This window comes from Bacillus sp. AL-1R, from assembly GCF_052180195.1.
Taxonomy (GTDB): Bacteria; Bacillota; Bacilli; order Bacillales; family Bacillaceae_G; genus Gottfriedia.
The window spans coordinates 1,384,112-1,614,797 of the sequence record NZ_CP197469.1; the positions used below are offsets into that span (position 1 = coordinate 1,384,112).

Here is a 230,686-nt window from a genome sequence, read left to right on the forward strand (position 1 = left end):
CCAGATGACTATTTATTAGAGGTTGACAATCATATATTAATTCAAGCTCTCGATGAAGTTGTACAATCTAAATTTGAGGGTGGCATTTTTATTAATCGTCACCCATCAGCGCTACTTTCAGATGACCCAGAAAATCTATTATCGATTTTACAGTCATATGAAGAAAAGGGCATACAACTAAATAAAACCGTCATTATTCTTCAACATCAACTTTTTTATGGTTTTGAGAAAGAATTAAAAAATTTAATTACATATTATCAAACATATGGAATTAAATTCGCAATTAATAGCGTAAATGAGAAGTTAATTAACTTAGAAAAACTTCGATTTTTGTCCCCTGATATCATTAAAATCGATTTTAAAATGGTTCAACAACTTCATACTTCATCATTTCAAGATTTACTAAATTCGGTCATTTATGTGGCAAGAAAAGTAGGGGCATCGATGTACTATGATGGCATAATTGATTCTATTCAATTAAGAAATGCATGGAAGAATGGTGGAAGATTCTATCAAGGCGCATACTTATTTACACCACAACCATCAATAAGTCAGTTAAATCATGAATGTGAGCCATTAAAGAATGATATTTTAAAATATATTCGAGGCGAAAAGAACAAATTAATTGCGCTAAGAGATATAACTAATTTAATCCAATTAAAAGTCGAAACGGCAATTAATAAATTTAAATTAGAAGAAGATTTAAATTCATTTTTAACTAATCTATCAAGTGAATTAAATTCATTTTGTTTTAGGATGTATATTTGTGATGAAGATGGTTTTCAGCAATCAGCTAACTTGTTTAAAGTTAATGGTGAACAGTGGGAACTTCAAGAAAAGTATAAAAGTAGAAACTGGAGCTGGAGGCCATATTTTTTAGAAACAGTTTTGAAAATGCAATCAAATGATCAAGGACAATTATCAGATATGTACAGAGATATTGAAACCGGTGAAAAGATTCGGACATTTTCTTATCCAATGAATAATGGAAGTTATTTATATATTGACTTAAGCTATGAATTTTTATTTAAGCATAATGAATTACTTTTTTAATGACTCGCTTATAAGATTTAATGAGAAAATGACTGTCTCCTAAAAAATGACAGTCATTTTCTTTTTTTTAAATTGTCAATTAAATAAGTAATTAAGTTACTATAGGATCCGACTTTTCCATAAAGGGAAAAGCCTAAGTCTGCTTGTCACGTTCGTTACATTTGGGTCTTGGTCTTAAGGCATCTTCTATCGTTAATAATGTTATTTAAAACATGAAAAGATAAGTACGATCGGTATTCTTTGTCTTCTTATAAACTCTTCTTCACTTTTAAAATGTAGTTGTTTTGGCGTACCTTCATGTAATTGATCGATACGGAATCCCGTATTCCTTAAAAGATTAAAATATTGTTCAATTGTGCGATGGTATTTGACGACTACTTTATTCATCCATGGTTCTTTTCTTTCGCCTGTTAAAAAGTAATCGTCTACAATCCAACTTTCTCGTCGGTCGCCTGAACGTTTACTTAAAAAGGAAGCTGTAGTTAGAGGATGTTGCACACTAAATAGAAACTGGCCGTTTTCTTTTAAGCTGTTATATATTTTTTGAAACAAAAGCTCAATGTTTGAAATATAGTGCAGTACAAATCTAGAAGTGACAAGTTCAAATGAATTCGTAGGAAAATCATAATCCTCAATAGAAATATGCTCAACAGTACCTACTGTATCCTTTAAATTAGTCAAGGCTGACTTAACCATTTGCTCAGATCCTTCTATCCCTGTATAGGTTTTAGCTCCAAGTAATAGAAGTTCCTTCCCAAATGTTGCGTCTCCACAACCTAAATCTAATATCTTTTTCCGTTTGACATTCCCAATTAATTCATTGATAATTGGTCCTTCGATGGCATTGTTAGGACTATCTTCTCTATTCTTTCGTTGAATAAATTCTGAAAAAAAATCATCTTGATTGTAAACCGTTGAACCGCGATACTCCATACAAACACTCCTTAATCGTTCAAAAGTTTTTTAAAAAAATTGAAAAGCAGGCACAAATTATCTTACTTTAACATTAATTCAGATCTAGATGAAGAGAGAAATTACCCATATAAAAAAATTCGAACATAGCCTTTTCTAAATCAAAAATCGACGAATTCATATATAAAAGCTTATTTTACTTAAAAGTAGTGTTTTACTCTGTCAAGTAATGTAAAAAAGATAAGAACGATTCGTGTAGTATTGTTCAATATAATAATGATACGATTAGAAAAAGTTTTAGCCCAAGGAGGATTAAGATTGAGAGGACTTATTTCGAAAGTTCTTTTTGCATCGTCCGTCATGTTTTTTGTTTTTCATTTTATAGGAGTTGGGTAATTGGGAACTATTTTATGACAAGCCTTTGAAACGATCTTAAAAACATTGCAGTATAGATTGATAAAAACCCCCTAAATGAATGGAAACAGTTCATTTAGGGGGTTTTATTTTAATATGGATAATGGATTAACATTTTTGTAATGCAGCTTGAATTTGCTCCATCTGAACGCCTCTGATGATCTCATCATCAATGATTAAAGTTGGAGTTGAGTATGAATCTAATTCAAACATCATTCTCTTTTTAGCAGTTTCATCTTTTGAAACGTTATATTCAATATAAGAAACATTCATTTCTTTAAGATAATTTTTCAAAAATTCACAAGGAGGGCATCCATTTTGTGTAAATAATTCAATTTTCATAAAACGTCATCCTTTTTCATTTTTTCTTAACGCATTGTATAAAACTATTATGACATAGAAAAATATAGGATATAAAGAAATTTGTTTTTTAGTTGAAACGACTATTTTTCTTGAATTTATATTGAAATACAAGTATTCTTATTAATGGACACTTACATAGCAGAAATCTATCAGAAGTTTTTGGATAGAAATTGTAAGAAAGTAAAACCTATATTTAGGGAATGACACATGGTAGAAAGGAGTTCTAATATGTCTTTATTATTAGGAATTTTAGAACGCTTAGAAAGTTTAAAACAACAAGCTACGAACGGTGAGGTTGCTCAAAGATATTTTGAAGTTAACGGCGAAAGAAAGTGTAGCGTTAAGTATTCTGAGAAAAATGAAACATTTGAATTAGAAGTTTTTCAACAAGGTGAAAAACCACAAACGTTCCCATTCGACAATATCGATATGGTAGCAATTGAAATATACGAAATTATTTCATAAGAAAAGAAAAAACAAGCTTAGCTTGTTTTTTTTTTTAATATTTTATTACAAAATTGTTAGGTCGTGCTAATCCCAAATCATAATGAATACATTATTATGTATTGTTATGAAAAGGGAGGTCATATACGTGAATAAAGATCAGTATCGATTTTACAATGTGAGTGAAAGAAATATGAGTTTTGATCATGTAGTTGATCGGCTTTATCAATTTGTAAAAAGTGATCCTAATAAAAAATATCGACTTTCCATTGGGACAGATTCTCAGGTGCATAGTAATGGAACTAAGTTTATTACAGCACTTCATTTGCATAGGGTAGGTAATGGAGCTTGGGGATGTTTACATACTTGTTGGCATCACAAGAAAATCCGAAATTTAAAAGAGAAAATATTTCTAGAAACTATGTATAGTCAAGAAATAGCTTTTTTATTATCTCCTTTTCATTTAGAGAAAATTTTTAGTCCGCTTCATGAAAATGCTAATTCAAATAATTTTAGTTTTGAAATCCATCTAGATATTGGTACGGTAGGGCTAACGAAAGAGTTTATTCAAGAAATGACATCTAAAGTAAGTGCAATGGGCATTATTCCTAAGATAAAACCTGATTCTTATACAGCATTTAGTTATGCAAATAAATTTACTAAATAAGAAGTTTAAACTAAATAAACATTGATTAAAATGAGAATTAGGAGGGATGATGGATGTTAAGTGAACAAAATTTTACAGAAGATGAATTGACTTTATTGGTCGACACTGTGATGAAACAAAATTATGCAATCGAACTCATTTCATCACAGATAACTGATATCGAAAATGGATTAATGGATGCAGGCGAGGATCAATACGAACGATTAGTACATTTATATCAAAAATTAAGGGATTTAGGGTTATGATGACACATATAGATGAACGTTTAGATAATTAATTAGTTATCTAAACGTTTTTTTGTTTTTATAAATCGTCATCGTTAAAAAATTGTAAATTAAGTTAAATTGGAAAGGGGTTACAAATCTGATAATATAGGAATTAAGGACGTAATCCTTAATCCGAATAAAATAATGTATAGGATTTTTTCTATACAAATGATAAGCAAAGTTGTATGGATATTAATTATTAATGTTTTTTATAAATAGATGATTTCTACCATTTTTAAAACTTTTGCTTTTCTATTGGGGGACGATATTTTTGATTAGTATTGATGGTTCACAATTTTTTGAACATAAAGTAGAAGAAGTTATCATTTCAAGTGAAAAGGTAGCTCATGTACAAATTGGTAATAGTTTAGAGCATGCATTATTAGTGCTTACAAAATCTGGATATTCTTCAATCCCAGTGTTAAATCCTAAGTTTCAGTTACTTGGTTTAATAAGTACATCCATGATTTTAGACGGAATACTTGGATTAGAACGAATCGAATTTGAACGATTAAGTAATATGAAAGTAGAAGAGGTAATGTGTACTGCAATCCCATTATTAAAAACGACTGATACGCTCGCTAAAGGACTTGAATCTGTAGTTGATCATCCATTTGTATGTGTAGTTGATGCGAATAATACGTTTGAAGGTATATTAACCCGTAGATCGATTTTAAAACAATTGAATAAAAACGTAAGAAGATATAATAAGCAATAACGGCTAAGAAAAGTAAGTCACTATTTTATTGACTTACTTTTTTACTAATAGTTAATCCAGTTTATCTGTATGTAGAAAGACGGGGGGATTATGTGCAAATCGATGATATCCGTTTAATCATTACTTTGTCTGAAGAGAGAAATATGAGGAAGGCAGCAGAGCGGTTATTTGTTTCTCAACCAGCTTTAAGTCAAAGGCTACAAAATTTAGAGAAGCAAGTTGATAGTGAATTGTTTATTCGTTCTCAAAAAGGATTGATTATTACTGCTTCAGGGGAAATCATATTAAATTACGCGAGAAAGATGGAAGAAACCTATCAAGCAATGTTAGAGCAGTTACAAATTTTAAAATCTGATATTTCGGGTACTTTAAAGATTGCCGTTTCATCTGTTGTTGCGCAATACTGGTTACCACCGGTTTTAAAGAAATTTGTTTCAAGCTATCCAGAAGTACAAGTTTCACTATTTACCGGTTGGAGTAGTGAAATCACAAATCGCTTATATGAAAATGAAGTTCATCTAGCAATTGTCCGAGGAAACCAAAATTGGTTTGGGGAAAAGGAATTGCTTTTTTCTGATGAATTATTATTAGTTGATACAAAAAAAAATAGTCTTGATGAATATAAAAAGATACAAAGACCATTTATTCAGTTTAAAAGTAATTCAAATTATTATCAGCTGATCCAGTCTTGGTGGTACGAGCATTTTAATTCATTACCAAAACACGAAATTGTAGTCGATCAAATAGAAACATGTAAACAATTTGTATTGAATGGTTTAGGTTTTGCAATCTTACCTTCCTCTGTCTTACATGATGTAAGTGATGAAAATATAATAAAAACACCTTTAATGACAAAAGAACAATCAGGTTTATTTCGCGATACATACTTACTTTATAATCGAGATGCGATGAAATTGAAACAAGTAGAAGGATTCATCGAGTCAATTCGAAAAAAATAATAAGATTAATCGACAAAATGTTGCTAGTTACTTACTAGATTTGATAGAGTATTCTTATTAAGAATAACAAAGGGGGCAATTCATTATGAAATTAATGGACGCAAATGAAATTATTGCATTTATTGCAAATAGCACGAAAAAAACACCTGTAAAGGTTTATGTAAAAGGTCAATTAGACAAGCTTACTATTTCTGAATCAGTACAATCATTTATTTCTCAAAACTCTGGAGTTTTATTTGGTGAATGGGATGATGTTAAAGTAATCCTTGAAGAGCAAAAAGAATACATAGAAGATTATGTAGTAGAATCAGATCGTCGCAATTCTGCAATTCCACTTTTAGATGCTAAAGGTATTAAAGCTCGCATCGAGCCAGGTGCATTTATTCGTGATCAAGTTACAATTGGTGACAATGCTGTAATTATGATGGGTGCGGTTATTAATATCGGTGCCGTAATTGGTGAAGGTACAATGATCGATATGAACGCAGTACTTGGAGGACGTGCTACAACAGGTAAAAACTGTCACGTTGGTGCTGGTGCTGTTTTAGCTGGTGTAATCGAGCCACCATCAGCAAACCCAGTTATTCTTGAAGACAATGTATTAATTGGTGCTAATGCAGTCGTATTAGAAGGTATTAGAGTAGGTGAAGGCGCAGTAGTAGCTGCAGGTGCAATTGTTACTGAAGACGTTGCCCCTTATACTGTCGTTGCAGGAGTTCCTGCAAGAAAAATCAAAGATATCGATGATAAAACAATTTCAAAAACTGAAATCATTCAGGCTTTAAGACAACTAAATCAATAATAATTAGAAGTAAGCGTAGAATTTATTTTTCTACGCTTACTTTATAGACATCATACTAAAATATGAATTCAGACTGATGACAAGAATTTGACTTTCTAAAGGGTAATGTCTGATAAGGAATAGCGTTACCTATAAAGGTAATGAGCACTTCGAAAGACACGAAAAAACGAAGAAGTCGTGCGTATGGTAGGCAGTCTGAAGCGTAGAAATATATCTACGCTTTTTTTGGAGGAGTAAAGATGGATTCATTTATTAAAATAAGAAGGGATTTACATTTAATCCCCGAACTTGGATTTCAAGAATTCAAAACACAAGCATATTTACTTGATTATTTATCAAGTTTAGATCAAGAAAGAATGATCATTGATACATGGAGAACAGGTATTTTCGTTCGAGTAAAAGGGTTAAAATCTACTAGAATGATTGGTTACCGTACAGACATTGATGGATTACCAATGAAAGAAAACACAGGATTAGCATTTTCATCGATTCATGAAGGAAAAATGCATGCCTGTGGTCATGATGTACATATGAGTATTGCTCTTGGTGTTCTTACTAATCTTGTTAATGAGCCAATAAATGACGACGTCGTATTTATTTTTCAACCTGCTGAAGAAGGTCCGGGTGGAGCGGAACCTTTGCTTAAAAGTGAAGAATTTAAATCATTTAAACCAGATGTAATCTATGGTTTACATATAGCGCCCGAGTATCCTGTAGGTACCATTGCAACGAAACCTGGTATGTTATTTGCTCATACATCAGAGCTTTTTATTGATTTTCATGGCTTAAGCGGTCATGCAGCTTTCCCGCATTTAACGAATGATATGATCGTCGCATCAAGTCATTTTATCACTCAAGTTCAATCGATTGTCTCAAGAAACGTAAATCCATTAGACAGTGCTGTCATTACGATTGGTAAAATAACCGGTGGAACAGTTCAAAACGTTATTGCAGACCATGTTCGAATAGAAGGTACGATGCGAGCGTTAAGTGAAGAAGCGATGCTAAAATTAAAAAATAGAATTGAAAGTCTTGTGAATGGATTTCAAGAGAGTTTTCAGTGTAAAATAGAAGTAGATTTTGGAAGTAATTACTATGGAGTAATAAACGATGAATCGTTGACGAATGAATTTTTCAATTTTGCGAAACAATATGACGGTATAAATGCAGTCCGTTGCGATGTTGCCATGACGGGTGAAGATTTTGGTTATATGACAAAAGAAATTCCAGGCCTAATGTTTTGGATTGGCGTAAATTCGGAATTCGGACTCCATAATCAAAAATTAAACCCAGATGAAAATGTGATTCCATTAATGATCCGATTCATATCCGATTTTCTAAAAGGAAATTGATGAAAATGATTTTCAGTTAATAATAATTATAAATTAATATTGACTTTAAATAAGTAGTTTACTATAATATCACTTGTATGATAAATAGTTACATAAATATTGGAGGTAAAAACTTATGGCAGAACGTTTAGTAGGTAAACAAGCACCACGCTTTGAAATGGAAGCAGTTTTAGCAAATAAAGAATTTGGTAAAGTAAGCTTAGAAGAAAACATGAAAAACGATAAATGGACAGTATTATACTTCTATCCAATGGACTTCACTTTTGTATGTCCAACTGAAATCGTAGCAATCTCTGATCGTTACGACGAGTTTGAAGATCTTGATGCAGAAGTTATTGGTGTTTCAACTGATACAATTCACACTCACTTAGCATGGATCAACACTGATCGTAAAGATAATGGCTTAGGTCAATTAAAATATGCATTAGCTGCAGATACTAACCATGCTATTTCTCGTGACTATGGCGTATTAATTGAAGAAGAAGGTATTGCATTACGTGGATTATTCATCATCAGCCCAGAAGGTGAATTAATGTACCAAGTAGTACACCACAACAACATCGGTCGTGAAGTTGATGAAGTTTTACGTGTACTTCAAGCTTTACAAACTGGTGGACTTTGCCCAGCTAACTGGAAACCAGGTCAAGCAACTCTATAATTACTAGTCAATTAAGAATGAATGTCAAAGGTCTAACTTATGTTAGGCCTTTTTAAACACAATAACGAAAAGTGGAAGGCGTTTGTTCAGACCAGACAAGCATAAGGCAAGGACCGAGAAAAGTGGGTTTTTACTTTTATCGGTCATTGACTTATGACCTCGAGGGTCTAACGCCTGGAACTAGACAAAACGAAAAGTAAAACAAGCTCACCTTAGAGCTAATGAAACAAGTAGGAGGACTATAAAATGAGACTTCGCTCACCAATGCCTGAATTAGATGGTGCAACAACAGTATTAAATGGAGAAATTCAAAAAGAAAACCTAATCGGTGACAAACCAACATTAATTCATTTTTGGTCTATTAGTTGCCATTTATGTAAAGTAGCAATGCCAAACATAAATGCTTTTAGAGATGAATATAAAGATCGATTAAATGTAGTAAGTGTTCATATGCCAAGATCTGAAGATGATTTAGATATTGATAAAATTAAAGAAGTTGCAAAAGAACACGGAATTACACAAACAATATTAGTTGATAACCAACATAAAATTACAGATGCTTTTGAAAATAAATATGTACCGTCATATTACGTGTTTGATAAAACAGGTGTGTTACGCCACTTCCAAGCTGGAGAAGGCGGAATGCCAATGTTAGAAAAGCGTGTTAATCGAGTACTAGACGAAGCGGCGAAAGTAGAATAATTTTTAGTATTCATACAACACTTAAGAGACTTTTTTTAAAGTCTCTTTTTGTATTACTGTCATTTTATCCTGTAACTAGTAGAAAATGTATTTTATAGGTATAATTAAAGAAAACTAATCTTTAGTTTAAGGGATTATTCTGTAGGAGGAAAAAAGTTTGGAGATTCAAACAATCGCAATCTTTATATTATGGTTGTTTTTATATGCCTACATGATTATTGCTTCAATTGATTTTGGTGCAGGTTTTTATGCGTTCTATGCGATTACAACGAAAGAAGAACCGAAATTAATTGGTTTAATAAATCGACATCTTTCATCTATTTGGGAGTTGGCTACATTATTTTTCATTTTTTTCTTTGTAGGTGTAGTTGGTATATTCCCAAGGGTAGCTTATTATTATGGTGTTCCACTATTAGTTCCAGGTAGTGTAGCAATGATTTTTTTAGCAATTAGAGGATCGTTTTATACTTTTCAGCAATACGGAGGAAATAAGAGAAAGTTCTTTTTAATTTTGTATGGTGCAACTAGTTTATTAATACCGGTTACATTATCTACTGTTTTAACAATTTCAGAAGGTGGATTTATTATCGAGAATGGAACAGATATACGATTTTATCCTTTTAAATTAATTACGAATACTTATTCTTTATCCGTTATGTTATTAGCTGTCTGTTCAGTCCTATTTATAAGTGCAATGTTTTTAATCTATTCTGCAAAACTAATTAATGATTCAGAGTCGGAAATTAAATTAAGAAAGTATGTACTTGTATGGTCATTGCCAACTATTATTTCGAGTATCATCGTATTTTTATCAATGAAATTACATAATAATGTTCATTTTAATCGAATGCATAATGTATGGGTATTTTTTCTTATATCTTTGATTTGTTTTTGTGTAGCAATTTATTTTGTGATGAAAAGAAAAAGATATGGATTAGCATTTATATTAGTCTTATTGCAATATTTCTTTGCATTTTTTGGATATGGAATTAGTCATCTTCCATTTATCTTATATCCTTATCTAAGAATTGAAACAAGTTTTGCTAAGAGTAGTTTAGCGACCATACTAATTATTCTATTTGTTGTATTTTTTATCTTATTTACTGTATATTTTATATTTTTAGTTCTTAATAAACCTTTTTTTATGAAAGTGTTTTTAAAAAGTAGCGAAAAGAACGACTTTCAAGATTAATAAAAAGATAAGAACGTATAAAAAGGGCGATTTCAAAAGTATTTTGACTTTTGAAATCGCCCTTTAACTTGTGCTTATGATTAAACTTCCATAATAATAGGGAGAATCATTGGCTTACGTTTTGTTTTTTCGTATAAGAAAGGTGATAAAGTATCAGTAATTTCATTTTTAATCTCTGACCATTGAGAAGTTTTACGTTCCATGATCTTATTTAAATGAGTAGAAATCATTGCTTGTGCTTCATTTATTAAATCGCCACTTTCTCTCATATAAACGAATCCACGTGAAATGATATCTGGTCCTGCTGAAATTTTGAATTCCTTCATATCGATACTTACGACTACGATTACAAGACCTTCCTCAGATAAAATTCTACGGTCTCTTAATACGATATTACCAATATCACCGATACCGCTTCCATCAATATAAACATTACCAGAAGGTACTTTTCCTGCAACCATAGCCTCATCTGCACGAAGAGCTAGAACCTCACCATTATCCATGATAAAGCAGTTTTCCTCAGGAACTCCACAATCCATAGCTAGCTTTGCATGCATGCGCTGCATTCTATATTCACCGTGAATCGGCATGAAATATTTAGGTTTCATCAGTCTAAGCATTAATTTTTGCTCTTCTTGACCACCATGACCACTAGTATGAATGTCATTTAATGAGCCGTGAATTACTTCAGCACCAGCACGGTATAGTAAGTTGATTGTGCGATTTACACTCATTGTATTACCTGGAATTGGTGAAGAAGAAAATACGACAGTATCTCCAGGAATAATTTGAATTTGACGATGTGTACCATTTGCTATACGTGATAAAGCAGCCATTGGCTCACCTTGACTACCTGTACATAAAATGACTAATTGATTAGCCGGAATTCGATTAATTTGAGATGCATCAATAAATGTATCTTTAGGACATTTAATATAACCTAGGTCATGTCCAATCTCAATATTTGCTTCCATACTTCTACCAAAAACAGCAATTTTACGCCCAGTTGCAATAGCAGATTCAACTACTTGCTGAAGGCGATGGATGTTTGAAGCGAATGTTGCAAAGATGATTCGACCGTCTACTTTACGGAAGATTTCATTAATTGTGTCTCCAACTTTTCTTTCAGACATAGTAAAATGTGATACTTCACTATTTGTACTGTCAGAAAGTAAACATAAAACCCCTTCTTTACCAATCTCAGCCATTTTTGTTAAATTAGCTGTTTCTCCAACTGGTGTAAAGTCGAATTTAAAGTCTCCTGTATGAACGACTTGTCCTTGTGGAGTTTTTACAACAATTCCGTAACAATCTGGAATACTGTGAGTAGTGCGGTAAAAAGTAACGCTAGTTTTTCTAAATTTAATGATGTCGTCTTCTTTAATTTCAATTAATTTAGCTTTTCTTAAAAGACCGTGCTCTTCTAATTTATTTTTAATTAGGCCAAGAGCAAGTTTACCACCATAAATTGGAATATTTAATTCTCTTAATAAGTATGGAATACCACCAATGTGGTCTTCATGTCCGTGAGTGATAAATAAACCTTTAATTTTTTCCTCATTTCGAACTAAGTAGGAATAATCAGGTATAACATAGTCTATCCCTAGTAGCTCATCTTCAGGGAACTTGATTCCGGCATCTATTAATATAATTTCATCTTGATATTGTACTGCGTATGTATTTTTACCAATTTCCCCTAAGCCACCTAGTGCGAATACGGCAGCTTGATCATTTTTAAGAAATTTCATAAATTTACGCTAGCTCCAAAATTTTAAAGCTTTCACTTTGTTTTTCAAATTCAAGATGAGCACCGGTTAAAGCTTGAACAAGCTCAATATTATAATTGAAAGGTAATAATTTCGCACGAACTTCTCTTTCACTATCTGCTTCTACATAAACTGTTTTAGTTTTTTCTCTTACAGGTACCTCTAATGGTAATTCCTGATAGTATACTTTAAAAATCATTTAAATCTCTCCTTGTCAAATCACTATCTTCTCAATATTATAAGTGATTTTCTATATATTTTCATTCTTTTTATTGAAGATTACCTAAAATACGGTCATTTTAAAAAAAATATTGAAATTATCGAGATATATTTCTTCTTTTTCAAAAATTGTTTTAGCCGTTTTTTTAATTTTTTTCGAAGTTTACGTAACATTAGTTTTACCTCCTAGACATGAAATTAAACTTATCTGTAAAGAACACGGACTTAGTATATTTATGTTTAGTATTGATCGAAAAAACATTTTCATTCAATATAATCCAAAAAGCAGTTAAAATAGAGGGTATCTTAAAATTAAGGGGAGAAGAATGTGAAGAAGTTATATGCAGCTTTGTTTTTATTAAGTATTATTTGGAGTACATCTTTTTTATTCATTAAACTCCTTTTAAACGATATAACCCCAGAAGCAATTGTATTTTATCGTTGTTTCTTTGGTGCGATCACTTTATTAATTATTATGTTAATAAAAAGGGTAAAGATCGATTATAAAAATTTACCGAAAATGAGTTTGATTATTGTCATCTCATTATTTAATCATGCAATACCGTGGCTTTTCCTGTCTTTAAGTGAGACTCATTTGCAAAGTAATGAAGCGGCAGTATTAAATGCATTTACACCTATTGCAACACTAATTATTGGATATTTTTTCTTTTCTCAAAAAATTTATAAGAAACAATGGATCGGACTCATGCTAGGAATCATTGGCCTGATGATTATGATGAATCTTAATCCATCAACAATTTTCTCCAATAATATAATTTATTCAATGTTAATGTTAGTTGTTACTTTTTGTTATGGGCTTGGTTCACATTTAACTAAGAAGTATTTACAAAATATTGATGTAATGATTATTTCCTTTTTAACCTTAGGTATTTCTGGTGTTTTCGGTTTTTTTTACATGGTCGCTTCAGGAAATGGCACGTTAAAACCATTTGTTAATTTTGAAGTTTTTAGTGGTGTTTTTGGACTAGGTGTAATATGTTCGGGGTTGGCATATTTATTATTTTATTATATGGTTAAAGAGGGAAGTGCAGAATTTGCAACAATGGTTACTTATATAGTACCTGTATTTGCATCTATTTGGGGATTTTTCTTTTTAAACGAACCATTAACGTTCAAATTGATTTCAGGACTGTTAATTGTACTTCTTGGCGTATTTATTACAAATAGTAAACAGAAGTCAAAATTGAATAACTCAAAAGCAAATGCAGCATCTTAGCGAGGAGAGAATAATATGACTAAACCAATCGTTTTTTTTGATATAGATGGAACGATTTTAAATCATGATAAAGTAATTCCGGAAAGTACAAAGAATGCAATTTCGGAACTTCAAAATAAAGATATACATGTTGCGATTGCAACTGGTCGTGCCCCGTTCATGTTTAAAGACATTCGCGAAGAGTTAAATATAAATAGTTTTATAAGTTTAAATGGACAATATGCTGAATTTGAAGGTGAGGCTATTCACAAACATGCCCTACATCCAGAACAACTTCACCAATTCACTCAAAAAGCTAAGGAACTAGATATTCCGCTTATTTATTTAAATAACGAGACAATGAAAGCGTCAATTGATTCACATCCTCACATAAAAGAAGCGATGTCATCGATTAAAATGCAGCACCCTGAGGTTCAACATGATTTTTATCAAAACCGTGAAATTTACCAAGTATTACTGTTTTGTGAAGAGCATTTAGAGCCGAATTTAACAGAAGGATTTAATGATTTTAATTTTATTCGCTGGCATGAGTATTCGTCAGATGTCTTACCAGTTGGTGGTTCTAAAGCGAATGGAATACTTCAAATGGTAAATCATCTTGGATTTGATATGCAAAATGTAATCGCATTTGGTGATGGATTAAATGATTTAGAAATGATCGAAAAAGTTGGAACGGGTATCGCCATGGGTAATGCTGTTGATCCACTTAAAAAAATAGCTAATCATATTACAACAAATGTTGATGAAGATGGCATTTTAAACGGTTTAAAATGGGCCGGACTTCTTTAAGTCTTTAGAAAAAGTCTTTAGAAAAAAATTAAAATCAGACACGGATATGCAAGCTTTTGTTAGCAGTCTAAAAAGAGCGATTGGTTTTCCAATCGCTCTTTTTTTAATTCCTCTCTAAAGGTGAAGCTCCTTCTGGAGGAGAAAAAGGATTTGTTTTATTAATACGATCATAAAACATTACGCCATTTAGATGGTCAATTTCATGCTGGAAGCAAATTGCTGGTAAACCTTTCAGACGGAGCTTTACTTCTCCTAATTTTGTGTCAAAGCCAGTGACTGTTATTCGTGCATAACGTGGAACGTATCCAGGAACATCACGATCAACAGATAAGCAACCTTCACCACCTGATAAATAAATTTGCTCAACAGAATGACTGACAATTTTAGGGTTTAACAAAGCATAACTAAATAAATTACCCTGTAAGTCAGTAACATGAACACCAATGGCTCTTTTTAGAATTCCAATTTGAGGTGCAGCTAATCCGATACCTGATCGAAGACCGTATTCAGCAGATATTTCTGGATCTTGACTATTTATTACATACTCTAATAATGAATTAGCTAAATTAATATCCTCAGCTGAAGGGGGTAAGCTTACTTCATTCGAGATTTGTCTTAATCTAGGATCACCTTCTCGAATTATATCTTTCATTGTAATCAAATGATTTTCACTCCTGACTAATTATTTTATAAATATAAGTATGTACTATTCACTAGTATTATTAATTTAGTCTAACAAATCTTTATAAAATTGTCAGTCTAAAGTAATAGTTGAAAAAGGAGCGATAAATTATCGCTCCTTAAAGTTTGTGGTTATACATTAATAATAGAGGTTTACTTGTGTGAATTATAAAACGAAAGCTGCACCAACGATAATTAATAAAATGAATAGAACAACGATTAATGCGAAACCGCCATAACCGCATCCGCATCCATAACCAGGGTATCCACCTTTTCCGTATCCGTAACCGTACATATAATAACCTCCCTTTAAACTGTTTCCGCATATAGCGGATACTACAAATTATGAAAAACTACATAAAGTGTGTGGGTATGTGACCAGTTTATTTTTTAGGACGTATAAAAAGTGTGAAAAGATGCAACATGGAAATAATAATGAAAAAAATTGGGTGAAATTATGTATAAAAAATTCTATTCTTTATTTCTTATAATAAGCATTCTTTTAATCTTTTGTACGGGATGTACTTCTCAAGCAAAACAAAAGAATTTAGTAATAAATCAACTAGGTGAAATTGCAAAAATGGAACAGAAATTTCAAAAAGCTGGAGAACGTATTCAAAAACTGGAAGTAAAGGAATTGGAGTATTATGAAAAAATTTATTTATATAAAATCAGTGAAGTAAATAAAAGACAAGAATCGGCCAAACAAGCAATCAATTTATTAAACGAACGAAAAGAGCGAGTTAAAGAAGAATCAAAATTAATTCACGATATAGACATAAAAATTAAAGAACTTCAAACAATAAATATTGAAACGAAGGATGAACAGTTTCGAAATGAAGTTAATAACTTTATAAAAACATGGAGAGAAAGAACAGAGTTATACGATAAATTGAATATAAAATATAAAGATGCAATGGAAACGGATCTTTCAATTTATAACTTATTATCGCAGAAAAAAGTTGATTTAAAAGATGTAAAGAGTGAGACAAAGGATACAAATCACATTTATAAAGATGTCATTAAATACAATGATCAATTAAATCTTTATACTCAAAAATTAAATATTTTACAAAAAGATATATATGAAAAATATGGTAAATAACAAATTGGAACTAGAATTAGTAAATAAAAATCGTTGTAGTACAGTTTGAAATTTATCATAAAAAAAATCCATTATTAGCTATTTAGGTATAATTTAAAAGAGTTTCTGTTATTGTATAACAGATTGCTGTTTCAAAGGTAGTACAGGGTGAAAAAATTGTGACAATTTTTTTGAAAAATCATGAATAAAATAATACAACAAAATATTTGACGAGTTTATGAACGTGTTATAAACTGTACTAGTGTTCAATGTTGTACTAGTGTAATACACGAATAGTATAAGTACAGATTTTAATTATAAGTTCGTGTTACTTGTAATTACTCTTAAGAAAATACACATGATGGATAAAAAAATAAATCCTCCATAATTAAAGAAGGGTGTGGGTTTTAGTGGCAACTACTACGAAGAAAGTAGCTGGAAAGGAAACAACAGAAATGAAGAATACACAAACTGTTTCTGAATTAATGGATCAAATGCTTCAATTTGGTGATTCAGTTGGAACTCTTCAAATTTTAAATGAAGAGGGCGAAATCGTTAATGAAGCAGCGATGCCTGATTTATCAGATGAGCAATTAAAAGAATTAATGAAACGTATGGTATGGACTCGAGTACTTGATCAACGTTCAATTTCATTAAACAGACAAGGTCGTTTAGGTTTCTATGCTCCTACAGCAGGACAAGAAGCTTCTCAATTAGCAAGTCAATTTGCTCTTGAAAAAGAAGACTTTATCTTACCTGGTTACCGTGATGTACCTCAAATGATCTGGCACGGTTTACCATTATATAAAGCATTTTTATGGTCACGTGGACATTTAGTAGGAAGCCAAATTCCTGAAGATGTAAATGCAATCTTCCCACAAATTATTATTGGTGCTCAAATTGTTCAAGCTGCAGGTGTTGCACTTGGTATGAAGTTGAAAGGCCAAAAATCTGTTGCCATTACATATACAGGTGACGGTGGATCTTCTCAAGGTGATTTCTATGAAGGTATGAACTTTGCTGGTGCTTATAATGCTCCTGCGATTTTCGTTGTTCAAAATAACAGATACGCAATCTCAACTCCAGTTTCTAAGCAATCAAAAGCTAGAACAATTGCTCAAAAAGCAATTGCTGTAGGTATTGCTGGTATTCAAGTTGATGGAATGGATCCATTAGCAGTTTATGCAGCTACATCAGAAGCTCGTAAACGTGCAGTTAACGGCGAAGGTCCAACATTAATTGAAACATTAACATTCCGTTATGGACCACATACAATGGCTGGTGATGACCCAACTCGTTACCGTACAAAAGATACAGAAAATGAGTGGGAAGCAAAAGATCCAATCGTTCGTTTCCGCAAGTTCTTAGAGAAAAAAGGTCTTTGGACTGAAGAAGAAGAAAATGCAATTATCGAAGAAGCAAAAGAAGCAATTAAAGATGCGATCAAACTTGCTGACCAAGAGCCAAAACAAAAAGTTACTGATTTAATGGCTAATATGTTCGAAACAATGACAAGTAATATAGAAGAGCAATATGCAATTTACAAAGAGAAGGAGTCGAAGTAAGTCATGGCGCAAATGACAATGATTCAAGCTATCACAGATGCATTACGCGTTGAAATGAAAAACGATCCAACTGTAGTAGTATTCGGGGAAGACGTTGGAGTAAACGGTGGTGTATTCCGTGCAACTGAAGGTTTACAAGCAGAATTCGGTGAAGCGCGTGTATTCGATACACCACTTGCTGAATCAGGTATCGGTGGATTAGCAATCGGTCTTGGAATTCAAGGCTTCCGTCCAGTACCAGAAATCCAATTCTTCGGATTCTTATTCGAAATTATGGACTCAATCGCTGGTCAAGCGGCTCGTATGCGTTACCGTACAAGTGGTCGTTTTACTTCTCCAATTACTTTCCGTTCACCTTTTGGTGGTGGTGTTCATACACCAGAAATGCACGCGGATAGTTTAGAAGGATTAATGGCTCAAACTCCTGGTTTAAAAGTAGTTATTCCATCAACTCCTAAAGATGCTAAAGGTCTTTTAATTTCATCTATTCGTGATAATGATCCTGTTATCTATTTAGAGCACATGAAATTATACCGTTCATTCCGTGAAGATGTACCTGAAGGTGAGTACACAATCGAATTAGGAAAAGCAGACGTTAAACGTGAAGGTAAAGATGTATCTGTATTTGCATACGGTGCAATGGTTCACGCTGCATTAAAAGCTGCTGAAGAGTTAGAAAAAGAAGGCGTATCAGTAGAAGTTGTTGACTTACGTACTGTTCACCCATTAGATATCGAAGCAATCGTTGCGTCTGTTGAAAAAACTGGACGTGCAGTAGTTGTACAAGAAGCACAAAAACAAGCTGGTATTGCTGCAAATGTAGTTGCTGAAATCAATGATCGTTGTATCCTTTCATTAGAAGCACCAGTTGTTCGTATTACTGCAGCTGATACTGTTTACCCATTCTCAGAAGCGGAAACAGTTTGGTTACCTAACCATAAAGATGTAGTAGAAGGTATTCAAAAAGTTTTAAACTTCTAATTTAGTTTATAACAAAAAATAGTGAAAGGTATTTGATGAATTCATCAATACCTTTCTTACATTATAGATAAAATATTATAAAAAATTAACTTAACTTTGTTCGGAGGTAGAAATCTGTGTCAAACTCAGTGGCAAGTCTATTTGAATTTAGATTACCAGATATCGGTGAAGGAATTCACGAAGGTGAAATTGTAAAATGGTTTATTAAAGCAGGCGACGAAGTAAATGAAGATGATATCATTTGTGAAGTTCAAAACGATAAATCAGTAGTAGAAATTCCATCACCTGTAAAAGGGAAAGTATTAGAAGTATTAGTTGCAGAAGGTACAGTTGCAGTTGTTGGTGACGTATTAGTACGTTTAGATGCACCTGGTTATGAAAACATTAGCTTCAAAGGACAACATGCTGAAGAAGCTCCAACTACTACTCCAGTTCCAGAAGCTGCTGAAGCAGTTCAAGCAAAAGTACAAGAATCTTATGAGCAAAGTGAACCAAAAACAGATGCTGCACCATTATCACCTGTTGCTGCAATTGAACCAAAAGCTCATGTAATTGCAATGCCATCTGTACGTAAATACGCTCGTGAGAAAAACGTGGATTTACGTATTGTACCAGGTTCAGGTAAAAATGGCCGTGTAACAAAACAAGACGTAGATGCATTCTTATTAGGTGGAGGAGTGGCACCAGCTGCTGCATCACAAACAGAAGTGGCTGTAGAAGTTGTTACAGAAGCGAAAAACGAAGCGCAAGAAGCTCCAAAAGCAACGCCAATTCCAGAAGGTGCATATCCTGAAACTCGTGAAAAAATGAGTGGAATTCGTAAAGCAATCGCTAAAGCGATGGTTAACTCTAAACATACTGCTCCTCACGTAACATTAATGGATGAAGTAGATGTAACAAAACTAGTTGCTAGCCGTAAAAAATATAAAGAAGTTGCAGCTGCACAAGGTATTAAATTAACGTTCTTACCTTATGTTGTTAAAGCATTAACTTCTGCATTACGTAAATTCCCAGCTTTAAATACATCAATCGATGATGCTACAAGCGAGATCATTCATAAACATTACTATAACATTGGTATCGCTGCAGATACTGATAAAGGTTTATTAGTACCAGTTGTTAAAGATGCAGATCGTAAAGCTATTTTCTCAATTTCTGCTGAAATTAATGAATTAGCTACTAAAGCTCGTGATGGTAAATTAGCTCCTGCAGAAATGAAAGGTGCTACATGCACAATCACAAATATCGGTTCAGCTGGTGGACAATGGTTTACTCCAGTAATTAACCACCCTGAAGTTGCTATTTTAGGTATTGGTCGTATTGCTGAAAAACCAGTAGTATTAAACGGAGAAATCGTTGTTGCTCCAGTATTAGCGTTATCATTAAGCTTTGACCACCGTATTATCGATGGTGCAACTGCTCAAAACGCATTAAACCATATTAAACGATTATTAAATGATCCAGAATTATTATTAATGGAGGCGTAAGATAAATGGTAGTAGGAGATTTCGCAATTGAACTAGATACGGTCGTTATCGGTGCCGGTCCTGGTGGTTATGTTGCTGCAATTCGTGCAGCACAACTTGGACAAAAAGTTGCTGTTATTGAAAAAGGTAATCTTGGTGGGGTATGTTTAAACGTAGGTTGTATTCCTTCAAAGGCGTTAATTACAGCTGGTCACCGTTATGAAACAGCTAAGCATTCTGAAGACATCGGGATTACAGCAGAAAATGTAAAAGTTGATTTTACAAAAGTTCAAGCTTGGAAAAGCAGTGTAGTTAACAAATTAACTGGCGGTGTAGCTGGTTTATTAAAAGGAAACAAAGTTGAAGTTATTAAAGGTGAAGCTTACTTTAATGATGCTAACACTCTTCGTGTTATTACTGAAGAATCAGCTCAAACTTATACTTTTAATAATGCAATTATCGCAACAGGTTCAACTCCAATCGAAATCCCTGGTTTCAAATGGAGCAACCGTGTAATTGATTCAACTGGTGCATTAAACTTACCAGAAATTCCAAAAAAATTAGTTGTTATTGGTGGCGGCTATATTGGTATGGAATTAGGTACAGCTTATGCTAACTTTGGTACACACGTAACAATTCTTGAAGCTGGTGACGAAATCTTAAATGGTTTTGAAAAATCAATGAGTTCAATTGTTAAACGTGGATTAAAGAAAAAAGGTAATGTAGATATCGTAACAAAAGCGTTCGGTAAAGGCGTTGAAGAAACTGCAGATGGTGTGACAGTTAAATTCGAAGCTAATGGCGAAATGAAAGAAATCGAAGCTGATTACGTACTAGTAACAGTTGGACGTTTCCCGAACTCTCGTGATATGGGCTTAGAAAATGTCGGCGTTGAAATTAACGAACGTGGTGTTATTACTACTGATAAACAAGCTCGTACAACAATTAAAAATATTTACGCAATTGGTGATGTAATTGCTGGACCTCCATTAGCTCACAAAGCTTCTTATGAAGGTAAAGTAGCTGCTGAGGCAATCAGTGGTATGTCAAGCCAAATCGAATACTTAGCAATTCCTGCTGTAGTATTTACTGATCCAGAATTAGCAACTGTTGGTTATACTAAAAAACAAGCAGATGAAGAAGGATTAGCTGTTAATGTAGCAAAATTCCCATTCGGTGGAAATGGTCGCGCATTATCTCTAAATTCAACTGATGGATTTGTTCAATTAGTTTCACGTAAAGAAGATGGAGTACTAGTTGGTGCTCAAGTTGCAGGTGTAAATGCATCAGATATTATTTCTGAGCTTGGTCTTGCAATTGAAGCTTGCATGAGCGTTGAGGATATTGCTCAAACAATTCATGCTCACCCAACATTAGGTGAAATCTCAATGGAAGCTGCTGAATTAGCGATGGGTCATCCAATCCACGTTTTAAAATAATTTCTTAAAAACCTCCTATTTAATAGGAGGTTTTTTACTGTTCATATTCATTTGAAACACTACATTCAATGCTTAAAGTAGTTTAATTAAACTAGAATCATAAAACCCTTTTCGTAGGGTATTTCACGAAGAATACGACTGCTGTGCAACCTCCTAACAAATAGGAGGTTTTTTGCATGATTAAGGCATGTCTCGCATAACGTTTAAAAAACAAGCTTTCTAGTATTATTTGATGATTGAATGGTGGGAGTCTTTATGCGAAAACAATTAGTTGTATTAGCAATACATCAACTATTTTGGCTAGGTTTTTCATTTGTTTTATACTTGTCGAAAAGGGATCAAATATATTCTAAAGTCATCTTGTTTCTAGTATTCTTTTACCAGCTTTATTTAATTGCCAAATATGTTGGAAACACAAGAAAAGCAAGTATTATGATTACTTGCTTTTATGCTTCGATATTTTTCTTTTGTCAAGCGATCGTAAATTTATTTTAACTTAGCGCTTGTAAAAATACATGATTCGCTTGTTAAATAATTCAAGCTTTGCTTCAATTTTTTGAGCTAAATATCTACAGAGCTCATTTGCTTTTCCTTTATCACCATAAGTTGAGTTTGGTAATAGTGTTATCACGATCTGTTTATCATCTTTAATTGAAATAACAAAATGTTTATAACGAGAATCATTGCTCTGTAAATAAAGTGCATCTTGGTCATCTAATTTTTTATTTGAAATAGTGTAAGGAAAGGAAACCCTTTCATAATTCCAGTCAACTTGTTGACCGATCTTAGTTGAAGATTGGATGTAATCATTTATTAAATTATTTATTAAATCTAAATTTGCTTCTTGGTATTTTGATTTATCCACTAATTGAATGGTAGCTTGTTGAACCATTTTTAAATTTTCCCCCTAAGATGTTTTAATGATAAACATCACTTTTAATCTTTTTTTATCATAACATTATTTCAAATTTTTAGACAAGTATTCGGTATGAATTTAATAGTTTCTTCATATGTATTAACTTACAATACTAAACTGGAGGAGTGGGTGAAATAATGTTTGAGAAATTATATGATGATCATGAAAATGTAAGAGTCCGATTTGTTGGCTTCGTTACGAACGATACAAGATACGATATTGGTATTGTATATACGAACATGTTCTTTGGAAAGCCACTCGTCATCTGTATGCAATCTAGACAATGCATTGTATTAGATCGACAAGATGTATCGTTTCCAAATCAGTTGAAATTTTTATGTAAACTAAAAACAGAGGAAGAGGCAATGGAGCTCGCAGAATATTTAATCGACTGGTTACCATCACCAAGTATAGAAGAGAGCTATGAATAAAAAATAAATGTGTTATACTAATTGAAATGCGTTCACCGAATAAAACCCCTTGAATAATCTAGTATAAGAATATTTAAGTTATACTTATTTACCACTTGCGTAAATAAGTATAACACATTATAATGAAGTTAGTTAATTGATACAACATTATGAAAGGGGTTACAAAGATGGGAACATTCGTATGTAAATGTTGTGAAAAAACAGTAGGTCATTTCGAGGATGAGAAAGTAACAACTCTTTACGTTAAAAACTGTGAAGATTGTGAAGAACCGGCTGATAAAGAAGCTTGCTAATTATAAAAATTAATTTTACAGTCTAAAAGAATTTATAGACATTTATAAATGCCACAAGGGAGCTTTTTCCCTTGTGGTTTTTTATGTATTTCTCCTGAGAACAAGAACGTTTAAAAAAACACATAAAAAAGGGAGACTCAAATTTCGAATCACCCATTTTTCACTTTATGCAATTTGAGTTTGATCTCCAATTCTTGCAGTTATAACTTCGGATGAAGCTTCTCTTGTTGTAACTGGAATTAACTTTGAAGTATCCTTTAAATATTGAGCCATTTCGTTCGGGTCAATTCTCGTATTTAAATTTGTTAAAAAGGCAGAAACCATCGCAAAAGGAAATCTATGCATATTTAAATGGAAAATAATCTCTTGTAATGTACGTATTCCGATACCGTGACCATAATAATAATTACTTCCCATCGATACAGTATTTTCTCCTTGCCATTCTGGCGTCATTGGATTAACTTCAGGATTTTTAATATAAACAACATCACCAGGAGCTGGACGATCTACTTCGGCCGTTAAAATGGCTAATTTTGGATTGTAATTCCAAGCATATAAGTATATTTCATTATCAAATAGTTGATCAAAAATTTCATAGCCGTAAAGATCTAGCAGGGCTTTATAAAAAATCATTATGATTGCAGTTGCACATTCTGTTGCGTAAAATTGACCGTTGCGAAAAATATCATAAATTCCCATAGAAGCTCTTATGCCTGGCCTAAGTCTGAACCCTCCCATTGGTGTGCGAATCCAGAACATAGGATTACAATATGCCTTTCTAAAGACCCTAAATTGCATGCCACTTGTTAATAAATCTTTGGAAGCTTGAAGTACATAAGTTCTAAGTGTCAAATCAAAAGATAATTCACGATCCGATTTATAAATATGAGATTTTTTACTGTTTGTTAAACTAGACAATATTTCTTGATAAAGTTTATTTTTTGAATCTCCGCTATTTTTTAATGAAGCATGAACAATTTTATTATTCACGACTATCAATTAGTCCACATCCTTACATAAAAAACAATTTTTTCGTGCGAAATCAATTTAATTACTTTACCTATCATATGCCTATCTAATTTAGATGTGATTTTGAATACAAAAAAACTAGGATTCATTTCCTAGTTTTTTCGTGAAAAATTTTGTTATTTTAATACTTTTAACGTTAATAATTCTTCGTCTTCTGGACCTTGTACAGGTAATCCTGCTTCAATATTCTTTTTAATATAAACTAGATTTTCAAGTGTAATTTCTTCACCAGGTAAGAAGATTGGAATTCCAGGTGGATAAACCATTACAAATTCAGCAATAATTCTACCGACAGAATCCTCAAGTGGAACAGATTCTGTTTCTGAGTAAAATGCATCTCTAGGAGAAACTGCTAAATTTGGAATCGTTGGAATCTCGACGTTTAAATTTGTATTACGCTCTTGAATGTCAAATTCAGTTACTAATACTTCAAGTGCATGAATTAACTGCTGAATGTCTTCTTCGCTATCACCTGGTGTTAAAATGCAAAGCACATTATATAAATCAGACATTTCAACTTCAATATTAAATCGTTCCCTTAACCAAACTTCAACATCATGGCCAGTAATACCCAGTTTTTTTACGCTGATTAATAGTTTAGTAGGATCAAAGTTGAAAGTAGCCTCGTTACCAACTAAATCATAACCAGGACAATATAAGCCATTGATTGAATTAATTTTATTTCGTGCATTATTTGCTAGTCTAATCGTATTCGTTAATAATTCTTCACCAACAGTTGCTAATCTCTTTCTTGCAACATCTAGTGAAGCGAGCAATAAATAGGATGTAGAGGTAGTTGTTAGCATACTAAGTACAGATTGTACTCTGTGGACATTCACAATGCCTTCTCTTACATTTAAAATGGAACTTTGAGTCATAGAGCCACCAAGCTTATGAACGCTCGTAGCAGCCATGTCAGCCCCTGCTTGCATCGCAGAGATCGGTAATTCGTCATGGAAATGAATATGTACTCCGTGTGCTTCGTCAACTAATACGGCTAAACCATGTGAATGTGCCAAGTCAACAATGCTTTTTAAATCTGCTACAAAGCCAAAGTATGTAGGATTAATGACTAATACTGCTTTTGCATCAGGATTAGTTAAAATGGCCTCTTTCACTGCATTTGTCGTAATACCGTGTGAAATACCTAATTCACTATCAATTTCAGGATGAACAAAAATCGGTGTAGCACCTGAGAAGATGATTGCAGATAAAACAGATTTGTGGACATTTCTTGGAACGATAATTTTATCGCCAGGTCCACAAACACTCATTACCATAGTCATGATTGCACCACTAGTGCCTTGAACTGAAAAGAATGTGTGGTCAGCGCCAAAAGCTTTCGCTGCAAGATCTTGTGCTTGTTTTATTTTACCTTTTGGATGATGTAGATCATCTAAAGGAGCAATGTTGATTAAATCGATCGATAATGCATTATCACCAATAAACTCTCTAAATGTTGGATCCATTCCATTTCCTTTTTTATGTCCTGGAATATGGAATTGAATAGGGTTCTTCTTAGCATGTTCTAATAAAGAAGAAAATAACGGCGTTTCAATTTGTTTCATTTAACATACACCCCATTTAATGAATAATAGTGTTTTTCGGAAGTGGTATGTTTGTAAACAATTCAACTGTTTACTCTCATTAAGTTATAAACTGTCTTACCTTCATTTGAAAAACAAAAAGATTATATCATTCTATGAATTTTCTGTATAGAAAAATATTATAAAGGTATGAAATTTTATTCATCCGAATGAAATTATATCAATTTTGAAAATAAGAATGGAATTTAAAAAATGTGTTAAAATGGAATTAATTAGAAAATTGTAGGAGTGAAGTAAATGGATTACCAATACCCAATTTCATACGATTGGACAACAGATGAGACAATTGAGGTAATAAAGTTCTACACAGCAGTAGAAAAAGCGTATGAAAAGGGAATCGATCGTGAAGTGTTAATGGCTGCTTATAAACAGTTTAAGACAATCGTACCTAGTATTGCAGAAGAAAAAAAATTATGTAATGAGTTAGAGGAGATATCAGGCTATTCTGCGTACAGAGTTATGCAAAAAGCTAAAAAGAGTGCTCCTGGTGAAAAAATAAAAATGTAGTTTAAAATAAGTTAAGCGTTTTAGGCAAAATAGAGTAAGAAAAATTCTTAAGTTTAAAATAGAAGCCCATTAAAGGTTTTTTAGCTACCTTCAATGGGCTTTTTTTCTGTATGTATTGTTTAAAAAAATCAATTTCATATTCGTCCTGTCGAAAAATGTGTAAAGAATGGGCATAGACTTTTGTTTTTGACATATGTATAATTAAACAACACTTATATTAATTCAGTTTATACTAATTTTGTATAAAGGAATTAAAGTATTATAAGTTTCTATAATACGTTGGATTAGTTCTTCCTTTGTAAGTGTAATCGCTTCATCTTTTGCAATCGTAATACCACATAGGTATTCTGCTTTTTTTACATCATGAAATCTTTGGATACCTTTATTGAATTCATCTTTAGTCATTTTACCTTTTTGTATCACATCAGGCTTCATATGATCGTATGATACAACGAAATCTTTCGGAATCATTTTGTAAAGTTTATTTTTATTCTTTTCAAAATTAATGGCAATTGATTGTTTATTTGGACTTTCATAAATAATGCCAAAGAAAACAAACAGGTGAGTACCCCAAAGTCCAAATTGAAAATGAGGAAGCATCTTGTATCCACGATTATTTGTAGCAAAAGCAATCCAAGTATCTTTTGGAGGATTTACTGTACGACGAGCATGCTTAGCAATATGGCCAAAAAAGTTTTGATCAGTTTGTACATTTAAAAATGGTAATATTTCTTCTTCAATTTCTTTAAATTTTGGTTGAATTTCATTTTGTATAGCACTCATTCTAGTTTCTAATGTTGAGTCAGTTGTAAATATTTCAAAATCACTTTCTTGAAAAAAACTTTGAATCAATTTCTAAACCCCCTAGTTACATTATCTAATTAGTATACCATGTTTGTCCAAAACAAATGGGTAATATGTTTCTTCATAAAATAGTTACATTATAAGCTTAAATAACATATATTAGTAGCAAGATAAAAATCAGAAAATTTTGTTAATTAACTTTTACAATTTGTTTTGCCAACTTATATTCTATGGAGGGATAATGATGAGACAAGTGATTAATGCGTTAAAAAGAACTGATGCAGAAAAGAGAATTCCTGTACTTAGATTAGAATTAGATTACGAACTAGCTACACTATTCGATGCTATGACGGTCAATGATAATGAAGCAATGATTGAATCTAAGAAGAAATTAGAATTATTAAGATTAGAATTAATTCGTTTAGAAGCTTAGCGAATTTATTTACCGAACCTTTAAATAGGTTCGTTTTTCTGTGTGCTCTTCTTCGCCTTTAGCCCAATGGTCTATCGTATGCCCACCCTCCAAAAAAGTTCCTCATCATAAATAAAAATCATTTCATTAGGTTTTTTTAGGTTAAAATTGGTAAACTGAAAACAGGACCAAAATAATATAGATTTTTAGCACGTAGAGTTTGGAGTGTTTAATTATGAATGTAGACTGGAAAGAAATTGAACAATTCGCGAGGGATTTGCTCCAAGAGGCAGCAAAAAATATTAAAAGCTCTTTATACGACTCCATAACAATCAATACTAAATCAAACGAAAATGATTTAGTAACAAATAAAGACGAAGAAATTGAAAAATTTTTTTATGAAAAAATAAAAAAGAAATTTCCAAATCATTACTTATTAGGTGAAGAGGGTAAAGGTGATGAATTAGATCAAGTAACTGGAGTTGTATGGATTCTTGATCCAATCGATGGAACGATGAATTTTGTTCACCAAAAACGTAATTTTATGATTTCTTTAGGTATTTATGAAAATGGAATCGGTAAAATGGGGTTTATCTTGGATGTTATACATAATGAACTATATTTTGCAAAAAAGGGTGAAGGAGCTTATTTAAATGATCTTGAATTAACACCTTTGAAAAATGTAGTACTAGAAGAGTCTATTGTAGCTGTAAATGCTATTTGGTTAACTAAAAATCGTTATTTAAACCATGAAAAATTAAGTAAACTTGTTAGAAAAGTTAGAGGAAGTAGGTCATATGGTTCTGCCGCGATGGAAATGGTCTATGTGGCAATGGGAAGAGTAGATGCATACATCACCCCAAGATTATCTCCTTGGGATTTTGCTGCGGGTAAAATCATTGTTGAAGAACTAGGTGGAATATGTACTACCCTCAAAAATGAAAGCCTTTCAATTCTTAAAAAAAGCTCAGTGCTAGTAAGTAACGCTTCAATTCATAACGAATTACTAACTGATTATATCGAATTTCTACAAAAATAAAAAAAGAAGGTAAGTTTTGGTAACAACTTACCTTCTTTTTTTATGTGTAGACAGTGTTCAAAAAAAGAAGATTGGTTTATAATTTGCCTTCTCTTTTCATTTTAGCACGTAAAGAAAAACCATAACCAACTAATAATATTGAAATAATTAGTGAAATAACAGCTCCGATACTACTTTGTTCTGCTAGCATTATACCAACTAGAATTAAGAAAATTACAGATAAAGTAGCTACACAGAAAAGTCTAAATTTTATGCTAGACATGGTGAATCCTCCTGTTCATAATTCTTATTTTACTCTTTGTCGAATCAGATGTAAATTTGAAAAAATTAAATATTTACTAAATAATTATTAATAATTTATATTTTTGATTAAACATTTTCTTGATATATTTCCATGTGCATGTGCTATAATGTTTTAGTTAATAATGAAAACAGATGTGTAGACATTTTAGGAGTGAATATATTTTGAAAAAAAGAGAAGATTTACGCAATATAGCAATTATTGCGCACGTTGACCATGGGAAAACAACTTTAGTTGATGAGTTATTAAAACAATCAGGTACATTCCGTTCAAACGAAAACGTTAATGAACGTGCAATGGACTCTAATGATATAGAACGTGAACGTGGAATTACAATTTTAGCTAAAAACACTGCAATCCAATATGAAGGTAAACGTATTAACATCATGGATACTCCAGGGCACGCAGACTTTGGTGGAGAAGTAGAACGTATCATGAAAATGGTAGATGGTGTTCTTTTAGTTGTAGATGCATATGAAGGATGTATGCCACAAACTCGCTTTGTATTGAAAAAAGCTTTAGAACAACATTTAACACCAATCGTAGTAGTAAATAAAATCGACCGTGACTTCGCTCGTCCTGATGAAGTAGTTGACGAAGTAATCGATTTATTTATCGAATTAGGTGCAGATGAAGATCAATTAGAATTCCCAGTAGTATTCGCTTCAGCGATTAACGGAACTTCTAGCTTAGAATCTGATCCATCTAAACAAGAACCTAATATGAATGCTTTATTCGATACAATTATTGAGCATATTCCAGCTCCAATTGATAATAGTGAAGAGCCTTTACAATTCCAAGTAACATTATTAGACTACAATGACTATGTTGGACGTATCGGTATCGGACGTATTTTCCGTGGAACAATGCAAGTTGGTCAATCAGTTGCATTAATGAAACTTGATGGATCGGTTAAACAATTCCGTATTACAAAAATGTTTGGATTCATTGGATTAAAACGTATTGAAATCCAAGAAGCAAAAGCTGGTGACTTAGTAGCAGTATCTGGTATGGAAGATATTAACGTTGGTGAAACAGTATGTCCTGCTGAATACCAAGAAGCACTTCCAATCTTACGTATTGATGAGCCAACTCTTCAAATGACATTCTTAGTTAATAATTCACCTTTTGCAGGTCGTGAAGGTAAATTTGTAACTTCTCGTAAAATTGAGGAGAGATTATTACAAGAACTTCAAACAGACGTAAGTTTACGTGTAGAAAATACAGATTCTCCTGATGTATGGATCGTAAGTGGACGTGGGGAGCTTCACTTATCAATCCTAATTGAAAACATGCGTCGTGAAGGATATGAGCTTCAAGTTTCAAAACCAGAAGTTATCATTCGTGAGATTGACGGTGTAAGATGTGAGCCTGTTGAGCACGTTCAAATTGACATTCCAGAAGAATACACTGGTTCAATTATGGAATCAATGGGTGCACGTAAAGGTGAAATGAAAGATATGGTAAATAATGGTAACGGTCAAGTTCGTTTAACATTTATGGTGCCAGCTCGTGGATTAATTGGTTATACTACTGAGTTCTTAACATTAACTCGTGGTTATGGAATCATTAACCATTCATTCGATAGCTACCAACCAGCAATTCAAGGTCAAGTTGGTGGACGTCGTCAAGGTGTATTAGTATCAATGGAAACTGGTAAAGCTTCAACATATGGAATTATGGGTCTAGAAGACCGTGGTGTAATTTTCGTTGAGCCAGGAACAGATGTATATGATGGTATGATTGTTGGTGAACATAATCGTGATAATGATTTATCAGTAAACGTTGTTAAAGTTAAACACGCTACTAACATCCGATCAGCAAACAAAGACCAAACAACAACAATGAAAAAACCACGTATTATGACGCTTGAAGAATCATTAGAATACTTGAACGATGATGAGTACTGTGAAGTTACGCCAACATCAATTCGTTTACGTAAAAAACTTCTTGATAAAAATGAGCGTGAGCGTGCAGCGAAAAGAAAAAAATTCGCTGAACAAGACTAATTAAATTTTAAAATAATTATGATATAATAAAACCGACTAGAAAATAGTCGGTTTCATTTTTGTAGAAAAAGTAGCAAAAAATAATATTTAAGTGGATTTAAAAACTTATAGAAGTATTTAGTTTTATTATTTTATAGGGGGAAATGGATTTGGAAAAAGCTCCAAAGGGTTTTGAGTTTGTCATAACACAGTTAATAAATATAACTCATGATGTTCATCTTTCAATGTGGATCTTATATGGTCTAATTGTTGTATTAAGTATTGTGGTATACCATTTAGGTTTTGCAAAAAAATTGAGCATCCTTAAAAATTTGATCATTTATGTTTTACTTATGATCGGTTGTAGTTTCCTTACTTTCTTAGCTTTAAGGATCCCAATCGTGGAAGCATTACTAGCAAGTGTTTTCGTATTAGGTGTATATAAGATTCGTTTACATCAATCAAAAAAAAATAATGCTACTACATAATAGAGAGTTGGTATTAAGATGAAATCTGTTCAGGACGCTTTATATAATTGGCTAACAATAAAAGTAATATATGAAGGTAGACCTTCAGATGAAGCTGCTAAAGAGACTTATGAGATGTTTGATTCGATATTAAAAGACGATCATCAAGTATCGAATGTAAAAATAGAAAAAATGGAAGATTTTTATTTAATTACATTTACACAAGCAGAAAAAGAGCGTACTACGCGCTTTCCGATTGAAATGATTGATTGCTTTTTAGATCAAGTTAAAGTTAATCCAGAGAAATATTAAAAACCTAGAAATTAATCTAGGTTTTTTTGTTTAGTATTTTAGTTGATCAAATAAAGACCAATTCGCTTTTTTTTCAATATTACCACTCGTCATCGTCCTTTACAGGTTTTAAGAAACGGAAATTTCCAGTGGCAATTCTTTGTTCTGTTTTTATTTTAATTCGATCGTAACATTCAGAGCATGTATATGTATGGATAGGACGATTTCTTAATTTTTTTGCAATAGGTGATTCATCGCTAATCGATTCGCTTTTATCACAAATCATGCATTTAACTCTCATGTGAAATTTCTCTCCTTATATATGGAACTTAAGTTAACATAATTATAACAGGTTTTAGAATATATTTTTAGAAAACAATAGTTTTAGCAGGAAGTTTTCAAGTAAACTTTGAATTATATTAGTATACTCTTTATTTGAAGGAGATGAAATAGTGATGGCAAACAGTATTGAGAAAACATTATCACCAAGCTTATTTGAAGATTGTAATAAGGAAAAGATTGTTTTTTTAAGTACTTTTAACTCCGAAAAGAATTCACCTGTTACAAATGCAATATCTTGGATTGCTGCTTTAGACGAAAAGACGATTCGTTTTGCGGTAGATCAAAGATCAGCAATTATTTCTAATATCGAAGAAGTTGAAGGGGTATCATTAAGCTTATTCTCAAATGAAACAGTCTATAGTATTTCAGGGAATGCGAAAATTTTAACGAAGCAAATGCCTGGGATTCCATTAAAATTAGCGTGTATCGAAGTAGAAGTTAATGAAGTGAAAAATATATTGTTCTACGGGTCTAAAATAACAGTTGAGCCAGAATATGCAAAAACATATGATGAGAGAGCTGCAAAAAAATTAGATGTAGCAGTATTAAGTGGTCTTAGATCACTTGAGCTATAAACAGAAAAAATATTCTAAAGTAGAGAGAATTTCATATAATATATTAACGGTTCGTCCATTCTTCGACTAGTAACCATTTGTAAGACCATTCAATTTAGAATTAAAACTAATTATTCTAATCTGAGTTATTTTTAGTCAGGAGGTTAAGGATTGAGTAAAATATATGTTCTCGACACCAATGTACTACTGCAAGACCCACTAGCAATCTTTTCATTTGAAGATAATGAAGTAGTTGTACCAGCTGTTGTCTTAGAGGAAGTAGATTCAAAGAAGAGATATATGGATGAAGTTGGTCGTAATGCTAGGTATGTATCCAAACTAATTGATAGCTTTCGAGAACTAGGGAAATTACATGAAAGTATTCCTCTTGAAAATGGTGGTTCGTTTAGAATTGAATTAAATCATCGCTCATTTCAACAATTGCAAGAAATCTTTGTTGAAAAAACGAACGATAATCGCATTTTAGCTGTTGCAAAAAACTTATCACTTGAAGAAGAAGCAAAAGAAAGCGGAAAAACAGTCATTTTAGTTAGTAAAGATACACTAGTTCGTGTAAAAGCGGATGCATTGAATTTATTAGCTGAAGATTATTTAAGTGATCGAGTAGTGGAAGTTGATCATATTTATACCGGCTATTTAGAGTATTACATAAATACTGATTTATTAAACAAGTTTTACGAAAAAACCGAACTTCCTGTTTCAGATATAGCAAACCATCCATTTTATCCTAATCAATTTATCGTATTAAAGGATGCTCTTGGTGGTAAAAGCTCAGCTCTTGGAGTTGTTGATAAAACGGGTACAAAAATTAAGAAATTTGTTTTCTCAAATGAACATATTTGGGGCATAAGGCCAAGAAATGCACAACAGTCCATGGCTTTAGAATTACTACTTCGAGACGATATACCATTAGTCACATTAATTGGTAAAGCAGGTACCGGAAAAACTTTATTAGCTTTAGCAGCAGGTTTAATGCAAAGTGAGGACCTTCAAAGCTATAAAAAGTTATTAGTTGCTAGACCGATTGTTCCAGTTGGCAAAGATCTTGGCTACTTACCAGGTGAAAAAGATGAAAAACTCCGTCCTTGGATGCAACCGATTTATGATAATTTAGAATATCTATTTAATACGAAAAAACCTGGAGAACTAGATGCTATATTAGCTGGAATGGGCTCAATTGAAGTAGAAGCTTTGACTTATATAAGAGGTAGAAGTATTCCAGAGCAATTTATTATAATAGATGAAGCACAAAACCTAACTAGACATGAGGTAAAAACAATTTTAACTCGTGTTGGTGATAAGAGTAAAATTGTATTAATGGGAGATCCAGAACAAATTGATCATCCATATTTAGATGAATACAACAATGGATTAACTTATGTAGTTGAAAAATTTAAAGATCAAAAAATAAGTGGGCATGTAAAATTAATAAAAGGTGAACGATCATCAATAGCCCAACTTGCAGCGGATATATTGTAATAATTAAAGTTTATAAAAAGGAACATCTTACAAAAAATCAATCAGTAAGATGTTCCTTAGCATTTAACTAGAAAATAATTTTTTTTATTGATGTAATTGGTGTTTCTTTATTTGTTCCATCAACAAAATATAAGTGTACTGGCCCATCTTCAAGGATTCTCTTACCATTGTATGAAAAGGCTAAATAGCTTTCATATACAGTTTCAAAAGGTAAATTTATAATTTCACCTTCTGTTTCGATTGTAACTTTTGAATCACGATTTTTCGGTTTACTATTGTCTATAAAATAAGAAAATGGCATTGCATAAGATTCCTTAAGCCATTCTTTTTTTTGAGTAGCGAATAAAGGACTATTATCTACCTTTGCACCTTCAACAATTTCACGATCCCAATGCTTTGAAACGCTTTTAGTGTATTGCTCAAGTTCATCAACTTTTTTCAAATCTCCAGCTAATAAACTCTCTAACTTAACCTTTCTCTCATCAAAAATCCAAACACTTGGATCAATCGTTAAAGGAAACTCCACGTTACCAGTTAATTGAAAAACATCGCTCATCCTAAAACAAACTCCTTCTATGTACAAATTCTACCTATAGTGTACGACTATTTTAACTAAAAAGACAAACAATTGAACAAAATTAACACTATTTTTTATGCATTCACATTAAAGCGTTCTTTAATTTATTTGTAATTAGATTTTTAATTAAATCAACTGGCAAACATGAGAAAAGTATAGTTGTAAAAAATTGCTTTTCTAAACTACATATTTGCAAAACTTTTGATTTAAGTTGATTTTTCCTTAAAAGAACTATAATATTAAATAGATAGCTTGTACGGAAGCGGAGGGAGAAAATTGAGGTCTGATGCTGTAACAGATTACAAAGATAAAGCATTTGAATTATTAAAAAAAGATGCTGAAAAAATATTAAAATTAATTAATGTGCAACTTGATCATTTAACGATGCCACAATGCCCTCTATATGAAGAGGTTTTAGATACTCAAATGTTTGGATTATCAAGGGAGATTGATTTTGCTTCTCGTTTAGGATTAATTGAAGCAGAACAAGGTAAAGACCTTCTTTCTGAACTTGAGCGTCAATTATCTGCTTTACATGAAGCGTTTACAGATCAAAAGAATAAATAATGATTAAAAACAAAAGTTCAAACAAAAATGTTTGAGCTTTTTTTTGTGAATTTTTTTATTGTTATCAGTAATAAATCTATTAATCTATGTTACAATATTTTTATTTAAAAAGGGAATTTAGTAAAAATAGTTGAATACATAAAGTATAATTAATCAAAGCAGGGATGATTAAATAATGTTAAAAAAATATTTGAAAAATATTGATTATATGATATTAGTTCCATTATTAGTGTTATGTTTATTTGGATTAATTATGGTATACAGCGCAAGCTCACCATTACCATCTATTCGTTATCAAAGTGAGCATTGGCCAAGTGACTACTTCTTTCATAAGCAATTAATCGCCTTTGAAGTAGGGATGTTTGCATTTGTTTTTTTAATGTTTTTACCTGCTACTTTCTTTAGAAAAAGAATTGCCTTGATATTAAATATAACAGTAAGTTTAGGATTACTTGTTGCAGTTCTACTTTTTGGTGAAGTTCGTAATAATGCAAAAAGCTGGGTATTTGGAATTCAACCAGCCGAGTTAATTAAATTAGGATCAATCATTCTTTTAGCAGGATGGTATTCGAAAAGACAAAAACGAATTACAAAAAACTGGAAAATGCTATTTGCTCCATGGAGTATAGTAGCTATTTATATCATCTTATTGAGACTACAACCTGATACAGGTACGGCTATTTTAATAATAGGTGCTTGTGCTGTCGTTTCATTTTGTAGTGGTTTTATTGTTAAGCGATTAATTCTACTATTTCTTTGTGGGATCGTCTTACTATATCCATTAGTTAGTATTTGTATCAGTTTAGGAATCGGGTTAACCGATGTACAAGTTAATCGATTCTTAGCATTCCGAAATCCTTTTGACTATGCTCAAGGAATTGGATTTCAAATTGTAAATTCACTAATCGCATTTGCTAATGGTGGCTTTACAGGAGTTGGATTAGGAAAAAGTATTCAAAAACTAGGTTACTTACCTGAGCCTCATACTGACTTTATTCTAGCAATAATCGGTGAAGAGACAGGTTTAATAGGCGTAATTGTAGTTATTTTATGTATATTTATTATTGTTTGGCGAGGATTGTTAATAGCTCATCGATCAAATGATTCGTTTGATTCATTATTAGCTACAGGTATTAGTGCAATCATCGTCATTCAATCATTTGTAAATATTGGAGGGGTTACTTCGTTAATTCCACTTACGGGTGTTCCGTTGCCTTTTGTTAGTTATGGGGGAACTTCATTAATCGTTATGCTTTCCATGATTGGTATTTTAATGAATATTTCAATACGAAATAAGATTCATAAAGAAACTTTATAAAATCTTCAAAAACGCATTTTGAAAAAAGTTTATTCTTAATTTATTGATAATTATCTTTCATACATACAGGAGGCTTACTAATGACTTACACGAAACAGATTAAAAAAGTTCTTGTTGCTAACCGAGGCGAAATTGCCATTCGAGTATTTCGAGCTTGTACAGAGTTAGGAATTAGAACAGTTGGTATTTATTCTAAAGAAGATGAAGGGTCATATCACCGTTATAAAGCTGACGAAGCATACATAGTTGGTAAAGGTAAAAAGCCAATTGATGCTTATCTAGATATTGAAGGTATTATTGAAATTGCAAAGAAAAACAATGTAGATGCTATACATCCAGGATATGGATTCTTATCAGAAAATATTAAATTTGCCGAGAGATGTGAAGAAGAGGGCATTATTTTTATTGGGCCACATTCAAGGCACTTAGATATGTTTGGAGATAAGATTAAAGCAAAGCAGCAAGCTCTTCAAGCTAATTTGCCAATCATTCCAGGGAGCGATGGTCCAGTAAATTCACTGGATGATGTAAAGGAATTTGGTGAAACTTATGGATTCCCGATTATTATTAAAGCTGCTCTAGGTGGTGGCGGTCGTGGGATGAGGATTGTCCGTACGAATGCAGGCTTAAAAGACGCATTCGAGCGAGCTAAGTCCGAAGCAAAAGCTGCTTTTGGGAATGATGAAGTTTATGTTGAGAAATATATTGAAAATCCAAAGCATATTGAAGTTCAAATATTAGGGGATCACCAAGGGAATATCATTCATTTGTTTGAACGCGATTGTTCAATTCAACGAAGACATCAAAAATTAGTTGAAGTCGCACCATGTACTTCGATTAGTGAAGATTTAAGAAATAGAATTTGTGATGCAGCTGTTCAATTGATGAAAGAAATAGAATATGTAAATGCTGGTACAGTCGAATTTTTAGTTTCCGGTAATGATTTTTATTTTATTGAGGTAAACCCTCGTGTACAAGTTGAACATACGATTACTGAAATGATTACAGGCATTGATATTGTTCAAACACAAATCTTAATTGCTCAAGGTAATAGTTTACATAGTGATAAAGTAGGTATTCCATTACAAGATGAGATTCCAAGAATTGGTTTTGCGATTCAAGCACGTGTAACAACTGAGGATCCGTTAAATAATTTTATGCCTGATACAGGAAAAATTATGGCATATCGTTCAGGTGGAGGCTTTGGTGTAAGGTTAGACACAGGTAACAGCTTCCAAGGTGCGGTCATTACACCTTACTATGATTCATTATTAGTTAAAGTAACGACTCATGCATTAACATTCGAAGGTGCAATTGCGAAGTTAAATCGAAATTTAAAAGAATTCCGTATTCGTGGTATTAAAACAAATATTCCATTTTTAGAAAATGTTACAACACATCCAGATTTCTTGTCTGGTGAGTATAATACTTCATTTGTAGATTCATCTCCGGAATTATTTGTTTTTGCCAAAAGAAGAGACCGTGGAACAAAATTATTGAACTATATTGGAAATGTAACAGTGAATGGATTTCCAGGTATATCGGTGAAAGAAAAACCAGCTTTTGATGAAATAATTATTCCAAATGTAAAGCATATTAGCAGTGCAGAAAGTGGAACTAAACAATTACTAGATAAATTGGGCGCAGATGAATTTTCGAAGTGGTTAAAAAATCAACCTAATGTTTTATTTACAGACACTACGTTTAGGGATGCACACCAGTCTCTTTTAGCAACGAGAATTCGTTCTAAAGATCTAACTACAGTGGCAGAACAGACGTCAAAATTATTACCTAACTTATTCTCTATGGAAATGTGGGGCGGAGCGACTTTTGATGTAGCGTATCGTTTCTTAAATGAAGATCCATGGGAAAGATTATTAAATTTAAGAGAACTAGTTCCTAATGTATTATTCCAAATGCTTTTACGTGGATCAAATGCAGTTGGATATAAAAATTACCCTGATAATCTTGTTAAAAAGTTTATTGAAGCATCGGCTCAGGCTGGAATCGATGTATTTAGAATATTTGATAGTCTAAATTGGATTAAAGGAATGGAAGTTGCAATTGATGCTGTAAGAGACAGCGGAAAGCTTGCTGAGGCATCGATTTGTTACACTGGAGATATATTAGACCCAACTAGAACAAAATATAATTTGGCGTATTATAAAGAGCTTGCAAAGGATTTAGAATCAGCTGGTGCACATATTTTAGCTATTAAAGATATGGCTGGCTTATTAAAACCTCAAGCTGCCTATACGTTAATTAGTGAATTGAAAGATACTGTAGATTTACCAATCCACTTACATACTCATGATACAAGTGGAAATGGATTATACACATATGTAAAAGCAATAGAAGCGGGTGTAGATGTTGTAGACATCGCAATTGGTAGTATGTCTGGATTAACGTCTCAACCAAGTGCAAACAGTTTATATTATGCGCTAAAAGATTCAAACAACGAGACGAACTTAAATATAAACGGCCTAGAGCAGTTATCAACCTACTGGGAAGGCGTTCGTAAGTATTATAGTAGTTTTGAAAGTGGTATGGTTTCACCACATACAGAAGTTTATCAACATGAAATGCCAGGTGGTCAGTATTCTAACTTAAAACAACAAGCTAAAGGTGTTGGTTTAGGTGACCGATTTGAAGAAGTTAAAGATATGTATGGTAGAGTAAATCAACTATTTGGAGATGTCGTTAAAGTAACACCATCTTCTAAAGTAGTTGGAGATATGGCACTGTTTATGGTTCAAAATAATTTAGATGAAGATTCTGTATATGAAAAAGGAGAAAATATCGATTTTCCTGATTCAGTAATAGAGTTTTTTGAAGGAAAATTAGGACAACCTCATGGTGGATTTCCAAAGAGTTTACAAAGGATCATTTTAAAAGGTAGAAAGCCATTAACAGAAAGAGCTGGAGAGACATTAAAGCCGATCGATTTTAAAGATGTTGAGGAGTATTTGTTCAAGACATTAAATCGTCAGGTTACTAATTTTGATATTTTAGCTTATTGCCTATATCCTAAAGTATATATGGATTATCAAAAAAATGTAGACAGCTATGGTGATTTATCTGTCCTTGATACACCTACTTTCTTCCATGGAATGAAATTAGATGAAGAGATTAAAGTAGATATTGAACGTGGTAAAACACTGATTGTAAAACTTGTCTCGATTGGTCAAGCTCAACCAGATGGAACAAGAGTTATATACTTTGAATTAAATGGTCAACCGCGAGAAATAGTCGTTAAAGATTACTCTGTTAAATCTACTGTCGTTCAAAAAAGAAAAGGGGACACTAGTAACCCAAACCATATTAACGCAACAATGCCAGGTACTGTCTTAAATGTACTTGTTAAAAAGGGAGAAGTAGTTGAAAAAGGTCAAACTTTAGCTATTACTGAAGCGATGAAAATGGAAACTACAGTCCAATCTCCGTTTACTGGTGTTATTAGAGACATTCTAATTACGTCAGGAGAAAGTATTTCTACAGGCGATTTACTAATAGAACTAGAGCAAAGATAAAAAGTAAAGGATGATCGCGTAGTTAGAGTAGTATAAAAACGCAAATGCAACTCAACTACGCGAGCATTTTAAACGCTAAAAAAAGGTATTTCTTCTACAATTAAGTGGAAGAAATACCTTTTTTTAGGAGATATTTTTATTTTGAAGTAACTCGGAATTTGAGCTTTTACTTCTTGTGCAAACTAAACATTGGAAACTAAAAATCGCAAACAAGCACGAAATTAAACTAGCATGTGTTAAAGCAACATAAATGTTTAAGTTTGTAAAAATGATAAACGCTCCACAAATTACTTGAAGTGTAACAAGAATTACAGATACAAACCAACCAAAATAAATGCCACGTTCATTACGATAGTATTTATAAGCATGTACAAATGCAATAATTATCCAAACGAATAATAGAAAAGCCGCAAACCGATGTCCCATCTGAACCCATTCATGAACTTGTGTTGGAATACCATTGTTTGCTTTGCTACATAATGGCCAGCTAGGGCAAGCTAAGCTTGCATTTTCGTGACGAACAAGAGCACCTGTGTAAACTACTAAGTATGAATAAATCCATAAACCGTAAGTATGAAATTTCATTGTTTTTCCGACATAAAAAGAATTTTTTTGGTAATTACGGTCGCGTTCAAAAATTAATAATGTTAACATGACTACAGCAGCAAAACAAATTAAAGAAATACCAAAATGGATTGCTTTTACAGCTGGGACTTGACCCCATACAACTGCAGCAGCACCGATTAATGCTTGAGCAATTAGAAAAATACAAGAAATGATTGCTAAAAACTTTGTTTCTCTTTTATGAGGAATGACAATCCAAGCAAGCACTGCTAGTAATAAAACAAATATCCCGGCAAGGCCTGACGCTGCACGATGAGATAATTCAATGACAGTTTGAATAGTTAAATGATCAGGAATGATTTGACCTTTACACAGAGGCCAGGATTTTCCACATCCGAGTCCAGAATTAGTCTTTGTTACGAGTGCACCACCTAATAAAACAATTAAAAGAATAAATGAGGTTATTAACGATACCCCTTTTAAAACACGTAGCAAGTACATCCACCTACTTTTATAAAATAATAATAATTTTAAAGATTAATTATTAAAAAAATTATTCTGCAAATAATACTTCTATATCATATAAGATTACGACATAAAATTCAAAGGGAACCTTCATATTTAGACATAATATTTGTTTTTTCTTAACTTTGGATGTATTCATTTTAAAAATATAGAAATAATTAATTTTATAATTAAATAGTATTTAGTATTGAAAAGCTAGACTGTTTACGATAAAATTTTTTTGAAACGTACACAATTTGTTCATATATTAATCACAAAAATTTCATTATATTTAGTTTAATAGAAGTATGTCTAAATTAAAAACTCATTATGAACCATTAAAAAATGGGTATGAATAAATGAAGTTTTGTAAAAAAAGAGGAGGATTGACTTGGAACAATTAGCTAATAATGTTTCTAATAACGAAGAAACTAATAATCCTTCTAGTTCACTAAAGAAAGATTTACTTTCTTTAATGAAAATAGGGATCGTAAACTCTAATATACTGACAACTTTTACAGGTATCTGGTTAGCTATCCAAATAAATGGATTAGATATATTAGATTCTTTACCAAAAGCAATTATTACTGTAATTGGTTCATCACTTATTATTGCAGGATCATGTGTAATCAATAACTATATTGATCGTGATATTGATCCATACATGGAGAGAACTAAAAACAGACCAACTGTAACTGGTAATATTAAACCAAGCGTTACAATTTCGATTGGTATTCTTTTATTAATTGTGGGCTTTACATTTATGGCTTTCACAACCTTAATGGCTGTTGTATATGCATTTATTGGTGCATTTACATATATCGTACTATACACTCTTTGGACGAAACGTAATTACACGTTAAACACAGTAGTAGGCAGTATATCTGGTGCAGCACCCCCATTAATTGGATGGGCAGCAATCGATGCGAATTTGCATCCTATTGCTTGGATGCTGTTTTTAATCATGTTTATATGGCAACCACCGCATTTTTTAGCACTTGCGATGAGACGTTCTGAAGAATATAAAAGAGCGGGAATTCCAATGCTACCAGTGGTTTACGGATTTGAAATGACGAAACGTCAAGTGATGATTTGGGTATTATGTTTATTACCATTGCCATTTTACATGCAAGCTCTAGGTTTACCATTTATTATTTTTGCAACAATATTGAATATTGGATGGGTTATTTTAGGATTATATTGTTATAAACAAAAGGATGATAAAAAGTTCTCTAAACTGATGTTTATATACTCCATTAACTATTTAACTCTTCTATATATGTCAATGATTGTGTTTACAATTTCGTTTTAATTAGGGGTATTACGGGGGATTTTTTTATTGTTTGTTTAATCTTATTTTAAATAAGAATGAAACACTTTAAATTGAAAGAGGGGGAAGTATACTTATGAAACATTGGCGATTAGTCTCGCTAATTTCCTTGATAACAGTTATTTTGAGTGCATGTGGAAATGCAAATCAATCTACACTGAATCCTCAAGGTGAAGTAGCAAAAATGCAATACGATCTTATGAAGCTAAGTACGTTGATCATGGTATTCGTTGTTGCTGTTGTAACAGTTCTTTTCCTTTACGTAATCGTGAAATATCGTTACCGTAAAGATCAAGAGAATATTATTCCAAAGCAAGTAGAAGGTAGCCATACTTTAGAGCTTCTTTGGACGATTATTCCTGTTATTTTACTTATCGTATTAGCAGTACCAACAGTGTCACAAACGTTTAAGCTTTCGGATGAGAAGCAAATAGCAAAAGATGAGAAGAAAAAGGATGCAATTGTAATTAATGTAAATGCTCATCTTTTCTGGTGGGAATTCGAGTATCCGAATCAAAAAATTGTGACTTCACAAGACATGATTATCCCAGTTGGTAAAAAAGTTATCTTAAACCTTAAAGGTCAAGATATCAAACACTCATTCTGGGTTCCAGCATTAGCAGGTAAAATTGATACAAACGTTGAAGGTGAAAACAAAATGTGGCTTTCAGCGGATAAAGAAGGTACATATAATGGATTCTGTGCAGAGTTTTGTGGTCCTTCACATTCATTAATGCAATTTAAAGTAAAAGCAGTAAGTGAAGCTGACTATGATACGTGGTTAGCAGATATGAAAAATCAAAAAGGTCAAGCTGTAACAGCTGAAGCTCAAGAAGGTGAAAAAATCTTCAAACAAAGCTGTATTGGTTGTCATGCTGCAGATGCAAATGATACAAGACCACCTGCTGCAAGACTTGCTCCAAACTTAGCTAACTTCGGTGATCGTGATATGGTTGCTGGTATTGCTAAAAATAATGAAGCTAACTTAAAAAAATGGTTAACTAATCCAGAAGCTATGAAGCCAGGTAACCTAATGACAGGTAAATATGGTGATTTATCATCTGATGAGATTGATGCATTAACTGCATACTTAACTAGCTTAAAAATTGCAAAATAATTTAATGGATATGAAGTAAAGGGGGTAATACTGTGAGTTCTGTAGCGAAAAAGAAACCACTATTGTGGGACTACTTAACGACAGTCGACCATAAGAAAATTGCCATCCTGTATTTAATTGCAGGCGGATTCTTTTTCTTAGTTGGTGGAATGGAAGCGTTATTTATTCGTATACAATTAATAAAGCCAGACAACACCTTTTTAGTTGGTGACGCTTACAACCAAGTATTAACAATGCATGGTACAACAATGATTTTCTTAGCGGCGATGCCGTTGATCTTTGCATTCTTTAACGCGGTAGTACCTTTACAAATTGGTGCCCGTGACGTAGCATTCCCGTTTTTAAATTCCTTAGGTTTTTGGTTATTTTTCTTCGGAGGAGTTTTCTTAAACTTAAGTTGGTTCTTAGGTGGTGCACCTGATGCAGGTTGGACATCATATGCAACATTAGCTCTACAAAGTAAATCACATGGTGTAGACTTCTACTTATTAGGTCTACAGGTTTCAGGTATTGGTACATTAGCCGGTGGTATTAACTTCTTAGCAACGATTATTAACATGCGTGCTCCAGGGTTAACTTACATGCGTATGCCACTATTTACATGGACAGTATTTGTAACATCAGCACTTATTTTATTTGCGTTCCCGGCATTAACAATCGGGTTAGCGTTATTAATGTTTGACCGCCTATTTGGAACAGCATTCTTTGATGCATCTTTAGGTGGAAACTCAATGATCTTTGAACATTTATTCTGGATTTTCGGACATCCAGAGGTATACATTCTTGTATTACCAGCTTTTGGTATCTTCTCAGATATCATCCCGGCATTTTCTAAGAAAAGATTATTCGGATATTCTTCAATGGTATTCGCTACAGTATTAATTGGTTTCTTAGGATTCATGGTTTGGGCTCACCACATGTTTACTGATGGTCTTGGTGCAGTAGCAAACGCAATCTTCGCAGTTGCAACAATGGCAATTGCAGTACCTACAGGGGTTAAAATCTTTAACTGGTTATTAACGATGTGGGGCGGACAAATTCGTTTTACAACGCCAATGCTTTGGTCTGTAGCATTTATCCCATCGTTCGTACTTGGTGGGGTAACAGGTATCATGAACGCAGCAGCTCCTGCTGACTATCAATTCCATGATAGTTATTTCGTAGTAGCTCACTTCCACTACGTTATCGTAGGTGGTGTAGTATTTGGTATCTTTGCTGGTGCACATTATTGGTGGCCAAAAATGTTTGGTAAAATGCTAAATGAAAAATTAGGTAAACTTACGTTCTTCTTATTCTTTATCGGTTTCCATTTAACATTCTTTATCCAACATTTCTTAGGATTAATGGGTATGCCTCGTCGTTACTTTACATATTTACCAGGACAAGGCTTAGATACAGGTAACTTAATTAGTACTTGTGGAGCAATGTTCATGGCAGTTGCGACAATCGTTTTATTAATCAATGTTATTTATACAGCATTTAAAGGTGAAAAAGCAGAAGCAGATGCATGGGGTGTAGGTCGTACACTTGAATGGTCAATCTCTTCTCCAGCACCAGAATATAACTTTGCACAAATTCCATATGTACGTGGATTAGATGCTTTATGGGTAGAAAAAATGGAAGGAGACGGCAAAATGACACCTGCTGAACCATTAGGTGATATTCATATGCCAAACTCATCTATTTTACCGTTTATCATGTCAATGGGCTTATTCATTGCTTCATTTGGTGCGATGTATAATGACCAACTTAAAAACCATACAGCAGTTGGTGTACTAATTCTTGGATTAGTAATCACATTCGGATCTATGTTCTTACGTTCATGGATTGATGATCATGGATATCATATCCATAAAGAAGACTTAGCTGATGAGGGGGTTAAGGCATAATGGAAATGAATCAAAAATTTACAGCTGAAACGTTTCCTCATAACCCTGAAAAAGCTACAGAAGAAGGTAAAAATAAGTTCTTAGCATTCTGGCTATTTCTTGGTGGAGAAACTGTATTATTCGCATCATTATTTGGTACTTTCTTAGCATTAAGAAACTCTACTGCTGGTGGAGCAAGTGCTGCAGAAATGTTCGAACCAAAATTAGTATTCATTGCTACAATGTTACTTTTAACATCTTCTCTTACAAGTGTTTATGCTATGTATCACATGAAAAATTTTGAACACAAAAAGATGATGTTATGGTTAGGAATTACAGTTTTATTAGGTCTAGGATTTTTATTATTAGAAATTTACGAATTTAAACACTATATGCACGAATATCATTTTACAATTAAGAGTAGTGCATTTGGTTCTTCATTCTATACATTAGTAGGTACTCATGGTGCTCACGTATTTGTTGGTTTACTATGGATCACTACTTTAATGCTTCGAAACGCTGGAAGAGGTTTAAATTTATTCAACGCTCCTAAGTTTTATGTTGCTAGTTTATACTGGCACTTCATCGACGTTGTATGGATTTTCATCTTTACAGTAGTATACTTAATGGGAATGGTGGGATAAGGAAATGGGTGCAAATACAAACTCTCATCAAAGAAATCAAGTTGAACTGAAGTATCACCGTCGTAAACATGCTGAAGAAATGAAACATCAATTAATTTCTTTCGCATTAATGATTATATTAACGCTTGCATCATTTGCAGCAGTAATTTACCGTGAACATATGGATCCATATTTCACAGTTCCATTTATTTTAGTTTTAGCTGTAGTACAATTAGTGTTCCAACTTTATTATTTCATGCATATGAAAAATAAAGGACATAGCGTACCTGCATTCTTCTTATATTCAGGAGTTACAGTTGCTGCAATTACACTATTAACATTCTTAACATTAATCTGGTTATGATGTGAAAAGGGAAGTGAATTTTATTCACTTCCTTTTTTTTATAGTGTATCTTGCATATGAAAAATCTGTAAGCTGCTAATCCCATATGTTCATTCTTATCTGTTACGTTGTTACATAACAACTTACAGTCAGCCAAATGTCCATTTCAACTACATTTTTATTCGTATAAGAATGATTTGTGGAAGAAAACTATAAAGAAGACATAAATTTAATCCGTTTTGGTTGAACAGTAAAATGGAAAGGATGATTCAATGATGGATATGGATATTCCTAAAGATGATGATATTGAAATGGAAGAAAAAGTGGATTTAAGTGGGAGTATTGATAAATTAACAGAGCATATCGTTTGGGGCACACAAGGTTTCTTAGATATACCAGATCAAGGCAAGATGTATAAGAAAAGATATTTAGGAAATCGATTTAAATCGTGAAAATGATGATTGAGAAGATCTGTAAGGTATAAAAGTAGGAAAAGGAAATAGTACCTTTGTAACTTAGGGGATATTTTCAAAGTGTTAAAAAATGAGCTTGTCAACTACGCCAAATTTTGGTCGATTTCCACTAAAACCTGTTATGAGGAAGTACCTTTCTATTTTTCACTGGTTAACTTCCTCGTGAACCTGTTAAGAGGAAGAACCTTTCAATTTTTCACTGGTATACTTCCTCATGAACCAGTTAAGAGGAAGAACCATTCAAAATTTCGCTGGTATATTTCCTCATGAACCTGTAAAGAGAAGAACCATTCAAAATTTCGCTGGTATACTTCCTCATGAATCTGTTAAGAGGAAGAACCATTCAAATTTTGGCTAGTTTACTCCATTATGTACCGATCAAAAGTTGCGTAACTGCAGCTTTTTTTCATTTCAAAATGATATTAACTATGACACAAACTCGTTAAAGTGATAGAGTAAAATGAAAAAAGGATATTTAGGCGGTGATATATTCATGAAACATCTGCTTCCTAGTATAGAAGATTTGATGAAAACAAATTTTACTTTGCACTCTAATATGGAAAATAATAATGAAGCAGCATATATATTTAATCAGCATCATAGTGATGTCTGGATGTTAACGAAAAATGAGTATCTTTATTTTAAAGATAAAAACATTGAATTTTATTGGAAAAAAGCAGGTATTATCAATGAAAAAGCAGCTATTCAAGACGTGATTCAAGAAATACAAACATCAGAAGTTGTCGTTTTAACAGATGAAGAAGGTGAAATTAAAGGCTATATTACTTCTTGTGATTTAGTTTCTAAAGTGTTTGAATCTTATCAATATATAGAGGCCTATTTTAAATCGATGATTGATACAATGGATGCTTCAGTCTCGATTGTAGATGAAGCTGGAAAAACTGTAGTTTGGACTCAAGGTGCTGAAAAAATCTTTTCAATTCCTAAAGAAGAAATTATTGGGAATAACATGGAGGATTTTTTTCCAAAAGATATGTTATTAAATAAAGTTACAATGGCGACAGGTCAATCTTTTCGCCATAAACAACATAAACCGCGTGAAGATCTATTTGTTATGATTAATAGCAGTCCAATCTTTATCAACAATCGAATTGTTGGTGCAGTTGCTGCTGAAACTGACATTACGAGTCAAGTGATGATGAATCAAGAACTTTTGAATGCTTCCTCCAAAATTTTTCATTTGCAGAAGGAAGTTTCAAGACTGCAATTATCTCCCGATTCTTTTCAACAAATTAAAGGCTCAAGCCAATTGATGAAAGAAACAGTTTCATTATCTAGGAAAATGTCTGAAACGAATGCGAATATTTTATTACTTGGTGAAACTGGTGTCGGGAAAGAAGTCTTTGCAAAAGCGATTCATTTTTATCGTGGGTCATCTTCTCCATTCATTGCTGTAAATTGTGGCGCGATAACACCATCATTGTTTGAGAGTGAATTTTTTGGCTATGAAAAAGGAGCATTCTCTGGTGCGGATGTAAAAGGTAAAAAAGGAAAACTAGAGCTGGCGTATGGAGGAACACTTTTTCTAGACGAAATAGGTGACTTACCGTTGGATATGCAAGTAAAGTTACTTAGAGTATTGCAAGATAAAACGTTTTATCGTGTTGGAGGTACAAAGCAGCTAACAGCTCAATGCCGAATCATTGCAGCTACAAATAAGGATTTAGAGGCAATGGTTGAAGCGAATACTTTTCGAGAAGACTTATACTACCGTCTTAACATTTTATCGATTACGATTCCACCATTAAGAGAACGAAAAGAAGACATAATGGGACTCCTTCATCAATTTATCTATGAGTTTTCAATATTATACAATCGAACGATTAAAATCGTTGATCCAGAGGTAACTTCTACCTTATTACAATACAATTGGCCAGGAAATGTTCGAGAGATGAGGAATGTTATTGAACGATTAGTATTACTTTCGAAACAAGGAACCATCTCTAGTGAAGCCTTACCGCCAAAGCTATTAAAATCTACAGTGTTATCGCCTGGTTACGATGACTCCTTGCAAGATGATCTAAAGGATTTTGAAAGAAATAAAATCATTGAAGTCATTCAAACAGTGAAAGGGAACAAACAAGCGGCAGCAAAGAAACTAGGAATATCTCGAGCTACTTTATACAATAAAATGAAAAAATTAAACATAGAGCTATAAAAACTAAAAGCCTAACGACTAAATTAGTCCAGAAGAGTTTAAAACTCCTGGGCTGATTTAGAATCTTCCTAAAATCCGTATATAGGGATCATTAATAAATGCTATTTTTTTTCATACCCCTCGGCCTCAAATCACAACTGTCTAAATATATAGACACTTTATACTGAACAGTGTCTAAAAAATTCTACATTATTTTCCAATCAATTCTCTAAATAATATATATTAATATTGGCACAAAACTTGCTTCTATACTTCATGTCTAATTAACCATCTATTAAAGGGGAAATGAACATGAACGATCGATTGCAAGAAGTACAAACATTTATACAAAAACAAGGTATTCCAGGTGGCTTGGTTACATCACGCCATAATATTTTTTATTTGTCTAATTTTGATTACAATCCACACGAACGATTGATAGGTATTTTTGTCTTCCCAAATGATGAACCCATTATTATTACACCAGCAATGGAAGTTCCAATGATAAAGGAAGCAGGCTGGAAACACTCAATCTTAAGTTACACAGATTCCGATCACCCGTGGGAACTTGTTGGTCACTTGATTGAAAATAGAAACAAAATGAAAAAATTTGCAGTTGAGAAACATGATATCTCTTATTTTTACATTGAAAAACTGCAACAGATTTTTGGTGAAGTAGAGTTTGCATCACTAGATTCTATCCTTACTGAAATGCGTCTAGTAAAAGATGCTAATGAAATTGAAATATTACGGGAAGCCGCTGCGTTTGCTGATTATGGGGTAAAAGTTGGTATAAAAGCATTAAAAGATGGTATTACAGAACTTGAAGTTGTAGGAAAAATTGAATTTGAATTAAAGAAAAAAGGGATTAAAGAAATGTCATTCTCTCCCATTGTTTTGTTTGGCCAAAATTCAAGTAACCCTCATGGAGCTTCAGGGGGCAATAAGTTAAAAAAAGGAGATACAGCCTTATTTGATTTAGGAGTGAAATATAAGGGGTATTGCTCTGATATCACAAGAACAGTCATGTATGGTCATCCTAATAACGAACTAGTTAGAATCTATCAGACAGTTTTACAGGCTAATCTTGAGGGGCTGGAAGCTTCTCAACCTGGAACAAGGATTGGTGATGTAGATCTCTTTGGAAGACGTGTTATTCAGGCAGCTGGCTACGGTGATTTTTTTCCTCATCGAATCGGACATGGTCTAGGAATTGACATTCATGAGGCACCTTCTATAAATGATGTTAATGATGGGTTACTGAAATCAGGCATGGTCATTACAATTGAACCTGGGATTTATCATCCTAACCTCGGTGGTATTCGAATCGAAGACGATGTAGTCATAACGGATAGTGGGTATGAAGTATTAACGAAGTTTCCAAAAGAATTAATGATTGTAGAAGATTAATCGAAGTTGTTAAGGCATGTGAGAATGGAGATGAACATTTTCCATTCTTATAAGCTATTCATTATTATATAAATACTATTGAATAGGTCATCATGTTTTATACAAGACGATCTTTATTTGATTGGGGGCTTTTTGATATGAATGAAATGATCTTATATATTATGACTGGATTCATGGTTCTAGGGGCAATCGATTATTTGATGGGTAATCGGTATGGAGTCGGACAAAAGTTTAAGGAAGCCTTCCAATCCATGGGACCACTTGCTCTTTCAATGTTAGGAATGATTTCTTTATCTCCTGTATTAGCAAAGTGGTTAACACCGGTTGTATCACCTGTATACCAATTTCTTGGAGCAGATCCATCGATGTTCTCATCCACGTTTTTAGCTCTTGACATGGGTGGATACTCATTAGCAATTGAAATGGCTCAATCGAGTGATGCTGCTAATTTTTCTTGGGTCTTTTTAGGAACAATGATGGGGCCAACTATTGTATTTACCATTCCGGTTGCTTTAGGTATCGTTCAAAAAAAAGATCATCCTTTTTTTGCTAAAGGAATATTAATTGGGCTAATGACTATTCCAATTGGATGTTTAGCGGGAGGATTTGTTGCAGGTTTTGGCTTTATATGGATGCTGAAAAATTTATTTCCATCCATTTTAATTTCAATATTAATTGGCTTTGGCATGCTAACGGCTCAATCGGTGATGATTCGTTGTTTTAAATGGTTTGGTAAAGGAATTGAAATTATTATTATCCTCGGTCTTATAGCGATCATCATTAAAACTTTAACGGGTTTCGTTATTATTCCAGGTATGATGCCTCTTTCGGAAGGCTTTGTAACAGTTGGAAAAATAACCATCATACTTTCTGGTGCGTTTCCGTTTGTTTTTGTATTAGTAAAAGTATTAAAGAAGCCTTTTGTATTCCTCGGACATAAGTTGGGAATGAATCAGCAAGCATTAGGTGGATTCATCGCTTCCTTCGCCCATCACATACCTATGTTTGCAACAATGCATGAGATGGATGACCGTGGGAAGGTCATAAATACTGCTTTTGCCGTGAGCGGCGCATTTGTTTTTGGCAGTCACTTAGGGTTTGTCGCAGGTGTTGAGAAGGATTTTGTTCTTCCACTGATTGTCGGCAAACTGACCGCTGGGTTTTTGGCTGCTGCATTGGCTTTACTAGTATCAAAACCTAGTGAAAATGAATCAATAGAAGGAAAGTGATTGGAGTTTTTAGGACTCGCCTTTTAGGATGGAAAAAAGAGATAGCTATACAGCTTTGTAACGATGAACAAGAAAAAGAGCATTGATGTCAATTCGATGCTCTTTTTACTGTGATTTAATGTGTTAATTTTGCTTATTGAACCATTAAAGAGCAGCTTTTTTTCATTCACATCATTTAAAATTGATAAAGGCTTTCAAATCGTATTTTAATTTGAATAAACTGTTATTACTGTTATATAATTTAGTAGTATAATAGTTTGGATAATTTCTTTAAATATTATATGATAGAAGTAATGTTTAAATTTTTTTGTCTTTGTAAAATTTTGATTATAGTTTTTAAATCTACAATTGATTTACATCGTCCAATATTAATTTAAACATTAGGTAAAAATAAGAAGTGTGAATAGAATAATTAAAGGGTGTGCATTCATGATTAGCTTAGGGATGTTCGGGTTTAAAGCACTTTGGAGTCCATATTTATTTGTGTTTTTAGTTTTAGTCGTTTTTGGTTATTTTTACATAATTAATAAATATAAAGATAAAAACCATGATACAAAGACTAAACAAATGGTTTATTTCGTTATTGGAATTTTATTAGTTTATACAGCACAAGGCAGTCCAATCGATTTAATTGGACATATAATTTTTAGTGCCCATATGATTGAAATGGCACTATTATACTTAGTTGCACCAATCTTTCTTATTAATGGAATTCCAAATTGGTTATGGAGTATCATACTTAAACCCAAATTCGTTAATTCGTTTTTTAGTCTTGCTACAAAACCATTAATTGCTTTATTAATATTTAATGTAGTATTTTCGATTTATCATTATCCATTAGTACTTGATACTGTAAAAACGAATAATGTCTATCATTTCTTATTTACAAATGTATTATTTTTCATGGCAGTATTTATGTGGTTTCCTGTAATTAATAGCATACCTGAGAGACAAACACTTTCTGATATCCAAAAGATCGGTTATATGTTTGGAAATGGTATTTTATTAACACCAGCATGTGCTCTTATTATTTTTGCGGGACATCCATTTTACGCGACTTACAATGATCCAGTTTTATGGAGTAAAGCAATGGAACTTTGCGTATCACCGGATTTACTAAAATCATTAAATATTTCAGGTCCGGAAGTATTTAACTTTATGTCAGCAAGGGAAGATCAGCAGGTTGGCGGAGTGATCATGAAAATTATCCAGGAAATAGTTTATGGATCTGTTATTGGTTATAATTTTTTCAAATGGGCTAAAAGAGAACAAAATGGAAATAAAATTGATCCAATTAGTAGTAATCCATTATTACTTAAAAAATCGTAGGGGTGGAAATTTTGAATTTACCGATTTTACCAACAATAAGTACAAGCTTTATTGTAATTAGTGCCATATTAGTTGCAATCGGCTGGTATCTTATTGCAAAAAGAAATATAGAGGGACATAAGAAGGTTATGTTCTTTGCTGGAGTCTTTGCACTCTCATTTTTCATTGTATATGCATCTAGAACAATCTTTATCGGAAATACTTCTTTTGGGGGACCAAAAAGTTTAAAGTTGTATTATCATATATTTTTATTTTTCCACATATTCTTAGCTACAACCGGCGGAGTATTTGGTCTAGTATCAATTATTTCAGGATTTAAAAACAAATTAAAACTACACAAAAAAATTGGACCTATTACTAGTGTTATTTGGTTTTTTACTGCAATTACAGGTGTAGTCGTTTATTGTTTACTATATGTTTTCTACGAAGGTGGAGAAACTACTTCAGTTATTAAAGCTGTTTTAGGATTTTAAGGAATAAATAAAGAGTGAGTAAAAGAAGTTGTACTTCTTTTTACTCACTCTTTTTAATAATTATAGAATAATGAACTTGCTAACTAGAGAAATTTGCTCTTCAGCTTTTTTAAGTAAGTCTTTACTTTTTTCAACGATACTTTCAGGGAAGCTTTCGCCTTCTCCATACTCTACACCGTGAGGATAATAGTATTTACCTAAAAGTGGAGTAAGTAATTGGATTTTACCTTTACTTGACTCTACATGTCCTTCTACTGCGTAACCTTGAACTCGTAAGTAGTAGATTTCATTACGTTGTTCAAATTTATAATCGTAAGTTACTCTTTCGTAATCCCATTGGCCGGCAAGGACAAAGCCTAATTCTTCCATGATTTCTGTTAATAAATTTACATTTAATACATGATTTTCTAAATTTGTATTTTCAAACTTCATGTTATTACCCCCTATATTACTTTGAAAAAATCCCTATTAATATAATATTATCTATGACAATAATTAGCAATGAAAAGCTGATAAATGTATTTTAACTAATTTATATATTTTTTTGAATAATTTGGCTACAATGGATATATAAACATAGAGTTAACAATTGGGAAGGGAAGATCTAAATGGTAAAGCTTATAAAGCTTTTCTTTTTTACAATAAGTTTTATAACAGTTTTTATGTTCAGTCCACTTATTCAAGATTGGATCACCAATTTTTCATCATTTAAACAATTTAAAAAGGTAGAAGAAGTGAATATGCCAATGATCGAAAATGCAAGTACTCAAAATGTTACATTCGCGGTTTCTCAATATATTGGTAAAAGTGAACAAGAAATTTTAAACACTTTTGGTAAACCATCAAGAAAGGTTCCTTCTCAATATGACTACAATTGGCTTGTCTATGATAAGTATACGACAAAGTATACTCAATTTGGTGTACTTAATGGCAAAGTTGTAACCATTTTTGTTGCAGGTAATAAAGTTGATATAGCCCCATTTGTGATGGGGAGTCATTATGAAGAAACAATGGATAATGTAGCATTACATGATAAAGTCTCTTTTTCGATATTAAGTAATCAATACACATTTAAATTATCGACAACCGATTTACATGAACGTCCACTTGTTTCATTAAATAATTGTTTTGCTCAACTTTATTTTGACCGTTTTACCGGAAGTTTATTAGGCGTTCGATATTTATCACCAGAAACTTTAGTTAAGCAAAAACCGTACGAGTTAATTTATAGTGGTAATTTAATAAATGCAAAAAAATTAAATACATTGCAAGAAGCAATTGTTGATCGCGAAGAAGAAAGACAGATATTTAATTTAACCAATGTTTATCGTAATAGAATGAAATTAAGTACGTTAAGTTGGAATGCTGCTGCTGCTAAAGTAGCTTTAGGACATAGTAAAGATATGGTTCAAAATAAATATTTTGATCACTATTCTAATTTATATGGTAGTTTAGCTGATCGTCTAAATGATGCAAATGTTCCATATAGAATTGCAGGCGAAAATATATCCGCAAATTATGTAGATGGTATAGCATCTGTATTTGGCTGGATTAATAGTAAAGGTCATCGAGTAAATATGTATAAAAAAGAATATACGACACTTGGAGTTGGAGCTTTTAATAAATATTACACCCAAAATTTTATAAAATAATGACGAAATCAAGCAAAAGCGAAAGTTTGTGCTTGATTTTTTTATTTCCATACAAGCACAAAATTATACGAAAGACATACTTTTGTAGTAAATGCTTTTAATTGGAGTGATATGAATGGGAAATGAAAAAAATCGTCCATCTATCGAACAATTTAGGCAATTCGTTATGGAACACCCAAAACTTCGTGAGGAAGTAAAAACTGGTAAAAAAACATGGCAACAATTTTTTGAAGATTGGTATTTCAAAGGTGAAGAACATGAAATGTTTGATGAATATAGAAGTGACAATAAGACAAAATCAAAAAAGAAAACTGCCAAAACAGAACAGACGGAAGAAGGATATGTTGGAAAAGTAATTTCTTTTGTAAAAAATCTAGACCCTGATCAAATTCAAGGTCATTTAACAAATGTAAACTCTACTTTAACAAATATCCAACAGCTTATATCACAATTTAAGTCTCCTGTTACTTCAACCAATCAAAGAGAAGAAAAGCCAGCTTCACAGCAATTTAATTTTAGACAGGATTGAGGAGATCTCAAGTGAGAAAAGATGTTTTGGAATTTCTTCAGAGTGAAGAAGATTATTTGAAATTTATAAGACAACAACCAAAATGGTATCGAAAACTTGCTAGAAATCCTGAGCTTACTGATGAGTTTAGACTGGCTTCCCTTGAGTTTTTTGGTAAAACTATTCCACAACGAGTTGATAAATTGTCAAATCAAGTACAGATGGCATCGTTTATGATTGACATGTTCCATGTATTAAAGGATCAACAAAGTACTAGTAGTGATTCCTCTGATTCTGAATCAAAGGAAGATTAGATAAGTATAATAGTTCAATCTGTCATAGCTTTTTGCTACAATTAAGAAAGCAAGTTTTAAAAAGGAGTAGTAGTTATGACAGAAATTTGTTTAGTAAGACATGGACAAACTGATTGGAATTTAAATAATATAATTCAAGGTAGAGAAGATATTCCTTTAAATACAATAGGTAAACAACAGGCGAATGATAGTGCATTGTTTTTAAGTGATCAAAAGTGGGATTCCATTATTACAAGTCCATTAATTAGAGCGAAACAAACGGCACAGGCAATAGCAGAGTTCTCTAAAATTGATGAAATAATAGAGGATGAACGATTTCTAGAAAGAGAATTTGGTGAGGCTAGCGGAAAACCTATTTCCGATGTTCATGAAAACATTTATAATAATAATGTAGAAGGAATGGAAACAAATGAAGAGTTAATGGATCGAGCTTTTAGTGCATTAAAAGACATTGCTCAAAATTATGAAGGTAAACGAATTGTAATTGTTGCACATTCTCATACAATTAAGGCAATTCTACACGCGATTGATCCAGAGAAAGTTAATTTTAGGACAACCTTAAAAAATGCTTGTGCAAATTTTATTGAATTTAAAGATGGTAAATGGAAGATAAAAGAATTTAATATTTCCGAACATATAAAAGCTTAGGCAGGTTCTTTTATTTAAGCAATTAAATGTGATATAGTTTATTCTTGGAGGTGTGAGGAAATGTATGCAACAATGGAAACCTTGCAACTTATAACAGTCTCAGAAGAAATTGCTTCAATGATCGTGCAATCGGATGTTGCAGATCAGTATCGAAATTCATATATTGCACTAAATAATGATAAAACAGCCCAAGAAATTATTAGCCGTTTTATGAAGACGAAGGATTTATATGAGGATGTTTTGCGATTTGGAAAATATCATCCGGATTATAAAGAAATTCGAAAACAAATGAGTGAAGTTAAAAGAGAACTGCAATTAAACGATACAATTGCTGCCTTTAAGCAAGCGGAAGATCAAATTCAATTACTTTTAGATGAGACTAGCTATTTAATTGCTCAAGCTGTTTCGCCTTCTGTAAAGGTTCCTGCGGGTAATCCATTCTTCGTAAATACAGGTGGAGGATGTAGTACTGGCGGATGTGGAACAGGTGGAAAGTGTGGATGTAAAACGAGGTAAAAGATCATATAGAAAGGCTCATTATTTAAAAATGAGTCTTTTTTTTATAAAATTCATTTTCTGAACCTAGTACAATTAGCGCAATTATTTCCGCAACAAAACATTTTTTTATTCGGAACGTAAAATCGATGTTTAAATACGAAATGATTATTTTCATTACGAATAAATTCAATTCGGTAAATTAGTTTAAACTGTTCTGTAATCGTTTTAGAACATTCAATCAGTAACTTTTTGATCGACTCTTCTGTTTGTTGACACTCTGATTGAATATATAGGAAATAAACGCCACAAACTTGTTTGGTTGAAAAATGATTAATTTGTTTATCCTTTATAATACATTTAAAAAATTGCTCCCAAACATCTTCTAACATAATTTTCAATCCTTTCTAAAAACTATTTATGAAAGTTTCGTTGCAAAAGAATTTTGGGATATGATATTCTATTTCTAACGGATTTTTAAAGGAGAAAGCTATGTTCGTGCAAAGACAAGGTATTATTATTTATTTACAATCATTAAAACAAGCAAAAATGTTACGTAAATTTGGAAATATTCACTTTGTCTCTAAACGTTTGAAATACGTAGTCCTATATTGCAATATGGATGATATAGATCGAACAATAGAGAGATTGAAAAAATTTCATTTTGTAAAACGAATTGAATTGTCATATAAACCTTTTATTAAGACTGAGTATGAAAATGCGAAACCAGACGAAGCAAAGGAATATGACTATCAAGTAGATTAAAAACGATTGAATGGATAGTTAATTTAGAAGGGATAACCGATCTGAATTAAAAGCCGTTCAATCGTTTTTATTGTGGTAGAAGATTGAATAGGAAAAACGATCCCTATTATTCGTTATTTATTGGAATATTAGGGATTAGTCAATCTAGTTCTAGTTATTTCATTGGTGGAATTAAATGATTTAAGCGTAAAATTCCGATAATATATTGGTGGAATAAATCATTTTCATGAAATGAGCTTGAGTGTCTAATTTGTAATGTGATGATTTCTTTGTTTAAAGTTGTAGCTAATTCTTCAAACAACAATTCACGTTTTGTAATTGAATCTTCCTTTAATGTAATTCCTTCTCTACAATAATATATTGGCTGGAATTCGCCAATAGAAGTAGGGTTTAAGATAACAGCAAAGGAACAACAGTTTGATCCTTTGTTTTCTGATGTTAATTTAAGTAAAAATTTAACTCTATCTTTTTGCGATTTAGCAATTTCAAAAAGTTCATATAAATCTGAGTATCCTTCTCCAATTTCAATCATACGTTGGATCATGTTTTGTTCCCCCTAAAAAACGTAAATAGTTTACGAGTATTTCAAACAAAGTTGGTAATAAATGCAACATTTATTCTACAGGATAAGAGCATAAAAAAAAACCCCGCAATTGCAGGGCCCCTCTTATTAAAGTGTAATCACTTAAAAGAAGGCAAAGGGAGAGGAGAAACCGGAGGAAGAACTTATGGGGAAACGTAAGTCTTCTCCGCGGTTGGCAACAACATCAACTGAGATGTTGTTAAAATTAATTATTTCCAAAGTGGATGATTTTATACATTAGTAGGAGAATATGGAAAGAAATGTTTTTTGTTTTAATGAAATTATGATAGGATATTTTCGTAAATCGAAATATATAGTAGGTGTAAATTAATGAGAGTAGTATCAGGGAAAAATAAAGGATTAAGTTTAAAGGCAGTACCTGGAATGAGTACTAGACCGACAACCGATAAAGTAAAAGAAGCAATGTTTAATATAATTGGCCCTTACTTTGAAGGTGGTATTGTATTGGATTTGTTCGGTGGAAGTGGCGGACTTTCAATTGAGGCATTAAGTAGAGGGATTGAAAAAGCGATTATCGTAGATCGTGAAATGAAGGCGATTAAGACGATTAAAGAAAACTTGGCTACTTGTAATCTAACTGATCGTGCTGAGGTTTATCGAAATGACGCCGAGAGAGCTGTTAAAGCGATTATTAAAAGAGAGATCCAATTTGATTTAATTATTTTAGATCCCCCTTATAAAAAGCAACAAATCGTATCATTAATCGAAACATTTGATGAAAAAAATCTACTTGCATCAGATGGAACAATTTTAGTAGAACATGCTACTGATGTTGAATTACCTGAAAAAATAGGGAAATTTGTACGAACAAAATCAGAAAAATATGGAATTTGTGGCGTATCAGTGTATCATATTTGTATGGAGTAATTATTAGGGGGTAAAAAATGAAACGTATTGCTGTTTGTCCTGGAAGTTTTGATCCAATTACTTTAGGACATTTAGATATTATTAAACGTGGAGCAAGAGTGTTTGATGAGGTAATTGTTGTCGTATTAAATAACTCAGCTAAAAATTCTTTATTTACATTAGATGAAAGAACAGCATTAATTACAGAAGCTACTAGTGCGATTCCAAATGTACGCGTTGATTCATTTAGTGGTCTATTGATGGATTATGCAAAAAAAATAAACGCTTCTGCAATATTAAGGGGCTTAAGAGCAGTATCAGACTTTGAATACGAAATGCAAATTACAGCAATGAACAAAAAATTAGTAGATGAAATTGACACGTTTTTTGTCATGACAAATAATCAATATTCATTCCTAAGCTCTTCAATCGTGAAAGAAGTCGCAAAATATGGTGGGAATGTAAAAGATTTAGTACCAGATTGTGTAAATAGCGCATTAACTGAAAAATTTTTGAAACCTCAAGTTTAATTTAAACTAGAGGTTTCTTTTTTATCAAAAAGTTCAAGAAGATAACTTTTTTATATACAGTTTATAAATTAAGATGATGACATAAATGTAAAGAGAAATTAAAGTTACGAATGATCCTGTTGAAATGAATGATTCGAAATTTAACTGTTTCTCTGTAAAAATCTTTATGACAGGTAAAGTAGTATTAGAAGCATTTGAAGTTAATTGGTTAAGATAAAGTGGCTTCCACAAGATAATTGCTAATAAGGGTGCGATTCCAGATTGTAAAATTCGACCGATTAAATATGGTTTAATACTTAATTTCACTTCAGAAATAATACTTGCTACTTGTGCTTGTATTGAAAAACCACCAAATCCTAAAATAAAACTAGTTAAAGCCACTTGCTGCAATAATGTACTATTGCCTAATTCACTGACTAATTTAGATCCTAAAGTAATTTCAAATAATCCTGATAAAAACGGTGTTGATAAATTGTGATTAAGATTTAAATGTGAAAAGCAATATGCAATGATTTTTCCGACATTCGATATAAATCCAATTTCAATTAAAAGCATATTAAGAACAGAGAAAACGATAATAAATCCACCAATCATTAATAATGTTTGCACAGAAGAAGCAATTGCGTCCCCTAATAATTTTCCAATCGGTCTTTTTTCACTTAACCGTTTTTCATGCATAACTTTAAAAGCGTATTTAAAGCGGTTATAATGGATTCTTTCTTTACGAGAATAGTTAGGTTGGTTTCTTCCATAAAACCTCATAATGAGGCCTACAATAGCGTTTGATAAATAATGACTGATGGCAAGAACAAGTCCGACTTTTGCATTATGAAAAAAACCAACAGATATAGCAACAAAAATAAATAATGGATTTGACGAATTTGTAAAGGAATTAAGTCGTTCTGCTTCTAATTTTGTTAATTCTCCATCTTTATACAGTTTAGCCGATAGTTTTGCACCTGAAGGAAAACCTGATGCCATCCCCATAGCCCAAACAAAAGCCCCGACTCCTGGAACTCTAAATAAAGGTCTCATTACTGGCTCTAGAAAAACACCGATAAATTGAACAATTCCAAAACAAATTAGAAGCTCACTTAAAATGAAAAATGGAAGAAGGGAAGGAAAAACGATTCCCCACCACATATTTAATCCTCTTATTGAGCCTTTAAATGCTACTTCTGGATGTAAAATAATGGTTGATGTCAGAAATATGAGTATTAAAAAAATTAGTAAGGTAATGAAGTAACTTTTTTTCACATATAAACCTCCAAAGAATAACTTATAAACATAGATTTTTGTCTAATTGTAGTAAGACTACCGAGTAGGAAATAAGATAGTAATATATGTATTAAAAACTTGTACATTTAAATATACGTTGTTGGAATTCAATTTTAGACCAAAGAGTTTAATTGGAGGGGAAACAACTTGGAACCGAAGATTGGTTTAGCATTAGGTTCAGGAGGTGCAAGAGGATTTGCACATGTTGGTGTAATTTCCGTTTTAAAAAAGCATAATATTCCTATAGATTTAATAGCAGGAAGTAGTATAGGTGCGCTAGTTGCTGTTTTATACGGAGCAGGTGCAGATGTAGATCGTCTATATAAAATTGCAAAAGTATTTCAATCCAAATACTATATTGACTATGTTGTTCCAAAAATGGGTTTGATTTCTGGGAACAGGGTTAAAGAGTTGATAAAAGTATTATCATTTGGTAGAAAGCTTGAAGAGCTAGATTTGCCGGTGTCAGTTATTGCCACTGATTTATTAACTGGAGAAAAAGTTGTATTTCAAAAAGGTGATATTGCTACTGCAGTCCGAGGAAGTATTTCGATACCAGGAATTTTTGTACCAGAAACATGGAATGGGAGACTTTTAGTTGACGGTGGAGTCATCGATCGTATCCCAGTTTCAGTTGTAAAAGAGATGGGAGCGGATTTTATTATTGGAGTAGATGCTTCACCGATTCAAGTTAGTGGTGAAGTTTCGACGATTTATGACGTGATTATGCAGAGTATTGAAATCATGCAGCACGAGCTTGTTCGAAATAGAGAAATTGCTTCTAATGTTATGATCAGACCAAAATTGGACCATGTTAATTCTAGAAACTTTACTGACCTTGAAAATGTTATCAAAATAGGCGAAGAAGCAACAGAAAAATTAATACCAGAGATTCTTGAAAAGATTGAGCAGTGGAAGGAGAAAAATAGTGATAAAAAGGATTAGAATTCTTAATGTACTATTGATACTTGGTATTACGCTAATTCTTGTATATTTTATTCCATTACCATACTATATTACAAAACCAGGTTTAGCGGAGCCCCTAAGGCCATATGTAAAAGTTGAAGGTGCAAAAAAAGATAAAGGTGAATTCATGCTAACAACCGTAGCTATGGGGAAGGCAAATATCTACTCATATATTAAAACGAAAATGAATGATAATTACCATCTATACAAAATAAATGAAATAAAAGTAAAAGGCGAAAGTGATGAAGATTATCAGTTCCGCCAACTAAGATATATGGAAGAGTCAAAGCAAGCTGCGATTTTAAACGCATATAAGCAAGCTAAAAAACCTTATAAAGTGACTGAAAATGGAATAGTAGTTGTATCTGTTTTAAAGGATATGCCAGCCTATAACGTATTAATGCTAGGGGACATTATCACTAAAATCGATGGAAGAGAAATTCGTACATTAAATAATTTTACCAACACTGTAAAAAGTAAAAAACCTGGTACAAATTTTAATTTAGAAGTAAATAGAAAAGGAAAAATTAAATATTTTAATATTAAAACAAAAACTTTTAAAGACGAACCTAGTCGTGCTGGAATTGGTGTTTCAATTGCAGAAAATTTACAATTAACTACAAATCCAAAAGTTAAGATAAATACAGAAGAGATTGGAGGACCTTCAGCGGGACTTATGTTTGCACTAGAAATTTATGATCAATTGAAAGATGAAAATTTAGCTAAAGGTCATGAAATCGCTGGAACTGGTACAATAGATAAAAATGGAATAGTTGGTCCAATTGGTGGGATATCTCAAAAAATAATTGCAGCATCTGATTCTGGGGCAGAGATTTTCTTGGCACCAAATGAGAACGGTAAAAAGAATTCAAATTATAATGAAGCTGTAAAAAGTGCAAAAAAACATGCCTTGAAAATGAAAATAATACCAATTGATACATATGAACAAGCAATCAATTATCTGGAATCGTTAAAGACTAAGAAATAATTTGATTTGAATAGGTATATTAAAAAAGGCAGATAGAGGGGGAGAATCCCTATACCTGCCTTTTTTGTTTCTAATATGGCTTTAAGATCGACTAAATTGATTATTCACTTCATCATATATGATTGGATATAGTGAATATTCGGTTTTTATTAATTTTTGTTGATTTCCTAATGTAAGGATGGAAGCATAAGCATGAGTTGCTTTTAAATCAGTACTTAGTTCTTTATGATTTTGCTGATTAATCGTCGTGTAAATTGGTAATTCAATTAACTTTTTTTTGCTATTTAAATAAGTTTTTCCCATTGAACTCATACCGAGTAAACGGATATATGGAACGCGATCTTTCTCTAATATTGTTGCCATTTCCCTTTTTGATGTATTTGTTAAGATATGTGTTAACAATCGTTGAATCCGAGTCCAAGTATATCGTTTTGTTTTTATTGATGTCATTAACTCTTCAAAATTAAGACAGTTTAATACCGAATGTAATACTCTTCGTTCTAAACCTTCGACAGCTTCATATATTTCTTCAAGTTCTTCTTTCGTTGAAGTCATTAATTTATATTTCAAAAATGGTAAATATTCATTCCATGAATGCAGAGTGCCATACTCGTCTATGTATTCCTCTATTGAATCTTTCGTAAAACTTGGAACAAATTCAGAAATCGATTGATTGTCACCTTTTAGAATTTTTCTAATTGCTGTAGCGCTAGCGATACTATGATGATTGGTTTCTTCATCATGATAATTTGCAGCTATTCGCTGAATCGTACGACCTTTCATTTGACTCCCAAAGTGTTCAATAGCTTCTAAATAATGTATACCTAAAATATTATTTGGAAGTGAAACATCTAGCTGAGATGAATCAAGATTTTTTTGTAAAGCAGTGCTATATGCAGCAGGATAACTTAGTCCTTTATCAAGAAAAGTACGTATACTCTTATTGATTGAAGAAGTAAGCTGCTTCTTTTGATTCATTAACTCATAAAATGGCTCAATTTTCCCTTCTTCACTTCCAAAACAAACATAATCACATTTTAAAGAATCAAGAATTGAAATAGCTCCTTTGGCAAAGATGCTAGCGTGTTGAGTTGAATAGCTATAAGGTAATTCAATAACAAGATCTGCACCTGCTTGCAGTGCCAACTTTGTTCGTACGTGTTTTGGAACGACTGCAGGCTCACCTCTTTGTAAAAATTGACCACTCATAACCGCAATAACAACATCAGCATTTGTACTTTTTTTTGAACTAGTTAAGTGAAAAACATGTCCATTATGTAATGGATTATACTCTACTACTACACCAACCGAACGCAGACAAACGCACCTCCAATATTTACTAATTTCACGAATTTATACGTTAAGAATACCAGTTTTGAGAAATAATTCGCAACCTAGTGTGAATTGTATTGAATTTTATTGTCGAAAATAATATATTAAATAGGTTACATATAAGAAGCAAGGTGAAGGATTTAAGGGAAAAGCAAGTAACCAAGTCTAAAACATTTAATGAATTTAGATCTACGTAATATTCCATTAATCTTCGAAGTGGAAATATCGCCACTTCTTTAGCTGAATGGCGATATTCTTGGGAAAAGCAGAGGGAAAGATGTCTAGCTCCGGCTCCTAGCTCCTCGAGGTCATAAGCCAATTTTCGTCTAAGATTAAAGTTAAAATCTTAGTCGAAAATCGTCTTATGCTTGTCGGAGCTAACCAGTCGCCTCCGCTTTTCGTATTGTCCAGCTCCAGGCGTTTGCCCCTCGAGGTCATAAGCCAATTTTCGGTTAAGATTAAAGTTCAAATCTTAACCGAAAATCGTCTTATGCTTGTCGGGGCAGAGCGAACGCCTTCCGCTTTTCTAACTGTAAAGAAAAAATATTGACAAGTGATTATAAAGAATATATAATTTTCATTGTTGCCTTGAGGTGGTTTATTTATGAAATGGTCAGTGCACCAGTTGCAGAAATTAAGACATAAAGGTTTAAATTTAGATGAGACAATTGATGTAAGTCAAATAAAGGAACGTAATTCTGATATTCGAGAGGTTTCTCCTATTCGGGTTGCTGGACGAGTTGATTTTGGAACGAACCGATATACGTTTCATTTAACAATAACTGGATATTTAATTTTACCTTGTGTAAGAACATTAGTTGATGTAAAATATCCTTTGTCGATTACCACAACAGAAACATTTTTTACAACATCTGAATGGAAAAGTGAAGATGAGAATTTTCACATCCTAGAGGGTGACGTGTTAGACTTAACCCCAGTGATTGAGGAATGTATTTTAGCCGAGATTCCAATGCAGGTTTATGCAGAGGATGTTGAGGGGAAAGAAACAGCTCCAACGTCAGGAACAGATTGGGAAGTTAGGGAACATGTCGAAGTAGAGCAAAAAATTGACCCTCGACTTGCTGGTTTAGCAAAATTTTTTGACAAACAAGATAATTGAGAAGTACCGGATAACCGGCTTCATAACAAACACTCACTTTAAGGAGGTGGGATCAATGGCAGTACCTGCAAGAAGAACGTCCAAAACTGTAAAAAGAAAGCGTCGTACGCATTTTAAATTAGCGGTACCTGGAATGGTTGAATGCCCAAACTGTAGTGAATTAACATTAGCACACCGCGTATGTAAATCATGCGGACACTACAAAGGAAAACAAGTACTTAGCAAATAAGCTAGTCTTTGAATGAGCACATAGGAAACTATGTGCTTTTCCTTTTGCCTAAAACGAACGAATCCACTAAAACCATACTTCCTCTTACCTCTGCCCAATTTAAATCCTGTATAGTATAATAAAAATTAATAGGAAACTAGGTAAAGGGAGAGGGATTCCAATGTCTGAAGTAATTTCTTATCAAAGAGATGAAGTCGATTATATATTTTTAAATAGGCCAAAATACGGGAATTGCATTGATGAAAATACTGTAGAAAAACTTTCAGAAATTATCCGAGAAATCCGAATGAAATCCCAAAGTAAACTAGTTGTTTTAACTGGGGAAGGTATGAAATATTTTTGTACTGGTGGAGATTTAAACACAATCATAAAGTTTAAAAACAACTTAAATGGATTGGAATCTTTTAATCTAAAAATGTGTGATGTGATCTATCAAATAGCGATGTTACCACAAATTACAATCTGTTTTATTAATGGTTATGCTTTGGGTGGTGGCTGCGAACTAGCAAGTGCATTTGATTTTAGATATGCCAGTCACAATGCAAAAATAGGATTTATTCAAGGAAGAATGGGAATTCCAACCTCATGGGGTGGAGGTACATTACTTCAAGAAAAAATGAGTCATCAAGATTGGATTACATTACTATCATCCTCAAATATTTACACCGCATTTCAAGCTAAGAAGATTGGTTTTATACATGAACTATCAAAAGATTTAACAAGTTTACATAATGAAAGCTTTATCAGTTTAGCTAGAAGTATTCCAGCGCAAATACATCATCAAAATAAAAAAATACTGATCCGAAAATGGACCGAGCAAAATCTTAAGAGAAGAATGGAAGAAGAAGTTATTTCTGCTGTGCCACTTTGGTTTTCAGATGAACATATAAAAAATATCGAACAATTTACAAAAAAATTGGAAAAGTAATCTTCTACCTTCATTTTTTTGTGCATATGAATTAGTAAAATCTGCTTATTGCATAAGAAATTGGAGGGGATTGCAAATGGTTGCAAATCGCCAGGATGCATGGACAAAAGAGGAGGATAACTACTTAGCTGAAGTAGTTTTAAAAACCATAAATGAAGGGTCAACTCAATTAATGGCATTTAAAATTGTAGCAAAGGAATTATCAAGGACAGCTGCTGCATGTGGTTACCGGTGGAATTCATATGTTAGAAAATTCTATAAAGAAGAGATTGAAAAAGCAAAAAATAGTAGTAAAAAACAAGCGGTTTCTTCAAATAAAGTAGAACCAACACATGATTTAGTATCGGTTACGAATCAGACTATTGAAGAATCTACAACAGATAAAGGCCATTCTGAAATAACGTTTGAATCAGTATATAAATTCTTAGAGTATTTGAGATTAAAAGTTGATGCCAGTGGAAGAATTAAAGATATACAATCTTTAGAAAAAAAGCTTTTAAAATATAAACAAGAAAACGAACAATTGAAAATTGAAAAGCAACAGTTAGTTGAAAAACTAAATGAGCTTCAAACTGAATATGAAAATTTATTTGATTTTCTAGATCAAAAACGAAAAATAGTAAATATTAGTTCTAAAAACGATACGAAGGTAAAATAAAATGAAAAAACTCAACATCTCCAAAAAAGGTGTTGAGTTTTTTCATTTTATTTATTTTCAGGTTTCCAAATGACAAATTCAGAATCTCCCTCAATGAAACCTTGTTTTTTCCAAAATTCATTTGAATTTGCTCTTGGTATTGTTTTAATCGTTTTCTTAAAGGATTTAGCGAAGTTTACTAATTCTTTTCCGTATCCATTCTTTTGATAATAAGGTAGGACTTCCATTTTATTAATTTCAATTATTTCTTCATTATTTTCGCTATGGGTATATAAACTCATTCGGGCAATTAGTGCCTTGCCTAAATATATACCATAGAAAGGAGATTGGAACTCGTTATCAATTAAATTTGATTCAAGATCTTCAAGCATTGATAGCTCTTGTAGACCATAACCGGAAAATTGCTGAAATTGTTCAAGTGTTTTAAAATTTATTTGTAAACGTTCTATCTTGATGTTCAAAAAAAGCTCCCCCTTAAAAAAGAATGTAAATTTTAAATATTTTAAATATAATTATATCGTACAATTAAATTTAAAAAAAGATAGATTCGGTGTAAATTTATTATCAATAAGATAATAGTGGAAAAATAATTTTTCGATTGGAGAAATCAATGAAAATAGGAATAATTGGTGGTGGTGCCGTAGGTCTTCTTACAGCTTCGTATTTGTATCAAAATAAACATAGTGTTACATTGTTTACAAGAACAGAAGAACAGGCAAATCTAATAAATAACTTAGGTGTTATGCTATCAGTAAATGAAAAAAAGAACCAAATGTGTATTACAGCAAATAAAATTTTACCTAAAATAAACATGTTTGATTTATTAATTGTTTGTGTTAAACAATATCACTTAGATCAAATCGTAAACACGATCAATCAATATGAAGGTAAAAACATATTATTTCTTCAAAATGGTATGTCTCATATTGAAATCGTTAAAAATTTACCCATTCCAAATTGCTTTATAGGGATTGTTGAACACGGTGCATTAAAAACTTCTCCAAATGAAGTCACACATACTGGTAAAGGTATAATCCGAATTGGACAAATAAAAGGGAATAGTGATTCGCTAAATCTGCTATCAAGTTTACATACAGCTGGGTTTCCAATTAAAAGTGAAGATGGTTGGGAGTATATACTTAAACAAAAGTGTTTAATAAATTGTGTTATTAACCCTTTAACGTCTATTTTGAATGTTAGAAATGGTGAATTAATCACTAATGAGTATTTTAAACCAATTTGTAAATTATTATTTAATGAGGTTGCAACAATCCTAGATTTAAATAACCAAAAAGAGTGGGATAAATTAGTAGAAATATGTGAAAAAACGAAAGAGAACTACTCGTCGATGAATCGAGATTTATTTCACGGTAGACAAACAGAAATTGAAAGTATGTTAGGATTTGTTAAAAAATTGGCAATTAATAAAAAAATAAATGTACCGACAATTGAACTTATGTACAATTGTATAAAAGGACTTGAGAAGAAAAAGGGGTAATTCTTTTTGGAAAAATTTTTCATTTTCTTTATTTCACTATTAATTGAATTTCCGATTTTTTCAACAATATTTATTTATATGTTTTTAAAATTATTTTTTAAACATAACAAGCGTAAACTTTTGCTTTTTACGCTAGATTTATCTACAATTCTATATATTAGTTCATTTTACTTTGTATTAAATATGATTTTTCCGACTGCAACAGGTTGGATATTAATTAATTTATTATTGGTTATCTTATTTATTAGTATTATTCTTCAATGGAAAGCAAAAAGAGATATTCGGTTTACTAAGCTACTAAAAGGTTTTTGGAGAATGTCGTGTATTCTGTTTATTATTCTTCATTTTATTACTGTGTTGGCTGGTTTAGCTTTAAAAATAACTGAGTATAATGCTTAACCTGAAGAGCGAGAGAGGAAGTTCGTAATGCAAATTAGTAAAGTCCATTTAGACGGGCAAAATAAATTGCTGAATGATTTTGTAAATGGAAATGAAGTAATTTCTTCTTTCTTTGGTGAAAATCCATTAGTAAAAGAAGAAATGGAATATAGAATAAAAAATGTAATGGAGCGTTCTTATAATCGTACAGGATTAGTTGATGCACTTGAGAAGTTTCACATTAAGCATCATGCAAGTAATGAATCATTAACAAATGTGAAAAAATTACTTAATAAAGATTCATTTGTTGTAATTGGTGGACAACAAGCTGGCTTATTAACTGGCCCATTGTATTCAATACATAAAATTATTTCAATTATTCAATTGGCCAAGAAATATGAAAAAGACTATGGTCTAACAGTTGTCCCTGTATTTTGGATTGCGGGTGAAGACCACGATATTGATGAAATAAACCATATTCATACAATTGAGAACAATAAAGTAAAAAAACAAACATTTTATCAAAAAACGACTTTTTCACATGCTGCTTCTAGAACTGAATTAGATCAGCAAGATATGAAAAAGTGGATTGATAAAATCGTTAAAACTTTTGATGAAACGAATTATACAAAGGAATTACTTGAAGAACTATATGCGATGATTGAGCAATCTACTACTTACGTAGATTTTTTTGCGAAAATTATTTTTAAATTGTTCCAAAAAGAGGGGCTTGTCCTAATTGATGCAGATGATCCCAATGTTCGTAAGTTGGAATCATCTTTATTTAATGAAATGATTCAAAAGCAAGATATCGTAAGAGGGGTTTTAAAGGATACGAAAAGTAGACTGATAAAATCTGGGTACCACGAAAGTCTTCATATTTCTGAACAGAGTATTCATCTTTTTTACCATAGTAATGAAGGTAGACAGTTATTAGAAGTATCTGAAAATGAAGAGGTTTTTCAAACGAAAAATAGGAATTATCAGTTTTCCAAGCATGAGTTGATTAAAATTGCGAATGAACAGCCTGCGTTATTAAGTAATAATGTGGTTACTAGACCGGTCATGCAAGAGTACTTATTTCCTACATTAGCATTTGTTGGTGGTCCAGGTGAGATTGCTTATTGGGCTGAGTTAAAGGATATTTTTAATCTATTTAACCTTGAAATGCCACCTGTGTTTTTAAGACATATGTTTACTATTTTTGAACGAAATATTGTATCAGCATTAGACGATTTTTCATTAAATATTCATGATGTACTAAAATACTCATTAGAAGAAAAGAAAGACGAATGGATTAAAAATCAAGTAAAACTAGACTATAAAGCTGTGTTTAGTGAAGCTAAACAATCTTTAGAAGAATTGCATAAACCTCTTCAAGATGTAACGAACAAAGTAACACCAAACTTAAAGGATTTTTCGATAAAGAATTATTTAAAGATAGAAGAACAAATTCTACTTTTGGAACGAAAAATAGAAGAAACCATTTTAAAGCAAAATGAAGAGCAAATTGAAAAATGGGATCGAATCATCTGTTCAATTTCTCCTAATGGAAAACCACAGGAGAGAACGTTAAATATTCTTTATTATATTAATAAATACGGTTTTGATTTTGTTCATGAGCTTTGTGATTTAGAACTATCATGGGATTACGCTCATCAAGTCGTAACAATTTAAAAAGATTGCTTTTATTCATATGATTAAGGTGTTTTTTAAAGCAATAATTCTTTGAAATAGGCTGAATTTTATAATAAAAATGAAATCCTGCTGCACTGTTAGCAGGATTTTTTGTTTTTTTAAAGAATTTTTTAGAAAAGGTGGTAAGAAGTGGGGGAATGTGGTAAGTTTGTGTTAGAAAGTGGGGGAATAGGATGTTTATCGGTGAATATCAACATAATATCGATGTAAAAGGACGTCTTATTATACCTTCAAAATTTCGAGACAAGCTTGGTGAAAACTTCATTGTTACAAGAGGTTTGGATCAATGCTTATTTGGCTATTCAATGGCCGAATGGAGTGTAATTGAAGATAAACTGCGCACACTACCACTAACAAAAAAAGATGCAAGAGCATTTACTCGTTTTTTCTTCTCGGGGGCAATGGAATGTGAGATGGATAAGATGGGGAGAATTAATATAACACCTAATTTACGCAGTTATGCAAAATTAGAAAAAGAATGTGTAGTAGTTGGTGTTACAAATCGTATTGAGATTTGGGATTTATCAACTTGGAATACATATATGAACGAATCAGAAGAGTCATTTGGTGAGTTAGCAGAAAACTTAATCGGATTTGACTTGTAAAATTAACAAATTGAAAGTAGTGAAAGCATCATGTTTGAACATATTACGGTTTTATTAAAGGAAACTGTTGATTCTTTAGAAATCAAAGAAGATGGCATTTATGTAGATTGTACACTTGGTGGTGGAGGTCATAGTGAATACTTACTATCTCAACTTTCATCAAAGGGTAGATTAATCGCTTTTGACCAAGATGAAACAGCCATTAAACATGCAAAAGAGCGATTAAAAAAATATGAAAATCAATTAACTATTGTAAAAAGTAATTTTAAACATATAAAAGAAGAACTCCATCATTTAGGTATTTATGAAGTAGATGGAATTTTATTTGATTTAGGTGTTTCTTCGCCACAATTAGACGTTGCTGAACGTGGTTTTAGTTTTCATCAAGACGCACCTCTTGACATGCGTATGAATCAAGAACAAACATTATCAGCATATGAAGTTGTAAATGACTGGCCTTATGAGCAACTTGTGAAAATCTTTTTCCGATATGGAGAAGAGAAATTCTCTAAACAAGTTGCGAGAAGGATTGAGGAATTAAGAGCTAAGAAACCGATTGAAACAACTTTTGAGTTAGTCGAAATTATTAAAGATGCAATACCTGCACCTGCAAGAAGAACAGGTGGACATCCAGCTAAAAGAATTTTTCAAGCAATTCGTATTGCTGTAAATGATGAACTAGGTGTATTTGAAGAAGCTCTAAAGGATGCAATTACTCTTATAAAACCAAAAGGAAGAATTAGTGTAATAACATTCCATTCATTAGAGGATCGCATTTGTAAAACGATTTTTAAAGAAGCTAGTTCACTTCCGCCATTACCACCAGGTTTACCAATTATTCCCGATGAGTTTAAGCCGAAGTTAAAACTAGTAACAAGAAAACCACTTTTACCAACAGATGAAGAAATCGAATTTAATAAACGAGCAAGGTCTGCAAAGTTAAGAGTTGCAGAAAAATTATAAGGAGGGAAAATAATGAGTAATTTGGCTAGAAAGCTACAACAAAAACAAGTTACTGATTTACAACAAAGACCTTCTAACAAGAAAAAACAAAAGAAAGTATCAAAAATTACACCTTTTGAGAAAATACTTTACTTAGCATTTATTTTTGCATGCTTCTTTATGGGGACTAAAATCATTAAAACCCAAGCAGAAATATATGATACTAACTTGAAAATACAAAATGTGAAAAATGAAATAGCGACTGGAAAACAGCATAACTCTGAGCTGAAAATGAAGATCGATGAATTAAGCACATATGAGCGCATATGGCAAAAAGCAAAAGAGTTAGGCTTAAATATTGATAGCAATAACGTAAAGTTTACCGACACTAGTAAGTAGGAGATTTTAGATGAGTAAGAAAAAAAATAAATACACAAATTTTGGTATTCGTTGGTTTTTTTTAGCTACTTTAGTCGCTTTTATCTCCCTTATAGCGAGACTTTCTTATATTCAATTATCAAACACAGTAGAAGGCAAAAATTTAAAAGTTTATGCGGATGAGAATTACAATACATCTCAAAAAATACCTGCTAAAAGAGGGACGATCTATGATTCAAAGGGAGTTCCACTGGCAGAAGAGGTGACAGCTTACACTGTATCTGCGGTTCTAGATCCAAGTGCATCTAAAAACTCTAGAGTGAAAAGACATGTCATCGATAAAGAAAAAACTGCAAGAGAATTAGCACCAATTTTATCAATTGATGAATCAGATCTTTTAGCGAAATTAGGTAAACCAAAATATCAAGTTGAATTAGGGCCAGGTGGAAGAAATATTTCTCAAAGCAAAAAAGAGCAAATTGAGAAATTAAAGCTACCTGGTATTGTTTTTACTCCTTCACAACAACGCTATTATCCAAATGGTGTTTTTGCATCTCATTCGTTAGGTTACACGAATATAAATGATAATGGTGAACTATTTGGTGAAATGGGATTAGAAAAAGCACTGAATAAAGAGTTAACTGAAAAGGATGGAAACAGAAGCTTTTTACGTGATCGAAAAGGAAATATTCTACCATATGAAAATGAGAAGGTTACACCGCCGCATAATGGTGATGATGTTTATTTAACAATAGATACAAAGATTCAAAGTTTACTAGAAGATGCAATGACGAATGTTGAAAAAAAATATGAGCCAGAAAAGATAATGGCAATCGTTTCTGATCCAAAAACAGGTAAAATTATAGCGATGAGCAATCGTCCTAGTTTCAATCCGAATCTTCATGACATTACAAACTATACAAATGACCCAATTTCATATGCAATTGAAGCCGGTTCTACAATGAAAATCTTCACATTAGGTGCTGCTATGAATGAAGGAGTTTATAATGGAAATGAATATTTCCAATCGGGTCGATATAAAGTACCAGGTGGAGGAACTGTCCATGACGTAAATCGTAACGGATGGGGTTCAATTACTTTTGACGAAGGGATTCAAAGGTCTTCAAACGTAGGAATTTCGATTCTTCTTAATGAAAAATTAGGTCCAGATCGTTTTTTACAATACTATAAAAACTTTGGATTTACACAAAAAACGAATATTAATCTTCCAGGTGAATCAAGTGGTAAATTAGTATATAATTATCCACTTGAAAAAACGACAACTGCTTTTGGACAAGGATCTACAGTAACAGGAATTCAAATTATCCAAGCTGCAAGTGCAATTGCGAACGATGGGAAAATGATGAAGCCATATATTGTTGATAAAATTGTCGATCATGATACGAATAAAGTTATTAAAAACTATAAATCTCAAGTTGTTGGAAACCCTATTTCAGAAGAAACAGCAAAAAGAGAGAGAGCGTTATTAGAAACGGTAATTACTGCGCCGCATGGTACTGGGCATAATTATGCGATTGAAGGCTATACTGTCGCTGGTAAAACTGGAACTGCCCAAGTTGTTGACGAACATGGAAAATATCTTAAAGGACATGGTCAAAACCTTTTTTCATTTATCGGTATGGCACCAGCAGATGATCCGAAATTAGTCGTTTATGTAGCAATGCTTCGTCCAAAGCTTGAAGCGACTGAAATCGGCTCAGATGGCGTTTCTGAAATTTTTAGAACAGTAACTAAGGGCGCATTAGAGTATATGAAGGTTGAGCCTATTGAAAATGCCAAAGTAGATAAATTGATCGATAAAGAGAGCATAGAAATTCCTAATTTGAAAGGTCTTACTTTAGATGAAGCAAAATCTTTAGCTAAATCAGAAGGATTGAAGCCTGTATTATTAGGGAATGGAATAGAAGTTACTGGACAATCAATTAAGTCAAAAACTCAAGTGGTCAGAGGTACTAAAATTTTTCTTAAGACAAATGGAACAAATAAAATGCCATCGATTATTGGCTGGTCAAAATCGGATGTTAACCGCTTAGGTAAATTATTTAAGCTAAATATCTCAACAAAAGGATCTGGATTTGTTACAAGCCAGAGTATTAAAGAAGACTCAGAACTACGGGATCATGACTATTTAACGATTGAATTAAATAAACCTAATGAACAAGAGAAAGACGAAGAAAAAGATATAAAAGTTGATGTGCAAGAATGAAATGGCAAAGATAAGATCAATTAAATAAAAATGACAATAGACCATTCTAGGACAATAACAAGCTAGAAGGTCTATTGTATTTAGTACAAGCATATATTGAAACGAACATAATGTAGAGGAGTGTTCGTTTCGATGCGAGTATCTAATGTAACAGTTCGAAAACGATTATTTTTTGTATTCATTGGTGGTTTATTAATTTTTTCTATTATTGCAACAAGGCTTGGTTATGTACAATTTGCTATGGGTGATGTTTTAACTGAGCGAGCGAAAAATTCGTGGAGTCGAGACATTCCATTCGAACCAAAACGTGGTGAAATTTTAGATCGAAATGGTGTTGCTCTTGCTACTAATAAAAGTGCTCCATCTGTACTAGTCGTTCCTAGGCAAATTAAAGATCCAAAGGAAGCGACTGAAAAACTTGCCCCAATATTAAAAATCTCCGAAGTAAAGCTTTATAAAATTTTAACGAAAAGATCTAGCATGGAACACATTCGCACAGAAGGTATAAAAATTACAAATGAGAAAGCGAAACAAATCCGAGATCTTAACATTGCTGGTGTATACATAGCAGAGGATTCTAAAAGATATTATCCATTTGGTGACTATCTTTCTCATGTGTTAGGTTTTGCTGGAATCGATAATCAAGGTTTAAACGGACTAGAACTATACTATGACAAGCAATTAAGTGGACAAAAAGGTAGTGTGCAATTTTATTCAGATGCTAAAGGCCAAAGAATGCCCAATATTGCAGACGACTATATTCCGCCGATTAATGGATTAAACTTAAAATTAACTGTAGATTCGCGAATACAAACAATTCTTGAACGAGAAATGAATAATGCAACAGCTCAATATAATCCCGATTCAATGATAGGAATTGCGATGAATCCAAATACCGGAGAAATACTTGCAATGAGTAGTCGTCCAAGCTTTAATCCTACTAATTTTAAACATGTTTCACCCGAAGTATATAATCGGAATTTACCTGTTTGGTCAAATTATGAGCCAGGTTCAACCTTTAAGATTATTACACTTGCAGCTGCGTTAAATGAAGGATTAGTAGACTTGAATAAAGAACATTTTTATGATGATGGGGCTGCTGAAGTAGCTGGAGCTCGTTTGCGTTGTCATAAAAGAGGTGGACATGGCTCTCAGACTTTCTTAGAGGTAGTTCAAAATTCATGTAACCCAGGATTTGTAGAATTAGGTAATCGCTTAGGTGAAGACCGTTTATTTAAATATATTCGTAATTTTGGTTTCGGCAAAAAAACAGGAATTGATTTACAAGGTGAAGCATCAGGCATTTTATTTAGCATGGATCGAGTCGGTCCAGTTGAAGCAGCAACAACTGCATTTGGTCAAGGTGTATCAGTTACACCAATTCAGCAAGTTGCAGCAGTATCAGCAGCTATTAATGGCGGTATTCTTTACCAACCTTATATCGCAAAAGAGTTTGTAGATCCAGTTACAAATGAAGTAGTTAGTCGGAAAACGCCAATTTCAAAAAGACGAGTTATTTCTCCTAATACATCTAAAAAGGTCCGATTGGCACTAGAAAGTGTTGTTGCACAAGGTACTGGTAAAGGTGCATTTGTAGAAGGGTATCGTGTTGGTGGCAAAACTGGAACAGCACAAAAAGTAAAAGATGGACGATATGATGATAGTAGTTTTATCGTTTCATTCGTAGGTTTTGCACCGGCTGACGATCCTCAAATAGTAGTATATATTGCAGTCGATAATCCAAAAGGCACTGTTCAGTTTGGGGGAGTTGTGGCTGCTCCAATAGTAGGGAATATTATTCGAGATAGTATGCAAGTTTTAGGTGTACCTCCTAGAAAAAATCAAATTCCAAAAAAATTCGTATACGGTGATATACCAACATATGAAGTGCCAAATTTAATTGGTTTGGAGAAAAAAGATTTGCAACCTTTGCTAGATACTTTTACTATTGAATATAGTGGCAGTGGAAATATTGTCGTTGACCAAGCACCAAAAGCAGGTGTTAAACTAAAAGAAGGTTCTAAAATTAGAATTTATTTAGGAACGAAAGAAGAAACTAAATCTAAAACGAAAGTAAAAAAATGATTTAGTGAAAACGAAAGGAATTACTATGAAACTTCATACTCTACTATCAAGATTAAAGCCTTTAGTGAATCTTCCGTCTGAAAATCCGGAAATCACTGGAGTTGAAATGGATTCAAGAAATGTAAAACCAGGTTATTTATTCATCTGTATTGAAGGATATACAGTTGATGGCCACAATTACGTAAAACAAGCGATTGAAAAAGGCGCAGTAGCGATCCTAGCACAAAAACCAATTGAATCGAATGTTCCAGTAGCTTATGTGAAAGACACAAATCGTTCGATGGCTGTTATTGGTAATACCTTTTATGAAAACCCAACACATAAACTGAATCTAGTTGGTATTACTGGTACAAATGGTAAGACTACAACTTCATATATTATTGAAGAAATCGTTAAACACAATAAGAAAAAAACAGGTGTCATTGGGACAATCGGTATGAAAATTGGAGAAGAGATTTTTGAAACAAAAAATACAACTCCAGATAGTTTAACTTTACAATCAATGTTTGCAAAAATGGTTGAAGCAAATGTGGATACTGCGGTAATGGAAGTTTCATCACATGCATTACATTTAGGGCGTGTTCATGGCTGTGAATATGATATTGCGGTTTTTACAAATCTATCACAGGATCACTTAGATTATCATGGCACGATGGAAGAATATAAAAAAGCTAAAGGCTTATTATTTTCTCAATTAGGTAATAGCTTCACAGCGGATAAACCTAAATTTGCCATATTAAACAATGATGATCCTGCTTCTTTAGAATATATGAAGTTTACACAAGCTAATCTAATAACTTATGGTTTAAGTCAAGAAGCTGACTTGTTTGCAGATGAAATTGAATTAACGAATGCTGGTACTAGATTCACATTACATTTTTTAAATAAACAATATGTTGTAGAAATGAATCTTATTGGTATATTTAACGTATATAATGTGTTAGCCGCAATTGGTGCAGGAATCGCATTAAATATAGAAATGAAGACAATCCTAGACGCAGTTGCAACGATTGAAGGCGTACCAGGGCGTTTCCAAGCAGTTAATGCTGGTCAAGATTTTACAGTTATTGTAGACTATGCCCATACACCAGATAGTTTAGAAAATGTATTAAATACTGTTAAGCAATTTGCAAAAAATGATATTTTTACAGTTGTTGGTTGTGGTGGAGATCGTGATCGAACAAAACGACCTCTAATGGGTAAGATTGCAGCAGAACTTTCAACAAATGCGATCTTTACATCTGATAATCCAAGAACAGAAGACCCAACTTTAATTTTAGAAGACATGAAACGCGGATTAGAGCATAATAATATTACGGTAATAGAAGATCGTAAAAAAGCTATAACATTTGCGATTCAAAATGCAAAAAAACATGATATTATTGTTATTGCAGGTAAAGGGCATGAGACATATCAGATTGTAGGAACGAATGTATCACATTTTGATGATGTTGAAGAAGCTAAAGAAGCAATTTTACAAAGAAGAGGATAATATCCTCTTCTTTGTAATGTGAAAAATTGATTTCATAATTCTTTATAAAAGAATTAAACTATGAAGTAAACAACAAAGAAGAGAACTTGGAAAGGAGGGCGAATAATGTTAGAACCGTCAATTTTAGTTGCTATGATTTCAGCATTTATCATTGCAGTCATTTTATCGCCTATTTTTATACCGTACTTAAGAAAACTTAAATTTGGACAGAGTATTCGAGACGAAGGTCCACAATCTCATAAAAAGAAATCAGGAACCCCAACAATGGGTGGAATTATTATATTAATTTCTTTAAGTTTATCTGCACTTTTAATTTCTATGTATTTTGATGTTTTATCAACACGTACATATGTATTATTATTTGTTACAATTTGTTTTGGAGTAATTGGATTTTTAGATGACTATATTAAAGTTGTTAAAAAAAGAAACCTTGGACTAACATCAAAACAAAAATTTATTTGCCAAGTTATTGTGTCAATCATCGTCTTTTTTGCAATCCGTGCTATGGGAATTTCTACATCAATTTCGATTCCAGGGACAGATTATTCTTTTGACTTAGGCTTTATCTATGTATTATTAATTATCTTTATGCTAGTTGGTACTTCAAACGCTGTAAATTTAACAGATGGATTAGATGGACTTGTGTCAGGGACAGCGGCAATTGCATTTGGTGCATATGCAGTTCTTGCTTATAACCAACAGCAGCTTGATGTTGCAATATTTTCAATTGCTGTTGTAGGAGCTGTTTTAGGTTTCTTAGTATTTAATGCACACCCTGCAAAGGTCTTTATGGGAGATACAGGCTCATTAGCATTAGGTGGGGCATTAGCTGCAATTGCAATCGTTACACACTTAGAAATTTTACTTGTTATTATTGGTGGTATTTTTGTAATCGAAACACTATCAGTTATGATTCAAGTTGCATCTTTTAAAGCAACTGGTAAGAGAGTATTTAAAATGAGTCCCCTACACCATCATTATGAATTATCTGGATGGTCAGAATGGCGTGTAGTTGTAACATTTTGGTTTGTAGGATTACTTTTTGCATTATTAGGAATCTATATTGAGGTGTGGATGTAATTGAATAATATATCGAACTTTCAAAATAAAAATGTATTAGTGTTAGGAATGGCAAAGAGCGGTTATGCAGCTAGTAAATTGTTAAAAAAATTAGGTGCGACTGTAACCGTTAATGATCGAACTCCATTTGAACAAAATGAAATCGCGCAAAAGCTAAAAAGTGAAGGTTTTAACGTAGTTTGTGGTGAGCATCCACTATCGTTATTAGATGATCAACCATTTTGCATTGTTAAAAATCCAGGAATTCCATATACGAATCCATTATTAATCGAAGCTGTAAAGCGTAATATTCCGATTTATACGGAAATAGAACTTGCATATTTAATAAGTGAAGCACCATTTATTGGAATTACAGGCTCAAATGGAAAAACGACAACGACAACTTTAGCATTAAATATGTTAGAAGAAGGCAATAAAAAACCACTTGTTGCAGGAAATATTGGTACTGTCGCTTGTGAAGTTGCTGAAAGAGCAAATGAAGATCAGATCATTGTAACTGAGCTTTCTTCATTTCAATTGATGGGAATCGAAAGTTTCCGCCCAAAAATTTCATTAATCACAAATATTTTTGAAGCGCATTTAGACTATCATGGTTCAAAAGATGAGTATATTAAGGCAAAAGCCAATATATTTAAAAATCAAACCGAAAATGACTTTGCTGTCGTTAATTTTGATGATGAAAATGTAATGGCAATGGCTTCTCAAATAAGAGCGAAAATTATTCCGTTCTCGACAACTAAAATTGTGCAAGATGGCGCATATGTCCAAAATGGCTTTATCTATTTTAAAGAGAAAAAAGTAATTGAAGTTGAAAAAATCGTTTTACCAGGTAAACATAATTTAGAAAATATATTAGCAGCAGTAGCAATTTCTAAACTTCTCGATGTTGAAAACGATGCAATTGAAAAAGTATTAACAACTTTCACGGGTGTAGAGCATCGACTTCAGTTTGTTACAGAAATTAATAAGAGAAAGTTTTATAATGACTCAAAAGCTACTAATATTTTAGCAACACAAAAAGCTATTTCTTCTTTTCAAAAACCAGTTATTTTAATAGCAGGTGGATTAGATCGAGGAAATGGGTTTGATGATTTAATTCCTTATTTTAAAAATGTAAAAAAAATGGTCACTTATGGTCAAACAGCAGATAAATTAATTGAATCAGCAGAAAAAGCAGGAATGAAAGCAGTAAAATCGGTAGATAATGTTGAAGATGCTGTAAATGAAGCATTCGCTCATTCAGAAGTTGGAGATATTATTTTATTGTCACCTGCTTGTGCAAGCTGGGATCAATTTAAGACTTTTGAAGAACGTGGTAATAAATTTATACAAGCAGTGCATAAATTAATGTAAGGCTTGTTTAATTCAAAAGTTGAGGTGTATTTAAGTGCCAACAAAGAAAAATAGTCCTGACATGATTCTTGTTCTCGTTACGCTATCATTATTAACAGTCGGTATGATTATGGTTTACAGTGCTAGTGCAATATGGGCATCTTATAAGTTTCATGATTCGTTCTTTTTTGCTAAACGGCAATTATTATTTGCTGGGGTTGGAGTAGTTGGGATGTTTGTTGTTTCAAATATTGACTACTGGCTTTTCAGAACACACGCAAAAAAAATATTAATCGCTTGTTTTATCTTGTTGGTACTAGTACTTGTACCTGGAGTTGGTCTAGTACGAGGTGGTGCACGAAGTTGGATTGGTATAGGTGCATTCTCAATTCAACCCTCTGAGTTTATGAAACTTGGAATGATGGTTTTCCTATCAAAATACTTAGCAGACAATCAGAAAAATATTACGTCTTTTAAAAAGGGACTTGTACCAACATTAGGTCTTGTATTTTTGGCATTTGGTTTGATTATGCTTCAACCAGATTTAGGAACAGGTACAGTTATGGTTGGTACTTGTGTAATCATCATATTCGTAGCCGGAGCAAGAATTTCTCATTTTATGGGATTGGGTATTGTTGGGGTAGCAGGATTTGTTGGCCTTATAGCTTCTGCTCCGTATCGAATAAAAAGGATTACATCATTTCTAGATCCGTGGTCTGATCCATTAGGAACTGGATTCCAAATTATTCAATCACTGTATGCAATTGGTCCAGGTGGATTATTTGGTTTAGGATTGGGACAAAGTAGACAAAAATTTATGTATTTGCCTGAACCACAAACTGATTTTATTTTTGCTATTCTATCAGAAGAACTAGGATTTATTGGTGGAACTTTTGTCATTTTATTATTCTCTTTATTACTTTGGAGAGGGATACGAATTGCCTTAAGTGCCCCTGATTTATTCGGTACTTTTTTAGCAGTAGGAATTGTCTCAATGATTGCAATACAAGTAATGATTAATATTGGTGTTGTAATTGGTTTAATGCCTGTAACAGGGATTACATTACCATTTTTAAGTTATGGTGGTTCATCACTAACATTAATGCTATTAGCCGTAGGTGTATTATTAAATATTAGTAGACATGCGCGCACATAAAAGGGTCGACTTAAAATTGAAATAAGTACATGATGTACTTGTTTCAATGACAGGTCGGTCTTTTTCTTTATTTTTATAGAAAAAACAATTAGAATGATAGTGATAAAATTGGTATAATAACTACTTAAACTGCTTAAAGCTATTTATGTATTGTAATTTAGGAGGATCTTTATGAAAATTTTAGTTAGTGGTGGGGGTACTGGTGGTCATATTTATCCAGCACTTGCGCTAATTAAAGAGTTAAAAAAACAAGATTCCAATGTAGAATGCTTATATGTTGGTACAGAAAATGGATTAGAAAAAGGGATTGTCTCTAAAGCAAACATACCTTTTAAATCTATTGTTATTACAGGGTTCAAAAGAAGCGTATCATTAGAGAATTTTAAAACAGTGTATCGATTCTTAAAAGGTGTTTCAGATAGTAAGAAGATCATTCGTGAATTTAAGCCAGATGTAGTCGTTGGTACTGGTGGATATGTTTGTGGTCCTGTCGTTTTTGCTGCAGCAAAGCTAGGGATTCCGACAGTTATACATGAACAAAATAGTATACCTGGATTAACAAATAAATTCTTAAATCGTTATGTAACAAAAGTTGCAATTTGTTTTGAAGAGGTTGCTGATTATTTTAATAAAGAGAAAGTCGTTTTTACTGGAAACCCGAGAGCTTCTGAAGTACTTGGACAATCAAATCCTGCAGTATTAGAATCATTAGGATTAAAACCAGGTAAACGAACAGTATTAATTGTAGGTGGTTCTAGGGGAGCAAGACCTATACATCAAGCTTTCTTAAAGAGTGTTAATCAATTAGGTGAAAAAGATTACCAATTGATTTATGTAACGGGCGAAGTACATTACGATTCTGTAATTGAGGAAATAAATAAAGTAGGTAACCCAGAAAATGTAGTGGTGAAGCCATTTTTACATAATATGCCTGAAATATTAAGAGAAGTGGATTTAGTTGTTTCAAGAGCAGGGGCAACTACATTAGCAGAATTAACAGCATTAGGAAAGCCTAGTATCTTAATACCAAGTCCCTATGTAACGAATAATCATCAGGAGGTAAATGCTAGGTCACTTGAGAAAAATGGTGCAGCAATTGTACTATTGGAAAAAAACTTTAATAGTGAATATTTAGTAACTGAAATTGAAAAAGTATTACTAAATCCTATTAAACTGGAAGAGATGAAAAAGGCATCATTAAAAATGGGTGTACCTGATGCTGCAAAAAAACTAGTTAATGTATTAGAGAAAATAAGTAAATGAACTTGCACGAACAAGTTTGAAATAAAATAAGAATATAATAGAGGGTACTATAAGCTAAAGGGGGAAATATACCGAATGTTTGAATCGAAATTAAAGGAAGTATTAAATGACTCGAGTCTTCTAATAAATGAGCCTTTAGCAAATCATACGACAATGAAGATTGGAGGACCAGCTGAGTATTTGGTCATTCCTAAAACTGTGGATGAAATTAAAGAGATTATTAACCTTGCAAATGAACATGGCGTAAATATGACAGTAATCGGAAGAGGGTCAAATTTACTTGTATCGGATCAAGGTATTGAAGGTGTCGTAATTAAAATAAGTGATTGCTTAGATCACATTGAAGTAAACGGTACAAAAGTAGTTGTAGGTGCAGGTTATTCAGTTATTCGTTTAGCTACTCAACTTAGTAGAAAAGGATTATCTGGTTTAGAGTTTGCAAGTGGAATTCCTGGTAGTGTTGGTGGCGGTGTATATATGAATGCAGGTGCTCATCAATCCGATTTTTCTAATATTACTTCTAGAGCACATATTCTATTTCCTGATGGAACAATGGAATGGTTATCAAATGAAGAATTAGAATTTTCTTATCGAACTTCAGTTTTACAACATAAACGTAAAGGATTCGTTATAGAAGCAGAACTTCAGCTTCAAGAAGGATCAAAAGAAGCATCAACTGCATTAATGCAAAAAAACAAAGATTATCGAAGAGAAACACAGCCTTGGAATTATCCATGTGCTGGAAGTATTTTCCGTAATCCATTACCACAGTATGCTGGTAATTTAATTGAACGTGCTAATTTAAAAGGATATCAAATTGGTGGAGCGAAGGTTTCTGAAATGCATGGTAACTTTATTGTAAATGCTGGAAATGCCACTTCAAAAGATGTATTAGACTTAATAGCATTTATTAAGAAAACTATATTAGAAAAATTTGATGTACAACTTGAAACAGAAGTAGAAATTGTTGGGAAAAAAATGTAAGTTTCTTCTAAACTACCCATATTATATGCTATAATTTACATAGCATATGATGACCAAAATAGAATGGCATTCATTTGCTATTCTATTTTTTATTATTCTATTATTAAGTCAAGAACACTCGTGATTTAAATTATGAGATGAGTCGACTTCGGATTCAATATAGTATAAAAGCGTCATATTATTTTACTATACTAGTATTCGACATGAAGTATAAGATAAAATCATATCGGACACTTGAACTAGAACGAATTCAAGTATGGTGCTTGTTGCGTAAATAGAACTTGTTTGGTGGTTGTCGTTTGCCAATACCTCTCGAAAGTCGCAAAGTCATGAGGAGTTCAATATTCTTACATTACTTCTTAAGTAAAAGTAAATTAAAAAGGTATTTTTTAGTTGAACATTGATAATGGAGGCATATTTATGCAGGAAAATAAGATTATTAGTTTAGAAGACCGTGTACCTGTTTTACGTAATAAAAAACGTAAAAAAGCAAATATGCGATTACTGGTCACAATTCTTGTGTTTTTTTCTTTGCTTTTATGTGTATTGTATTTCCAAACATCAATTGGTTCAAAAATTAACTTAGTAATTAATGGAAACCAACTGTACTCTGATAAAGAAATTCAAAAGTTAGCTGATGTTAGCGTTGAGGATAGCTTTTTAACAGTTAGGTCAAAAAAGGTAGTAGATCAGCTTGAAAGCCAAAACACAATTCAATCTGCAATCGTACATAAAAGATTTCCTAATAAAGTAGTCATTGATGTAAAAGAATTCCAGCCTGTTGGACAAGGTTTATTCAGTGGGAAAAAGTATCTATTGTTAGAAAGTGGAGTGCTTATTAAAGAGAAAAATTCACTAGGAAATACTACAGCACCTGATTTGGTTGGTTGGAAACAAGGAGACGAGTTACAGGAAATGGCTGCGGAATTGAAAAAAATGCCAAAAAGTATTTTTCATTCAATTTCTGAAATAGATTATACGCCAAGTAAAGATGATCCTTTGTTAATAACAGTTTATACGAATGAAGGGTATGAAGTAAGGACAACGATTCGAAAATTCTCAAATAAAATGTCAAATTACCCATTAATTTTAAAGTCAATACCTAAAGATCAAAAAGGGATTATCCATTTAGAAATGGGTGCTTATTTTTCTCCTTATAGCACTGAGCAAAATTAGGCTATTTAACATTAGTAAACAGTACATTCAAGTCTTTTTTAACTTTGCATGTTAGTGTAGACTAGGAATTAAATAGCAATAATGAAAAAAATTAAAAAGATTATGAAAAATCAAACTTAAAAAAAGAGGAAAACACCCGTAAATGTTGAATAGATGTCATATATGATATTTAAGAATGAAATGATGTTAGATTATAATAGATAGAGAGAAAAAGGAGGTGCCATCATGAACAGCAATGAGATCTATGTGAGTCTTGACGTTGGAACTTCAACAATTAAAGTAATCATAGGAGAACTAGTTAACGACACACTTAACATTATCGGTGTTGGTAATGTTAAATCTTCGGGCTTAAAACGTGGGTCAATAGTTGATATAGATGAAACAGTCAAATCAATCAAAAAAGCAATTGATCAAGCAGAAAGAATGGTTGGCATTCATATTGACAAAGTAATTGTAGGGGTAAGTGCGAATCAAGTGCAGTTGATTAGTACAAACGGCGTAGTAGCAGTATCTAAAGAAAATAAAGAAATTGACAATGAAGATGTTTTAAGAGTAATGGATCAAGCTCAAGTAATTTCTATACCACCGGAAAGAGAAATTATCGATGTTGTTCCACATGAATACATTGTTGATGGCCTTTCTGAGGTAAAAGACCCAAGAGGAATGATCGGTGTACGCTTAGAAATGGAAGGTACATTAATCACTGGTTCAAGAACTCTAGTACATAATATACTTCGTTGCGTTGAAAGAGCGGGGTTAGAAGTTACGGATATTTGTTTACAACCTATGGCTGCAAGTACGATAGCACTAAAGCAGGATGAGAAAAACTTAGGTGTAGCACTTGTTGACATTGGTGGAGGCTCAACAACAATTTCTCTATTTAGAGAAGGTGTATTAATGGCAACTTCAGTCCTACCTGTTGGAGGGGAACATATTACAAAAGATATATCTATTGGACTGAAAACTTCAACAGAAGATGCAGAAAAAATTAAAGTGAAGTTTGGACATGCTTTTTATGATACTGCATTACCTGAAGAAGTATTAAGTGTACCAATAATGGGTAGTGAGCAACATCAACAATACAGTCAGCAAGAAATTTCCGATATTATTGAAGCTAGATTAGAAGAAATCTTCATTATGGTTCAAAATGAGCTTGTAAGAATGAGAGGTAGCAATTTACCTGGTGGATATGTTTTAACTGGTGGTACAGTAACAATGACTGGTGTAATCGATTTAGCTCAGAAGGTATTTAAAAATAATGTAAGGGTTGCAACACCAGACTATATTGGTGTAAGAGAACCTCAATACATTACTGGTGTAGGTCTAATCAAGTATGCTTTTTATAAATCAAAAATGCGTGGAAAAAAACTTAGCTCTAATATTGCATTCGAATCAAATGAACGAAAACCTGTAGCTGTTTCAAATTCAAATACAAAACCAAAACAGCAGGATGAAGAACGCGTCATGAGTAAAGTTAAAAGCATTTTTAAATATTTATGGGATTAAATTTGTGATGAATTTGAATAGTAGGGGGATCAATCATGTTAGATTTTGATACAAATGTAGATGCATTAGCGAAGATAAAAGTAATTGGTGTAGGTGGCGGAGGAAATAACGCGGTTAACCGAATGATTGAACATGGAGTACAAGGTGTAGATTTTATTGCTGTGAATACAGATGCACAAGCTCTTAATCTATCAAAAGCTGAAGTGAAAATGCAAATCGGTGGCAAACTTACTCGTGGTTTAGGGGCAGGAGCTAATCCAGAAGTAGGTAAAAAAGCAGCAGAAGAAAGTAGAGAACAATTACAAGAAGCTCTTAAAGGAGCAGACATGGTATTCGTAACTGCTGGAATGGGTGGCGGTACAGGAACAGGTGCAGCTCCAGTGATTGCACAAGTAGCAAAAGAATTAGGTGCATTAACTGTAGGTGTAGTTACTCGTCCATTTACATTTGAAGGTAGAAAGCGTTCAACTCAAGCGGCTACAGGAATCGCTGCAATGAAGGAAAGCGTTGATACTTTAATCGTTATTCCTAATGACCGATTATTAGAAATCGTTGATCGTAATACCCCAATGCTAGAAGCATTCCGCGAAGCAGATAATGTACTTCGTCAAGGGGTTCAAGGTATTTCTGACTTAATCGCTGTTCCGGGATTAATTAACCTTGACTTTGCAGATGTTAAGACAATTATGTCTAATAAAGGTTCTGCATTAATGGGTATCGGTGTTGCTGGTGGAGAAAATCGTGCGGCTGAAGCAGCTAAAAAAGCTATTTCTAGTCCATTATTAGAAACTTCAATTAACGGTGCGCAAGGTGTACTTATGAATATCACTGGTGGAACGAACTTAAGTTTATATGAAGTTCAAGAAGCAGCAGATATCGTCTCAACCGCTTGTGATGCAGAAGTAAATATGATTTTCGGTTCTGTAATCAATGAAAACTTAAAGGATGAAATTATTGTAACGGTTATTGCGACTGGATTTGAAGGTGTCATTACAGCACCGCCTACGCCAAAACCAATGGCAAGACAAACAATTTCAACGCCAACTCAATCTCCACAACCAACTATTAAACGCGAACCAATTCGCGAAGAAGTTCCGGTTGTAGAAACAACTAAAAATGTAACTAGTCTAGATGACTTAGATATTCCAGCGTTCTTACGTAATCGTAAAAGACGCTAATAAATGTAAAAACCAAGATAAGATGAATCTCTTATCTTGGTTTTTTTATTCTTTTGAGTAATGGTTTTGTAAACTCGTGAGATTACTGATGACATTCTTGAACTTTTCGTTACAGCCTTTAGGAAACAAAACACCTAAACCATGTGAATGTGTAAATTCAAAAGATGGGAATTGTTGTTTAATGCCTTCCCAAAATTTATAAACTCCAAAATCTACAATTCTTACTTCAGTGTCATGGATCAAAACAATCCCTTCATTCGACACTTTTGGTAACCAAGTAATGTAATCATGTTGCACGGCTTCAAAAGTATGAAACCCGTCAATATGAAGTATGTCGATTGAATGATCTTCGAAATGCTGAATTGCTTCGTCAAAAGATTTACGGATCATATTAGCTTCTTTTTGGTAATGTTTATGAACAACTTCATGTACTGTATCAAAAACTTCATTACTATACAGTCCACTATGCAAATCACCTTGCCAAGTATCAACCGCAAAACATTCACATGACAGATTATGATCTTTCACACTTTGACAAAAACAGAAAAAAGAAAAGCCATAGTGTGTACCTAATTCTACAATTATTTTTGGTTTTACGAAATGAACTAAATCGTAAGCAAATTTAGCGTGCCCCTTCCAAGCAGAGTGCTGTCTAATTGATGGTTTCGTTTTGTCAAACTCAAAAATGGGTGAATGAAAAATCCAGCTATCCAATTCCTCACTCCTTATTTAGGCAGAATTAAATGAAAAAAAGTGAAAGATTTTTATAAAATATGACCTGTCTAATCCGTATTTTGAAAATGTATTGTCGAAAAACTCTTCAATAAAGATACCTTATTTTGACAGACTTCTTACCGTGCTCATCCTATACTTACATATAAATGAATATTCTATAGAGGATGGCGAACAAAATTGGTGATATATGGAGATCTTGTTTGGTTATTAAACTTGTTAATGGACTTCTTGATCATTCAGTTGACAGGCTTAATTCTAAAAAGAAATGTATCTATTTTGCGGTCATTGTTAGGAGCATTGTTAGGCTCAATCGTTGTTTTAATGACGTTCACTCCTTATGCATATGTTGTTGGCTCACCCTTTATGAAAATATTATTATCGTTTTTCATCGTATTTTTTGCATTTGGACGTCAACGAATTATCACTTTTTTACAGCTATTAAGTATCTTCTATTTTTCAACATTCATTTTAGGTGGTGCATTATTAGGCCTACATTATTTATTTGCCAGCAATGAATCAAATTTAACAAAATCATCTTTTTATGGTGATCCTGTTAGTTGGTATTTTGTAATTGGTATGCTACCAATCGTCATATTTTACGCTAGAAAATCGATCAATCAAATCTCGTTTACAAAATGGAAAATGAATGAAATGTATGAAATGGAAATTGTGTGGCGGAACACTTCGATTAAAATTAGAGGGTTAATGGATAGTGGTAACTCTCTACATGAACCTCTTTCTAGGAAACCAGTTATTATTTTAGATTGTTCTACTAGTGATTATGGATTACCGATCGAACTAGTAAAGATAGTTAGGGACCCTGAAAATAATTTGCATAATACTGATGCACTAGACGTCTTAAGTTTTTTTCAAGGAACCTATATACCTTATAAAAGCATTGGTCAAAGTAATCAATTCCTCGTTGCAATAAAACCTACTGTTGTAAAATTGAAAATTAATGGGAAATGGTATTCATCGAGTTCGGTTTTAGTTGGATTGAGTCATGTTACTTTGTCTTCAGACAATTTATATGAATGTATCCTTCATCCAAAAATGATGCAGGGAACAATTAATGAAATTGCATAGGAGGTAGAAAATGAATCGATTTTTCTTAAAACTAAAGTTAGGTTTGTATAAGCTGTTAGTAAAACTTGGTTTGAAAGCCGATGAAGTATACTACATTGGGGGAAGTGAAGCATTACCACCTCCTTTGACAAGAGAAGAAGAAGAAAAGCTTTTACAGAAACTACCGAATGGAGATTTAGGGGCTAGATCACTATTAATTGAAAGAAATCTAAGATTGGTAGTTTATATCGCTAGAAAGTTTGAAAATACTGGGATTAATATTGAAGATTTGATTAGCATTGGTACAATTGGATTAATAAAAGCCGTTAATACCTTTAATCCGGAGAAGAAAATTAAATTGGCTACATACGCTTCAAGATGTATCGAAAATGAAATTCTGATGCATTTACGTAGAAATAATAAAAACCGTTCTGAAGTATCATTCGATGAGCCATTAAACATTGATTGGGATGGAAATGAATTATTACTTTCTGATGTATTAGGTACAGAGGATGATATCATTACAAAAGACCTAGAAGCAAATGTCGATAAATCATTACTAACAAAGGCATTAGATCAACTAAACGATCGTGAAAAACAAATAATGGAACTACGATTTGGACTAGATGGGACCGAAGAAAAAACCCAAAAAGATGTAGCTGATATGCTAGGTATATCGCAATCTTATATATCTCGATTAGAAAAACGCATTATTAAAAGACTTCGAAAAGAGTTTAATAAAATGGTTTAACATAAGTAAGAACCGATTAGAATTGAGTTTTTCAAATCTAATCGGTTTTTTCCTATGTGTGAAGAATTTATTAATATTTTTTTCATTCATTTAGCACTGGAAATCATTGAATTTCTCCTATTTGATAGGTGTTTTATTACAAAAATTATTATTTTTGTATATTTTATTTTGTGCATAAATTTTCCACCGAAGGAGATACTTACCTATAGTACAGCAACTCCAAGTAGGAGGGAACATCATGACACGAAACAAAGTAGAAATATGCGGTGTAGATACATCAAAGCTTCCAGTTTTAAAGAATGATGAGATGCGTAAGTTATTTCATGCAATGCAAAGCGGTGACAAAAGCGCAAGAGAAACAATCGTAAATGGTAATTTACGACTTGTCCTAAGTGTAATTCAGCGTTTTAATAATCGCGGAGAATTTGTGGATGACTTATTTCAAGTAGGCTGCATAGGCCTTATGAAGTCTATTGATAATTTTGATTTAAGCCAAAATGTAAAATTTTCGACGTATGCTGTACCGATGATTATTGGTGAAATAAGAAGATATTTAAGGGATAATAACCCAATAAGAGTGTCTAGATCCTTAAGAGACATTGCTTATAAAGCATTACAAGTAAGAGAGCGATTATTAGCAGAGAATTCAAAAGAACCAACTCCTGTTCAAATCGCAGAAGTACTAGGCGTAACACATGAAGAAATAGTCTTTGCATTAGATGCAATTCAAGACCCAGTTTCGTTATTTGAACCAATATATAATGATGGCGGAGATCCAATCTTTGTAATGGATCAGCTAAGTGACGATAAAAACAAGGACGAGCAATGGGTTGAAGAACTAGCACTGCGCGAAGGAATGAAACGACTAAACGATCGAGAAAAAATGATCATCAGCAAACGATTTTTCCAAGGAAAAACACAAATGGAAGTCGCCGAAGAAATCGGCATTTCCCAAGCACAAGTATCCAGACTAGAAAAATCAGCAATAAAACAAATGAACAAAAATATACAGGGGTAAACGAAATGTGGAGCAAGCTCGCCCAGCTCTGAAAGGAATATCTCCATTCATCTGAAGAAGTGGTGGTTTTTCCACTTCGAAGATTAATGGAATATTACCGAAGAGCTAGCTTGCGGAACTAGACAACAAGAAAAGCGGAGGCGACTGGTCAGCTCCGACAAGCATAAGACGGTTTCCGCTAAAGGTTTGCTTTTTAACCTTTAGCGGAAATTGGCTTATGACCTCGAGGAGCTAGGAGCCGCAGCTAGACAACAAGAAAAGCGGAGGCGACTGGTCAGCTCCGACAAGCATAAGACGGTTTCCGGTAAAGGTTCGCTTTTTAACCTTTAGCGGAAATTGACTTATGACCTCGAGGAGCTAGGAGCCGCAGCTAGACATCGAACATATTTCTTAGACAAAAAGAAAGTTCCTTTTAAATCTATTTCGGAAATTCTCTTAAAACTTTGAGGCAAACAATTGGAGCCTAACTAAAATCAAGCATCAATTCCTGTATAAGATTTGCAAATTGTAATGAATGAAATTGATAAACAAACAAATATATAATCTAAATAATCCAATAACTAAATAGTTAAACTGGAAGAATGAAAATAAGTTATTAATGTGTTAGACAATGGAGGAACATCGAACAACATTGTCTAACACATTTTTATTTGAATTTTATCATGATGTTTGGGCCTTGCTTCATATATTTTATAAAAAGGAAGGTGAAGTTTTATGGCCAGAATTTCAGATTTTCAAGTTAAAGATGTTGTAAATGTTGCCGATGGAAAGAAATTAGGAAATATTGTTGATTTAGATATTGATCAATCAAGTGGAAAAATCACATCGATTATTTTAACAAAGCCAGGGAAAGGCTTAAACTTTTTTAGTAAAGAAGAGGAAATGACAATTTATTGGAATGATATTGTGAAAATAGGTGAAGATGTTATTTTAGTAAAATATCGTTCGTCTGTGGATTTAGATGAAAATCAAGCAAGTCCAGTAAAATTCACTTAAGGAAAATTTGTCGACAGACGTGCTTTTTAGGGGGAAGTCAAAGGCGTAGTTTGTTATTATACTTTATATATTTAACTGGAATTACGTCGAGTATAATGCCTAATTGCTAATTTTTACTTTCGAATGTGAAAAAAATAATTGTGTTTTGTCAAAAATAATCAAAAATGTGAAATCTATGGTAAAATATAGGAAACCATCAACTGGTTGACATATATATTTACTAAATTAGTTTCTGTGAGGTCTTATAAATATGAAAGAGAGCTTCATTCAATCGACTGAAAGTACTTTTATGATTCAACCTTGGGAAGACTCATATAAACATTTAGTTGCAGGATTTACAACAAAAAATGATGGAGTGAGCCAAGGTTGTTTCACCTCTTTTAATCTTGGATTACATGTAAATGACTCGAAGGATATTGTCGTAAAAAATAGAGAACTCCTTGCGAGTAAATTAGCGTTTTCAAAGACAAAATGGGTTTGTTCAGAACAAGTTCATGGGAATAATGTCGTGAAAGTAACAAAAAAAGATTGTGGAAAAGGTGTTACTGATTACGAAAGTAGTATCGAGACAACTGATGGATTTTATACAAATGAGGAAAATATATTATTAACATCTTGTTATGCAGATTGTGTTCCATTGTATTTTCTTGAACCAACAAGTAAATTTATTGGTTTAGCACATGCAGGTTGGAAAGGCACGGTCCAAAACATTGGTGGGCGTCTAATCGAAAAATGGATTAAAGAAGAAAACCTACAACTGAAAAATATCCAAGTTGCGATCGGGCCATCAATTGGTGATTGTTGTTATGAGGTAGATGATTTTGTGATGAATAAGCTAAATGATGCTTTTGAACACAAAATTCCTAATAATATTTTAACTATTTTACAAAACGGAAAATTTAAATTGAATTTAAAAGAAGCAAACAAACAATTACTCATTAAATTGGGTATTAGTGAAAAAAATATACTTATGACAAATTATTGTACAAGTTGTAACCCGAACTTATTTTTTTCTCATCGTAGAGATGGTGGGAAAACAGGAAGAATGATGAGTTTTATTGGTTGGAGGAATTAGCATCATGACAGTCAAACAAAATTACGAACGTATTAGTGAACAAATTAATGCAGCCAAAGTAAGAGCAAATCGAAATGATGAAATCACTTTAATTGCTGTTACGAAACAAGTATCTACCGATGTAGCTAAGGAAGTTTTAGCTGAAGGTATACATCAATTAGGCGAAAACCGTTTAGAAGGTCTGAAGGAAAAACAAGATCACATAAAAAGCGATGATGTTGTTTGGCATTTTATTGGTTCACTTCAAACTAGAAAAGTAAAAGACGTCATACATAGAATAGATTATTTACATTCATTAGATCGACTATCCTTAGCAGAGGAAGTACAAAAAAGAGCAGTTGAACCATTAAAATGTTTCCTACAGGTTAACGTATCTGGAGAAGACTCAAAGCATGGCATCCATCCAAATGATGTGATTGAATTTGCTAGACAAGTTTCAGAATTTGATAAAGTACAAGTTGTTGGGTTAATGACAATGGCACCTTTCACGGAAGATGTAGCCATCATTCGAAATAGTTTCAAAGGTTTAAAGGAATTACAAGAAAAAGTCAAAGATCTACAGATTGCAAATATTCCATGTTCTGAATTATCAATGGGTATGTCTAATGATTTTGAAATAGCAATAGAAGAAGGTGCTACATTCATAAGAATAGGCACTGATTTAGTAGGAAAGGGAAGGTAGAGAAGATGAGTATTATTGGGAAAGTAAGAAACTTTTTTGCAATGGAAGATGAGTATGAAGATGATGATTATGAATACGAAGAGCAACAACAGCAACAGCAACAAAAACAATATCAACAACAAAAACAATATCAACAACAACAATTTACTAAACATGAAGAAATTAACCATGAGCGTAATGCTTCAAAGCAAAAATTAGTAAGTATACCGGGAGGAGCTTCTTTGTCGTCAAAAGTTGTATTAGCGCAGCCGCGTGAATATGCAGAAGCACAGGATGTTGCAGACCATTTAAAATCAAAAAAAGCAGTTGTAATCAATTTACAACAAATGCAAATCGATCAAGCTAAACGATTTGTTGATTTCTTGAGTGGCACAGTTTATGCAATAAGTGGAGATATAAAAAAAATTGGTACAAATACATTTATTTGTACACCTGATAATATTGATATTTCCGGAACGATTACAGATATGTTATTTGAGGAAGACAATTCCATTAAAAGGTGGTAATTAAATGGATTTACTTTTTTATATTTTATACAAATTAATCTCATACTATAGAATCGTCATTGTCATTCATATTATTTTATCTTGGTTCCCTCAAATAAGACAATCAGGCTTCGGTCGCTTAATTGGTAGGTTATCTGAACCATATTTAGAGCCGTTCCGTCGAATTGTTCCATCAATTGGTATGTTTGATTTTTCACCAATTGTTGCATTATTTGCACTAGAATTTGCTGGAATTGGTATTGCAAATATTTCTCGTTACTTTTAAAGAGAGAATCTTACAGGTTCTCTTTTTTAATTAATATTGATAGTTTGATGAAAAAGAGGATTGTATAAATGAGTATTTATGATCATTTTCGAAAAGAAGAACATGTTTTCGTAGACAAGGTTCTCAGTTGGAAGGAACAGGCAATTGAACGCTATTCTATTAAGTTGACGGATTTTCTAGATTTAAGAGAACAAATGATTATGCAATCAATTATCGGAAATCAAGGGGAGTGTTTTGTTGCTTTTTTTGGTGGACATGAGGATTGTGAACGAAAGCGTGCAATTATTTATCCGAGTTTTTATGCACCTGTTGAAGAAGATTATTCTTTGGTAGCATTTGAATTAGTTTATGCAACGAAATTTCACAGCTTATCCCATCGGCAAGTATTAGGAACATTAATGTCGTTAGGAATCACAAGAGGGAAATTTGGTGATATTCTAATAAAAAATGATAGGATCCAAGTGATTGTTGCGGATGAAATAGCAAGTTTTGTAGAAAATAACTTAAATTCTATAGGAAAATCGCCGGTTAAATTAAGAAGCATTCCATTGAAAGAATTGATCAAATCAGATGATGTTTGGCAAACTAATAATGGGACTGTATCCTCACTAAGATTAGATGTCCTATTAAGTGAATTTTATAATATACCAAGACAAAAAGCTCAAAGTTTAATTAAAGCTGAACACGTTAAAGTTAATCAGCGAGTTATTGACTCTACTTCATTTTTATGTGAAGAAGGCGATTTATTCTCTGTCAAAGGTTTTGGTAGAGGGATGTTAATGTCAATTGATGGTTTATCAAAAAAAGAAAAATGGCGGATAAACTACGGTGTTAAAAAATAGTCAGAAATTGTAGAAGGAAAAACGTAGAAACTGTCGAAAATTTATTATAACCTATAAATAAAGAACATACATAAATGGAGGTGGCTTAATTGCCTTTAACACCACTTGATATTCATAATAAAGAATTTGGTAAAAGTTTTCGTGGCTATGATGAAGATGAGGTTAACGAGTTTTTAGATCAAGTCATTAAAGATTATGAATTAGTTATTCGTGAGAAGAAACAATTAGAAGAACAAATTCTTGATATGAAAGAAAGATTAAAGCATTTTTCTACTATAGAAGAAACTTTAAATAAGTCAATACTGATTGCGCAAGAAGCTGCTGAAGATGTAAAAGGTAGTGCCCAAAAAGAAGCTAAATTGATTATTAAAGAAGCGGAGAAAAATGCAGATCGCATTATCAATGAAGCTTTAATTAAATCTAGAAAAGTAACGATGGAGTTTGAAGAGCTTAAAAAGCAATCAAAAGTTTTCCGAACTCGTTTAAGAATGGCAATTGAAACTCAATTAGAAATGTTAGGTCATGAAGATTGGGATCATATTTTAGAAGATAAAGAAACAGAAGAAATCGCAAACTAAGTCGTATAAGCCTTGACGATTAATAAAGTTTTAACATATAATTTATTAGATATTAATAGTAAATCGGTGACAGGGAAGAGTACTTCTATAAATCTAGGTAGCGAGTCAAGGATAGTGTAAGCTTGATGTAGAAAATAGAAGGAAAATCACCCTAGAGTGCTTTTCTGAAAATGAGTAAGAAAAGACGTTTCATTCACGTTACGAATGCTAAGTGGACAATGATTTAATCAAATTTATTGTCAATTAGGGTGGTACCACGGGAAACCTTTCTCGTCCCTTTTTTGGGATGAGGAAGGTTTTTTTTCGTCTATACGATTTATTATACATAATAGACAACTCCACTAATAAAAGGATTGTAAGATGGATACAATGCGTTAATGTGGAATTTAAAAAATGGAAAGTAAGCTGGCATTTTAGTTTAAGACTTGCTAAAAAAACGTCTAGCTTTAAATCAAGCTTAAAAAGTTTAAAAATGGAGGAAAGCAAATGGAGTACAAAGATACGTTACTTATGCCAAAAACTGAATTTCCTATGAGAGGGAATTTACCTCAACGTGAGCCACAAATTCAGGAAGAGTGGGACAAAAAAGATATTTATGCAACAGTTCAAAAACATAATGAAGGAAAACCGTCATTTATTTTACATGATGGACCACCTTATGCAAATGGTGACCTTCATATGGGACATGCACTTAATAAAGTATTAAAGGATTTCATTGTACGTTTTTATAATATGAATGGATACCGTTCTCCTTACGTTCCAGGTTGGGATACACACGGTTTACCGATTGAACAAGCATTAGCAAATAAAAAAGTAAATCGAAAAGAAATGTCAGTAGCAGAATTCCGTAAACTATGTGAAGAATATGCTTACGAGCAAGTAGAGCGTCAAAAAGAACAATTTAAACGTCTAGGAATTTTAGGTGATTGGAACCGACCATATATCACACTTGAAAAAGAATATGAAGCAGAACAAATTAAAGTATTCGGTAAAATGGCTACTAAGGGATTAATCTATAAAGGTCTTAAACCAGTATATTGGTCTCCATCAAGTGAATCTGCACTTGCAGAAGCGGAAATCGAATACCAAGATAAGCGTTCAGCATCAATCTATGTTGCATTTGCAGTTGAAAACGGAAAAGACGTTTTAAAGGGTGGAGAGAAATTCATTATTTGGACAACAACTCCATGGACAATCCCAGCTAACTTAGCTGTTTGTTTACATCCTGACTTAAGCTACGATGTTGTATCAGTAAATGGTGACAAGTTTGTAGTTGCTAGTGAGTTAAGAGAATCTGTAGTAAATGAACTAGGGTGGGAAGATACAGTAGTTGAAAAGACTTTCAAAGGTGGAGAACTTGAAGGAATTATTTGTAAGCATCCATTATATGATCGTCAATCAGTTGTTATTTTAGGAGATCATGTAACAACTGACGCTGGTACAGGTTGTGTTCATACTGCACCAGGTCATGGTGAAGATGACTTCCGTGTAGGTCAGCAATATGGATTAGAAGTACTTTGTCCAGTAGACGAAAAAGGTGTTTTAACGAAGGAAGCTCCTGGATTTGAAGGTTTATTCTATGATGAAGCTAATAAAGCAGTTACAAAAGCATTAGAAGAAAAAGGTGCTTTATTAAAATTACAATTTATCACACACTCATATCCACATGACTGGAGAACAAAAAAGCCAATTATCTTCCGTGCAACTGCACAATGGTTTGCATCAATTGAAGCAATTCGTGAGCAATTAATGCAAGCTGTTCAAGATACTAAGTGGTTCCCAAATTGGGGTGAAACTCGTCTATTTAACATGGTTCGTGATCGTGGAGATTGGTGTATCTCACGTCAACGTGTATGGGGAGTACCAATCCCAGTATTTTATGCTGAAGACGGAGAAGCCATTATTACTGAAGAAACAATTGAACATGTTTCGAACTTATTTAAAGAGCATGGTTCAAATATTTGGTTTGAAAAAGAAGCAAAAGAATTATTACCAGAAGGATTTACACATCCTGGTTCACCAAATGGTAAATTCACAAAAGAGAAAGATATTATGGATGTATGGTTTGATAGTGGATCATCACATCAAGCAGTGTTAAACACTCGAGAAGAATTATCTTTCCCTGCTGACATTTACTTAGAAGGTTCTGACCAATACCGTGGTTGGTTTAACTCTTCATTAAGTACAAGCGTTGCTGTAACAGGTCAAGCTCCTTACAAAGCTGTAGTAAGCCATGGCTTTGTTTTAGACGGTGAAGGTCGTAAGATGAGTAAATCAATCGGAAATATCGTCTTACCATCAAAAATTATGAATCAATATGGTTCAGATATATTACGTTTATGGGTAGCTTCTGTAGATTATCAATCAGATGTTCGTATTTCTGACGCATTAATGAAACAAGTTGCTGAAGTATACCGTAAAATCCGTAATACATTCCGTTTCTTATTAGGAAACTTAGATGGATTTAACGCAGAACAAGATGCTTTAAAATATGAAGAGCTACGCGAATTAGATCAATACATGCTAGTTAAGTTAAACAATGTGGTTAAATCAGTTCGTGAATCATACGAGAAATATGAATTTGCAAATGTATACCACACAATTCAAAACTTCTGTACAACAGAATTAAGTTCATTCTATTTTGATTTATCAAAAGATATTTTATATATTGAGCCAAAAACGAATAAAGATCGTTTAGCGATTCAAACTGTATTACATGAATCATTACAAGCATTAACTCGTTTAGTTGCTCCAATTTTACCTCATACTGCTGAAGAAGTTTGGTCACATATGGCAGGAACTACAGTTGATAGTATTTTCTTAACTGAAATGCCAGATGTTAAAGATTTCGGCGATACTCAAAGCCTTGAAGCTAAATGGGAAAAATTCATGGATTTACGTGACGACGTATTAAAAGCACTTGAAGTTGCACGTAATGAAAAAGTAATCGGTAAATCTCTAACTGCATCAGTGAAAATCTATCCAAATGCAGAAGTAGAGGAGCTATTGAATTCAATTAATGAAGACTTCAAACAATTATTAATTGTATCTCAAGTAGAAATTGCAAATAGTAATGAAAAAGCTCCTGAAACAGCTCAAACATTTGATACATTAAGTATTGAAGTAACTCCTGCGACAGGTGAAACTTGTGAACGATGCTGGGTAGTTACTGAAGAAGTTGGAAAAGATGAAACGCACCCGACACTTTGCTTACGTTGTGCAAGTGTAGTTAAAGATATGTAATTAATATGTTGTTTCACTAAACAAGAGCCGAAAGATTAAACTTTCGGCTCTTTTTAATGAAAGAGTAAAGGTAAAAAAACTACAATTTAATGACTGATTTAAATCAATGAAAGAATTAATGGAAAACCCGTTTTAGGAAAATGACCTATGCGGGTTTTCTTTTTTTTAGCAACTTTATGAATGGTAATATCTTTTGCCATTTCCTTTATAGGAAAAAGTTTCACCTATTATCGACTTCAATTTGAGGGAAAAGTATTTTTACATAAATAAATTGGGAGTGAAGAAGATGAGGAGCAATGAAATTTTCTATATTAAACAAGAGCTTGAACAAATTAAAAATGAATTGCTACATCGTTTATTTTCAGAACCAATAAGTTCTTCTGAAATTGAGCAACATCATTCGATTTTTGAGGAGACAAATAAACATCAAATACTCGTTGAAGATATGCAAAATGATTTATATGATATTGAAATTGCTTTGCAAAAAATTGAACATGGATTATATGGTTATTGTGAAGTAACTGGGCAAGCTATTCCAATTGAAAAATTAAGAGTGCTTCCAACGGGTCGTACGTTAGAGGATTTTAGTTTTGTTAGAAATCATTACTAATACAATTCATTGTATAAACCTTTCCCCTATGCTAAAATTTGATGAGATATCTAATAAGGTAGGGGATAAATGTGGCATATATTATTGCGTTAATTGTCATTTTAATTGATCAGCTGACAAAACTTGCAGTATTAAAAAAGATGTATTTAGGAGAAAATATTGAAATTATTAAAAATATTTTTTACATAACATCACATCGCAATAGAGGAGCTGCTTGGGGAATGCTCCAAGGAAAAATGGGCTTCTTTTATTTAATTACATTTGTCTTTGTGGCAGCAGTAGTTTACTTTATTCAAAAACACGCAAAAGGAGATCGCCTCCTTGGTTTATCTTTAGGATTAGTTTTAGGTGGTGCGATAGGTAATTTCATTGATCGATTCTTCCGTAAAGAAGTAGTTGATTTTATTCATGTTTATATCTTTAATTATGATTTCCCTGTGTTTAATATCGCAGATTCAGCACTTTGTGTGGGTGTTATTTTATTATTTATTATTACTTTATTGGAAGATAAAAGAGGAGTTAAGAAATGACAGTTTTTGCTTTTACAGTTCAAGAGGATCAACATTTAGAAAGAATCGATACGTTTATTGCAACTCAAAATGATGAGTGGTCAAGGTCTCAAGTACAAACATGGTTAAAAGAAGATTTTGTATTAGTGAACGGTGAAAAAATTAAACGTAATTATAAAGTTAAACAAGGAGATGAAATATCAGTTTCAGTACCTGATCCAAAGCCATTAGAAGTAATTGCTGAGAATATTCCACTCGATATTTACTATGAGGATGCTGATGTAGTTGTTGTAAATAAACCTCGTGGAATGGTAGTTCATCCTGCATTAGGTCATGAAACGGGTACTTTAGTAAACGCTCTAATGTATCATTGTAAAGATTTATCTGGCATAAATGGTGTATTAAGACCAGGTATTGTCCATCGAATTGATAAGGATACTTCAGGTTTATTAATGGTTGCAAAAAATGATGTAGCACATGAGAAACTTGCAGAGCAATTACGTTTAAAAACTACAGTACGTAAGTATATTGCTATTGTACACGGAGTTATTCCGCATGAAGAAGGTACAATCGATGCTCCGATTGGGCGAGATAAAAGTGATCGCCAAAGCATGACGGTTACGGAAGAGAATAGTAAAGAAGCAGTGACACATTTTAGAGTATTAGAGCGATTTGATGAGTTTACATTAGTTGAATGTCAGCTTGAAACAGGTCGTACACACCAAATTCGTGTTCATATGAAATACATAGGATTCCCATTAGCTGGTGATCCTAAATATGGACCACGAAAAACATTAGATATTGATGGTCAAGCACTACATGCAGCTGTTTTAGGATTTAATCATCCAAGAACAAATGAGTATTTAGAGTTTTCAGCACCTATACCAAAAGTCCTAGAAAATATTCTTGAACAATTACAAAGATAACTGTTGACAATGCTTGAAATATAGGTCATAATGAGGACAGTTAAATGAACCTTTAACACAACCCCGTGAGGTTGAGAAGGAAGCGGAAACATGAAAAGGGATAATTGTATCCTTTTACGCTACCCTCTTGTCTATCGGGCAAGAGGGTTTTTTGCTTCTACATTATAAAAGTAGGAGGTAAAGGTAAATGACTGAAAAAGCAATCATCTTAGACGAACTAGCAATTAGACGTGGGTTAACAAGGATTGCTCATGAAATGCTAGAAAATAACAAAGGTATTGAAAATGTAGTTTTGGTTGGGATCAAAACAAGAGGTGTTTATCTAGCAAAACGTATTGCAGAAAGAATTAAACAGATTGAAGGTAAAGATGTAATCATGGGTGATTTAGATATTACACTTTATCGAGATGATTTATCGACAAAGACAGAAAACAAAGAACCATTAGTGAAAGGTTCAAATGTTCCTGTTGACCTAACAAACAAAAAAGTAATTTTAGTAGATGATGTGCTATATACAGGTAGAACAGTTCGTGCCGCAATGGACGCTGTTATGGACCTAGGTAGACCGTCACAAATACAATTAGCGGTTTTAGTAGATCGAGGACATCGTGAACTTCCAGTTAGAGCAGACTACGTTGGAAAAAATATTCCAACTTCGAGTAATGAAAGAGTAGTCGTTGCATTAAAGGAAACAGATGACCACGATAAAGTAAGTATATTTGAAAAATAGAAGTCCCTTTTAAATTTGGTCCAGAGAGGCTAACAAAGGGTCTAGTTAGTTGCTGCCTTATTAAGCGACGCACTTGGACTCTTTGTGTATATTCACAAAGAGTTTTTTTATTGGGGAAATTGGAGGGAGCAACAGCATGAGACAAAAACCTGTTTTAGAGATAAATGAAAAACCGAATATAAGTCAATGGATTTTCCTAAGTTTACAACACTTATTCGCAATGTTTGGCGCGACAGTATTGGCTCCAATCTTAATCGGAATAAATCCTTCAATCGCACTAATTTCAAGTGGAATTGGAACGATCGTGTTCATACTAATTACAAGAGGTAAAGTACCATCTTATCTTGGATCATCATTCGCCTTTATCGCTCCGATGATCTATGCGAAAACAAATTTAGAACCTGGTGCTGCGTTCGTAGGAGTTTTCATCACAGGTATTATTTATGCAGTAATCGCACTAATCATTAACAAAGTAGGCGTGAAATGGTTATTCAAAGTATTACCGCCAATCGTAGTTGGACCGGTAATTATCGTAATCGGTTTGAGCTTATCAACAGTAGCGGTTGGAATGGCAATGAATGGAGCAGACGGTAAATACAATTCTACATCAATCGCAATCGCATTAATAACACTAGCAATCACAATCATCACAGCATTATTTACAAGAGGTTTCTTATCAGTCATACCAATCTTAGTAGGAATTATCGGTGGATATATTACATCAATCTTCTTTGGAGTAGTAAATTTTACCGAAATTAAAAAAGCAGATTGGATCGCTGTTCCTGATTTCTCAGTACCATTTGTTGACTACACACCACATGTCACTTTCCAGTTGCTGCTTATATTTGTACCTGTAGCAATCGTGACAATTTCAGAACATATTGGACACCAAGTTGTACTAGGAAATGTCGTAGAAAAGGATTTAATTAAAGATCCTGGGTTAGATAAGTCATTATTCGGTGATGCAGTTTCAACAATGATAGCAGGTTTAATCGGTGGACCTACTACTACAACATACGGAGAAAACATCGGAGTACTAGCAATCACAAGAGCATATAGCGTGTACGTATTCATAGGTGCTGCAATCTTAGCCATGTCATTTGGATTCATCGGAAAAATCTCAGCGGTGATTAGCTCAATCCCGACACCTGTAATGGGTGGTATCTCAATCTTACTATTCGGAATCATCGCTTCAAGCGGATTACGAGTACTAGTAGAAAACAAGATTGATTTTGCTAAACAACGAAACTTAGTTATCGCTTCAGTCATTCTAGTCCTAGGAATTGGTGGAGCAGCAATACACATAGGTAAACAATTTGCATTAGAAGGAATGGCTTTATCGGCTTTAATCGGAGTTGTACTAAATTTAGTCCTTCCAGAAAACATTGGTGGCGATCGTACGACTGAAAATAAGGACGAAAGCTCAGCTTCATAATTGACATATAAATGGGGCATTCTTACATTGATAAGAATGTCCAGAAATAAAACAGATGAAATTCATTTAGGGGGATGACGGATGAATCATTTATTAACCATGTCTGATTTAACAATTGAAGAAATTCAAGATTTGCTTAACGAAGCACAAAACTTTGCAAATGGAGAAAAAAGTAGCCCGAAACGTCAGACATTTGTTGCAAATTTATTTTTTGAAAATAGTACGAGAACTCGCTTTAGCTTTGAAGTAGCTCAAAAGAAACTTGGACTTGACGTAATAAATTTAGCAGTTGAAAGCTCAAGTATTCAAAAAGGTGAAACTTTATATGATACAGTTAAAACCCTTCAAGCAATTGGAGTTGAAGCAGTCGTAATCCGTCATACACAAGACGAATATTTTCAAGAAATAAAAGATGCAGGAATGCCAATCCTGAATGCCGGCGATGGATGTGGAAATCACCCAACACAATGCTTACTTGACTTACTTACGATCAGGCAAGAATTTGGAAGCTTCGAAGGGTTAAAAGTAGCAATTGTTGGAGATTTAAGACACTCAAGAGTTGCACGCTCTAATGCTGAAGCACTAACTAGATTAGGCGCAGAAGTATTCTTCGCAAGTCCTAATGAATGGAAAGACGATAAAAATACTTATGGAACATATAAAAATTTAGATGAATTAGTCGAAGAAGTTGATGTCATGATGCTATTGAGAGTACAGCATGAACGACACGACGAAGAGACAAATCATATAATGGAAAATTATTTACAAAAGCATGGCCTAACAGTTGAAAGGGCAAAAAAAATGAAATCTACAAGCATTATCATGCATCCAGCTCCATTTAATCGAGATGTTGAAATTGCAAGTGAATTAGTTGAATGCAAGCAATCAAGAATCTTTAAGCAAATGGAAAACGGAGTATTTGTACGAATGGCTGTATTAAAAAGAGCCTTACCAACAGTATGGGGAGAGATGAAAAATGAAGTACTTGTTTAAAAACGGTGTCATCTTACAAGAAAATGGTGAACTTCTAAGTCGAGACGTATTAGTAGTTAATGGAAAAATCTCAGTAATTGCTGAAAGAATCGTTGATGAAGATGCAAAACAAATTGAATTAGACGGCAAATTGCTATCACCAGGGTTAATAGATGTTCATGTGCATCTTCGTGAGCCAGGCGGTGAACATAAAGAGACAATCGAAACAGGTACAAAGGCAGCAGCAAGAGGAGGATTTACTACAATTGCTGCAATGCCAAACACTCGACCGGTACCAGATACAATCGAGCACTTAAGCGCATTGAATAAAAAAATAGAAGAAACAGCAGTCGTAAACGTATTACCATATGCATCAATAACAATACGACAAGCTGGAGAAGAGCAAACAGACTTTGAAGGCTTAAAAGAAAATGGAGCTTTTGCATTCACAGATGATGGTGTAGGAGTTCAATCAGCTGAAATGATGTATAAAGCAATGCAAAAAGCAGCTGAACTAAATGTATCAATCGTTGCACACTGTGAAGAAAACACACTGATTCAAAAAGGTTGTGTCCACGAAGGTAAGTTTTCAAAAGAAAATGGTTTAAATGGAATTCCTTCAATTTGTGAGAGTGTTCAAATAGCTCGAGATGTGCTTTTAGCTGAAGCTACAGGTTGTCACTATCATGTTTGCCATATCAGTACGAAAGAATCAGTAAGAGTGGTACGCGATGCTAAACGTGCTGGAATTAATGTAACAGCAGAGGTTTCTCCACACCATTTAATTCTTTGTGAAGATGATATCCCAGGCTTAGACACAAACTTTAAGATGAATCCTCCATTAAGAAGTGCAGTCGATCGAGAAGCATTAATTGAAGGATTACTTGATGGAACAATCGACATGATTGCAACAGATCATGCACCTCATACAGAAGAGGAAAAGTCTCAAGGAATGCAATTAGCACCATTTGGAATTGTAGGGCTAGAAACAGCATTTCCATTATTAAACACTCATTTTGTCGAAACAGGTAAAATGACTTTACAACAAGTAATAAACTTTTTAACAACTAAACCTGCTGAAGTTTTTAACTTAAACAGAGGGAAAATTGAAGTTGGAGCGGTAGCAGACCTAACTGTAATCGACTTAGATTTAGAAGAAGCAATCGATTCAAATACATTCCTTTCAAAAGGTAGAAACACACCATTTAATGGTTGGAACTGTAAAGGTTGGCCAGTAATGACAATGGTAAATGGCGAATTAGTATATGAAAGAGAGGAACTAACAGTATGATGCGTCAATTAATATTAGAAGACGGAACAGTTTTTGTAGGAGAAGGATTTGGTAGCGAAGTTGAAACAACAGGAGAAATCGTATTTACAACAGGTATGACAGGATATCAAGAGGTATTAACTGACCCATCATACTGTGGACAAATCGTAACATTCACTTTCCCTTTAGTTGGGAACTATGGTATCAACTTAGAGGATTTCGAAAGCATCGTGCCAGCAGTACATGGCTTAATTGTAAAAGAATATGCTGAGCATCCATCAAATTTCCGAAACAAAATGAGCTTAGATCAATATTGCAAAGATAAAGGCATTCCAGGTTTAGCAGGAATTGATACACGTATGTTAACGAAAAAGCTTCGTGAAGTTGGAACAATGAAAGGTAAATTCTGCAGCATGGAAGCAAATGTAGATGAAGTAGTTGCAGAATTAACAAATACACCACTATTTACAAACCATGTTGAACGAGTTTCAACAAAAAAACCTTATAGAAGTCCAGGTAGAGGACACCGAGTAGTGTTAGTAGATTTTGGTATGAAGCACGGTATTTTAAGAGAATTAACAAACCGTAAATGTGACGTTACAGTCGTTCCATATAATATTTCAGCAAAAGAAATTTTCTTACTTGCTCCAGATGGAATTATGTTAAGTAACGGACCTGGAGATCCAAAAGATGTCCAAGTAGCAATCGAAATGATTAAAGAAGTAGTAGGCAAAGTACCATTATTCGGAATTTGTTTAGGCCACCAATTATTTGCTCTAGCAAATGGCGGGAATACTTCAAAGCTTAAATTCGGTCACCGTGGTGCAAACCATCCAGTTAAACATTTAGAAACAGGAAAAGTAGCAATCACTTCACAAAACCATGGTTATGCTGTAGAAATGGAATCAATTGAAGGAACTGATTTAGAAGTAACACATGTTGCACTAAATGATGGAACAGTAGAAGGTCTTAAACATAAGATTTACCCAGCATTCACAGTACAATACCACCCAGAAGCATCACCTGGACCAGAAGATGCAAACTATTTATTTGATGATTTTATTAGCATGATGGAAGCACAGAAAAGAGAGGGGAACTTACAATGCCAAAACGCGTAGACATTGAAACAATCTTAGTAATCGGATCAGGACCAATCGTAATCGGTCAAGCAGCAGAATTTGACTATGCTGGAACACAGGCTTGTCAGGCATTGAAAGAAGAAGGATACAAAGTAATTCTTGTAAACTCAAACCCTGCAACAATTATGACAGATGTACAAACAGCTGATAAAGTATACATCGAACCACTTACAGTAGACTTCGTTAGCCGAATCATTCGTAAAGAACGCCCAGATGCACTTTTACCAACATTAGGTGGTCAAACAGGACTTAACTTAGCGGTAGCACTAGATGAATCTGGTGTGTTAAAAGAGTGCGGAGTAAAAATTTTAGGTACGACACTAGAAGCAATTAATCGTGCAGAAGACCGCGACTTATTCAGAACATTAATGAACGATTTAAACGAGCCAGTACCAGAAAGTGAAATCATCCATACTTTAGAAGAAGCGTACGACTTTGTAGAAAAAATCGGTTATCCAATCATCGTAAGACCAGCCTTTACACTAGGCGGTACTGGTGGAGGAATTTGCTACAATGAAGAAGATTTAAATGAAATCGTAGCAAGCGGTTTAAAAAATAGTCCAGTAACACAATGTTTATTAGAGAAAAGTATTGCTGGATTTAAAGAAATCGAATATGAAGTAATGCGTGATGCAAATGACCATGCGATTGTAGTATGTAACATGGAAAACATCGATCCAGTTGGGGTTCACACAGGAGATTCAATTGTAATCGCTCCTTCACAAACGCTAAGTGACCGTGAATATCAAATGCTACGAAATGTATCATTAAAAATCATTCGTGCTCTAGGAATTGAAGGTGGATGTAACGTACAGCTTGCTCTAGATCCAGATAGCTTCCAATACTATGTAATCGAAGTTAATCCACGTGTATCACGTTCAAGTGCCCTTGCTTCAAAAGCTACAGGCTATCCAATTGCAAAACTAGCAGCAAAAATCGCAGTAGGCTTAACATTAGATGAAATGATTAACCCAGTTACAAAGAAAACTTATGCTTGCTTCGAGCCAGCATTAGACTATATCGTATCAAAAATTCCTCGCTGGCCATTTGATAAGTTTGAAACGGCAAACCGTCAGTTAGGAACTCAAATGAAAGCAACTGGAGAAGTAATGGCAATCGGTAGAACACTTGAAGAGTCATTATTAAAAGCAGTTCGCTCTCTAGAATTAGGTATCAGTCACATCGAGCTTAATGCAGTAAAAGAACTAACGAAAGACGAAATGATTACTCGCATGGCAAAAGCTGACGATGAAAGACTTTACATCGTTGCTGAAGCAATGAGAACAGGTATGACGTTAGAAGAAATTCATGACATTACAAAAATTGACTTTTTCTTCCTACACAAAATTGAAAACATCATAAAAATGGAAAAACAAATTAAAGATAACCATTTTGAACTAGATGTACTTTTAAAAGCTAAGAAGATGGGCTTCAGTGATGATTACATCGCATCACAATGGAATGCTACAAATAAAGAAATATACGAATTTAGAAAACAAAATCAAATCATTCCAGTATATAAAATGGTTGATACATGTTCAGCAGAGTTTGAATCAACAACACCATACTTCTACGGAACATACGAAATCGAAAATGAATCAATTGTAACAGATAAGAAGAGCGTAATAGTTCTTGGCTCTGGTCCAATTCGAATCGGTCAAGGGATCGAGTTTGATTACGCAACAGTACACTGTGTAAGAGCTATTAAAGAAGCTGGATACGAAGCAATCATTATAAACAACAACCCAGAAACAGTTTCAACTGATTTCAGTATCTCAGACAAACTGTACTTTGAACCATTAACAATAGAAGACGTAATGCACATCATCGATTTAGAAAAACCGATGGGAGTAGTTGTTCAATTCGGTGGTCAAACAGCCATTAACCTTGCAAGCAAATTAGTAGAACGTGGTGTGAAAATTCTTGGAACATCACTTGAGGATTTAGATCGTGCTGAAGACCGCGACAAGTTTGAAGAAGCACTTCAACAATTAGGAGTACCACAACCTCTAGGTAAAACAGCAATGACACCGGAAGAAGCAGCTAATATTGCTGATGAAATTGGTTATCCAGTATTAGTAAGACCATCATATGTACTAGGTGGACGTGCGATGGAGATTGTCTACCGTCGTGAAGAAATTCTTCACTACATGGAAAATGCAGTGAAAATCAATCCAGAACACCCAGTATTAGTCGACCGTTACTTAACTGGTAAAGAAATTGAGGTTGATGCAATCTCTGATGGAATCGATGTGTACATCCCAGGTATTATGGAGCATATCGAACGAGCTGGAGTTCACTCAGGAGATTCAATCGCAGTATATCCTACACAAAATGTATCAGAAGCTGCGAAGCAAAAATTAATCGACTATACAATCAAATTAGCAAAAGGCTTAAATATCAAAGGATTACTGAACATCCAGTTTGTTGTAACAGATAAAGATGAAGTCTTCGTGCTTGAAGTAAACCCAAGATCAAGCCGTACAGTACCATTCTTAAGTAAAATTACGAATGTACCAATGGCGAATATCGCAACAAAAGTGATTCTTGGTCAAACATTAGCTTCATTCGGATATGCAACTGGCTACCATCCAGAAGGTAATGAAGTATATGTAAAAGCACCAGTGTTCTCATTTGCTAAACTACGCTCAGTGGATATAACATTAGGCCCTGAAATGAAATCAACTGGAGAAGTAATGGGTAAAGATGTAAGTCTTCAAAAAGCATTATACAAAGCACTAATCGCTGCTGGAATGCAAATCCCAACACACGGTTCAGTAATCATTACAGTAGCTGATAAAGATAAAGAAGAAGTAGTAGATATCGCAAAACGCTTCCATGAAATCGGATTTACTGTATTTGGTACAGAAGGAACTAAAAATCATTTAGAAAACCACGGTGTACCTGTAAAAGGGGTAAACAAAATTAACGAGCATGAAAACAATATGCTAGATATGATCAAGCGTGGAGATGCACAGTTTGTTATCAATACGTTAACAAAAGGTAAAAAACCAGCTCGTGATGGATTCAGAATTCGTCGTGAATCAGTTGAAAACGGAGTAGTTTGCTTAACTTCACTAGATACAGCAACTGCAATCTTATCAGTAATTGAAAGTTTAACATTCTCAACTACTGCACTACCAAACAAAGAAATGAAGGCTGGCGTATTAGTATGATAAAAAAAGAACTCATGACAATTGTCTCAAACAGAGAAATTGCCCATCAAATTGTCGAAATGACATTAAAAGGTGAACTAGTTCAGGAGATGCACTCTCCTGGGCAGTTTGTCCATATAAAAGTGACTGGTGGACTAACACCACTATTAAGAAGACCAATCAGTATATGTTCGATCGACAAAGAGAAAAGTGAGTTCACGATGATATTCCGCGCAGAGGGTGAAGGAACTAAGCTTTTAAAAGAAGCAAGCGTTGGACAACAAGTTGATGTATTAGGTCCTCTAGGTCAAGGTTATGATATTGAAACTCTTTCAGAAGGTAATACAGCACTACTAGTTGGTGGTGGAATAGGAGTACCTCCAATGTATGAACTTTCGAAGCAATTTAAAGCTCGTGGTGTAAATGTCATCCATGTGTTAGGATTTGCATCAAGTAACGTAGCTTTTTATGAAAAAGAATTTTCAGAATTAGGACCAACTTTTATGGCAACAGTAGATGGAACGTTAGGCACGAAAGGTTTCGTAACAGATGTAATTCGTGAAAAAGAACTTCAATTTGATCAATACTTTGCATGTGGTCCAACTGTGATGTTAAAGGCTTTACAACAGCAATATAAAGGGATGAAGGATGGCTATATATCACTTGAAGAACGAATGGGCTGTGGAATCGGAGCGTGTTTTGCATGTGTATGCCATACTGAAGACGGGTCATATCGAAAAATTTGTAGCGATGGACCAGTATTCCAAGCTGAGGAGGTAGTACTATGATTTCATTACAAACAAAACTCCCTGGCTTAGATTTAAAAAATCCTATTATGCCAGCTTCTGGTTGCTTTGGATTTGGTAGAGAGTTTGCAAATCTTTACGATCTAAGTATTCTTGGAGCGATTATGATAAAAGCAACAACAGTTGAAACGAGGTACGGAAATGAAACACCTCGCGTTGCTGAAACTCAGGCGGGCATGTTAAATGCGATTGGACTACAAAATCCTGGTTTAGAAAAAGTAATTGATGGTGAATTAAAATGGTTATCAAATTATGATGTACCAATCGTTGCAAATATTGCTGGTTCAACTATTGAAGACTATGTAACAGTCGCAAAAGAAATTTCAAAAGTAAGTAATGTAAAAGCATTAGAATTAAACATTTCTTGTCCAAATGTAAAATGTGGTGGGATTGCATTTGGAACGGATGCTGCAACAGCAGCGGAAGTAACGAAGAAAGTTAAAGAAGTAAGCGAAGTTCCGCTATACGTAAAATTATCACCGAATGTAACGAATATTGTTGAAATCGCAAAAGCAATTGAAAATGCTGGAGCAGATGGTTTAACAATGATCAATACATTACTAGGGATGAGACTAGATTTAAGAACAGGTAAACCAATTTTAGCTAATAAAACTGGTGGGTTATCAGGTCCTGCTATTAAACCAGTCGCGATTCGAATGATCCATGATGTAAGCCAAGTAGTAAACATCCCAATTATCGGAATGGGTGGGGTTATGAATGCTGAAGATGCACTAGAATTTTTCCTAGCAGGAGCAAGTGCAATCGGTGTAGGTACGGCAAACTTCGTTGATCCATTTGTTTGTCCAACAATCATAAATGAACTACCAGAAGTGCTACACAAGTATGGATATCAATCAATTGAAGAATGTATCGGAAGGAGCTGGAAACAACATGTCATCACAAGTGGTCATCGCGCTTGATTTTTCATCAAAAGATGAAGTAATGAATTTTGTAAAAAAATTTCAGAAGTCTCTATATGTAAAGGTAGGGATGGAGCTATTTTACAAAGAGGGTCCAGCGATTATAAAGGAATTAAAAGAATTAGGACATCAAATCTTCTTAGACTTGAAACTTCATGATATTCCAAATACAGTAAAACATGCAATGAAAAATATCGCATCTCTAGAAGTAGACATGGTTAATGTACATGCAGCTGGTGGTACGAAAATGATGAAGGCAGCATTAGAAGGGCTAGAAGAAGGCACTCCAGCTGGTAAAAAAAGACCATTACTTATAGCTGTAACACAACTGACTAGCACATCAGAAGAACAAGTAATTCATGAACAAGGAATTTCTTCTTTACAAGATTCGATTAAACTATATGCTGCGATAACAGAAGAAAGCGGACTTGACGGTGTAGTTTGCTCTCCACTTGATGTAGAGTTAGTTCAAGCAGCTGTTGAAGGTGAGAACTTCCTTACAGTAACCCCAGGAATTCGCTTAGCAGACAATAGTGTTGATGATCAAGTACGAGTAACAACTCCAGCGAAAGCTAGACAATTAGGAAGTAGCTATATTGTAGTAGGGCGCAGTATTACAAAAAGCGAAAATCCAGTAGAAGCATATGAAGAAGTAATAGCACAATGGGAGGGCGTAACAATATGAAAAAAAATATCGCAGCAAATTTATTAAGCATTGGGGCAGTAAGCCTTCAACCTGAAACTCCATTTACTTGGGCATCAGGAATCAAATCTCCAATTTATTGTGATAATCGCCTAACTCTTGGCTATCCAGAAATTCGTAAAAATATTGCTAAAGGCTTAGTGGAATTAATTCAAACTAAATTTGGTAATGTAGATGTAATCGCAGGAACTGCAACTGCTGGAATTCCACACGCAGCTTGGACGAGTGATTTAATGGAATTACCAATGGTTTATGTACGTAGCTCTGCAAAAGGCCACGGCAAAGGAAACCAAATCGAAGGACCAATTAAAACCGGACAAAAAGTAGTTGTAGTAGAAGATTTAATCTCTACTGGCGGCAGCGTAATCACATGTGTTGAAGCATTACGCGAAGCAGGCTGCGAAGTACTAGGAGTAGTCTCAATCTTCACATACAATCTACCAGCAGCAGTAGAGAAGTTTAGTGCAAATGACGTAACATACTATTCTCTAACAGACTATGACACACTAGTTGAAGTAGCAAAAGAACAAGGTTCAATCGAAGCAGAACACGTAGCAAAACTAACTGCATGGAGAAAAAATCCACAAGATGCTAGTTGGATGACTGTTGAAGTTTAATACTTAGAGTAGGAAAGATGACTTTTTTGAGTCATCTTTTTTTGTGGAGAAAAAAATGATTGACGCAATAAAAATACGAAAAATGGCAATTAAATATAAGGAGAATCACAATTAAACACAGTAAAATCGAAAATATATATCATCTAAAAAGATTTTAGGAAGCATAAGAAATGAATAGCCCCTTCACCTTAAAGTTTCTAAAAACAAATTACTAGATAATGAATTAATAAGTTTGTGAACTATTCATACAATTGATTGAAGGACATTAAAAAATTGGAGGGGTATGAATGTCAATCGGAAAACATTTTCTTTCGAATAGTTTAAAGGAATTCAAAGGGATAAAAAAGCTTGGTGATTGTTCGATGGATCAACTAAATAATGACGAGTTACACATCAAACCTTCTAGTGAATCCAATAGTATATCCATCATTGTAAAGCATTTAAGCGGCAATATGATGTCTAGATGGACGGATTTTCTCACGACAGATGGCGAAAAACCATGGCGAAATCGTGATGTTGAGTTTGAAGGAAAATACGAATCAAAGGATGAATTATTAGCAGATTGGAATAAAGGATGGAATGTCGTATTTAACACGCTAGAAAGTCTACAAGAAGAAGATGCGTTAAAAACGATTAAAATACGTGGAGAAGATCATACCGTTTTACAAGCAATACAAAGACAAATCAGTCATTACGGAAATCACATTGGTCAAATTGTTTATATTGCTAAGCTAATAAAAAATAAGGAATTTAAGAGTTTGAGTATCCCAAAAGGAAAATCTCAAGAATTTTTAGAATACAAACTGAATGAATCAAAAAAATCTACGACTTAGGACGTAGATTTTTTTATCAAGGAAGTAGACTTTGATAGCTGTGAAGCAAACTTGACTCAAATAGCCGATTTTAAGGATTTTCGAAAAATAAGAAGTGTCACAAAAGAGTCTTAAATTAAGTGAATTTTGGTAAACTTTTCCTTGTATAATATTCTTGTATAGAATTGTGATAAATGATTCGACAGAGAAATTAGTATACTTCACATATCACTCTCTATTACAAATATAAAATAATTTGTAAAAGGAGACGGTAAAATGAAAAAATTAATTGGAGTAAGTGTCTTATCTGCAAGTTTAGTCCTTTCTATCACACCTATTAGTTATGCTAACACAAACGATTTACCTTATGTAAAAGAAATTTTAGCCTTACAACCAGATGTTACAGAAAAAGAATTGTTAAAAGACGTAGAATCCATTTCTGAAAACACTGGTGATACGCAAGAAATTATATTGGAACAACTTTTTAGTGAGCTTAAACAAAACGAAACTCAGGGGTTATCAGAAAATTGAAAAGCTAGAGGGGGCAGTGGTGGTACTGTTTCTGTTGGAAAAGGAGTAAAAGGCCAGATTTACTATACTGCATCACAAACTGCTTATTTAAATCATGGACATGTAGGGATGTATTATAATACTGAAACTGTAGTTGAATCTGTACCAAAAGTGGGAGTTCGTAAACTAAATTACAAAAACAGACTAGTAGACAAAGGAAATGCACAAGTAAAATCCGTTAATACTACAACTGCAAAACGAAATGCAGCTGCCGACTGGGCATACAGTCGAGTTGGTAAAGATGATTACACTTACAATTTTGCAACGAACCGTAAAACAGATCATTATGGTGCTAAAAATTGTGCAAAGTTAGTATGGTCTGCATATAAGTTAAAAGCAGATTTAGATTTAGATAAAGACAAAGGAAATGGTGTATATCCAAGAGATATTCGTGATTCGAAAGATACAACGCTAGTCCGTAAAATATAAAATTTTAAGTTGAACAGTTTGATTTATTGCCTTTTAGTAAAGTTTAGGAGAAAAAAATGAAAAGAAAGTATAAATATATCATACTATTTCTAGCTTCCTTACTTGTTATTTACAGTTGTTATTTTATTGTTAATAAGATTAGAGTTTCTCCATTTATCCTAAAAGAGGAGACCATTCGAAAGAATAACTTTTTAGATGATAAACAAGCCGTCTTATATTATTCTTCTACAGCGGACCAAGATATGGATGATAGAGGGATTAGTATTGTGATCTTTGTTGATAATGACGGTGTAGCTAGAGGTTATAAAATGAAAGGATTAGAACTTGGTAGTGTTGGGGTAGGTGAAACTGGCCTTTTATTAGAAGATAAAGAAACGCTACGATTAATTGGGAATAAATATAAAGAAGTTAAAATGAAGTATCAACATACGGGAGAACAAACGGGATATTTAAAAAATCTAAATCTCTATTTTACTATTTTTAATTCAGGTTTTGTAAAAAATGGTTATGCTTCAAATGTATTATATGGAAATGAGAAAGGATTTAAAAAAGGAAATATACCCCATTATATTTCTACATCAGGTGTAGATAAAAATGAAATACTAATTTTAACAGAAGATATTGAGAAAAATACTCGTCATTTACGGAAAGTTAGTTTCGACGACAACAAACTAAAAATAAAAGATTTAACCGAGCTAAAAAAACGATCTGGTTATGACAGCTACGGTCCTAGTTCACAGATTATTAGTGATGAAAATTATTACTACATGGTACTTGGGGAAAGTAAACAAGAGAATTTGAAAGATGAGAATGAAGTACTATTGCGAATTAATAAGAAAACATTAAAGCAAGATTTAATCACTCTTGTTTCCTATAAAAATAAAACCAGCAATCAATTGACCGCAACAATTCCTTACAGTCCAGATGATTCGATTTATCTTTATGGAAAAGAGCTTTTCTTTGCAAATGGATTAGGTGAAGTTTACACAATGGACACTACTAGTAATCTAGTGAAAAAGAAATTTACAATTGAAAATCCACGAAAAGGGCCATATCGCTATGGAGAGCAAACATATTTCAAAAATGATTCAATGTTTGTTGTAAGGTATGATTCAAAAAAGAAAGTTAAATATTATATTGAGCAATATTCTCTGGAAACTGGCAAAAAAACAAATGTAGTTCAAATGAAAGGAGTAGAGGAAATATTGTCATCAGTAAAAGGGAAATCCGTTCATGCATACGATTTTAAAATATTACATTGATATTGATCAAACTGCTGATGAATTTCTCTGCAAAATCACCCAATATAATAAAATATTATCTACCCTCAATATTAGCGCCAATTTTGTATTTTATTTGGGGCAGGGACGATACTTATAGCTTGTAAATATAGATAGCTACTTCTTAAAATCTACGACTAATGTTGTAGATTTTTTTATGCTTATTCAGTCAAATCGTGTAAAAAAATTCAATCAATATAATGAAGAAATCGATTAATTGAAAGATTAGAATATATCTTGAGATTGGTTAAAGGGATAATGAGGAACTTTCGGGATTTTTTATTCAACATAAATAGAAAAAATATCTCGGAAAATCCATTTATACAATTACTTTAATCCTGGTAAAAATTTTAATAGTGAAAATAGTTCGAAAATATTGTAAAATGTTACAGGTTAGGGGGATGGCAATAGATGAAAATTTTAATCGAAACAGTTAAGCATTTTAAACCGTATTGGAAAGTATTTTTGATTGCTTTTGCATGTTCATTAATTGCTGGCGCATTTGCGATTATTCCGCCGATTTTGACTGGTAAATTGGTCGATGAGATTGTTGGTGGTCCTGATTCGAAAATGATTTTTTATTTAATTTTAGGGATTATGCTTTCATTCTTATTTAAGGTTGGTTTTGAATCATTACAAGAATTTATTCAAGTGAAAATTGGTTTAGATGTCATTACAGATATGCAATTACGTGCTTTTACAAAGCTTCAAAAAGCACCGATGACGTTTTTTTCGACAACACCACGAGGGGATATGTTATATCGGCTAACACATGATGTAGAGTCTGTTCAAAACTTGAATAATACAGTTATACCCCGTTTTATTCAACAAGTAATTGCGGCAATTGCAGCATTTATAGCGGTGTTTCCTTTATATTGGCCAGCTGCTGTAGTCATGCTTATTGTATTTGCGATTTATTTAGTTCCTTCTTTTTTAATTGGTAAAAAAGTAAGAATAATGGGCGCTATAGCTCGTGATATGAGTGCTGATTTATATAATCACACTCAAGAAAGTATCGAATCTGTTCGTTTAGTGCGAACGTTTCAAACACAGGATAAAGAAAATAAAAAATTAGAAGATAAGCTGTCTGTATGGAAAAGATTTGCCATTCGTTTGGCTTTAATTGGGAAGGTTAATTGGCGTTTAGGAAATGTGTTTAATAATGGTGCACCAGGGGTCATTATGTTAATTGGTGGATATTCGATCTGGCAACATGAAATTTCAGTTGGTACGTTAATTGCTGTTCTAGGTTTTATTCCGACAATGTTTATGCCTGTTCGCTCGTTAGCTGAAAACGCATTAACAATTCAACAAGCAATTCCTGCACTTGAAAGAATATATGAGTACTTTGACCTACCAGCAGAACAACCTGATGATTTACCAAAATTTGGAGTAGTGAAAGGTGATCTAGAAGTTAAAAATATTCGATTTACTTATCCAAATTCAACGGAAGAAGTCTTAAAAGATGTTTCATTTTCAATTAAAGCAGGTCAGCATATTGGGATTGTTGGTTCAAGCGGTGGGGGAAAAAGTACTTTAATTCAGTTATTACTCGGCCTATACCAGCCTTCATCAGGATCGATTTTTGTTGATGGTAAAGATTTATCAGCTCATGATTATCAATCATTACGCCAAAATATTGGTGTTGTTTCACAAGAAACATTTCTATTAAATAGTACATTAAAGCAAAATTTACTATATGCTAAACCGAATGCAACTGATGAAGAACTTGGGCTTGCAGTTGAAGCTGCGGACTTATCTGATTTAGTTGATTCACTTCAAGATGGTTTTGAAACGATTGTTGGTGAAAGAGGATTGAAATTATCTGGTGGTCAAAGACAACGAGTAGCACTTGCAAGAGCAATATTACGTCATCCTCCAGTATTAATTTTCGATGAGGCTACATCATCATTAGATGGAGAAACAGAGGAAAAAGTACAATCTTCACTTGAAAAGTTAATACCAGGTCGTACAACCATTACGATCGCCCATCGACTTGTAACTGTTAAAGATGCTGATTGTATTTTGTTATTAGATAAAGGTCGTATTGCTGAACAAGGCACTCATGAAGAATTATTATCATTGAAAGGTCAGTACTATCAACTATATATGGCTCAATACAGTGAACTAGAAAAGGAGAGTGCTGTATGATGCAGAAAAATACTAAAAAAATAGGCGATGGAAAAAGAGTCATAAATTTTCTCAAGCCTCATAAAAAATGGGTATTTGCAGATTCATTTGTAATTGCTTTAAGTCAAGTTTGTGCAGCATTAATACCAACACTCGGAACGGGTTGGTTAATTGATCATATACTCCCAAATCATGACAATGCATTATTATGGGGATTAATGTGGTTGCTTGTTATTGCTGCAATTCTTGATTTAATTTTAATGGTCATTGATGAGTATTTTTGTCATCATATTGCTAAATCCGTTACAAACTGGCAAAAATTACGTTTATTTAAGCACTTGCAAATTTTACCTTATTCATACTTTCATCAATCAAAATCTGGTGAATTATTAGCACGAGTATCTGATGATCCAGATACACTGCATAATTTTTTAGCATGGGAAGGCTCTACTTTTATGGCTTCTGTACAAGGCGTATTTATCTATAGTATTGTCTTACTTTGGATTAATCCGTATTTAATGATTACTAGTGTTGTTTTAGGTGTTTTATTTTACTTAACTTCTAATAAAGTAGGAGCTCGTACTAGAATTGCTTCAGCTAAAGCTAGAAATGAAGCGTCACGGTATTTAGAAAGATTACGTGAATCAGTAACAGGGATTCAACTTTCAAGAATACTAGGGGCAACGGATTATGAAATTCAAAGTGTTGCCGATATCCGTAAATCATTTATGAAGGAATCAATCATCGAATTAAAAGCAAGAATGCAATCAATTGTCGTAATTGGTAGCTATAATGGATTTGCTTTAGCAGCTGTCTATTTTATAAGTGTTTTACTAATTTCAAATGATCAAATTACAACGGGACAAATGTATACGGCTGGGGGACTGGTAACGATTGCGGCTAATGAAATTCAAAGAATGCTTAGAAACTGGCTATCAGTACGTAGAACTGGTCCAGCATTAGATCGCTCTGAAAAATTGTTAGCTGAAAAAGTTTCAGAGTTTGAAGTACAAGAAGGTGAAAAATTAACCTCGGTTAACGGGTTAATTGAATTTAAAGATGTTAAATTTGCGTATCCAACGAAGGAAGAATTTGTGTTAAATGGATTGTCATTTCATGTGAAACCAGGGGAAGCGGTTGCTGTAGTAGGACCAAGTGGTGCTGGAAAGTCAACAATTGTAGATTTATTATTAGGTTTCTATCCGTTAAATGATGGAATAATAGAAATAGATGGATTACCAATTGAAAAAGCAAATGCAAAATGGATTAGAGATTCCATCTCATTTGTTTCACAAGATGTCCAGTTAAGAAATGGTAGTTTAGCAGATAATATTCGTATAGGAAATGAATTGGTGACAGACGATGAAATGATTAATGCGCTAAAAGATAGTGGATTATCAGACTTTCTAGATTCATTACCAGAAGGGCTAGATTCATCAATTGGTGAGCGTGGGGCACTATTATCTGGTGGTCAAAAACAAAGATTATCTTTAGCAAGAGCTTTAGTGAAAAACTCTCCTATTCTAATTTTGGATGAAGCAAGTTCCGCTTTAGATCCGATTACAGAGTTGCAAATAAATGAAGCAATTCAACAGCGAAAATCAAAACAATCTGTCATCGTAATTTCACATCGATTATCTACCGTATTAACTGCTGATCGAATCGTTGTACTAGAAAATGGTAAAGTAGTAGAAGAAGGTACGCATCATTCTTTATTAGAAAAAGATGGCGTTTATTCAAGATTATTTAAAAGAGAAGCCGAAACTGGTGAAAATGTAATTAGTGTATCGTAAACAAATTAAATAGGAGTGTTAAAATGGCTAATATTTCAATAAAGCTTTACGAAACAAAAGATGAGTTAAGAAAAGGCTTTGAAGTATTAAAACAACTTCGTACCCACTTAAACGAAGAATCGTTTTTTAATTTGTATGAAGAAATGCAAAAACAAGGATATCATTTATTTGCGTTAGAAGATCAAGGAGTAACGGTTGCAGTCGCTGGAGTTAGTATAATAACAAATTTCTATAATGGTAAACATGTATTTGTTTATGATTTAGTGACGGATGAGAGTAAACGCTCAAATGGTTACGGTAAGAAATTACTTGATTTTATTTCTGATTTTGGAAAAAGAAATGACTGTCAATTAGTTACACTACAATCCGGTGTCCAAAGAATTAATGCGCATCGTTTTTATGAACATAAAATGGAGTATAAAAAGCTTTCTTATTCTTTTAGTAAAGATATTGAATAATCATAAAAAGCCCTAATTATTTTTAGGGTTTTTTATGATTTAGTTTTGATATTTCAATAGAAAAAGATCTCAAAGACATCTTTTCTTATTCTAAAGTTTTAAAATTTTAATCCCAAAACTTTTAAGTGTAAACTTAGTATCATATGATTCTTTTTTATTTGTAAGAACATTTATGATCGTTTTACCAACTAATAAATCAGGTGTTTTAATGGTAATTTTTTTTGGATTATTACTTAAGATAAAAATAAATGTATCATTATCAAATTTTTTTGAATAGACAATGACGTTTTTATCGTTATTTACTTCGATAAAGTTAAATGAACCGTCATTACCGATTGCCTTATATTTTTTTCGAAGTTTTATTAATGTTCGGATATAGTTAAAGAGTAGACGATTTTGACGTTCTACATCCCAAATCATACATTTACGACAGTCTGGGTCTTGTTTACCCGTCATGCCGATTTCATCTCCATAATAAATACATGGAGCTCCTGGAAATGATAGTTGAAATGTGTATAAAAGCTTTAATTTATCAATGTTTTCGTTACAAACTGTTAAAACACGAGGAGTATCGTGACTTCCAAGTAAGTTAAAAGCTACTTCATTAATATTTTGTGGATACGAATGAAGTACTTCACTAATAATATTCGTAAATTTTTCTGCATTAATTTTATCCTTAGCAAAGAAATCTAATGCTCCATTTGTAAAAGGATAATTCATTACCGCATCAAACTGATCGCCAAGAAGCCAGGGCATTGAATCATGCCAAATTTCTCCTAAAATATAAAGTTCAGGATTGATTGATTTAATTTCTTTTCTAAACTCTCTCCAAAATGCGTGATCTACTTCATTTGCAACATCTAATCGCCATCCATCAATCTTAAATTCTTTGGCCCAGTATTTACCAACCTTTAATAAATACGATTTAACTTCAGGATGCTCAGTATTTAATTTTGGCATTGAAGGTACAAAAGCAAATGCATCATAGTTAGGCACGGGATCAGTTACAATCGGGAATTCTATTAAATGGAACCAGTCCTTGTATCTTGATTTATCTTGATTTTTTAAAACGTCCTGAAATGGTTCAAAGAAATAACCACAATGATTAAACACAGCATCCAACATAACTTTTATATTTCTTTTATGACACTCATCTACTAATCTCTTAAACGTTTCTTTTGTACCAAATTGTGGATCAATTTCCATATAATCTATTGTGTCATATTTATGATTTGAGAATGCTTTAAAAATTGGTGTAAAGTAAATTCCACTAATTCCTAATTCGACAAGGTGATCTAAATGATGAATAACTCCTTCAAAATCGCCCCCGAAGAAATTGTTTGAAGAAGGCTCTTCACTTTCCCATGCTAATACACCTTCAGGATTGATTGACGGGTCTTTGTTCGCAAAGCGCTCTGGGAAAATTTGATACCATACCGTTTCCTTTGCCCAGCTTGGTGCTTTAAATACATCTATTTCGTTTAAGAATGGAAAGCAGAAGTAATAAGCTGTATCGTCTGTTGGAATTTCATCATAAAATCCTCTTTCAGTATATGTAATTGTTTCATCTAAACTACTAATCTCAAAACCGTATCGCAGTCTACGAAAAGGAGGTTTTATTTCAATAAACCAATAATCGAATAATTCAGTACTACCACTCTTTTTCATTTCTGTTTTATTTATTACCCAAGCCCCATCTTTCCAATCATATGGATCACCATGTATTAGATTAACAGAAGTAATGTCATTTTTACTTGTACGTAAACGTATATGTAGCGTTTCATTATTGTAAGCGTATGCATAGTTGTTTTTAGGGCGGTGATATATGGCTTGCTTTAACATTATGCTACCTCCATCTCGTAATTTAGACAATCGTTTGCTTAAAAAAAGAGTATAATTAAACGTTTTCAATGTCAATTGTTTTCAAAACCTATTTTTAAAATATTCAGTTTAATAAATGTGGAATGTGTGTTAGAGTCTAAAAGAAAAGTTAATTTATAGGAGATGAAAAATTGATTAGACGCTTTTATAATAACCGCTTTAGTTTAAAAGGTATATATGGATCAAAAGATAATAAACTAATATTTGTTTTTATTCAATGTATCTTAGTAGGCTCACTAATTGCATTTCCACTAGTTTTCCAAATTGTACAAACAGATTCGGAGAGATTAAGTGAAAGAGTATTCGCACCGTTTTACGAAAATAAAGGATGGCAAAATGAAGTTCCGAATTGTACTTTTAATAAAAATTTGACTTGTTCTATTGAAAAAACGAGAATAATAGATAATAAAAACCAACGTCTTGTAATAGATCCTAATGATCAATTTGTCATAAATGATAAAGAGAAGACAACAATAATCTTAGGAAAAACACACATCCATGTGAATGTTTTAGGATTTGATTTATATGGAGGATATAATAGTCAATTAGTTGATGTATTTAATCTACAAAATTATAATCAATTATTTACCGGAGTTGTTTCAAGCGTGAAAATGCAAGCAGTTGCAATGGTAATGCAACTTTTATATCCAATTACGATTATTACAAATATCATATTTATCGCTATTGTGGCTTTGATGTCTTTGTTATTTAATATTGGAAATTCAAATAAATTGACTTATAAAAAATTTTTTTCGTTTCTAGCTTATTCAGCTACGGTACCAGCAATATTTGCTTTAATCGTTGGAACAATGATCTCAATGGCTTTTGTATATATAATATTTAACTTCGGTTTTATATTATTTAGTTATTACATCTACAGAAAATATAATAGAGTAGCGTAAAGGCTTTAAGTAGGAAGGGAGACTACAACAGGTCTCTCTTTTTTGTTTGAAAAACTAGAGTTCTAAAGAATAGTTAGGAGTGGAGATTTAGTAGGATTACTCTACTGATCTATTGTTTAGATGTAAAACTAGGTAAAAAGCTAGATATGAGCATTTGGAATTAAACTTTTTTAAAAAATAGTTTAAATATACAAAATAGTTTGACAATAAAATAGTAGTAGATTATTATAAAGTTGTGAAAACGCTTGCTATATTTTATGAAAAAATCTTGTAAGGGGGAAACCAAAATGAAGCTAAAATCGATGTTTGCTGTATTTGCGACAGTAAGTTTAAGTTTAGGTGCATTAACAGGTTGTGGTACTTCAAAGGAAACTGCAAATACTGCAAAAGAAAAGAAAGACGACCTTCCATGGGACGAACAAGCAAAAGGTTACAAGATGGAAAAGGATGTACTGAATGGTAAAGAACCATTAAAAGTCTGGCTAGATAACGATGATTATGCAAACGGTATCATTCAAGCGTTTAATGCTAAGTATCCAAAAGTAAAAATTGAGTATGAAAAAGTTGGTGCTGTAGATACTCGTGCAAAAATGGAACTTGATGGTGAAGCTGGTTTAGGTGCAGATGTTTTTGTTCAACCTCATGATGGGATCGGTGCATCTTTAGAATCAGCAATTATTGGTCCGATGGGACGATACACTGATCAAATTAAAGATCATTTCTTAGATGCTTCTGTTGGAACAGTGATGAAAGACGATCAAGCATACGGCGTGCCAATTTCGACGGAATCGGTTGCACTATTCTATAACAAAACATTATTAAAACAATTAACAGGTTCAGACACTGCTCCTACAGAGTGGGATCAAATTACTGAATTAGCTAATACATATAATGACAAAAAGAAAAATCAATGGACAATTCGTTGGGAAGCAGGAAATTCTTACACGAGCTATTTCTTCTTATCTTCATATGGTTATGACTTATTTGGTAAGGATGGTAAAGATGCATCTCAAATTGGCTTTGATTCATCAGAAGCAAAAGCGGCTCTTGAGTCTTTAAAAGCTGCACGTCAAATCTGGGATGTAAACTCAGCTGATGCTACAAATGATACAACAACTCTTGAATTTGCTAAAGGAAAAACACCATTCTTAATTACTGGTCCTTGGGCAATTGCTGATGTGCAAAAAGGTGCTGACAAAAATAAATTTGAATTTGGAATTGCTAAACTTCCAAAAATTAATGGTAACCAACCAATAACGTTCTCAGGTAACCAAATTGCAAACGTATCTTCTTATTCTAAACATCCAGCGGCTGCGCGTATATTTGCAATGTTCTTAGGTTCTAAAGAAGGCGCTGAAGTTCTTTATAAAACAACTGGGAAATTACCAGCTCTTAAGGAACAATATGCAAGTGAAGTTACTGGTTTAGGCAAAGATGAATTGCTTAAAGGAGTTGCAGCTCAAGCTGCATTCTCAAAACCGATGCCTTCAATTCCTGAAATGGCTAACTGGTGGGATCCTGCTAAAAACATGATTGTTAATGTATGGGATGGCTTAATGTCTCCGGAAGCTGCTCAAAAGAAAGCAGTTGAAGATTACGAAGCTTTACAAGCAGGTAAAAAATAATGCATTAACATGCAGCCTCTCAAACAAAATGAGAGGCTGTATTATCAACTAATTATGCAAGCGATTTCGAAAATTTGCATCATTTGAGATAATGAAAAATTATTATGAAGATTTTAGTGCCGAATTTTGGTGCGAGAGGGGGAGATATAAGCATGGAAGCGGCTAGAGTTCTGGAACATCAGCCTAATTTACCTAATAAAGAATCGAATAAAATGAACCCATCACTATCTGCCATTCTCTCAGTTTTGATTTGGGGATTAGGACAAGTAGTCAATAAACAATATTTAAAAGGTATGTTCTTTTTTACAATTCAAATACTAGTTTTAGCCATTGAAGTTTTAACAGGTCATTACACTAATCTTTCAGAGGGGTATTATTTAAGAGAAAATGGTGGTTTTTTTATTAAAGGGTTATGGGGATTAGTGACGTTAGGTACACAGCCCCGTACGATGGGAATTACAGGATTAACTGAAGGAGATCACTCAATTGTACTACTAATAAATGGAATAATATCGTTCATTTTAATTTCTATTCTTCTAGGAATCTATTATTGGAATATTAAAGATGCTTATAAAGTAAGAAAGATATTTAATGAAACAAATATACTGCAAACTTCTAAAGAATATCTTACGGATTTATGGGATGGAATGTTTGAATTTATTGTATTAATACCATCGATTATTATGCTAACATTTATATCTTTAATGCCAATTATCTTTGGAATATTAATTGCTTTTACAGATTATAATAAATTTCACTTGCCGCCTACTAAATTAGTAAACTGGGTTGGATTAGAGAATTTTATCAATTTATTTAGCCTACCAATTTGGACTCATACATTTACAGGAGTATTTACTTGGACGTTTGTTTGGGCAATTCTTTCTACTGCTACATGTTTCTTTGGTGGTTTATTCATGGCAGTAGTCATAAATAGTAGTCTAGTAAAAGGTAAGAAATTCTGGCGTACAATCTTTATTTTACCTTGGGCGATTCCAAGCATGATTTCTCTTCTTGTATTCAAAACATTGTTTAACGGTCAATTCGGACCAATCTCACAATTTTTAGTCAATATTGGTTTGACAGATGAACGAATTAATTGGTTTACAGATTCTAACCACCCTAATTTAGCTCGTATAACAATTATTGTTATTAATTTATGGCTAGGATTTCCATACTTTATGGCATTAATGACAGGGGTAATGACTAGCTTAGATAAAGAAATATATGAAGCTGCTAAAATAGATGGGGCTTCAAAATCTCAGGAATTCTGGAAAATTACGTTCCCCTTAATAATAGCAGCAACAGCACCATTGTTAATTATGTCATTTGCAATGAATTTTAATAACTTCAATGTCATTTATTTTTTAACTGAAGGTGGACCAACAAATCCGAATTATCAATTTGCAGGTTCTACTGATATTCTTATAACATGGATTTACAAATTGACTCTTGATAATCGTATGTATAATATGGCATCTGTTATGTCGATTCTAATATTTTTAGTTATTGGATCAATTTCTGCGTGGAACTTTACTCGTACAAAGCAATTTAAAGAGGAGGAGTAAAATGTCTACTATTACACAATTAAATAGAAAAAGATTAAACTTTGGAAAAGGATTATTAACTACTTTAATTTATCTATTATTAACTTTAGTTGCTCTAGTTGTTTTGTTTCCAATTATTTGGATACTAGGATCATCGTTCGGTGAATCAACTGGACTCGCCAATGCAACACCTTTACCAAAAAATCCAACAATTATCCATTATCAAGAATTATTTGAGAAGACGAAATTTTCTCTATGGTATTGGAATACATTAAAAATTGCTTTAATTAATATGGTTCTTTCAATATTTTTATCAACATCAGCTGCATATGTCTTTTCTCGTTATAAATTTAAAGGAAAAAAATTTGGTATGATTGCAATGCTAGTTCTTCAAATGTTCCCTTCTTTTATGGGGATGATTGCTATTTATATCTTATTTTTAAACTTTGGACTATTAGATAATCACTTAGGACTAGTTTTAGTTTATGCAGCTGGACAAATTCCTTTTAATACGTGGTTAATAAAGGGGTATCTAGGAGCTGTTCCAAAGTCACTTGATGAATCAGCGATGATTGATGGAGCAACTAAAACACAAGTGTTCTTAAAAATTATTTTACCATTATCAAAACCAATTTTAACTTTTGTTGCATTAACCCAATTTATGGTCCCATGGATGGATTTTATTCTGCCACGTTTATTAATTAGCTCAAATGAAAAGAAAACACTTGCCATTGGCCTGTTTGATTTAATTAAAGGACAGACGAATCAGAATTTTACAATGTTCGCAGCAGGTGCAGTGTTAGTAGCAGTACCAATCACAATTCTATATGTAGTACTTCAAAAATATGTCATCCAAGGCGTCACTGCTGGAGCGAATAAAGGTTAATACAAAAAGAGTGGGGTCTTGCATCTCACTCTTTTTTTTCAAAAGAGATAATCAAAACAATTAATATACTTGTTTCTCTTTATGTTGCATCTTTTTTCTTTTCGGTTGTTCAAATCAAAGTGGGAACATAATATCGATGCAAAAAAGTAATTAAGCTTTACATAAAAGAGTAATTTATTCATGAATAACGCTTCCATTCATCATTCAAGAGTGATCATAAAAGGGTATGGAACAATTATTCTTGAAAATCAAAAATAAAGTAGTTGTAGTTAGACTTTTTTGACTCTGTAAATGGTATCATTAGTGTATCTTACTTAATGATATTTTAATGAAAGTTCGAGCTAGAAATGAGGTTATTAGGATGGGCATTACAATACATGAGGTAGCAAAAGCAGCTGGTGTTGCACCTTCTACTGTTTCTCGAGTAATTTCAGATAGTCCACTTATTAGTGAGCGTACAAAAAGAAAAGTAAAAAGAATTATGGAAGAGTTAAGGTATCACCCAAATATAAACGCAAGAAATTTAGCAAATAAATCATCTCAAACATTAGGTATTGTCATGCCTAGTTCAGCAAGTAAGGCATTTCAAAATCCTTTTTTCCCTGAAGTGATTAGGGGGATTAGTTCTACTGCTCATATTAAAGATTATTCCCTTCTAATTTCAACTGGTGAAACGGAAGATCAAATTCTTGAAGCAGTTAAAAAAATGGTAATGGGTAAACGTGTAGATGGTATTATTTTACTTTATTCACGTGAAAATGATCCAATTATTCAGTATTTATTAGACCAGGAATTTCCGTTTGTACTTGTAGGAAAACCATATCAAAATGTTGAAAGAATTACTTATATTAATAATGACAACTATGGTGCCGCTAGAGAAGTAACAGATATGTTTATTCGAAAAGGTCATACGAAAATTGCGTTTGTTGGTGGAAGTAGAAAATTTCTTGTCACTCAAGATCGATTAAACGGGTATTGTGACGCAATGAAATTAGCGGGCTTACCGCTTTCTAATGAATACATTTTCCATGATGATTTCTTATTCGAAAGCGGAAAAGTATCGATTGATCATTTAATGTCTCTAAAAAATCCACCAACAGCAATTGTAGCTGCAGACGATATTATAGCTCTTGGAATATTGAGTTCGCTTGCAGAACAAGGTATACAAGTACCTGATGAGATTTCAATTATTAGCTTTAATAACTTAGTATTCACAAAACTAGCAACTCCAAGTCTTTCATCAGTAGACGTTAACATTTTTCAACTAGGCAATGAAGCGACTAAATTAGTAATTGAAAAAATCCAATCAAATGACTCACTTTCAAAAAGTGTCGTCGTACCATATCGAATTATCGAAAGACAATCTAGTATGAGTTAAAAAATTCATTTCAAGAGTATGAAAAGGACTGTCTGATAGTCCTTTTTTCATTCAAATCAGTGTTCATTCACTATGTATGTGATTTTTTATTAATTCAACAACATCTAAAAGATAGTTACTTTCGTGTGAAACAAACTGATTTTTATCTACTGATTTTTGAATTGGAATTTTTTCATCTGTTTCAGTCATTTGAAAACCAACAACTTCTACTGTATCTTTTAATCCATGTGCGAATTGATAAAATTGATTAAAATCAGCTTTGACTATACCTGAAACTTCTTCTTTTTGTAGGTGGAAATCTGTAAAAGGTTTTTCGCTTTTTAGTAAAAAAACATGACTCAATTCACGATCAATAATAGTATCTAAAATGATTGAATTTTTAATGGTGCCAAGTGGGATTACATCTTCCATTTTTACTTCAATTCCAAGTTCTTCTTTTACTTCTCTTAATCCATCTTGAACAGTTTCAGTAGATAATAAATGACCAGCTGCAGTTATATCAAATAAATTCGGATAATCCTTTTTTTGATGACTACGGATTTGAAAATAGATTGAAGCTTGGTTATCTACTATACTTAGTAACCAGCAATGAAATGTTTCGTGCCATAATCCCTTTTTATGTACTTCACTCCGTGGGGCTTCTCCTATATGATTACCAGATTCATCAAAAATTTTAAGTAATTCTTCTACCATTTTACTAACCACCTTGTTATTTGATCTATGATCCTTGTACTTCATTATAAAAAAATTTATCAGTTGAAGTATAACATGTATGACGAATGGCATGTTCATGAGTTAACTATTTTCTGAAAAGTTTACATTCATCCATAATTAGGTTAATTTAGTATTATATATTTGTAAAAGTTTGTCTGGTGTATAATGATTTGTAGACATTTTCACAGATGACTTCATTAAATTAAAATTATTAGGTGAATTGAAATGAGAATAGCTTTTTTTGACTCGGGAATTGGTGGGTTAACTGTCTTAAATGAGGCACTGAAAAAATTACCAAATGAAGATTTTTTATATTTTGCTGATACGCTTCACGTTCCTTATGGTACAAAGTCGAAGGAAGAAGTAAGTGCATTTGTAAAAAAGTCTGTAGAAATGATTATTAAAGAAGATGTGAAAGCACTTGTCATTGCATGTAATACGGCTACTAGTATAGCAGTAAATGAATTGAGAGAAATGTATGATTTTCCGATTATCGGAATGGAACCGGCTGTAAAACCAGCTGTTGAAATGAACAGAACAACTGGTAAGAGAGTATTAGTTTTTGCGACTCCACTTACGTTAAAGCAAAAAAAGTATAATGAGCTTATTTCAAGGGTGGACGATCTAAGTATTGTTGATTCATTGCCTTTACCAGAACTAGTTCATTATTGTGAGGAATTAAATTTTAATGAAAATTTTATGATTGATTATTTTAAAAGTAAACTTTCATTATTTAATATTGAGCAATATGGAACCATTGTTTTAGGGTGTACTCATTATCCATTTTATAAAAATATCCTAAAAAAGATTTTACCTGAAGATGTTCGAATTGTTGATGGAAGTAATGGAACTGTCAAACGATTAATCCAGCTTCTTGGAGAAAATGGCCAATTAAATGAAACTGGTCAAACAAATGTCAAGTTTATGTGTTCAAATAATGACATAGAATATATTGAGAAGACAAAAGAGGCGTTAAGCTACTTGCAGAATGAGAGATAAAAGATAAGCTAGATTTAGTCTTCTATAACGTGAAAAATGGTGCCCGTTAATAGGCACCATTTTTATTATTTCTTCAGTTTTAAAACAAGTTCTTCATCAGGTGTTACATACACTGTATTGTTTTGTTCGTATATGACAAAACCTGGTTTGGAACCATTTGGTTTTTTTACATTGCGAATTTGTGTGTAATCAACTGGCACCGAGCTTGATTGACGTGCTTTACTAAAATATGCAGCAATAATAGCTGCTTCTTTAATCGCAATTTCACTTGGATCCTTAGCACGAATGACAACATGAGAACCCGGGATATCTTTTGTATGAAACCAAAGTTCGTCTCTACTTGCAAGTTTATTTGTTAAATAATCATTTTGTTTATTATTTTTACCGACTAATAATTGTTCACCAGTAGTTGAGATGTATTCATCTAATGTGACTTTTTGTTTGTTTGATTTTTGGGCTTTTTTCGATTTTTTCTTCCTAATATAACCCGTCTCTACTAGTTCTTCTCTAATTTCTTCTAAATCACGTGGTGAAGCAGATTCAATTTGCTGAATAACTGTCTCTAAATAATCATTTTCTTCTGTCGTTAATTTAATTTGTTCTTCGATATGTGCGACTGAATTTTTAAGCTTAGTATATTTGGTGAAATAAGCTTGTGCATTTTCAGAAGGTGTTTTTAATGGCGATAAAGGAATAACCATTTTGGCACCATTTTCGTCATAGTAATTTATGACTTCAATTTCTTTCATACCTTTTTGTATTGCAAACATATTTGCTGTAAGTAATTCGCCTTGTAACTGAATTTTATCTGCTTTATCGGTATCTTCAAGACTTTTAAGTAATTTTTTAATTTTTTTCTTATTTTTTGTCAGTTCATTTTGTAACAGTTTTTCTAAGTCTCCGCTTTGTTGTTTTACTCGGTCACGTTCAGCTTTACCAAAGTAAAAAACATCTAATAGCTCACTTAAGCTGTCGAAAACAGTTTGTTCGGCTTGTAAGTGAGATAAATTAATGAAATAAAACATTTCTCTCGATTCTAAGCGGAAAAGTGAAGGAGTAAACTTTTTTAATTGTATTTCATTCATGATTGTTTTAAACGATTTATACAAATCCTCTTTTCCTTTATAGACAATTTCATTTGCGAGTAATGGAGAGATTCCGGAGAAATGTTGAACAATTGCTTCGGACGGTGATTTGTCACTTTGAGTTATAAGTTGATTAAACTCCTCTTTGGAAGTGACTTTATAAGGATCATGTTTTTCTTGTTTAGGTGGAGAAATATAAGTAGCTCCAGGTTGTACTATTCGATGTCGATTAACGGCCATCGGTACATGCTTTATGCTATCTAATATTACTTGTCGTTCTTCATCAATTAAGATGATATTACTATGTCTACCCATTAATTCAATGATCAATGTTCGGTATTGTTCATCACCAATTTCATTTCTACTACGTACTTTCATGTTCACGATTCGCTCATGTTCTAATTGTGTAATGCTTTCAATGATGCCACCATTTAGATGTTTTCTTAAAAGCATTGTAAACATAGATGGTTCTGATGGAGTATCATAGTTTTGATTTGTAAAATGGAATCTTGCGTAACTAGGGTGAGCGCTTAATATTAGTTTGTAATTGGCACCATTTGCTCTCACGGTTAGTAGTACCTCATAGTTACTAGGTTGTACAATTTTTGATATTCTTCCAGTTGTTAATTTAGAAGCTACTTCGTTTGTCATAGCTCCTGTAAAAAGTCCGTCAAAAGACATATGTATCACGTCCTACTCTTTAAAAACACTATTTTTATTTTTGATCCTAAAATTTCTAATAACTTCCAGTATTACATTCAATCTTTCCCTTAAATCAACCTATTTTAAAAACTGTTTCATATCCATATATTAAACAATCAAGATCGTTCTAAAAGCGAATTCAATCATACAATATCTTGATTAGTCTTGTCACATTTTCAGTTGCTAAAAGCTAGATTTATTTTCATCATTATATCATTAATTTGGACGAGTCTGAATATGCTTTTATCAAGAGGTAAGGGGGACAACTTACCTAATGTTTAATTAGGGGTGAACGCGGGTATGAATTTTTATCGGATGAGAGCGGAAGAAGTCGTGCAAGTAACGAATACAAATGTATCCTCCGGTTTAACTGATGAGGAGGTAAAGAAAAGGCGAGCAACATTTGGGGCAAATGAATTAAGGGAATCAGAGAAAACTTCCAAACTCGTTTTATTTTTAAATCAGTTTAATGATTTTATGGTATTTGTTCTATTAGGCGCTACGATTATATCAATCTTTTTAAAGGAAGTAGTAGATGCAGTAGCGATTTTGGCAATTGTATTAATTAACGGGATTTTAGGATATTTTCAAGAAGCTAAAGCAGAAAAATCATTAGAAGCTTTGAAAGAATTGGCTGCTCCACAAGTAAATGTTTTGCGCGATGGACAATTTGTTAAGTTACCTTCAAAGGAATTAGTTGTTGGTGATATTATTAAGTTTTCAAGTGGTGATCGGATTGGTGCTGATATTCGCATAATCGAAGCATCAAGTTTATACATAGAAGAATCAGCGCTTACAGGTGAATCAGTTCCGGTTCAAAAAAGATTTGAATCAATTCAGTCTGATGATATTGGTATTGGTGATCAAGATAATATGGGCTTTATGGGAACACTTGTTACGCGTGGAAATGGGAAAGGTGTAGTTGTTTCGACAGGAATGAAAACAGCAATGGGGCAAATTGCAAATTTACTTCAAAATACAGAAACCATTGTTACACCTTTACAAAGACGATTAGAACAATTAGGTAAAATATTGATTATTCTAGCATTGTTTTTAACAGCTTTAGTTGTATTTATCGGTGTTTATCAAGGAAATGAATTATATCATATGTTTTTAGCGGGTGTGTCACTTGCAGTTGCTGCGATTCCAGAAGGTTTGCCAGCGATTGTAACAGTTGCTTTATCACTTGGGGTACAACGAATGATTAAAAAGAAAGCAATCGTTCGAAAGCTTCAAGCGGTTGAAACATTAGGATGTGCTTCAGTCATTTGTTCAGACAAAACAGGGACAATGACCGAAAATAAAATGACTGTTACAAATATTTGGTCGGGTGGAGCGAGTTATGAAGTATCTGGAAATGGCTATGCAATTGATGGAGAGTTTACAAATAAAGACAGAACCATTAATCCAACATTAAATAAACAATTATTTCAAACTCTTGTATTCGGATCTATTTGTAGTGATGCACAATTGATTCAAAAGAAAAAAGAAATTGTATTAGATGGTGATCCAACTGAAGGCGCGATTGTTGTGGCAGGGTATAAAGCTGGAATCGATCGTGAATACGTAAATTCGAATTTTACTAGAATACATGAACTTCCTTTTGATAGTACACGGAAAATGATGTCGGTTGTTGTAAAAAATCGATCAGGTGAACAATTTGTGATTACAAAGGGTGCACCAGACGTCTTACTTTCAAAATGTAATACAATTTTATGGCATGAAAGGGAAGAACAATTAAATACGTTTAGACAAAATGCAGTAGAAAATATAATTGAAACTTATGCAAATAATGCACTCCGTACGATTGCGATTGCGTTTAAACCATTAAAATCAAATTCAATCATTGATGAAAGGGATCTCGAAAGTGATTTAACTTTTATTGGCTTACAAGGGATGATTGACCCACCAAGAGCAGAAGTTGCACAAGCTGTTCAAGAATGTAAAGAAGCTGGTATAAAAACGGTTATGATAACTGGGGATCATAAATTAACAGCTTCTAGTATAGCTAGAAAACTAGGAATCTTAAGAGATAATGGTAGAGTAGTAGAAGGGAAAGAATTAGATGCACTATCAATAGAGCAGATTCAAGAATTTGTAGAGGATGCTGCTGTGTTTGCTAGAGTATCGCCTGAACATAAATTAAAAATTGTAAAAGCCCTTCAAGCAAATGGACATATTGTTGCAATGACTGGTGATGGTGTAAATGATGCACCAGCAATTAAAGCGGCGGATATTGGTATTTCAATGGGGATTACTGGTACAGATGTAGCAAAGGAAGCTTCATCTTTAGTATTACTTGACGATAATTTTGCCACTATCAAATCAGCAATTAAAGAAGGTCGCAATATTTATAGTAATATTCGCAAATTTATTCGTTATTTATTAGCTTCAAATGTTGGTGAAATTTTAGTAATGTTGTTTGCGATGTTATTAGCTTTACCGCTACCACTTGTTCCAGTACAAATTTTATGGGTAAATCTAGTGACTGATGGACTACCAGCTATGGCATTAGGTGTTGATTCAGCTGAAGATGATGTCATGAAAAGAAGTCCTCGCTCGGTAACAGAAGGGATTTTTGCAAGAGGTTTAGGATGGAAAATTATTTCAAGAGGGTTCTTAATTGGATTTGTCACACTATTAGCATTCATTATTTCGTACAATCAACATCCAAATCAACTAGAATATGCACAAACAGTAGCATTTTCAACATTAGTATTAGCACAATTAATTCATGTGTTTGATTGTAGAAGTGAGCGATCCATTTTCCATCGAAACGTATTTGGAAATTTATATTTAATTGGAGCAGTTATCGTTTCTATGCTTTTAATGCTAGTAGTTATTTACTACCCACCATTACAACCTATTTTCAAAACGATACCAATCGTGCCAAGAGATTGGTTCTTAATTGGAGGTCTTTCATCTATTCCAACTTTTATGCTTGCAGGAGCATTATTTACTAAGAAAAAATAATTTGCGAACAAAATGGATAACCAATTTAAAATATGTTATAATTCCTTAAGGTAGTAGAGGTATGCTCTATTACCTTTTCTCTTTTACATATTGAATGAAATTTGGGAAATAAAATAGAGAGAAAATTAGTGTATTGGAAGTGGAACAATGGTCGTAAGTATGACAGGGTATGGTAAAGCCATTTTGTCAAATGAACAGTACAAAATACATATTGAAATGAAAGCAGTGAATCATCGATACTTAGAGACAATCGTTCGAATGCCAAGACAATTATTAGCATATGAAGATGCAATTAAGAAAATTGTAGCTAAGTATACTAGTCGAGGCCGAGTTGAGGTTTTTGTTACAATTGAGGGCTTATTACAACGTACATTACAAATAGATGAAGGCTTAATTCAACAATATAAAAAAGCGATTGAAAATCTTTCGGGCGAAGCGGAAAGTAAATCTTTTTATAATCCGATCGATTTATTAAAGCTACCGGAAGTTACTACTGTAAGTGAAGTAGAACAAATCAATGATAATTTTGAAGAATTATTATTAACGACTACTGAAAATGCATGTCAGCAATTTTTTGATGTTAAGTGCAAAGAAGGTGGACAACTTAAAAAAGATTTAATAGAAAGATTATCAGCAATTGAAGAATGTAAAAAACAGATTACTGTTCATTCTCCACTTGTTTTGAAATCTTATCGTGAAAAACTTCAATCAAAATTAGCGGAAGCTGAATTAACAACGGTTGATGAGCAAAGATTATTAACAGAAATTATGCTCTTTGCAGATCGATGTGACATATCTGAAGAATTAGTTCGACTGACTAGTCATTTAGAATTGTTTAATGAAACTTTACAAATAAAAGAATCAATCGGGAGAAAATTAGATTTTATCGTACAAGAAATGAATCGAGAAGTGAATACGATTGGTTCGAAAGCAAACTCATTAGATATTTCTAAACAAGTTGTTGAAATTAAAAATAATCTTGAAAAAATTAGAGAGCAAGTTCAAAATATTGAATAATGTAAAAGATTTGTTTATAGTTGCAAAGGTCCGGTAACAATGTGAATTAGAAGACTAATTAATTTTTTAATTGACTCTGACACACGAAAAAAGTAACGAGCGATTGACCTTTAGTAAATTAAACTGTCTAGAATTAGAAGGGTAGGGTCATAAATGAGGCATGAAAGAGGCTTATTAATCGTACTTTCTGGTCCATCTGGAGTAGGTAAGGGTACGGTGCGTAAAGCTATTTTTGATAATAAGGATTTAGATCTTCAATATAGTATTTCGATGACGACAAGAAAACCTCGTGAAGGTGAAGTACATGGAGTGGATTATTTCTTTACATCAAAAGAAGATTTCAAACAGAAAATAAATGAAGATAAGTTTCTTGAGTGGGCAGAGTTTGTAGGTAATTACTATGGAACGCCAATTGATTATGTTGAAAAAACATTAAGCGAAGGAAAAGACATTTTCCTGGAAATTGAAGTTCAAGGTGCCCTGCAAGTAAAAAAAGCTTTTCCTGAAGGAATCTTTATTTTCTTAGCCCCTCCGAGTATGAGAGAATTACAAAATCGAATTGTAACAAGAGGTACAGAAACTGAAGATGTGATTATGAATCGTATGAATGCAGCAAAAGAAGAAATTGAAATGATGGATGCTTACGATTATGTAGTCGAAAATGATCAAGTTGATTTAGCTTGTGAACGTATTAAAGCAATTATTTTAAGTGAACATTTAAAACGTGAACGAGTTGCAAATTATTATAAAAGAATGATGGAGGCCGAATAAACTATGTTATATCCTTCGATTGACCGTTTATTAACAAAATTAGACTCAAAATATACGCTAGTAACAGTTGCTTCAAAGCGTGCTCGCGAAATGCAAGTAAATAAAGATATTCGTGTTGAAAAACCTGTATCTGATAAATTTGTAGGAAAAGCATTAGAAGAAATTAATGCTGGATTATTATCTTATAGAAAACTTGAAGATGTTAAAGAAGATTAATATTTAACTGTGTGATGAGGCTGTCCCAAAACATTTGCTAATTATCCATATGACTAAAAAGGACAACGTGGTGTTTAACACCTCTCCTAAAAGTTTATGTGGTGATTAGAAATGGGGGCAGTCTTATTTTTGTGATAAAATAACCGAGTAGTTGATCCGCGAAAAGCGCTGTATTCGAAACAAGATTCAGACAACTAAGCTCATTGTTTAGCTTTTTTTAGAAAAGTCTATAACATTTATTTAAAACATATTTGTGGTATCTTAGACATAGAACATCCAAAAGACCTATTTTTTGACATATTACATAGAAAGAATAAAATTTGAAAGGGTGAAGGTGAGTGGAACAAAAAAAGATTCTCCTATGTGTTACAGGTGGAATTGCAGTTTATAAAGCAGCAGCACTTACAAGTAAATTAGTACAAGCAGGATATGACGTTAAAGTAATGATGAGCCCTTCCGCAACTAAATTTGTGACACCTTTAACGTTTCAAGCTTTATCAAGAAATGATGTTTATATAGATACTTTTGATGAAAAAGATAGTTCTAAAATTGCACATATTGATTTAGGCGACTGGCCTGATTTAATCATCGTTGCTCCAGCAACTGCTAATACGATTGGAAAATTAGCAAATGGTCTTGGGGATGAAATGATTTTGGCAACTTTACTGGCTGCAACAAAACCAGTTTGGGTCGCACCTGCAATGAATGTTAATATGTATAACCATCCGATTGTACAAAAGAATATGAACATATTAAAAGAGATTGGTCATCGATTTATTGAGCCAAATGAAGGATATTTAGCATGTGGCTATGTTGGAAAAGGTAGATTAGCAGAGCCAGAAGAAATCGTTCAATATGTGAATGAATATTTTAAAAGAGATGTTGGTTTATTAAAAGGTAAAAAAATCATTATTTCTGCCGGTCCAACAGTTGAAAAAATTGATCCAGTTCGTTTTGTTTCAAATCATTCAACAGGAAAGATGGGCTATAGTATCGCAGAAGTTGCACTTTCTTTAGGAGCAGAGGTGATTTTAGTTTCTGGACCAACTAACTTAACTCCACCTAAAGGCTGTAAATTTATCCAAATCGAATCTGCAAAGGAGATGTTTGAAGCGATTTGCTCTTATTATCATGAGGCGGATGTTGTAATAAAAACAGCTGCAGTTGCTGATTACACCCCTTCGATTACTTATGACCAAAAAGTGAAAAAAGCAGATGGTGATCTGTCAATTGCTTTTAAACGTACAAAAGATATTCTATTAACTTTAGGTCAACATAAAACACATCAAATATTAGTAGGGTTTGCTGCAGAAACTGACCAAATAGATGAGTATGCAAAAAGTAAACTTTTAAAGAAAAATGCTGATATGATTGTTGCCAATGATGTAACAAAAAAAGGGGCTGGTTTTGGAACTGATACGAATATAGTTACCATATTTAAGCGTAATGGTGAAGTTAAACCACTTCCTAAAATGAGTAAAAAAGAAGTAGCAGAAGAAATATTACTTGAAGTTCATCACTTATTAAATGAGGTAGAAAGATGACATACGCATCAGTTTTAGTTGATGTATCAGTCAGACAAACAGACCGTCCTTTTGATTATAAAATACCAACTAGATGGCAGGATGCAATACAACCTGGAATGCGAGTAATTGTTCCATTCGGACCAAGGAAAGTTCAAGGATTCGTCTTGTCTATAAAGGAAACAACTAATTTAGAGAAGGTTAAAGAAATCGAAGAAGTTCTTGATGTCATGCCAGTATTAACAGAGGAGCTTCTTCTTTTAGGTTCTTATCTATCTGAAAAAACACTTTGTTTTTTCATTTCTGCATATCAAGCAATGCTTCCGACTGCTATAAAAGCTGTATATAAAAAACATGTTCAAGTTAAATCTGATGAGGCTTTAAATCAATTAGTTCCTGAATTAGCAAATCTATTTTCAGTCGTTAAAAGAAGAGAATGGACTGAAGTTGAAAGTCTAGTTAGTAAAATTTCATTAGTTCAACGAGCAATAAAAGAAGGACTGCTTGAAATTGAATATGAAGTGAAAAATAAAGCCAATAAAAAAACAGAACGTGTAGTTTCTCTATTAAAGGTATTAGACGAAGAATTACCTTTGATCAAATCTCCACAACAAAAAGACATTATTGAATACTTACGTATGAATGGTCAAACAAGTGTGAAGGAGCTAAAAGAATGTCTTGGCATTACGGATTCGCCTATAAAGACATTAGAGAAAAACGAGGTAGTTTCAATTAAAACAATAGAAGTCTATCGTGATCCTTATGAAGGTAAGGAAATCGAACTCTCTAAGCCTTTACCACTAATAGAAGAACAACAATCTGCATTTGAGCAAATTGTTTCATCATTTCAGGAAAGAAAGAATAAGATTCATCTTTTACACGGAGTAACAGGAAGTGGAAAGACTGAAGTTTATTTGCAAACTATTCAAGAAGTCCTATCTGAAGGGAAAGAAGCAATCGTATTAGTACCAGAAATTTCACTTACCCCACAGATTGTAGGGCGTTTTAAAAGTAGATTCGGAAATGATGTCGCAGTTCTACATAGTGGTCTATCGATCGGTGAGAAATATGATGAATGGAGAAAGATTCAAAGAAAAGAAGTTAAGGTAGTAGTAGGTGCCCGTTCTGCAATCTTTGCTCCATTTGAAAATATTGGCATGATCATCATTGATGAAGAACACGAGACGACATATAAACAAGACGAACATCCAAGATATCATGCAAGGGATATTGCAATTTGGAGAGGAGAATATCATCATTGTCCGGTCGTTTTAGGAAGTGCGACTCCAACACTAGAATCATATGCCAGAGCAAATAAAGGGGTTTATGAGCTAAATACAATGTCCAAAAGGGTAAATCAAGGTCCATTACCTGAAGTGGAAATAGTCGATATGAGAGAGCAGTTAAGAATCGGTAATCGTTCGATGTTTTCTACAGCACTACATGAAAAAATAATTGATCGATTAGAGAAGAAGGAACAAATCATCTTATTTTTAAACCGTCGAGGCTATTCTTCGTTTGTAATGTGTAGGGATTGTGGTTACACAATTCAGTGCCCCCATTGTGAGGTTTCATTAACTTATCATAAGAATAACCATCATCTAAAATGTCATTATTGCGGATATGAAACATATATGCCAAAACAATGCCCATCGTGCCAGAGCGAACATATTCGATTTTTTGGAACTGGAACACAAAAGGTAGAGGAAGCTATTACAAAAACGTATCCAGAGGCACGAGTCATTAGAATGGATAATGATACGACTAGTCGTAAAGGTGCCCACGAAAAAATGCTTAAGCAATTTGGGAACGGTGAGGCAGATATTTTACTAGGTACACAGATGATTGCAAAAGGACTGGATTTTCCAAATGTTACATTAGTTGGAGTTTTAGCAGCAGATAGTTCACTACATTTACCAGATTTTAGAGCAAGTGAGCGAACGTTTAGCTTACTGACACAAGTAAGTGGAAGAGCTGGCCGTCATGAAAAGCCAGGTGAAGTAGTTGTACAAACCTATTCACCAGAGCATTATAGTATCGAATTTGCTAAAACACAAAACTATGTTGCGTTTTATGAAGAAGAAATGAAAATAAGACGCTCATTTCGATATCCACCTTTTTATTATTTAGTTTTAATATCAATAGCTCATAATGATTTAATAAAAACAGTAAAAGTAAGCGAACAAATTGCAAGCTATCTAAGAGAATACTTATCAGAAAAATCCATTATACTCGGACCAGTAGCATCACCAATTGCAAAAATAAAAGACCATTTCCGATATCAATGTGTGATAAAATACAAATCTGAACCAGCACTCTATGACGTACTAAACAAAATCCAACAATACTACCAAGACGAAATAGACAAAGGAAAACTACAACTAACAATCGACTTTCAACCAACTATGTTTATGTAACGAAAAGTGGAGGCGACTGGTCAGCCCCGACAAGCATAAGACAAAGACCGAGAAAGGTTGGTTTTTACCTTTATCGGGCTTTGGCTTATGACCTCGAGGGGCTAGGAGCCGGAACTGGACAACTCGAAAAGTGGAGGCGACTGGTCAGCCCCGACAAGCATAAGACAAAGACCGAGAAAGGTTGGTTTTTACCTTTATCGGGCTTTGGCTTATGACCTCGAGGGGCTAGGAGCCGGAACTGGACAACTCGAAAAGTGGAGGCGACTGGTCAGCCCCGACAAGCATAAGACAAAGACCGAGAAAGGTTGGTTTTTACCTTTATCGGGCTTTGGCTTATGACCTCGAGGGGCTAGGAGCCGGAACTGGACAACTCGAAAAGTGGAGGCGACTGGTTAGCTCCGGCAAGCATAAGACAAGGGCCGAAAAAGGTTGGTTTTTACCTTTATCGGACCTTGGCTTATGACCTCGAGGGGCTAACGCCTGGGGCTGGACAACTCGAAAAGCGGAAGGCGTTTGCTAGAGTCGCTAGAAGCATAAGACAAATGACGTTTTAAGAAAATAAATTTAACAAACAATCAAGATAGGAGTTGTGAAATTGGCTTTATTAAAAATAGTAGAATATCCAAATGAAGTACTTGAAACACCATGTGAAAAAGTGACGACATTTGATAAAAATTTAGTAAAACTTTTAAATAATATGTATGAGACAATGCTAGCAGCAGATGGTGTTGGCTTAGCAGCTCCACAAGTTGGGGTTCTGCAACAAGTTGCTGTTGTTGATGTTGAAGATGAGAATGGAAGAATTGATTTAATTAATCCAATCGTAATGGAAACAAAGGGTGAGCAAACTGATGTTGAAGGTTGTTTAAGTTTCCCTAATTTATATGGTGATGTAACAAGACCTAGCTATGCGAAAATAAAAGCACAAAATAAACGTGGAAAATATTTTATTATAGAAGCACGTGGATTTTTAGCACGTGCACTTTTACATGAAATTGATCATTTAAATGGAGTATTATTCACTTCTAAAGTCTCGAAATACTACGAAGAAAGTGAATTAGAAGGGTAGGCAATAAAATGACAAAGATTGTTTTTATGGGGACACCAGATTTTTCTGTTCCTGTTTTAAGAAGATTAATCGAAGAAGGATATGATGTAGTCGGAGTAGTAACTCAGCCAGATCGCCCTGTTGGTCGAAAAAGAGTGTTAACTCCTCCTCCTGTTAAAGTAGAGGCTTTAAAACATAATATCCCAGTTTTACAACCTGAAAAAATTAGACAACCAGAAGAAACAGAAAAAGTATTGGCGTTGAAACCAGATTTAATTGTTACTGCAGCTTTTGGACAAATTCTTCCTTCAGAAATTCTTGATGCTCCTAAATTTGGTTGTATAAATGTACATGCTTCATTGTTACCAGAATTACGAGGTGGAGCTCCTATTCACTATTCAATCATTCAAGGCAAGAGTGAAACTGGTGTAACAATTATGTATATGGTTGAAAAATTAGATGCTGGTGATATGTTGGCCAAGGTCGTTGTTCCAATTGAAGAAAAAGATCACGTTGGAACTCTTCACGATAAATTAAGTATAGCTGGTGCGAATTTACTTTCAGAAACAATCCCACCATTATTAAAAGGTGAAATTACGCCAGTTAAGCAAGATGAAAGTAAAGTAAGCTTTGCGAAAAATATTAAACGTGAGGAAGAACAAATTAATTGGTCAAAAACTGGTGAAGAGATTTATAATCACGTAAGAGGTTTACACCCTTGGCCAGTAGCTTATACTACATTAAACGGAGAAGTTTTAAAAGTTTGGTGGAGTGAAAAAGTAAATACGAATCAAAATTCTACACCAGGTGAAATAATTGATGTTTTAAATGATGGCATATTAGTAGCAACAGGTAATCATACTGCCATCAAAATTACAGATTTACAACCTGCTGGTAAAAAGCGAATGGAAGCAAAGCAATATATTAATGGTGCAGGTTCATTTATTGAACGCGGAATGAAGTTAGGAGAATAACATGAGTAAAAATGTACGAGAGATTGCCTTAGAGGCTCTTCTTTCAGTTTATAAAAATCAATCGTATAGTAATTTGTTAGTAAATAACTATATTCAAAAGAATGATTTATCTTCTGCTGATTCGGGACTATTAACAGAAATAATCTACGGAACAATCCAAAGAGATCAATTGTTAGATTTTTATTTAGAACCATTCATTAAAAATCAGAAAAAATTAGAAGAATGGGTTTATATTTTAATCAAACTTTCATTATATCAATTGCATTTTTTAGATCGTATCCCTCCTCATGCAGTATTAAATGAAGCTGTTAATATTGCTAAGAAGAAAGGCCATAAAGGAATTGCTTCATTAGTAAATGGGGTTTTAAGAAATATTCAAAGAAATGGTTTACGATCAATCGATGAAATAAAAGACCCGATTGAAAGGCTTTCAATTGAAACGAATCATCCAAAATGGTTAATTGAACAATGGGTCAAAGAATTCGGAGAAGAAGAAACGAGAAAAATATGTGAAGAGAACATACTTCCCCCGTTTCAAACTGCAAGAGTCAACACGATGAAAGCAACAAGAGAAGAAGTAATTAAAATGCTTGAAGATGAAGGAGTACAAGTCAAGGAAGGAAAACTGTCTCCATTTGCAATAGAAATCCAAAAAGGAAATGTTGCTCATACGAATGCATTTAAAGAAGGTTACCTTTCAATTCAAGATGAAAGTTCGATGTTAGTTGCACAAGCACTTGGAGTTGAAAAAGGTGAAGATGTATTAGATACATGTGCAGCTCCAGGAGGGAAATCAACTCATATTGCTGAGTTGTTAGGCGGAACTGGATCGGTCACTTCATTAGATTTGCACAAGCATAAAGTAAAGTTAATAAAAGACCAAGCTAATCGTTTAGGTTTAGATAATATCGAAACGAAAGCTTTAGATGCAAGAAAAGCTCCTGAAGAATTTGAAGGAAGATTATTTGACAAAGTATTAGTAGATGCTCCATGTTCTGGTTTAGGGGTAATTCGTCGTAAACCGGATATTTTATTAAAAAAGAATGCCACTGATGTATCAAACTTACAAAGAGTTCAGAAGTCTATTTTAGACGAATCTTCAAAGTTAGTTAAGCCAGGTGGAACTTTAGTATATAGCACTTGTACAGTAGGACATGAAGAAAATATTGATGTAGTTGAAGCTTTTTTAGATGAGCATCAAGATTATGAATTAGATCATTCATTAATTGATCATGTTCCGGAAAAATTAACTAAAAATAAATCGGTCCAAAAAGGGTATATACAGCTTTTACCACATTATTTTGGAACGGATGGATTTTTTATTGCAAGATTAAGGAAGAAGGTGTAACGTTGAAATTAGAAAATACAACAAATTCAGTCAAAATAGAAAAAACGCATAAAACCTCAATTTACTCGTTAAAAGTGAGTGATTTAGAGGATTGGTTAAAGGCGCAAAAGCAGCAGGCTTTCCGTGCTAAGCAAATTTATAATTGGCTATATGTTCAACGAGTTGAAAGTTTTGAAGAAATGCAAAATATTCCAAAAGATTTACGTTTGTTACTTGAAGAGAATTTTACAATTACGACATTAAAAACATTAGTTAAACAAACCTCTTCAGATGGTACGATGAAATTTTTATTTGAATTACATGATGGATATTCAATTGAAACTGTTTTAATGAGACATAATTATGGCAATTCTGTATGTGTAACGACACAAGTAGGTTGTCGAATTGGATGTACTTTTTGTGCATCGACTCTTGGTGGTTTAAAACGAAATCTTGAAGCAGGTGAAATCGTAGCACAAGTATTAGAAGTACAACGTGCAATTGATGAAGTTGAAGAAAGAGTTAGCTCAATTGTAGTTATGGGTATAGGCGAACCATTTGATAACTATAATGGTTTAATGGATTTCTTACGAATTGTTAATTCTGATAAAGGTCTTAATATTGGTGCAAGACATATAACAGTATCAACAAGTGGAATCATTCCAAAAATCTATAATTTTGCTGATGAAGGTCTTCAAATTAATTTCGCGATTTCTTTACATGCTCCTAATAGTGAGTTGCGTTCTAAATTAATGCCAATTAACCGTGCATACAAATTACCGGATTTAATGGACGCTGTTCGTTACTATGTTGAAAAAACAGGTAGACGTGTAACGTTTGAATATGGTTTATTCGGTGGTGAAAATGACCAAGTTGAGCATGCTGAAGAACTTTCAAAGCTACTTAAAGGAGTTAAATGTCATGTTAATTTAATTCCAGTTAACTACGTACCTGAAAGAGATTACGTAAGAACACCAAAAGAACAAATTTTTGCATTTGAAAAAGTACTTAAAAATAATGGAGTGAATGTTACAATTCGTCGTGAACAAGGTCATGATATAGATGCAGCTTGTGGACAGTTGCGTGCAAAGGAGCGTAAAGAGGAGACGAGGTGAAACAATGCAAACTTTTTTTCAAACTGATACGGGGAAAGTTCGAGAGCATAATGAAGATAGCGTAGGTATTTTTACGAACGATTCAGGAATCGTATTAGCTGTAGTTGCAGACGGAATGGGTGGCCATTTAGCTGGTGAGGTTGCTAGTATGATGGCGATCAATTTTCTTGAAGCAGAGTGGAAAAATACTAGTAAATTTGAAACACCGGTTGAAGCCGAATCATGGCTAAAAAATATTGTAGCACAATTAAATACAAATTTATTAGTTCATTCAGAACAAAATGAAGAGTGCAAGGGGATGGGTACAACTCTTGAAGCGATTATTTGTACTCCTTTATTTTTTACGATTGCACATATAGGTGATAGTAGAAGTTACTTGAGGAATGATGAAGGGTTTAAGCAAATAACAGAAGATCATACTTTTGTCGCTGAACTTGTTAAATTTGGGCAAATTTCGATGGAGGATGCAGAAATTCACCCACGTAAAAATATTATAACGCGAGCACTTGGTACAGAGGAAACAGTTGACGTTGATATTAAAACTTTAACTTGGGAAGAAGATGATTTAATCATTTTATGTTCAGATGGTTTATCGAATAAAATATCAAATGAACTTTTCAATGAAAAATTAAATGAAAATCTACCAATCGATGTTCTCGGTAACCAGTTGATTACACTCGCAAATGATCTTGGTGGAGAAGATAACATCACGCTTGCCATTATTAAGTTTGAGCCTAGAAATATAGAGAAAGGGTGATGATGAGCGTGATTATTGGTAGACGCCTAAACGACCGATATAAGATTTTAAAATTAATTGGTGTCGGCGGTATGGCAAACGTTTATTTAGCCCGTGATATGATATTAGATCGAGATGTAGCTGTAAAAATGTTAAAAGCTGATTTTTCAAATGACCCTGATTTCTTAAGAAGATTTCAACGTGAAGCATATTCAGTTACTTCACTTTCTCATCCAAATATCGTAAGCTCATATGATGTTGGGGAAGAAGATGGATTACAGTATATCGTCATGGAATACGTTGAAGGTGAGACTTTAAAGGAGTATATTCAAAATCATACACCAATAAAGCCAAAAGAAGTATTGAGGATTATGGAACAATTAGCCTCAGCATTAGCGCATGCGCATCATTTTCAAATCGTTCATAGAGATGTAAAACCGCAAAATATTTTAATAAATAATGAAGGAAACGTAAAAGTAACTGACTTTGGTATTGCGACAGCTTCGACGGCTGCAACAATTACACAAACAAATTCAGTACTTGGTTCTGTTCACTATCTCTCACCAGAACAAGCAAGAGGTGGAGTTGCGAACAAAAAATCAGATATTTATTCTTTAGGTATTGTCATGTTTGAGCTGTTAACTGGAAAACTACCATTTTCGGGTGAAAGTGCAGTTGCGATCGCATTAAAACATTTACAAAGCGAAGTACCACCACCAACTAAATTTAATCCAGAAATACCTCAAAGTGTTGAAAATATCGTTTTAAAAGCGACAGCCAAAGATATCTTTTATCGATACGATACCGCAGATGAGATGAAGCTAGATTTACAAACAGCTTTAGATCATAATCGTTTAAATGAAAAACCTTTTGTGATTCCTACAAATGATGATGAAACAAAGGTAATACCGATTATAAAGGATATTCCTGTACCAACTAGTGATGATACAGTTGTCGTACCAACAAAGAAAAAAGCAATTAAAGAAAAAGAACCAATCAAAAAAGAACCTGTCAAAAATGATGAACCTGATAATTTAAAACGGAAGAAGAAAAATTCTTTTGCAAAGTTTATTATTGGTACATTTATTGCACTCTTAATTGGTGGTTTATTAGCAATAACATTAATTCCTGCGTTATTTTTACCTGAAGACGTAGAAATTCCTGATGTTAAGGATATGACATATGAAAGTGCAGTTACATTGCTTGCATCAAAAGGGTTAAAAATAAGCGATCCGAAAGAAATTTTTGATGATGAAGTAGATGAAGGAAAAGTAGTAAAAACCTCTCCTAATATTGGGGAAACTGTTAAAGAAAATTCATCAATAACGATCTATAAATCAAAAGGTAAAAAGAGTAACGAGATGGAAGACTTAAAAGGGTTCCTATACAACACAATAAAATCTCGATTACAAGACGATTATCGTTCGGTTACAACGCATTTTATCGAAAGTGATGCACGAGAAGGTGAAATAACCGACCAATCTCCAAACGTAGGGGCTGAAGTCGTTCCATCAGAAACAGATTTAAATGTATGGATAAGTAAAGGGGCATCGACGATCACTCTTCGTGACCTAAAAGGATGGTCTAGAAAAGATGTTGAAACCTATGCAGGTGATAATAACCTAAAGCTTAACGTAACGAAAGAAGAATCTGGAACAGTTGCTGAAAATCATGTTATTTCGCAAACTCCATCTGCTAACGTTGCAGTAAAAGAAGGAGATACATTAAATGTCGTTATTTCTTCAGGAAAACAAAAAGAAAAGACGAAAAAAGTAACGATCAATGTACAAGTTCCATACACCCCAACGAATCCTAGTACACCTCAGTTAATAGAGGTATTTATTAGGGATAAAAATAATAATGGTGAAAAACCTGCAATTTCAAAATCGATCACCGAAACAACTACTATACCAGTAGAAGTGACAATTGATCCTGGACAAACTGCTTCCTATAAAATTGTTAAAGATGGTCAAGTTATTGCAGAAAGAGATGTACCTTATCCATCGAATTAAAGAGCTGTAGGAGTGAGTATATGCCAGAAGGCAAAATCATAAAAGCATTGAGTGGATTCTATTATGTCGAGACAGATGAGACAGTTGTTGCTTGTCGTGGCAGAGGAAATTTTCGTAATAAGAAAATAACACCTTTAGTTGGAGACGAGGTAGAATATCATATCGAAAAGAGTGGAGAAGGTTATCTACTTGAAATAAAAGAGCGTAAGAATGAACTTGTTCGACCACCTATTGCGAATGTTGATCAAGCCATTTTAGTTTTTTCAGCAGTAGAGCCTGATTTTTCTCCCATATTATTAGATCGATTCCTTGTATTAATTGAATTTAATGAAATTAAACCTTTAATTGTTATTACAAAGATCGATTTGTGTTCAGAAACACAATTAAAATTAGTGTATGAATACGTTTCTTATTATCGCCAAATTGGATATGAAGTATGTTTAACTTCTTCTAAAACTGAAGAAGGATTAGAAAAAGTTCTTCCACATATGGCAAATAAAATATCTGTATTTGCAGGACAATCTGGCGTTGGTAAGTCAACTCTATTAAATGCGATAAACCCAGAGCTTGATTTAAAAACAGGTATTATTTCCTCGCATTTAGGACGAGGAAAACATACAACTAGACATGTTGAATTAATCAAAATTGGACAGGGACTAGTTGCAGATACACCTGGTTTTAGTTCTTTGGAATTTATTGGAATTGAAGCTGAAGATTTATCGTATTGTTTTGTAGAAATGCGAGAAAAAAGTCAAGAATGTAAATTTAGAGGTTGTACCCACTTAAAAGAACCAAAATGTGCTGTAAAAGCTGCGGTTGAAAGTGGGGAAATTTCTCCTAAGCGATATGATCATTATGTATCATTCATAGAAGAAATAAGAGATAGAAAGCCGAGGTATTAATCATGGTTAAAATTGCACCATCAATCCTTTCAGCAAATTTTGCTAAACTTGGAGAAGAAATTTTAGATGTAGAACGTGGAGGTGCAGATTATATTCACGTAGACGTAATGGATGGTCATTTTGTACCAAATATTACAATTGGACCATTAATTGTAGAAGCAATTAGACCAGTGACGAAGCTTCCACTTGATGTACATTTAATGATTGAAAAACCTGATCAATACATAGAGCAATTTGTAAAAGCTGGAGCAGACATTATTACCGTTCATGTCGAAGCTTGTACACATTTGCACCGTACGATTCAAACGATTAAATCATTTGGTATTAAAGCAGGTGTGGTTCTTAATCCTGCGACTCCAGTTTCAACAATTGAACAGATTATAGACGATGTCGACATGGTCCTTTTAATGACAGTAAATCCTGGCTTTGGTGGGCAGAAATTTATTCATTCAGTTGTCCCTAAAATAAGACAAGTTGCTAATCTAATTAAAGAGCGCAATCTATCAGTTGAAATTGAAATTGACGGTGGGGTTGACGAGCGTACGGCTAAAATTTGTATAGAAGCAGGTGCTACCGTATTAGTAGCTGGTTCCGCAGTTTATAATAAGGAAGACAGAAAAGAAGCAATAGCGAAAATTAGAGGATAATGTAATCATAAATTGCATGGTAAATCTAATAATGAAACAAAAAATGCAATCGACATTCGATTGCATTTTTTTTAAAGGTGGAAGAAAAAATTGATTATACATATTGTAGGTGCAGGACCGAAATCGAACACAATTACTGAAATTACTTCAAAAGACGAAAAAAAGCAGCTAATTGGCGTTGATAATGGAGCTCATTACTTAATTGAGGAAGGATTAATTCCAGAAGCAATATTCGGTGATTTTGACTCTTTAAGTGAAGAAAATTTAGAAAAAATAAAAAGGCTAGTCCCAAATGTTTTTATTTACCCTCCTGAAAAAGATGAAACAGATTTAGAACTAGCTATTCAATGGGCAATTAGACAAAAACCAGAAAAGATTATGATCCATTGTGTAACTGGAAAACGTTTAGATCATGAATTTGGTAGTATTACATTATTAATAAAATTTATGAATTCGAATGTACCAATTAAAATCGTTGATGAATATAACGAAATATATGTTATTCAACAAGGTACCCATTTTATTCGTAAATTGCAGCATTTTAAATACGTATCTTTTTTTGCTTTAGGTGCTAAAGTAAAAGATTTAACCTTAAAGGGGTTTAAATATCCACTTACTAATCATTTACTGGAGATTGGATCATCACTGTGTGTAAGCAATGAACTGTTAGAGAGTGAAGGGTCTATTTCATTTAGCGAGGGCATAGCATTAGTAGTAAGGAGCAAAGATTAACAATTTCATGTCATAGATTTCGCTCAGCGCAAGTAGAATGTAATAGGATTAATCTTTTCCTTAAAAATGCTAGAAAGCTTGTAGGAGGGAAAGCATGAGATTTTATACGATTAAATTACCAAAATTTCTTGGCGGACTTGTTCGTGCCATGCTGAGTACATTTAAAAAAGACGCTTAGTTTTAGTTGGGGTTGGATTTTTCGGTTGAGGTAAAAGGTCATAAAAAAAGTAAAAAAGCATAGCGGATCGCTATGCTTTTTAGTACGTTAATAAATTAAACGCGCTCAATTTTACCTGATTTTAATGCTCTCGCTGAAACGTAAACACGCTTTGGTTTACCGTTTACTAAAATACGAACTTTTTGAAGGTTAGCACCCCAAGTACGTTTTGAAGCATTCATAGCGTGAGAGCGACTGTTACCAGAACGAGACTTTCTACCTGTGATTACACAAACACGAGCCATCTATTTCCCTCCTAACAAAAAACGGAATAACATTTCAATGATTATTTTCATTCAAACACTACTATAATTTATCATACCGCTCTACTTAATGCAACAGTTATTGGTAAGTTGTTCAAGAAAAAAACCTTGACATTGAAATGTGTGATATACTAAATATTAAATAGGGACCTTCTGACTTATTGAAAAGAAATTCATTAAATTGTATTTCGATCATAACAGCTAAAATAGTATTAAATGCTAATATTGTAGTGAGTCGATAGAATTATTTTGAAAAAAGGTATACAATAATAGGTAAGTAGTATAACTAACTATACTTGGATTATCCAATAAGGGGGACCAAATTATGTCATTAGAAATGAAAACTCAATATGGAACAATCGAAATTGGTACAGATGTGATCGCTACAATTGCTGGTGGAGCTGCCATTGATTGCTACGGTATTGTTGGAATGGCTTCTAAGAAACAAATTAAGGATGGTCTTACAGAAATCCTAAAAAAAGATAACTTTACAAAAGGTGTTATTGTTCGCCAAGTAGGTGAAGACGTTAATATCGATATGTACATAATTGTAAGCTATGGTACGAAGATTTCTGAAGTTGCTAATAACGTACAAAATAAAGTGAAGTACACTCTTGATCAAACATTAGGCTTGTCAGTTGACTCTGTTAATATTTTTGTTCAAGGTGTGAAAGTAGCAAACCTGTAAAGACGCATTAAGGAGGAGAATTTGTGTCGATAAAACGTATTGACGGTAAATTATTTGCAGATATGGTGATTCAAGGTGCAAATAACTTAACGAAAAATGTAAAATTTGTAGATTCATTAAATGTATTCCCGGTACCAGATGGTGATACTGGAACAAATATGAATCTTTCTATTACTTCTGGATCTAAGGAAGTAAAAGAAAAACCGAATAGTCATGTAGGGAAAGTTGGTCAAAGCTTTGCAAAGGGCTTATTGATGGGTGCGCGTGGAAATTCAGGTGTAATCCTTTCTCAATTATTTAGAGGTTTTTCTAAATCAATTGAAACAAAGGAAACAATTTCAACAACTGATTTTGCTCAAGCATTAGAAGCAGGGGTAGAAACTGCTTATAAAGCTGTTATGAAGCCTATTGAAGGAACAATCTTAACAGTTGCAAGAGAAACAGCAAAAAAAGCAGTTGTCTTAGCAAAAACTCATGAAGAATTTATTCCGTTCCTTGAGGAAACAATTATTGAAGCAAATGCATCATTAAACCGTACTCCAGATTTACTACCTGTATTGAAACAAGTTGGTGTAGTCGATAGCGGAGGTCAAGGTTTAGTATTTGTCTACGAAGGATTTCTAGCATCTTTAAAAGGTGAAGAAATTTCTCTTGAAGGTGCTGAGGCGGCTCTTTCACTTGAGGAACTAGTTGAAGCAGAACATCGTAATGTACAAAGTATGTTAAATACTGAAGACATTGTATACGGATACTGTACAGAATTCATGGTGCGATTTGAAAAAGATAAATTAAAAAAACATCCATTTGACATTGATACTTTCCGTAAAGAGTTAAGTGCATGGGGTGATTCTTTATTAGTAGTTGCTGATGATGAAATTGTAAAAGTTCATATTCACGCTGAGTACCCTGGAGAAGTATTTAATTTAGGTCAACGATTTGGAAGCTTTTTAAAACTAAAAGCCGAAAATATGCGCGAACAACATTCTAACTTACTACATGAAGAGGTTTCAAATGAATCTCCTTCTAATAATGAGTCTGCAAAATCTACTGAAAAACAAGAATTTGGGATTGTTACAGTAGCAATGGGATCTGGCATTAAAGAATTATTTGAAAGTATTGGGGCAACTGTAGTAATTGAAGGCGGTCAAACAATGAATCCTAGTACAGAAGACATTGTTAAAGCGATCGAACAATGCAACGCAGAAAATGTTATTGTACTTCCTAACAACGGAAATATTGTAATGGCTGCTGAGCAAGCTGCATCTGTTGCAGAATGTAATGTAGCAGTTGTAACGTCTAAAACAGTACCTCAAGGTATGTCAGCTTTATTATCATTTAATCCTACTGCAACATTAGATGAAAATAAATCTGGAATGCAAGATGCTTTAAAGTCAGTAAAAACAGGTCAAATAACTTATGCGGTTCGAGATACTGAAATTGATGGCGTAGAAATCACAAAAGATCATTTCATGGGAATCCTTGAAAGTAAAATTGTTACAACAGATGCAAATCAATTAGAGGCGGCAAAAAAATTATTACAAGATATGATTGATGAAGATTCTGAAATATTAACAATCTTATATGGCCAAGATGTATCTGAGGAAGAAATTACAAAATTAGTTGAATTTGCCGAAGAGAGTTTTGATCACTTAGAAGTTGAAGTTCACAACGGAAACCAGCCTTTATATTCATATATTTTTTCAATCGAATAAGATAAAATATACAAAGATAGAAGAGGAAGTGTGATCACTTCTTCTTTTTTTTTGTAATTTATTTAAAGTCTAATGTAAAATAACGTAGAAGTCTGTAGAATTTCGTATTACACTATAAAGTGGACATTGGTTAGTCCATAATACCAACTTTTTATATAAATGATTTGTTCTTACAAAACAAAAAATAAATATAATACGCTTTTACTATAACGTATTGGGGGAAACGTGATGAAATATAAAAGTGTTTTTGACATAATTGGTCCAATTATGATTGGTCCTTCAAGTTCACATACAGCGGGAGCGGCTAAAATTGGTCGTGTTGCAAGAAATCTTTATGGAAAAGAACCAAAAAAGATATTGATTTCATTATATGGTTCATTTGCTAAAACATATCGTGGACATGGTACAGATGTTGCACTTATTGGTGGATTATTAGATTTTGATACATTTGATGAGCGTATACCAGAATCATTAAATATTGCAAAAGAAAAAGGCATGTCTATTGATTTCATTGAAGAAGATGCAGTAACGGAACATCCAAATACAGTGAAAATTACTATTCTTGATGATGACCAACCATTTGAATTAGTAGGTATTTCAATCGGTGGTGGGAAAATTGAAATTATTGAGTTGAATGGATTTGAACTGAAACTTTCGGGTAATTACCCTGCAATCCTAGTTGTTCATAATGACCGTTTTGGTTCGATTGCTGGTGTAACAAATGTCCTAATGAAATATGCTGTAAATATTGGCCATATGGAAGTTTCACGCAAAGAAGTGGGACAAATTGCACTGATGGCAATTGAGGTCGACCAAGACTTAGATGATAAAATTTTAAAAGAAGTTGAATCGTTACCACATATCATTCGCGTTACGAAAATGGTTGATTAAGGAGAGGGGGAACTAAAAATGTTTAAAAATGTTGCAGATTTAGTAGAATTAGCTGAATCAAAAAATGTTAAAATTTCTGAAATAATGATTCAACAAGAGATGGATTTTACAGGCAGAAGCCGTGAAGAGATTATTGCTAAAATGGAGCAAAATCTTGTTGTGATGGAAAAAGCTGTTGAAAGAGGACTTGCAGGTGTTCACTCGCCAACAGGTTTAACTGGAGGAGACGCGGTATTACTGCAAAATTACATTGCAAAAGGTAATTCCCTTTCAGGTCATTTATTATTAGATGCTGTTAGCAAAGCAGTTGCCACAAATGAAGTAAATGCCGCAATGGGGACAATTTGTGCAACACCTACAGCCGGTTCTGCAGGTGTTGTTCCTGGAACTTTATTTGCTGTAAAAGAGAAATTGAATCCTACTCGTATGCAAATGATTGAGTTCTTATTTGCATCAGGTGCTTTTGGTTTTGTTGTAGCAAATAATGCGTCAATTTCAGGTGCTGCGGGTGGTTGTCAAGCGGAAGTGGGTTCTGCAAGTGGTATGGCAGCAGCAGCGATCGTTGAAATGGCTGGTGGTACTCCAAGTCAAAGTGCTGAAGCATTTGCCATTACTTTAAAAAATATGCTTGGTTTAGTATGTGACCCGGTTGCAGGATTAGTAGAGGTACCGTGTGTTAAGCGAAATGCAATGGGTGCTGCTAACGCAATGGTAGCTGCAGATATGGCATTAGCAGGAATTACAAGTCGTATTCCATGTGACGAAGTAATCGATGCTATGTATCGAATTGGTCAAACAATGCCATCTGCGCTAAGAGAAACTGCAGAAGGAGGTCTAGCGGCAACGCCAACAGGTCGTGAATTGGAAGCAAAAATATTTGGTGTTTCGCTAAAAAAATAGTGAGTAATGAACTAGAACAAAAAGTATCTATATTAAGTGGTGTTGGCGAGGAAACTGAAACACAATTAAATGATATGGGTATTTTTACGATAAATGACTTAATCGAATATTTACCGTATCGATATGAGGATTTTCGAAGTAAGGATCTATCAGAAGTAAAGCATGAAGAGCGCGTGACTGTCGAAGGGATTGTTCATAGCGCTCCTCTTCTTCAATATTTTGGCAAAAATAAATCTAGACTAACATTTCGTCTTTTAGTTGATCGATACTTAATAACAGTTATCTGTTTTAATCGACCATACCTCAAAACAAAATTAAACTTAAATGAGCTTGTAACTGTTTCTGGTAAGTGGGATCAACATAAACAAACGATTTCATTATCTGACATTGTATTTGGATCACGTACGAATAGTCATGAAATTGAGCCTGTCTATTCCATTAAGGGGAAAATGTCTGTAAAAACAATGCGTAAATTTGTTGAGCAGTCGTTTAAAAAATTTGGACATTTAATAAATGACTTAGTACCAAAAGAACTAATTCAAAAATATAAACTTTTACATCGTTCAGAAACAATGAGATTACTACATCACCCAATTGATGCGAATAGTTTAAAACAAGCTAGAAGAAGCTTTGTTTATGAAGAGTTTTTTCTTTTTCAACTAAAAATGCAAGCACTTCGAAAAATTCAGCGCAATCAATCAAAAGGTATCCCAAAAACATTAAATATTGAAAAAATTCAACAACTAATCCAATCCTTACCATTTCCTTTGACATCAGCTCAAAATAGAGTTGTACAAGAAATATTCACAGATTTAAAAAGTCCTTATCGAATGAATCGCTTATTACAAGGTGATGTTGGTTCAGGAAAAACTGTTGTCGCTACAATCGCATTGTATGCATGTACCCTTAATGGGTATCAAGGGGCATTAATGGTGCCTACAGAAATTTTAGCTGAGCAACATTTCGAATCTTTAGCAAAAATGCTGCAACATACGGAAGTAAATGTTGAACTTCTTACAAGTTCTGTAAAAGGTAAAAAGCGACGTGAAATTTTGGAACGATTAAAAAATGGTGAGGTACATATTTTAGTTGGTACTCATGCATTAATTCAAGATGAGGTTCAATTTAATAAATTAGGCATAGTTATAACAGATGAACAGCATCGGTTTGGTGTTGGTCAACGAAGAGTTTTAAGAGAAAAAGGGTACTTCCCTGATGTTTTATTTATGACAGCAACTCCAATCCCAAGAACATTGGCTATAACAGCTTTTGGTGAAATGGATGTATCGATTATTGATGAATACCCGGCTGGTCGGAAAAAAATAGAAACATATTGGGTTAAACAAGAAATGTTTGATCGCGTTTTAGATTTTATTAGTAAAGAAATTAAAAATGGACGACAAGCATATGTAATTTGTCCACTTATTGAGGAGTCAGAGAAATTAGACCTTCAAAATGCATTAGATTTACATAGTGTTTTATCTTTTCATTATCAAAATACGGCAAAGGTTGGTTTGATGCATGGAAAGCTAGCATCTTCAGAGAAAGATGACGTGATGAAGGCATTTGCTGCAAATGATGTTCAAATATTAGTTTCAACGACAGTTGTAGAAGTAGGGGTAAATGTTCCGAATGCAACTGTTATGGTTATTTATGATGCAGATCGGTTTGGACTTTCTCAATTACATCAGCTAAGAGGGCGAGTAGGACGAGGTTTTGAACAATCATATTGTATTTTAGTTGGTGATCCAAAGAGTGAAGTAGGAAAAGAAAGACTAACAATCATGACAGAAACAAACGATGGTTTTGAGTTAAGTGAAAAAGATTTAGAACTTAGAGGACCAGGAGATTTCTTTGGAAAACAACAAAGTGGTGTACCCGAATTTAAAATGGCGGATATGGTTCATGACTATCGTGCATTAGAAGTTGCACGAAACGATGCAACATTATTAGTTAATTCGGATGTATTTTGGAAAGCTAATGAATATCAAGATTTAAGAATGTACTTAGACAGAACGGGGATATTTAATTCAGAAAAGTTAGATTAGTACTAGGTATTAAAAGTTTGTCAAAAAACTATTGTAATACGTGGATTTTTAATATAAACTGTATTTAATACCTGGTCACAAATTAGTAGTTGAGGTATGTAATATGAGAAGAAATAAAAAAGATCGTCATGAATTGTTAAAAAAAATTATAAAAGAAAATCCGTTTATTACAGATGAAGATTTAGCTAATCAACTATCTGTAAGCATACAAACTATCCGTCTTGATCGTCTTGAATTATCAATTCCTGAGTTAAGGGAACGCATCAAAAATGTTGCCACTCAGCAATTAGAAGATGTAAAATCACTACCAGTTGATGAAATAATCGGTGAAGTTATTGATATTCATTTAAATGAAAGTGCCATTTCTATATTTGACGTTAAGGAAGAGCATACTTTTAGTAGAAATGGAATTGCCCGAGGTCATCACTTATTTGCCCAAGCTAATTCATTAGCAGTTGCGGTTATTCATGATGATTTAGCTCTTACAGCTAAATCCAATTTTGTTTTTATTAAACCAGTAAAAACAAATGATCGAGTAATTGCGAAGGCAAAGGTTTTACCACAAAAAGGAGATCCGAGGCGCACTACTGTTGATATCAATGGCTATGTTGAAAAAGAACATGTATTCCATGGCTTGTTCGAAATGTACCACCGAAGTATTGAAGAATAGGAAGTGAACAAGATGAAATTAGCTATCGATGCAATGGGGGGAGATCATGCTCCAAAAGCCATTGTTGAAGGTGCAATGCTTGCAGTTGAAAAATTAAATGATATACATATTACTTTAATTGGTGATGAATCAAAAATAAAACCATTCTTAACGAATGATAAAAATATAACGATTATCCATACAGATGAAGTAATTGAAGGAACTGAAGAGCCAGTTAGAGCAGTTAGAAGAAAGAAGAATGCTTCTATGGTCTTAATGGCAAACCTAGTAAAAGAAGGAAATGCTGATGCTTGTATTTCTGCTGGAAATACTGGGGCATTAATGACAGCGGGCCTATTAGTCGTTGGCCGAATGGAAGGTGTAGAGCGACCTGCACTTTCACCAACCATGCCTACTTTAGATGGCAAGGGCTTTGTTTTCCTCGATGTTGGTGCAAATGTTGATGCAAAAGCAAATCATTTACTTCAATATGCGATAATGGGCTCTGTATATGCCGAAAAAGTAAGAGGAATACAGAACCCGACAGTAGGATTACTAAATGTCGGTACGGAAGATAAAAAAGGGAATGAACTTGCTAAACAAACATTCCAGTTACTAAAAGAAAGTAATTTAAATTTCATAGGAAACGTTGAAGCTAGAGACTTAATGAACTCAGTAGCAGATGTAGTAGTAACAGACGGGTATACTGGAAATGTAGCTTTAAAAGCGATTGAAGGTACTGCACTTGCAATGTTTTCATTAATAAAAGATGCGATGCTTACTAATTTCACATCAAAGCTTGCTGCAGCTGTATTGAAACCAAACTTAAAAGGTGTAAAAAAGAAAATGGATTACTCTGAGTATGGTGGAGCAGCGTTATTTGGTCTAAAATCACCTGTTATAAAAGCTCATGGAAGTTCTGATGCTTTTGGGATTTTTAGTGCCATTAAGCAAACCAAAACGATGGTTGAACATAATGTTGTAAAACTAGTAAGTGATCACATGGAAAAAATCGAATCAAATGCATAAGGGGGTCACTCCAATGGGTAAAGTGGCGTTTATTTTTCCTGGACAAGGATCACAAAAAGTTGGAATGGGTAAAGATGTAGCTGAGAGCTATACTGAATGTGGATCTATTTTTGAAACTGCTAACGAACAAATTGGTTTTAGTCTTTCTGATATTATTTTCAATGGAACTGATGAAGAGTTAACTGCTACATATCATGCACAGCCAGCAATCTTAACAACTTCAATTGCTATGCTTGAGAAGATTAAATCAGCTGGAATTAAACCAGACTTTGTCGCTGGTCATAGTTTAGGTGAGTTTACAGCGCTTGTAGCAGCAGATAGCATTTCATTTGAAGACGGTGTTAAATTAGTACATAAACGTGGACAATTAATGGAGCAAGCTGTACCAGTAGGACAAGGTGCTATGGCAGCTGTATTATTTTTAGCTCCAGAAAAAATTGAAGAAGTCATTTCTGAAGTAAATAAAAATGGCCATTCAGTAGGTATTGCGAACTATAATTCTCCAACACAAGTAGTAATCACAGGTGATGCAGAAGGTGTGCAAATTGCTTCTGGTTTACTAAAAGAAGCTGGTGCTAAACGTGTATTACCGTTAAAAGTAAGTGGTCCATTCCACTCATCTTTAATGAAACCTGCAAGTGAAGAATTCCAAAACGAGCTTAGTAAAATAAATGTAAATGATTGTGTAACACCATTAATTTCAAATGTTACTGCTAAAGTTGTTACAGATGCAAATGAAATTAAGGAATTATTAGTGAATCAATTATATTCTCCGGTAAAATGGAACCAATCAATTCAAGAATTAGTAGACCTTGGTGTTGATACATTCGTTGAAATTGGTCCTGGTAAAGTATTAACTGGATTAGTAAAAGCAATCTCTCCATCATCAAAATTAGTAAATGTTTATGATGTTGAAACATTAAACCAATTTTTAAATGAATGGGAGGAAATCAAATCATGCTAAAAGGTAAAGTTGCATTAGTTACAGGAGGTTCTCGAGGAATCGGACGAGCAATCGCATTATCTTTAGCAAAAAATGGTGCGAATGTAGTTGTTAATTATTCTGGGAATGAAGCGGCTGCTCTTAATGTTGTAGAAGAAATTACAGCACTTGGAGTTAAAGCTATTGCATTTAAAGCAAATGTATCAAATAGTGAAGAAGTGGCTGCATTAGTAAAAAATACTGTTGATGAATTCGGTAGTATTGATATACTAGTAAACAACGCAGGTATTACAAGAGATGGTCTTTTATTACGTATGAAAGATGCTGATTGGGATGATGTAATTGATACAAACTTAAAAGGTGTATTCAATTGTATTAAAGCAGCAGCGAAGTTTATGACTCGTCAACGTAATGGCCGCATCATTAATATTAGCTCAGTTGTTGGACAAATTGGTAACCCAGGACAAATGAACTATGTAGCTGCAAAAGCGGGCGTATTAGGTTTAACTAAAACAGCAGCTAAGGAATTAGCTTCTAGAAATATTACAGTTAATGCGATTGCTCCTGGTTTTATTGAAACTGATATGACAAATGAATTAAATGAGCAAATTAGAACACAAATGTTATCGAATATTCCATTGCAATCTTTTGGTCAACCAGAAGATATTGCAAACGCAGTCTTATTCTTAGCAATGGATGCTAGTAGATATATTACTGGACAAACAATCAATGTTGATGGTGGACTTGTAATGAATTAGTTTGGCGTTTGCCACATTTTTATGTATAATGCATAAGTAGACAATATTTGGGGGGAGGTGAATAATAATGCAAGATGTATTAGAACGCGTATCAAAGATTATTGTTGACCGTTTAGGTGTTGAAGAATCTGAGATCCAAGTTACAAGCCGTTTCAAAGAAGATTTAGACGCAGACTCATTAGATGTAGTTGAATTAGTAATGCAATTAGAAGATGAGTTTGAATTAGAAATTTCTGACGAAGATGCTGAAAAAATCGTCACAGTTGGTGATGTTGTGAACTACATAGAGAGCAACATGTAATGAGAAAAGTCCCGTATTTTATACGGGACTTCTCATCATTTTCTTGACTAGTAGGTTTAGCAGCATATCAAACTGCTTTTTAGTTGGAGGTAAATATGCCGCATTCAAGAAGAGTAAGAGAATATAAACTTTCTGATGTTGAAAAAGAGAATTTTATAAAATTACAAAAACAAATAAATATTAAGTTTAATAATGAGAGCTTGCTTATTCAAGCGTTTACACATTCATCCTATGTGAATGAGCATCGTAAAAAACCATATGAAGATAATGAGAGATTAGAATATTTAGGGGATGCTGTTTTAGAGCTTACCGTTTCACAATATTTATTTCAAAAATATATTACAATGAGTGAAGGCGAATTAACAAAATTACGTGCAGCAATCGTTTGTGAACCATCACTTGTGAAATTTGCGAATGAATTAGATTTTGGTCGATATATATTACTTGGTCGCGGGGAAGAAATGACAGGTGGTAGAACACGTCCAGCACTACTTGCGGATGTTTTTGAAGCATTCATTGGATCATTATATTTGGACCAAGGATTACAAACAGTTATTAACTTCTTATCTCTTCATATATTCCCAAAAATAAACGATGGTGCTTTTTCGCATGTGATGGATTTTAAAAGTCAATTACAAGAGTTTGTACAAAGAGACTCCACAGGTTCAATCGAGTATAAAATACTTCAAGAAAAAGGACCAGCTCATAACCGAGAATTTGTTTCAAAAGTACTATTAAATGGTGAAACATTAGGAATCGGTAGTGGTAGATCTAAAAAAGAAGCGGAGCAACAAGCAGCAAAAGAAGCATTATTAAAATTAAAAGAGTCAAGGAAATAAAGTAAGAAATATCAATTAAACTGGATTTTAAGACTGATGCAAAGCGCCGTAAGACAGTTGAATCAATGAAGAAATCGAGCGTTTGGCGGGCAGTCTGCTCCCCCTTTTATGGGGGAGTTTTTGTGTATATAATTAGTATAAAAAAGGGGGAATTATAGTTGTTCCTCAAACGACTAGATATAATTGGATTTAAATCATTCGCTCAGCGAGTTACGATAGATTTTGTAAAAGGTGTTATAGCAGTTGTAGGACCAAATGGAAGTGGTAAAAGTAATATTACAGATGCCATTAGATGGGTACTAGGCGAACAGTCAGTCAAATCATTACGAGGAGCGAAGATGGAGGATATCATTTTTGCTGGTAGTGATGGACGAAAACCTTTAAATTATGCAGAAGTTACGCTGACTTTAGATAATGAAGATCAACAATTACCACTTGAGTATAGTGAAGTAAGTGTAACTAGACGTGTTTACCGTTCTGGAGATAGTGATTTTTATATTAATAAACAATCTTGTCGGTTAAAAGATATTGTTGATTTATTTATGGATTCTGGACTTGGCAGAGAGGCATTCTCTATTATTTCTCAAGGAAAGGTTGAAGAAATATTAAGCAGTAAGCCAGAAGAACGAAGAGGCATTTTCGAAGAAGCAGCTGGTGTATTAAAATATAAAAATCGAAAGAAAAAGGCTGAAGCAAAATTATTTGAAACGCAAGAAAATTTAAATCGAGTTGATGATATTTTATTTGAGTTAAGCTCTCAAATTGAACCATTAAGAATGCAAGCTTCAATTGCAAAAGAATACATAGAACATAGAGATGAACTAGAAAAGGTTGAGGCAGCTCTATTAGTATACGAAATTGAATCGCTTCACCAAAAATGGGAGGAGCTTAAAGTAGAAATTGCCCAAAACGCTGATTTAGAAATTGCGTTATCGACGGAGATTTCAACTGAAGAATCAAAACAACATGAATTACAAGAGAAATTAAATGCATTAGATGAATCAATCGATCAATTGCAACAAGTTTTATTAACTGTAACAAAAAACTTGGAAAAATATGAAGGTCAGAAAGAGCTAATGAAGGAGCGGAAAAGAAATACTTCAACTCAATCTGAACAATTAAGAAAACAAGTTGATGAAGTTACCGAACAAATAAACGAAACGAATAAATTAATCGAAGCTGAAAAAGAACAAGAAAAAATTTCTCGTCAAAATGTAAATAAAACAAAAAACAATATTGTTGAGATCCAAAATGAGATTACCTCTTATGAGGGGGATCTTGAAGAACAAATCGAATTAATAAAATCTGATTATATTGAGCTTTTAAATAATCAAGCATCGATAAAAAATGAAAAAACGATGCTAGAAAAGCAAAGCGAACAATACTCAGTAAAATCGAGTCGATTAGATTTAGAAAATGAAAAATACATTCGTCAAAGAGAGCAATTACAGAATAGAAAAACTGAATTGCTTAATGAGAAAGAACAATTTGATTTAACGTTTAAAGAGTTAAATAGTAAATTTGAATCACTGAAAAAACAGTATGATGAAACTTCATCAGTTTTAAAAGAAAAAGAAGAATTACTTAATAAAGCTTATCAGTTTATTCAACAAACAAAATCAAGAAAAGAAACCCTTGAAGAACTTCAAGAAGATTTTGCTGGTTTTAATCAAGGGGTTAAAGAAATTTTGAAAGCAAGAGGCACTAGATTAGAAGGTATTAAAGGTGCAATTGCTGAACTAATTACAACAAATAAACAATATGAAATTGCTATTGAAATTGCGCTTGGTGCAGCTACACAACAAATTGTTGTTGAAAATGACGAACATGCTAGAAGAGCCATTCAATTTCTAAAGCAACAACGATTAGGCCGAGCTACATTTTTACCAATGAATATTGTGAAAGCACGTTTTGTACCAGCTAATGTTATTGATGGATTAAAAAGAAATCCTTCCTTTATCGGTGTTGCATCATCACTTGTTAATTATTCAAGCGAGTACGAGCAGGTGATTCAAAACTTACTTGGAACAGTTTTAATCGCGCAAGATTTAAAAGGTGCTAATGAATTGGCCAAACTTGTTGGACATCGCTATCGCTTTGTTACGCTTGAAGGTGATGTAGTTAATCCTGGTGGGGCAATGACAGGTGGAGCTGTTCGAACTACGAATTCTTCACTTATTGGAAGACAGCGAGAATTAGAAGAAATTACTGTTAAGCTAAAAGATATGCAAGAAAAAACAAACTTGCTTGAGGATGAAGTACAAACTCTTAAAGCGACAAATCTCGAAAGTTCTTCTAAAGCTCAAAACTTAAATGAAGAAATTCAAAAAGTTCAGCAAACAATTGTTTCAATTATGGAACAACTAAAAAGTATCGAATTTGAAGAAAAAAATATAAACGATGCTTTAGCAATTTATGATTTAGAAATGGGAAGTTCAGCTAGTGATTTATTAAAGATTAAAGACCGACTTGAGGAATTATCATCGTTATATGCGAAAGTGAAAGATGAGATTATTTCAAAAGAGCAAAAGATCAATGAATTAACTGAACGGAAACTAAATCAAAAGGAAATAAAAGATCAATTACAATCGAAGTTAACTAGTCTGAAAATTTCCCTTGCACAAGAAGAGCAAAAGTTAAGTTATAGCAACGAAAGAATTCGCCAGTTTGAAGAAAACTCTATAAAACTAAAGCAACTTCTTGAAGATACGAAGGGAAAAATAATCTTCTTATCAAGTGAACTGATGACGAATGAAAACGGTAAGGAAGAGCTCGAGAATATTATTTCTGATACTCGTATTGAATTTTCAAAAACGACAGAAATTATTTCGAAACGTCGAGAGCAAAGAATTGCTTTTCAAACAGAACTAGAAGATTATGTTCAATCATTAAGAGAAAAGCAACGTCAATATAAGTCACTTTCGGATTTACTAAAACAGCAAGAAGTGAATAGTAATCGACTTGATGTAGAGCTTGAAAATCGTCTTGAACAACTGAATGTAAAGTATATGACTACTTATGAAGCGGCAAAAATGAAGTATACACTAGAAATGACTGTTGAGGATGCAAGGAAACGAGTTAAACTATTAAAGCGTTCAATTGAGGAATTAGGAACTGTAAATATTGGTGCAATTGATGAGTATGAACGAGTATCTGAACGACATGATTTTCTTCAGGAACAAAGAACTGATTTAAATGAAGCGAAAATCACACTTTACAATGTAATTAGTGAGATGGACGAAGAAATGACAAAACGATTCGAAACGAGTTTTAGTGCAATTCGTGAAAAATTCCAAGTCGTCTTTACTCAGTTGTTTGGTGGAGGAAGAGCTGATTTAGTTCTAACAGATGAGCAAAATTTATTGTTAACAGGTGTCGATATTGTTGCACAACCACCAGGTAAAAAGCTTCAAAATTTAGGCTTATTATCAGGCGGCGAACGAGCACTTACGGCAATCGCTCTACTTTTTGCAATTTTACAAGTACGTCCAGTACCTTTCTGTGTACTTGATGAAGTTGAAGCTGCACTAGATGAGGCCAATGTAGCTCGTTTTGCAAAATTCTTGAAATATTTTAGTGAACAAACTCAATTTATTGTTATTACACACCGTAAAGGCACGATGGAAGAATGCGATGTATTATATGGTGTTACAATGCAAGAATATGGAGTTTCTACGCTAGTATCAGTACGTCTGGATGAAGGCGAAGCATTATTATCGAATGGTAATTAGAAAGGATTGAAATTATGAGCTTTTTTAAAAAATTAAAAGAAACAATCTCAAAGCAAACGGAGTCAGTGACTCAAAAATTTAAATCTGGTTTAGAGAAATCTAGAAATAACTTAACAGAAGGGTTAAACGATTTATTTGCAAGATATCGTAAAGTAGATGAAGATTTTTTTGAAGAACTTGAAGAAATTCTAATAATGGCTGATGTTGGTGTAAACACAGTAATGGAGCTAGTAGAGGACTTGAAATTTGAAGTTAAACGAAAAAATATTCAAGATCCAAAAGGTGTACAAGAAGTAATTTCTGAAAAATTAGTTGAATTGTATAAAGGTGATGATTTAACTGAAGATTCATTTAAATTAAATTTAAATCCTGATGGTTTAACAGTTGTATTATTCGTTGGAGTTAACGGAGTAGGAAAAACAACTTCAATTGGTAAAATCGCTCATAAACTTAAAACAGAAGGTAAAAAAGTACTACTTGCTGCTGGAGACACATTTAGAGCTGGAGCAATCGATCAATTAGAAGTTTGGGGAGAACGTGTTGGTGTCGACACAATTAAACAAGGTGAAGGTTCGGACCCAGCCGCAGTAATGTATGATGCGGTTCAAGCTGCTAAAGCTCGTAAAGTTGATGTTTTACTTTGTGACACTGCAGGTCGACTACAAAATAAAGTCAACCTAATGAAAGAACTTGAAAAAGTAAGAAATGTCATTGCTAGAGAGGTACCTGGTGCACCACACGAAGTATTACTAGTAATTGATGCAACTACTGGCCAAAATGGACTTGTACAAGCAAAAACATTCTCTGAAGCAACAAATGTCTCTGGTATCGTCTTAACGAAATTAGATGGTACAGCTAAAGGTGGTATTGTTCTTGCAATCCGAAACGAACTAAAAGTACCAGTAAAATTCGTCGGCCTTGGAGAAAAGATGGACGACCTACAACCATTCCAAGCGGAACAATTTGTATATGGCCTATTTGGAGATTTAATGAATAAAGAAGCATAATTTTAAGAAATGAAGTGGATCTGTTTTAATTGAAAGATAGATCCACTTTTTTTAATTGTGTTACTAGAAAAAGTGATAACACGATGCTGGAGTGAACGAAAAGGCCCGCGAAATTGTTTTTTAATATTCGTCAAGTAAAAAACTTGACAGATATTTGTGTATTAGGTAAACTAGCATATGTAAAGGCAATTCACTTAACAAAGGAGTGATAGTTTTGGCAGATCATACAATGTTAGATAAGACGATGAGGATCAATTATCTATATGATTTTTATCATTCTCTTTTAACTCCTAAACAACAAAGTTATATGTCATTATATTATTTGGATGACTATTCTTTAGGTGAGATTGCGGAAGAGTTTAACATTAGTAGACAGGCGGTTTATGATAATATAAAACGTACTGAAGCTATGTTAGAAGAATATGAAGAGAAATTATTACTTCTAAAAAAATTTCAACAACGAAATGAACTTTTAAATCATTTGAAAACTGATGCCAAAAAAGGTAAAGTTGTAGATGACGAGTTTCTTCGAGTAATCGATGCGTTAGAGAAATTAGAATAATAAGGAGGACGGTTTTATGGCATTTGAAGGATTAGCCGACCGACTTCAAAAGACATTACAAAAGGTTCGAGGCAAAGGTAAAGTATCTGAATCTGATGTCAAGGAAATGATGAGAGAAGTACGTCTTGCTTTACTTGAGGCGGATGTTAACTTTAAAGTTGTTAAAGATTTTGTGAAACGTGTTTCTGAACGAGCTGTTGGACAAGAAGTATTACAAAGCTTAACGCCTGGTCAACACGTTGTAAAGGTAGTTCAAGAAGAACTAACCGCATTAATGGGTGGAGAACAAAGCAAAATTGCTGTTGCAAATCGCCCGCCGACTGTTATTATGATGGTTGGTTTACAAGGTGCTGGTAAAACAACAACGACTGGTAAATTAGCGAATTTACTTCGAAAAAAGTACAATCGTAAGCCACTTTTAGTTGCAGCAGATATTTATCGTCCTGCCGCGATTAAACAGCTACAAACATTAGGTAAGCAATTAGATTTGCCAGTATTTTCATTAGGAGATCAAGTAAGTCCAGTTGAAATTGCAAAACAAGCGATTCAACACGCTAAGGATGAACATCATGACTATGTCCTAATTGATACGGCTGGTCGTTTACATATTGACGAAGGTTTAATGGAAGAACTTGCACAAATTAAAGAACTTTCAAAACCTGAAGAAATCTTCCTAGTTGTTGATGCAATGACAGGACAAGATGCAGTCAATGTGGCACAAAGCTTTAATGATCAATTAGGTTTAACTGGAGTCGTTTTGACAAAGCTTGATGGCGATACTCGTGGTGGTGCAGCATTATCAATTCGTGCTGTTACAAATACGCCTATAAAATTTGTTGGACTTGGTGAAAAACTAGATGCAATTGAGCCGTTTCATCCAGAACGAATGGCATCACGTATACTAGGAATGGGTGATGTGCTTACATTAATTGAAAAAGCACAAGAAAACGTAGACCAAGAAAAAGCAAAAGAAATGGAACAAAAATTAAGAAATGCATCCTTTACTTTAGATGATTTCTTAGACCAACTTTCTCAAGTAAAAAAAATGGGACCACTTGGTGATATTTTAAAAATGATGCCAGGTGCAAACAAAATTAAAGGATTGAATGATCTGCAAATTGACGATAAACAAATCGCTCATGTAGAGGCAATTATTCAATCGATGACAAAGCAGGAAAAGCTTACACCAGATATCATTAATTCTAGTCGCAGAAAGCGAATAGCTAGAGGTTCTGGTCGCCCTGTACAAGAAATAAACCGTTTATTAAAACAGTTTGAAGAAATGAAAAAAATGATGAAAATGATGGGTGGCATACAAAAAGGGAAGAAGAAAGGTTTTAAATTTCCGGGCTTATTCTAACCTATTTGTATAATTTTCCAACATTTAAACATCATTTTATAAAAAATTATGCTGTTAAGAAATTTTACTTTACAAACAGTATTGGTTTTTGATAATATATAAATCGTTGTAAATATTTTCGGAGGTGCTTTAAAAATGGCAGTTAAAATTCGTTTAAAACGTATGGGAGCTAAAAAATCTCCTTTTTACCGTGTAGTAGTAGCAGACGCTCGTTCTCCTCGTGATGGACGTTTCATCGAGGAAATTGGAACTTACAATCCAGTTGCTCAACCAGCTGAAATCAAAATTAACGAAGAAGCAGCATTAAAATGGTTAGGAACAGGTGCTAAACCATCTGATACAGTTCGTAACTTATTCTCTAAAGCTGGTATCTTAGAGAAATTCCACAACGCTCGCAACGGCAAGTAATGATGGAAAAAAAGATGAATACACTCATAAATGCAATTGTTTCAAGTCTTGTAGATCATCCAGAGGATATTTCACTTCAAGTAAAAGAAGATGAGAACAATCTATTCTTTCATTTACAGGTAAACCCTGAAGATGCTGGTAGAGTGATTGGCAAACATGGTAAAATTGCTAAAGCGATTCGTACGGTTGTATATGCAGCAAGTAATGAACACGCAAAACGTATTCACCTAGATATTCAGTAAATGTAAAACGGTCCTTGGCTATTGCTAAGGGCCGTTTTCAACATTACAGAGATTTACAGGAAAGTCCAATATAAAGTGGTGTGGTAGTCCCTATTGATGAATAGATAGATGTAAGTCCTTTGGGAAGAAGTAGCTTTTGATGCTTTAATAACTTTAAGTTATACTAGGTATTAAGCAATTGTCTTAAGAGACTAAGGACTTTAGGGTAGACATATATACAATCTAAATGGTCAAACTAATCATGAACATAGAAATTTTAATTTAGAGGTAAAAAAATGAAAAAATATTTAAATGTCGGAAAAATTGTAAATACACATGGCGTTCGTGGAGAGGTTCGCGTCATTTCAAGAACTGATTTTCCAGAAAAACGCTATGTAAAAGGTAATACACTTTATTTCTTTAAAGAAAACGATTCGACACCAATTGAATTAATCGTAACAAGTCATCGTGTACATAAAAATTTTGATTTACTTACATTTGAAGGGTATGATTCTTTAAACGATGTAGAACCACTTAAAAATGGGATTTTAAAGATTACTGAAGATCAATTACACAAACTAGATAAAAATGAGTATTATTACCATGAAATCATTGGTTGCGTTGTTGAGACAGTTGATGGAGAAGAAATCGGAAAAATAAAAGAAATATTATCCCCAGGTGCAAATGATGTTTGGGTTATTCAAAGAAAAGGTCAAAAAGATGCCCTTATTCCTTACATTGAGCAAATTGTGAAAGAAATAGATGTGACGAATAAAAAAGTTAAAATTGAAGTAATGGAAGGTCTATTATGATGAAATTAGACTTTTTAACCCTTTTCCCAGAAATGTTTGAAGGAGTTTTAAATTCTTCTATTTTAAAAAAAGCACAGGAAAAAGAGGCTGTTGTGTTTCGTTGTGTAAATTTTAGAGATTTCTCTACGAATAAACATTCGAATGTTGATGACTATCCATATGGTGGCGGTGCAGGTATGGTACTAGCTCCACAACCGATTTTTGATGCAGTTGATGAATTAGTATCAAAAAGTGAAAATAAGCCAAGAGTAGTCCTTCTATGCCCTCAAGGAGAACGATTTACTCAACGTAAAGCTGAAGAGCTTGCTAAAGAGGAGCACTTAATCTTTATTTGTGGACATTATGAAGGCTATGATGAACGAATTCGTGAACATGTAGTAACGGATGAAATCTCAATTGGAGATTATGTTCTAACAGGTGGAGAACTTGGTGCCATGGTAATTGCTGATAGCGTTGTTCGCTTATTACCTGGAGTACTTGGTAATACGACTTCAAAAATTGAAGATTCTTTTAGTACAGGTTTATTGGAGCATCCTCATTACACAAGACCTGCTGATTTTAGAGGTCATAAAGTACCTGATGTTTTATTATCTGGAAACCATGCTCTAATCGAAGAATGGCGAACAAAACAATCTTTTAAACGAACGATCACGCGTCGTCCAGATTTGCTTGAAAATTATTCTCTTTCTAAAAAAGAATCAAAATGGATGGATGAAGTAAAAGAAGAATTAAAACAAGAAAACTAGTTGCGTGAAATAATAGAATATGTTAATATAATTTGTGGCTTGAGTAAATACTTAAGCCTTTATTCTCGGTGTTCCGCTGCGAGTCATTAAAATCTTGTAAGAGCATCGGTTGGAAAAGGAGAGCATAATTATGCAAAATTTAATCAACGAAATTACAAAAGAACAACTAAGAACTGACTTACCAGCATTCCGTCCTGGTGATACTGTACGAGTTCACGTTAAAGTTGTTGAGGGTACTCGTGAGCGTATCCAATTATTCGAAGGTGTAGTTATTAAACGTCGTGGTGGCGGAATTAGCGAAACTTTCACAGTTCGTAAAATTTCTTACGGTGTTGGTGTTGAACGTACGTTCCCAATCCACACTCCAAAAATTGCTAAGTTAGACCTTGTTCGTCGCGGTAAAGTACGTCGTGCTAAACTTTACTACTTACGTGCACTTACTGGTAAAAAAGCAAGAATTAAAGAACTTCGATAGTCTTTTGAAAGGAGCTTGTATAAAACAAGCTCCTTTTTTTCCAATATCTGTAGATTATGGTTAGAATAAAAAGTAAAATAGAATACATAAATAACGTTATTAACTTTAACTGGTTAAACTTCTAAACGTATGGTTATAAAATGGAGGGATTAGGTTGAAAGAAAGCAACAGTGGTGGAATTTGGGAATTAGTTAAAACAATTTTTATTGCGCTTGTACTTGCACTTGGTATTCGAACATTCCTTTTTACACCGGTTTTAGTTGACGGTATCTCAATGATGCCAACACTACAAGATCAAAGTAGAATGATTGTAAATAAGATCGTATACAAACTACATGAACCTAGACGTTTTGATATTGTTGTCTTCCATGCTACAAAGGAAAAAGATTATATTAAACGAGTTATTGGCTTACCTGGTGATACTGTAGAATATAAAAATGATGTCCTATATGTTAACGGTAAACCGTATAAAGAACCATATTTGAACGAATATAAAAAAGAAACAACAGATGGTCCTCTAACGGAAGACTTTAAATTAGAAGAGATTACGGGTAGAAAAACAGTTCCTAAAGGACAAGTATTCGTTTTAGGAGATAACCGTCGATTAAGTAAAGATAGTCGTATTATCGGAACAGTTAGTCAAAAAGAAATTTTAGGCCGAGCAAGTTTTGTATTTTGGCCATTATCTGAGGTTGAATTGGCGAAATAAAAGCCAAGTTAATCTTGATTATTTAATGTATAAGAAGGTGGCAACATGACGATTCAATGGTTTCCTGGCCATATGGCAAAAGCTAGAAGACAAGTAACTGAAAAACTTTCATTAATTGATGTTGTAATAGAATTAGCGGATGCAAGGGTACCGGCAGCTTCTAGAAATCCAATGATCGATGAAATAATTTCCAATAAACCAAGATTGCTTCTGTTAAATAAAGCGGATTTAGCAGATCCAAGAATTACTCAGCAATGGTTAGCTCATTATGAAAAACAAGGCGTAATGGCAATTGCGATTGATGCAGCATCTGGACAAGGATTAAAAGCAATTATTTCTTCTTGTGAAATACTTGTAAAAGAGAAGTTCGATAAAATGAGAGCAAAGGGGATTAAGCCTCGCGCAATTCGAGCATTAATTGTTGGAATCCCTAATGTTGGTAAATCAACTTTAATCAATAAGCTTGCACGAAAAAATATTGCCAAAACTGGTGACCGTCCAGGTGTAACGCAAGCACAACAGTGGATAAAAGTAGGAAAAGAAATTGAACTGCTTGATACACCGGGTATATTGTGGCCTAAATTTGAAGATCCACTTGTAGGTCTTCGTTTAGCGACTACAGGAGCAATTAAAGATAGTATCATTAATCTACAAGAAGTAATGATTTACGCGATTAAATATTTAAGAGAGTTTTATCCAAATGTATTAAAAGAAAGATACGACATGAATGAGGAAGTTTTATTTTCTGAAGAAGTCGTCGATATTTTTGATCATATTGGAAAGAAACGTGGATTACTTATGTCAGGCGGATTTGTTGATTATGATAAAACAGCTGATTTGTTTTTAAGAGAGCTAAGAGCGGGTAAATTAGGAAGATTATCTTTTGAAAATCCATCAATGCTCGAAGTGACTGATGAAATAGTAGAAGAAAGTGCGCAAGAATAAGCGTACTTTCTTCTTTTTTAATGAAATCGGGTAGTCCCAACTTAAACATGTGTATAAAAGGAGTTCGAAATTATGTCTCTGAAAATAGATGAAATAAAAAATATACTAAGTGAACTAACTGATCCAACGAATGAACTCTTAAAAGAATTTGAAAGTGATCAAAGGATTGGTGTACAAAAACTAGTAGCTAGATGGTATAAAGAGCAAGAAAAAAGAGATTTAGAGAGGAAGAAATTCCTTAAAATGATGGAATATGAACAGAATTTATATAGCCAAAATATAAAGTTAATTGCAGGAGTAGATGAAGTTGGTAGAGGTCCTTTAGCCGGTCCTGTTGTAGCAGCGGCAGTTATTTTAGCCGAAAATACGGAGTTAATTGGATTAGATGATTCAAAAAAATTATCTAAAGAGAAAAGACAGTATTTCGTTAAGCGGATTAAAGAGGAAGCCATTTCTTATGGGGTTGGTATGGCCAGTTCAACTGAAATTGATGAAATTAATATTTATGAAGCAACTAAATTAGCGATGAGACGTGCGATCGAACAACTTACTCATCCGCCTGAACATTTATTAATAGATGCAATGAAACTACCGCTAGATATTTCTCAAACATCAATCATAAAGGGCGATGCAACAAGCATCAGTATAGCAGCTGCATCTGTACTTGCAAAAGAAACAAGGGATTCTATCATGTGCGAACTTAGTTTAAAGCATCCAAATTACGGATTCGATAAACATATGGGATATGGCACAAAAGGACATCTAAAAGCGATCGATGAGCATGGAATTATAAATGAACATAGAAGATCCTTTGCACCAATAAAAGAAAAAGTTAGTTTGTAAATGATACATCAAAATACTAAAGTGGTCTAAAATATAATCGATTAACGACGTTTAATGTTACATAAGATTCTAGGTTTATGTTAAGTAGATAACTGAATTGAAATAATATAACCTACAATCAAAATGATGTGAACTGTCGTTAATCTTTTTTTTAAAATGGTAAAAATAAATTATTGGAAAAATAATATTGTAATATGATAAACTACATTAACTATTGTATATGAAAGGGTTTTCTATATAAAAACATAGAATATTTAATTCTTTTCTACTAAAGTATTTACAGTATATTCTGTAAGAGATACAATAGGGATGTGTTTTAATTTGTCTTGTTCTAAAAGGGGAGGATGGATCATGAATATCCATGAGTATCAAGGGAAAGAAATCCTACGAAGCTATGGCGTAAAAGTACCAAACGGGAAAGTTGCATTTACAGTTGAAGAAGCAGTAGAAGCAGCTAAAGAATTAGGTACAGCTGTATGCGTAGTAAAAGCTCAAATTCACGCTGGTGGCCGCGGTAAAGCGGGTGGCGTAAAAGTAGCGAAAAATTTAGATGAAGTAAATACATATGCTAGTGAAATTCTAGGTAAAGTATTAGTTACTCATCAAACTGGACCAGAAGGTAAGGAAGTTAAGCGCTTACTTATCGAAGAAGGCTGCGATATTAAAAAAGAATATTATGTTGGTTTAGTTTTAGACCGCGCTACTTCACAAGTTGTATTAATGGCTTCTGAAGAAGGTGGAACTGAAATTGAAGAAGTAGCTGAAAAAACACCTGAAAAAATCTTTAAAGAGTATATTGATCCAGCAGTAGGTTTACAAGGCTTCCAAGCTCGTCGTATTGCGTTTAATATCAATATTCCAAGCAACTTAGTAAACAAAGCAGTTAAGTTCATGATGGGCTTATATACTGCGTTTATCGAAAAAGATTGCTCAATCGCTGAAATTAACCCATTAGTCGTTACAGGTGATGGAGAAGTAATGGCATTAGATGCAAAGTTAAACTTTGACTCAAATGCTCTATATCGTCATGCAGACATTTTAGCTTACCGTGACTTAGAAGAAGAAGATCCAAAAGAAATCGAAGCTTCTAAGTATGACTTAAACTATATTTCTTTATACGGAAATATCGGATGTATGGTTAATGGTGCTGGTCTAGCAATGGCTACAATGGATATCATTAAACACTACGGTGGAGATCCGGCTAACTTCCTTGATGTTGGGGGCGGTGCTACAGCTGAGAAAGTTACAGAAGCGTTTAAAATCATCCTTTCTGACCAAAATGTTAAAGGAATTTTCGTTAATATCTTCGGTGGAATCATGAAATGTGATGTGATTGCTGAAGGTGTAATTGAAGCAACTAAACAAGTTGGTTTACACTTACCATTAGTAGTTCGTTTAGAAGGAACGAATGTTGAATTAGGTAAGAAGATTCTTAATGAGTCAGGCTTAAACATTGTTGCAGCAGATTCAATGGCGGATGGCGCTGAAAAAATCGTTGCACTTGTAGGCTAAGAAAGGGAGGATAAAAATGAGCGTATTCATTAATAAAGATACAAAAGTCATTGTACAAGGTATAACTGGTTCACAAGGCTTATTCCATACTACTCAAATGTTAGAGTATGGTACTAAAATCGTTGGTGGTGTAACTCCTGGTAAAGGTGGAACTGACATTGCTGGCGTTCCTGTATTCAATACAGTTAAAGATGCAGTTGATGCTACTGGTGCTAATGCATCTGTCATCTACGTACCACCAGCATTTGCTGCTGATGCAATCATGGAAGCAGTTGATGCAGAATTAGATATCGCAATTTGTATTACAGAAGGTATTCCAGTACTTGATATGGTAAAAGTTAAAAAGTACATGGAAGGCAAAAAGACTAGATTAGTTGGTCCTAACTGTCCTGGTGTTATCACTCCTGATGAGTGTAAAATTGGTATCATGCCTGGTTACATTCATAAAAAAGGTCATGTAGGGATCGTATCACGTTCTGGTACATTAACATATGAGGCTGTACATCAATTAACTCAAGCTGGTATTGGTCAATCTACAGCTGTAGGTATTGGTGGAGACCCTGTAAATGGAACAAACTTCATCGATGTATTAAAAGCATTCAATGAAGACCCAGAAACTTATGCAGTTATTATGATTGGTGAAATCGGTGGAACTGCAGAAGAAGAAGCTGCTGAGTGGGTACAAGCTAATATGGCTAAACCAGTAGTAGGTTTCATTGGTGGTCAAACAGCTCCAGAAGGCAAACGTATGGGACACGCTGGTGCAATCATCGCAGGCGGTAAAGGTACTGCTAAAGAGAAAATGGCTACAATGGAAAGCTGTGGTATTAAAGTTGCACTTACTCCTGCAGTAATGGGTGAAACTTTAATTGGTGTATTAAAAGAGCGTGGCTTATATGAACAATGTAAGACACATGAAGCTTTAGTATAAGCATCATAATGATTAAATTAGTAAGCCTCCAATAGGAGGCTTGCTTATTGTTAATATGGTTTAAAAATAGGATGATTAGACTTAAGTGTAATCACTTGTCTTTCGATGGGGCGGAATTACCTTTTGAAGGTAATTGGCACCACTCTTAAGAAGCTAGTCTAGGTAGCCTCCAAATCGGGGGCTACTTTCCATATTTAGAAAGGGTGAATTCATGAAAAATAAAATCCGACTTATTCATTTACATCATTTTTTATTCGAAAACTATCAAGCCATGAAGAAGATTCTTCACTATGATCCAAATTTAGAAAACCTCTATCAATATTCACCTTCTACATTTAAAACTACATTTCAAATGACTTCTAAAGCCGCAAAAATACTATATAATCAACTTCATTCAACTTCCATTTTTGATATCTTAAAAGAAAGCTATAAAAAAAATATAAAAATTATTACTATTTATGATGATCTATATCCTGATCTGTTAAGAGAAATATGTGACCCACCGTTTGTATTATATTTAAAAGGAAATCAAAATATCCTTTATGAACCATTTAGGATAAGTATAATTGGAGCTAGAAAACCAACTTTATTTGCGAAAATTATTTGTGATTCATTCATGTTAGATCTAATAAGAGAAAAATGTGTTATTGTTAGTGGAATGGCATCCGGATGTGATTCAATTGCACATAATTCAGCAATTTTTCACAACGGAACAACGATTGCAGTTGTCGGATGTGGGTTAGACTATATTTATCCGAAAGAAAACATTAACTTATTTAATGAATTGGCTATAAATCATTTGGTGATTAGTGAATATCCATATTATATTAGACCAGAAAAAAGATACTTTCCTAGAAGAAATAGAATTATTGCTGGGTTATCAAAAGGATTAATAGTTTTAGAAGCTAAGGAAAAGAGCGGAACGATGATTACTGCAAATTTTGCAATTCAATATAATAGGGAGGTATTTGCAGTGCCAGGTCCGATTATAATGGAAGAATATGAAGGAAATCATCGATTAATTCAGGATGGAGCGAAATTAATTACATGTACAAATGATATTTTAGAGGAATTTCAGGAATATACTAAAAAATAAAAAAATATGTTTATATTACAAAATATTGACAATACTAATGCAACTTGTGTTATTTTATATCTAAATAAAATTTGACTAATGTATAGAATAAACTATACAATTTGAAATTGTATGAAGGAAAATCAAAAATTTAAATTGAACTCTTCTTATTATGAATCTATTTAAGAATACATAGGAATAAAAGAAAGAAATAAGGAATACAGAGAGTAATGAATAGGAAACTCTCGGGAGGCTTAAAAAATGGCAGAAAATTTAGTTATAGTGGAGTCCCCTTCAAAGGCTAAAACAATAGAAAAGTATTTAGGTAAAAAATTCAAAGTAATCGCATCAATGGGACATGTTCGAGATCTACCTAAAAGCCAGATGGGGATTGAAATAGAAAACGATTACACCCCGAAATACATAACAATCCGAGGTAAAGGTCCAGTTTTAAAGGATTTAAGATCTGCTGCGAAAAAAGCAAAAAAAATCTATCTAGCAGCCGATCCAGATCGTGAAGGTGAAGCAATCGCGTGGCATATTGCAAATACACTTAATATCGATACTTCTTCGGATTGTCGTGTCGTGTTTAATGAAATAACAAAAGATGCTATTAAAGAGTCTTTTAAAAAACCTAGACCGATTAATATGAACTTAGTAGATGCCCAGCAAGCAAGACGTGTACTAGATCGTCTAGTAGGGTATAACATCAGTCCATTATTATGGAAGAAAGTGAAAAAGGGTTTAAGTGCTGGTCGAGTTCAATCTGTCGCTCTAAGACTGATTATCGAACGAGAAAAAGAGATTGAAAGCTTCCAACCTGAAGAATATTGGACAATTAAAAGTAAAGCTTTAACAAAGAAAGAAACATTTGATACAAATTTTTACGGTGTTAATGGTAAAAAAGTGGAATTGAATTCTGAAACTGATGTAAATAATGTTTTATCACAAATTAAAGGTGATCACTTTGAAGTTCAAAGTGTTACTAGAAAAGAACGTAGACGTAATCCAGCAACTGCCTTTACTACTTCCTTACTACAGCAAGAAGCGGCTAGAAAATTAAATATGCGTGCAAAGAAAACGATGATGATTGCACAACAATTATATGAAGGGATTTCCCTAGGTAGTGGTGGACAGGTTGGATTAATCACTTATATGAGAACTGATTCAACTAGAATATCCGACGTTGCAGCTGAGGAAGCAAAATCATATATAATTGATACTTATGGTGCAGATTTTGTTGCTACAAATAAAAAAAATGAAAAAAAATCAGATAAAGTACAAGATGCACATGAAGCAATCAGACCAACGTCAACTTTACGTTCGCCTGATACAATCAAAGCACATGTTAGCCGTGATCAATATCGACTTTATAAATTAATATGGGAGCGATTTGTAGCAAGTCAAATGGCACCAGCAATACTAGATACGGTTAAAGTTGACTTAATTAATAATGATGTAATATTTAGAGCTAATGGGTCAGTAGTTAAATTCCCAGGATTTATGAAAGTGTATATTGAAAGTAATGATGATGGAACAGAAGAAAAAGACCGTATCCTTCCACCGTTAGCTGAAGGGGAAAAAGTTAAATTAGAAGAGTTATTACCTGAACAACATTTTACTCAACCACCTCCACGTTACACGGAAGCTAGATTAGTAAAAACTCTTGAAGAATTAGGAATAGGTCGACCATCAACATATGTACCAACTTTAGAAACGATCCAGAAACGTGGATATGTTTCACTTGATAATAAACGGTTTGTACCTACTGAACTAGGTCAAATAGTATTTGATTTAGTTGTTGAGTTTTTCCCAGAAGTAATTAATATTGAGTTTACGGTTCAAATGGAAGGTGACCTTGATAAAATTGAAGAAGGTGATGTGAATTGGATTCAAATTATCGATCAATTTTATAGAGGTTTTGAAAAGCATTTAGAAATAGCTGAGAAAGAAATGCAAAAAGTTGAAATACGAGATGAACCTGCTGGTGAAGACTGTGAAGTATGTGGAAGCCCTATGGTATTTAAAATGGGCAGATATGGTAAGTTCATGGCGTGTTCAAACTTCCCTGATTGCAGAAATACAAAAGCAATCGTAAAAGACATTGGTGTTAAATGTCCTACATGTAAAGATGGAAATATCATTGAACGTAAATCGAAAAAGAATCGAATCTTTTATGGATGCACGAACTATCCGGAATGTGAATTCCTATCATGGGATAAGCCAATTGCGAGACCATGTCCGAAATGTGAAAACTTATTGGTAGAAAAGAAAATGAAAAAAGGTATTCAAGTACAATGCGTATCATGTGACTATAAAGAGGATCAACAAGTGTAAGCATTTAATTTATTCATTTTTGACTGCCATAACATTCGTTTTCTTCTGTTACTTCGCCAGTTTTTAGCGGTGTTCATTACACTTTTATGTAACATTGCTTTACAACTGGCTTCATTCCACAGAAGACAAGTGATTGCAATTAGTCAAAAAATTAAATTTAAGGAACTTTGTCTAATACATGTGTGAGCAATTTATTTGCTCACTTTTACTTTTCATATCAACTTTCTTTTAATTAAGAAATCATTAAGACTAAAACGATAAAATATTATTACGTAATTTTGAATGAATCAGCGTAGAAGGAGTTAACAATGAAAGAACAATTTATTAATGTAATTGGAGCAGGTTTAGCAGGAAGCGAGGCTGCTTATCAAATTGCAAAAAGAGGAATTAAAGTACATTTATATGAGATGAGACCAGTTAGACAAACACCGGCTCATCATACTGACAAGTTTGCTGAGTTAGTGTGTAGTAATTCACTAAGAGCGAATATATTAACAAACGCTGTAGGTGTATTAAAAGAGGAAATGAGAAGATTAGATTCAGTAATCATTCGATCTGCTGATGAGTGCGCTGTACCAGCAGGTGGTGCCTTAGCTGTAGACCGACATGAGTTTGCTAGCCGTGTTACTGAATATGTAAAAAATCATCCAAACGTCATTGTTCACAATGAAGAGATGACTAAAATTCCTGAAGGACCAACTGTCATCGCAACTGGACCTTTAACTTCACCTGAGTTATCACAGCAATTAAAAGAATTGACTGGTGAAGATTATTTCTATTTTTATGATGCAGCGGCTCCAATTGTTGAAAAAGAAAGTATTGACTTAAATAAAGTGTATTTAAAATCAAGATATGATAAAGGTGAAGCAGCTTACTTAAATTGCCCAATGACAGAAGAGGAATTTGATCGTTTTTATGAGGCATTAACTACAGCAGAAACAGTTCCTTTAAAAGAATTTGAAAAAGAGATTTTCTTTGAAGGCTGTATGCCAGTTGAAGTAATGGCTAAACGTGGAAAACAAACATTATTATTTGGACCAATGAAACCAGTAGGCTTAGAGGATCCTAAAACAGGAAAGACGCCATATGCGGTCGTACAACTACGTCAAGATGACAGTGCCGGTACACTTTATAATATTGTAGGCTTCCAAACACATTTAAAATGGGGTCCTCAAAAAGAAGTACTACAATTAATTCCAGGTCTTGAGAATGCAGAAATTGTGCGCTATGGTGTAATGCACAGAAATACTTTTATTAACTCACCAAAACTATTAGAGCCAACATACAAATTTAAAGGCCGTGATGATTTATTCTTTGCAGGCCAAATGACAGGTGTAGAAGGGTATGTAGAATCTGCAGCATCTGGTTTAGTAGCGGGAATAAATGCAGCTAGATTCGTAATGGAGAAAGAGTTGGTCGTATTCCCAGCAGAAACTGCAATTGGAAGTATGGCGAATTATATAACGACAACAAGTGAAAAACACTTCCAACCTATGAATGCGAACTTCGGTCTTTTCCCTAGACTTGATGTCAAAATTAAAAGAAAACAAGAACGATATGAAGCTTATGCAAACCGTGCATTAGAATCAATTATGAATTTTGTAGAATGTTAAGAAAATAAATTGCAAATAGCTACTTAATATGTTAGTATGTAGTGGCTTGTGAGGAGAATTTACCTTGAATATTAAAATATTGTGTCAATTATTCATTCAGTATTTACAATTAGAGAAAAACTCTTCACAATACACATTAAATAGTTATAAAAAAATTGTTGAACAATTTCTAGTTTTTATGGAACAACAATCCATTATTTCATTTTCTTCAGTTACTTATTCTGATGTTCGTCTCTATTTAACAACTTTGCATGACAAACAGCTATCAAGACGTACGATCTCAAAGCATATTTCTTGTTTAAGAAGTTTCTATCGCTTTCTTATGAGAGAAAATGAAGCAAAAGAGAATCCTTTTGTTTTAGCGTCACTTCCTAAAAAAGAAACGATGATACCAAGGTTTTTATATAAGGAAGAACTTGAAAAACTATTTAAGATTAGCGATCTAGATACGGAACTTGGACAAAGAAATCAAGCTCTTTTAGAATTGCTTTATGCTACCGGAATCCGAGTAAGCGAATGCTGTAATTTGAAATTAAAAGACATAGATTTTCAAATTGGGACTATTTTAGTAACAGGCAAAGGGAATAAACAGCGGTATATTCCCTTTGGCAGTTATGCAGAAAAAGCTCTTCATACATATATAGAAGATGGCCGAAATAGACTGATAGTAGCTAACAAGCAAATGAATGACGATCTTTTTTTAAATCACCGTGGTACAAAACTATCGACTAGAGGAGTCCGTGGTATATTAGAAAAAATGATCAAAGATACTTCATTGACTAATGAAATCTATCCACATATGTTAAGGCATACCTTTGCTACGCATATGCTTGATAACGGTGCTGATATTCGAAGTGTTCAAGAATTACTTGGACATGAGAATTTATCATCTACTCAAATCTATACACATGTAACGAAGGAAAGATTACAAAAAGTATACAATTTACATCATCCTAGAGCATAAATTCGCTCAATTTTAGAAATTAATCAACATTTCTAAGGAGGATTCACATGTCCAATTTTCATGCTACAACGATTTTTGCGATCAGACATAATGGAAAAAGTGCTATGGCTGGTGATGGCCAAGTAACTTTTGGAAATGCAGTAGTTATGAAGCATACTGCAAGAAAAGTTAGGAAGCTTTTTAATGGAAAAGTTTTAGCTGGTTTTGCAGGATCTGTTGCAGATGCATTTACTTTATTCGAACTTTTTGAAGGCAAGTTAGTTGAATATAATGGGAATATTCAACGAGCTGCTGTTGAATTAGCAAAAAAATGGAGAACAGATCGAGTATTACATAAGCTTGAAGCATTGCTAATTGTAATGGATCATAATTCATTATTATTAATTTCTGGTACTGGTGAAGTAATTGAACCTGACGATGGAATTCTTGCAATTGGTTCTGGAGGGAATTATGCCCTTGCAGCAGGCCGTGCACTAAAGGAAAACGCAGGGGAAAGTCTTTCAGCAAAACAAATTGCATATGCTAGTTTAAAAACTGCAAGTGATATTTGTGTGTATACGAACGGAAATATAATTTTAGAAGAATTAGAATAGGAGAGTGTATTATGAGTACTTCTTTCACGCCTCGTCAAATTGTTGAAAAACTTGATCAATATATTGTTGGACAGCAACAAGCGAAAAAAGCAGTAGCAATTGCACTCAGAAATCGATATCGTAGAAGTTTACTTGAAGAATCATTCCGTGATGAAATTTCACCAAAAAACATTTTAATGATTGGTCCAACAGGTGTTGGTAAAACAGAAATTGCTAGAAGAATGGCAAAACTAGTTGGTGCCCCATTTATTAAAGTGGAAGCTACTAAATTTACAGAAGTTGGTTACGTTGGTAGAGATGTAGAATCAATGGTTCGAGATTTAATCCAAACGTCTATTCGAATTGTAAAAGAAGAGCGAATGAATAAAGTGAAAGATCAAGCTGAAAAAAATGCGAATCAAAGATTAGTCAAACTTCTAGCACCGAGTACAAAAAAGCAAACTTCATTCAAAAACCCACTTGAGATGCTTTTTAATCAAGATTCACAAAACTCGAATGCTGAGCAAGAAGAGAATGATACAGAATTAACATCAAAAAGAAGAAATATAGAATTTCAACTATTATCTGGAAAACTAGAAGAAGATCTTGTGTCTATTGAAGTAGAGCAACAACAAGCTCCGATGCTAGATTTTATGCAAGGAACTGGGATGGAACAAATGGGAATGAACTTCCAGGAGTCATTAGGTAGTCTATTTCCAAAGAAAACTAAAAAAAGAAAGCTTCCTGTTAAAGAAGCTCGTAAGATTTTAACGAATGAAGAAGCTCAGAAATTAATTGATATGGATGAAGTAACACAAGAAGCAGTTTATAGGGCTGAGCAATTAGGTATTATTTTCATTGACGAAATTGATAAGATTGCAAGTAAGCAAAACTCTACTCAAGATGTTTCAAGAGAGGGCGTACAAAGGGATATCTTACCAATCGTTGAAGGAAGTACAGTTGTGACAAAATATGGACCGGTTAAAACAGATCATATCCTATTTATTGCAGCTGGTGCATTTCATATTTCGAAGCCTTCAGACTTAATACCTGAATTACAAGGTCGCTTCCCAATTCGTGTAGAATTAGCGAAATTATCTGTTGAAGATTTTGTTCGTATTTTAGTTGAGCCTGATTTTTCAATTATTAAACAATATAAAGCTTTATTGTCTACAGAAGGTATACAAATCGAATTTTCTGACGATGCTATACGTAGAATAGCAGAAATAGCATTTGAAGTTAATCAGACTACAGACAACATAGGCGCAAGAAGATTGCATACGATTATGGAAAAACTACTTGAAGACCTATCGTTTGAAGCTTCTGAAATTCAAATGGGAACAATTAAGATTACACCACAATATGTAAATGAAAAGCTAGCAAATATTGCAAAAGATAAAGATATAAGTCAATTCATTTTATGATTTAAGAACACTTTTGAATTCAGCCATTAGAATACAAAAGTAGTTCATAGGAAACGTACAATTAAATAGGAGGCATTTAGAAAGATGCAATTATTAGACAAAACAAGAAAGATTAATAAGTTATTACAACAATCTGCAGGTAAGCCAGTAAACTTTAAAGAAATGGCAGATACATTAGAAGAAGTTATTGAATCAAATGTATTTATTTTAAGTCGTAAAGGGAAATTATTAGGTTACGGTCTTCACCAAAAAATCGAAAATGAACGTATGCAAAAAATGTTCGCCGATCGCCAATTCCCTGAAGAATATACACAAAACCTATTTAATATTAATGAAACATCATCAAATATCGACATCCACAGTGAGCACACTGCATTCCCAGTTGAAAATAAAGATTTATTTGCTGGTGGATTAACAACTATCGTACCGATTATCGGTGGTGGTGAGCGTTTAGGTACTCTTGTTTTAGCTCGAATTAATCAAGATTTTGAAAATGATGATTTAATCTTAGCTGAATACGGCGCTACAGTAGTTGGTATGGAAATTCTACGTGAAAAAGCAGAAGAAATTGAAGAAGAAGCTAGAAGTAAAGCTGTTGTACAAATGGCTATTTCATCACTTTCTTATAGCGAATTAGAAGCGATTGAACATATTTTTGAAGAATTAAATGGCTATGAAGGCTTATTAGTAGCAAGTAAAATTGCTGATCGAGTAGGAATTACAAGATCTGTTATCGTAAATGCACTACGTAAATTAGAAAGTGCTGGCGTTATCGAGTCTAGATCACTTGGAATGAAAGGTACTTATATTAAAGTACTAAATGATAAGTTCTTATTAGAGTTAGAGAAATTAAAATCTAACTAATTAAGAAAGTCACTTCTTTAATAGGACTACATTAAGTTGAACCTTTTCTCAATGCATAATTGGGAAAAGGTTTTTTGTTTTTTATACTGGAATAAAGAAGATTATTAAATCATAACGATTTTGTATTTTTGTATAAATGATCTATATAGGCGAATTGAAAATTATGGTATGATTAAAAAATATTTATAAGATTATATCAATAAAATATAATTATTATTCGTTATTTGAATGTAAATTTGAGAGAGGATTTTTAGTTTATAGAAATGTAATGGTATTTTCAACTTGGTACTACTAGTTGTTTTCAAATAGATCGTTGTTTATTGTTAGAATTTCCACCTCAGATACAAATTCACTTAATGACGAAATAATAAAGAGTAATATCCAACAATCGGGAGACGTCTTTAAATAACTATAAAAAAATTTTGGCCAAAATAGTTAATTGCTAAATAACAATGACTGGTTACTTTTTTAAAAGGATAGATTGGGGGGGCGATAAAAGTTTATTTATTTAAAGTATAAATAAAATAGTTCCTCTTTTCTAATTAAAATAGAATTCCGGAATATTAGAATCATTTTTTTGATAAAGTGAAAAAATATTATTTTTTATTATGTTAAATAAAGTGTCACATTATGTTAAAGAATGGGTAGATAAATTAGATAATTTTAATAATATAATTTATATTAGGGTGAAAAAGAGCTCAACCTGAGTTTTTATCGAAACAAAGCATCTTGAACTAAATAAATGAAATGATGCGATTACTTATTCATAAAACATATTGAATAAAATTAATAGATTCATATTTATTACTATTTAGCCATTTAATAGTAGGGAAATTGAAAGGCTAAATAGTAATGAATCAAGAATTTGATGAATATTGTAATCTCCACTTGGAAAAGAGTTGATTGGACGAAAAGGGACCTCGTTTGCTACTAGGAAGAAATAGAATTGATATTTTAGAACTTCTTATCCAATTGCAAATTAAAAACCATGTGTAAAGATTTAATCCTTTTAAAAAAATGCCAAAATATTGAATATTAAATTGTCAATCAGTTATTTAACTTAATATGGTAATTCGCTCGAGGTGAAAGACGTGTTGCAAGTTCAAAAAAATGTTTCACAAATATATTGGAAAAAGTGGATTAAAGATCGTGATATAGATGCTGGAGATGCACTAATGAGGATTTATATGCCACTAGTTCACTTTCATGTAAATCGAATAGTTCATAGATTACCTTCAAGTGTAAGTAGAGAAGATTTACACAGCTTAGCAATGATGGGTTTATATGACGCATTAGAAAAATTTGACCCGAAAAGAGATTTAAAGTTTGAAACATATGCCTCAATTAGAATAAGTGGTAATATATTGGATGGCCTTCGAAAAGAAGATTGGTTGCCTAGATCGATTAGAGATAAAGCAAAAAAAATTGAATGTGCAATTGAAAAGTTAGAACCGGCTCTTGAACGAAAGGCTACACCTGAAGAAATAGCACATTATACTGGCTATAGTTCGATAGAAGTTGTGAACGTCATAAATGATGTGTTTTTCTCTAATATGTTGTCTGTAGATGAACAAATCAAAGATGTAGGGGAAGGACAAGTTAATTTAATTCATACATTAAAAGATCATGAAACATTAACTCCAGAAGAATTGGTACTAAAAGATGAACAAATAAAGCTACTTGCCAATACGATTGGATCTGAATTAAATGAGAAAGAGCAGCTAGTTATCAGTTTGTACTATCATGAAGAATTAACACTTACTGAAATTGGAACAATTATAAATTTATCGACTTCTAGGGTTTCACAAATTCATGCTAAGTCTATTTTCAAATTAAGGCATCTTTTAAGTAATAGTAATATTTAGAGCTTGTAATATAAATGATTTTTAAGTTTATATATGATTGAATAGTGGGGATTAAGACTTACATTACATACTTTATGTACAATTTTTTTTAAGAAATTTATAAAATATGAAGAAGAATAAGATAAAATTGAATAAATTAACAAAAATTCCCAATACTGATAAAGATTTAGTTATTGAGACATGTGAAGATTCAAATCTAATTCAATACTGTAGCTCAATTTTGAGTAATAGCGGTTCGAGATTTATAAAGAGACGATCTAAGGATGAAAATGGATTATAGAGAAAAAGGAAAAGCAAACTTTGCTGAAACTTCGACAATAATTTCTTATTTTCTCTTGATAAATAATGATGTATATGCTATAGTAGTCCATGGTGTTATTACACACGCTTGCCGATTTTCTTATTGGTGCTACCCAGTTTGGGAGTGATAGGAGAAGAAGACGTGAGCGGAGGAAAAAGAACCATTAGGAGGAAATAAAATGTCAGTAATTTCTATGAAGCAATTATTAGAAGCTGGTGTTCACTTCGGTCACCAAACTCGCCGTTGGAACCCAAAAATGAAACGTTACATCTTCACTGAGCGTAACGGTATCTACATCATCGACCTTCAAAAAACAGTTAAAAAGGTTGAAGAATGTTACAACGTAATGAAAGGTATCGCTGCTGAAGGTGGAAACATCCTTTTCGTTGGTACTAAAAAACAAGCTCAAGAAGCTATTAAAGATGAAGCAATCCGTTCTGGTATGTACTTCATTAACCAACGTTGGTTAGGTGGAACGTTAACAAACTTCCAAACAATCCAAAAACGTGTTAAACGTTTAAAAGATATCGAAAGAATGCAAGAAGATGGCACATTTGAAGTGTTACCTAAGAAAGAAGTTATTCAACTTAAAAAAGAATTAGAACGTCTTGAAAAATTCTTAGGCGGAATCAAAGACATGAAGCAACTTCCTGATGCATTATTCGTTGTTGATCCTCGTAAAGAGCGTATCGCTGTTGCTGAAGCTCGTAAGTTAAACATTCCTATCATCGGTATTGTTGACACTAACTGTGATCCAGACGAAATCGATCACGTTATCCCAGCAAACGACGATGCTATTAGAGCTGTAAAACTTCTTACATCAAAAATGGCAGATGCGATTCTTGAAGCGAAACAAGGCGAAGAAACAACTGCTTAATGAGAAAGTGAAAGGTGATAAGAGGTTTTAGCCTTTTATCACCTTTTTTTAAGGTTAAAATAATCGAAAATTGTTTACCTTATAAAACGATTAATAAAATAAGCTTACATATAGGAGATGAAATATAATGGCAATTACTGCACAAATGGTAAAAGAATTACGTGAAAAAACTGGCGCTGGTATGATGGATTGCAAAAAAGCGTTAACTGAAACTGATGGTAACATGGACAAAGCAATCGATTACCTTCGTGAAAAAGGGATCGCAAAAGCTGCTAAAAAAGGTGACCGTATCGCTGCTGAAGGTTTAACTTTCGTTGAAGTAGCTGGAAACGATGCAGTATTAATCGAAGTAAACTCTGAAACTGATTTCGTTGCTAAAAACGAAGGTTTCAAAGAATTAGGTTCTGCTCTTGCAAAACATATCGTTGCTAACAAACCTGCAACTGTTGAAGAAGCTTTAGCACAAACTATGGAAAATGGTGAAACTGTTGAAACTTTCATCAACCATGCAATTGCTAAAATCGGAGAAAAAATCTCTTTACGTCGTTTTGAATTAGTTTCTAAAACAGATGCTGATGCATTTGGTGCTTACTTACACAGTGGCGGTCGTATCGGTGTTCTTTCTGTAGTTGAAGGAACAACTAAAGAAGATGTTGCTAAAGACGTATCTATGCACATCGCTGCAATCAACCCTAAATATATCTCTCGTGATGCTGTTTCTCAAGAAGAAGTTGAGCATGAGCGTGCAATTTTAACTCAACAAGCATTAAACGAAGGTAAACCTGAAAACATCGTTGCTAAAATGGTAGAAGGACGTATTGGTAAATACTTCGAAGAAATTTGCTTATTAGATCAATCTTTCGTTAAAAACCCAGACGTTAAAGTAGGTCAATTCGTAAAAGCTGCTAACGGAACTGTTAAATCTTTCGTTCGTTATGAAGTTGGAGAAGGCTTAGAAAAACGTGAAGATAACTTTGCTGAAGAAGTAATGAATCAAGTAAAAGGTAACTAATTTAGTTACTTTGAATGAAAATAGGGGACACTATGTGTTCCCTATTTTTTAAAGAAACGTAAATACATAGATGTATGTAAATGGAGGCTATTATGAATAAAGCAAAGTATAATCGCGTAGTATTAAAACTTAGTGGTGAGGCATTAGCAGGTGGGCAAGGATTTGGAATTAATCCATCGGTTATTAAATCAATCGCTCAACAAGTTAAAGAAATTGCTGAACTAGATGTTGAAGTTGCAGTAGTAGTAGGTGCTGGTAACATTTGGCGTGGTAAGACTGGTAGCGAAATGGGTATGGACCGAGCTACAGCTGACTATATGGGCATGTTAGGTACTGTAATGAACTCTTTAGCACTTCAAGATAGTCTTGAAACACTTGGTGTACAATCTCGAGTACAATCTTCTATTGAAATGCGTCAAGTTGCAGAACCATATATCCGTCGTAAAGCAATTCGTCATTTAGAGAAAAAACGTGTTGTAATTTTTGCTGCTGGTACAGGAAATCCTTATTTCTCAACAGATACTACTGCTGCATTACGTGCTGCTGAAATTGAAGCAGATGTTATTTTAATGGCGAAAAATAATGTAGACGGAGTATATTCAGCTGACCCATCAATCGATAAAACTGCTGTAAAATACGAAACTCTTACATATTTAGACGTATTAAAAGAAGGTTTAGGTGTAATGGATTCAACTGCATCTTCATTATGTATGGATAATGATATTCCATTAATTGTATTCTCAATAATGGAAGAAGGAAATATTAAACGTGCCGTACTTGGCGAAAATATTGGAACGATAGTAAAGGGGAAATAAACATGTCTAATCAAATCATTTCTTTAGCAAAAGAAAAAATGACAAAAGCAGTTGCTGCTTTCTCTAGAGAATTAGCAACAGTACGTGCTGGTCGTGCAAATCCAGCTATTTTAGATAAAGTTTTGGTTGAATATTATGGAGCTCCAACTCCAATTAACCAAATGGCAAATATTTCAGTGCCAGAAGCAAGATTATTATTAATTACTCCTTACGATAAAACAGTGATTAACGATATGGATAAAGCGATTCAAAAAGCAGATTTAGGGTTAAATCCTTCAAATGATGGATCTGTAATCAGAATTAGTTTCCCTCCATTAACTGAAGAGCGTCGTCGTGATTTAGTTAAAGTAGTTAAAAAATCTGCTGAAGATGCTAAAGTTGCAGTACGTAATATTCGTCGTGATGCAAACGATGATCTGAAAAAAGCAGAAAAAAATGGTGAAATTACTGAAGATGAATTACGTGGTCTTGTAGAAGACATCCAAAAACAAACAGATTCTCATATCGAAAAAATCGATGGAATCACAAAAGAAAAAGAAAAAGAGATAATGGAAGTTTAATACTGCATTGCAAGGTATATCTTACTAGCGCTTAGAAAAATAATGAATTTTTCATATTATGCTATTACATAATTTCATTATTGAATTATAATTAAATAAACTAAGCGCTTTGAGTAAAAAGACCCTCTGTTTAAGGGGGTTTTTTTACTCAATGCTTTAATTAGATATACTTAAACGGAGGATTAAAGATGTTTAAATTAATTTCTTTTTTTAAAAGAAATAAAGAGAAGAAAAATGTACCTCCAAGTTCGCAATTAAATGGGGTCGATGGAGTAATTCCTGAGCATGTTGCAATCATAATGGATGGTAATGGTAGATGGGCACAAAAGAGGAATTTACCAAGAGTTAAGGGACACTATGAGGGAATGAAAGTAGTTCGGAAAATCGCAAGGACTGCCAGCAAATTAGGTGTAAAGACCTTAACTTTATATGCTTTTTCAACTGAGAATTGGAAAAGACCTAAAACTGAAGTAGAATTCTTAATGAAGTTACCACAAGAATTTCTAGGGACATTTTTACCTGAATTAATTGAAGAAAATGTACAAGTACGGTTAACTGGAAATGAAGAGCAATTACCAAGCTATACAACAGAAGCAGTGTTAAAAGCAGTAGAAGAAACAAAAAATAATACGGGGATGGTATTAAATTTTGCCCTAAATTATGGTTCTCGTGACGAAATTGTTTCTGCAGTTAAAAAGATTTCTTCAGATGTATTGGATAATAAAATAAATAAAGAAGAAATTAATGAAGAATTGTTTAATCAATATTTAATGACTAGTGATTTTAAAGATCCAGATTTGTTAATAAGAACAAGCGGTGAATTAAGGATTAGTAATTTTATGCTTTGGCAAATTGCATATTCTGAACTATATTTTACTGATGTATTATGGCCCGATTTTACCGAAGCGTGTTTAATTGATGCGGTAAAAGAATATCAAAATCGAGCAAGAAGATATGGTGGTATTTAAGAAAGCGGTGAACGAACATGAAACAGCGTATTATAACAGGAGTTATAGCTGGAGCATTATTTCTAGGATTAGTAATATATGGTGAATGGCCATTTGGATTACTAGTATTTGCACTTGGCACAATCGGATATTTTGAATTGATTAGAATGAAAAAGTTTAATTTATTTAGTGCACAAACTGTACTTGGATTAATCTTAACATGGGTAGCAATTACACCAAATGATTTATCAAATAGGATATTTCCGATCGAAATCGGTAAAACGGAAATTTCTATTGTACTTATCCTATTACTTTTATCATATACGGTAATTACAAAGAATACATTTACTTTTGAAGATGCTTCTTTTGTAGTTCTTAGTAGTTTATATGTAGGATTCGGATTTCATTATATGTACGAGATGAGAAATATGGGAATTTCCTACTTCTTCTTCCCATTATTCGTAATTTGGGCAACTGATTCAGGTGCGTATTTTATTGGGAAAGCCACAGGTAAAACTAAACTTTGGCCTGATATAAGTCCTAATAAAACGATTGAAGGTTCGATAGGCGGAATTATTTGCGCTGTAGTAGTTGCAGTAATTTTATCGATTATGTTAACGTTAAATCATTCAATACTATATTTAGTACTAGTAGCTATTCTTGTTTCAATTTTTGGTCAATTAGGTGATCTCGTACAATCTGCATATAAAAGATACTACGGTGTAAAAGACTCAGGAAATTTATTACCTGGTCATGGTGGAATATTAGACAGATTTGATAGTATCATTTTCACATTGCCAATAGTCTATTTACTATTTACATTATAGTATTAGTTTTTGTATTTAAGGAGACATATGAAAATGAAGAAAATCAGCTTACTCGGAGCAACTGGATCAATCGGTATACAAACACTCGATATTATTAGAAATCAATCAAATGATTTTGAATTAGTCGCATGTTCAGCAGGAAAAAATATTGATGAATTATATAAGATCATTTTAGAATTTAAACCAAAACTAGTTTCAGTTGCAGGTAAAGAAGAAGCTGAAAAACTGATGAGCTTAGGTATCCATTCGGAAACGAAAGTTTTATATGGTGAAGAAGGACTAATTGAAGTTGCAGTCCAAGAAGATAGTACAATACTTGTAAACGCTGTAGTTGGAAGTGTAGGTTTAGTTCCAACGATGAAAGCAATCCAAAATGGAAAAACAATCGCACTAGCGAATAAAGAGACATTAGTAACCGCAGGTCATATTGTAATGGCTGAAGCTAAAAAATATGGCGTCTCAATTTTACCTGTAGATAGTGAGCATTCAGCAATCTATCAATGTTTAAATGGTGAAAACCCAAGTGAAATACATAAATTAATCATTACAGCTTCGGGCGGTAGTTTTAGAGATCGAACAAGAGATCAATTAAAAGATGTTACAATTGAGGATGCGTTAAATCATCCAAATTGGTCGATGGGTGCAAAGATTACAATTGATTCAGCTACAATGATGAATAAAGGGTTAGAAGTGATTGAAGCTCATTGGCTATTTAATATGCCATATGAAAAAATTGATGTTGTACTTCATAGAGAAAGTGTTATTCACTCTATGATTGAATTCAATGATGGAAGTGTAATGGCACAATTAGGAACACCTGATATGAGAGTGCCGATTGCCTATGCATTGAACTATCCTTCAAGAAAACCAGTTAATAATCATAAACCATTAGATTTAATTAAATTTGGGACACTTCATTTTGAGGAGATGGACTTTAATAGGTTTAAATGTTTGGAGTATGCTTATCATGCAGGAAAAGTTGGCGGTAGTTTACCAACTGTATTAAATGCAGCTAATGAGGAAGCGGTAGCTGCTTTTTTACAGAATAAAATATCATTCTTACAAATTGAGAATTTAATAGAAAATGCTCTTGAAAAACACAATGTAATAAGTAAGCCTTCATTAGAAGAAATTCGTAACATTGATGAACAAACAAGACAATTCGTTTCATCACTAATAAAGTAAGGGTGGTAATTACATGAATACAGTTATAGCGTTTGTTGTCATTTTTGGCGCACTTGTATTTTTTCATGAACTTGGACATCTATATTTTGCAAAACGTGCTGGTATATTATGTAGAGAATTTGCGATCGGATTTGGTCCAAAGGTTTTCTCTTTTTATCGAAATGAAACAACATATACAATAAGATTATTGCCACTTGGTGGTTATGTTCGTTATGCTGGAGAAGATCCAGAAATGGTACAAGTAAAGCCTGGATCTCATATTGGTTTACAATTTAACCCACACGGGGAAGTTACGAAAATTGTAGTTGATCAGTTTGATCGTTTCCAAGATCTTCGTTTTGTTGAAGTTGATTCAATCGATTTAGAGCATAAGCTAGAAATCATTGGTACTGAAGAAGGAACTGAAGACATATCAAAATTCAACGTAAATGAAAAAGCGTTCATTTATAGTGAAGGACAAGGTCATCAGATTGCTCCATATAACCGACAATTTAATAGTAAATCTGTTGGAAAAAGAGCGATTGCCATCTTTGCAGGTCCAATGATGAATTTTGTTCTTGCCTTAGTGATTTTTATTTTATTAGGATTACTTCAAGGAACGCCAGTAAATGATGCTAAAATTGGTGAATTACTTCCAAAAGGTCCAGCACAAACTGCTGGTCTAAAAGAAGGGGACATTGTTTTATCAATTGATAATAAAGATGTTTCAAAATGGGCAGAAGTAGTTAAAATTGTTAGAGAAAGCCCTAGTAAAGAGTTAATATTTAAAGTGAAAAGAGATAATAAAGTTCTTTCGATTCCAATTACGCCAAAATCAGAAGAAATCGATCATAAAGTTAATGGTCTAATCGGTGTGTATGCACCTGTTGAAAAAAATGTTTTTTCTTCGGTTAAGTATGGAATAACTGAAACAATTGGGTGGACAAAAGAAATTGTATTAGCAGTTGGTCATTTAGTATCTGGCCAATTCTCAATCAATAATCTTTCTGGCCCAGTTGGAATTTATCAGGTAACAGATCAAGCTGCACAGTCGGGTATTTTCTACTTAATGAAATGGGCAGCATTTTTAAGTATCAACCTTGGTATTATGAATTTATTACCATTGCCAGCTCTTGATGGAGGAAGATTAACATTTTTTGCAATAGAAGCATTAAGAGGTCGACCAATCGATCGCCAAAAAGAAGGTGTCGTTCATTTTATAGGTTTTGCGCTTTTAATGTTATTAATGATCATCGTAACTTGGAACGATATTAAAAGATTTTTCTTATAAGAAGCTCTGTTTAATCTAATCGTGTAATTTCATGAATTATATTTTAAGAATCCGCGACTTACTTTTTTATAAAACGGGCTTAGTGACATCTATTTGTCAATTAGCCCGTTTTAAGTGGGAGCGGATTCTTATCTTACAATGCACTTTTGTATTGTTACATATTTTAAAAATTAATTAAAAAGTATATAAGAATAAAAGAAAAATATGAGGTGAATCCTTTTGAAACAAAGTATCGTATATAGTCCAACTCTTCGTGAAGTACCTTCAGATGCAGAGATAAAAAGTCATCAATTATTATTAAGAGCTGGTTTTATTAGACAAAATGCATCTGGTATATATAGTTTTTTACCTTTAGGCAATAAAGTACTTCAAAAAGTAGCAAATATCGTCCGAGAAGAAATGAATAATGCTGGTGCGATGGAAATGTTAATGCCATCAATGCAAGCGCAAGAATTATGGGAAGAATCAGGCCGTTGGGATAATTTTGGTCCAGAACTAATGCGTTTAAGAGATCGCCATGGTAGAGGATTTGCATTAGGCGCAACACATGAAGAAGTTGTTACTTCTATTATTCGCGATGAATTAAAATCATATAAAAAATTACCGATTACACTTTACCAAATACAATCAAAATTCCGTGATGAAAAACGACCTCGTTTTGGTCTACTTCGCGGGCGTGAATTTTTAATGAAAGATGCATATTCTTTCCATGCATCACAAGAAAGCTTGGATGAAGTATATGATCGTTTATTTACGGCTTATAGCAACGTATTTACTCGTTGTGGATTGAATTTCAGAGCGGTTGTTGCTGATTCAGGAGCAATGGGTGGAAAAGATACACATGAATTCATGGTGTTATCTGACATTGGAGAAGATACAATCGCATTTTCAAATGAATCTAGCTATGCTGCAAATATTGAAATGGCACCAGTTGTGACGAATTACGAACCATCTGATGAGAAATTAGAAGAAGTTCAAAAAGTAGAAACGCCAAATCAAAAAACAATTGATGAAGTAATCGAATTCTTAAACTTACCAATTGAAAAAAGCATTAAATCAATTATTTTCAAAGCAGACGAAAGTTTTGTATTAGTACTTGCCCGTGGTGACCACGAAATAAATGATATTAAATTAAAGAATTATTTAGGTGCACATTCAGTAGAGCTAGCTTCCAAAGAAGAAGTAAAAGAACTAATGAACTGTGAAATAGGTTCATTAGGTCCAATTGGCGTAAAATCTGATTTATTAGTATTAGCCGATAACGCTATTAAAGGAATCGTAAATGGTTGCTGTGGAGCAAATGAAGAAGGCTATCACTATATTAACGTAACTGTAAATCGAGATTATAACGTAAAAGATTTCGTAGATTTAAGATTCATTCAAGAAGGTGACTTATCACCAGACGGTAAAGGAACGATTTCATTTGCAAAAGGTATTGAAGTTGGTCATGTATTCAAATTAGGAACAAAATATTCTGAGTCTATGAATGCAACATTCCTTGATGAAAATGGTAAATCAAATCCAATCATTATGGGATGTTATGGAATCGGTGTATCTCGTACATTAGCTGCAATTGTAGAGCAATATCATGACGAAAAAGGTATTGTGTGGCCTAAAAACCTTGCTCCTTTTGATGTGCATGTCATTACAGTCAATACGAAGAATGAAGAGCAAGTGAATTTAGCAGACGATATTTATAAAACGTTAAAAGAAATCGGACAAGATGTATTATTAGATGACCGAAATGAACGTGTAGGTGTGAAATTCGCAGACGCAGATCTTTTCGGAATTCCTGTACGTGTAGTTGTTGGTAAAAAAGCTGCAGAAGGAATAGTAGAACTTAAAACAAGAGATGGACAAGTTAGTAAAGAAGTAGAAATTTCTAACCTTGTGAATGAAATAAATATGTTAAAATAAAATAAAAGTGGAAGCGACACCTTATGGGAATCGCACACAAATAAAAAGTACCTCTTCTTTTAGAGGTACTTTCGATTTTTTTTTACACATTTACTGAAATTTATATAAAAAGGTTGGTGAAAAAATGGGACAAACTCGTCAGGAGCGGTTTCAGCTATTATTAGATCAGCTTCAATTTCCCGAAGATATGCGAGACATGTATTTTAAAAATGGGGAAATCGTAAATCTTGAAGTAAATAAAACCGAAAAAAAATGGCAGTTTACATTTAAGATCGATAATGTTTTACCTTTTGCAACGTTCCAAGTATTTGTAACAAGTTTATTAAGAACTTTTAAACATATAGCAGATGTTTCGGTCGTTATTAATACAGAAAATCCTAATATAGATGAACAAAAAGTAGTTGATTATTGGTCATTTATGATTCAATCTGTTGAATCGAAATCCCCTATATTACAGCATATTGAATCAGCCCACCCTAAAGTTGAAAATAATAAAGTAATAATTGACTTAAATAGTCTAATTGAAGAGAATGCTTTTACAAATCGATACGTTCCTCAGTTGCAAGATTTATATCAAAAAGTAGGATTTCCTAAGTTGTTTTTTGAGAATACGATAAAAGATAATGTTGATGAAAAAACTGAGTTTCTTGAGAAAAAAGCAGAAGAAGATCGCAAGCGAGCGATGGAAGTACTTGTTGAATTAGAAAAGAAAGAGGCTGCCCAAGAAGCTGAAGGAGATGAGCCTGAGGGTCCTCTTGTTGTTGGATATTATATTAAGGAAACTGAAATTAATACGATTTCGTCTATTATTGAAGAAGAAAAACGAGTAGTTCTTCAAGGATATGTATTCGATTCTGAAATTCGTGAACTTAAGAGTGGCCGTGTTTTAATTACCTTTAAAATAACTGATTACACGAGCTCAATACTAGTTAAAATGTTCTCTAGAGATAAAGAAGATATCCCTATGCTAAATAGAATTAAAAAAGGTATGTGGGTAAAAGTTAGAGGATCTGTTCAAAACGACACTTTTGTACGTGATTTAGTCATGATTGCAAATGATATAAATGAAATTAATCCAGATGAACGCAAGGATGAAGCGCCAGAAGGAGAGCGTCGAATTGAGTTACATGCTCACACACATATGAGCCAAATGGATTCAGTCGTTTCAGCAGGAGATTTAGTTAAACAAGCAAGTAAGTTTGGACATGAGGCAATTGCAATAACGGATCATGCAGTTGTTCAAGCCTTCCCTGAAGCATATGGAGCAGGTAAGAAACACGGTGTAAAAATACTATATGGCGTTGAAATAAATCTAGTAAATGATGGTGTTCCAACAGCATATAATCCATCTCATATTTCACTAGAGGAAGCAACCTATGTTGTATTCGACGTAGAGACAACAGGTCTTTCAGCTGTTTATGATACAATCATCGAGTTAGCTGCTGTAAAAATCCATAAAGGTGAAATCATTGATCGATTTGAGCGATTTGCAAATCCGCATCATCCACTATCAGCAACTACGATTGAATTGACGGGAATTACTGACGAAATGGTAAAAGATGCCCCAAATGTTGATGTCGTACTTCGTGAGTTTAAAGAATGGATGGGTGACGATATACTCGTAGCTCATAATGCTTCATTTGATATGGGCTTTATCCAAATGGGCTTTAAAAAATATGAGATAGGTATTACGAATAACGGTGTAATTGATACGCTTGAGTTAGCTAGAACTTTATATCCAGATTTTAAAAACTTCCGTTTAAATACACTCTGTAAAAAATTCGATATAAACTTAACACAACACCATAGAGCGATTTACGATGCTGAGGCTACTGGCTTCTTACTTTTAAAAATGTTAAAAGACGCAGCAGAACAAGGTATGCATTATCATGACGAGCTAAATAATAACATGGGTAAAGGCGATGCTTATAAACGAGCAAGACCATCACATGCAACTCTATTAGCTACGAATGAAACTGGACTAAAAAACTTGTTTAAAATTGTTTCATATTCTCATATACATTATCATCATCGAGTTGCAAGGGTTCCTAGATCATTACTAGTGAAACATCGAGAAGGAATATTAGTTGGTTCTGCGTGTGATAAAGGTGAAGTTTTTGAGGCAAGTGTTCAAAAATCTCCTGAAGAAGCGGAAAAGCTAATGGAGTTTTATGACTATATTGAAGTAATGCCGCCTGAGACACTTTTACATTTAGTGGAATTAGAAATTGTTCGAAATGAACAACATTTAAGAGAAGTCATTTCAAAGCTTGTAAAAATGGCTGAAAAGGTAGAAAAAATTGTAGTTGGAACTGGTAACGTTCATCACTTACAAAAAGAAGATCAAATTTATCGAAAAATATTAGTTGGTTCTCAAGGTGGTGCAAATCCATTAAATAGACATCGATTACCAGATGTTCATTTTAGAACAACAAATGAGATGCTATCTTCATTCGCATTTTTAGGAGAAGAAAAAGCAAAGGAAATAGTCGTTACAAATACTCAAAAAATTGCAAGTTTAATTGAAGATATTAAACCAATTAAAGATGACTTATATACTCCAAAAATCGAAGGTGCTGAAGATGAAGTTCGTAATATGAGTTATCAAATGGCAAGATCGATCTACGGAGAACAATTACCAGAAATTGTAGAAGCCCGTCTTGAAAAAGAGTTAAAAAGTATTATTGGGCATGGATTTGCTGTAATTTACTTGATTTCGCATAAACTTGTAAAAAAATCATTAGATGACGGATACCTAGTAGGTTCTAGGGGATCTGTAGGTTCATCATTAGTAGCGACAATGACAGAAATAACAGAAGTAAATCCACTTCCACCACATTATGTCTGTCCAAATTGTAAGCACTCTGAGTTTTTCAATGATGGATCAGTTGGTTCTGGATTCGATTTACCGAACAAAGATTGTCCAGAATGTGGTACTGCATATAAAAAAGATGGTCATGATATTCCTTTTGAAACCTTCCTTGGATTTAAAGGAGATAAGGTTCCGGACATAGATTTGAGTGCGCCACGTTGCTAATTGAAAAGATTAGCCACTAGCTAAAGCTAGGAGAACTGTTAATTCGAAGTGTGGAATGAAAAGGGTAACGTCTTGAAACACACTCACTGAATCTGCGGCAAGCAAGGCACGTACTGTAATAACGTAATTTGTTTGAAGCCCGCTAAAGCCGGCTGAAGTTTACCCTAACACTAATGGTGAGGAAAGACCTTTATTGGTTGTAAATGATAGGCCGGGTGTCTACAAAACTTCTATGGTTAGAATGGATAGAATTATCTGGACGAATCCTTGACTGACTCTTCGTGAATGTCGCTAAGTAGAAATGCTTAGAGGTCCAAAATAGGACTTTCTAGTGTGGATGAGTAAACGTTAGGTTATGAAAATCCACATAGCTTTATAGGAGCTATTGTGCTAGACGGAGTATAGAGGAAACCTAAGGAAGTATGTATAGATAGAATTAACGGAACGTGGGAAGCTCCGAAGACTCGAGATGATTACACATTGCTTAAAAGTCGTTCTTCAAAAAGCTCTTATGAGTATAATGAAGATTTATCGGAGTGGCATTAAAGCCGTAGTACCGTTTTCAGGAATTGCCGTTGAAAACCGAATATATCGAATAGGTTTGAGGATAAAACAATTCTGAGGGAAGGGCTTGAGTCGTCTTTTTACGAAACAAAATCCTACACAAGTCAGTATTCTCGTATGACTAAATAGAAACGAAAGCCTTTTGGAGGTGATTAGTTGGCTGACTTAATAGTTCAAAAACTAAGAAATAATGAATATTTTAATGTTCAAGAAACATTTGATACTTTATATTCTGAGAGTAAGAATGGAAGATATTTTAAAAGGCTCTATGATTTAATCATTTCAGAAGAAAATATCCTCCTTGCTTTTAGAAATTTAAAAAGTAACACTAGATGCAAAACAAAAGGTACAAATGGTCACAATATCAAACATCTGAACAAGATGAATAAAGAAAAGCTCATTAAAATGGTTCGGAGGAAACTACACGACTACAAACCAGAATTGGTAAGACGAGTGCTAATTCCAAAGCCAAATGGTGAAAAGCGTCCTTTAGGGATTCCAACGATAGAAGATAGATTCATACAACAAATGATTTTACAGGTTTTTGAACCGATTGTTGAAGCTAAATTTCACCCATCAAGTTATGGATTTAGACCACTTCGAAATACACATGATGCACTAGCAAGATGCTATCACATGGTTAATCATAGTTATCATCATTATGTAGTCGATATAGATATTAAAGGGTTCTTTGACAACGTAAATCACAAAAAGCTAGGAAAACAACTATGGGCTATCGGAATAAGGGATAAAAAGGTACTTTCTATTATAAGGAAAATGTTAAAGGCTGAATTTGTTGGTGAAGGTATACCCGAAAAAGGAATACCACAAGGCGGTATTTTATCACCGCTTCTTGCAAATATAGTTCTAAACGAGTTAGATTGGTGGATTTCAAATCAATGGGAAACAAAGCCAACAAGAGTGAATTATAAGCTCAAAAGGAATCGAACAGATGCTTTAAAGAAAACAAAGTTAAAGCCATGTTACATTGTTCGGTACGCCGATGACTTTAAAATCTTTACAAACTCTTATGAGAATGCCTGTAAACTCTTTGTAGCAGTAAAAAAATGGTTAAAGGAACGATTAGACTTAGAGGTGAGTCCTGAAAAGAGTAAAATCATCAATCTTCGCAAGAATGGAACGGATTTCTTAGGTGTACGCTTTCGAGCAGTTCAAAAAGGGACAGCAAAAAGGGGATATATAGTTAATTCAAAAATATCTCCGAAGTCGAAGGAAAAAGTGATAAAAGTTTATCAGCATAAACTAAGTCAAATAAGAAAAAATCCAACTCCAAATAAGATTCTTGACCTTAATGCGTTCACTTTAGGTATCCATAATTACTATAAAATTGCGACGAGGGTATCCTCTGATTTCAATGATATTAGACATATCATACATTTTAAGATTAAAACCTTGCTGAAGCGGAACATTTTTAATCCAACTTCAGAAAACAATGCTGTTATAGAAAAGTTCTATAACGACTTCACATACAAGAGGTTTAAAAGTAATGGGATCCTTGTCTTACCGTTTGAATCAATAAGACACCAAATACGAGGACAAAGAGAACCTGAATTTACGATTTATGACAAAGAGAACCGCCAAAGAATTCATAAAGACTTAGTATATGTGACCGCAATTGAAATTGAACATTTAAGAAAAGGGAACTACTCATCAAAATCTACTTTGTATGAAAATAATCGGATAAGTAAATATCTAGCACAAAGAGGAAAATGCTACATTTCAGGTGAAAGGCTCATGCCGTCAAACTGTATTTGTCATCATATATTACCCACAAAAATGGGGGGAAGCGATGACTACGACAATCTGGTTATTATTAAGAAAGATTTTCATAATCTTGTTCATACAAAGAATCCGATGAAAGATCCTATTAAATTACATCATGTCAATACATTAGACACCAGAGCAATTAAGAAACTCAATAGACTACGTAAGGTTGTAGGATTCCAAGCGCTAGTTATATAAATCTTCGTAAATATAAAGACGATGGAGCGCCGTATGACTCCGAAAGGGTCACGTACGGTGTGGGACAGGGGAAAAGCTGGAGATTACTTCAAAGGCTTACCTATTGTCATATTTTAGTGGAGAATATCAACCAACTGCTCACAATTATACAAAAGTACTTTTTGGTGAGGATTATGTTTACCGTGCAGGTACAATCGGTACTGTAGCTGATAAGACAGCATATGGTTACGTAAGAGGTTATGCAAATGATCATAATCTAAATTTACGTGGTGCTGAATATGATCGATTAGCTATGGGATGTACAGGGGTAAAAAGAACAACTGGACAGCATCCAGGTGGAATTATCGTAGTTCCAGATTATATGGATATTTATGATTTTTCACCGATTCAGTTCCCAGCTGATGATGTTAAGTCTGAATGGAAGACGACACATTTTGATTTCCATTCAATCCATGATAATTTATTGAAACTAGATATACTAGGACACGATGATCCTACTGTTATCCGTATGCTTCAAGACTTAAGTGGTATCGATCCAAAAACGATTCCAACCGACGATCCTGAAGTAATGAAAATATTTGCTGGACCAGAACCATTAGGTGTTACAGAGGAACAAATAGGCTGTAAGACAGGTACTTATGGAATTCCTGAATTCGGAACAAAATTCGTTCGTCAAATGTTAGAAGATACGAAGCCGTCAACATTTTCAGAACTAGTTCAAATTTCTGGTTTATCACATGGTACAGATGTATGGCTAGGAAATGCATCTGAATTAATAAACAGTGGAACTTGTACACTTTCTGAAGTAATTGGTTGTCGTGACGACATCATGGTTTATTTAATCTATCAAGGATTAGAGCCGTCATTAGCATTTAAAATAATGGAATCTGTTCGTAAAGGTAAGGGTGTACCAGCAGAGTGGGAAGAAGAAATGAGAAATAATAATGTACCTGCTTGGTATATTGATTCATGTAAAAAAATTAAGTACATGTTCCCTAAGGCGCATGCGGCTGCATATGTTTTAATGGCAGTACGTATTGCATATTTCAAAGTACACCATCCAATTCTTTATTATGCTGCGTATTTTACAGTACGAGCAGAAGATTTCGATATTGAAGCAATGATTGCTGGCCCAAGTACGATTAAAGCTAAAATTGAAGAAATTGCGATAAAAGGATTAGATGCATCTGTAAAAGAGCGAAATTTAATGACTGTACTAGAGTTAGCATTGGAAATGTGTGAAAGAGGTTATTCATTTGAAAAAATGGATTTATATCGATCGAGTGCAGATGAATTTTTAGTAAATGGGAACAAATTAATTCCACCGTTTAATTCGATTCCTGGATTAGGAACGAATGCAGCTAAAAATATAGTTGCAGCTAGAGAAGACGGAGAATTCCTTTCGAAAGAAGACTTACAACAAAGAAGTAAAATTTCTAAAACAGTATTGGAGTATTTAGATAAACAAGGCTGTTTACAAAACTTACCTGATCAAAACCAATTATCACTTTTCGATGGCTTTTAACAGTTTGCAAAACTTGGGAATTATGGTATAGTAGATACAGATGTAATTTAGCACGGGATTTTTCTTGAAGAGCAGGGGCAACCTGCTCTTTCTTATTACCCTTATGACCCAATTCATCTCTTACGTAGTTAGTAACTTGAATTTTAAGTTACAATAATTGCGTAAATTGGAAATACTAAAGATAATTTCCCTGCTAAATAGCAGGGAATTTTCATCTTGTAATGTTTGGAAGGAGGATACTTCTTGAGTAAGAAGGTCACAGAGGTTGTATCAGAATTAGCGCAACCAATAATTGAACAACTAGGATTAGAGTTAGTTGATGTCGAATACGTAAAAGAAGGAAAAGACTGGTTCCTTCGAGTATTTATAGATAGTGAGTCTGGAATTGATTTGGAGCAATGTGCTGCAGTAAGTGAAAGACTAAGTGAAGTCTTAGATGAAAAAGATCCAATTGAAAACCTATATTTCTTAGATGTTTCATCACCAGGTGCTGAGCGTCCTTTAAAGAAAGAACAAGATTTTATAAAAGCAATTGGAAAACAAGTTTTCATTAAAACTTATGAACCAATCCTTGACGAAAAGAAATTTGAAGGGAAATTAATTTCCTATACTTCTGAGGAAGTTCAGTTAGAGTTAACAATTAAAACAAGAAAAAAAATGATTACAATTCCAACACCAAAAATCGCAAGTGCAAGACTTGCTGTTACGTTTTTTTAAGTAGGGGGTACTTTTTAATGAGTTCGGAGTTATTAACAGCATTAGAAATAATTGAAAGAGAAAAAGGAATTAGTAAAGATGTAGTAATTGAAGCAATTGAAGCAGCTTTAATTTCAGCATATAAACGTAATTTCAATCAAGCACAAAATGTTCGAGTTGATTTTAACCTACATAACGGGTCAATTCGTGTTTTTGCAAGAAAAGAAGTAGTAAGTAATGTGTTTGATACACGTTTAGAAATTACAGTGGAAGAAGCACAACAACACAATCCAAACTTTATGGTAGGAGATATCATTGAATTAGAAGTAACACCTAAAGACTTTGGACGAGTTGCTGCAACGACTGCTAAACAAGTAGTAACACAAAGAGTGCGTGAAGCTGAACGCGGTGTAATTTATTCAGAATATATTGACCGCCAAGAAGATATGATGACAGGTACAGTTCAACGTATCGATTCACGTGCAATTTATGTTAACTTAGGTAAAATTGAAGCAGTACTACCTGTAACTGAACAAATTCCAACTGAGAAATACAGAATCCATGATCGTATTAAAGTATTTGTAACAAAAGTTGAAAAAACTTCAAAAGGTCCACAAATTTTTGTATCACGTACTCACCCGGGATTATTAAAGCGTTTATTTGAAACAGAAGTACCTGAAATTTATGATGGTGTTGTAGAAATTCGTTCTGTAGCACGTGAAGCAGGTGACCGTTCTAAGATTTCAGTATATACAAGCAATCCTGATTTAGATCCAGTTGGTGCTTGTGTAGGTCAAAAAGGTCAACGTGTACAATCAATTGTTAATGAATTAAAAGGTGAAAAAATTGATATTGTAAGATGGTCTTCAGATCCAGTTGAATTTGTTGCAAATGCATTAAGCCCATCTCAAGTTATTAGAGTTTTAGTAAATGAAGAAGAAAAAGCGACTACAGTAGTAGTTCCAGATCACCAGTTATCTCTTGCAATTGGAAAAAGAGGTCAAAATGCTAGATTAGCTGCGCGTTTAACTGGTTGGAAAATTGATATTAAATCACAGTCGGATGCAGATAAAATTGGTATTGACTATACATCAAACACCCAAGAAGTAAGTGTATCTAATGATGATTTCGATGCTTACGCTGACGACTTTAATGAGGAGTGAGTAAACTCATGAATCGAAAAATTCCTTTACGTAAGTGTGTAGTAACACAAGAAATGAAACCAAAAAAAGAATTAATTAGAATTGTTCGTTCTAAAGAAGGAGAAGTATCCATTGATCCAAGTGGTAAAAAATCAGGTCGTGGAGCTTATTTAACAAAATCTGTTGACGTTGTAAAACAAGCGCAACAAAAAAATACTTTAGAACAGCAATTAAACGCTAAAATTGATGCAAGTTTATATGAAGAACTTTTAGCGTATATTGAAAAGGAACAAGCATGACAAATAAAGGACTGTCTTTATTAGGACTTGCGACTAGAGCTCGTAAAGTGGTTTCAGGCGAAGAGTTAGTTGTAAAAGAAGTTCAACAAAAAAGAGCAAAACTTGTTATTTTGTCAAAGGATGCTTCCGATTTAACTGCGAAGAAAATAAAAGACAAGACAACTTTTTACAATACTCCACTTTGTTATGTTGAAAATCGTTTTGAATTAGGGCAGGCAATTGGGAAAGACGCTCGAGTGGTCGTTGCAATTACTGATCAAGGATTTGCAACAAAACTTCAGACATTATTAAATTAATGGACTAATCTGGGGGTGAACGTATGACGAAAATTAGAATTTATGAGTATGCTAAAAAGCAAAATGTTTCAAGTAAGGAAATTATTGAAAGACTCAAGGATTTAAAAATCGAAGTAAAGAATCATATGGCCACAATTGCAGAGGATATTGTTGAAAAATTAAATAAAAGTTTTCAACCAAAGTCTGTAGAGATCAAACAACCCCAAAAAGCCGTGTCCAAATCTTCTTTTAAGGTAATTCCTGCATTCAATGTTGAAGCTAGTGAAGAGCTTGATTATGAAGTAGACTATAAATTAGAAGAAGAAAAAGTAAAATCAAAAAAGAACAGTAATAAAAAGAAAAAGACTGATAGCCAAAAGCAAAGCAGTCAAAATGAAGATCGACAAACGACAGGGATAAAGAAAGGCAATCAAAATATGAATCATAAAAATAACTCAACCGAGAACACCTCAAATAAAATAATATTCTCAGGTTCATTAAAAGTATCTGAGCTTGCAAAAAAATTAGGTAAAGAACCATCAGAATTAATTAAAAAATTATTTATGCTAGGCATTATGGCAACAATTAACCAAGACCTTGATAAAGACACAATCGAATTATTAGCAAGTGACTACGGAGTAGAAGTTGAAGAGGAAGTTATTGTTGATGAAACAGATTTCGAAAGCTTTATTGATGAAGAAGCTGACGATGAAGCTAGTCTACAAGAACGTCCACCAGTTGTAACAATTATGGGTCACGTTGACCATGGTAAAACTACTTTACTTGACTATATTCGTAAATCAAAAGTTACTGCGGGAGAAGCAGGTGGAATTACACAACATATCGGTGCTTACCAAGTAGAAATCGAAGGGAAGAAAATTACGTTCCTAGATACACCTGGTCACGCAGCATTTACTACAATGCGTGCACGTGGGGCACAAGTAACAGATATTACAATTATCGTTGTAGCAGCTGATGACGGTGTTATGCCTCAAACAGTAGAAGCAATCAATCACGCAAAAGCTGCAGAGGTACCTATTATTATCGCTGTGAATAAAATGGATAAAGAATCTGCAAACCCAGATCGTGTAATGCAGGAATTAACTGAACACGGTATTGTATCTGAAGCATGGGGTGGAGACACAATCTTTGTTCCTATTTCAGCATTAAATGGTGATGGTGTTGATCAGTTACTTGAAATGATTCTTTTAGTTAGTGAAGTAGAAGAATATAAAGCTAACCCAACACGTAAAGCACTAGGTACTGTAATTGAAGCTGAATTAGATAAAGGTAAAGGTGCAGTTGCAACTTTATTAGTTCAAAATGGTACATTAAAAGTTGGAGATCCAATTGTAGTTGGTACTTCATTTGGTCGTGTACGTGCAATGGTAAATGACTTAGGTCGTCGAATTAAAGAAGCTGGTCCATCTACTCCAGTTGAAATTACTGGTTTAAATGAAGTGCCTCAAGCTGGTGACCGTTTTATGGTATTTGCCGATGAGAAACGCGCACGTCAAGTTGGTGAAGCTCGTGCTTCAAAAGCAGTTCTTCAACAACGTAACGAAAGTTCAAAATTATCTCTTGAAGATTTATTTGCTCAAATTCAAGAAGGTAATGTAAAAGAAATTAACATAATTGTAAAAGCAGACGTTCAAGGTTCTGTTGAAGCGATGGCTGCTTCATTACAAAAAATTGAAGTAGAAGGCGTAAAAGTTAAAATCATTCACACAGGCGCTGGTGCAATTACTGAGTCTGATGTCATTTTAGCTTCTGCATCTAATGCGATTATTATCGGTTTCAACGTACGTCCTGATGTAAATGCAAAACGTACAGCTGATTTAGAAAATGTAGATATTCGTTTACACCGAATTATTTACAAAGCAATCGAAGAAATTGAATCTGCGATGAAAGGTATGTTAGACCCTGAGTTTGAAGAAAAAGTCATCGGTCAAGCAGAAGTTCGTCAAGTATTTAAAGTATCAAAAGTTGGTACAATTGCTGGATGTTACGTAACAGATGGAAAAATCACTCGTGACAGCGGTGTACGTTTAATTCGTGACGGAATCGTTGTATTCGAAGGTCAATTAGACACACTAAAACGTTTCAAAGATGACGTTAAAGAAGTAGCAACAAACTACGAATGTGGTATCACAATCGAGAAATACAATGACATTAAAGAAGGCGACGTAATCGAAGCCTACGTAATGGAAGAAATTAAACGTAAATAATAACGAAAAGTGGAAGGCTTTCGCTAAGCCCCGACAAGCATAAGAACAAAAGCAGAAAAGGTTGGTTTTTAACCTTTACTGCTATTGGGCTTATGACCTCAAGGGGAAAGTCGCTAAAAGCTAGACAACATATTATTTTCATTTAGAAGATGATTTAGAACTGGAAATAAATAATGGACTTAACATCAATTGAATAAGTTCAGCATAATAAATAATTATTTATACAATTAGTTAAACTAATCGTATGAAAGCACGAATTGTTTTGCTTTGTAAGATAGAGGTGAAAGTATGAAAGTAAGAGCACATCGTGTTGGGGAACAAATGAAGAAAGAACTTGGTGAAATTATTGGTAGAAAAATTAAAGACCCAAGAATCGGCTTCGTCACAGTTACCGATGTTCAAGTAACTGGTGATCTTCAACAAGCTAAAGTCTATATTTCAGTATTAGGTGACGATGAACAACGTCAAAATACATTAATTGGATTAGCGAAAGCAAAAGGATTTATCCGTTCTGAGATTGGTCAACGTATTCGTTTACGTAAGACACCAGAATTAATTTTTGAATTTGATGAATCAGTCGATTATGGTAATCGAATTGAAACATTGCTAACTCAAATTAATAAAGAAAATAACTGATAATGAATGGATAGGCGAGTGATTCGTCTATCCATTTTTCATCAGGATAAAAAGAAAACAATAGGTGATAAAATGAATGGTGTAATTGCACTGAATAAACCAGCAGGTCTTACCTCTCATGATTGTGTCTTTAAAATAAGAAAGATTTTAAAGACGAAAAAAGTCGGTCATACAGGAACTCTTGATCCAGAAGTAACGGGTGTCTTGCCGATTTGTGTAGGTGAAGCTACAAAGTTAATTCCATATTTAACCGATGATCGAAAAAAATATATTGGTGAAATTACTTTAGGGTTTTCTACAACAACAGAGGATGCTCATGGTGAAATAATTGATCAAAAGAAGGTAGATCGAGTTATTACTCGTGAAGAAATTTTAAACGTCTTACATCAATTAACAGGAGAAATCAGACAAATTCCTCCTATGTATTCTGCTGTTAAAGTAAATGGCAAAAAGCTATATGAATACGCAAGGGCTGGAATTGAAGTTGAACGTCCAACTAGAACGGTTACGATATTTGAAATTATTTTACTTGATGATCGAGAAGTATTCGAAGGAGAGACAATTTCGTTTAAATTTGAAGTTTTCTGTAGTAAAGGTACATATATTAGAACGCTAGCTGTTCAAATTGGGGAACTATTAGGGTTTCCTGCTCATATGTCTTATTTAACTAGAACAAAAGCAGGTGCATTTACGATTGATGATTGTGTTACATTTGCAGAATTAGAAGAAAATGCTAATGAGTTAACGTTAGATCGTGTAATGTTATCGATGGAGCAAGCTCTTAATGAGTATCCACGTCTAACTGTAAATGCCATTGAAGAGGCTAGAGTATTTAACGGAGGATTTTTCTCGAATACGATGAACTGTAAAGAAGGAGAATATATAGCAGTTTACAACGAAAGTAATAAAATTATTGCAATGTACACTCCAAATCCTAAAAATAATAAAGTTATTAAACCGACTAGAGTATTTCATAACCAATAGAAAAAACTATATAAATTTTAATCATTGTTCTATAATGGGAAAAGAGACTTGATTATAGAAAAGGTGATAAATATGACAAAAATAATAAAAATCACCCATCCTCATTCAATAAAAAAAGAAGATTGTAAAGAAACGGTCTTAGCACTTGGCTTTTTTGATGGAGTACATAAAGGACATCAACAAGTCATAAAAACTGCCAAAGAAATTGCAGATGAAAAAGGATTATTATTATCAGTGATGACATTTGATCCACATCCTTCTGCAATTCTCGGAAATCGTGATGATGCAATTTCCTATTTGACACCTTTGGAGCTAAAAGTGAAGTGGATGGAGAAACTTTGTGTAGACCAATTATTTGTAGTTGAATTTTCTGAGGAATTTGCTACTTTACTTCCACAAGAATTTGTCGATCAATACATTATTTCTTTAAATGCAAAGCATGTTGTTGCTGGGTTTGATTTTTCATTTGGAAAATATGGTAAAGGGAATATGGAATCATTACCATTTCATTCTAGAGGTGAATTTACTCAATCAACAGTTTCAAAATTCGTTTTAGACGGTGAGAAAGTAAGTTCAACACGAATTAGAGAAGCGATAAAAGCTGGTGAAATGGAAACAGCTACTCGCTTACTAGGCAGACAATATCAAATTAAAGGGATTGTTGTAGATGGAGACAAACGTGGTCGAACGATTGGTTTTCCTACAGCTAATATCTCTGTTTCCATTCCATATGCATTACCTTCAGTAGGTGTATATGCTGTAAAATGTATTGTTAACGGTGAATTATATGAAGGTATGTGTAATATAGGATACAAACCAACTTTCTATCATGAGTTCCAAAAACAAACAATTGAAGTAAATATTTTTGATTTTAATGAAGATATATATGGAAAAGAAGTTGAAATTTTTTGGTATGCAAGAATACGTGATGAAAAGAAATTTAATGGTATAAATGAGTTAATCGATCAATTACAAAAAGATCGTGAAACAGTAAAAAATTATTTTCGAGAATAACTAATTTAGAATACTTGCTTTTATAATTAAAACAATGTTATATTATTAAAGTACTTGAAAAACCGTTGCTTGGCAAATCGATTCACCGACGACTGCTAGGTGATAGGTGTTCAACAATAATATTATGAGGTGAAAAAACATGGCATTAACTCAAGAACGTAAAAACGAAATTATCAGCACTTACAAAACTCATGCGAACGATACTGGTTCTCCAGAAGTTCAAATCGCAGTTTTAACTGAAAACATTAACTCTTTAAATGAGCACTTACGTACTCACAAAAAAGATCACCACTCTCGTCGTGGTTTATTAAAAATGGTTGGTAAGCGTCGTAACTTACTTAACTACTTACGTAACAAAGACATTACTCGTTACCGTGATTTAATTAACAAATTAGGTTTACGTCGTTAATTTGAGTATTAATTTGATACTTTAAGAAAAAGCGGGATTCTTCCCGCTTTTTCTTATACATATCGTTTTAAAATTGAATTCTAAATTTATAAATATTTATTCTCATTTTTCTCGTTAGTTGATTTCTTTACTAAACATAGGAGATAATAGAGAATATACGATTTTTTTACATAATTAGTTTAGACTTTGAATTGTAAATTAGAGAGGGGTATTTATACCATATGGAACAACAAAAGCACGTTTTTTCCACGAAGCTTGCTGGTAAAACTCTTACTGTTGAAGTAGGACAATTAGCAAAGCAAGCAAATGGAGCAGTTTTAGTAAGATACGAAGATACTGTCGTATTAGCAACAGCAACTGCATCAAAGGAACCTAAAAAAGTTAGCTTTTTCCCATTAACAGTAAACTACGAAGAGCGTTTATATGCAGTAGGTAAAATTCCTGGTGGATTTATTAAACGTGAAGGTAGACCGAGTGAAAAAGCAATATTAGCGAGTCGACTAATTGACCGCCCAATTCGACCATTATTTGCAGATGGATTCCGTAATGAAGTTCAAGTAATCAGCATGGTAATGAGTGTTGATCAAGATTGTTCATCAGAAATGGCTGCTATGTTTGGTAGCTCACTAGCTCTATGCGTATCTGACATTCCTTTTAACGGTCCAATTGCTGGCGTAATCGTTGGTCGTATTAATGGCGAATTAGTTATTAATCCAACAGTTGAGCAAGCAGAAAACAGTGACATTCATTTAACGGTTGCTGGAACAAAAGATGCCATTAACATGGTTGAAGCTGGCGCTAATGAAGTACCAGAAGAAGTAATGCTTGAAGCAATTATGTTTGGTCATGAAGAAATTAAAAAGTTAATTGCATTCCAAGAAGAAATAGTAGCACAAATTGGAAAAGAAAAAATGGAAATCCAGCTTCATGAACTTGATGCTGAATTAGAAAAACAAATCCGTGAAATTTGTGAAACAGAATTAAAAGCAGCTATTCAAGTTCATGAAAAACATGCTCGTGAAGCTGCAATTAATGAAGTAAAAGAACGTGTTGTTCTTCAGTTTGAAGAAAATGAAGCAGACGAAGAAACGATTGGACAAGTAAAAGAAATCCTTTCAATGCTTGTTAAAGAAGAAGTGCGTCGCTTAATTACGGTTGAAAAGGTTCGTCCTGATGGAAGAAAATTAGATGAAATCCGTCCATTATCATCACAAGTTGGTTTATTACCACGTACACATGGTTCTGGATTATTCACTCGTGGACAAACTCAAGCGTTAAGTATTTGTACACTAGGCGCTTTAGGAGATGTACAAATTCTTGATGGCTTAGGCATTGAAGAATCAAAACGTTTTATGCACCATTATAATTTCCCACAATTCAGTGTTGGTGAAACAGGACCAATTCGTGGACCAGGTCGTCGTGAAATTGGACATGGAGCATTAGGCGAAAGAGCACTTGAGCCAAGTATTCCGGATCAAAAGGATTTCCCATACACAATTCGTCTAGTATCAGAAGTACTTGAATCAAACGGTTCTACTTCTCAAGCAAGTATTTGTGCAAGTACGCTAGCAATGATGGATGCTGGTGTACCAATTAAAGCACCAGTTGCTGGTATTGCTATGGGATTAATTAAATCTGGTGAACATTATTCAGTTCTTACAGATATTCAAGGTATGGAAGATCATTTAGGAGATATGGACTTTAAAGTAGCAGGAACGGCTAAAGGTGTAACTGCACTTCAAATGGACATTAAAATTGAAGGTTTATCAGAACAAATTTTAAAAGAAGCATTAGAACAAGCAAAGATTGGCCGTATGCAAATCCTTGATTCGATGCTTGCTACGATCAGCGAACCAAGAACAGCATTATCTGAGTTTGCTCCAAAAATCTTAATGATGACTATTAATCCAGATAAAATTAAAGATGTTATTGGACCAGGTGGAAAACAAATCAATAAAATCATTGAAGAAACTGGCGTGAAAATCGACATTGAACAAGATGGAACAGTATTTATTTCATCTGTAGATCAACCTATGAATGAACGCGCAAAACAAATTATCGAAGACCTTGTTCGTGAAGTAGAAGTAGGTCAATTATACATGGGTAAAGTAAAACGAATTGAAAAATTCGGCGCATTCGTCGAAATCTTTGCAGGTAAAGATGGATTAGTCCATATTTCAGAACTTGCAGAAGAACGAATTGCAAAAGTTGAAGACGTAGTCTCAATCGGAGACGAAATCCTTGTAAAAGTAACAGAAATCGACAAACAAGGACGCGTAAACTTATCCCGCAAAGCTGTATTAAAAGAACAAAAAGAAAAAGCTGAGCAACAATGAAAAGTGGAGCAAGCTCGCCCAGCTCTGAAAGGAATATCTCCATTCATCTGAAGAAGTGGTGAATTTTCCACTTCGAAGATTAATGGAATATTACCGAAGAGCTAGCTTGCGGAACTAGACATCACGTAAAGCAGAAAGCTCGGTACGCTATTTCTTAAATTATTTAAAACAACAGGCACATCGAAATGAGCCTGTTGTTTTTTACATTTACCCGCTTCTTAGTCCCCTCTTTTAAAATTCCTGAATTTCATGCGTGACTAAATTTTTTTTGGTTACAATAAAAAAGTAGAACTTGAATTGATTAAATAAATTAGTTTTGCTCGTAAATCAGTACAAAGCTTGTTCTATTTTATAAAAAATATCATATTCCTTCTAGTAGGAGGGTGTTTAGGAAATGGGTAGAAATCTGTTAAAAGTCTTTGCAATCGTTATGGCATTATTTCTAGCAATTTTAGTAGTTAGAAATCCATATACTAATCAATACGTGAGAATCTTAACATCAAAGTCGTCAATTGTTTCAGCGAAAACAAATGGATTATACGATGAAATCAAATCAAAGGCGAAAAAATTCGAGATACCTCCAAAGGATGCTCATGTGGATTCGGTATGGAAAGCGATACCCGGCTATAATGGTTTAACAGTTGATATTAATGAGTCATATAAGAAAATGAAGGTAATCGGTAAGTTTGATCAGAATAAGCTCGTATTTAAAGAAGTTTCTCCAAAAGTTCATTTAAAGGATTTGCCACCATCACCAGTATATAAAGGGAATCCAGAAAAGCCAATGGTTGCATTTACAATCAATGTTGCGTGGGGAAATGAATATATTCCGAAAATGTTAGAAGTATTAAAGAAGCACAATGCAAAAGCAACATTCTTTCTTGAAGGTAGATGGGCAAAAAATAATCCAACGGTTGCTCAACTAATCACTGCTGCAGACCAAGAAGTTGGAAACCATTCTTATTCACATCCCGATATGGCGAGATTAGGTAGTCAGGAAATAAGAAATGAAATAACAAAAACAAATTCAGTCATACTTGCAACAACTGATCAAAAAGTTGTATGGTTTGCCCCTCCAAGCGGTAGTTATCGTGATGAAGTAGTTAAAATTGCTTCAAGTTTAGGGTTAAAAACAATTATGTGGACAGCAGATACGATTGATTGGCAGAAACCACCAAGAGAAGTCATTATTAATCGTGTGATGAAAAAAGTAGGTAATGGTACAATCGTTCTTATGCATCCAACGAAACCAACAGCTGAGGCACTTGATGAACTAATTACAAGAATAGAGGCATCAGGTAGAAAAGTTGTAAATATTTCAACTTTATTAGATGAAAAACGGTACGATCCAATTAAAAAAGTTGAAAACAAATGACAATTACATCCAGCTTTGTTAAGATGATTGTAAAATATAGTTATATTTTTCAATCTTATTACAAATGTGTAAATAGATGGTGTATACATAGGAGGCATTAAATGATTGTACGACATACTTGCAAAAATGGAGTCAGAGTAGTAATTGAAAATATTTCAACTGTCCGTTCAGTTGCACTAGGAGTCTGGATAAAAACAGGTTCAAGCAATGAAACGCCAGAACTAAATGGTGTTTCACATTTTCTTGAGCATATGTTCTTTAAAGGCACAAAGACACGCAATGCGAAAGAAATCGCTGAAAGTTTCGATTCAATTGGTGGACAAGTAAATGCATTTACGTCTAAAGAATATACTTGTTATTATGCTAAAGTGTTAGATACACATGCGGATTACGCGTTAGAAGTATTAGGAGATATGTTTTTTAATTCTACTTTTGATGAAGGTGAATTAGAAAAAGAAAAAAATGTAGTACTTGAAGAAATCAAAATGTACGATGATACACCAGATGATTTAGTTCATGATTTATTAAGTAAAGTGATGTATGAAACTCATCCATTAGGTTATCCAATTTTAGGTACAGAAGAAACTTTAAAATCTTTTAATGGTGATACATTACGCCAGTACATGAAGGATTTTTACACTCCAGATCAAGTAGTCATTTCAATTGCGGGTAATATTGATGATTCATTTATTAAACGTGTTGAAGATTTATTTGGAAATTATGAGGGTAAAAAGAAAGATGTAAACTTCGGGATTCCTACAATACATTATGGACAAATTGCTCGCAAAAAAGAAACTGAGCAAGCACATCTTTGTGTTGGCTATAGAGGTCTAGAACTTGGACATAACGATTTATATCCATTAATTGCCTTAAATAATATTCTAGGTGGTAGTATGAGTAGTCGATTGTTCCAAGATGTTCGTGAACAAAAAGGACTTGCATATTCTGTATTCTCTTATCACTCTGCATACCAAGATAGCGGTACAGTTGCAATTTATGCAGGGACTGGAAAAAGTCAAATAAATCAATTATTTGAGACCATCCAAGAAACTTTAAAAGTATTAAATGCTAAAGGAATTACAGAAAAAGAATTAAATAATTGTAAAGAGCAATTAAAAGGTAACTTAATGTTAGGATTAGAAAGTACAAATAGCAGAATGAGTCGAAATGGTAAAAATGAACTAATGCTAGGTATTCATCGTTCTTTAGATGAAGTCATTCAACTAATAGATGGTGTAACAATTGATAAAGTAAATGATATCGCGAAGTTTGTTTTTACTGATAACTACGCAGTTTCATTAGTAAGTCCTGATGGAGTAATTCCAACAAATATTAAGCAATAAGTTGATAAATTAGAGAGCCTTTTTAAGGGCTCTCTTTATTTTTTTAGTTTAAGAAATAAAGATAATTGCCCATATTTAAACAGTTTATCATTACTGCTTTTTAATTTTAGAAAGAATCTTCACCAATGCATTGGAAGATTCATAAGATATTTAGGAGAAAGATGTTAGGCGGTAGTCCTGCTTACAAAGATTAATTTCCATTTACCATAGTGAAGTAAAGAAGGTGAATGCTGCATGTTAACTGGCTTGCATATTGCTGTTATTGGTGGGGACGCCAGACAGCTTGAAGTTATTCGGAAGTTAACAGAGTTAGACGCAAAGGTAACATTAATAGGTTTTGAACAATTAGATAGTGGCTTTACCAGTGCATCTAAAGAATTAATGGCAGATGTAGATTTTGAAGATCTAGATGCAATTCTTCTACCTGTACCAGGTACGAATAATGAAGGAGTTGTCGATACAATTTTTTCAAATGAAAAAGTTGTACTGACAAAAGAAATTCTAGATAGTACTCCTTCGCATTGTACGATTTATTCTGGAATAAGTAACTCATACTTAGACAGTATAGTTACAGCTTCAAATCGAAAGTTAGTAAAATTATTTGAACGAGACGATGTAGCTATTTATAATAGTATTCCGACCGTTGAAGGTACGATCATGATGGTCATTCAACATACGGAATATACAATTCATAATTCGAAAGTAGCCGTATTAGGTTTAGGTCGTACAGGAATGAGCGTCGCGAGGACTTTTCATAATTTGGGTGCAAAAGTAAGAGTAGGGGCGCGTAAATCAGAGCACATTGCTAGAATTGTTGAAATGGGCTTAGAAGCTTTTGAATTTAAGAATATAGAAGAGGCCTTAAAGGATGTCGATGTTGTAATTAATACTGTTCCAGTTCAAATTGTTACAGCAAGTGTCATTTCAAAATTACAACCTCATTCTCTAATCATTGATTTAGCTTCAAAACCTGGAGGAACAGATTTTCGTTATGCTGAAAAAAGAGGTATTAAGGCATTATTAGCACCAGGTTTACCAGGAATCGTTGCTCCTAAAACAGCAGGTCAAATAATTGGAAACGTACTAGCACAGCTATTAAAGGTAGAATTAGATAAAAGGAAGGAGCAACCAAAATGACGTTGAAAGGTAAGAAAATTGGATTTGGTATTACAGGGTCACATTGTACTTATGAAGAGGTAGTTCCTCAAATTCAAAAGCTAGTGGATGATGGAGCTGATGTATATCCTGTTGTTACGTTTACTGTAAAAAGTACAACAACTCGATTTGGTGTAGGAGAAGACTGGATCGAAAAAATAGAAGAAATTACAGGGCGTAAAACAGTTGACTCAATTGTAGGAGCAGAACCATTTGGTCCAAAAGTACAATTAGATTGTATGGTAATTGCACCCTTAACAGGAAATTCAATGAGTAAGTTTGCTAATGCTCAAACTGATAGCCCTGTATTAATGGCAGCTAAGGCTACTTTGAGAAATGGAAAACCTGTTGTATTAGGTATTTCTACAAACGATGCTTTAGGTTTAAATGGAACTAATTTAATGTGACTTAGATGGTAATACCAAATCAGTCAACAAGATCACCTAGGAAGCTTCGGAAAAAGTGTGAGTGTAAAATCATCTAGTTTTTGATGAGGTTCTTTTTTATACTCTACTTTAAATAAAACTGATTTTAGGAGACGATTTTTCAATTCAATATCAGTTGTTTTGTAATACAAATCTAACACTTTTTCAAAGGTTGGAATTATTTGATCGATTAATAACTCCTTATTATGATATTTGGCTAGTTCATCCAAAATTAACGTTTTACTATTTGAAAGTTCGTTTATTCGATTAGTGAGGATTTCAGAACGTTCATTGTAAATCGTTTCATCATAAACACCGCGTTCTAGTAAATTAAATAAATTATTTTTTTGTTTTACTACTTCACTTAAATCATTCTCGATTTGTTTAAGTGCTTGTTTTTTTAAATTAGTTACGTCCAAATCTTCCTCGTTGGTTCGATTCGTAAAACTTATTTTGTATTCTTTTAACCAAATTTCTAACCCTTGTAAAAGTCTCTCTTCAATTAAATGTGTATAGGATGCGCGAGTGTTACAACGGTTATTTGTACACACGATTTGTTTAGGTTTGCCTTTTGGATAACGCTGCTGTAATTTCGACTTGCATTTGCTGCAAATAATGATTCCGGCTAACTGATTACTTAATTTACTATTATAGGGGGCATGGTATCGACTTTTTAAAATATCTTGTGCCAAATTGTATTGATCAGGATCAATAATGGCTTCATGTTTTCCATCAACAATTATCCAGTCAGATTTTGGTTTTCTCATGCCCTTACTTGATTTTTTATTCCAAGTCACTTTACCTATATAAATAGGATTTTTTATCATCTCCAAAATGGAATGATAACTCCATTTTTTTCCTGTAAAGGAAGGGATATTCATTTGATTTAAACGGTTAGCAATTTCAGTTGCACCAATCAAATCCTTTGTATACCATTCAAAAATAGTTTTAACTACCTTCCCTTGATCGCTATTAATACGTAAAGAGCGGAATTCCTTTGTTTCATAAATCTCATAACCATAAGGAGCAAATGTTCCTAAATAATTTCCTCTTTGGACCGATAAAACTCGACCTCGTTGAAGCCTACGAGTAATTATTTTTAATTCTTTTCGGGCCATAAAAGCCTCAAATTCACTGTATTCCTCATCAAACTCGTCATGAAGGTCATATGTCTTTCTTGGTGTAATGATTTTTGTTTTAGATGATTTAAACGTTTCTAAAATAATGCCCTGCTCCTTCATATTACCGCGTCCAAGACGGTCCATATCCATTACTAACACACCATCATATTTAAATTCTTCAACTTCTTGTAATAGCTTTAACATTTCTGGCCGATAAACAAGCGATTCACCTGATGCAATTTCCTGCCTAATACAAATTATGTTTAAATCATTTTCCTTAGCGAATTTTAAAAGCTGCTCTTTATGCTTTGATAAAGTCTCACCCTCACCTCTAGCTTCTGCGTCTAAATCTGCTCGACTTTTACGTAAGTACAATGCAACTCGTTCCATTTGATCACCTCATAGACTATATATATGTCTAATTAAGGAATTAATTAATTTTTGGATCAATCGACACTAAAAGGTTGGTTAGTCCGTCAATAAACGAAACATACAATGAAATATGGGGGTGGTGATACTGAGTAAACAAACAGAATTTACTGCTACCTATCAATTTGGAAAAACAAAAGTGAATATAATTGCACCAGATGATGTAACAGAAGAAAATAAAAAGAAAATTATTGAAGAAATTCAAACGATTGGATGGAAGATTGTTAAAGAAGAATTGTTTAAGAAGGATGATAAATAGGAAGTATGTAAGCACCTAAATAAGGGTGCTTTTTTTATCTGTTTGTTTCGATTGATCTAGGAAGAATTATCTATTTTCAAATGACTAGATTCCTTAGGTAAAAATATTTTTTGTACTTTTACAACGGTAAAAAACTAAATATGCAATCATTTTACATGCACATATAATTGTGACCATGATCTAAGATTCATGTAATTTTAAAAAAATTCTGAGACAGATTACTCAAAAATCTGTCATTTTTTTTACATAATGATCGTAAATATAGTGATAGTGATTCTAAATATTCATCATAGAGAGGAATGTTGGTTATTATCGATTATCATTTAACAAAACAATTTGTTTCAAAGGAAAAATTGATCGAACGTAAGCTTGCTGATCATTTAATTTTCAATGTAAGAATAAAGGATGTCATCGAACTAGCATATAATAACTGGGTTTTAGATTATGCTAAAGGTGTAGTTGCCTTTAATCTTACAAATGGTGAATTAGTAGGATATTCACTTACTGGTACAAATAATAGAACGGATAATGATTATGAGGTTATTATTTTTGAACTAGATGCCAATGTTGACGTGGAGGATGTTACGGTTTTACTGGGGAATATTGGTGTTCGAGCTGTACGGACATTTTTTGGTATTGACGATGAAACTTTTTCAAATAATATGGTATTTTGGACTGAAACCTATTTACGATTTCATAATTTGTCGATTAAATCAATTAGAAATCGGTTTTTAAAAGTACTTTACACTGATTATAAACAAACTTTTTATACTAACTGCATTAAAAAACAACTTGATTATGTTTATGCTAAATATATTGTTCATTATAATCATTAGGGTGAGATTTTAAAAATTATTCTTGAGCTGAATTTTTTGTTTCAATCCCCTTTTATAACCTTTAGTCGGCCCCTTTTAAATTCAATTTTTTACTGTCTTAAAACCAATGATATTCCATTTAAATAGGTATTATCCTCTAAGTCATAATTTAATGCGTTTAATGAGTACAAAAAATATCTATTTTATTCCCTTTGGTCAAGATGATCCAATAAAAAAACCGAATTCACTAGTGGCAAGAATGGATTCATTGCTTGATACAGTGAAATCGTCTATTGAAGGAAAACAACTTCAACCTGTTTTAGTGGAAAAATATCGTGATCTCCAATAATTATTTTAGAAAAAATAGGACTGAATTATTTTTTCTATGATAGAATGAAGAAAATTGAGTATGTGTCATTAGGATACATACTCGTTACTATGAAATCAATTATTCAAGCGAAAACCTTTGAATATAAACTTCATTTAACGTAAACTATTTAATAAATGTGAAAACAGGGATGGTGCAAAAAGTGGGGAATAAACAAAGTTATGTAGTAGCTGTAGTAGGTGCAACTGGAGCAGTTGGACAACAAATGATTGCAACATTAGAGAAAAGAAATTTTCCAGTAAAAGAAATTAAATATCTATCATCAAAACGTTCAGCAGGAACAAAATTAACATATAAAGGTGAAGAGGTAATCGTTCAAGAAGCAACTCCTGAAGCTTTTGAAGGTGTAGATATTGCTTTATTTAGTGCTGGTGGCTCAGTATCAAAAGATCTAGCTCCTGAAGCAGTTAAAAGAGGGGCAGTAGTAGTTGATAACACTAGTGCATTTAGAATGGCTGAAGACGTACCTTTAGTTGTACCTGAAGTAAATGACCAAGATTTATTTAATCATAAAGGTATTATTGCAAATCCTAACTGTTCAACAATCCAAATGGTTGTTGCGCTAGAACCAATTCGTCAATCTATTGGTTTAAATAAAGTAGTAGTGTCAACTTACCAAGCCGTTTCAGGTGCTGGAGTTACAGCAATTGAAGCCTTAAAGGAACAAGCGCAAGCATTCTTAAACGGTGAAGAAGCAACTCCATCAGTATTACCGGTAAAAAGTGGTGAGAAACATTATCAAATTGCTTTTAACGCAATTCCACAAATCGATGTCTTTACTGAGAATGGATATACTTATGAAGAAATGAAAATGATTAATGAAACTAAAAAAATCATGCATTTACCTGAATTACAAATTAGCGCAACATGTGTAAGACTTCCTGTAATTTCTGGTCACTCTGAGTCAGTATACATTGAAGTTGATAAAGAAGTATCAGTAGCTGAACTTAAATCACTTTTAAGTGATGCACCTGGAATCGTATTACAAGACGATCCAGATCAACAACTATATCCAATGCCATTTTACAGTATTGGAAGTAATGAAGTATATGTAGGACGTATCCGTAAAGATTTAGATAATCCATTTGGATTCCATTTATGGATCGTTTCAGATAATCTATTAAAAGGTGCTGCTTGGAATTCAGTGCAAATTGCTGAACGATTAATTGAGTTAAGCATCATTTAGTGAAAACTGCTAGAGAGGTGCAAGAATGAAGATATTAGTCCAAAAATTTGGAGGGACTTCAGTACGTGACGAAAATGGAAGAAAGCACGCACTTAAGCATATAAAAGAAGCATTAGAAAAAGGATATAAATTAGTAGTTGTTGTTTCAGCTATGGGTCGAAAAGGTGAACCATATGCAACAGATACACTATTAAATTTAGTTGGCGCAAAAAAAAGTAAGGTCACACAAAGAGAACTTGATTTATTAATGTCATGTGGTGAAACAATTTCTTCAATTGTTTTTTCAAATTTATTGAATGAAAATGGTATTCATGCTATGGCAATGACAGGTGCATCTGCAGGTTTCCGAACAAATGATGAATTTGGAAATGCAAAAATTCTTGATATGAAATGTGGCCGTTTAATTAAAGAATTAGAAAACTATGATGTTGTAGTAGTCGCAGGATTCCAAGGATCTACATCTAATGGTGATGTTACGACATTAGGTAGAGGTGGAAGTGATACTTCTGCTTCTGCACTTGGGGTTGCTGTTGGTGCAGAAACAATCGAAATCTTTACTGACGTTGAAGGCGTAATGACAGCAGATCCAAGGATTGTTAAAGAAGCAAGACCTTTATCAGTTGTTACTTATGCAGAAATTTGTAATATGGCATATCAAGGTGCGAAAGTAATTCATCCTAGGGCTGTAGAAATCGCGATGCAAGGGAAGGTACCTATTCGAATTCGTTCAACGTATTCAAATAGTTTAGGTACACTAGTAACATCGAATCCTACGAAACGTATTATTGGTGAAAATATTCAAGATCGTTTAATAACAGGAATCGCACATGTACCGAATGTTACGCAAATTAGAGTAACTTCAAAGGAACATACTTTTGATTTACATTCTCAAGTATTTAAAGCAATGGCAAATAAAGGAATAAGTGTAGACTTTATTAATATCTCACCTAATGGTGTAGTATACACTGTAAGTGATGAAGTTGCTTCAAAAGCGATCGATGTATTAAAAGGAATTGGCTATGAGCCTTCATACACAACTGGCTGTGCAAAAGTATCAATAGTTGGAGCGGCAATTGCAGGAGTACCTGGAGTAACTTCAAAAATTGTAACTGCATTAGCTGAAAAAGGTATTCAAATTTTACAATCAGCAGACAGTCACACGACTATTTGGGTGCTTGTCAAAAATGAAGATATGGTCGAAGCGGTTACTGCACTTCATGATGCATTTGAACTTAGTTCAGTTAAAGTCGATTAATATTTGAGCGGAGTGGAATAATGAGTAGATTTGGTAAAATTTCAACAGCGATGGTAACGCCTTTTGATTCAAAAGGAAATATTGATTTTGCAAAAACAACAAAACTTGTGAACTACTTAATTGAGAATGGAACAGATTCAATCGTAGTTTGTGGAACAACAGGAGAATCTCCAACATTAACTTCAGAAGAAAAATTAGCATTGATTAGTCATGTAGTTTCAACGGTAGCTGGTAGAGTACCTGTTATCGCGGGTACAGGAAGTAATAATACTCGTGAAACAGTTGAATTAACGAAGAAAGTTTCTGCCTTAGGTGTAGATGCAATCATGGTAGTTGTACCTTATTATAATAAACCAAACCAAGAAGGACTATATCAACACTTTAAAGCAGCAGCAGAAAGTACTCAGCTTCCTGTTATGTTATATAATGTACCAGGCAGAACAGTTGCTAGCCTTACAGTAGATACAATTGTAAGATTAGCTGAAATTCCAAATGTAGTTGCAATTAAAGATGCTACTGGAAACTTAAGCATTATGACAGAAATTATTGACCGTACTCCTGAAGATTTTGAATTATATTGTGGTGACGATGGACTTACGCTTCCAGCCTTTGCAATTGGTTCAAAAGGAACGGTTTCTGTTGCATCACACGTGTTAGGAAATGAAATGCAGCAATTAGCTGAAAGCTTCTTCACAGGAGATATGGCTAAAGCACAATTCTTACACCGCAAACTATTGCCATTATTTGATGGATTCTTCATGGCGCCAAGTCCAGGTCCAATCAAAACAGCTTTACAAATGAAAGGGTTAGATGTTGGTGGAGTCCGTTTACCACTTGTACCACTTTCTGAAGCTGAACGCACAACGATTGGTATATTAATAAATAATTTAGACGAAGCATTACAAAATAATTAATAACAAAACCACTTACAAACAATCCGATTAATTTGGATAGCGTAAGTGGTTTTTTTACTAATTTCACAAAATTTCAAATCTCCTTATTGAATGACAATATATGGTCTCATCATTTCATAATCCTCGTGTTCCAACATATGACAATGCCAAACATATAATCCAGTAAACGGCCCAAACCTCATGATTATTCTAGTTACTTGATTTGGATTAGCTGAAACAGTGTCCTTCCATCCACATTCTTGTGGTTCTGGTGGAATCGGTGGATCTGTGTAATGAATGACCCCTTCTTGTTTATACTTTTCTACATCAAAGTTTCTTCGATCTAAGATTTGGAACTCAATTAGATGAACATGTATAGGATGAGAATCAGGTGTTAAGTTAATTAAATACCATATTTCGATAGTTCCTAATTTCGGATTTTCTGAAATGGGAGCATCCCAATGTTTATGATCCAATAACATAATTTCTCGTCCATACTGATCCATTTTGTGAACTAATGGTAAGAAGCGTTGTTTGAATGCAGACTGTTCATTGATTTTTGGGAATTGTTGCAAATTAGCTGGTATCATACTTGTATCCACGTTTGACAAAGGCAATGTAACTTTAAATTGCATGACAGTTCCTGTATTTTCATCAACAGGTTTTCCATTTGGAAATGGGGTAGGAGCATCATTTCGCATACTAATCTTTTTACCTTCAAGATTAGTAAAATCGATGATTACTTCTGCTCGTTCTGAAGGAGATAACATGAGTTCGTGGATACCAATCGGATGCTGCATGAATCCGCGCTCTGTTGCGATTTGATACATAAGTTGACCAGAATCGAGCTTAATTCGAAAAAAGCGGGAGTTTGACCCGTTTAATAATCTAAATCGATATTTTCTTGGTTCCACGTTTAAATAAGGATGAACTTTACCATTGACAATCACTGTATCACCAAAAAATTCCGGGATAATAGATGTGTCTAGATCTTTAATAGGTTTATCTGGTTGTTTAGGATAATAAAGTGAACCATCAATATTAAAACTTTTATCTTGTATCAATAGTGGGATATCATAGCGCCCATTCGGTAAATTTAATCTACTTTCCTTCTCATCACTAATTAAATAAAACCCTGCTAATCCAGCATAAACATTTAGCCTTGTAATGCCTAGTGCATGATCATGGTACCAAAGGGTAGATGCGCTATTACAATTATCATATCGGTATACTTGCTTTTTAAAATAACGGCCAACTTGTTTATAATCTTTTGTAAACCAAGCTTCAGGATAGCCATCGCTTTCAGGTTCAACACAAGCACCATGTACGTGCACTACTGTCCTTACTTGGGGGACATCTTTATGAGCACCATGAACAGTAAAATCGATTGGAAACAAGTGTTTTTCTGGGAGATCATTGATCCACTTAATAAATACGATTTCACCTTTTTCTACTTTTATGGTAGGTCCAGGATAGGATCCTTCATATCCCCAAACTGTTGAATCATTTAACTCACTATGGAGAGATTGCTTAAATTCCGTCATCGTTACCTCATAATAAGTATAATAATGATCTTTATAGCGAGGTTTTAAAATTGGTGGAATGGGTAGTTCATCTACGAATTTTGAAAGATTCATTTTTGGGGGCTCTCTGTCATTAAAATTCATTTAGACCCTCCTTTTCTAACTTAATCATATTCCTGCAATAAGTAATAATTGACCATTCACTCAAGTTCAAAAAGAATTTTTATTTGAGTTAAAAAGAAAAAAATAAGGCAGAAAAAATGTAGTAAAAACAATAAATTTTTCTTTTCAATATTAGCTATAGTCACAAGAACGCAAAAAAATGATTAAAAATACATCCCCAAAGTAATCCGATTTTCCTATTTAAGGAAGAATGTATCTTGTTTTACTTGTTCGGACTAGGATATAATGTTTGTAAGATTTTGAACGGTCTGTAAATTTAAAGAACTAACTAGGAGGAACAGGTTGTGTTGAAGGAAATGAATGAACAAGTAAAAGTTTTTGCCCTTGGTGGAGTAGGTGAAATCGGAAAAAACATGTATGTAGTCGAAGTTGGTGATTTGATTTACGTGTTAGACGCAGGTTTAAAATTTCCTGACCAAGAAATGTACGGAATAGATCATGTCATACCTGATGTAAGTTATTTAGAGAAAAATGCACATAAAGTTGTAGGTGTTTTTATAACACATGGACATGAAGATCATATAGGTGCCATTCCATATATTATGAATAAACTACCACATGTAAAGTTTTATACAAATAAATTAGCATATTTATTTATAAGAGAAAAATTAAGCGAGAAAGGTATTAAAAACCTTGAGCAATTTGAACTATATGATGAAACTACTTTATTAACATTTGAAAATAGTTCAATTAGTTTTTTTAGAACTACTCATAGCATTCCAGATTCATTTGGATTTTGTGTAAATACACCACAAGGTGCTGTCGTTTTTACTGGAGACTTCAAATTTGATCAGTCGAAAAGTCCTTATCCAGGTGCTGATTTAGGCAAACTAGCCTTAATAGGAGATAAAGGTGTTTTATGTTTGCTATCTGATAGCACAAACGCTGAAAGACAAGGGTTTTCTGGGTCTGAGAAGAAAGTATCGGAAGAAATTAAAAAAGAAATAATGAATGCAAAAGGAAGAGTTTTAGTAGCTTGTTTTTCTTCAAATATATATCGAATTCAACAGGTTATTAATGCAAGTGAAGCGGCAGGTCGAAAACTAGCAGTAGTGGGAAGTAGTATGATGAAATCAATTGAATTAGCAAAGGAATTAGATTATTTATCAATTCCGGATGATCTAATGATTTCAGTTGTGGATACAGATAACTATAAAGAAAGAGATATTGTCATTCTAACAACCGGTACACAAGGAGAACCAATGGCAGCCCTTTCGAAAATTGCTAAAGGTACACATAAGCAAGTTTCAATTCGTAAAGGTGATACTGTCCTAATGGCTGCAACAGCAATTCCAGGGAATGAAATGTTAGTTGGATCTACTGTTAATTTATTATTTAGAGCTGGCGCAAATGTTATTTATGGCTATAAAAAGGTACACGTATCTGGTCATGGTTATGAAGAGGAATTAAAGCTAATGCTTGAATTGATGAAGCCAAAATATTTCATACCAGTTCATGGTGAATTTCGAATGCAAAAAGCACATTCACATATTGCAGAAGAAGTAGGCATAGCAAAGGAAGATATTTTTATTATTGAAAAGGGTGACATCGTTTCGTTTAAAAATGGTCAAGCCACTCGAACTGAAAAAATAGAAGTTGGTAACGTTTTAATTGACGGAATTGGTGTTGGTGATGTTGGAAATATCGTATTGCGTGATCGTAAATTACTATCTCAAGATGGTATATTAATCGTTGTCGTAACGTTTAACAAGCAAAAGAAAGCAATCATATCTGGTCCAGAAATTATCACTCGCGGGTTTGTATATGTACGTGAGTCAGAAAAATTAATCACTAGATCAACTGAAATTGTAAAAGACATTACAGAAAAAATGCTACAAAACGACCAAATTGAATGGACATTATTAAAGAATTCAATAAGAGATGGATTAAGCGCTTACTTATATGAAGAAACAAAAAGAAGACCAATGATTCTACCTATATTAATGGAAGTATAATTTATATAGTGTAGTACTTCTTAATCTAAGATGGGTATGATTTCCTTATTATTTTCACATACTAATTTGTATGAAAAATGATAGGGGGAACTGTTTTGACAAATTCAAATAATGAAACACCAATTCCAAACGAAGAAGCACCTCCAAAGCCAAATGATCAAAAGGATATGAGCATTGTTGAAAAAATACAGCAATTAGGACAAACAAATGTTCCAGCAAGCAATGATTCAAAAATCCATTGTTTAACGATAATAGGGCAAATTGAAGGGCATGTAGCTTTACCACCTCAAAATAAGACAACTAAATATGAACATTTAATCCCACAATTAGTTGCAATAGAACAAAACCCTAAGATTGAAGGATTATTAATTGTTCTAAATACTGTAGGTGGAGATGTGGAAGCAGGCCTTGCGATATCAGAAATGATTGCGACATTAACAAAACCTACTGTTTCAATCGTTTTAGGTGGTGGGCATAGTATCGGAGTACCAATTGCAGTAAGTACTGACTTTTCATATATTGCTGAAACGGCAACAATGACGATCCATCCTATTCGTCTAACCGGTTTAGTAATTGGTGTACCTCAAACGTTTGAGTATCTTGATAAAATGCAAGAAAGGGTAACGCGTTTTGTTACGAAGCATTCAAATATTACGGAAGAACGTTTCAAGGAATTAATGTTTACAAAAGGAAATTTAACAAGAGATATCGGCTCTAATGTAGTCGGTGGAGATGCAGTAAAATATGGACTAATTGATGATGTAGGTGGTATCGGGCAAGCATTAAGTAAATTGCAAGAATTGATTGACGAACGAAAAGAAAAGTCTGATAAAGAGGAGAATGAATTTTGATTCTATATACAATAATGCCAATTGAATCGATTTTTCCCGTTGATCAACAAGAATTCGAATCACAGCAGTTTTTAGAATACAATGGTGTTCCTATGTTGGTTGATAGTGTTGGGGGTACAGCTTTTGAAATTAAAAGAATTGTAAGTACAGATCCGCAGCATTTTATGCAATATACACCTGGTCAACGAATTTTAGTTCTACCATCTTAAGGTAATTATTAACAATACATGGTAAACATATGTTCTGATATGTTATAATAAATTCAATTTAAGAAAGCAGCCAAAAGGCTGCTTTCTTTGGCGAATCTGCAAATTTAGATGGGGGTGAATTACATGGCAAAGCAGAAGCAGCAAAAGTCAAAAGCTCGAAAGTCAGTAAGTGGCAATGGGTCAATATGGTATGAAATTAGTGGATTAATATTTTTAGCACTTTCAATCGTAACGATATTAAAACTTGGTATTGTAGGTAAAGCCTTTGTATTATTCTTGAGATTCTTCTTTGGAGAATGGTACATGCTAAGCTTTCTTTTTATAATCGGTTTATCTGCATATAGCATAATTTATCGAAAAAGACCTCCATTTGTTTCGAGTATTACGATTGGTGGATTGTTAATCTTCTTTAGTATATTGATGTTTAGTCATGTTACTCTATTTGATTTATTAGCAAAAAATAATCAATTTCATGATCAATCTGTCATAAAAAGTACGCTAGATTTATTCTTATACGAAGCCAAAGGTAAGATTAGTACGGTGGATCTTGGTGGAGGTATAATTGGAGCGATACTTTTTGCAGTTTTATATTTCTTATTTGATCGAACCGGTGCAATTCTTTTCGGTATTATTGCCATAGTTGCGGGCGTTTTATTTATT

219 protein-coding genes, 4 pseudogenes and 1 other annotated feature (2 of these 224 cut by a window edge) are annotated in these 230,686 nt (G+C 33.4%); of the genes and pseudogenes, 196 read left to right on the forward strand and 27 right to left on the reverse strand.

Going from position 1 to position 230,686, the window contains the following annotated elements; all coding sequences use genetic code 11:
- A protein-coding gene (locus tag ACSBO6_RS06390; protein WP_498844385.1) for an EAL-associated domain-containing protein crosses the window boundary here: on the forward strand, positions 1–1,053 show its 3' portion. Its footprint begins 162 nt before the window's first position; 1,053 of the gene's 1,215 nt are visible here — the last part of the coding sequence; the start codon falls outside the window, past its left edge; it ends in the stop codon at positions 1,051–1,053.
- A gap of 201 nt (positions 1,054–1,254) precedes the next feature.
- On the opposite strand, the gene ACSBO6_RS06395 is transcribed toward ACSBO6_RS06390, so the two are convergent.
- Both ACSBO6_RS06395 and ACSBO6_RS06400 read right to left on the reverse strand, forming a co-directional pair.
- Positions 1,255–1,986: a class I SAM-dependent methyltransferase gene (locus ACSBO6_RS06395; RefSeq protein WP_498844386.1), complete on the reverse strand. Its 732-nt coding sequence runs from the start codon at positions 1,984–1,986 to the stop codon at positions 1,255–1,257.
- A 501-nt stretch (positions 1,987–2,487) separates the two neighbouring features.
- Complete coding sequence (locus ACSBO6_RS06400; protein WP_498844387.1) at positions 2,488–2,721, reverse strand: glutaredoxin domain-containing protein; 234 nt, start codon at positions 2,719–2,721, stop codon at positions 2,488–2,490.
- Positions 2,722–2,970: 249 nt separating this feature from the next.
- On the opposite strand from ACSBO6_RS06400, the gene ACSBO6_RS06405 reads away from it, so the two are divergent.
- The 10 genes from ACSBO6_RS06405 (at position 2,971) to ACSBO6_RS06450 (ending at position 10,502) form a co-directional block, all read left to right on the forward strand.
- Positions 2,971–3,207, forward strand: coding sequence for a YkuJ family protein (locus ACSBO6_RS06405; RefSeq protein ID WP_056474223.1), 237 nt, complete (start codon positions 2,971–2,973; stop codon positions 3,205–3,207).
- A gap of 172 nt (positions 3,208–3,379) precedes the next feature.
- The gene (locus ACSBO6_RS06410) at positions 3,380–3,853 is read left to right on the forward strand and encodes a ribonuclease H-like YkuK family protein (protein ID WP_483295203.1); all 474 of its coding nucleotides are present in this window, start codon (positions 3,380–3,382) and stop codon (positions 3,851–3,853) included.
- 53 nt (positions 3,854–3,906) lie between these two features.
- Complete coding sequence (gene abbA / locus ACSBO6_RS06415) at positions 3,907–4,098, forward strand: antirepressor AbbA (RefSeq protein ID WP_098846964.1); 192 nt, start codon at positions 3,907–3,909, stop codon at positions 4,096–4,098.
- A gap of 292 nt (positions 4,099–4,390) precedes the next feature.
- Positions 4,391–4,837 (forward strand): cyclic-di-AMP-binding protein CbpB, encoded by a 447-nt coding sequence (gene cbpB / locus ACSBO6_RS06420; RefSeq protein WP_098846965.1) that lies wholly within the window; start codon positions 4,391–4,393, stop codon positions 4,835–4,837.
- Positions 4,838–4,902: 65 nt separating this feature from the next.
- The gene (ccpC, locus tag ACSBO6_RS06425; RefSeq protein ID WP_098846966.1) at positions 4,903–5,796 is read left to right on the forward strand and encodes a transcriptional regulator CcpC; all 894 of its coding nucleotides are present in this window, start codon (positions 4,903–4,905) and stop codon (positions 5,794–5,796) included.
- Positions 5,797–5,881: 85 nt separating this feature from the next.
- Entirely contained in the window at positions 5,882–6,598 is a 717-nt protein-coding gene (dapD, locus tag ACSBO6_RS06430; RefSeq protein WP_098846967.1) for a 2,3,4,5-tetrahydropyridine-2,6-dicarboxylate N-acetyltransferase, read from the forward strand.
- 239 nt (positions 6,599–6,837) lie between these two features.
- Positions 6,838–7,950: an N-acetyldiaminopimelate deacetylase gene (locus ACSBO6_RS06435; protein WP_498844388.1), complete on the forward strand. Its 1,113-nt coding sequence runs from the start codon at positions 6,838–6,840 to the stop codon at positions 7,948–7,950.
- A gap of 115 nt (positions 7,951–8,065) precedes the next feature.
- Complete coding sequence (locus tag ACSBO6_RS06440; RefSeq protein WP_098846969.1) at positions 8,066–8,608, forward strand: peroxiredoxin; 543 nt, start codon at positions 8,066–8,068, stop codon at positions 8,606–8,608.
- A gap of 246 nt (positions 8,609–8,854) precedes the next feature.
- Positions 8,855–9,310 carry a TlpA family protein disulfide reductase gene (locus ACSBO6_RS06445; RefSeq protein ID WP_098846970.1) on the forward strand — a complete coding sequence of 152 codons (456 nt, stop codon included), beginning with the start codon at positions 8,855–8,857 and terminating at the stop codon, positions 9,308–9,310.
- A gap of 157 nt (positions 9,311–9,467) precedes the next feature.
- Entirely contained in the window at positions 9,468–10,502 is a 1,035-nt protein-coding gene (locus tag ACSBO6_RS06450) for a cytochrome d ubiquinol oxidase subunit II (protein WP_098846971.1), read from the forward strand.
- Between the two features lie 80 nt (positions 10,503–10,582).
- Here ACSBO6_RS06450 and rnjA read toward each other — a convergent pair whose 3' ends face one another.
- Together rnjA and ACSBO6_RS06460 are read right to left on the reverse strand one after the other, a co-directional pair.
- Positions 10,583–12,250, reverse strand: coding sequence for a ribonuclease J1 (gene rnjA / locus ACSBO6_RS06455; protein ID WP_069035536.1), 1,668 nt, complete (start codon positions 12,248–12,250; stop codon positions 10,583–10,585).
- Positions 12,251–12,254: 4 nt separating this feature from the next.
- On the reverse strand, positions 12,255–12,467 hold the full coding sequence (locus ACSBO6_RS06460) for a DNA-dependent RNA polymerase subunit epsilon (RefSeq protein ID WP_056468578.1): 213 nt from the start codon (positions 12,465–12,467) through the stop codon (positions 12,255–12,257).
- A gap of 348 nt (positions 12,468–12,815) precedes the next feature.
- On the opposite strand from ACSBO6_RS06460, the gene ACSBO6_RS06465 reads away from it, so the two are divergent.
- Positions 12,816–13,724 carry a DMT family transporter gene (locus ACSBO6_RS06465; protein ID WP_098846972.1) on the forward strand — a complete coding sequence of 303 codons (909 nt, stop codon included), beginning with the start codon at positions 12,816–12,818 and terminating at the stop codon, positions 13,722–13,724.
- 15 nt (positions 13,725–13,739) lie between these two features.
- Positions 13,740–14,513 (forward strand): Cof-type HAD-IIB family hydrolase, encoded by a 774-nt coding sequence (locus tag ACSBO6_RS06470; protein ID WP_498844389.1) that lies wholly within the window; start codon positions 13,740–13,742, stop codon positions 14,511–14,513.
- 103 nt (positions 14,514–14,616) lie between these two features.
- Here ACSBO6_RS06470 and def (ACSBO6_RS06475) read toward each other — a convergent pair whose 3' ends face one another.
- Positions 14,617–15,174, reverse strand: coding sequence for a peptide deformylase (gene def / locus ACSBO6_RS06475; protein ID WP_098846974.1), 558 nt, complete (start codon positions 15,172–15,174; stop codon positions 14,617–14,619).
- Positions 15,175–15,360: 186 nt separating this feature from the next.
- Entirely contained in the window at positions 15,361–15,489 is a 129-nt protein-coding gene (locus tag ACSBO6_RS06480; protein ID WP_098846975.1) for a YjcZ family sporulation protein, read from the reverse strand.
- Between the two features lie 162 nt (positions 15,490–15,651).
- Here ACSBO6_RS06480 and ACSBO6_RS06485 point away from each other — a divergent pair, with 162 nt between their 5' ends.
- The 6 genes from ACSBO6_RS06485 (at position 15,652) to ACSBO6_RS06510 (ending at position 22,224) form a co-directional block, all read left to right on the forward strand.
- Positions 15,652–16,299 (forward strand): YkyA family protein, encoded by a 648-nt coding sequence (locus ACSBO6_RS06485; protein WP_098846976.1) that lies wholly within the window; start codon positions 15,652–15,654, stop codon positions 16,297–16,299.
- Between the two features lie 464 nt (positions 16,300–16,763).
- On the forward strand, positions 16,764–17,843 hold the full coding sequence (pdhA, locus tag ACSBO6_RS06490; RefSeq protein ID WP_286138387.1) for a pyruvate dehydrogenase (acetyl-transferring) E1 component subunit alpha: 1,080 nt from the start codon (positions 16,764–16,766) through the stop codon (positions 17,841–17,843).
- Between the two features lie 3 nt (positions 17,844–17,846).
- The gene (locus tag ACSBO6_RS06495; RefSeq protein WP_098846977.1) at positions 17,847–18,824 is read left to right on the forward strand and encodes an alpha-ketoacid dehydrogenase subunit beta; all 978 of its coding nucleotides are present in this window, start codon (positions 17,847–17,849) and stop codon (positions 18,822–18,824) included.
- 128 nt (positions 18,825–18,952) lie between these two features.
- Positions 18,953–20,311, forward strand: coding sequence for a dihydrolipoamide acetyltransferase family protein (locus tag ACSBO6_RS06500; protein ID WP_498844657.1), 1,359 nt, complete (start codon positions 18,953–18,955; stop codon positions 20,309–20,311).
- A gap of 5 nt (positions 20,312–20,316) precedes the next feature.
- Positions 20,317–21,729 (forward strand): dihydrolipoyl dehydrogenase, encoded by a 1,413-nt coding sequence (gene lpdA, locus ACSBO6_RS06505; RefSeq protein ID WP_098846978.1) that lies wholly within the window; start codon positions 20,317–20,319, stop codon positions 21,727–21,729.
- Positions 21,730–21,984: 255 nt separating this feature from the next.
- On the forward strand, positions 21,985–22,224 hold the full coding sequence (locus ACSBO6_RS06510) for a hypothetical protein (protein WP_098846979.1): 240 nt from the start codon (positions 21,985–21,987) through the stop codon (positions 22,222–22,224).
- Between the two features lies 1 nt (position 22,225).
- Here ACSBO6_RS06510 and ACSBO6_RS06515 read toward each other — a convergent pair whose 3' ends face one another.
- Entirely contained in the window at positions 22,226–22,621 is a 396-nt protein-coding gene (locus ACSBO6_RS06515) for a DUF1885 family protein (protein WP_098846980.1), read from the reverse strand.
- A gap of 161 nt (positions 22,622–22,782) precedes the next feature.
- Between ACSBO6_RS06515 and ACSBO6_RS06520 the strand changes: the two genes are divergently transcribed.
- On the forward strand, positions 22,783–23,076 hold the full coding sequence (locus tag ACSBO6_RS06520) for a DUF3055 domain-containing protein (protein ID WP_098846981.1): 294 nt from the start codon (positions 22,783–22,785) through the stop codon (positions 23,074–23,076).
- Between the two features lie 167 nt (positions 23,077–23,243).
- Positions 23,244–23,369 carry a GapA-binding peptide SR1P gene (locus ACSBO6_RS06525; protein WP_098846982.1) on the forward strand — a complete coding sequence of 42 codons (126 nt, stop codon included), beginning with the start codon at positions 23,244–23,246 and terminating at the stop codon, positions 23,367–23,369.
- Positions 23,370–23,534: 165 nt separating this feature from the next.
- Here the strand turns inward: ACSBO6_RS06525 and ACSBO6_RS06530 are convergent, their stop codons facing one another.
- Together ACSBO6_RS06530 and ACSBO6_RS06535 are read right to left on the reverse strand one after the other, a co-directional pair.
- The gene (locus ACSBO6_RS06530) at positions 23,535–24,359 is read right to left on the reverse strand and encodes a protein-glutamine gamma-glutamyltransferase (RefSeq protein WP_286138388.1); all 825 of its coding nucleotides are present in this window, start codon (positions 24,357–24,359) and stop codon (positions 23,535–23,537) included.
- Positions 24,360–24,514: 155 nt separating this feature from the next.
- A complete protein-coding gene (locus ACSBO6_RS06535; RefSeq protein ID WP_098846984.1) occupies positions 24,515–25,966 on the reverse strand; it encodes an aminotransferase class I/II-fold pyridoxal phosphate-dependent enzyme in 1,452 nt (483 codons plus the stop codon).
- 276 nt (positions 25,967–26,242) lie between these two features.
- Between ACSBO6_RS06535 and ACSBO6_RS06540 the strand changes: the two genes are divergently transcribed.
- Positions 26,243–26,512 carry a UPF0223 family protein gene (locus tag ACSBO6_RS06540; protein ID WP_098846985.1) on the forward strand — a complete coding sequence of 90 codons (270 nt, stop codon included), beginning with the start codon at positions 26,243–26,245 and terminating at the stop codon, positions 26,510–26,512.
- Between the two features lie 222 nt (positions 26,513–26,734).
- Here the strand turns inward: ACSBO6_RS06540 and ACSBO6_RS06545 are convergent, their stop codons facing one another.
- Positions 26,735–27,364, reverse strand: a complete 630-nt coding sequence (locus tag ACSBO6_RS06545) for a YktB family protein (RefSeq protein ID WP_098846986.1) — start codon at positions 27,362–27,364, stop codon at positions 26,735–26,737.
- A gap of 196 nt (positions 27,365–27,560) precedes the next feature.
- Here ACSBO6_RS06545 and ACSBO6_RS06550 point away from each other — a divergent pair, with 196 nt between their 5' ends.
- Both ACSBO6_RS06550 and ACSBO6_RS06555 read left to right on the forward strand, forming a co-directional pair.
- Positions 27,561–27,749 carry a YkzI domain-containing protein gene (locus ACSBO6_RS06550; RefSeq protein ID WP_056468536.1) on the forward strand — a complete coding sequence of 63 codons (189 nt, stop codon included), beginning with the start codon at positions 27,561–27,563 and terminating at the stop codon, positions 27,747–27,749.
- A gap of 214 nt (positions 27,750–27,963) precedes the next feature.
- Positions 27,964–28,767, forward strand: a complete 804-nt coding sequence (locus ACSBO6_RS06555) for an inositol monophosphatase family protein (protein ID WP_098846987.1) — start codon at positions 27,964–27,966, stop codon at positions 28,765–28,767.
- A 76-nt stretch (positions 28,768–28,843) separates the two neighbouring features.
- Here ACSBO6_RS06555 and ACSBO6_RS06560 read toward each other — a convergent pair whose 3' ends face one another.
- Positions 28,844–29,029, reverse strand: coding sequence for a DUF5325 family protein (locus ACSBO6_RS06560; protein ID WP_098846988.1), 186 nt, complete (start codon positions 29,027–29,029; stop codon positions 28,844–28,846).
- Between the two features lie 203 nt (positions 29,030–29,232).
- Between ACSBO6_RS06560 and typA the strand changes: the two genes are divergently transcribed.
- The 3 genes from typA (at position 29,233) to ACSBO6_RS06575 (ending at position 31,835) form a co-directional block, all read left to right on the forward strand.
- Positions 29,233–31,077, forward strand: a complete 1,845-nt coding sequence (typA, locus tag ACSBO6_RS06565) for a translational GTPase TypA (protein WP_498844390.1) — start codon at positions 29,233–29,235, stop codon at positions 31,075–31,077.
- Positions 31,078–31,226: 149 nt separating this feature from the next.
- Positions 31,227–31,544: a YlaH-like family protein gene (locus ACSBO6_RS06570; RefSeq protein ID WP_353616073.1), complete on the forward strand. Its 318-nt coding sequence runs from the start codon at positions 31,227–31,229 to the stop codon at positions 31,542–31,544.
- Positions 31,545–31,562: 18 nt separating this feature from the next.
- Entirely contained in the window at positions 31,563–31,835 is a 273-nt protein-coding gene (locus ACSBO6_RS06575; RefSeq protein ID WP_098846990.1) for a hypothetical protein, read from the forward strand.
- A 79-nt stretch (positions 31,836–31,914) separates the two neighbouring features.
- Here the strand turns inward: ACSBO6_RS06575 and ACSBO6_RS06580 are convergent, their stop codons facing one another.
- A complete protein-coding gene (locus ACSBO6_RS06580; protein ID WP_098846991.1) occupies positions 31,915–32,115 on the reverse strand; it encodes a YlaI family protein in 201 nt (66 codons plus the stop codon).
- Between the two features lie 154 nt (positions 32,116–32,269).
- On the opposite strand from ACSBO6_RS06580, the gene ACSBO6_RS06585 reads away from it, so the two are divergent.
- A complete protein-coding gene (locus ACSBO6_RS06585; protein WP_098847031.1) occupies positions 32,270–32,731 on the forward strand; it encodes a pyridoxamine 5'-phosphate oxidase family protein in 462 nt (153 codons plus the stop codon).
- A 150-nt stretch (positions 32,732–32,881) separates the two neighbouring features.
- Positions 32,882–34,210 (forward strand): PhoH family protein, encoded by a 1,329-nt coding sequence (locus tag ACSBO6_RS06590; RefSeq protein ID WP_056468520.1) that lies wholly within the window; start codon positions 32,882–32,884, stop codon positions 34,208–34,210.
- 67 nt (positions 34,211–34,277) lie between these two features.
- Here the strand turns inward: ACSBO6_RS06590 and ACSBO6_RS06595 are convergent, their stop codons facing one another.
- A complete protein-coding gene (locus ACSBO6_RS06595; protein WP_098846992.1) occupies positions 34,278–34,766 on the reverse strand; it encodes a hypothetical protein in 489 nt (162 codons plus the stop codon).
- A 297-nt stretch (positions 34,767–35,063) separates the two neighbouring features.
- Between ACSBO6_RS06595 and ACSBO6_RS06600 the strand changes: the two genes are divergently transcribed.
- The 3 genes from ACSBO6_RS06600 (at position 35,064) to pyc (ending at position 40,202) form a co-directional block, all read left to right on the forward strand.
- Positions 35,064–35,354 (forward strand): Fpa/YlaN family protein, encoded by a 291-nt coding sequence (locus ACSBO6_RS06600; protein WP_098846993.1) that lies wholly within the window; start codon positions 35,064–35,066, stop codon positions 35,352–35,354.
- A 175-nt stretch (positions 35,355–35,529) separates the two neighbouring features.
- Complete coding sequence (locus ACSBO6_RS06605; protein ID WP_098846994.1) at positions 35,530–36,672, forward strand: FtsW/RodA/SpoVE family cell cycle protein; 1,143 nt, start codon at positions 35,530–35,532, stop codon at positions 36,670–36,672.
- 80 nt (positions 36,673–36,752) lie between these two features.
- The gene (pyc, locus tag ACSBO6_RS06610) at positions 36,753–40,202 is read left to right on the forward strand and encodes a pyruvate carboxylase (protein ID WP_498844391.1); all 3,450 of its coding nucleotides are present in this window, start codon (positions 36,753–36,755) and stop codon (positions 40,200–40,202) included.
- A 123-nt stretch (positions 40,203–40,325) separates the two neighbouring features.
- Here the strand turns inward: pyc and ACSBO6_RS06615 are convergent, their stop codons facing one another.
- Positions 40,326–41,261, reverse strand: a complete 936-nt coding sequence (locus tag ACSBO6_RS06615) for a COX15/CtaA family protein (RefSeq protein WP_098846996.1) — start codon at positions 41,259–41,261, stop codon at positions 40,326–40,328.
- A gap of 400 nt (positions 41,262–41,661) precedes the next feature.
- On the opposite strand from ACSBO6_RS06615, the gene cyoE reads away from it, so the two are divergent.
- From cyoE to ACSBO6_RS06670, 11 genes are all read left to right on the forward strand, one after another.
- Positions 41,662–42,582, forward strand: coding sequence for a heme o synthase (gene cyoE, locus ACSBO6_RS06620; protein ID WP_098846997.1), 921 nt, complete (start codon positions 41,662–41,664; stop codon positions 42,580–42,582).
- Between the two features lie 94 nt (positions 42,583–42,676).
- Positions 42,677–43,717, forward strand: coding sequence for a cytochrome c oxidase subunit II (coxB, locus tag ACSBO6_RS06625; RefSeq protein ID WP_098846998.1), 1,041 nt, complete (start codon positions 42,677–42,679; stop codon positions 43,715–43,717).
- 32 nt (positions 43,718–43,749) lie between these two features.
- On the forward strand, positions 43,750–45,606 hold the full coding sequence (ctaD, locus tag ACSBO6_RS06630; protein ID WP_098846999.1) for a cytochrome c oxidase subunit I: 1,857 nt from the start codon (positions 43,750–43,752) through the stop codon (positions 45,604–45,606).
- Entirely contained in the window at positions 45,606–46,229 is a 624-nt protein-coding gene (gene ctaE, locus ACSBO6_RS06635) for a cytochrome c oxidase subunit III (RefSeq protein WP_098847000.1), read from the forward strand. Before ctaD ends, ctaE begins: the two co-directional genes overlap by 1 nt.
- 4 nt (positions 46,230–46,233) lie before the next feature.
- Complete coding sequence (gene ctaF / locus ACSBO6_RS06640) at positions 46,234–46,572, forward strand: cytochrome c oxidase subunit IVB (RefSeq protein ID WP_098847001.1); 339 nt, start codon at positions 46,234–46,236, stop codon at positions 46,570–46,572.
- Positions 46,573–46,823: 251 nt separating this feature from the next.
- Positions 46,824–47,003: a hypothetical protein gene (locus ACSBO6_RS06645; RefSeq protein WP_180232975.1), complete on the forward strand. Its 180-nt coding sequence runs from the start codon at positions 46,824–46,826 to the stop codon at positions 47,001–47,003.
- Positions 47,004–47,517: 514 nt separating this feature from the next.
- Positions 47,518–49,203: a sigma-54 interaction domain-containing protein gene (locus ACSBO6_RS06650; protein ID WP_498844392.1), complete on the forward strand. Its 1,686-nt coding sequence runs from the start codon at positions 47,518–47,520 to the stop codon at positions 49,201–49,203.
- 291 nt (positions 49,204–49,494) lie between these two features.
- On the forward strand, positions 49,495–50,592 hold the full coding sequence (locus ACSBO6_RS06655; protein ID WP_498844393.1) for a M24 family metallopeptidase: 1,098 nt from the start codon (positions 49,495–49,497) through the stop codon (positions 50,590–50,592).
- A gap of 137 nt (positions 50,593–50,729) precedes the next feature.
- A complete protein-coding gene (eutH, locus tag ACSBO6_RS06660) occupies positions 50,730–51,821 on the forward strand; it encodes an ethanolamine utilization protein EutH (protein ID WP_098847003.1) in 1,092 nt (363 codons plus the stop codon).
- Between the two features lie 429 nt (positions 51,822–52,250).
- The gene (gene ctaG, locus ACSBO6_RS06665; RefSeq protein ID WP_142339239.1) at positions 52,251–53,150 is read left to right on the forward strand and encodes a cytochrome c oxidase assembly factor CtaG; all 900 of its coding nucleotides are present in this window, start codon (positions 52,251–52,253) and stop codon (positions 53,148–53,150) included.
- 8 nt (positions 53,151–53,158) lie between these two features.
- Complete coding sequence (locus ACSBO6_RS06670; RefSeq protein ID WP_483295204.1) at positions 53,159–53,623, forward strand: DUF420 domain-containing protein; 465 nt, start codon at positions 53,159–53,161, stop codon at positions 53,621–53,623.
- Positions 53,624–53,683: 60 nt separating this feature from the next.
- Here the strand turns inward: ACSBO6_RS06670 and ACSBO6_RS06675 are convergent, their stop codons facing one another.
- Entirely contained in the window at positions 53,684–54,055 is a 372-nt protein-coding gene (locus ACSBO6_RS06675; RefSeq protein WP_098847006.1) for a YugN family protein, read from the reverse strand.
- 176 nt (positions 54,056–54,231) lie between these two features.
- Here ACSBO6_RS06675 and ACSBO6_RS06680 point away from each other — a divergent pair, with 176 nt between their 5' ends.
- The 5 genes from ACSBO6_RS06680 to ACSBO6_RS06700 all read left to right on the forward strand — a co-directional run bounded on the left by ACSBO6_RS06680 (position 54,232) and on the right by ACSBO6_RS06700 (position 57,261).
- Positions 54,232–55,275, forward strand: a complete 1,044-nt coding sequence (locus tag ACSBO6_RS06680; RefSeq protein ID WP_498844394.1) for a CAP domain-containing protein — start codon at positions 54,232–54,234, stop codon at positions 55,273–55,275.
- Between the two features lie 115 nt (positions 55,276–55,390).
- Positions 55,391–55,804 (forward strand): spore coat protein YlbD, encoded by a 414-nt coding sequence (ylbD, locus tag ACSBO6_RS06685; protein WP_098847008.1) that lies wholly within the window; start codon positions 55,391–55,393, stop codon positions 55,802–55,804.
- 11 nt (positions 55,805–55,815) lie between these two features.
- Positions 55,816–56,097 carry a YlbE-like family protein gene (locus ACSBO6_RS06690; protein WP_098847009.1) on the forward strand — a complete coding sequence of 94 codons (282 nt, stop codon included), beginning with the start codon at positions 55,816–55,818 and terminating at the stop codon, positions 56,095–56,097.
- A gap of 75 nt (positions 56,098–56,172) precedes the next feature.
- Positions 56,173–56,745, forward strand: a complete 573-nt coding sequence (locus ACSBO6_RS06695) for a histidine phosphatase family protein (RefSeq protein ID WP_098847010.1) — start codon at positions 56,173–56,175, stop codon at positions 56,743–56,745.
- A 60-nt stretch (positions 56,746–56,805) separates the two neighbouring features.
- Positions 56,806–57,261 (forward strand): YlbF/YmcA family competence regulator, encoded by a 456-nt coding sequence (locus ACSBO6_RS06700; RefSeq protein ID WP_498844395.1) that lies wholly within the window; start codon positions 56,806–56,808, stop codon positions 57,259–57,261.
- Positions 57,262–57,314: 53 nt separating this feature from the next.
- Here ACSBO6_RS06700 and ACSBO6_RS06705 read toward each other — a convergent pair whose 3' ends face one another.
- Complete coding sequence (locus ACSBO6_RS06705; protein WP_098847012.1) at positions 57,315–57,632, reverse strand: hypothetical protein; 318 nt, start codon at positions 57,630–57,632, stop codon at positions 57,315–57,317.
- A gap of 100 nt (positions 57,633–57,732) precedes the next feature.
- On the opposite strand from ACSBO6_RS06705, the gene ACSBO6_RS06710 reads away from it, so the two are divergent.
- Complete coding sequence (locus tag ACSBO6_RS06710; RefSeq protein WP_056468449.1) at positions 57,733–58,005, forward strand: YlbG family protein; 273 nt, start codon at positions 57,733–57,735, stop codon at positions 58,003–58,005.
- Positions 58,006–58,159: 154 nt separating this feature from the next.
- On the opposite strand, the gene ACSBO6_RS06715 is transcribed toward ACSBO6_RS06710, so the two are convergent.
- Positions 58,160–58,549 carry a DUF7147 family protein gene (locus ACSBO6_RS06715; protein ID WP_098847013.1) on the reverse strand — a complete coding sequence of 130 codons (390 nt, stop codon included), beginning with the start codon at positions 58,547–58,549 and terminating at the stop codon, positions 58,160–58,162.
- A 369-nt stretch (positions 58,550–58,918) separates the two neighbouring features.
- Here ACSBO6_RS06715 and rsmD point away from each other — a divergent pair, with 369 nt between their 5' ends.
- Together rsmD and coaD are read left to right on the forward strand one after the other, a co-directional pair.
- Positions 58,919–59,476, forward strand: coding sequence for a 16S rRNA (guanine(966)-N(2))-methyltransferase RsmD (gene rsmD, locus ACSBO6_RS06720; RefSeq protein ID WP_098847014.1), 558 nt, complete (start codon positions 58,919–58,921; stop codon positions 59,474–59,476).
- A 17-nt stretch (positions 59,477–59,493) separates the two neighbouring features.
- Entirely contained in the window at positions 59,494–59,985 is a 492-nt protein-coding gene (coaD, locus tag ACSBO6_RS06725; RefSeq protein WP_098847015.1) for a pantetheine-phosphate adenylyltransferase, read from the forward strand.
- Between the two features lie 33 nt (positions 59,986–60,018).
- Here coaD and ylbJ read toward each other — a convergent pair whose 3' ends face one another.
- On the reverse strand, positions 60,019–61,242 hold the full coding sequence (gene ylbJ / locus ACSBO6_RS06730) for a dipicolinic acid transporter SpoVV (RefSeq protein ID WP_286138386.1): 1,224 nt from the start codon (positions 61,240–61,242) through the stop codon (positions 60,019–60,021).
- 168 nt (positions 61,243–61,410) lie between these two features.
- On the opposite strand from ylbJ, the gene ACSBO6_RS06735 reads away from it, so the two are divergent.
- Together ACSBO6_RS06735 and ACSBO6_RS06740 are read left to right on the forward strand one after the other, a co-directional pair.
- Positions 61,411–62,208 carry a patatin-like phospholipase family protein gene (locus ACSBO6_RS06735; RefSeq protein WP_098847017.1) on the forward strand — a complete coding sequence of 266 codons (798 nt, stop codon included), beginning with the start codon at positions 61,411–61,413 and terminating at the stop codon, positions 62,206–62,208.
- Positions 62,192–63,217, forward strand: a complete 1,026-nt coding sequence (locus ACSBO6_RS06740; protein WP_098847018.1) for a SepM family pheromone-processing serine protease — start codon at positions 62,192–62,194, stop codon at positions 63,215–63,217. Before ACSBO6_RS06735 ends, ACSBO6_RS06740 begins: the two co-directional genes overlap by 17 nt.
- Before the next feature lie 81 nt (positions 63,218–63,298).
- Here ACSBO6_RS06740 and ACSBO6_RS06745 read toward each other — a convergent pair whose 3' ends face one another.
- The gene (locus tag ACSBO6_RS06745) at positions 63,299–64,570 is read right to left on the reverse strand and encodes a nucleotidyltransferase (RefSeq protein ID WP_098847019.1); all 1,272 of its coding nucleotides are present in this window, start codon (positions 64,568–64,570) and stop codon (positions 63,299–63,301) included.
- 583 nt (positions 64,571–65,153) lie between these two features.
- Between ACSBO6_RS06745 and ACSBO6_RS06750 the strand changes: the two genes are divergently transcribed.
- From ACSBO6_RS06750 to ACSBO6_RS06765, 4 genes are all read left to right on the forward strand, one after another.
- Positions 65,154–65,669, forward strand: a complete 516-nt coding sequence (locus tag ACSBO6_RS06750; protein ID WP_098846783.1) for a YceD family protein — start codon at positions 65,154–65,156, stop codon at positions 65,667–65,669.
- Between the two features lie 55 nt (positions 65,670–65,724).
- A complete protein-coding gene (gene rpmF, locus ACSBO6_RS06755) occupies positions 65,725–65,898 on the forward strand; it encodes a 50S ribosomal protein L32 (RefSeq protein ID WP_025672195.1) in 174 nt (57 codons plus the stop codon).
- A 160-nt stretch (positions 65,899–66,058) separates the two neighbouring features.
- Positions 66,059–66,826, forward strand: a complete 768-nt coding sequence (locus ACSBO6_RS06760) for an enoyl-CoA hydratase/isomerase family protein (RefSeq protein WP_498844396.1) — start codon at positions 66,059–66,061, stop codon at positions 66,824–66,826.
- A gap of 76 nt (positions 66,827–66,902) precedes the next feature.
- On the forward strand, positions 66,903–67,484 hold the full coding sequence (locus ACSBO6_RS06765; RefSeq protein WP_498844397.1) for an RsfA family transcriptional regulator: 582 nt from the start codon (positions 66,903–66,905) through the stop codon (positions 67,482–67,484).
- Positions 67,485–67,531: 47 nt separating this feature from the next.
- Here the strand turns inward: ACSBO6_RS06765 and ACSBO6_RS06770 are convergent, their stop codons facing one another.
- Positions 67,532–67,945, reverse strand: a complete 414-nt coding sequence (locus ACSBO6_RS06770; RefSeq protein WP_286138347.1) for a GNAT family N-acetyltransferase — start codon at positions 67,943–67,945, stop codon at positions 67,532–67,534.
- A gap of 149 nt (positions 67,946–68,094) precedes the next feature.
- Between ACSBO6_RS06770 and ACSBO6_RS06775 the strand changes: the two genes are divergently transcribed.
- The 17 genes from ACSBO6_RS06775 (at position 68,095) to ftsZ (ending at position 88,462) form a co-directional block, all read left to right on the forward strand.
- Complete coding sequence (locus tag ACSBO6_RS06775; RefSeq protein ID WP_098846780.1) at positions 68,095–68,982, forward strand: 2-dehydropantoate 2-reductase; 888 nt, start codon at positions 68,095–68,097, stop codon at positions 68,980–68,982.
- Between the two features lie 6 nt (positions 68,983–68,988).
- The gene (locus ACSBO6_RS06780; RefSeq protein ID WP_098846779.1) at positions 68,989–69,381 is read left to right on the forward strand and encodes a DUF3397 family protein; all 393 of its coding nucleotides are present in this window, start codon (positions 68,989–68,991) and stop codon (positions 69,379–69,381) included.
- A 27-nt stretch (positions 69,382–69,408) separates the two neighbouring features.
- Positions 69,409–71,037, forward strand: a complete 1,629-nt coding sequence (bshC, locus tag ACSBO6_RS06785; RefSeq protein WP_098846778.1) for a bacillithiol biosynthesis cysteine-adding enzyme BshC — start codon at positions 69,409–69,411, stop codon at positions 71,035–71,037.
- Positions 71,038–71,231: 194 nt separating this feature from the next.
- Entirely contained in the window at positions 71,232–71,663 is a 432-nt protein-coding gene (gene mraZ / locus ACSBO6_RS06790) for a division/cell wall cluster transcriptional repressor MraZ (protein ID WP_088013046.1), read from the forward strand.
- 30 nt (positions 71,664–71,693) lie between these two features.
- Entirely contained in the window at positions 71,694–72,626 is a 933-nt protein-coding gene (gene rsmH / locus ACSBO6_RS06795; RefSeq protein ID WP_098846776.1) for a 16S rRNA (cytosine(1402)-N(4))-methyltransferase RsmH, read from the forward strand.
- A gap of 12 nt (positions 72,627–72,638) precedes the next feature.
- Positions 72,639–73,004, forward strand: coding sequence for a cell division protein FtsL (ftsL, locus tag ACSBO6_RS06800; protein WP_098846775.1), 366 nt, complete (start codon positions 72,639–72,641; stop codon positions 73,002–73,004).
- Positions 73,005–73,014: 10 nt separating this feature from the next.
- Entirely contained in the window at positions 73,015–75,210 is a 2,196-nt protein-coding gene (locus ACSBO6_RS06805; protein ID WP_498844398.1) for a penicillin-binding protein, read from the forward strand.
- 132 nt (positions 75,211–75,342) lie between these two features.
- The gene (locus ACSBO6_RS06810; RefSeq protein WP_098846773.1) at positions 75,343–77,295 is read left to right on the forward strand and encodes a stage V sporulation protein D; all 1,953 of its coding nucleotides are present in this window, start codon (positions 75,343–75,345) and stop codon (positions 77,293–77,295) included.
- A 25-nt stretch (positions 77,296–77,320) separates the two neighbouring features.
- Entirely contained in the window at positions 77,321–78,787 is a 1,467-nt protein-coding gene (locus ACSBO6_RS06815) for a UDP-N-acetylmuramoyl-L-alanyl-D-glutamate--2,6-diaminopimelate ligase (RefSeq protein WP_498844399.1), read from the forward strand.
- A gap of 105 nt (positions 78,788–78,892) precedes the next feature.
- Complete coding sequence (mraY, locus tag ACSBO6_RS06820; RefSeq protein ID WP_498844400.1) at positions 78,893–79,867, forward strand: phospho-N-acetylmuramoyl-pentapeptide-transferase; 975 nt, start codon at positions 78,893–78,895, stop codon at positions 79,865–79,867.
- Complete coding sequence (murD, locus tag ACSBO6_RS06825; RefSeq protein WP_098846770.1) at positions 79,868–81,220, forward strand: UDP-N-acetylmuramoyl-L-alanine--D-glutamate ligase; 1,353 nt, start codon at positions 79,868–79,870, stop codon at positions 81,218–81,220.
- Positions 81,221–81,254: 34 nt separating this feature from the next.
- Positions 81,255–82,355, forward strand: coding sequence for a stage V sporulation protein E (gene spoVE / locus ACSBO6_RS06830; protein WP_142339234.1), 1,101 nt, complete (start codon positions 81,255–81,257; stop codon positions 82,353–82,355).
- 171 nt (positions 82,356–82,526) lie between these two features.
- Positions 82,527–83,618, forward strand: a complete 1,092-nt coding sequence (gene murG / locus ACSBO6_RS06835) for an undecaprenyldiphospho-muramoylpentapeptide beta-N-acetylglucosaminyltransferase (protein ID WP_098846769.1) — start codon at positions 82,527–82,529, stop codon at positions 83,616–83,618.
- 75 nt (positions 83,619–83,693) lie between these two features.
- Positions 83,694–84,602: a UDP-N-acetylmuramate dehydrogenase gene (gene murB, locus ACSBO6_RS06840; RefSeq protein WP_098846768.1), complete on the forward strand. Its 909-nt coding sequence runs from the start codon at positions 83,694–83,696 to the stop codon at positions 84,600–84,602.
- A gap of 420 nt (positions 84,603–85,022) precedes the next feature.
- Entirely contained in the window at positions 85,023–85,778 is a 756-nt protein-coding gene (locus ACSBO6_RS06845) for a cell division protein FtsQ/DivIB (RefSeq protein WP_098846767.1), read from the forward strand.
- Between the two features lie 225 nt (positions 85,779–86,003).
- On the forward strand, positions 86,004–87,284 hold the full coding sequence (gene ftsA, locus ACSBO6_RS06850) for a cell division protein FtsA (RefSeq protein WP_098846766.1): 1,281 nt from the start codon (positions 86,004–86,006) through the stop codon (positions 87,282–87,284).
- A gap of 35 nt (positions 87,285–87,319) precedes the next feature.
- Entirely contained in the window at positions 87,320–88,462 is a 1,143-nt protein-coding gene (gene ftsZ, locus ACSBO6_RS06855) for a cell division protein FtsZ (RefSeq protein ID WP_098846765.1), read from the forward strand.
- Between the two features lie 45 nt (positions 88,463–88,507).
- On the opposite strand, the gene ACSBO6_RS06860 is transcribed toward ftsZ, so the two are convergent.
- Positions 88,508–89,176 (reverse strand): class I SAM-dependent methyltransferase, encoded by a 669-nt coding sequence (locus ACSBO6_RS06860; RefSeq protein WP_498844401.1) that lies wholly within the window; start codon positions 89,174–89,176, stop codon positions 88,508–88,510.
- Between the two features lie 201 nt (positions 89,177–89,377).
- On the opposite strand from ACSBO6_RS06860, the gene spoIIGA reads away from it, so the two are divergent.
- The 31 genes from spoIIGA (at position 89,378) to ACSBO6_RS07015 (ending at position 121,482) form a co-directional block, all read left to right on the forward strand.
- Positions 89,378–90,283, forward strand: coding sequence for a sigma-E processing peptidase SpoIIGA (gene spoIIGA, locus ACSBO6_RS06865; RefSeq protein ID WP_286138348.1), 906 nt, complete (start codon positions 89,378–89,380; stop codon positions 90,281–90,283).
- A gap of 10 nt (positions 90,284–90,293) precedes the next feature.
- A complete protein-coding gene (gene sigE, locus ACSBO6_RS06870) occupies positions 90,294–91,013 on the forward strand; it encodes an RNA polymerase sporulation sigma factor SigE (protein WP_056471072.1) in 720 nt (239 codons plus the stop codon).
- A 238-nt stretch (positions 91,014–91,251) separates the two neighbouring features.
- Positions 91,252–92,031 carry an RNA polymerase sporulation sigma factor SigG gene (sigG, locus tag ACSBO6_RS06875; protein WP_098846762.1) on the forward strand — a complete coding sequence of 260 codons (780 nt, stop codon included), beginning with the start codon at positions 91,252–91,254 and terminating at the stop codon, positions 92,029–92,031.
- Positions 92,032–92,745: 714 nt separating this feature from the next.
- Positions 92,746–93,027: a YlmC/YmxH family sporulation protein gene (locus tag ACSBO6_RS06880; RefSeq protein WP_098846761.1), complete on the forward strand. Its 282-nt coding sequence runs from the start codon at positions 92,746–92,748 to the stop codon at positions 93,025–93,027.
- Between the two features lie 250 nt (positions 93,028–93,277).
- On the forward strand, positions 93,278–94,102 hold the full coding sequence (gene pgeF / locus ACSBO6_RS06885; RefSeq protein ID WP_498844402.1) for a peptidoglycan editing factor PgeF: 825 nt from the start codon (positions 93,278–93,280) through the stop codon (positions 94,100–94,102).
- 4 nt (positions 94,103–94,106) lie between these two features.
- Positions 94,107–94,784 carry a YggS family pyridoxal phosphate-dependent enzyme gene (locus ACSBO6_RS06890; RefSeq protein ID WP_498844403.1) on the forward strand — a complete coding sequence of 226 codons (678 nt, stop codon included), beginning with the start codon at positions 94,107–94,109 and terminating at the stop codon, positions 94,782–94,784.
- A gap of 5 nt (positions 94,785–94,789) precedes the next feature.
- A complete protein-coding gene (locus tag ACSBO6_RS06895; protein WP_098846758.1) occupies positions 94,790–95,290 on the forward strand; it encodes a cell division protein SepF in 501 nt (166 codons plus the stop codon).
- Between the two features lie 4 nt (positions 95,291–95,294).
- Entirely contained in the window at positions 95,295–95,555 is a 261-nt protein-coding gene (locus tag ACSBO6_RS06900; protein ID WP_098846757.1) for a YggT family protein, read from the forward strand.
- Positions 95,556–95,623: 68 nt separating this feature from the next.
- Positions 95,624–96,397 (forward strand): YlmH family RNA-binding protein, encoded by a 774-nt coding sequence (locus ACSBO6_RS06905; RefSeq protein WP_098846756.1) that lies wholly within the window; start codon positions 95,624–95,626, stop codon positions 96,395–96,397.
- A gap of 89 nt (positions 96,398–96,486) precedes the next feature.
- Positions 96,487–96,975 (forward strand): DivIVA domain-containing protein, encoded by a 489-nt coding sequence (locus tag ACSBO6_RS06910; protein ID WP_098846755.1) that lies wholly within the window; start codon positions 96,487–96,489, stop codon positions 96,973–96,975.
- A gap of 57 nt (positions 96,976–97,032) precedes the next feature.
- Positions 97,033–97,256, forward strand: a binding site (T-box leader).
- 205 nt (positions 97,257–97,461) lie between these two features.
- On the forward strand, positions 97,462–100,218 hold the full coding sequence (gene ileS, locus ACSBO6_RS06915; RefSeq protein WP_098846754.1) for an isoleucine--tRNA ligase: 2,757 nt from the start codon (positions 97,462–97,464) through the stop codon (positions 100,216–100,218).
- Positions 100,219–100,504: 286 nt separating this feature from the next.
- Positions 100,505–100,828: a TraR/DksA family transcriptional regulator gene (locus tag ACSBO6_RS06920; protein ID WP_498844404.1), complete on the forward strand. Its 324-nt coding sequence runs from the start codon at positions 100,505–100,507 to the stop codon at positions 100,826–100,828.
- Positions 100,829–100,899: 71 nt separating this feature from the next.
- Complete coding sequence (lspA, locus tag ACSBO6_RS06925) at positions 100,900–101,358, forward strand: signal peptidase II (protein WP_098846752.1); 459 nt, start codon at positions 100,900–100,902, stop codon at positions 101,356–101,358.
- Positions 101,355–102,263, forward strand: a complete 909-nt coding sequence (locus tag ACSBO6_RS06930; protein WP_098846751.1) for an RluA family pseudouridine synthase — start codon at positions 101,355–101,357, stop codon at positions 102,261–102,263. The genes lspA and ACSBO6_RS06930 overlap by 4 nt, the downstream gene beginning before the upstream one ends.
- 187 nt (positions 102,264–102,450) lie before the next feature.
- Positions 102,451–102,993, forward strand: coding sequence for a bifunctional pyr operon transcriptional regulator/uracil phosphoribosyltransferase PyrR (pyrR, locus tag ACSBO6_RS06935; protein WP_098846750.1), 543 nt, complete (start codon positions 102,451–102,453; stop codon positions 102,991–102,993).
- 136 nt (positions 102,994–103,129) lie between these two features.
- Positions 103,130–104,428 carry a solute carrier family 23 protein gene (locus tag ACSBO6_RS06940; protein ID WP_498844405.1) on the forward strand — a complete coding sequence of 433 codons (1,299 nt, stop codon included), beginning with the start codon at positions 103,130–103,132 and terminating at the stop codon, positions 104,426–104,428.
- Positions 104,429–104,509: 81 nt separating this feature from the next.
- Positions 104,510–105,421, forward strand: a complete 912-nt coding sequence (locus ACSBO6_RS06945) for an aspartate carbamoyltransferase catalytic subunit (RefSeq protein WP_498844406.1) — start codon at positions 104,510–104,512, stop codon at positions 105,419–105,421.
- On the forward strand, positions 105,405–106,691 hold the full coding sequence (gene pyrC / locus ACSBO6_RS06950; RefSeq protein ID WP_498844407.1) for a dihydroorotase: 1,287 nt from the start codon (positions 105,405–105,407) through the stop codon (positions 106,689–106,691). The genes ACSBO6_RS06945 and pyrC overlap by 17 nt, the downstream gene beginning before the upstream one ends.
- Entirely contained in the window at positions 106,688–107,788 is a 1,101-nt protein-coding gene (locus tag ACSBO6_RS06955; protein ID WP_098846746.1) for a carbamoyl phosphate synthase small subunit, read from the forward strand. The genes pyrC and ACSBO6_RS06955 overlap by 4 nt, the downstream gene beginning before the upstream one ends.
- Complete coding sequence (gene carB, locus ACSBO6_RS06960; protein WP_098846745.1) at positions 107,773–110,985, forward strand: carbamoyl-phosphate synthase large subunit; 3,213 nt, start codon at positions 107,773–107,775, stop codon at positions 110,983–110,985. Before ACSBO6_RS06955 ends, carB begins: the two co-directional genes overlap by 16 nt.
- On the forward strand, positions 110,982–111,752 hold the full coding sequence (locus ACSBO6_RS06965; protein ID WP_098846744.1) for a dihydroorotate dehydrogenase electron transfer subunit: 771 nt from the start codon (positions 110,982–110,984) through the stop codon (positions 111,750–111,752). The genes carB and ACSBO6_RS06965 overlap by 4 nt, the downstream gene beginning before the upstream one ends.
- Positions 111,749–112,690, forward strand: a complete 942-nt coding sequence (locus tag ACSBO6_RS06970) for a dihydroorotate dehydrogenase (protein ID WP_098846743.1) — start codon at positions 111,749–111,751, stop codon at positions 112,688–112,690. The genes ACSBO6_RS06965 and ACSBO6_RS06970 overlap by 4 nt, the downstream gene beginning before the upstream one ends.
- Complete coding sequence (gene pyrF, locus ACSBO6_RS06975; RefSeq protein ID WP_098846742.1) at positions 112,662–113,375, forward strand: orotidine-5'-phosphate decarboxylase; 714 nt, start codon at positions 112,662–112,664, stop codon at positions 113,373–113,375. Before ACSBO6_RS06970 ends, pyrF begins: the two co-directional genes overlap by 29 nt.
- A complete protein-coding gene (pyrE, locus tag ACSBO6_RS06980; protein ID WP_098846741.1) occupies positions 113,372–114,010 on the forward strand; it encodes an orotate phosphoribosyltransferase in 639 nt (212 codons plus the stop codon). Before pyrF ends, pyrE begins: the two co-directional genes overlap by 4 nt.
- A 287-nt stretch (positions 114,011–114,297) precedes the next feature.
- The gene (locus ACSBO6_RS06985) at positions 114,298–114,843 is read left to right on the forward strand and encodes a DUF1572 family protein (protein WP_098846740.1); all 546 of its coding nucleotides are present in this window, start codon (positions 114,298–114,300) and stop codon (positions 114,841–114,843) included.
- Between the two features lie 255 nt (positions 114,844–115,098).
- The gene (locus ACSBO6_RS06990) at positions 115,099–115,353 is read left to right on the forward strand and encodes a hypothetical protein (protein WP_483295196.1); all 255 of its coding nucleotides are present in this window, start codon (positions 115,099–115,101) and stop codon (positions 115,351–115,353) included.
- A 57-nt stretch (positions 115,354–115,410) separates the two neighbouring features.
- Positions 115,411–115,821 (forward strand): YiiX/YebB-like N1pC/P60 family cysteine hydrolase, encoded by a 411-nt coding sequence (locus ACSBO6_RS06995; protein ID WP_483295197.1) that lies wholly within the window; start codon positions 115,411–115,413, stop codon positions 115,819–115,821.
- Between the two features lie 56 nt (positions 115,822–115,877).
- Positions 115,878–117,083 carry a YycP family beta-propeller protein gene (locus tag ACSBO6_RS07000; protein WP_098846739.1) on the forward strand — a complete coding sequence of 402 codons (1,206 nt, stop codon included), beginning with the start codon at positions 115,878–115,880 and terminating at the stop codon, positions 117,081–117,083.
- A 429-nt stretch (positions 117,084–117,512) separates the two neighbouring features.
- Positions 117,513–119,252: an ABC transporter ATP-binding protein gene (locus ACSBO6_RS07005; RefSeq protein WP_098846738.1), complete on the forward strand. Its 1,740-nt coding sequence runs from the start codon at positions 117,513–117,515 to the stop codon at positions 119,250–119,252.
- Entirely contained in the window at positions 119,249–121,024 is a 1,776-nt protein-coding gene (locus ACSBO6_RS07010) for an ABC transporter ATP-binding protein (RefSeq protein ID WP_098846737.1), read from the forward strand. The genes ACSBO6_RS07005 and ACSBO6_RS07010 overlap by 4 nt, the downstream gene beginning before the upstream one ends.
- A 23-nt stretch (positions 121,025–121,047) precedes the next feature.
- Positions 121,048–121,482 carry a GNAT family N-acetyltransferase gene (locus ACSBO6_RS07015; RefSeq protein ID WP_098846736.1) on the forward strand — a complete coding sequence of 145 codons (435 nt, stop codon included), beginning with the start codon at positions 121,048–121,050 and terminating at the stop codon, positions 121,480–121,482.
- 90 nt (positions 121,483–121,572) lie between these two features.
- Here the strand turns inward: ACSBO6_RS07015 and ACSBO6_RS07020 are convergent, their stop codons facing one another.
- Complete coding sequence (locus tag ACSBO6_RS07020) at positions 121,573–123,324, reverse strand: glycoside hydrolase family 13 protein (protein WP_498844408.1); 1,752 nt, start codon at positions 123,322–123,324, stop codon at positions 121,573–121,575.
- Between the two features lie 170 nt (positions 123,325–123,494).
- Here ACSBO6_RS07020 and ACSBO6_RS07025 point away from each other — a divergent pair, with 170 nt between their 5' ends.
- From ACSBO6_RS07025 to ACSBO6_RS07045, 5 genes are all read left to right on the forward strand, one after another.
- Positions 123,495–124,265: a DUF1189 family protein gene (locus tag ACSBO6_RS07025; RefSeq protein ID WP_498844409.1), complete on the forward strand. Its 771-nt coding sequence runs from the start codon at positions 123,495–123,497 to the stop codon at positions 124,263–124,265.
- Between the two features lie 287 nt (positions 124,266–124,552).
- The gene (locus tag ACSBO6_RS07030) at positions 124,553–125,890 is read left to right on the forward strand and encodes a sugar ABC transporter substrate-binding protein (RefSeq protein WP_498844410.1); all 1,338 of its coding nucleotides are present in this window, start codon (positions 124,553–124,555) and stop codon (positions 125,888–125,890) included.
- 152 nt (positions 125,891–126,042) lie between these two features.
- Entirely contained in the window at positions 126,043–127,455 is a 1,413-nt protein-coding gene (locus ACSBO6_RS07035; protein ID WP_498844411.1) for a carbohydrate ABC transporter permease, read from the forward strand.
- A 1-nt stretch (position 127,456) separates the two neighbouring features.
- A complete protein-coding gene (locus tag ACSBO6_RS07040) occupies positions 127,457–128,320 on the forward strand; it encodes a sugar ABC transporter permease (RefSeq protein WP_098846732.1) in 864 nt (287 codons plus the stop codon).
- 361 nt (positions 128,321–128,681) lie between these two features.
- Positions 128,682–129,698 (forward strand): LacI family DNA-binding transcriptional regulator, encoded by a 1,017-nt coding sequence (locus ACSBO6_RS07045; RefSeq protein ID WP_498844412.1) that lies wholly within the window; start codon positions 128,682–128,684, stop codon positions 129,696–129,698.
- Positions 129,699–129,761: 63 nt separating this feature from the next.
- On the opposite strand, the gene ACSBO6_RS07050 is transcribed toward ACSBO6_RS07045, so the two are convergent.
- A complete protein-coding gene (locus tag ACSBO6_RS07050) occupies positions 129,762–130,391 on the reverse strand; it encodes an NUDIX hydrolase (RefSeq protein WP_498844413.1) in 630 nt (209 codons plus the stop codon).
- Positions 130,392–130,637: 246 nt separating this feature from the next.
- On the opposite strand from ACSBO6_RS07050, the gene murI reads away from it, so the two are divergent.
- Positions 130,638–131,411 carry a glutamate racemase gene (murI, locus tag ACSBO6_RS07055; protein WP_098846729.1) on the forward strand — a complete coding sequence of 258 codons (774 nt, stop codon included), beginning with the start codon at positions 130,638–130,640 and terminating at the stop codon, positions 131,409–131,411.
- Positions 131,412–131,476: 65 nt separating this feature from the next.
- Here murI and ACSBO6_RS07060 read toward each other — a convergent pair whose 3' ends face one another.
- A complete protein-coding gene (locus tag ACSBO6_RS07060) occupies positions 131,477–133,177 on the reverse strand; it encodes an Rqc2 family fibronectin-binding protein (protein WP_498844414.1) in 1,701 nt (566 codons plus the stop codon).
- A 321-nt stretch (positions 133,178–133,498) separates the two neighbouring features.
- Here ACSBO6_RS07060 and ACSBO6_RS07065 point away from each other — a divergent pair, with 321 nt between their 5' ends.
- The 16 genes from ACSBO6_RS07065 to spoVM all read left to right on the forward strand — a co-directional run bounded on the left by ACSBO6_RS07065 (position 133,499) and on the right by spoVM (position 151,786).
- Entirely contained in the window at positions 133,499–136,171 is a 2,673-nt protein-coding gene (locus ACSBO6_RS07065) for a calcium-translocating P-type ATPase, SERCA-type (RefSeq protein ID WP_098846727.1), read from the forward strand.
- Between the two features lie 147 nt (positions 136,172–136,318).
- The gene (locus tag ACSBO6_RS07070) at positions 136,319–137,188 is read left to right on the forward strand and encodes a YicC/YloC family endoribonuclease (protein ID WP_098846726.1); all 870 of its coding nucleotides are present in this window, start codon (positions 136,319–136,321) and stop codon (positions 137,186–137,188) included.
- Between the two features lie 153 nt (positions 137,189–137,341).
- The gene (gmk, locus tag ACSBO6_RS07075) at positions 137,342–137,959 is read left to right on the forward strand and encodes a guanylate kinase (RefSeq protein ID WP_098846725.1); all 618 of its coding nucleotides are present in this window, start codon (positions 137,342–137,344) and stop codon (positions 137,957–137,959) included.
- A 3-nt stretch (positions 137,960–137,962) separates the two neighbouring features.
- Complete coding sequence (rpoZ, locus tag ACSBO6_RS07080) at positions 137,963–138,175, forward strand: DNA-directed RNA polymerase subunit omega (protein ID WP_098846724.1); 213 nt, start codon at positions 137,963–137,965, stop codon at positions 138,173–138,175.
- 338 nt (positions 138,176–138,513) lie between these two features.
- Entirely contained in the window at positions 138,514–139,719 is a 1,206-nt protein-coding gene (gene coaBC / locus ACSBO6_RS07085; protein ID WP_498844415.1) for a bifunctional phosphopantothenoylcysteine decarboxylase/phosphopantothenate--cysteine ligase CoaBC, read from the forward strand.
- Positions 139,716–142,115, forward strand: coding sequence for a primosomal protein N' (gene priA, locus ACSBO6_RS07090; RefSeq protein ID WP_098846722.1), 2,400 nt, complete (start codon positions 139,716–139,718; stop codon positions 142,113–142,115). Before coaBC ends, priA begins: the two co-directional genes overlap by 4 nt.
- 595 nt (positions 142,116–142,710) lie before the next feature.
- Positions 142,711–143,184, forward strand: coding sequence for a peptide deformylase (gene def / locus ACSBO6_RS07095; protein WP_098848387.1), 474 nt, complete (start codon positions 142,711–142,713; stop codon positions 143,182–143,184).
- Positions 143,185–143,192: 8 nt separating this feature from the next.
- Positions 143,193–144,137: a methionyl-tRNA formyltransferase gene (gene fmt, locus ACSBO6_RS07100; protein WP_098848386.1), complete on the forward strand. Its 945-nt coding sequence runs from the start codon at positions 143,193–143,195 to the stop codon at positions 144,135–144,137.
- Between the two features lies 1 nt (position 144,138).
- Entirely contained in the window at positions 144,139–145,485 is a 1,347-nt protein-coding gene (gene rsmB / locus ACSBO6_RS07105) for a 16S rRNA (cytosine(967)-C(5))-methyltransferase RsmB (protein ID WP_098848385.1), read from the forward strand.
- A 2-nt stretch (positions 145,486–145,487) separates the two neighbouring features.
- Positions 145,488–146,579: a dual-specificity RNA methyltransferase RlmN gene (gene rlmN, locus ACSBO6_RS07110; protein ID WP_498844416.1), complete on the forward strand. Its 1,092-nt coding sequence runs from the start codon at positions 145,488–145,490 to the stop codon at positions 146,577–146,579.
- A 4-nt stretch (positions 146,580–146,583) separates the two neighbouring features.
- Positions 146,584–147,336 carry a Stp1/IreP family PP2C-type Ser/Thr phosphatase gene (locus ACSBO6_RS07115; protein WP_098848384.1) on the forward strand — a complete coding sequence of 251 codons (753 nt, stop codon included), beginning with the start codon at positions 146,584–146,586 and terminating at the stop codon, positions 147,334–147,336.
- Between the two features lie 8 nt (positions 147,337–147,344).
- Positions 147,345–149,327, forward strand: a complete 1,983-nt coding sequence (gene pknB / locus ACSBO6_RS07120) for a Stk1 family PASTA domain-containing Ser/Thr kinase (RefSeq protein WP_098848396.1) — start codon at positions 147,345–147,347, stop codon at positions 149,325–149,327.
- A gap of 20 nt (positions 149,328–149,347) precedes the next feature.
- On the forward strand, positions 149,348–150,229 hold the full coding sequence (gene rsgA / locus ACSBO6_RS07125; RefSeq protein ID WP_098848383.1) for a ribosome small subunit-dependent GTPase A: 882 nt from the start codon (positions 149,348–149,350) through the stop codon (positions 150,227–150,229).
- Between the two features lie 2 nt (positions 150,230–150,231).
- On the forward strand, positions 150,232–150,876 hold the full coding sequence (rpe, locus tag ACSBO6_RS07130; protein ID WP_098848382.1) for a ribulose-phosphate 3-epimerase: 645 nt from the start codon (positions 150,232–150,234) through the stop codon (positions 150,874–150,876).
- A gap of 90 nt (positions 150,877–150,966) precedes the next feature.
- Positions 150,967–151,608 (forward strand): thiamine diphosphokinase, encoded by a 642-nt coding sequence (locus tag ACSBO6_RS07135; protein WP_098848381.1) that lies wholly within the window; start codon positions 150,967–150,969, stop codon positions 151,606–151,608.
- A 94-nt stretch (positions 151,609–151,702) separates the two neighbouring features.
- The gene (spoVM, locus tag ACSBO6_RS07140; protein WP_056470930.1) at positions 151,703–151,786 is read left to right on the forward strand and encodes a stage V sporulation protein SpoVM; all 84 of its coding nucleotides are present in this window, start codon (positions 151,703–151,705) and stop codon (positions 151,784–151,786) included.
- Between the two features lie 95 nt (positions 151,787–151,881).
- Here spoVM and rpmB read toward each other — a convergent pair whose 3' ends face one another.
- Entirely contained in the window at positions 151,882–152,070 is a 189-nt protein-coding gene (gene rpmB / locus ACSBO6_RS07145) for a 50S ribosomal protein L28 (RefSeq protein WP_025568947.1), read from the reverse strand.
- Positions 152,071–152,413: 343 nt separating this feature from the next.
- Between rpmB and ACSBO6_RS07150 the strand changes: the two genes are divergently transcribed.
- From ACSBO6_RS07150 to dpaB, 59 genes and pseudogenes are all read left to right on the forward strand, one after another.
- Positions 152,414–152,776 (forward strand): Asp23/Gls24 family envelope stress response protein, encoded by a 363-nt coding sequence (locus ACSBO6_RS07150; RefSeq protein WP_088012978.1) that lies wholly within the window; start codon positions 152,414–152,416, stop codon positions 152,774–152,776.
- Between the two features lie 23 nt (positions 152,777–152,799).
- On the forward strand, positions 152,800–154,488 hold the full coding sequence (locus ACSBO6_RS07155; RefSeq protein ID WP_098848380.1) for a DAK2 domain-containing protein: 1,689 nt from the start codon (positions 152,800–152,802) through the stop codon (positions 154,486–154,488).
- 228 nt (positions 154,489–154,716) lie between these two features.
- Positions 154,717–155,379, forward strand: a complete 663-nt coding sequence (sdaAB, locus tag ACSBO6_RS07160; protein ID WP_098848379.1) for an L-serine ammonia-lyase, iron-sulfur-dependent subunit beta — start codon at positions 154,717–154,719, stop codon at positions 155,377–155,379.
- An 18-nt stretch (positions 155,380–155,397) separates the two neighbouring features.
- Entirely contained in the window at positions 155,398–156,279 is an 882-nt protein-coding gene (gene sdaAA, locus ACSBO6_RS07165) for an L-serine ammonia-lyase, iron-sulfur-dependent, subunit alpha (protein ID WP_498844417.1), read from the forward strand.
- Complete coding sequence (gene recG / locus ACSBO6_RS07170) at positions 156,279–158,327, forward strand: ATP-dependent DNA helicase RecG (RefSeq protein ID WP_498844418.1); 2,049 nt, start codon at positions 156,279–156,281, stop codon at positions 158,325–158,327. The genes sdaAA and recG overlap by 1 nt, the downstream gene beginning before the upstream one ends.
- A gap of 103 nt (positions 158,328–158,430) precedes the next feature.
- Positions 158,431–158,997 carry a transcription factor FapR gene (fapR, locus tag ACSBO6_RS07175; RefSeq protein WP_097975511.1) on the forward strand — a complete coding sequence of 189 codons (567 nt, stop codon included), beginning with the start codon at positions 158,431–158,433 and terminating at the stop codon, positions 158,995–158,997.
- A gap of 12 nt (positions 158,998–159,009) precedes the next feature.
- Positions 159,010–160,005: a phosphate acyltransferase PlsX gene (plsX, locus tag ACSBO6_RS07180; RefSeq protein ID WP_098848376.1), complete on the forward strand. Its 996-nt coding sequence runs from the start codon at positions 159,010–159,012 to the stop codon at positions 160,003–160,005.
- A gap of 13 nt (positions 160,006–160,018) precedes the next feature.
- Positions 160,019–160,969 carry an ACP S-malonyltransferase gene (gene fabD, locus ACSBO6_RS07185; protein WP_098848375.1) on the forward strand — a complete coding sequence of 317 codons (951 nt, stop codon included), beginning with the start codon at positions 160,019–160,021 and terminating at the stop codon, positions 160,967–160,969.
- Entirely contained in the window at positions 160,963–161,706 is a 744-nt protein-coding gene (fabG, locus tag ACSBO6_RS07190; RefSeq protein ID WP_498844419.1) for a 3-oxoacyl-[acyl-carrier-protein] reductase, read from the forward strand. Before fabD ends, fabG begins: the two co-directional genes overlap by 7 nt.
- Positions 161,707–161,773: 67 nt before the next feature.
- Entirely contained in the window at positions 161,774–162,007 is a 234-nt protein-coding gene (gene acpP, locus ACSBO6_RS07195) for an acyl carrier protein (protein WP_088012963.1), read from the forward strand.
- Between the two features lie 95 nt (positions 162,008–162,102).
- A complete protein-coding gene (gene rnc, locus ACSBO6_RS07200; RefSeq protein ID WP_098848373.1) occupies positions 162,103–162,846 on the forward strand; it encodes a ribonuclease III in 744 nt (247 codons plus the stop codon).
- 158 nt (positions 162,847–163,004) lie between these two features.
- On the forward strand, positions 163,005–166,577 hold the full coding sequence (gene smc, locus ACSBO6_RS07205; protein WP_498844420.1) for a chromosome segregation protein SMC: 3,573 nt from the start codon (positions 163,005–163,007) through the stop codon (positions 166,575–166,577).
- A gap of 14 nt (positions 166,578–166,591) precedes the next feature.
- Entirely contained in the window at positions 166,592–167,584 is a 993-nt protein-coding gene (gene ftsY / locus ACSBO6_RS07210; protein ID WP_098848371.1) for a signal recognition particle-docking protein FtsY, read from the forward strand.
- Between the two features lie 229 nt (positions 167,585–167,813).
- The gene (locus ACSBO6_RS07215) at positions 167,814–168,146 is read left to right on the forward strand and encodes a putative DNA-binding protein (RefSeq protein WP_098848395.1); all 333 of its coding nucleotides are present in this window, start codon (positions 167,814–167,816) and stop codon (positions 168,144–168,146) included.
- A gap of 16 nt (positions 168,147–168,162) precedes the next feature.
- On the forward strand, positions 168,163–169,506 hold the full coding sequence (ffh, locus tag ACSBO6_RS07220) for a signal recognition particle protein (protein ID WP_498844421.1): 1,344 nt from the start codon (positions 168,163–168,165) through the stop codon (positions 169,504–169,506).
- 135 nt (positions 169,507–169,641) lie between these two features.
- On the forward strand, positions 169,642–169,914 hold the full coding sequence (gene rpsP / locus ACSBO6_RS07225; RefSeq protein ID WP_025569022.1) for a 30S ribosomal protein S16: 273 nt from the start codon (positions 169,642–169,644) through the stop codon (positions 169,912–169,914).
- A 14-nt stretch (positions 169,915–169,928) separates the two neighbouring features.
- Positions 169,929–170,156 (forward strand): KH domain-containing protein, encoded by a 228-nt coding sequence (locus ACSBO6_RS07230; protein WP_025569023.1) that lies wholly within the window; start codon positions 169,929–169,931, stop codon positions 170,154–170,156.
- Positions 170,157–170,431: 275 nt separating this feature from the next.
- The gene (rimM, locus tag ACSBO6_RS07235; RefSeq protein WP_098848369.1) at positions 170,432–170,947 is read left to right on the forward strand and encodes a ribosome maturation factor RimM; all 516 of its coding nucleotides are present in this window, start codon (positions 170,432–170,434) and stop codon (positions 170,945–170,947) included.
- Positions 170,947–171,693 (forward strand): tRNA (guanosine(37)-N1)-methyltransferase TrmD, encoded by a 747-nt coding sequence (gene trmD / locus ACSBO6_RS07240; protein ID WP_098848394.1) that lies wholly within the window; start codon positions 170,947–170,949, stop codon positions 171,691–171,693. The genes rimM and trmD overlap by 1 nt, the downstream gene beginning before the upstream one ends.
- Before the next feature lie 130 nt (positions 171,694–171,823).
- A complete protein-coding gene (gene rplS / locus ACSBO6_RS07245) occupies positions 171,824–172,168 on the forward strand; it encodes a 50S ribosomal protein L19 (RefSeq protein ID WP_098848368.1) in 345 nt (114 codons plus the stop codon).
- Positions 172,169–172,322: 154 nt separating this feature from the next.
- A complete protein-coding gene (lepB, locus tag ACSBO6_RS07250; protein ID WP_098848367.1) occupies positions 172,323–172,877 on the forward strand; it encodes a signal peptidase I in 555 nt (184 codons plus the stop codon).
- A gap of 45 nt (positions 172,878–172,922) precedes the next feature.
- A complete protein-coding gene (gene ylqF / locus ACSBO6_RS07255) occupies positions 172,923–173,822 on the forward strand; it encodes a ribosome biogenesis GTPase YlqF (protein ID WP_098848366.1) in 900 nt (299 codons plus the stop codon).
- 69 nt (positions 173,823–173,891) lie between these two features.
- On the forward strand, positions 173,892–174,665 hold the full coding sequence (gene rnhB / locus ACSBO6_RS07260; protein ID WP_498844658.1) for a ribonuclease HII: 774 nt from the start codon (positions 173,892–173,894) through the stop codon (positions 174,663–174,665).
- Positions 174,666–175,016: 351 nt separating this feature from the next.
- Complete coding sequence (gene sucC, locus ACSBO6_RS07265; RefSeq protein ID WP_098848364.1) at positions 175,017–176,177, forward strand: ADP-forming succinate--CoA ligase subunit beta; 1,161 nt, start codon at positions 175,017–175,019, stop codon at positions 176,175–176,177.
- A gap of 16 nt (positions 176,178–176,193) precedes the next feature.
- Positions 176,194–177,108 carry a succinate--CoA ligase subunit alpha gene (gene sucD, locus ACSBO6_RS07270; protein ID WP_098848363.1) on the forward strand — a complete coding sequence of 305 codons (915 nt, stop codon included), beginning with the start codon at positions 176,194–176,196 and terminating at the stop codon, positions 177,106–177,108.
- A gap of 211 nt (positions 177,109–177,319) precedes the next feature.
- Positions 177,320–178,204: a DNA-processing protein DprA gene (gene dprA / locus ACSBO6_RS07275; RefSeq protein ID WP_098848362.1), complete on the forward strand. Its 885-nt coding sequence runs from the start codon at positions 177,320–177,322 to the stop codon at positions 178,202–178,204.
- 240 nt (positions 178,205–178,444) lie between these two features.
- Positions 178,445–180,520: a type I DNA topoisomerase gene (topA, locus tag ACSBO6_RS07280; RefSeq protein ID WP_098848361.1), complete on the forward strand. Its 2,076-nt coding sequence runs from the start codon at positions 178,445–178,447 to the stop codon at positions 180,518–180,520.
- 308 nt (positions 180,521–180,828) lie between these two features.
- Positions 180,829–182,133: an FADH(2)-oxidizing methylenetetrahydrofolate--tRNA-(uracil(54)-C(5))-methyltransferase TrmFO gene (trmFO, locus tag ACSBO6_RS07285; RefSeq protein WP_498844422.1), complete on the forward strand. Its 1,305-nt coding sequence runs from the start codon at positions 180,829–180,831 to the stop codon at positions 182,131–182,133.
- 64 nt (positions 182,134–182,197) lie between these two features.
- Complete coding sequence (xerC, locus tag ACSBO6_RS07290; protein ID WP_498844423.1) at positions 182,198–183,097, forward strand: tyrosine recombinase XerC; 900 nt, start codon at positions 182,198–182,200, stop codon at positions 183,095–183,097.
- A gap of 47 nt (positions 183,098–183,144) precedes the next feature.
- Positions 183,145–183,690 carry an ATP-dependent protease subunit HslV gene (hslV, locus tag ACSBO6_RS07295; RefSeq protein ID WP_098848358.1) on the forward strand — a complete coding sequence of 182 codons (546 nt, stop codon included), beginning with the start codon at positions 183,145–183,147 and terminating at the stop codon, positions 183,688–183,690.
- An 11-nt stretch (positions 183,691–183,701) separates the two neighbouring features.
- The gene (gene hslU, locus ACSBO6_RS07300; RefSeq protein ID WP_098848357.1) at positions 183,702–185,093 is read left to right on the forward strand and encodes an ATP-dependent protease ATPase subunit HslU; all 1,392 of its coding nucleotides are present in this window, start codon (positions 183,702–183,704) and stop codon (positions 185,091–185,093) included.
- Between the two features lie 84 nt (positions 185,094–185,177).
- Complete coding sequence (codY, locus tag ACSBO6_RS07305; RefSeq protein ID WP_098848356.1) at positions 185,178–185,957, forward strand: GTP-sensing pleiotropic transcriptional regulator CodY; 780 nt, start codon at positions 185,178–185,180, stop codon at positions 185,955–185,957.
- Positions 185,958–187,051: 1,094 nt separating this feature from the next.
- Positions 187,052–187,822, forward strand: coding sequence for a FliA/WhiG family RNA polymerase sigma factor (locus ACSBO6_RS07310; protein ID WP_098848355.1), 771 nt, complete (start codon positions 187,052–187,054; stop codon positions 187,820–187,822).
- 479 nt (positions 187,823–188,301) lie between these two features.
- Positions 188,302–189,000 (forward strand): 30S ribosomal protein S2, encoded by a 699-nt coding sequence (gene rpsB, locus ACSBO6_RS07315; RefSeq protein WP_056470859.1) that lies wholly within the window; start codon positions 188,302–188,304, stop codon positions 188,998–189,000.
- A gap of 127 nt (positions 189,001–189,127) precedes the next feature.
- A complete protein-coding gene (gene tsf / locus ACSBO6_RS07320; RefSeq protein WP_098848354.1) occupies positions 189,128–190,012 on the forward strand; it encodes a translation elongation factor Ts in 885 nt (294 codons plus the stop codon).
- Between the two features lie 92 nt (positions 190,013–190,104).
- Positions 190,105–190,827 (forward strand): UMP kinase, encoded by a 723-nt coding sequence (gene pyrH / locus ACSBO6_RS07325; RefSeq protein ID WP_098848353.1) that lies wholly within the window; start codon positions 190,105–190,107, stop codon positions 190,825–190,827.
- A 2-nt stretch (positions 190,828–190,829) separates the two neighbouring features.
- Positions 190,830–191,387 (forward strand): ribosome recycling factor, encoded by a 558-nt coding sequence (frr, locus tag ACSBO6_RS07330; protein ID WP_098848352.1) that lies wholly within the window; start codon positions 190,830–190,832, stop codon positions 191,385–191,387.
- 188 nt (positions 191,388–191,575) lie between these two features.
- A complete protein-coding gene (gene uppS / locus ACSBO6_RS07335; protein WP_098848351.1) occupies positions 191,576–192,355 on the forward strand; it encodes an undecaprenyl pyrophosphate synthase in 780 nt (259 codons plus the stop codon).
- A gap of 17 nt (positions 192,356–192,372) precedes the next feature.
- Positions 192,373–193,161 carry a phosphatidate cytidylyltransferase gene (locus ACSBO6_RS07340; RefSeq protein WP_098848350.1) on the forward strand — a complete coding sequence of 263 codons (789 nt, stop codon included), beginning with the start codon at positions 192,373–192,375 and terminating at the stop codon, positions 193,159–193,161.
- Between the two features lie 33 nt (positions 193,162–193,194).
- Positions 193,195–194,346 (forward strand): 1-deoxy-D-xylulose-5-phosphate reductoisomerase, encoded by a 1,152-nt coding sequence (dxr, locus tag ACSBO6_RS07345; protein ID WP_098848349.1) that lies wholly within the window; start codon positions 193,195–193,197, stop codon positions 194,344–194,346.
- A gap of 13 nt (positions 194,347–194,359) precedes the next feature.
- On the forward strand, positions 194,360–195,616 hold the full coding sequence (gene rseP / locus ACSBO6_RS07350) for an RIP metalloprotease RseP (RefSeq protein ID WP_498844424.1): 1,257 nt from the start codon (positions 194,360–194,362) through the stop codon (positions 195,614–195,616).
- Between the two features lie 219 nt (positions 195,617–195,835).
- Entirely contained in the window at positions 195,836–197,533 is a 1,698-nt protein-coding gene (locus ACSBO6_RS07355; protein ID WP_098848347.1) for a proline--tRNA ligase, read from the forward strand.
- Between the two features lie 124 nt (positions 197,534–197,657).
- Positions 197,658–200,555: pseudogene (locus tag ACSBO6_RS07360) on the forward strand (PolC-type DNA polymerase III); the annotation flags it as partial.
- Between the two features lie 735 nt (positions 200,556–201,290).
- The gene (ltrA, locus tag ACSBO6_RS07365; protein ID WP_498844425.1) at positions 201,291–203,117 is read left to right on the forward strand and encodes a group II intron reverse transcriptase/maturase; all 1,827 of its coding nucleotides are present in this window, start codon (positions 201,291–201,293) and stop codon (positions 203,115–203,117) included.
- 112 nt (positions 203,118–203,229) lie between these two features.
- Positions 203,230–204,642: pseudogene (locus ACSBO6_RS07370) on the forward strand (PolC-type DNA polymerase III); the annotation flags it as partial.
- A 243-nt stretch (positions 204,643–204,885) separates the two neighbouring features.
- On the forward strand, positions 204,886–205,359 hold the full coding sequence (gene rimP, locus ACSBO6_RS07375; RefSeq protein WP_097975469.1) for a ribosome maturation factor RimP: 474 nt from the start codon (positions 204,886–204,888) through the stop codon (positions 205,357–205,359).
- 17 nt (positions 205,360–205,376) lie between these two features.
- Entirely contained in the window at positions 205,377–206,501 is a 1,125-nt protein-coding gene (gene nusA, locus ACSBO6_RS07380) for a transcription termination factor NusA (RefSeq protein ID WP_098848344.1), read from the forward strand.
- 8 nt (positions 206,502–206,509) lie between these two features.
- On the forward strand, positions 206,510–206,779 hold the full coding sequence (gene rnpM, locus ACSBO6_RS07385) for an RNase P modulator RnpM (protein ID WP_098848343.1): 270 nt from the start codon (positions 206,510–206,512) through the stop codon (positions 206,777–206,779).
- A complete protein-coding gene (locus ACSBO6_RS07390; RefSeq protein WP_498844426.1) occupies positions 206,776–207,075 on the forward strand; it encodes a YlxQ family RNA-binding protein in 300 nt (99 codons plus the stop codon). Before rnpM ends, ACSBO6_RS07390 begins: the two co-directional genes overlap by 4 nt.
- Positions 207,076–207,098: 23 nt before the next feature.
- Positions 207,099–209,282, forward strand: a complete 2,184-nt coding sequence (gene infB / locus ACSBO6_RS07395) for a translation initiation factor IF-2 (protein WP_098848341.1) — start codon at positions 207,099–207,101, stop codon at positions 209,280–209,282.
- Positions 209,283–209,570: 288 nt separating this feature from the next.
- Positions 209,571–209,918: a 30S ribosome-binding factor RbfA gene (rbfA, locus tag ACSBO6_RS07400; protein ID WP_025568543.1), complete on the forward strand. Its 348-nt coding sequence runs from the start codon at positions 209,571–209,573 to the stop codon at positions 209,916–209,918.
- Positions 209,919–209,990: 72 nt separating this feature from the next.
- Positions 209,991–210,902: a tRNA pseudouridine(55) synthase TruB gene (gene truB, locus ACSBO6_RS07405; RefSeq protein WP_498844427.1), complete on the forward strand. Its 912-nt coding sequence runs from the start codon at positions 209,991–209,993 to the stop codon at positions 210,900–210,902.
- 72 nt (positions 210,903–210,974) lie between these two features.
- Complete coding sequence (ribF, locus tag ACSBO6_RS07410) at positions 210,975–211,916, forward strand: bifunctional riboflavin kinase/FAD synthetase (RefSeq protein WP_498844428.1); 942 nt, start codon at positions 210,975–210,977, stop codon at positions 211,914–211,916.
- Positions 211,917–212,055: 139 nt separating this feature from the next.
- Entirely contained in the window at positions 212,056–212,325 is a 270-nt protein-coding gene (gene rpsO, locus ACSBO6_RS07415; RefSeq protein WP_098848338.1) for a 30S ribosomal protein S15, read from the forward strand.
- A gap of 221 nt (positions 212,326–212,546) precedes the next feature.
- Entirely contained in the window at positions 212,547–214,661 is a 2,115-nt protein-coding gene (gene pnp, locus ACSBO6_RS07420) for a polyribonucleotide nucleotidyltransferase (protein WP_498844429.1), read from the forward strand.
- Between the two features lie 394 nt (positions 214,662–215,055).
- Positions 215,056–216,036 carry a polysaccharide deacetylase family protein gene (locus ACSBO6_RS07425; protein ID WP_098848336.1) on the forward strand — a complete coding sequence of 327 codons (981 nt, stop codon included), beginning with the start codon at positions 215,056–215,058 and terminating at the stop codon, positions 216,034–216,036.
- Positions 216,037–216,137: 101 nt separating this feature from the next.
- A complete protein-coding gene (locus ACSBO6_RS07430) occupies positions 216,138–217,379 on the forward strand; it encodes a M16 family metallopeptidase (protein ID WP_498844430.1) in 1,242 nt (413 codons plus the stop codon).
- 234 nt (positions 217,380–217,613) lie between these two features.
- On the forward strand, positions 217,614–218,516 hold the full coding sequence (dpaA, locus tag ACSBO6_RS07435) for a dipicolinic acid synthetase subunit A (protein WP_098848334.1): 903 nt from the start codon (positions 217,614–217,616) through the stop codon (positions 218,514–218,516).
- A pseudogene (dpaB, locus tag ACSBO6_RS07440) lies at positions 218,513–218,938 on the forward strand (dipicolinate synthase subunit B); the annotation flags it as partial. The gene dpaA and the pseudogene dpaB, both read left to right, overlap by 4 nt.
- Positions 218,939–218,973: 35 nt before the next feature.
- On the opposite strand, the gene ACSBO6_RS07445 reads toward dpaB, so the two are convergent.
- On the reverse strand, positions 218,974–220,470 hold the full coding sequence (locus ACSBO6_RS07445; protein WP_098848333.1) for a recombinase family protein: 1,497 nt from the start codon (positions 220,468–220,470) through the stop codon (positions 218,974–218,976).
- A gap of 121 nt (positions 220,471–220,591) precedes the next feature.
- On the opposite strand from ACSBO6_RS07445, the gene ACSBO6_RS07450 reads away from it, so the two are divergent.
- From ACSBO6_RS07450 to dapA, 6 genes and pseudogenes are all read left to right on the forward strand, one after another.
- Positions 220,592–220,768 (forward strand): cell division protein FtsZ, encoded by a 177-nt coding sequence (locus ACSBO6_RS07450; protein WP_098848332.1) that lies wholly within the window; start codon positions 220,592–220,594, stop codon positions 220,766–220,768.
- Positions 220,769–221,070: 302 nt separating this feature from the next.
- On the forward strand, positions 221,071–221,604 hold the full coding sequence (locus ACSBO6_RS07455; RefSeq protein ID WP_098848331.1) for a hypothetical protein: 534 nt from the start codon (positions 221,071–221,073) through the stop codon (positions 221,602–221,604).
- A gap of 145 nt (positions 221,605–221,749) precedes the next feature.
- Positions 221,750–221,932: pseudogene (gene spoVFB / locus ACSBO6_RS07460) on the forward strand (dipicolinate synthase subunit B); the annotation flags it as partial.
- Between the two features lie 181 nt (positions 221,933–222,113).
- Positions 222,114–223,157, forward strand: coding sequence for an aspartate-semialdehyde dehydrogenase (gene asd, locus ACSBO6_RS07465; protein ID WP_142339252.1), 1,044 nt, complete (start codon positions 222,114–222,116; stop codon positions 223,155–223,157).
- A 25-nt stretch (positions 223,158–223,182) separates the two neighbouring features.
- Positions 223,183–224,412, forward strand: a complete 1,230-nt coding sequence (dapG, locus tag ACSBO6_RS07470) for an aspartate kinase (protein WP_098848329.1) — start codon at positions 223,183–223,185, stop codon at positions 224,410–224,412.
- Positions 224,413–224,432: 20 nt separating this feature from the next.
- On the forward strand, positions 224,433–225,326 hold the full coding sequence (gene dapA, locus ACSBO6_RS07475; RefSeq protein ID WP_098848328.1) for a 4-hydroxy-tetrahydrodipicolinate synthase: 894 nt from the start codon (positions 224,433–224,435) through the stop codon (positions 225,324–225,326).
- 83 nt (positions 225,327–225,409) lie between these two features.
- Here the strand turns inward: dapA and ACSBO6_RS07480 are convergent, their stop codons facing one another.
- Complete coding sequence (locus ACSBO6_RS07480) at positions 225,410–226,942, reverse strand: multicopper oxidase family protein (RefSeq protein ID WP_498844659.1); 1,533 nt, start codon at positions 226,940–226,942, stop codon at positions 225,410–225,412.
- A 353-nt stretch (positions 226,943–227,295) separates the two neighbouring features.
- On the opposite strand from ACSBO6_RS07480, the gene ACSBO6_RS07485 reads away from it, so the two are divergent.
- The 4 genes from ACSBO6_RS07485 to ACSBO6_RS07500 form a co-directional block, all read left to right on the forward strand.
- The gene (locus ACSBO6_RS07485) at positions 227,296–228,966 is read left to right on the forward strand and encodes a ribonuclease J (RefSeq protein ID WP_098848327.1); all 1,671 of its coding nucleotides are present in this window, start codon (positions 227,296–227,298) and stop codon (positions 228,964–228,966) included.
- 167 nt (positions 228,967–229,133) lie between these two features.
- Complete coding sequence (locus ACSBO6_RS07490) at positions 229,134–229,817, forward strand: ClpP family protease (RefSeq protein WP_498844660.1); 684 nt, start codon at positions 229,134–229,136, stop codon at positions 229,815–229,817.
- Positions 229,814–230,026 carry a YlzJ-like family protein gene (locus ACSBO6_RS07495; RefSeq protein WP_098848325.1) on the forward strand — a complete coding sequence of 71 codons (213 nt, stop codon included), beginning with the start codon at positions 229,814–229,816 and terminating at the stop codon, positions 230,024–230,026. The genes ACSBO6_RS07490 and ACSBO6_RS07495 overlap by 4 nt, the downstream gene beginning before the upstream one ends.
- A gap of 123 nt (positions 230,027–230,149) precedes the next feature.
- Positions 230,150–230,686, forward strand: partial view of a DNA translocase FtsK gene (locus ACSBO6_RS07500; protein ID WP_098848324.1) — the 5' portion only. The gene runs 1,851 nt beyond the window's last position; only the first 537 of its 2,388 coding nucleotides appear in the window; the start codon lies at positions 230,150–230,152; the stop codon falls past the right edge of the window.

Bases quoted from the DNA above. Each gene is read 5' to 3' on its own strand.
- ACSBO6_RS06395 (WP_498844386.1), bottom strand. From the start codon at position 1,986: ATGGAGTATCGCGGTTCAACGGTTTACAATCAAGATGATTTTTTTTCA.
- ACSBO6_RS06400 (WP_498844387.1), bottom strand. From the start codon at position 2,721: ATGAAAATTGAATTATTTACACAAAATGGATGCCCTCCTTGTGAATTT.
- ACSBO6_RS06405 (WP_056474223.1), top strand. From the start codon at position 2,971: ATGTCTTTATTATTAGGAATTTTAGAACGCTTAGAAAGTTTAAAACAA.
- ACSBO6_RS06410 (WP_483295203.1), top strand. From the start codon at position 3,380: ATGAGTTTTGATCATGTAGTTGATCGGCTTTATCAATTTGTAAAAAGT.
- abbA (WP_098846964.1), top strand. From the start codon at position 3,907: ATGTTAAGTGAACAAAATTTTACAGAAGATGAATTGACTTTATTGGTC.
- dapD (WP_098846967.1), top strand. From the start codon at position 5,882: ATGAAATTAATGGACGCAAATGAAATTATTGCATTTATTGCAAATAGC.
- ACSBO6_RS06435 (WP_498844388.1), top strand. From the start codon at position 6,838: ATGGATTCATTTATTAAAATAAGAAGGGATTTACATTTAATCCCCGAA.
- ACSBO6_RS06440 (WP_098846969.1), top strand. From the start codon at position 8,066: ATGGCAGAACGTTTAGTAGGTAAACAAGCACCACGCTTTGAAATGGAA.
- ACSBO6_RS06445 (WP_098846970.1), top strand. From the start codon at position 8,855: ATGAGACTTCGCTCACCAATGCCTGAATTAGATGGTGCAACAACAGTA.
- rnjA (WP_069035536.1), bottom strand. From the start codon at position 12,250: ATGAAATTTCTTAAAAATGATCAAGCTGCCGTATTCGCACTAGGTGGC.
- ACSBO6_RS06460 (WP_056468578.1), bottom strand. From the start codon at position 12,467: ATGATTTTTAAAGTATACTATCAGGAATTACCATTAGAGGTACCTGTA.
- ACSBO6_RS06470 (WP_498844389.1), top strand. From the start codon at position 13,740: ATGACTAAACCAATCGTTTTTTTTGATATAGATGGAACGATTTTAAAT.
- ACSBO6_RS06480 (WP_098846975.1), bottom strand. From the start codon at position 15,489: ATGTACGGTTACGGATACGGAAAAGGTGGATACCCTGGTTATGGATGC.
- ACSBO6_RS06485 (WP_098846976.1), top strand. From the start codon at position 15,652: ATGTATAAAAAATTCTATTCTTTATTTCTTATAATAAGCATTCTTTTA.
- pdhA (WP_286138387.1), top strand. From the start codon at position 16,764: ATGGATCAAATGCTTCAATTTGGTGATTCAGTTGGAACTCTTCAAATT.
- ACSBO6_RS06495 (WP_098846977.1), top strand. From the start codon at position 17,847: ATGGCGCAAATGACAATGATTCAAGCTATCACAGATGCATTACGCGTT.
- lpdA (WP_098846978.1), top strand. From the start codon at position 20,317: ATGGTAGTAGGAGATTTCGCAATTGAACTAGATACGGTCGTTATCGGT.
- ACSBO6_RS06510 (WP_098846979.1), top strand. From the start codon at position 21,985: ATGCGAAAACAATTAGTTGTATTAGCAATACATCAACTATTTTGGCTA.
- ACSBO6_RS06515 (WP_098846980.1), bottom strand. From the start codon at position 22,621: ATGGTTCAACAAGCTACCATTCAATTAGTGGATAAATCAAAATACCAA.
- ACSBO6_RS06520 (WP_098846981.1), top strand. From the start codon at position 22,783: ATGTTTGAGAAATTATATGATGATCATGAAAATGTAAGAGTCCGATTT.
- ACSBO6_RS06525 (WP_098846982.1), top strand. From the start codon at position 23,244: ATGGGAACATTCGTATGTAAATGTTGTGAAAAAACAGTAGGTCATTTC.
- ACSBO6_RS06535 (WP_098846984.1), bottom strand. From the start codon at position 25,966: ATGAAACAAATTGAAACGCCGTTATTTTCTTCTTTATTAGAACATGCT.
- ACSBO6_RS06540 (WP_098846985.1), top strand. From the start codon at position 26,243: ATGGATTACCAATACCCAATTTCATACGATTGGACAACAGATGAGACA.
- ACSBO6_RS06550 (WP_056468536.1), top strand. From the start codon at position 27,561: ATGAGACAAGTGATTAATGCGTTAAAAAGAACTGATGCAGAAAAGAGA.
- ACSBO6_RS06555 (WP_098846987.1), top strand. From the start codon at position 27,964: ATGAATGTAGACTGGAAAGAAATTGAACAATTCGCGAGGGATTTGCTC.
- ACSBO6_RS06560 (WP_098846988.1), bottom strand. From the start codon at position 29,029: ATGTCTAGCATAAAATTTAGACTTTTCTGTGTAGCTACTTTATCTGTA.
- ACSBO6_RS06575 (WP_098846990.1), top strand. From the start codon at position 31,563: ATGAAATCTGTTCAGGACGCTTTATATAATTGGCTAACAATAAAAGTA.
- ACSBO6_RS06580 (WP_098846991.1), bottom strand. From the start codon at position 32,115: ATGAGAGTTAAATGCATGATTTGTGATAAAAGCGAATCGATTAGCGAT.
- ACSBO6_RS06585 (WP_098847031.1), top strand. From the start codon at position 32,270: ATGGCAAACAGTATTGAGAAAACATTATCACCAAGCTTATTTGAAGAT.
- ACSBO6_RS06595 (WP_098846992.1), bottom strand. From the start codon at position 34,766: ATGAGCGATGTTTTTCAATTAACTGGTAACGTGGAGTTTCCTTTAACG.
- ACSBO6_RS06605 (WP_098846994.1), top strand. From the start codon at position 35,530: ATGTTAAAAAAATATTTGAAAAATATTGATTATATGATATTAGTTCCA.
- pyc (WP_498844391.1), top strand. From the start codon at position 36,753: ATGACTTACACGAAACAGATTAAAAAAGTTCTTGTTGCTAACCGAGGC.
- coxB (WP_098846998.1), top strand. From the start codon at position 42,677: ATGAAACATTGGCGATTAGTCTCGCTAATTTCCTTGATAACAGTTATT.
- ctaE (WP_098847000.1), top strand. From the start codon at position 45,606: ATGGAAATGAATCAAAAATTTACAGCTGAAACGTTTCCTCATAACCCT.
- ctaF (WP_098847001.1), top strand. From the start codon at position 46,234: ATGGGTGCAAATACAAACTCTCATCAAAGAAATCAAGTTGAACTGAAG.
- ACSBO6_RS06645 (WP_180232975.1), top strand. From the start codon at position 46,824: ATGATGGATATGGATATTCCTAAAGATGATGATATTGAAATGGAAGAA.
- ACSBO6_RS06650 (WP_498844392.1), top strand. From the start codon at position 47,518: ATGAAACATCTGCTTCCTAGTATAGAAGATTTGATGAAAACAAATTTT.
- ACSBO6_RS06655 (WP_498844393.1), top strand. From the start codon at position 49,495: ATGAACGATCGATTGCAAGAAGTACAAACATTTATACAAAAACAAGGT.
- eutH (WP_098847003.1), top strand. From the start codon at position 50,730: ATGAATGAAATGATCTTATATATTATGACTGGATTCATGGTTCTAGGG.
- ctaG (WP_142339239.1), top strand. From the start codon at position 52,251: ATGATTAGCTTAGGGATGTTCGGGTTTAAAGCACTTTGGAGTCCATAT.
- ACSBO6_RS06675 (WP_098847006.1), bottom strand. From the start codon at position 54,055: ATGAAGTTTGAAAATACAAATTTAGAAAATCATGTATTAAATGTAAAT.
- ACSBO6_RS06680 (WP_498844394.1), top strand. From the start codon at position 54,232: ATGGTAAAGCTTATAAAGCTTTTCTTTTTTACAATAAGTTTTATAACA.
- ylbD (WP_098847008.1), top strand. From the start codon at position 55,391: ATGGGAAATGAAAAAAATCGTCCATCTATCGAACAATTTAGGCAATTC.
- ACSBO6_RS06695 (WP_098847010.1), top strand. From the start codon at position 56,173: ATGACAGAAATTTGTTTAGTAAGACATGGACAAACTGATTGGAATTTA.
- ACSBO6_RS06700 (WP_498844395.1), top strand. From the start codon at position 56,806: ATGTATGCAACAATGGAAACCTTGCAACTTATAACAGTCTCAGAAGAA.
- ACSBO6_RS06705 (WP_098847012.1), bottom strand. From the start codon at position 57,632: ATGTTAGAAGATGTTTGGGAGCAATTTTTTAAATGTATTATAAAGGAT.
- ACSBO6_RS06710 (WP_056468449.1), top strand. From the start codon at position 57,733: ATGTTCGTGCAAAGACAAGGTATTATTATTTATTTACAATCATTAAAA.
- ACSBO6_RS06715 (WP_098847013.1), bottom strand. From the start codon at position 58,549: ATGATCCAACGTATGATTGAAATTGGAGAAGGATACTCAGATTTATAT.
- rsmD (WP_098847014.1), top strand. From the start codon at position 58,919: ATGAGAGTAGTATCAGGGAAAAATAAAGGATTAAGTTTAAAGGCAGTA.
- coaD (WP_098847015.1), top strand. From the start codon at position 59,494: ATGAAACGTATTGCTGTTTGTCCTGGAAGTTTTGATCCAATTACTTTA.
- ACSBO6_RS06750 (WP_098846783.1), top strand. From the start codon at position 65,154: ATGAAATGGTCAGTGCACCAGTTGCAGAAATTAAGACATAAAGGTTTA.
- rpmF (WP_025672195.1), top strand. From the start codon at position 65,725: ATGGCAGTACCTGCAAGAAGAACGTCCAAAACTGTAAAAAGAAAGCGT.
- ACSBO6_RS06760 (WP_498844396.1), top strand. From the start codon at position 66,059: ATGTCTGAAGTAATTTCTTATCAAAGAGATGAAGTCGATTATATATTT.
- ACSBO6_RS06765 (WP_498844397.1), top strand. From the start codon at position 66,903: ATGGTTGCAAATCGCCAGGATGCATGGACAAAAGAGGAGGATAACTAC.
- ACSBO6_RS06775 (WP_098846780.1), top strand. From the start codon at position 68,095: ATGAAAATAGGAATAATTGGTGGTGGTGCCGTAGGTCTTCTTACAGCT.
- bshC (WP_098846778.1), top strand. From the start codon at position 69,409: ATGCAAATTAGTAAAGTCCATTTAGACGGGCAAAATAAATTGCTGAAT.
- mraZ (WP_088013046.1), top strand. From the start codon at position 71,232: ATGTTTATCGGTGAATATCAACATAATATCGATGTAAAAGGACGTCTT.
- rsmH (WP_098846776.1), top strand. From the start codon at position 71,694: ATGTTTGAACATATTACGGTTTTATTAAAGGAAACTGTTGATTCTTTA.
- ftsL (WP_098846775.1), top strand. From the start codon at position 72,639: ATGAGTAATTTGGCTAGAAAGCTACAACAAAAACAAGTTACTGATTTA.
- ACSBO6_RS06805 (WP_498844398.1), top strand. From the start codon at position 73,015: ATGAGTAAGAAAAAAAATAAATACACAAATTTTGGTATTCGTTGGTTT.
- ACSBO6_RS06810 (WP_098846773.1), top strand. From the start codon at position 75,343: ATGCGAGTATCTAATGTAACAGTTCGAAAACGATTATTTTTTGTATTC.
- ACSBO6_RS06815 (WP_498844399.1), top strand. From the start codon at position 77,321: ATGAAACTTCATACTCTACTATCAAGATTAAAGCCTTTAGTGAATCTT.
- mraY (WP_498844400.1), top strand. From the start codon at position 78,893: ATGTTAGAACCGTCAATTTTAGTTGCTATGATTTCAGCATTTATCATT.
- murG (WP_098846769.1), top strand. From the start codon at position 82,527: ATGAAAATTTTAGTTAGTGGTGGGGGTACTGGTGGTCATATTTATCCA.
- murB (WP_098846768.1), top strand. From the start codon at position 83,694: ATGTTTGAATCGAAATTAAAGGAAGTATTAAATGACTCGAGTCTTCTA.
- ACSBO6_RS06845 (WP_098846767.1), top strand. From the start codon at position 85,023: ATGCAGGAAAATAAGATTATTAGTTTAGAAGACCGTGTACCTGTTTTA.
- ftsA (WP_098846766.1), top strand. From the start codon at position 86,004: ATGAACAGCAATGAGATCTATGTGAGTCTTGACGTTGGAACTTCAACA.
- ftsZ (WP_098846765.1), top strand. From the start codon at position 87,320: ATGTTAGATTTTGATACAAATGTAGATGCATTAGCGAAGATAAAAGTA.
- sigE (WP_056471072.1), top strand. From the start codon at position 90,294: ATGAATCGATTTTTCTTAAAACTAAAGTTAGGTTTGTATAAGCTGTTA.
- sigG (WP_098846762.1), top strand. From the start codon at position 91,252: ATGACACGAAACAAAGTAGAAATATGCGGTGTAGATACATCAAAGCTT.
- ACSBO6_RS06880 (WP_098846761.1), top strand. From the start codon at position 92,746: ATGGCCAGAATTTCAGATTTTCAAGTTAAAGATGTTGTAAATGTTGCC.
- pgeF (WP_498844402.1), top strand. From the start codon at position 93,278: ATGAAAGAGAGCTTCATTCAATCGACTGAAAGTACTTTTATGATTCAA.
- ACSBO6_RS06890 (WP_498844403.1), top strand. From the start codon at position 94,107: ATGACAGTCAAACAAAATTACGAACGTATTAGTGAACAAATTAATGCA.
- ACSBO6_RS06895 (WP_098846758.1), top strand. From the start codon at position 94,790: ATGAGTATTATTGGGAAAGTAAGAAACTTTTTTGCAATGGAAGATGAG.
- ACSBO6_RS06900 (WP_098846757.1), top strand. From the start codon at position 95,295: ATGGATTTACTTTTTTATATTTTATACAAATTAATCTCATACTATAGA.
- ACSBO6_RS06905 (WP_098846756.1), top strand. From the start codon at position 95,624: ATGAGTATTTATGATCATTTTCGAAAAGAAGAACATGTTTTCGTAGAC.
- ileS (WP_098846754.1), top strand. From the start codon at position 97,462: ATGGAGTACAAAGATACGTTACTTATGCCAAAAACTGAATTTCCTATG.
- ACSBO6_RS06920 (WP_498844404.1), top strand. From the start codon at position 100,505: ATGAGGAGCAATGAAATTTTCTATATTAAACAAGAGCTTGAACAAATT.
- ACSBO6_RS06930 (WP_098846751.1), top strand. From the start codon at position 101,355: ATGACAGTTTTTGCTTTTACAGTTCAAGAGGATCAACATTTAGAAAGA.
- pyrR (WP_098846750.1), top strand. From the start codon at position 102,451: ATGACTGAAAAAGCAATCATCTTAGACGAACTAGCAATTAGACGTGGG.
- ACSBO6_RS06940 (WP_498844405.1), top strand. From the start codon at position 103,130: ATGAGACAAAAACCTGTTTTAGAGATAAATGAAAAACCGAATATAAGT.
- ACSBO6_RS06945 (WP_498844406.1), top strand. From the start codon at position 104,510: ATGAATCATTTATTAACCATGTCTGATTTAACAATTGAAGAAATTCAA.
- pyrC (WP_498844407.1), top strand. From the start codon at position 105,405: ATGAAGTACTTGTTTAAAAACGGTGTCATCTTACAAGAAAATGGTGAA.
- ACSBO6_RS06955 (WP_098846746.1), top strand. From the start codon at position 106,688: ATGATGCGTCAATTAATATTAGAAGACGGAACAGTTTTTGTAGGAGAA.
- carB (WP_098846745.1), top strand. From the start codon at position 107,773: ATGCCAAAACGCGTAGACATTGAAACAATCTTAGTAATCGGATCAGGA.
- ACSBO6_RS06965 (WP_098846744.1), top strand. From the start codon at position 110,982: ATGATAAAAAAAGAACTCATGACAATTGTCTCAAACAGAGAAATTGCC.
- ACSBO6_RS06970 (WP_098846743.1), top strand. From the start codon at position 111,749: ATGATTTCATTACAAACAAAACTCCCTGGCTTAGATTTAAAAAATCCT.
- pyrF (WP_098846742.1), top strand. From the start codon at position 112,662: ATGTCATCACAAGTGGTCATCGCGCTTGATTTTTCATCAAAAGATGAA.
- pyrE (WP_098846741.1), top strand. From the start codon at position 113,372: ATGAAAAAAAATATCGCAGCAAATTTATTAAGCATTGGGGCAGTAAGC.
- ACSBO6_RS06985 (WP_098846740.1), top strand. From the start codon at position 114,298: ATGTCAATCGGAAAACATTTTCTTTCGAATAGTTTAAAGGAATTCAAA.
- ACSBO6_RS06990 (WP_483295196.1), top strand. From the start codon at position 115,099: ATGAAAAAATTAATTGGAGTAAGTGTCTTATCTGCAAGTTTAGTCCTT.
- ACSBO6_RS07000 (WP_098846739.1), top strand. From the start codon at position 115,878: ATGAAAAGAAAGTATAAATATATCATACTATTTCTAGCTTCCTTACTT.
- ACSBO6_RS07005 (WP_098846738.1), top strand. From the start codon at position 117,513: ATGAAAATTTTAATCGAAACAGTTAAGCATTTTAAACCGTATTGGAAA.
- ACSBO6_RS07010 (WP_098846737.1), top strand. From the start codon at position 119,249: ATGATGCAGAAAAATACTAAAAAAATAGGCGATGGAAAAAGAGTCATA.
- ACSBO6_RS07015 (WP_098846736.1), top strand. From the start codon at position 121,048: ATGGCTAATATTTCAATAAAGCTTTACGAAACAAAAGATGAGTTAAGA.
- ACSBO6_RS07020 (WP_498844408.1), bottom strand. From the start codon at position 123,324: ATGTTAAAGCAAGCCATATATCACCGCCCTAAAAACAACTATGCATAC.
- ACSBO6_RS07030 (WP_498844410.1), top strand. From the start codon at position 124,553: ATGAAGCTAAAATCGATGTTTGCTGTATTTGCGACAGTAAGTTTAAGT.
- ACSBO6_RS07035 (WP_498844411.1), top strand. From the start codon at position 126,043: ATGGAAGCGGCTAGAGTTCTGGAACATCAGCCTAATTTACCTAATAAA.
- ACSBO6_RS07040 (WP_098846732.1), top strand. From the start codon at position 127,457: ATGTCTACTATTACACAATTAAATAGAAAAAGATTAAACTTTGGAAAA.
- ACSBO6_RS07045 (WP_498844412.1), top strand. From the start codon at position 128,682: ATGGGCATTACAATACATGAGGTAGCAAAAGCAGCTGGTGTTGCACCT.
- ACSBO6_RS07050 (WP_498844413.1), bottom strand. From the start codon at position 130,391: ATGGTAGAAGAATTACTTAAAATTTTTGATGAATCTGGTAATCATATA.
- murI (WP_098846729.1), top strand. From the start codon at position 130,638: ATGAGAATAGCTTTTTTTGACTCGGGAATTGGTGGGTTAACTGTCTTA.
- ACSBO6_RS07060 (WP_498844414.1), bottom strand. From the start codon at position 133,177: ATGTCTTTTGACGGACTTTTTACAGGAGCTATGACAAACGAAGTAGCT.
- ACSBO6_RS07065 (WP_098846727.1), top strand. From the start codon at position 133,499: ATGAATTTTTATCGGATGAGAGCGGAAGAAGTCGTGCAAGTAACGAAT.
- ACSBO6_RS07070 (WP_098846726.1), top strand. From the start codon at position 136,319: ATGGTCGTAAGTATGACAGGGTATGGTAAAGCCATTTTGTCAAATGAA.
- gmk (WP_098846725.1), top strand. From the start codon at position 137,342: ATGAGGCATGAAAGAGGCTTATTAATCGTACTTTCTGGTCCATCTGGA.
- rpoZ (WP_098846724.1), top strand. From the start codon at position 137,963: ATGTTATATCCTTCGATTGACCGTTTATTAACAAAATTAGACTCAAAA.
- priA (WP_098846722.1), top strand. From the start codon at position 139,716: ATGACATACGCATCAGTTTTAGTTGATGTATCAGTCAGACAAACAGAC.
- fmt (WP_098848386.1), top strand. From the start codon at position 143,193: ATGACAAAGATTGTTTTTATGGGGACACCAGATTTTTCTGTTCCTGTT.
- rsmB (WP_098848385.1), top strand. From the start codon at position 144,139: ATGAGTAAAAATGTACGAGAGATTGCCTTAGAGGCTCTTCTTTCAGTT.
- ACSBO6_RS07115 (WP_098848384.1), top strand. From the start codon at position 146,584: ATGCAAACTTTTTTTCAAACTGATACGGGGAAAGTTCGAGAGCATAAT.
- rsgA (WP_098848383.1), top strand. From the start codon at position 149,348: ATGCCAGAAGGCAAAATCATAAAAGCATTGAGTGGATTCTATTATGTC.
- rpe (WP_098848382.1), top strand. From the start codon at position 150,232: ATGGTTAAAATTGCACCATCAATCCTTTCAGCAAATTTTGCTAAACTT.
- spoVM (WP_056470930.1), top strand. From the start codon at position 151,703: ATGAGATTTTATACGATTAAATTACCAAAATTTCTTGGCGGACTTGTT.
- rpmB (WP_025568947.1), bottom strand. From the start codon at position 152,070: ATGGCTCGTGTTTGTGTAATCACAGGTAGAAAGTCTCGTTCTGGTAAC.
- ACSBO6_RS07150 (WP_088012978.1), top strand. From the start codon at position 152,414: ATGTCATTAGAAATGAAAACTCAATATGGAACAATCGAAATTGGTACA.
- sdaAB (WP_098848379.1), top strand. From the start codon at position 154,717: ATGAAATATAAAAGTGTTTTTGACATAATTGGTCCAATTATGATTGGT.
- sdaAA (WP_498844417.1), top strand. From the start codon at position 155,398: ATGTTTAAAAATGTTGCAGATTTAGTAGAATTAGCTGAATCAAAAAAT.
- fapR (WP_097975511.1), top strand. From the start codon at position 158,431: ATGAGAAGAAATAAAAAAGATCGTCATGAATTGTTAAAAAAAATTATA.
- plsX (WP_098848376.1), top strand. From the start codon at position 159,010: ATGAAATTAGCTATCGATGCAATGGGGGGAGATCATGCTCCAAAAGCC.
- fabD (WP_098848375.1), top strand. From the start codon at position 160,019: ATGGGTAAAGTGGCGTTTATTTTTCCTGGACAAGGATCACAAAAAGTT.
- fabG (WP_498844419.1), top strand. From the start codon at position 160,963: ATGCTAAAAGGTAAAGTTGCATTAGTTACAGGAGGTTCTCGAGGAATC.
- acpP (WP_088012963.1), top strand. From the start codon at position 161,774: ATGCAAGATGTATTAGAACGCGTATCAAAGATTATTGTTGACCGTTTA.
- rnc (WP_098848373.1), top strand. From the start codon at position 162,103: ATGCCGCATTCAAGAAGAGTAAGAGAATATAAACTTTCTGATGTTGAA.
- ftsY (WP_098848371.1), top strand. From the start codon at position 166,592: ATGAGCTTTTTTAAAAAATTAAAAGAAACAATCTCAAAGCAAACGGAG.
- ACSBO6_RS07215 (WP_098848395.1), top strand. From the start codon at position 167,814: ATGTTAGATAAGACGATGAGGATCAATTATCTATATGATTTTTATCAT.
- ffh (WP_498844421.1), top strand. From the start codon at position 168,163: ATGGCATTTGAAGGATTAGCCGACCGACTTCAAAAGACATTACAAAAG.
- rpsP (WP_025569022.1), top strand. From the start codon at position 169,642: ATGGCAGTTAAAATTCGTTTAAAACGTATGGGAGCTAAAAAATCTCCT.
- ACSBO6_RS07230 (WP_025569023.1), top strand. From the start codon at position 169,929: ATGAATACACTCATAAATGCAATTGTTTCAAGTCTTGTAGATCATCCA.
- rimM (WP_098848369.1), top strand. From the start codon at position 170,432: ATGAAAAAATATTTAAATGTCGGAAAAATTGTAAATACACATGGCGTT.
- trmD (WP_098848394.1), top strand. From the start codon at position 170,947: ATGAAATTAGACTTTTTAACCCTTTTCCCAGAAATGTTTGAAGGAGTT.
- rplS (WP_098848368.1), top strand. From the start codon at position 171,824: ATGCAAAATTTAATCAACGAAATTACAAAAGAACAACTAAGAACTGAC.
- ylqF (WP_098848366.1), top strand. From the start codon at position 172,923: ATGACGATTCAATGGTTTCCTGGCCATATGGCAAAAGCTAGAAGACAA.
- sucC (WP_098848364.1), top strand. From the start codon at position 175,017: ATGAATATCCATGAGTATCAAGGGAAAGAAATCCTACGAAGCTATGGC.
- sucD (WP_098848363.1), top strand. From the start codon at position 176,194: ATGAGCGTATTCATTAATAAAGATACAAAAGTCATTGTACAAGGTATA.
- dprA (WP_098848362.1), top strand. From the start codon at position 177,320: ATGAAAAATAAAATCCGACTTATTCATTTACATCATTTTTTATTCGAA.
- topA (WP_098848361.1), top strand. From the start codon at position 178,445: ATGGCAGAAAATTTAGTTATAGTGGAGTCCCCTTCAAAGGCTAAAACA.
- trmFO (WP_498844422.1), top strand. From the start codon at position 180,829: ATGAAAGAACAATTTATTAATGTAATTGGAGCAGGTTTAGCAGGAAGC.
- hslV (WP_098848358.1), top strand. From the start codon at position 183,145: ATGTCCAATTTTCATGCTACAACGATTTTTGCGATCAGACATAATGGA.
- hslU (WP_098848357.1), top strand. From the start codon at position 183,702: ATGAGTACTTCTTTCACGCCTCGTCAAATTGTTGAAAAACTTGATCAA.
- codY (WP_098848356.1), top strand. From the start codon at position 185,178: ATGCAATTATTAGACAAAACAAGAAAGATTAATAAGTTATTACAACAA.
- rpsB (WP_056470859.1), top strand. From the start codon at position 188,302: ATGTCAGTAATTTCTATGAAGCAATTATTAGAAGCTGGTGTTCACTTC.
- tsf (WP_098848354.1), top strand. From the start codon at position 189,128: ATGGCAATTACTGCACAAATGGTAAAAGAATTACGTGAAAAAACTGGC.
- pyrH (WP_098848353.1), top strand. From the start codon at position 190,105: ATGAATAAAGCAAAGTATAATCGCGTAGTATTAAAACTTAGTGGTGAG.
- frr (WP_098848352.1), top strand. From the start codon at position 190,830: ATGTCTAATCAAATCATTTCTTTAGCAAAAGAAAAAATGACAAAAGCA.
- uppS (WP_098848351.1), top strand. From the start codon at position 191,576: ATGTTTAAATTAATTTCTTTTTTTAAAAGAAATAAAGAGAAGAAAAAT.
- ACSBO6_RS07340 (WP_098848350.1), top strand. From the start codon at position 192,373: ATGAAACAGCGTATTATAACAGGAGTTATAGCTGGAGCATTATTTCTA.
- dxr (WP_098848349.1), top strand. From the start codon at position 193,195: ATGAAGAAAATCAGCTTACTCGGAGCAACTGGATCAATCGGTATACAA.
- rseP (WP_498844424.1), top strand. From the start codon at position 194,360: ATGAATACAGTTATAGCGTTTGTTGTCATTTTTGGCGCACTTGTATTT.
- nusA (WP_098848344.1), top strand. From the start codon at position 205,377: ATGAGTTCGGAGTTATTAACAGCATTAGAAATAATTGAAAGAGAAAAA.
- rnpM (WP_098848343.1), top strand. From the start codon at position 206,510: ATGAATCGAAAAATTCCTTTACGTAAGTGTGTAGTAACACAAGAAATG.
- ACSBO6_RS07390 (WP_498844426.1), top strand. From the start codon at position 206,776: ATGACAAATAAAGGACTGTCTTTATTAGGACTTGCGACTAGAGCTCGT.
- infB (WP_098848341.1), top strand. From the start codon at position 207,099: ATGACGAAAATTAGAATTTATGAGTATGCTAAAAAGCAAAATGTTTCA.
- rbfA (WP_025568543.1), top strand. From the start codon at position 209,571: ATGAAAGTAAGAGCACATCGTGTTGGGGAACAAATGAAGAAAGAACTT.
- truB (WP_498844427.1), top strand. From the start codon at position 209,991: ATGAATGGTGTAATTGCACTGAATAAACCAGCAGGTCTTACCTCTCAT.
- ribF (WP_498844428.1), top strand. From the start codon at position 210,975: ATGACAAAAATAATAAAAATCACCCATCCTCATTCAATAAAAAAAGAA.
- rpsO (WP_098848338.1), top strand. From the start codon at position 212,056: ATGGCATTAACTCAAGAACGTAAAAACGAAATTATCAGCACTTACAAA.
- pnp (WP_498844429.1), top strand. From the start codon at position 212,547: ATGGAACAACAAAAGCACGTTTTTTCCACGAAGCTTGCTGGTAAAACT.
- ACSBO6_RS07425 (WP_098848336.1), top strand. From the start codon at position 215,056: ATGGGTAGAAATCTGTTAAAAGTCTTTGCAATCGTTATGGCATTATTT.
- ACSBO6_RS07430 (WP_498844430.1), top strand. From the start codon at position 216,138: ATGATTGTACGACATACTTGCAAAAATGGAGTCAGAGTAGTAATTGAA.
- dpaA (WP_098848334.1), top strand. From the start codon at position 217,614: ATGTTAACTGGCTTGCATATTGCTGTTATTGGTGGGGACGCCAGACAG.
- ACSBO6_RS07445 (WP_098848333.1), bottom strand. From the start codon at position 220,470: ATGGAACGAGTTGCATTGTACTTACGTAAAAGTCGAGCAGATTTAGAC.
- dapG (WP_098848329.1), top strand. From the start codon at position 223,183: ATGAAGATATTAGTCCAAAAATTTGGAGGGACTTCAGTACGTGACGAA.
- dapA (WP_098848328.1), top strand. From the start codon at position 224,433: ATGAGTAGATTTGGTAAAATTTCAACAGCGATGGTAACGCCTTTTGAT.
- ACSBO6_RS07480 (WP_498844659.1), bottom strand. From the start codon at position 226,942: ATGAATCTTTCAAAATTCGTAGATGAACTACCCATTCCACCAATTTTA.
- ACSBO6_RS07490 (WP_498844660.1), top strand. From the start codon at position 229,134: ATGAGCATTGTTGAAAAAATACAGCAATTAGGACAAACAAATGTTCCA.